The 230,686-nt window shown below is 34.6% G+C and carries 220 protein-coding genes, 2 tRNA genes, 4 pseudogenes and 1 riboswitch (2 of these 227 running past the window's edge); of the genes and pseudogenes, 60 read left to right on the forward strand and 166 right to left on the reverse strand.

Going from position 1 to position 230,686, the window contains the following annotated elements:
* Positions 1–785 carry the 3' portion of an IS30 family transposase gene (locus tag BW731_RS00860; RefSeq protein ID WP_079344899.1) on the forward strand. It extends 175 nt beyond the left edge of the window, so the window shows 785 of its 960 coding nt (coding positions 176–960); its start codon lies beyond the left edge, outside the window; its stop codon occupies positions 783–785.
* Positions 786–873: 88 nt separating this feature from the next.
* Here the strand turns inward: BW731_RS00860 and BW731_RS00865 are convergent, their stop codons facing one another.
* From BW731_RS00865 to BW731_RS00895, 7 genes are all read right to left on the reverse strand, one after another.
* Positions 874–1,167 carry an ArsR/SmtB family transcription factor gene (locus BW731_RS00865; protein ID WP_071457035.1) on the reverse strand — a complete coding sequence of 98 codons (294 nt, stop codon included), beginning with the start codon at positions 1,165–1,167 and terminating at the stop codon, positions 874–876.
* Between the two features lie 15 nt (positions 1,168–1,182).
* Complete coding sequence (locus BW731_RS00870; protein WP_079344901.1) at positions 1,183–2,901, reverse strand: phospho-sugar mutase; 1,719 nt, start codon at positions 2,899–2,901, stop codon at positions 1,183–1,185.
* Positions 2,902–3,047: 146 nt separating this feature from the next.
* Complete coding sequence (locus BW731_RS00875; protein ID WP_079344903.1) at positions 3,048–9,479, reverse strand: Cna B-type domain-containing protein; 6,432 nt, start codon at positions 9,477–9,479, stop codon at positions 3,048–3,050.
* A gap of 170 nt (positions 9,480–9,649) precedes the next feature.
* A complete protein-coding gene (locus BW731_RS00880; RefSeq protein WP_071457037.1) occupies positions 9,650–10,108 on the reverse strand; it encodes a hypothetical protein in 459 nt (152 codons plus the stop codon).
* A gap of 115 nt (positions 10,109–10,223) precedes the next feature.
* Entirely contained in the window at positions 10,224–10,583 is a 360-nt protein-coding gene (locus BW731_RS00885) for a thioesterase family protein (protein ID WP_079344905.1), read from the reverse strand.
* Positions 10,584–10,586: 3 nt separating this feature from the next.
* Positions 10,587–11,789, reverse strand: a complete 1,203-nt coding sequence (locus BW731_RS00890) for a CCA tRNA nucleotidyltransferase (RefSeq protein ID WP_079344907.1) — start codon at positions 11,787–11,789, stop codon at positions 10,587–10,589.
* Between the two features lie 13 nt (positions 11,790–11,802).
* Positions 11,803–12,150, reverse strand: a complete 348-nt coding sequence (locus BW731_RS00895; RefSeq protein ID WP_079344909.1) for a nucleotide pyrophosphohydrolase — start codon at positions 12,148–12,150, stop codon at positions 11,803–11,805.
* A 127-nt stretch (positions 12,151–12,277) separates the two neighbouring features.
* On the opposite strand from BW731_RS00895, the gene BW731_RS00900 reads away from it, so the two are divergent.
* Complete coding sequence (locus BW731_RS00900; protein WP_079344911.1) at positions 12,278–13,165, forward strand: YitT family protein; 888 nt, start codon at positions 12,278–12,280, stop codon at positions 13,163–13,165.
* Between the two features lies 1 nt (position 13,166).
* Here BW731_RS00900 and BW731_RS00905 read toward each other — a convergent pair whose 3' ends face one another.
* The 3 genes from BW731_RS00905 to BW731_RS00915 are packed head-to-tail and all read right to left on the reverse strand — an operon-like array spanning position 13,167 to position 15,235.
* The gene (locus BW731_RS00905) at positions 13,167–13,712 is read right to left on the reverse strand and encodes a YpiB family protein (protein WP_079344913.1); all 546 of its coding nucleotides are present in this window, start codon (positions 13,710–13,712) and stop codon (positions 13,167–13,169) included.
* 7 nt (positions 13,713–13,719) lie between these two features.
* Positions 13,720–14,964, reverse strand: coding sequence for a tetratricopeptide repeat protein (locus BW731_RS00910; protein ID WP_079344915.1), 1,245 nt, complete (start codon positions 14,962–14,964; stop codon positions 13,720–13,722).
* A 28-nt stretch (positions 14,965–14,992) separates the two neighbouring features.
* On the reverse strand, positions 14,993–15,235 hold the full coding sequence (locus BW731_RS00915; protein ID WP_071457043.1) for a GlsB/YeaQ/YmgE family stress response membrane protein: 243 nt from the start codon (positions 15,233–15,235) through the stop codon (positions 14,993–14,995).
* A 221-nt stretch (positions 15,236–15,456) separates the two neighbouring features.
* On the opposite strand from BW731_RS00915, the gene BW731_RS00920 reads away from it, so the two are divergent.
* Positions 15,457–16,734 (forward strand): ISL3 family transposase, encoded by a 1,278-nt coding sequence (locus BW731_RS00920; protein WP_079344917.1) that lies wholly within the window; start codon positions 15,457–15,459, stop codon positions 16,732–16,734.
* 144 nt (positions 16,735–16,878) lie between these two features.
* Here the strand turns inward: BW731_RS00920 and BW731_RS00925 are convergent, their stop codons facing one another.
* The 7 genes from BW731_RS00925 to BW731_RS00955 form a co-directional block, all read right to left on the reverse strand.
* Positions 16,879–17,154, reverse strand: coding sequence for an HU family DNA-binding protein (locus BW731_RS00925; protein ID WP_071457044.1), 276 nt, complete (start codon positions 17,152–17,154; stop codon positions 16,879–16,881).
* Positions 17,155–17,380: 226 nt separating this feature from the next.
* Entirely contained in the window at positions 17,381–18,691 is a 1,311-nt protein-coding gene (gene der / locus BW731_RS00930; RefSeq protein ID WP_079344919.1) for a ribosome biogenesis GTPase Der, read from the reverse strand.
* Between the two features lie 123 nt (positions 18,692–18,814).
* On the reverse strand, positions 18,815–19,984 hold the full coding sequence (gene rpsA, locus BW731_RS00935; RefSeq protein ID WP_079344920.1) for a 30S ribosomal protein S1: 1,170 nt from the start codon (positions 19,982–19,984) through the stop codon (positions 18,815–18,817).
* Between the two features lie 103 nt (positions 19,985–20,087).
* Complete coding sequence (gene cmk / locus BW731_RS00940) at positions 20,088–20,759, reverse strand: (d)CMP kinase (RefSeq protein ID WP_079344921.1); 672 nt, start codon at positions 20,757–20,759, stop codon at positions 20,088–20,090.
* Positions 20,760–20,847: 88 nt separating this feature from the next.
* The gene (locus tag BW731_RS00945) at positions 20,848–21,486 is read right to left on the reverse strand and encodes a LysM peptidoglycan-binding domain-containing protein (protein ID WP_079344923.1); all 639 of its coding nucleotides are present in this window, start codon (positions 21,484–21,486) and stop codon (positions 20,848–20,850) included.
* Positions 21,487–21,534: 48 nt separating this feature from the next.
* Positions 21,535–22,980, reverse strand: coding sequence for a RecQ family ATP-dependent DNA helicase (locus tag BW731_RS00950; protein WP_158080132.1), 1,446 nt, complete (start codon positions 22,978–22,980; stop codon positions 21,535–21,537).
* Between the two features lie 6 nt (positions 22,981–22,986).
* Positions 22,987–23,910 (reverse strand): helix-turn-helix domain-containing protein, encoded by a 924-nt coding sequence (locus tag BW731_RS00955; protein ID WP_158080133.1) that lies wholly within the window; start codon positions 23,908–23,910, stop codon positions 22,987–22,989.
* A gap of 144 nt (positions 23,911–24,054) precedes the next feature.
* On the opposite strand from BW731_RS00955, the gene BW731_RS00960 reads away from it, so the two are divergent.
* Complete coding sequence (locus BW731_RS00960; protein ID WP_071457051.1) at positions 24,055–24,261, forward strand: ferredoxin; 207 nt, start codon at positions 24,055–24,057, stop codon at positions 24,259–24,261.
* Between the two features lie 36 nt (positions 24,262–24,297).
* Here the strand turns inward: BW731_RS00960 and BW731_RS00965 are convergent, their stop codons facing one another.
* The 6 genes from BW731_RS00965 to xerD all read right to left on the reverse strand — a co-directional run bounded on the left by BW731_RS00965 (position 24,298) and on the right by xerD (position 30,181).
* On the reverse strand, positions 24,298–26,166 hold the full coding sequence (locus BW731_RS00965) for an acyltransferase family protein (RefSeq protein ID WP_158080134.1): 1,869 nt from the start codon (positions 26,164–26,166) through the stop codon (positions 24,298–24,300).
* Between the two features lie 147 nt (positions 26,167–26,313).
* Entirely contained in the window at positions 26,314–26,892 is a 579-nt protein-coding gene (locus tag BW731_RS00970) for an ECF transporter S component (protein ID WP_079344931.1), read from the reverse strand.
* A 125-nt stretch (positions 26,893–27,017) separates the two neighbouring features.
* Positions 27,018–27,148, reverse strand: a riboswitch (FMN riboswitch).
* Between the two features lie 55 nt (positions 27,149–27,203).
* Positions 27,204–27,926, reverse strand: coding sequence for a pseudouridine synthase (locus BW731_RS00975; protein WP_079344933.1), 723 nt, complete (start codon positions 27,924–27,926; stop codon positions 27,204–27,206).
* A gap of 5 nt (positions 27,927–27,931) precedes the next feature.
* Positions 27,932–28,522 carry an SMC-Scp complex subunit ScpB gene (gene scpB, locus BW731_RS00980; protein ID WP_079344935.1) on the reverse strand — a complete coding sequence of 197 codons (591 nt, stop codon included), beginning with the start codon at positions 28,520–28,522 and terminating at the stop codon, positions 27,932–27,934.
* Entirely contained in the window at positions 28,523–29,272 is a 750-nt protein-coding gene (locus BW731_RS00985) for a segregation/condensation protein A (RefSeq protein WP_079344937.1), read from the reverse strand.
* Positions 29,273–29,281: 9 nt separating this feature from the next.
* Positions 29,282–30,181 carry a site-specific tyrosine recombinase XerD gene (gene xerD / locus BW731_RS00990; protein WP_079344939.1) on the reverse strand — a complete coding sequence of 300 codons (900 nt, stop codon included), beginning with the start codon at positions 30,179–30,181 and terminating at the stop codon, positions 29,282–29,284.
* Between the two features lie 151 nt (positions 30,182–30,332).
* Here xerD and BW731_RS00995 point away from each other — a divergent pair, with 151 nt between their 5' ends.
* On the forward strand, positions 30,333–31,130 hold the full coding sequence (locus BW731_RS00995; RefSeq protein WP_079344941.1) for a hypothetical protein: 798 nt from the start codon (positions 30,333–30,335) through the stop codon (positions 31,128–31,130).
* A 13-nt stretch (positions 31,131–31,143) separates the two neighbouring features.
* On the opposite strand, the gene fur is transcribed toward BW731_RS00995, so the two are convergent.
* The gene (gene fur, locus BW731_RS01000; RefSeq protein ID WP_269844042.1) at positions 31,144–31,641 is read right to left on the reverse strand and encodes a ferric iron uptake transcriptional regulator; all 498 of its coding nucleotides are present in this window, start codon (positions 31,639–31,641) and stop codon (positions 31,144–31,146) included.
* A 79-nt stretch (positions 31,642–31,720) separates the two neighbouring features.
* Complete coding sequence (locus tag BW731_RS01005; protein ID WP_079344943.1) at positions 31,721–32,581, reverse strand: CvfB family protein; 861 nt, start codon at positions 32,579–32,581, stop codon at positions 31,721–31,723.
* Positions 32,582–32,748: 167 nt separating this feature from the next.
* Here BW731_RS01005 and BW731_RS01010 point away from each other — a divergent pair, with 167 nt between their 5' ends.
* Genes BW731_RS01010 through BW731_RS13025 form a run of 4 tightly spaced genes read left to right on the forward strand, consistent with a single transcriptional unit; the run spans position 32,749 to position 35,342 of the window.
* The gene (locus BW731_RS01010) at positions 32,749–33,615 is read left to right on the forward strand and encodes an ABC transporter ATP-binding protein (RefSeq protein ID WP_079344945.1); all 867 of its coding nucleotides are present in this window, start codon (positions 32,749–32,751) and stop codon (positions 33,613–33,615) included.
* A 2-nt stretch (positions 33,616–33,617) separates the two neighbouring features.
* Positions 33,618–34,484: an ABC transporter permease gene (locus BW731_RS01015; protein ID WP_079344947.1), complete on the forward strand. Its 867-nt coding sequence runs from the start codon at positions 33,618–33,620 to the stop codon at positions 34,482–34,484.
* Between the two features lie 5 nt (positions 34,485–34,489).
* A complete protein-coding gene (locus BW731_RS01020) occupies positions 34,490–34,942 on the forward strand; it encodes a LytR/AlgR family response regulator transcription factor (RefSeq protein ID WP_079344949.1) in 453 nt (150 codons plus the stop codon).
* The gene (locus BW731_RS13025; RefSeq protein WP_079344951.1) at positions 34,935–35,342 is read left to right on the forward strand and encodes a DUF3021 family protein; all 408 of its coding nucleotides are present in this window, start codon (positions 34,935–34,937) and stop codon (positions 35,340–35,342) included. The genes BW731_RS01020 and BW731_RS13025 overlap by 8 nt, the downstream gene beginning before the upstream one ends.
* 19 nt (positions 35,343–35,361) lie before the next feature.
* On the opposite strand, the gene BW731_RS01030 is transcribed toward BW731_RS13025, so the two are convergent.
* From BW731_RS01030 to dnaE, 4 genes are all read right to left on the reverse strand, one after another.
* Positions 35,362–36,522, reverse strand: a complete 1,161-nt coding sequence (locus BW731_RS01030; RefSeq protein WP_079344953.1) for an MFS transporter — start codon at positions 36,520–36,522, stop codon at positions 35,362–35,364.
* 175 nt (positions 36,523–36,697) lie between these two features.
* Positions 36,698–38,452, reverse strand: a complete 1,755-nt coding sequence (gene pyk / locus BW731_RS01035; RefSeq protein WP_079344955.1) for a pyruvate kinase — start codon at positions 38,450–38,452, stop codon at positions 36,698–36,700.
* A 34-nt stretch (positions 38,453–38,486) separates the two neighbouring features.
* The gene (gene pfkA / locus BW731_RS01040; RefSeq protein ID WP_079344957.1) at positions 38,487–39,449 is read right to left on the reverse strand and encodes a 6-phosphofructokinase; all 963 of its coding nucleotides are present in this window, start codon (positions 39,447–39,449) and stop codon (positions 38,487–38,489) included.
* Positions 39,450–39,623: 174 nt separating this feature from the next.
* Entirely contained in the window at positions 39,624–42,944 is a 3,321-nt protein-coding gene (dnaE, locus tag BW731_RS01045) for a DNA polymerase III subunit alpha (protein WP_079344959.1), read from the reverse strand.
* Positions 42,945–43,076: 132 nt separating this feature from the next.
* Between dnaE and BW731_RS01050 the strand changes: the two genes are divergently transcribed.
* Positions 43,077–43,268, forward strand: a complete 192-nt coding sequence (locus tag BW731_RS01050) for a YjzD family protein (RefSeq protein ID WP_079344961.1) — start codon at positions 43,077–43,079, stop codon at positions 43,266–43,268.
* Between the two features lie 39 nt (positions 43,269–43,307).
* Here the strand turns inward: BW731_RS01050 and BW731_RS01055 are convergent, their stop codons facing one another.
* From BW731_RS01055 to BW731_RS01130, 16 genes are all read right to left on the reverse strand, one after another.
* Entirely contained in the window at positions 43,308–44,525 is a 1,218-nt protein-coding gene (locus tag BW731_RS01055; protein WP_079344963.1) for a multidrug efflux MFS transporter, read from the reverse strand.
* A gap of 134 nt (positions 44,526–44,659) precedes the next feature.
* Complete coding sequence (locus BW731_RS01060; RefSeq protein WP_079344965.1) at positions 44,660–44,851, reverse strand: hypothetical protein; 192 nt, start codon at positions 44,849–44,851, stop codon at positions 44,660–44,662.
* Between the two features lie 102 nt (positions 44,852–44,953).
* On the reverse strand, positions 44,954–46,321 hold the full coding sequence (locus BW731_RS01065) for an MFS transporter (protein WP_079344967.1): 1,368 nt from the start codon (positions 46,319–46,321) through the stop codon (positions 44,954–44,956).
* A gap of 164 nt (positions 46,322–46,485) precedes the next feature.
* On the reverse strand, positions 46,486–47,208 hold the full coding sequence (locus BW731_RS01070; RefSeq protein ID WP_079344969.1) for a gamma-glutamyl-gamma-aminobutyrate hydrolase family protein: 723 nt from the start codon (positions 47,206–47,208) through the stop codon (positions 46,486–46,488).
* Between the two features lie 54 nt (positions 47,209–47,262).
* Positions 47,263–47,643: a hypothetical protein gene (locus tag BW731_RS01075; protein WP_079344971.1), complete on the reverse strand. Its 381-nt coding sequence runs from the start codon at positions 47,641–47,643 to the stop codon at positions 47,263–47,265.
* 261 nt (positions 47,644–47,904) lie between these two features.
* A complete protein-coding gene (gene icd, locus BW731_RS01080) occupies positions 47,905–49,176 on the reverse strand; it encodes an NADP-dependent isocitrate dehydrogenase (RefSeq protein ID WP_079344973.1) in 1,272 nt (423 codons plus the stop codon).
* A 3-nt stretch (positions 49,177–49,179) separates the two neighbouring features.
* Complete coding sequence (locus tag BW731_RS01085; protein WP_079344975.1) at positions 49,180–50,322, reverse strand: citrate synthase; 1,143 nt, start codon at positions 50,320–50,322, stop codon at positions 49,180–49,182.
* 15 nt (positions 50,323–50,337) lie between these two features.
* Positions 50,338–53,034, reverse strand: coding sequence for an aconitate hydratase AcnA (gene acnA, locus BW731_RS01090; protein WP_079344977.1), 2,697 nt, complete (start codon positions 53,032–53,034; stop codon positions 50,338–50,340).
* Positions 53,035–53,267: 233 nt separating this feature from the next.
* Entirely contained in the window at positions 53,268–53,417 is a 150-nt protein-coding gene (rpmG, locus tag BW731_RS01095) for a 50S ribosomal protein L33 (RefSeq protein ID WP_071457069.1), read from the reverse strand.
* Positions 53,418–53,559: 142 nt separating this feature from the next.
* A complete protein-coding gene (locus BW731_RS01100; RefSeq protein WP_079344979.1) occupies positions 53,560–55,677 on the reverse strand; it encodes a penicillin-binding transpeptidase domain-containing protein in 2,118 nt (705 codons plus the stop codon).
* A gap of 184 nt (positions 55,678–55,861) precedes the next feature.
* Positions 55,862–56,356 (reverse strand): dihydrofolate reductase, encoded by a 495-nt coding sequence (locus BW731_RS01105; RefSeq protein ID WP_079344981.1) that lies wholly within the window; start codon positions 56,354–56,356, stop codon positions 55,862–55,864.
* A 27-nt stretch (positions 56,357–56,383) separates the two neighbouring features.
* On the reverse strand, positions 56,384–57,331 hold the full coding sequence (locus BW731_RS01110) for a thymidylate synthase (protein ID WP_079344983.1): 948 nt from the start codon (positions 57,329–57,331) through the stop codon (positions 56,384–56,386).
* A 23-nt stretch (positions 57,332–57,354) separates the two neighbouring features.
* A complete protein-coding gene (locus BW731_RS01115) occupies positions 57,355–59,244 on the reverse strand; it encodes an ABC-F family ATP-binding cassette domain-containing protein (RefSeq protein ID WP_079348511.1) in 1,890 nt (629 codons plus the stop codon).
* A gap of 160 nt (positions 59,245–59,404) precedes the next feature.
* Entirely contained in the window at positions 59,405–59,959 is a 555-nt protein-coding gene (gene hpf, locus BW731_RS01120) for a ribosome hibernation-promoting factor, HPF/YfiA family (protein WP_079344985.1), read from the reverse strand.
* Between the two features lie 131 nt (positions 59,960–60,090).
* The gene (locus BW731_RS01125; RefSeq protein ID WP_158080135.1) at positions 60,091–60,711 is read right to left on the reverse strand and encodes a ComF family protein; all 621 of its coding nucleotides are present in this window, start codon (positions 60,709–60,711) and stop codon (positions 60,091–60,093) included.
* A 65-nt stretch (positions 60,712–60,776) separates the two neighbouring features.
* On the reverse strand, positions 60,777–62,081 hold the full coding sequence (locus tag BW731_RS01130) for a DEAD/DEAH box helicase (RefSeq protein WP_079344989.1): 1,305 nt from the start codon (positions 62,079–62,081) through the stop codon (positions 60,777–60,779).
* Positions 62,082–62,178: 97 nt separating this feature from the next.
* Between BW731_RS01130 and BW731_RS01135 the strand changes: the two genes are divergently transcribed.
* Complete coding sequence (locus tag BW731_RS01135; RefSeq protein ID WP_079344991.1) at positions 62,179–63,102, forward strand: alpha/beta fold hydrolase; 924 nt, start codon at positions 62,179–62,181, stop codon at positions 63,100–63,102.
* A 41-nt stretch (positions 63,103–63,143) separates the two neighbouring features.
* Here the strand turns inward: BW731_RS01135 and BW731_RS01140 are convergent, their stop codons facing one another.
* A complete protein-coding gene (locus BW731_RS01140) occupies positions 63,144–63,698 on the reverse strand; it encodes a hypothetical protein (protein ID WP_079344993.1) in 555 nt (184 codons plus the stop codon).
* 49 nt (positions 63,699–63,747) lie between these two features.
* Between BW731_RS01140 and BW731_RS01145 the strand changes: the two genes are divergently transcribed.
* Positions 63,748–64,392 (forward strand): YigZ family protein, encoded by a 645-nt coding sequence (locus BW731_RS01145; RefSeq protein ID WP_079344995.1) that lies wholly within the window; start codon positions 63,748–63,750, stop codon positions 64,390–64,392.
* A gap of 24 nt (positions 64,393–64,416) precedes the next feature.
* Here BW731_RS01145 and BW731_RS01150 read toward each other — a convergent pair whose 3' ends face one another.
* The 29 genes from BW731_RS01150 to BW731_RS01290 all read right to left on the reverse strand — a co-directional run bounded on the left by BW731_RS01150 (position 64,417) and on the right by BW731_RS01290 (position 85,527).
* Positions 64,417–65,124, reverse strand: coding sequence for a GntR family transcriptional regulator (locus BW731_RS01150; RefSeq protein WP_079344997.1), 708 nt, complete (start codon positions 65,122–65,124; stop codon positions 64,417–64,419).
* Between the two features lie 134 nt (positions 65,125–65,258).
* Complete coding sequence (locus tag BW731_RS01155) at positions 65,259–65,450, reverse strand: hypothetical protein (protein WP_079344999.1); 192 nt, start codon at positions 65,448–65,450, stop codon at positions 65,259–65,261.
* 102 nt (positions 65,451–65,552) lie between these two features.
* Positions 65,553–65,624: transfer RNA gene (locus BW731_RS01160), tRNA-Gln, on the reverse strand.
* 5 nt (positions 65,625–65,629) lie between these two features.
* Positions 65,630–65,710 (reverse strand) — tRNA-Tyr (locus BW731_RS01165).
* A 78-nt stretch (positions 65,711–65,788) separates the two neighbouring features.
* Positions 65,789–65,995 carry a DUF2969 family protein gene (locus BW731_RS01170; RefSeq protein ID WP_071457850.1) on the reverse strand — a complete coding sequence of 69 codons (207 nt, stop codon included), beginning with the start codon at positions 65,993–65,995 and terminating at the stop codon, positions 65,789–65,791.
* Between the two features lie 81 nt (positions 65,996–66,076).
* Positions 66,077–66,727 carry a CBS domain-containing protein gene (locus BW731_RS01175; RefSeq protein WP_079345003.1) on the reverse strand — a complete coding sequence of 217 codons (651 nt, stop codon included), beginning with the start codon at positions 66,725–66,727 and terminating at the stop codon, positions 66,077–66,079.
* Positions 66,728–66,731: 4 nt separating this feature from the next.
* Complete coding sequence (locus BW731_RS01180; RefSeq protein ID WP_079345005.1) at positions 66,732–67,436, reverse strand: ABC transporter ATP-binding protein; 705 nt, start codon at positions 67,434–67,436, stop codon at positions 66,732–66,734.
* On the reverse strand, positions 67,436–68,212 hold the full coding sequence (locus BW731_RS01185; protein ID WP_079345007.1) for an ABC transporter ATP-binding protein: 777 nt from the start codon (positions 68,210–68,212) through the stop codon (positions 67,436–67,438). The genes BW731_RS01180 and BW731_RS01185 overlap by 1 nt, the downstream gene beginning before the upstream one ends.
* A complete protein-coding gene (locus BW731_RS01190) occupies positions 68,205–69,158 on the reverse strand; it encodes a branched-chain amino acid ABC transporter permease (protein WP_071457851.1) in 954 nt (317 codons plus the stop codon). The genes BW731_RS01185 and BW731_RS01190 overlap by 8 nt, the downstream gene beginning before the upstream one ends.
* Positions 69,159–69,167: 9 nt before the next feature.
* Positions 69,168–70,043 carry a branched-chain amino acid ABC transporter permease gene (locus tag BW731_RS01195; protein ID WP_079345009.1) on the reverse strand — a complete coding sequence of 292 codons (876 nt, stop codon included), beginning with the start codon at positions 70,041–70,043 and terminating at the stop codon, positions 69,168–69,170.
* Between the two features lie 63 nt (positions 70,044–70,106).
* Positions 70,107–71,279, reverse strand: a complete 1,173-nt coding sequence (locus BW731_RS01200; RefSeq protein ID WP_079345011.1) for an ABC transporter substrate-binding protein — start codon at positions 71,277–71,279, stop codon at positions 70,107–70,109.
* 146 nt (positions 71,280–71,425) lie between these two features.
* Positions 71,426–71,710 (reverse strand): membrane protein insertion efficiency factor YidD, encoded by a 285-nt coding sequence (gene yidD, locus BW731_RS01205; protein WP_079345013.1) that lies wholly within the window; start codon positions 71,708–71,710, stop codon positions 71,426–71,428.
* 60 nt (positions 71,711–71,770) lie between these two features.
* Positions 71,771–71,950: a DNA-directed RNA polymerase subunit beta gene (locus BW731_RS01210; protein ID WP_079345015.1), complete on the reverse strand. Its 180-nt coding sequence runs from the start codon at positions 71,948–71,950 to the stop codon at positions 71,771–71,773.
* A 30-nt stretch (positions 71,951–71,980) separates the two neighbouring features.
* Positions 71,981–73,279 (reverse strand): UDP-N-acetylglucosamine 1-carboxyvinyltransferase, encoded by a 1,299-nt coding sequence (gene murA / locus BW731_RS01215; protein ID WP_079345017.1) that lies wholly within the window; start codon positions 73,277–73,279, stop codon positions 71,981–71,983.
* 102 nt (positions 73,280–73,381) lie between these two features.
* Positions 73,382–73,624 carry a DUF1146 family protein gene (locus tag BW731_RS01220; protein ID WP_079345019.1) on the reverse strand — a complete coding sequence of 81 codons (243 nt, stop codon included), beginning with the start codon at positions 73,622–73,624 and terminating at the stop codon, positions 73,382–73,384.
* Between the two features lie 55 nt (positions 73,625–73,679).
* Positions 73,680–74,099, reverse strand: a complete 420-nt coding sequence (locus tag BW731_RS01225) for a F0F1 ATP synthase subunit epsilon (RefSeq protein ID WP_079345021.1) — start codon at positions 74,097–74,099, stop codon at positions 73,680–73,682.
* Between the two features lie 18 nt (positions 74,100–74,117).
* Positions 74,118–75,521 (reverse strand): F0F1 ATP synthase subunit beta, encoded by a 1,404-nt coding sequence (gene atpD / locus BW731_RS01230; protein WP_071456699.1) that lies wholly within the window; start codon positions 75,519–75,521, stop codon positions 74,118–74,120.
* A 21-nt stretch (positions 75,522–75,542) separates the two neighbouring features.
* Complete coding sequence (locus BW731_RS01235) at positions 75,543–76,457, reverse strand: F0F1 ATP synthase subunit gamma (protein ID WP_071456698.1); 915 nt, start codon at positions 76,455–76,457, stop codon at positions 75,543–75,545.
* Positions 76,458–76,473: 16 nt separating this feature from the next.
* The gene (atpA, locus tag BW731_RS01240) at positions 76,474–78,012 is read right to left on the reverse strand and encodes a F0F1 ATP synthase subunit alpha (protein WP_079345023.1); all 1,539 of its coding nucleotides are present in this window, start codon (positions 78,010–78,012) and stop codon (positions 76,474–76,476) included.
* Between the two features lie 36 nt (positions 78,013–78,048).
* On the reverse strand, positions 78,049–78,588 hold the full coding sequence (gene atpH / locus BW731_RS01245; RefSeq protein ID WP_158080136.1) for an ATP synthase F1 subunit delta: 540 nt from the start codon (positions 78,586–78,588) through the stop codon (positions 78,049–78,051).
* Positions 78,581–79,102: a F0F1 ATP synthase subunit B gene (gene atpF / locus BW731_RS01250; protein ID WP_071456695.1), complete on the reverse strand. Its 522-nt coding sequence runs from the start codon at positions 79,100–79,102 to the stop codon at positions 78,581–78,583. Before atpF ends, atpH begins: the two co-directional genes overlap by 8 nt.
* 59 nt (positions 79,103–79,161) lie before the next feature.
* On the reverse strand, positions 79,162–79,374 hold the full coding sequence (atpE, locus tag BW731_RS01255) for an ATP synthase F0 subunit C (protein WP_071456694.1): 213 nt from the start codon (positions 79,372–79,374) through the stop codon (positions 79,162–79,164).
* Between the two features lie 37 nt (positions 79,375–79,411).
* Complete coding sequence (gene atpB, locus BW731_RS01260) at positions 79,412–80,134, reverse strand: F0F1 ATP synthase subunit A (RefSeq protein WP_079345027.1); 723 nt, start codon at positions 80,132–80,134, stop codon at positions 79,412–79,414.
* A 595-nt stretch (positions 80,135–80,729) separates the two neighbouring features.
* Positions 80,730–81,185 carry an IS200/IS605 family transposase gene (gene tnpA / locus BW731_RS01265; RefSeq protein WP_079345029.1) on the reverse strand — a complete coding sequence of 152 codons (456 nt, stop codon included), beginning with the start codon at positions 81,183–81,185 and terminating at the stop codon, positions 80,730–80,732.
* Positions 81,186–81,363: 178 nt separating this feature from the next.
* Positions 81,364–81,828 (reverse strand): SsrA-binding protein SmpB, encoded by a 465-nt coding sequence (gene smpB / locus BW731_RS01270; protein WP_071456693.1) that lies wholly within the window; start codon positions 81,826–81,828, stop codon positions 81,364–81,366.
* 10 nt (positions 81,829–81,838) lie between these two features.
* Positions 81,839–84,187, reverse strand: a complete 2,349-nt coding sequence (rnr, locus tag BW731_RS01275; RefSeq protein ID WP_079345031.1) for a ribonuclease R — start codon at positions 84,185–84,187, stop codon at positions 81,839–81,841.
* Positions 84,188–84,195: 8 nt separating this feature from the next.
* Positions 84,196–84,939, reverse strand: a complete 744-nt coding sequence (locus tag BW731_RS01280; RefSeq protein ID WP_079345033.1) for an alpha/beta hydrolase — start codon at positions 84,937–84,939, stop codon at positions 84,196–84,198.
* An 81-nt stretch (positions 84,940–85,020) separates the two neighbouring features.
* Entirely contained in the window at positions 85,021–85,257 is a 237-nt protein-coding gene (gene secG, locus BW731_RS01285) for a preprotein translocase subunit SecG (protein ID WP_071456690.1), read from the reverse strand.
* A 93-nt stretch (positions 85,258–85,350) separates the two neighbouring features.
* A complete protein-coding gene (locus tag BW731_RS01290) occupies positions 85,351–85,527 on the reverse strand; it encodes a 2-hydroxymuconate tautomerase (protein WP_079345035.1) in 177 nt (58 codons plus the stop codon).
* A gap of 200 nt (positions 85,528–85,727) precedes the next feature.
* On the opposite strand from BW731_RS01290, the gene BW731_RS01295 reads away from it, so the two are divergent.
* Positions 85,728–86,552 (forward strand): transporter substrate-binding domain-containing protein, encoded by an 825-nt coding sequence (locus BW731_RS01295; protein ID WP_079345037.1) that lies wholly within the window; start codon positions 85,728–85,730, stop codon positions 86,550–86,552.
* 2 nt (positions 86,553–86,554) lie between these two features.
* Positions 86,555–87,202 (forward strand): amino acid ABC transporter permease, encoded by a 648-nt coding sequence (locus BW731_RS01300; protein WP_079345039.1) that lies wholly within the window; start codon positions 86,555–86,557, stop codon positions 87,200–87,202.
* Between the two features lie 258 nt (positions 87,203–87,460).
* On the opposite strand, the gene BW731_RS01305 is transcribed toward BW731_RS01300, so the two are convergent.
* Both BW731_RS01305 and BW731_RS01310 read right to left on the reverse strand, forming a co-directional pair.
* Entirely contained in the window at positions 87,461–89,119 is a 1,659-nt protein-coding gene (locus BW731_RS01305) for a leucine-rich repeat domain-containing protein (RefSeq protein WP_079345041.1), read from the reverse strand.
* A gap of 171 nt (positions 89,120–89,290) precedes the next feature.
* A complete protein-coding gene (locus BW731_RS01310) occupies positions 89,291–91,255 on the reverse strand; it encodes a sucrose-specific PTS transporter subunit IIBC (protein WP_079345043.1) in 1,965 nt (654 codons plus the stop codon).
* A gap of 215 nt (positions 91,256–91,470) precedes the next feature.
* On the opposite strand from BW731_RS01310, the gene BW731_RS01315 reads away from it, so the two are divergent.
* Positions 91,471–92,949, forward strand: coding sequence for a sucrose-6-phosphate hydrolase (locus BW731_RS01315; RefSeq protein WP_079345045.1), 1,479 nt, complete (start codon positions 91,471–91,473; stop codon positions 92,947–92,949).
* A 16-nt stretch (positions 92,950–92,965) separates the two neighbouring features.
* Positions 92,966–93,949 (forward strand): LacI family DNA-binding transcriptional regulator, encoded by a 984-nt coding sequence (locus tag BW731_RS01320; protein ID WP_079345047.1) that lies wholly within the window; start codon positions 92,966–92,968, stop codon positions 93,947–93,949.
* 39 nt (positions 93,950–93,988) lie between these two features.
* Here the strand turns inward: BW731_RS01320 and BW731_RS01325 are convergent, their stop codons facing one another.
* The 4 genes from BW731_RS01325 to BW731_RS01340 all read right to left on the reverse strand — a co-directional run bounded on the left by BW731_RS01325 (position 93,989) and on the right by BW731_RS01340 (position 98,566).
* Entirely contained in the window at positions 93,989–94,699 is a 711-nt protein-coding gene (locus BW731_RS01325; RefSeq protein ID WP_079345049.1) for a LutC/YkgG family protein, read from the reverse strand.
* Positions 94,692–96,164 carry a LutB/LldF family L-lactate oxidation iron-sulfur protein gene (locus tag BW731_RS01330; protein ID WP_079345051.1) on the reverse strand — a complete coding sequence of 491 codons (1,473 nt, stop codon included), beginning with the start codon at positions 96,162–96,164 and terminating at the stop codon, positions 94,692–94,694. The genes BW731_RS01325 and BW731_RS01330 overlap by 8 nt, the downstream gene beginning before the upstream one ends.
* Complete coding sequence (locus BW731_RS01335) at positions 96,164–96,922, reverse strand: (Fe-S)-binding protein (RefSeq protein WP_079345053.1); 759 nt, start codon at positions 96,920–96,922, stop codon at positions 96,164–96,166. Before BW731_RS01335 ends, BW731_RS01330 begins: the two co-directional genes overlap by 1 nt.
* A gap of 111 nt (positions 96,923–97,033) precedes the next feature.
* Complete coding sequence (locus BW731_RS01340; protein WP_079345055.1) at positions 97,034–98,566, reverse strand: L-lactate permease; 1,533 nt, start codon at positions 98,564–98,566, stop codon at positions 97,034–97,036.
* A gap of 348 nt (positions 98,567–98,914) precedes the next feature.
* Here BW731_RS01340 and BW731_RS01345 point away from each other — a divergent pair, with 348 nt between their 5' ends.
* Together BW731_RS01345 and BW731_RS01350 are read left to right on the forward strand one after the other, a co-directional pair.
* Positions 98,915–100,105 carry an iron-containing alcohol dehydrogenase gene (locus BW731_RS01345; RefSeq protein ID WP_079345057.1) on the forward strand — a complete coding sequence of 397 codons (1,191 nt, stop codon included), beginning with the start codon at positions 98,915–98,917 and terminating at the stop codon, positions 100,103–100,105.
* Positions 100,106–100,209: 104 nt separating this feature from the next.
* Complete coding sequence (locus tag BW731_RS01350) at positions 100,210–101,499, forward strand: ISL3 family transposase (RefSeq protein WP_079345058.1); 1,290 nt, start codon at positions 100,210–100,212, stop codon at positions 101,497–101,499.
* A 105-nt stretch (positions 101,500–101,604) separates the two neighbouring features.
* On the opposite strand, the gene BW731_RS01355 is transcribed toward BW731_RS01350, so the two are convergent.
* Positions 101,605–102,330, reverse strand: a complete 726-nt coding sequence (locus BW731_RS01355) for an epoxyqueuosine reductase QueH (protein ID WP_079345060.1) — start codon at positions 102,328–102,330, stop codon at positions 101,605–101,607.
* Positions 102,331–103,101: 771 nt separating this feature from the next.
* On the opposite strand from BW731_RS01355, the gene BW731_RS01360 reads away from it, so the two are divergent.
* Positions 103,102–103,539 carry a hypothetical protein gene (locus BW731_RS01360; RefSeq protein WP_079345062.1) on the forward strand — a complete coding sequence of 146 codons (438 nt, stop codon included), beginning with the start codon at positions 103,102–103,104 and terminating at the stop codon, positions 103,537–103,539.
* Between the two features lie 252 nt (positions 103,540–103,791).
* On the opposite strand, the gene BW731_RS01365 is transcribed toward BW731_RS01360, so the two are convergent.
* The 3 genes from BW731_RS01365 to BW731_RS01375 form a co-directional block, all read right to left on the reverse strand.
* Positions 103,792–104,334, reverse strand: a complete 543-nt coding sequence (locus tag BW731_RS01365) for a hypothetical protein (protein ID WP_079345064.1) — start codon at positions 104,332–104,334, stop codon at positions 103,792–103,794.
* A gap of 273 nt (positions 104,335–104,607) precedes the next feature.
* Positions 104,608–105,132, reverse strand: a complete 525-nt coding sequence (locus BW731_RS01370; RefSeq protein WP_079345066.1) for a GrpB family protein — start codon at positions 105,130–105,132, stop codon at positions 104,608–104,610.
* A 283-nt stretch (positions 105,133–105,415) separates the two neighbouring features.
* Positions 105,416–105,811 carry a GNAT family N-acetyltransferase gene (locus BW731_RS01375; RefSeq protein WP_079345068.1) on the reverse strand — a complete coding sequence of 132 codons (396 nt, stop codon included), beginning with the start codon at positions 105,809–105,811 and terminating at the stop codon, positions 105,416–105,418.
* A gap of 518 nt (positions 105,812–106,329) precedes the next feature.
* On the opposite strand from BW731_RS01375, the gene BW731_RS01380 reads away from it, so the two are divergent.
* The gene (locus BW731_RS01380; protein WP_079345070.1) at positions 106,330–106,761 is read left to right on the forward strand and encodes a LytTR family DNA-binding domain-containing protein; all 432 of its coding nucleotides are present in this window, start codon (positions 106,330–106,332) and stop codon (positions 106,759–106,761) included.
* On the forward strand, positions 106,758–107,207 hold the full coding sequence (locus BW731_RS01385) for a DUF3021 domain-containing protein (protein WP_079345072.1): 450 nt from the start codon (positions 106,758–106,760) through the stop codon (positions 107,205–107,207). Before BW731_RS01380 ends, BW731_RS01385 begins: the two co-directional genes overlap by 4 nt.
* A 59-nt stretch (positions 107,208–107,266) precedes the next feature.
* Here BW731_RS01385 and rbsU read toward each other — a convergent pair whose 3' ends face one another.
* The 4 genes and pseudogenes from rbsU to rbsR all read right to left on the reverse strand — a co-directional run bounded on the left by rbsU (position 107,267) and on the right by rbsR (position 110,572).
* Positions 107,267–108,151 carry a ribose/proton symporter RbsU gene (gene rbsU, locus BW731_RS01390; RefSeq protein ID WP_143592713.1) on the reverse strand — a complete coding sequence of 295 codons (885 nt, stop codon included), beginning with the start codon at positions 108,149–108,151 and terminating at the stop codon, positions 107,267–107,269.
* A 25-nt stretch (positions 108,152–108,176) separates the two neighbouring features.
* Positions 108,177–108,572, reverse strand: a complete 396-nt coding sequence (gene rbsD, locus BW731_RS01395; protein ID WP_079345076.1) for a D-ribose pyranase — start codon at positions 108,570–108,572, stop codon at positions 108,177–108,179.
* Positions 108,572–109,486 (reverse strand): ribokinase, encoded by a 915-nt coding sequence (rbsK, locus tag BW731_RS01400; RefSeq protein WP_079345078.1) that lies wholly within the window; start codon positions 109,484–109,486, stop codon positions 108,572–108,574. Before rbsK ends, rbsD begins: the two co-directional genes overlap by 1 nt.
* A 94-nt stretch (positions 109,487–109,580) precedes the next feature.
* Positions 109,581–110,572: pseudogene (rbsR, locus tag BW731_RS01405) on the reverse strand (ribose utilization transcriptional repressor RbsR).
* A gap of 98 nt (positions 110,573–110,670) precedes the next feature.
* Here rbsR and BW731_RS01410 point away from each other — a divergent pair.
* Entirely contained in the window at positions 110,671–110,874 is a 204-nt protein-coding gene (locus BW731_RS01410) for a hypothetical protein (protein WP_079345080.1), read from the forward strand.
* Positions 110,875–110,937: 63 nt separating this feature from the next.
* Here BW731_RS01410 and BW731_RS01415 read toward each other — a convergent pair whose 3' ends face one another.
* Entirely contained in the window at positions 110,938–111,495 is a 558-nt protein-coding gene (locus tag BW731_RS01415) for a GNAT family N-acetyltransferase (RefSeq protein WP_079345082.1), read from the reverse strand.
* A gap of 90 nt (positions 111,496–111,585) precedes the next feature.
* Between BW731_RS01415 and BW731_RS01420 the strand changes: the two genes are divergently transcribed.
* Positions 111,586–112,467 (forward strand): helix-turn-helix transcriptional regulator, encoded by an 882-nt coding sequence (locus tag BW731_RS01420; RefSeq protein WP_079345084.1) that lies wholly within the window; start codon positions 111,586–111,588, stop codon positions 112,465–112,467.
* Here BW731_RS01420 and BW731_RS01425 read toward each other — a convergent pair.
* The 5 genes from BW731_RS01425 to BW731_RS01445 all read right to left on the reverse strand — a co-directional run bounded on the left by BW731_RS01425 (position 112,464) and on the right by BW731_RS01445 (position 117,710).
* The gene (locus BW731_RS01425; RefSeq protein ID WP_158080137.1) at positions 112,464–113,402 is read right to left on the reverse strand and encodes a DUF4129 domain-containing transglutaminase family protein; all 939 of its coding nucleotides are present in this window, start codon (positions 113,400–113,402) and stop codon (positions 112,464–112,466) included. The genes BW731_RS01420 and BW731_RS01425 overlap by 4 nt on opposite strands.
* A gap of 33 nt (positions 113,403–113,435) precedes the next feature.
* Positions 113,436–114,611 (reverse strand): hypothetical protein, encoded by a 1,176-nt coding sequence (locus tag BW731_RS01430; RefSeq protein WP_079345088.1) that lies wholly within the window; start codon positions 114,609–114,611, stop codon positions 113,436–113,438.
* A complete protein-coding gene (locus tag BW731_RS01435) occupies positions 114,608–115,633 on the reverse strand; it encodes a DUF58 domain-containing protein (protein ID WP_079345090.1) in 1,026 nt (341 codons plus the stop codon). The genes BW731_RS01430 and BW731_RS01435 overlap by 4 nt, the downstream gene beginning before the upstream one ends.
* A 3-nt stretch (positions 115,634–115,636) precedes the next feature.
* Positions 115,637–116,563 (reverse strand): AAA family ATPase, encoded by a 927-nt coding sequence (locus BW731_RS01440; protein ID WP_079345092.1) that lies wholly within the window; start codon positions 116,561–116,563, stop codon positions 115,637–115,639.
* Positions 116,564–116,684: 121 nt separating this feature from the next.
* On the reverse strand, positions 116,685–117,710 hold the full coding sequence (locus tag BW731_RS01445; RefSeq protein WP_079345094.1) for a threonine aldolase family protein: 1,026 nt from the start codon (positions 117,708–117,710) through the stop codon (positions 116,685–116,687).
* Between the two features lie 359 nt (positions 117,711–118,069).
* Between BW731_RS01445 and BW731_RS01450 the strand changes: the two genes are divergently transcribed.
* Positions 118,070–118,642, forward strand: a complete 573-nt coding sequence (locus BW731_RS01450) for a hypothetical protein (protein WP_079345096.1) — start codon at positions 118,070–118,072, stop codon at positions 118,640–118,642.
* 12 nt (positions 118,643–118,654) lie between these two features.
* A complete protein-coding gene (locus BW731_RS01455; RefSeq protein WP_079345098.1) occupies positions 118,655–119,662 on the forward strand; it encodes a helix-turn-helix transcriptional regulator in 1,008 nt (335 codons plus the stop codon).
* 35 nt (positions 119,663–119,697) lie between these two features.
* On the opposite strand, the gene folP is transcribed toward BW731_RS01455, so the two are convergent.
* The 9 genes from folP to BW731_RS01500 all read right to left on the reverse strand — a co-directional run bounded on the left by folP (position 119,698) and on the right by BW731_RS01500 (position 126,226).
* Positions 119,698–120,474 (reverse strand): dihydropteroate synthase, encoded by a 777-nt coding sequence (gene folP / locus BW731_RS01460; protein WP_233120415.1) that lies wholly within the window; start codon positions 120,472–120,474, stop codon positions 119,698–119,700.
* A gap of 1 nt (position 120,475) precedes the next feature.
* A complete protein-coding gene (locus BW731_RS01465; protein ID WP_079345100.1) occupies positions 120,476–121,042 on the reverse strand; it encodes a non-canonical purine NTP pyrophosphatase in 567 nt (188 codons plus the stop codon).
* 2 nt (positions 121,043–121,044) lie between these two features.
* Positions 121,045–121,608, reverse strand: a complete 564-nt coding sequence (gene folE, locus BW731_RS01470) for a GTP cyclohydrolase I FolE (RefSeq protein WP_079348515.1) — start codon at positions 121,606–121,608, stop codon at positions 121,045–121,047.
* A gap of 1 nt (position 121,609) precedes the next feature.
* Positions 121,610–122,098 carry a 2-amino-4-hydroxy-6-hydroxymethyldihydropteridine diphosphokinase gene (folK, locus tag BW731_RS01475; protein ID WP_079345102.1) on the reverse strand — a complete coding sequence of 163 codons (489 nt, stop codon included), beginning with the start codon at positions 122,096–122,098 and terminating at the stop codon, positions 121,610–121,612.
* A gap of 1 nt (position 122,099) precedes the next feature.
* Positions 122,100–122,462 carry a dihydroneopterin aldolase gene (folB, locus tag BW731_RS01480; RefSeq protein WP_079345104.1) on the reverse strand — a complete coding sequence of 121 codons (363 nt, stop codon included), beginning with the start codon at positions 122,460–122,462 and terminating at the stop codon, positions 122,100–122,102.
* A 140-nt stretch (positions 122,463–122,602) separates the two neighbouring features.
* Positions 122,603–123,799, reverse strand: coding sequence for a serine hydrolase (locus BW731_RS01485; RefSeq protein WP_079345106.1), 1,197 nt, complete (start codon positions 123,797–123,799; stop codon positions 122,603–122,605).
* Positions 123,800–123,991: 192 nt separating this feature from the next.
* Entirely contained in the window at positions 123,992–124,252 is a 261-nt protein-coding gene (locus tag BW731_RS01490) for a metal-sensitive transcriptional regulator (RefSeq protein WP_071456657.1), read from the reverse strand.
* A gap of 19 nt (positions 124,253–124,271) precedes the next feature.
* Entirely contained in the window at positions 124,272–125,912 is a 1,641-nt protein-coding gene (locus BW731_RS01495; protein ID WP_079345108.1) for an FAD-dependent oxidoreductase, read from the reverse strand.
* Positions 125,913–125,914: 2 nt separating this feature from the next.
* On the reverse strand, positions 125,915–126,226 hold the full coding sequence (locus BW731_RS01500) for a rhodanese-like domain-containing protein (RefSeq protein WP_079345110.1): 312 nt from the start codon (positions 126,224–126,226) through the stop codon (positions 125,915–125,917).
* Between the two features lie 182 nt (positions 126,227–126,408).
* Between BW731_RS01500 and BW731_RS01505 the strand changes: the two genes are divergently transcribed.
* Complete coding sequence (locus BW731_RS01505; protein ID WP_079345112.1) at positions 126,409–127,224, forward strand: NUDIX domain-containing protein; 816 nt, start codon at positions 126,409–126,411, stop codon at positions 127,222–127,224.
* A 22-nt stretch (positions 127,225–127,246) separates the two neighbouring features.
* Positions 127,247–127,936: an alpha/beta fold hydrolase gene (locus BW731_RS01510; RefSeq protein WP_079345114.1), complete on the forward strand. Its 690-nt coding sequence runs from the start codon at positions 127,247–127,249 to the stop codon at positions 127,934–127,936.
* Between the two features lie 35 nt (positions 127,937–127,971).
* Here the strand turns inward: BW731_RS01510 and BW731_RS01515 are convergent, their stop codons facing one another.
* Genes BW731_RS01515 through ppdK form a run of 3 tightly spaced genes read right to left on the reverse strand, consistent with a single transcriptional unit; the run spans position 127,972 to position 132,071 of the window.
* The gene (locus BW731_RS01515) at positions 127,972–128,802 is read right to left on the reverse strand and encodes a pyruvate, water dikinase regulatory protein (protein WP_079345116.1); all 831 of its coding nucleotides are present in this window, start codon (positions 128,800–128,802) and stop codon (positions 127,972–127,974) included.
* On the reverse strand, positions 128,789–129,421 hold the full coding sequence (locus tag BW731_RS01520) for a helix-turn-helix transcriptional regulator (RefSeq protein WP_079345118.1): 633 nt from the start codon (positions 129,419–129,421) through the stop codon (positions 128,789–128,791). Before BW731_RS01520 ends, BW731_RS01515 begins: the two co-directional genes overlap by 14 nt.
* Positions 129,422–129,434: 13 nt before the next feature.
* Entirely contained in the window at positions 129,435–132,071 is a 2,637-nt protein-coding gene (gene ppdK / locus BW731_RS01525) for a pyruvate, phosphate dikinase (RefSeq protein WP_079345120.1), read from the reverse strand.
* A 175-nt stretch (positions 132,072–132,246) separates the two neighbouring features.
* Here ppdK and BW731_RS01530 point away from each other — a divergent pair, with 175 nt between their 5' ends.
* On the forward strand, positions 132,247–133,104 hold the full coding sequence (locus BW731_RS01530) for a YitT family protein (protein ID WP_233120416.1): 858 nt from the start codon (positions 132,247–132,249) through the stop codon (positions 133,102–133,104).
* A 40-nt stretch (positions 133,105–133,144) separates the two neighbouring features.
* Here BW731_RS01530 and BW731_RS01535 read toward each other — a convergent pair whose 3' ends face one another.
* From BW731_RS01535 to BW731_RS01545, 3 genes are all read right to left on the reverse strand, one after another.
* Positions 133,145–133,393, reverse strand: a complete 249-nt coding sequence (locus BW731_RS01535; RefSeq protein ID WP_071456648.1) for a KH domain-containing protein — start codon at positions 133,391–133,393, stop codon at positions 133,145–133,147.
* A gap of 13 nt (positions 133,394–133,406) precedes the next feature.
* Positions 133,407–133,682 (reverse strand): 30S ribosomal protein S16, encoded by a 276-nt coding sequence (gene rpsP / locus BW731_RS01540; RefSeq protein ID WP_071456647.1) that lies wholly within the window; start codon positions 133,680–133,682, stop codon positions 133,407–133,409.
* A 95-nt stretch (positions 133,683–133,777) separates the two neighbouring features.
* Positions 133,778–134,653, reverse strand: a complete 876-nt coding sequence (locus tag BW731_RS01545) for an ATP-binding cassette domain-containing protein (protein ID WP_079345122.1) — start codon at positions 134,651–134,653, stop codon at positions 133,778–133,780.
* 325 nt (positions 134,654–134,978) lie between these two features.
* Between BW731_RS01545 and BW731_RS01550 the strand changes: the two genes are divergently transcribed.
* From BW731_RS01550 to BW731_RS01620, 14 genes and pseudogenes are all read left to right on the forward strand, one after another.
* Positions 134,979–135,293, forward strand: a complete 315-nt coding sequence (locus BW731_RS01550) for a YdcP family protein (RefSeq protein ID WP_000420682.1) — start codon at positions 134,979–134,981, stop codon at positions 135,291–135,293.
* A 15-nt stretch (positions 135,294–135,308) separates the two neighbouring features.
* A complete protein-coding gene (locus tag BW731_RS01555; RefSeq protein ID WP_000985015.1) occupies positions 135,309–135,695 on the forward strand; it encodes a YdcP family protein in 387 nt (128 codons plus the stop codon).
* A gap of 28 nt (positions 135,696–135,723) precedes the next feature.
* Positions 135,724–137,109, forward strand: a complete 1,386-nt coding sequence (locus BW731_RS01560) for an FtsK/SpoIIIE domain-containing protein (protein WP_079345124.1) — start codon at positions 135,724–135,726, stop codon at positions 137,107–137,109.
* A gap of 177 nt (positions 137,110–137,286) precedes the next feature.
* Positions 137,287–138,492 carry a MobT family relaxase gene (mobT, locus tag BW731_RS01570; protein WP_000398284.1) on the forward strand — a complete coding sequence of 402 codons (1,206 nt, stop codon included), beginning with the start codon at positions 137,287–137,289 and terminating at the stop codon, positions 138,490–138,492.
* A gap of 42 nt (positions 138,493–138,534) precedes the next feature.
* Positions 138,535–138,756, forward strand: coding sequence for a hypothetical protein (locus tag BW731_RS01575; RefSeq protein WP_001009056.1), 222 nt, complete (start codon positions 138,535–138,537; stop codon positions 138,754–138,756).
* 116 nt (positions 138,757–138,872) lie between these two features.
* Positions 138,873–139,370, forward strand: coding sequence for an antirestriction protein ArdA (locus BW731_RS01580; RefSeq protein ID WP_079345126.1), 498 nt, complete (start codon positions 138,873–138,875; stop codon positions 139,368–139,370).
* Positions 139,371–139,458: 88 nt separating this feature from the next.
* Positions 139,459–139,851, forward strand: coding sequence for a conjugal transfer protein (locus BW731_RS01585; protein ID WP_000723888.1), 393 nt, complete (start codon positions 139,459–139,461; stop codon positions 139,849–139,851).
* Positions 139,835–142,282: a conjugal transfer ATPase TcpF gene (tcpF, locus tag BW731_RS01590; protein WP_000331160.1), complete on the forward strand. Its 2,448-nt coding sequence runs from the start codon at positions 139,835–139,837 to the stop codon at positions 142,280–142,282. Before BW731_RS01585 ends, tcpF begins: the two co-directional genes overlap by 17 nt.
* A gap of 2 nt (positions 142,283–142,284) precedes the next feature.
* Positions 142,285–144,462 carry a CD3337/EF1877 family mobilome membrane protein gene (locus BW731_RS01595; protein ID WP_000804748.1) on the forward strand — a complete coding sequence of 726 codons (2,178 nt, stop codon included), beginning with the start codon at positions 142,285–142,287 and terminating at the stop codon, positions 144,460–144,462.
* Positions 144,459–145,460, forward strand: coding sequence for a bifunctional lytic transglycosylase/C40 family peptidase (locus BW731_RS01600; protein WP_000769868.1), 1,002 nt, complete (start codon positions 144,459–144,461; stop codon positions 145,458–145,460). The genes BW731_RS01595 and BW731_RS01600 overlap by 4 nt, the downstream gene beginning before the upstream one ends.
* On the forward strand, positions 145,457–146,389 hold the full coding sequence (locus BW731_RS01605) for a conjugal transfer protein (protein ID WP_001224318.1): 933 nt from the start codon (positions 145,457–145,459) through the stop codon (positions 146,387–146,389). The genes BW731_RS01600 and BW731_RS01605 overlap by 4 nt, the downstream gene beginning before the upstream one ends.
* A 313-nt stretch (positions 146,390–146,702) precedes the next feature.
* Positions 146,703–146,750: pseudogene (locus tag BW731_RS13030) on the forward strand (hypothetical protein); the annotation flags it as partial.
* Between the two features lie 15 nt (positions 146,751–146,765).
* Entirely contained in the window at positions 146,766–148,685 is a 1,920-nt protein-coding gene (tet(M), locus tag BW731_RS01615; RefSeq protein ID WP_000691736.1) for a tetracycline resistance ribosomal protection protein Tet(M), read from the forward strand.
* 100 nt (positions 148,686–148,785) lie between these two features.
* Positions 148,786–148,971 carry a cysteine-rich KTR domain-containing protein gene (locus BW731_RS01620; protein WP_011058338.1) on the forward strand — a complete coding sequence of 62 codons (186 nt, stop codon included), beginning with the start codon at positions 148,786–148,788 and terminating at the stop codon, positions 148,969–148,971.
* 59 nt (positions 148,972–149,030) lie between these two features.
* On the opposite strand, the gene BW731_RS01625 is transcribed toward BW731_RS01620, so the two are convergent.
* Positions 149,031–149,384 carry a helix-turn-helix transcriptional regulator gene (locus tag BW731_RS01625; protein WP_001227347.1) on the reverse strand — a complete coding sequence of 118 codons (354 nt, stop codon included), beginning with the start codon at positions 149,382–149,384 and terminating at the stop codon, positions 149,031–149,033.
* Between the two features lie 504 nt (positions 149,385–149,888).
* On the opposite strand from BW731_RS01625, the gene BW731_RS01630 reads away from it, so the two are divergent.
* The 4 genes from BW731_RS01630 to BW731_RS01650 all read left to right on the forward strand — a co-directional run bounded on the left by BW731_RS01630 (position 149,889) and on the right by BW731_RS01650 (position 152,501).
* The gene (locus BW731_RS01630) at positions 149,889–150,311 is read left to right on the forward strand and encodes a sigma-70 family RNA polymerase sigma factor (RefSeq protein WP_000804885.1); all 423 of its coding nucleotides are present in this window, start codon (positions 149,889–149,891) and stop codon (positions 150,309–150,311) included.
* Positions 150,308–150,538 (forward strand): helix-turn-helix domain-containing protein, encoded by a 231-nt coding sequence (locus BW731_RS01635; protein ID WP_000857133.1) that lies wholly within the window; start codon positions 150,308–150,310, stop codon positions 150,536–150,538. The genes BW731_RS01630 and BW731_RS01635 overlap by 4 nt, the downstream gene beginning before the upstream one ends.
* Before the next feature lie 460 nt (positions 150,539–150,998).
* Positions 150,999–151,202 carry an excisionase gene (locus tag BW731_RS01645; RefSeq protein ID WP_000814511.1) on the forward strand — a complete coding sequence of 68 codons (204 nt, stop codon included), beginning with the start codon at positions 150,999–151,001 and terminating at the stop codon, positions 151,200–151,202.
* 81 nt (positions 151,203–151,283) lie between these two features.
* Positions 151,284–152,501: a tyrosine-type recombinase/integrase gene (locus tag BW731_RS01650; RefSeq protein WP_001291561.1), complete on the forward strand. Its 1,218-nt coding sequence runs from the start codon at positions 151,284–151,286 to the stop codon at positions 152,499–152,501.
* 217 nt (positions 152,502–152,718) lie between these two features.
* Here BW731_RS01650 and BW731_RS01655 read toward each other — a convergent pair whose 3' ends face one another.
* The 8 genes from BW731_RS01655 to liaX all read right to left on the reverse strand — a co-directional run bounded on the left by BW731_RS01655 (position 152,719) and on the right by liaX (position 164,310).
* A complete protein-coding gene (locus tag BW731_RS01655; protein ID WP_079345128.1) occupies positions 152,719–153,894 on the reverse strand; it encodes an ABC-2 transporter permease in 1,176 nt (391 codons plus the stop codon).
* The gene (locus tag BW731_RS01660) at positions 153,887–154,936 is read right to left on the reverse strand and encodes a hypothetical protein (RefSeq protein ID WP_079345130.1); all 1,050 of its coding nucleotides are present in this window, start codon (positions 154,934–154,936) and stop codon (positions 153,887–153,889) included. The genes BW731_RS01655 and BW731_RS01660 overlap by 8 nt, the downstream gene beginning before the upstream one ends.
* Positions 154,937–155,029: 93 nt before the next feature.
* Positions 155,030–155,764 carry a potassium channel family protein gene (locus tag BW731_RS01665; RefSeq protein ID WP_079345132.1) on the reverse strand — a complete coding sequence of 245 codons (735 nt, stop codon included), beginning with the start codon at positions 155,762–155,764 and terminating at the stop codon, positions 155,030–155,032.
* Positions 155,761–157,608: a DUF6020 family protein gene (locus BW731_RS01670; protein ID WP_079345134.1), complete on the reverse strand. Its 1,848-nt coding sequence runs from the start codon at positions 157,606–157,608 to the stop codon at positions 155,761–155,763. The genes BW731_RS01665 and BW731_RS01670 overlap by 4 nt, the downstream gene beginning before the upstream one ends.
* Positions 157,609–157,686: 78 nt before the next feature.
* Positions 157,687–161,946, reverse strand: a complete 4,260-nt coding sequence (locus BW731_RS01675) for a 2-hydroxyacyl-CoA dehydratase (protein ID WP_079345136.1) — start codon at positions 161,944–161,946, stop codon at positions 157,687–157,689.
* A gap of 175 nt (positions 161,947–162,121) precedes the next feature.
* Entirely contained in the window at positions 162,122–162,475 is a 354-nt protein-coding gene (locus BW731_RS01680) for a phage holin family protein (protein WP_079345138.1), read from the reverse strand.
* Positions 162,475–162,792, reverse strand: coding sequence for a PspC domain-containing protein (locus tag BW731_RS01685; RefSeq protein WP_079345140.1), 318 nt, complete (start codon positions 162,790–162,792; stop codon positions 162,475–162,477). The genes BW731_RS01680 and BW731_RS01685 overlap by 1 nt, the downstream gene beginning before the upstream one ends.
* An 18-nt stretch (positions 162,793–162,810) precedes the next feature.
* The gene (gene liaX, locus BW731_RS01690; RefSeq protein ID WP_079345142.1) at positions 162,811–164,310 is read right to left on the reverse strand and encodes a daptomycin-sensing surface protein LiaX; all 1,500 of its coding nucleotides are present in this window, start codon (positions 164,308–164,310) and stop codon (positions 162,811–162,813) included.
* Between the two features lie 281 nt (positions 164,311–164,591).
* Between liaX and BW731_RS12430 the strand changes: the two genes are divergently transcribed.
* Positions 164,592–165,728, forward strand: a complete 1,137-nt coding sequence (locus BW731_RS12430) for an ISL3 family transposase (protein WP_143592715.1) — start codon at positions 164,592–164,594, stop codon at positions 165,726–165,728.
* A 31-nt stretch (positions 165,729–165,759) separates the two neighbouring features.
* Positions 165,760–165,882, forward strand: coding sequence for a transposase (locus tag BW731_RS12960; RefSeq protein WP_269844044.1), 123 nt, complete (start codon positions 165,760–165,762; stop codon positions 165,880–165,882).
* Positions 165,883–165,978: 96 nt separating this feature from the next.
* On the opposite strand, the gene BW731_RS01705 is transcribed toward BW731_RS12960, so the two are convergent.
* From BW731_RS01705 to uvrB, 12 genes are all read right to left on the reverse strand, one after another.
* Positions 165,979–167,088, reverse strand: coding sequence for a M23 family metallopeptidase (locus tag BW731_RS01705; RefSeq protein WP_079345144.1), 1,110 nt, complete (start codon positions 167,086–167,088; stop codon positions 165,979–165,981).
* A 68-nt stretch (positions 167,089–167,156) separates the two neighbouring features.
* A complete protein-coding gene (locus tag BW731_RS12965; RefSeq protein WP_269844045.1) occupies positions 167,157–167,279 on the reverse strand; it encodes a hypothetical protein in 123 nt (40 codons plus the stop codon).
* Positions 167,280–167,448: 169 nt separating this feature from the next.
* Positions 167,449–168,831, reverse strand: coding sequence for an argininosuccinate lyase (gene argH, locus BW731_RS01710; RefSeq protein WP_079345146.1), 1,383 nt, complete (start codon positions 168,829–168,831; stop codon positions 167,449–167,451).
* Between the two features lie 4 nt (positions 168,832–168,835).
* Entirely contained in the window at positions 168,836–170,032 is a 1,197-nt protein-coding gene (locus BW731_RS01715) for an argininosuccinate synthase (RefSeq protein ID WP_079345148.1), read from the reverse strand.
* A 199-nt stretch (positions 170,033–170,231) separates the two neighbouring features.
* Complete coding sequence (gene phoU / locus BW731_RS01720; protein WP_079345150.1) at positions 170,232–170,909, reverse strand: phosphate signaling complex protein PhoU; 678 nt, start codon at positions 170,907–170,909, stop codon at positions 170,232–170,234.
* 36 nt (positions 170,910–170,945) lie between these two features.
* Complete coding sequence (pstB, locus tag BW731_RS01725; protein ID WP_079345152.1) at positions 170,946–171,698, reverse strand: phosphate ABC transporter ATP-binding protein PstB; 753 nt, start codon at positions 171,696–171,698, stop codon at positions 170,946–170,948.
* Between the two features lie 11 nt (positions 171,699–171,709).
* Positions 171,710–172,519, reverse strand: a complete 810-nt coding sequence (pstB, locus tag BW731_RS01730) for a phosphate ABC transporter ATP-binding protein PstB (protein ID WP_071456632.1) — start codon at positions 172,517–172,519, stop codon at positions 171,710–171,712.
* 13 nt (positions 172,520–172,532) lie between these two features.
* Positions 172,533–173,417, reverse strand: a complete 885-nt coding sequence (pstA, locus tag BW731_RS01735; protein WP_071456631.1) for a phosphate ABC transporter permease PstA — start codon at positions 173,415–173,417, stop codon at positions 172,533–172,535.
* Positions 173,417–174,337, reverse strand: a complete 921-nt coding sequence (gene pstC / locus BW731_RS01740; protein WP_079345154.1) for a phosphate ABC transporter permease subunit PstC — start codon at positions 174,335–174,337, stop codon at positions 173,417–173,419. Before pstC ends, pstA begins: the two co-directional genes overlap by 1 nt.
* Positions 174,338–174,366: 29 nt before the next feature.
* Positions 174,367–175,209 carry a phosphate ABC transporter substrate-binding protein PstS family protein gene (locus BW731_RS01745; protein WP_198931952.1) on the reverse strand — a complete coding sequence of 281 codons (843 nt, stop codon included), beginning with the start codon at positions 175,207–175,209 and terminating at the stop codon, positions 174,367–174,369.
* Between the two features lie 244 nt (positions 175,210–175,453).
* Positions 175,454–178,276, reverse strand: a complete 2,823-nt coding sequence (gene uvrA / locus BW731_RS01750) for an excinuclease ABC subunit UvrA (protein WP_079345158.1) — start codon at positions 178,274–178,276, stop codon at positions 175,454–175,456.
* Between the two features lie 12 nt (positions 178,277–178,288).
* Positions 178,289–180,289 (reverse strand): excinuclease ABC subunit UvrB, encoded by a 2,001-nt coding sequence (uvrB, locus tag BW731_RS01755; RefSeq protein WP_079345160.1) that lies wholly within the window; start codon positions 180,287–180,289, stop codon positions 178,289–178,291.
* Between the two features lie 150 nt (positions 180,290–180,439).
* On the opposite strand from uvrB, the gene BW731_RS01760 reads away from it, so the two are divergent.
* Positions 180,440–181,774 (forward strand): C1 family peptidase, encoded by a 1,335-nt coding sequence (locus BW731_RS01760; RefSeq protein ID WP_143592716.1) that lies wholly within the window; start codon positions 180,440–180,442, stop codon positions 181,772–181,774.
* 229 nt (positions 181,775–182,003) lie between these two features.
* Here BW731_RS01760 and BW731_RS01765 read toward each other — a convergent pair whose 3' ends face one another.
* From BW731_RS01765 to BW731_RS01820, 12 genes are all read right to left on the reverse strand, one after another.
* Complete coding sequence (locus tag BW731_RS01765; protein WP_079345164.1) at positions 182,004–182,477, reverse strand: transposase; 474 nt, start codon at positions 182,475–182,477, stop codon at positions 182,004–182,006.
* A gap of 207 nt (positions 182,478–182,684) precedes the next feature.
* Entirely contained in the window at positions 182,685–184,112 is a 1,428-nt protein-coding gene (gndA, locus tag BW731_RS01770; protein WP_079345166.1) for an NADP-dependent phosphogluconate dehydrogenase, read from the reverse strand.
* A gap of 112 nt (positions 184,113–184,224) precedes the next feature.
* Complete coding sequence (locus BW731_RS01775) at positions 184,225–185,121, reverse strand: DMT family transporter (protein WP_079345168.1); 897 nt, start codon at positions 185,119–185,121, stop codon at positions 184,225–184,227.
* A gap of 87 nt (positions 185,122–185,208) precedes the next feature.
* On the reverse strand, positions 185,209–186,141 hold the full coding sequence (locus BW731_RS01780) for a metal ABC transporter substrate-binding protein (protein WP_079345170.1): 933 nt from the start codon (positions 186,139–186,141) through the stop codon (positions 185,209–185,211).
* A gap of 133 nt (positions 186,142–186,274) precedes the next feature.
* A complete protein-coding gene (gene dnaJ, locus BW731_RS01785; RefSeq protein ID WP_079345172.1) occupies positions 186,275–187,438 on the reverse strand; it encodes a molecular chaperone DnaJ in 1,164 nt (387 codons plus the stop codon).
* A 143-nt stretch (positions 187,439–187,581) separates the two neighbouring features.
* Positions 187,582–189,411: a molecular chaperone DnaK gene (gene dnaK / locus BW731_RS01790; RefSeq protein ID WP_079345174.1), complete on the reverse strand. Its 1,830-nt coding sequence runs from the start codon at positions 189,409–189,411 to the stop codon at positions 187,582–187,584.
* Positions 189,412–189,462: 51 nt separating this feature from the next.
* Positions 189,463–190,038: a nucleotide exchange factor GrpE gene (grpE, locus tag BW731_RS01795; RefSeq protein WP_079345176.1), complete on the reverse strand. Its 576-nt coding sequence runs from the start codon at positions 190,036–190,038 to the stop codon at positions 189,463–189,465.
* Between the two features lie 16 nt (positions 190,039–190,054).
* Entirely contained in the window at positions 190,055–191,101 is a 1,047-nt protein-coding gene (gene hrcA, locus BW731_RS01800) for a heat-inducible transcriptional repressor HrcA (RefSeq protein ID WP_079345178.1), read from the reverse strand.
* A 289-nt stretch (positions 191,102–191,390) separates the two neighbouring features.
* Positions 191,391–192,527: a radical SAM family heme chaperone HemW gene (gene hemW, locus BW731_RS01805; RefSeq protein WP_079345180.1), complete on the reverse strand. Its 1,137-nt coding sequence runs from the start codon at positions 192,525–192,527 to the stop codon at positions 191,391–191,393.
* A complete protein-coding gene (gene ribF, locus BW731_RS01810) occupies positions 192,524–193,477 on the reverse strand; it encodes a riboflavin biosynthesis protein RibF (protein WP_079345182.1) in 954 nt (317 codons plus the stop codon). The genes hemW and ribF overlap by 4 nt, the downstream gene beginning before the upstream one ends.
* Positions 193,478–193,491: 14 nt before the next feature.
* Positions 193,492–194,409 carry a tRNA pseudouridine(55) synthase TruB gene (gene truB, locus BW731_RS01815; protein WP_079345184.1) on the reverse strand — a complete coding sequence of 306 codons (918 nt, stop codon included), beginning with the start codon at positions 194,407–194,409 and terminating at the stop codon, positions 193,492–193,494.
* 120 nt (positions 194,410–194,529) lie between these two features.
* The gene (locus BW731_RS01820) at positions 194,530–195,498 is read right to left on the reverse strand and encodes a Gfo/Idh/MocA family protein (RefSeq protein ID WP_079345186.1); all 969 of its coding nucleotides are present in this window, start codon (positions 195,496–195,498) and stop codon (positions 194,530–194,532) included.
* A gap of 202 nt (positions 195,499–195,700) precedes the next feature.
* Here BW731_RS01820 and BW731_RS12800 point away from each other — a divergent pair, with 202 nt between their 5' ends.
* Together BW731_RS12800 and BW731_RS12805 are read left to right on the forward strand one after the other, a co-directional pair.
* The gene (locus tag BW731_RS12800) at positions 195,701–196,336 is read left to right on the forward strand and encodes a helix-turn-helix domain-containing protein (protein ID WP_143592717.1); all 636 of its coding nucleotides are present in this window, start codon (positions 195,701–195,703) and stop codon (positions 196,334–196,336) included.
* Complete coding sequence (locus BW731_RS12805; protein WP_233120520.1) at positions 196,306–196,989, forward strand: ISL3 family transposase; 684 nt, start codon at positions 196,306–196,308, stop codon at positions 196,987–196,989. The genes BW731_RS12800 and BW731_RS12805 overlap by 31 nt, the downstream gene beginning before the upstream one ends.
* A 112-nt stretch (positions 196,990–197,101) precedes the next feature.
* On the opposite strand, the gene rbfA is transcribed toward BW731_RS12805, so the two are convergent.
* The 7 genes and pseudogenes from rbfA to rimP all read right to left on the reverse strand — a co-directional run bounded on the left by rbfA (position 197,102) and on the right by rimP (position 202,131).
* Positions 197,102–197,449, reverse strand: coding sequence for a 30S ribosome-binding factor RbfA (gene rbfA, locus BW731_RS01835; RefSeq protein WP_079345188.1), 348 nt, complete (start codon positions 197,447–197,449; stop codon positions 197,102–197,104).
* Positions 197,450–197,480: 31 nt separating this feature from the next.
* Positions 197,481–199,457 (reverse strand): annotated as a pseudogene (gene infB, locus BW731_RS01840) (translation initiation factor IF-2); the annotation flags it as partial.
* 239 nt (positions 199,458–199,696) lie between these two features.
* Positions 199,697–199,808, reverse strand: a pseudogene (locus tag BW731_RS13035) (translation initiation factor IF-2 N-terminal domain-containing protein); the annotation flags it as partial.
* Positions 199,809–199,820: 12 nt separating this feature from the next.
* Positions 199,821–200,126, reverse strand: coding sequence for a L7Ae/L30e/S12e/Gadd45 family ribosomal protein (locus tag BW731_RS01845; RefSeq protein ID WP_079345192.1), 306 nt, complete (start codon positions 200,124–200,126; stop codon positions 199,821–199,823).
* Positions 200,116–200,415, reverse strand: coding sequence for an RNase P modulator RnpM (rnpM, locus tag BW731_RS01850; protein WP_079345194.1), 300 nt, complete (start codon positions 200,413–200,415; stop codon positions 200,116–200,118). The genes BW731_RS01845 and rnpM overlap by 11 nt, the downstream gene beginning before the upstream one ends.
* A 25-nt stretch (positions 200,416–200,440) precedes the next feature.
* Positions 200,441–201,637 carry a transcription termination factor NusA gene (nusA, locus tag BW731_RS01855; RefSeq protein WP_079345196.1) on the reverse strand — a complete coding sequence of 399 codons (1,197 nt, stop codon included), beginning with the start codon at positions 201,635–201,637 and terminating at the stop codon, positions 200,441–200,443.
* Between the two features lie 20 nt (positions 201,638–201,657).
* On the reverse strand, positions 201,658–202,131 hold the full coding sequence (rimP, locus tag BW731_RS01860; RefSeq protein WP_071456577.1) for a ribosome maturation factor RimP: 474 nt from the start codon (positions 202,129–202,131) through the stop codon (positions 201,658–201,660).
* Between the two features lie 241 nt (positions 202,132–202,372).
* Here rimP and BW731_RS01865 point away from each other — a divergent pair, with 241 nt between their 5' ends.
* Positions 202,373–203,191 (forward strand): metallophosphoesterase, encoded by an 819-nt coding sequence (locus tag BW731_RS01865; protein ID WP_079345198.1) that lies wholly within the window; start codon positions 202,373–202,375, stop codon positions 203,189–203,191.
* Between the two features lie 42 nt (positions 203,192–203,233).
* Here the strand turns inward: BW731_RS01865 and BW731_RS01870 are convergent, their stop codons facing one another.
* The 14 genes from BW731_RS01870 to rpsB form a co-directional block, all read right to left on the reverse strand.
* Positions 203,234–204,214 carry a LacI family DNA-binding transcriptional regulator gene (locus tag BW731_RS01870; RefSeq protein WP_079345200.1) on the reverse strand — a complete coding sequence of 327 codons (981 nt, stop codon included), beginning with the start codon at positions 204,212–204,214 and terminating at the stop codon, positions 203,234–203,236.
* Between the two features lie 21 nt (positions 204,215–204,235).
* Positions 204,236–205,711 carry a UDP-glucose--hexose-1-phosphate uridylyltransferase gene (gene galT / locus BW731_RS01875; RefSeq protein ID WP_079345202.1) on the reverse strand — a complete coding sequence of 492 codons (1,476 nt, stop codon included), beginning with the start codon at positions 205,709–205,711 and terminating at the stop codon, positions 204,236–204,238.
* A 1-nt stretch (position 205,712) separates the two neighbouring features.
* Complete coding sequence (gene galE, locus BW731_RS12445; RefSeq protein WP_143592719.1) at positions 205,713–206,714, reverse strand: UDP-glucose 4-epimerase GalE; 1,002 nt, start codon at positions 206,712–206,714, stop codon at positions 205,713–205,715.
* A gap of 12 nt (positions 206,715–206,726) precedes the next feature.
* A complete protein-coding gene (locus tag BW731_RS12450; protein WP_143592720.1) occupies positions 206,727–207,890 on the reverse strand; it encodes a galactokinase in 1,164 nt (387 codons plus the stop codon).
* Between the two features lie 136 nt (positions 207,891–208,026).
* The gene (gene galE / locus BW731_RS01885; RefSeq protein ID WP_079345204.1) at positions 208,027–209,019 is read right to left on the reverse strand and encodes a UDP-glucose 4-epimerase GalE; all 993 of its coding nucleotides are present in this window, start codon (positions 209,017–209,019) and stop codon (positions 208,027–208,029) included.
* A 21-nt stretch (positions 209,020–209,040) separates the two neighbouring features.
* Positions 209,041–213,372 carry a PolC-type DNA polymerase III gene (locus BW731_RS01890; RefSeq protein WP_079348519.1) on the reverse strand — a complete coding sequence of 1,444 codons (4,332 nt, stop codon included), beginning with the start codon at positions 213,370–213,372 and terminating at the stop codon, positions 209,041–209,043.
* 79 nt (positions 213,373–213,451) lie between these two features.
* Entirely contained in the window at positions 213,452–215,152 is a 1,701-nt protein-coding gene (locus BW731_RS01895; RefSeq protein WP_079345206.1) for a proline--tRNA ligase, read from the reverse strand.
* 28 nt (positions 215,153–215,180) lie between these two features.
* On the reverse strand, positions 215,181–216,461 hold the full coding sequence (gene rseP / locus BW731_RS01900; protein ID WP_079345208.1) for an RIP metalloprotease RseP: 1,281 nt from the start codon (positions 216,459–216,461) through the stop codon (positions 215,181–215,183).
* 37 nt (positions 216,462–216,498) lie between these two features.
* The gene (locus BW731_RS01905; protein WP_079345210.1) at positions 216,499–217,287 is read right to left on the reverse strand and encodes a phosphatidate cytidylyltransferase; all 789 of its coding nucleotides are present in this window, start codon (positions 217,285–217,287) and stop codon (positions 216,499–216,501) included.
* Positions 217,284–218,087, reverse strand: coding sequence for an isoprenyl transferase (locus tag BW731_RS01910; protein WP_079345212.1), 804 nt, complete (start codon positions 218,085–218,087; stop codon positions 217,284–217,286). The genes BW731_RS01905 and BW731_RS01910 overlap by 4 nt, the downstream gene beginning before the upstream one ends.
* A gap of 158 nt (positions 218,088–218,245) precedes the next feature.
* The gene (gene frr / locus BW731_RS01915) at positions 218,246–218,803 is read right to left on the reverse strand and encodes a ribosome recycling factor (protein ID WP_079345214.1); all 558 of its coding nucleotides are present in this window, start codon (positions 218,801–218,803) and stop codon (positions 218,246–218,248) included.
* 3 nt (positions 218,804–218,806) lie between these two features.
* The gene (gene pyrH / locus BW731_RS01920) at positions 218,807–219,529 is read right to left on the reverse strand and encodes a UMP kinase (RefSeq protein WP_071456565.1); all 723 of its coding nucleotides are present in this window, start codon (positions 219,527–219,529) and stop codon (positions 218,807–218,809) included.
* Positions 219,530–219,645: 116 nt separating this feature from the next.
* Entirely contained in the window at positions 219,646–220,527 is an 882-nt protein-coding gene (gene tsf, locus BW731_RS01925; protein ID WP_079345216.1) for a translation elongation factor Ts, read from the reverse strand.
* A 124-nt stretch (positions 220,528–220,651) separates the two neighbouring features.
* Entirely contained in the window at positions 220,652–221,437 is a 786-nt protein-coding gene (rpsB, locus tag BW731_RS01930; protein WP_079345218.1) for a 30S ribosomal protein S2, read from the reverse strand.
* A gap of 269 nt (positions 221,438–221,706) precedes the next feature.
* Here rpsB and BW731_RS01935 point away from each other — a divergent pair, with 269 nt between their 5' ends.
* A complete protein-coding gene (locus BW731_RS01935) occupies positions 221,707–222,327 on the forward strand; it encodes a histidine phosphatase family protein (protein ID WP_079345220.1) in 621 nt (206 codons plus the stop codon).
* A 74-nt stretch (positions 222,328–222,401) separates the two neighbouring features.
* A complete protein-coding gene (locus BW731_RS01940) occupies positions 222,402–222,971 on the forward strand; it encodes a DUF308 domain-containing protein (protein ID WP_079345222.1) in 570 nt (189 codons plus the stop codon).
* 4 nt (positions 222,972–222,975) lie between these two features.
* Here the strand turns inward: BW731_RS01940 and BW731_RS01945 are convergent, their stop codons facing one another.
* Positions 222,976–224,313: a hypothetical protein gene (locus tag BW731_RS01945; protein ID WP_079345224.1), complete on the reverse strand. Its 1,338-nt coding sequence runs from the start codon at positions 224,311–224,313 to the stop codon at positions 222,976–222,978.
* 122 nt (positions 224,314–224,435) lie between these two features.
* On the opposite strand from BW731_RS01945, the gene BW731_RS01950 reads away from it, so the two are divergent.
* The 6 genes from BW731_RS01950 to rpsT all read left to right on the forward strand — a co-directional run bounded on the left by BW731_RS01950 (position 224,436) and on the right by rpsT (position 229,931).
* On the forward strand, positions 224,436–225,065 hold the full coding sequence (locus BW731_RS01950) for an MBL fold metallo-hydrolase (protein ID WP_079345226.1): 630 nt from the start codon (positions 224,436–224,438) through the stop codon (positions 225,063–225,065).
* Between the two features lie 127 nt (positions 225,066–225,192).
* A complete protein-coding gene (locus tag BW731_RS01955) occupies positions 225,193–226,026 on the forward strand; it encodes an undecaprenyl-diphosphate phosphatase (RefSeq protein WP_079345228.1) in 834 nt (277 codons plus the stop codon).
* Positions 226,027–226,170: 144 nt separating this feature from the next.
* Positions 226,171–228,090: a heavy metal translocating P-type ATPase gene (locus BW731_RS01960; protein ID WP_079345230.1), complete on the forward strand. Its 1,920-nt coding sequence runs from the start codon at positions 226,171–226,173 to the stop codon at positions 228,088–228,090.
* 89 nt (positions 228,091–228,179) lie between these two features.
* The gene (locus tag BW731_RS01965; protein ID WP_079345232.1) at positions 228,180–228,722 is read left to right on the forward strand and encodes a DUF1836 domain-containing protein; all 543 of its coding nucleotides are present in this window, start codon (positions 228,180–228,182) and stop codon (positions 228,720–228,722) included.
* Entirely contained in the window at positions 228,715–229,569 is an 855-nt protein-coding gene (locus BW731_RS01970; RefSeq protein WP_079345234.1) for a DegV family protein, read from the forward strand. The genes BW731_RS01965 and BW731_RS01970 overlap by 8 nt, the downstream gene beginning before the upstream one ends.
* Positions 229,570–229,676: 107 nt before the next feature.
* Complete coding sequence (gene rpsT, locus BW731_RS01975; protein WP_071456554.1) at positions 229,677–229,931, forward strand: 30S ribosomal protein S20; 255 nt, start codon at positions 229,677–229,679, stop codon at positions 229,929–229,931.
* Between the two features lie 53 nt (positions 229,932–229,984).
* Here rpsT and holA read toward each other — a convergent pair whose 3' ends face one another.
* Positions 229,985–230,686 carry the 3' portion of a DNA polymerase III subunit delta gene (gene holA, locus BW731_RS01980; protein WP_079345236.1) on the reverse strand. Its footprint extends 318 nt past the window's final position, so 702 of the gene's 1,020 nt are visible here — the last part of the coding sequence; the start codon falls outside the window, past its right edge; its stop codon occupies positions 229,985–229,987.

Here is a 230,686-nt window from a genome sequence, read left to right on the forward strand (position 1 = left end):
AAAATAATAAAAAGAATTGTGGCAGGCGTCCTATTTCTTTATCTGATAATGAAACAGAATACATTCAAAAGAAGGTTGTTCAAGGATGGACTCCAGATGTCATTATTGGTCGTGCTGAGTTTCCTATCTCATGTTCTATCAGTACTCTTTATAGATTATTTAAGCAAGGACTGTTTGATTTGACCGCATTACCTATGAAAGGTAAAAGGAAAGCGAATGGTTATAAAGAAAAAAGAGGTAAACAAGCCTTTAAAAGAACCATCCATCAACGTAATAAGGACTATCAACTCTTTAATAATGAATTTGGTCACCTTGAAGGTGACACAATTGTTGGAAAAGATCATAAAAGTGCTGTTATCACACTCGTTGAAAGACTATCGAAAGTGATTATTACGTTAAAACCAATAGGCAGACGAGCAATAGATATCGAAAATAGTTTAAATAATTGGTTTAAAAAGTTTCCATGCCATCTATTTAAATCAATCACATTCGATTGTGGTAAAGAATTTTCTAATTGGAAATCAATCAGCAATCTAAATGATATTGATATTTATTTTGCCGATCCAGGAACACCATCACAACGTGGCTTAAATGAAAACTCTAATGGGTTATTACGTAAAGATGGATTACCTAAACAAATGGATTTCAACAAAGTTGAGGAATCTTTTATCCAATCTATCGCTTCTAAAAGAAATAATATTCCTAGAAAATCATTAAACTATAAAACACCATTGGAAGTATTTTTGAGTTATGTAGACAATGATATTTTGTCTAGCTTAATTTGACAAATGAAAATTATTAAAAAAAGTTCTCAACTATTAAAATGTTATCTAACAGTTAAGAACCCTTATGAGCAAAATTTTATTCTATGAATTATATATGATTCATATGATCAAATGTTTGGGATAAAATACTTTTAACATGCTTATCGTCTAAACAATAAACAACACTTTTTCCTTCTTTTCGTGATTTGACCAAATGATTATCTCTTAAAAGCTTCAGTTGATGAGATACAGCAGATTGTTCCATTTCTAAAAATTGAGTAATACTACTGACATTCATCTCCTTTTCAGACAAAGCAACGAGTATTTTCAATCGGGTTGGGTCTCCTATCGTTTTAAAAAAACGACTTGTTTGTTCAATCGTTTGAGAACTTAACTCTTTCAACTAGACATCTCCCCTTTACGCACTATATTTAGCTAATTCATTAGTAAATAGTTCTATTTTTTCAGTAACAGCCTCTTGTGTTTGAGCCACTGCTCCGATATAAAACTTAATTTTTGGTTCTGTCCCAGAAGGCCTAATAGCAATCCAACTACCATCTTCTAAAAAGAATTTTAATACATTTGCCTTTGGTAATTCAAGTGTTTGCTCTTGCCCATCAGCAAATAGACGTTTTCCAACTGAATAATCTTCTGTATAGTTCACTTTTATACTACCAAATGATGTTGGTAATTGTTCTCTCACGTGTTGCATGATGGTTGCAATTTCTTTTAACCCTTCCATACCTGATTTGGTTACAGAAATCGTTTTTTCTTCAAAATATCCATATTCTTTGTACAAATCAAGTAAAGCATCATACAATGTTTGCCCTTTTTCCATGTAATAAGTTGCTACTTCAGCTAACATTACCAATGCTTGAATTGCATCTTTATCACGAACAAATGGTTTCACTAAGTAGCCATAACTTTCTTCAAACCCAAATAAAAATTCTGCTGAGTTTTTAGCTTCTGCTTCTTTGATTTGTTCGGCGATAAATTTAAACCCAGTTAACACATTTTTCATTTCAACATCATATGCGTCACAAATTCGTGTTGGCAACTCACTTGATACGATTGATTTTAATACCATACCATTAGATGGTAGCTCCTGTTTTTCTTGCTTTTTACTCAAAATGTAATGCACCATCAAACTGGCTAATTGATTGCCGGTTAACACTCGAAACTCGCCACTTGGTAGTCTTACGGCTGCACCTAAACGATCGGCATCTGGGTCTGTTGCTACTAATAAATCAGCTGATAGCTCCTCACCTAAACGAATCGCGTATTCAAATGCTGATAATTCTTCAGGGTTTGGTGATTTCACTGTAGTAAAATTAGGATCTGCAATCGCTTGTTCCTCAACTAAGGAAACATTGGTAAAGCCAATTTGTGATAAAGCTTTTTCACCAAGCATTTTCCCTGTTCCGTGTAATGGCGTGAAGACCATGTTTAATTTGTCACCGCTTCGTTTGATTAACTCATTATCTATCGTCACGGATAACATCTCTTCTAAATAAATTGCGTCAACTTCTACACCCACGATATTGATAAAATCATCTGACTTGTCATCGGAAATGACTTCAATTACCAATGGATTTTCAACACTTCGCACAAATTCTGTTACTGTGTCAGCGTCTTGTGGTGGCATCTGTGCACCATCTTCACCATACACTTTAAAGCCATTGTAATTAGCTGGATTGTGGCTTGCGGTAATCATAATCCCTGCAATACAATTAAAATGTCGTACAGCAAATGATAATTCAGGCGTTGGACGTAAACTTTCAAATACGTATGACGTAATCCCGTGATTAGCTAGTGTTTTAGCTGATTCCATCGCAAATTCTGGTGATTGATGTCTGGAATCATACGCAATCGCAACCCCTCTTTTTTTTGCATCCTCACCTAATGTTGCGATAAATAAAGCTAAACCATTAGCTGCTTGACGAACAGTATAAATATTCATACGGTTGATTCCCGCACCTAAAATCCCTCTCATACCTGCTGTACCAAACTCTAACGGTGCATAAAAAGCATCTTGTAATTCGGTTTCATTTTGTTCTATTTCAAATAGATTATTCTGTAAACTAGGTTCTAATTCATTAAATTCTTTCCATTTTAGATAAGTGTTTTTCCAACTCATTCTGTCACCCCATATAAATTTGTCTTATTTATTATATCATTACAGCCTCAATTTTACTAAAAAATTATAGGGCAAATTAATCTAAAAAATTATAGGGCAAATTAATCTAAAAAAAACAGATGACTTATGCCATCTGTTTTTTATTGTTATTCGTCAATTGACTTCTTTTTTCTGATATTTAATGTGTAACTAGATACTATAACTAACATCAGTACTCCAATTAAATGGTAATTGCCATTACTCTTTTCACCCGTTTTAGGTAATTGTCCACCATTATTTGATGAACTAGAACCTGGTGTAGATTGACTTCCACCTTTTTCTGGTTGTTTTGGTATGTCGTTTAACGTATTGGTGATCACAATATTACCTAAATTACTATCATCTACTGTTGTTGAGTAGCCTGGGACGTTTGTAATTTCTTCAACTGTGTAAGTAATTTTTTTGCCATGTTGTTTTTCATCAAGATTACTCCAAGTATGTGTCCAGTTATTTTTAGCGTTTAGTTTCACTGGTTTGCCAGATTTTTCGCCATCTGCTAATAACTGCACTTGAATGTCTTTAGCTCTCTTATCATCTTGGTTGTTATCTTCCCAACGTTTTGTCACGGTCACACTTGTTTTACCTGGTGTGTAGTGATTTGTGATATTCGTTCCGTCAATTTTTGTTGAGTAATTTGATACGCTGCCTTCTGTCACAGTATAAATAACTTCTTTACCAGCTTCATATTTAGGTAAGTTAGTAAAGTGATATTCCCAGTTATCTTTTTTTGTTACTTCTTTTGTATCGACTACTTTTCCATCGGCTAATAAATTCACTTTGATTGATGTTGGGCGTTTACCATCTTGATTATTCGCATCATCCCATTTTTTCTCACCAATTACTTCGGTCACTTCTGGTGTATGGGTATTGGTAATAATAATATTTCCTTCATGATTATCTGATACATCTGTTGTATAGTCAGCGACATCACTAACTTCTTTCACACTATAAACAATCGCTTTTCCATTGGCTTTTTCATCTAACTCTTGCCATGTATGACTCCAGTTGTTATCTGCATTAAGTTTTACTACTTGACCTGACTTTTTATCATTCGCGTAAAGTTGAACTTTGATTTCGTCAGGACGTTTGCCATCTTGATTGTTGTTATCTTCCCATCGTTTTGTCACAGTTACACTTGTTTTACCTGGTGTGTAGTGATTGATAATATTAGTTCCGTCAAAACTTATTGAATACTCTGGCACACTGTCTTCAGTGACCGTATAAATAATTTCCTTACCTGCTTCAAACTTAGGCAAGTTGGTAAACTCATACTTCCAATTATCTTTTTCTGTTACTTCTTTTGTATCAACTTCTTTGCCATTCGCTAATAAATTCACTTTGATAGATGTTGGGCGTTTCCCATCTTGATTATTCGCATCATCCCATTTTTTCTCACCAGTTACTTGCGTTAATTCTGGTGTATGGGTATTAGTAATAACGATATTTCCAGGATTGCTATCAAGTATATGAGTGGCATAATCAGGTAATTTAGTCACTTCTTTAACTAAATAAACAATTGATTGTCCATCAGATTTTTCATCTAAATCTTGCCACGTATAGCTCCAGTTATTTGCTTCATTTAATTCAACTGGTTTACCACTTTCTTTTCCATTGGCATAAAGTTGAACCTGAATCATATTTGGACGTAACCCATCTTGATTGTTGTTATCTTCCCAACGTTTTGTCACAGTCACACTTGTTTTACCTGGTGTGTAGTGATTTGTAATACTTGTGCCATTAATAGTTGTTGAATACTCTGACACACTATCTTCTGTCACAGTGTAGATAATTTCTTTACCATCTTTATATTTAGGCAAGTTAGTAAATTCATACTTCCAGTTGTCTTTTTCTGTCACTGTTTTACTATCTACCACTTCACCATTTGCTAATAAATTTACTTTAATTGACGATGGTCGTTTGCCATCTTGGTTATTCGCGTCATCCCATTTTTTCTCACCAGTTACTTGCGTTAATTCTGGTGTATGGGTATTAGTAATGAAGATATTCCCTTGGCTTTCTTCAGCGATTTGAGACGTATATCCCGGAACGTCACTCACTTCTTTTACTGTGTAAACAATTTGTTTTCCGTTTGCTTTTTCATCTAAATCTTGCCATGTATAACTCCAGTTATTTGCCTCTGTTAACTCAACAGGTTCACCACTTTTTTTACTATTTGCGTAAAGTTGAACTTGGATCACATTTGGACGTATTCCATCTTGATTTTGGGCATCTTCCCAACGTTTTACTACGCTCACACTTGTTTTACCTGGTGTGTAGTGATTTGTGATAGTTGTGCCATTTACAGTCTTTGAATAACTTGACACGCTATCTTCTAATACGGTATAAACAATCTCTTTGCCATTTTTAAACTTTGGTAAGTTTGTAAATTCATACTTCCAGTTGTCTTTTTCACTGACTGTTTTGCTGTCTACTACTTCACCATCTGCGAGTAAATTAACCTTAATTGTTGAAGGACGTTTACCATCTTGGTTATTCGCATCATCCCATTTTTTCTCACCAGTTACTTTTGTTAACTCTGGTGTGTGCGTATTAGTGATGATAATATTCCCCTCATTATTATCAGAAATAGTGACACTATAATCAGGGATAGAATAAACTTCTTTTACGGTATAAACAATTGTTTTTCCTTCTGATTTTTCTGCTAATCCTTGCCAAGAGTGACTCCAGTTATTCGCTTCATTTAATTCAACTGGTTTGCCACTTTTTTTGCCATTAGCGTACAATTGAACGTTGATGGCATTTGGGCGTATTCCATCTTGATTATTGTTATCTTCCCAGCGTTTTGTCACAGTTACACTTGTTTTACCTGGTGTATAAGAATTAATAATAGTAGTATCTTTTATTTGAGTTGAATACTCAGGAACACTTTCTTCAGTAACAGTATAGCTAATTAGCTGACCAGCTTCATATTTTGGTAAATTCGTAAATTCATACTTCCAATTATTTTCCGCTGTCACATTGGTTGTATCAATAACTTTACCATTTGCTAATAAATTAACTTTGATTGACGTTGGACGTTTGCCATCTTGGTTATTCGCATCTTGCCATTGCTTCTCACCAGATACATTTGTTGTTTCTGGTTTATGAATATTCGTAATAGTGATATTCCCGTTTTGGCTATCAGATACACTCACATCATACCCAGATGTTGTATCAACTTCTTTTACGGTATAAGTAATTGTTTTCCCATCTTTTTTCTCAGCTAACTCTTGCCACGTATAACTCCAGTTATTCGCTTTATTTAACTCAACTGGTTTACCACTTTCTTTTCCATTGGCATAAAGTTGAACTTTGATTTCGTCAGGACGTATTCCATCTTGATTGTTGTTATCTTCCCAACGTTTTGTCACAGTCACACTTGTTTTACCTGGTGTGTAGTGATTTGTAATACTTGTGCCATTAATAGTTGTTGAATACTCTGACACATTATCTTCTGTCACAGTGTAGATAATTTCTTTACCATCTTTATATTTAGGCAAGTTAGTAAACTCATACTTCCAGTTGTCTTTTTCTGTTACTTCTTTTGTATCAATAATTTTTCCATCAGCTAATAAATTAACTTTGATTGACGCTGGACGCTTACCATCTTGATTATTCGCATCATCCCATTTTTTCTCACCAGTTACTTGCGTTAATTTTGGTGTATACGTATTAGTTATAACAATATTACCAACATTATTTTCAGAAATAGTCGAACCATAATCAGGGATAGAATCAACTTCTTTTACTGTATAAACAATTGTTTTTCCATCTTTTTTCTCAGCTAACTCTTGCCATGTATAACTCCAATTATTCGCTTCATTTAATTCAACCGGTTTACCACTTTCTTTTCCATTGGCATACAGTTGAACGTGGATAGCATTTGGACGTATTCCATCTTGATTGTTATTATCTTCCCAGCGTTTTGTGACTGTCACACTTGTTTTACCTGGTGTGTAAGAATTAATAATTGTTGTATCTTTTATTTGAGTTGAATACTCAGGAACACTGTCTTCGGTTACAGTATAGTTAATTAATTTACCTGCTTCATATTTTGGTAAATTCGTAAATTCATACTTCCAATTATTTTCCGCTGTCACGTTAGTTGTATCAATAACTTTACCATTTGCTAATAAATTTACTTTGATTGATGTTGGACGTTTGCCATCTTGATTGTTCGCATCATCCCATTTTTTCTCACCTGTTATTTGTGTTAACTCTGGTGTGTGCGTATTCGTAATAGTGATGTTTCCTTGACTTGCCTCAGCTACTTGAGTTGTATACCCCGGAACGTCACTCACTTCTTTTACTGTGTAAACAATTTGTTTGCCGTTTGCTTTTTCATCTAAATCTTGCCATGTATGACTCCAGTTATTGGCTTCTGTTAACTCAACAGGGTTGCTACTTTTCTTATCATTTGCGTAAAGTTGAACTTGGATCACATTTGGGCGTATTCCATCTTGATTTTGGGCATCTTCCCAACGTTTTACTACGCTCACACTTGTTTTACCTGGTGTGTAAGAATTAATAATTGTTGTATCTTTTATTTGAGTTGAATACTCAGGAACACTGTCTTCGGTTACAGTATAGTTAATTAATTTACCTGCTTCATATTTTGGTAAATTCGTAAATTCATACTTCCAGTTGTCTTTTGCTGTTACTGTTTTACTATCTACCACTTCACCATTTGCTAATAAATTTACTTTGATTGATGTTGGACGTTTACCATCTTGATTATTCGCGTCATCCCATTTTTTCTCACCAGTCACTTGTGTTAACTCTGGTGTGTGCGTATTAGTGATGATGATGTTTCCTTGACTTGCCTCAGCTACTTGAGTTGTATATCCTGGAACATCACTCACTTCTTTTACTGTATAAACAATTGTTTTTCCTTCTGATTTTTCTGCTAATCCTTGCCAAGAGTGACTCCAGTTATTCGCTTCGTTCAATTCAACTGGTTTGCCACTTTCTTTGCCATCAGCATATAGTTGAACGTTGATAGCATTTGGGCGTAGACCGTCTTGATTGTTGTTGTCTTCCCAGCGTTTTGTCACACTTACATCAATATTTTTTGTTTTGTTGTTTTTAAACTGACCAATGTCTTTTATTTTAATCGTTTGATTATCTTCTGACATATCTTGGCGAGTTAATGTAAATTCTAATTTATCTTTGGACAATTCATACCCTTCAGGTGCTTTAGTTTCAACAAAATAGTAATTTCCTACTGTTAAGTTATCCACTTTGACTTTGCCATTAGCATCTGTTTTAATACCTGATTGAATTTTTTTATCATCTTTCCCACTTACTTTTTGAAATAAATCAAATTCAGCACCAGTTAATGGCTGATTATTATCGGCATCAATCTTCTCAAATGACACGCCTCCAGTTTTTCCTTTGATACTACCTTCTGCAACATTATACATAATAGAATGTGATAACTTCCATGAGTCAGAATCCCCATCATTATATTCTATAGTGATAATAGCATCGTTATCAAACTCAGTATCCTCAACTAAATCGTATAAGGGCTCTGTGTAGTATTCTATTTTATATTGCTTGAAGTCAGCCTTATCACTGCCATCTTTTGGTGAGGCCTTTTCAGTAAAATGCTTAATTCTTGGTAAAATATCCACTTCAAATGACTCATAGTAATTTCCCTGGTTATTTTTTGTCAGATTGACATCCTTCATTGGTAATCCTTCATATTGCCATTCAGCGTTTTTAAAGAAAGCCGCATCAAATGCAAAAGAGTCTTTCCAATAATCGTTTATGTCAGAAAAAGGAATAAGCTTTTGTTCCTTTGGTGTATCTTTTATATAGATATGCTTAATTTCGTCAAACGAATTAGCTTTTCCCAATAATTTATTTTTACCAAGATCAATTTGCCATTTAAAAATAATAGGATGAGCTGCAGTTGTTATATCAGGCTCTTGTCCCATTTTTTTATTAATATTGGTATCACCAGCATCAACGCCATCGCCACCACCTTCAGAAGGATTATCAGACTCTGGGACATGAACAATAATTTCTTGATCAGGTAGCAATATCGTATTATCAGATCCTTGTTTAATATAACGTTCATTTAAAATGTAGTTAAAATTAAACGTACCAGATACTAAAGAATGTGTTTCTACATAATCTGTTGTAAAGGTCATATGTATATAATAGCCATCTGTTTCATTCCCTTCAACGTCTGCTCTAGCTACTTCTTGCGTCCCATCTTTAAGGATAATATTCATTCGATCAACAATTTTAAATTCTTTTGGTATCGTAAAATCGAGTGTGTCTCCTTTCTTAAATGTATTATCAGGTATTTCCCAATCATACTCCAGACTATATTTTTCATTAATGTACATCGTATCGCCATCAACGATTGGCTTTCCATCTCCATGGAATAACTCTATCCTTGTAATGTATTGATCGCCACTTAACGATTTTTTTGTTTTTGCTACAACAAATATACCACCAATTAATAACGCTGAAACAATCGATGTTATCAATAAAAATGGTAATAATCTAACTTTTCGTTTACTATTCACTTTTTTTCTCCTTACATACGTTATTTGAATACATATAACATATTATATAGTTTTTTTGTGTTTTAAAATCACTTTTATGTTACTTTTTTTTGATTTTTTTATGAACTTATACTCAAAAAAAAGAGTTACGCCAAACTAGCATAACTCTTTATACAAATACTATTAAATTTTTATAAAAACTCACTATAAACGTCGTCAACTGATTTGTTTTCATCGATAACAATATACAAACGATTATCTTTTGAAATTTTTGTTGTTTGATAAATGTTATCTAGTCCTTCTTGTCCTGGTGTTTCTTTGTCTTTGTATGGGAAGTAGATTAAATCACTTGTTCCATCATCAAAAACAATATCCATTTTTTCAATATCTTGGTATTTTGTCGCACGTTCAAACATACCTGACTCTAATCCACCTAAGTTAATGTCATCTGTTTGGACATGATCTGCTTCACTTAAAATCTCAATTTTAAACCCTTCACATGGTCTGATTTTTTGGAAGTCACTACCATGAATACGACCATAACTTGTTGATACTTTACTAATCCATAAATCGCCAATACATTCACGGTCTATTGTCCATGTTTCACCATTTCTAAAATAAAATTTAAAACTTGTCATTGTTTTTGCCATAAATGATCTCCTCTTTCCAATTAGAAACTTATCATATTTCTTACACGTTTATTGTAACATGGTCATGAGCAAAAATAAACAACTTTATTAATCTTTTCACAAATTATATCTATTACTATTTAATACGCTCCATAAATGATAAAGAATTAACTATCACACGAGAGTGAGAACCTGTTGCAATCAACTTTTCACCATCAAACGCTTGGTAATCAAACTCAAAAAGTTTTTTCTCGCTTTCTTTAAGTTCTACTTTAATCGTAATCAATGCTCCAAGAGCTGAAGGTTTTAAATGTTTGATATCAATTGCTGATCCAACAGTTGTTTCGTCTTTTTCTAATTTTTGTGCGACTGCATTCATACACACATTCTCAACCATAGCAATTAATCCAGGTGTTCCTAAAACAGCTAATGTGCCAGAACCAAGTTCTTTTGCAGTATATTTTTGTGTGACTTCAAACGTTGTACTAAATGTCATCCTTTATCCCACCATTTCCTTTATTTTTTCTAATAATACTTCTTTATCATTTTTCCATTGACCTTCAACTACGTGTTTTTCAGTTTGTTTTAACACGTCCCCTAACCAAGGGCCTGGCTTTTTATCCATATAAGCTAAAATATCTCGCCCAGATACTTTTAAATCTGCCATTGATTTGATTGGCAGTTGATTATATGCCTTAATTAGCTCGTCTTCGTTGTTCTCTAAGTCGAAAAAGTCTCTTACTTGTTCAACTAAAGAAATCACTTCAATGCCAGCTTGATACATCTCTTTAGCACTCCACTGACTGGTTAATCGCTCGTTATAGCAATCAATTACTTTTTCAACTAAATTAGACAATCGTTTGGATGCTTTCCATTTACCGAGTAACGTCTTGGCATGCTTTTCTTCTATCGCAATTAATAAACAGCTCCAAGCTAATTCTTCAGTCGTCAACAACATCTCAGGATTTTGATTAGCAAATTTAACTAACAAATCCTTTTTATGACTAAACCCTGGGCAACAGGCAAAACAATTTGTTTCAACAAAAGGGATGATGCCTCTTTTTCTTTCTGCTCCCATAAGAAGTTTAACCCATTCGATATAAATCCGTTCAATCGCAATCTTTGTTAACAGTTGATGATTTTTTGAAATAGCTTCTTCCGTTTTTTCTTCTATATCAAAACTCAACTGACTCGCAAAACGCAACGCACGCATCATTCTTAGTGCGTCTTCACTAAAACGCTCATCAGGATTACCGACTGCTTTTATTTCTTTTGCATGAATGGACTCTATACCGTCAAACAAATCAATAATATTCCCTTCACGTGTCATAGCTAATGCATTCATCGTAAAGTCTCGGCGTTTTAAATCCTCTTCAAGTGAACGAACAAATGTGACTTTATCTGGTCGACGATAATCTTGATAAGTTGATTCTGTTCTAAAAGTTGTAATCTCATATTGATCTTCTTCATGCAACACCAATACAGTCCCATGATCAATCCCAACGTCAATCGTACGAGGAAAAATTTCTTTTATCTCTTCTGGAAAAGCACTTGTGGCTATATCAACATCATGAATTGCGTGATTTAAAATCATATCTCTCACACTACCACCTACAAAGTAAGCTTCATAGCCATGCTCATTTATTTTATCTATTACTGGTAACGCTTGTTTAAATTCAATTGGTAAGTCATTTATCTTCATAATTATCTACTTTCTAATTCATACTTTTTTCCTCATCGACTCGTTCAAAGCGATGACTATCTCTAGCATAAAACTTTTTCATGTTATCTTCAAATACTTTTGTCAAATCAATGTCGAGTGAATTTGCCATAATAAGGAGAACAACTAACACATCTCCTAGTTCTTCTTCCACTGTTTTCGGTATTTCATCAGTTTTTTTGGCTTTTTCTCCGTAGTAATGATTAATTTCCCGTGCTAACTCCCCTGTTTCTTCTGTTAACCTTGCTAGTTGTGCAAGTGGTGAAAAATATCCTGCCTTAAACTGCGAGATATAATCATCCACCTCTTGTTGCATATCTGATAAATATTTTGGTTGTGTCATATTTTACTCCTTTAAAAATGTTCTAAAATACATCTAGTTTTTGGTCCCCCTTACCTCTTGTTGACCTGTCGACACAGTGATAAGATAAAGCTGAGTGCAGTAAATCTGGATTTTTTGGGGGCGTATTATGCGTATAAATAAGCAATTTTTCATTAATTGTATCATGATTTTTCTTGGAGCGAGCATTTTTAGTTTTGGTTTGGTAAATTTTAACATGGCAAACAAATTAGCCGAAGGTGGAATGACTGGTATCGCACTGATTATTTATAATTTATTTTCCATCAATCCAGCGTTAACCACGTTAGTGTTAAATGTGCCACTCATCCTAATTGGTCTCAAACTGTTAGGTCTTGAACCGTTAATTTTAACTTTAGTGGGTTCTCTCTCACTTTCTTTAAACTTATGGCTATGGCAAAAAGTGCCACTAGCCATTTCAGTTGATAATGACATTTTAATAGCCGCACTACTCGCAGGTATTTGTGGTGGATTTGGTAGCGGGATTGTGTACAAATACGGTGGAACAACTGGTGGGACAGATATTATCGCCCGAATCATTGAACGCAGATTTGGTATGACAATTGGCCGTTCACTTTTTGCTTTAGACGTCGTTGTCCTTCTTCTTTCTTTGACTTACTTGTCGTTAAAAGAAATGATGTATACGCTAATTACCGTATTTGTTTTTAGTCGTGTCGTTGATTTTGTCCAAGACGCGTCATATGGTGCCAAAGGAGTGTTCATTGTTTCTGATCATGACCGAGAAATTGGTGAGAGAATTATGTCCGAATTAGAACGTGGTGTGACGTATATCAATAGCGAAGGTGGCTTTTCTAAGGAAAGTCGTCAGATGGTCTATTGTGTGGCAAGTATTAGTGAGATGAGCCGTATAAAAGAAATAAGTTACGAAATCGACCCACGAGCTTTTATGACCTTCTTTAATATTAATGAAGTGACAGGTGAAGGTTTTACATATAAAGAGTTACAAGAAATACATGAACAAGCAAAAAAACAAAAGTGAGCTAATCATCACTTTTGTTTTTTTCTTTTTGGTATTCAATTGACCAATAAACAAACTCTTCTTCATTGCCAGAATCAATGGCATGATTTAGCTTATCTAGTATGCAATTTAATTTTTCTTGATATTGTTTTTCTTCAAAATCACGTAATACTTTCTCAAACATCTCGTCAGATATGGTATCAAACGCATTTAAAAATGGGTTTTCTTCCAATACTGACTGATACTGTTGATTAAAATCACGGTCGCTAAATCGAACTTCTAAAAATAATGGTTCTTTGTATTTCATCCTGATGTCATGAAATATTTGTTGTGCGTCACAAAACGGATGATTTTCCTTATACAAAACTAAGCCTGCTTCTGTTTCTGAATTGTCTGAAACAATCAGTCCTCTAGGCGTTTTATCCGCTTTTTCTACTATATGCACTCGGTTTAAAATCGCATCATGATTTAATAAATAATTTAAAATCCAATAAGCCTCTTTCTCTTTTAACGTAATGGTTTCAATCAACCACGCCACAAATGCTTGTTTGTCCTCTAAATTAGCCATAGACTCACTACTCTTCTAACATAGAGACAATCATCAAGTCATCTGGAACCATCGTCAAATAGCTCGTCAATACCTCACGTGACTTATCTAGTTGCCCTTCTTCTCTTAAGAATAATCCATAATCTTTTAAGAAATCTGCGTCGATGTCTAAATATGAAGAGGCTAGTTCATAATATTTTTTCGCATCGGCGTATTCTTCCAATCCATTATAGGCTTGAGCTAAATACCAATAAGCTTCACCTTGATCTAAAATATCTAATGAAGAAACTAAATGAATGGTTTCTTCGAATTCTTCTTCTTTTAATAATAATTCTGCTAGTTTTAATTTTGAAATATCACTATCTAACTCTAAAGAAATGACTTCTTCCAAATACATTTTTGCTTGGTCTTTTTGATTTAATTGATACGACGCTTCTGAGGCTAAATGGTAAACAGACACATCATACGGATTCACATGAATTCCTTTTTCTGCTACTTCAAGTGCTTCGTCATATCGTCCTTCATCAAATAAAATTTGAGAAAGTGGGTAATACACTTGGTTGAATTCTGGATTCATCTCACTTACTTTCGTTAATAACTCAATGCTTCGCTCATTTTCACGAATTTGATAATAACATAAAGCCAACTGAAATAATCGCTCAACTGTTTCTTCTTGTTTAATCGCAGACTCTAAAAACTCAACAGCTTGCTCGTATTCTCCAATTCGTGAGAGAGACACGCCTATACGCTCATCTAAGTCGATTGGCGACTCAAAGGTAGGATACGTTGTTTTAATCTCTTCATACGCTGCAATCGCCTTTGTGTAACTTTCAGTCGCAAAGTATAACTCGCCTAATGCCAAATCAATTAATGGTTCCTGTGGCAAAATTTGTTTGGCTTCTTTTAATTTTTGTTCACTGACTTCTGGTATTTCCATCATCTGATAAATATCAGCTAATGTTAAGAGACTTTGTGCGTATAAATCACTACTTGGTTTAATTTGCTCTAACCACTCAAACGCTTCTTCTAGCTTATCTTCCTCAATCGCAATTTCACCTAATGAAATTTTTAAACTGTCTTCATCAGGATAAAGGGTTAATAAATCTTTAAATAGTGCTGTTGCTTCTTCTAAAAATCCTAATTGATATAAATTATCTGCAAGTTGCAGTTTTTCTTCAGGCAAATCATGTGATAATGCCTCATTAAAATAGACCGTTGCTTGTGCCAAGTCTCCTGAAGACAAGGCTTCTAACATTTGTTTACTGTATGACATAACTTTTTCTCCTTAAACTCTCGTAATCTTATTTTTTCTGAAAAATTGAGACAATGGCTATAATGATGATGGCACCAAGAATAGATGGTACAAGGGCCATACCAGCAAGTTGCCCACCCCAGTCATCACCAAACATCTTTTGTCCAATAGCTGAACCTAGTAAGCCTGCTACCAAATTAAATAAACACCCTTGAGAATCTTTTTTTCCGGTTATCATGGTCGCAACCGCACCAATAATACTTCCAACGATTATGACTGCTATCCAATGCATATTAATCACCCTTATTTTATTATTCTTATCTATTCTAATCCATTTTTATGTTTTTTCCTAGAAATACCTATAACTTTATAAAAAAAAGCGGCTGTACACTAAATCGTGTTGATAGATTAAATTCTATCAATGCGATTTTTTATTTTAGGCATAGAAAAAGGGGCATTCTTATTGGTAAAATTAAGTCGACTATAACTAACATTACAAAGGAGAATACCCCTATGGATAATAATACAAGAAAACTACTCAATTTAACAGATGATTCTCTTATTTTTAATGAGGATTGGTTGTCTCGCGAAGCGAGAAACAACCGCTCAGTTAACATGATTACAGGAAGATTAGTGAATAAAGATAAGCAATGCCAGAAATGTGGATGTTATCAATCCGTTAAAAACGGAACGTATCAAACCATTAGTCAATTGCCTGAAGTTGAACGTCGCCCAACTTATCTAAAACTTCACAGAGAACGTTACCTTTGTAGAAACTGTGGCTCAACTTTCAGTGCTTCTACTTCTCTAGTAGATGACTATTGTCAAATTTCTAAACAGCTTAAATACCAAATTGCCTTTGACTTAAAAGAGAATCAATCACGTAAAAAAATCGCAGAATGCCACAGTGTCTCTGAAAATACTGTTAAACGTGTGTTAGTATCATTTACGAATAATCAGCAACCTAATTTTAACTTCTTGCCCACGGCTCTTTGTGTAGATGAGTTTAGCTCTACTTCTGATTGTCATGCTGGAATGAGCTTTATTTGTGCTGATGCGGCATCTAAAAAAATAATCGATATCTTACCTGATAAAAGATTGCATAAGTTGGTTTCTTACTTTATGAAGTATTCCAGAGAATCACGTCTAAAAGTAAGATTTTTGGTCATGGACATGAATGCAAGTTACGGTCAACTATTAAAAACAGTCTTTCCAAACGCCGAAATCGTTACAGATCGATTTCATATCATTCAACATATTAACCGCTCTTTCAACATCTTAAGAATAAAAGAAATGAATCAGCTAAAACGCCACAATCAAGCGGAAGGAAAGCAGTATCGAAGATTAAAGCGTTATTGGAAACTCCTCTTAAAGGACAGTTCTGAATTAAACTATAAACACTTTTATTATCGTCCTTTATTCAAGAGAAATATGTCATCTACCGAATTGGTAGATGAGTTACTTTCTTATAGTTCTCTATTAAAAAAAGCGTATCATTTTATGCAAGAATTGAAGTATGCTTATAGAACCAACGATTATGTTTTATTTTTAGAGTTATGTTCAAAGATACCTGTTGAATTACCAAAGTATTTTAGAGATAAATTCAAGATATTTGGTAAGTTCTCCCAAGGAGTCATGAATGCCTTTAAATACTCCTATTCAAATGGTTTCTTAGAAGGCATTAATAATAAAATTAAAGTGATTAAACGTGTGGCCTATGGCTATCGAAACTTTCTACTATTCAAACGACGTATCTTTTTGATTCAAAATCAAGTTTTTCAGGTTAAATAAAAAAGCGAGAGAATTTCTTCCCTCACTTCAATTAATTCTATTTCATTTTTGAGACTTTTTCATCAATATTATTGTCCATCAACACGATTTGACATAGAGCCAAAAAAGCAAGCACCGAAAATTCGGTACTTGCTTTAAAATGTTCTATTTAACTGCATCTTTTAATGCTTTACCTGGTTTGAATGCAGGTACTTTACTTGCAGCGATTTGAATTTCTTCACCTGTTTGTGGGTTACGTCCTTTACGGGCAGCTCTTTCACGAACTTCGAAGTTTCCGAATCCGATTAATTGAACTTTTTCACCTTCAGATAAAAATTCTTGGATTGAAGTAAATACAGCGTCTACTGATGCTGTTGCATCTTTTTTAGTTAATCCTGTTGCTTCTGCAACTTTTTCGATTAATTCTGCTTTGTTTGCCATTTCTAATTTCACCTCCTCGAAAAAGATTCGATGTTTACGTGACATCATTTTCTAAATCATCCATTTTGAAAAATCAATATGTATGAGTAGAAATATTCAAATACAATATTTCTTAAACAAAGATACCACAAGAACATTGATTTAGCAAGGTTATTAAATGAAATCCTCAATAATTTAGGCATTTCATCGATTTTTTGCCAAAATAAATAATGTATGTTAAAATTAGCTATTTTCGTCGTCTTGCAATAATGCGAATTGGCGTCCCTTCAAACTCAAATGCACGTCTAATTTGATTTTCTAAGAATCTAGCATAAGAAAAATGCATCATCTCTTCCTCGTTAACAAAGACGACAAATGTTGGTGGTTTGATTGCTACTTGAGTGGCGTAGAAAATCTTCAAACGTTTCCCTTTATCAGTTGGTGTTGGGTTAATTGCCACAGCATCCATAATCACATCATTTAAAATAGATGATGGAATACGCAATGTTTGATTTTGACTCACTGTCTCGATAATTTCAGGTAATTGATGCAAACGTTGTTTTGTCTTCGCTGAAACATACACGATTGGGGCATAATCAAGGTATCTAAATTCAGAGCGAATGTCTTCTTCGAACTCTTTCATTGTATGATTATCTTTATCTAATGTATCCCATTTGTTTACAACAATCACAATACCTTTTCCTGCATCATGAGCAAATCCGGCAATTCGTTTGTCATACTCACGAATCCCTTCTTCAGCATTTAACACAACTAATACCACATCAGAACGATCTATTGCACGCATTGCACGCATCGCACTATATTTTTCTGTGTTCTCGTAGACTTTTCCTTTTTTTCTCATACCAGCTGTATCAATCATAATAAACTCTTGGCCAGTATTTGAAACAAACGATGTATCAATCGCGTCACGAGTAGTTCCAGCGACATTTGATACAATTACTCGGTCTTCACCTAACATGGCATTAATAAGAGAAGATTTTCCAACATTTGGTCGGCCAATTAAACTAAAACGAATGATATCATCATCTTCTTCAGCTTCAACTGGTTTGAAATGTTTGATAGCTTCATCTAACACATCACCCAAACCAATACCATGACTTCCTGATACAGGGATTGGATCACCTAAACCTAGTGAATAAAACTCATAAATATCACTACGCATTTCAGGGTTATCAACTTTATTAACTGCTAAAATGACTGGTTTATCACTTTTATATAAAATTCTCGCCACGTACTCATCAGCATCTGTGACACCTTCACGACCACTTGTCACTAAAACAATCACATCTGCTTCTTCAATAGCTATTTGAGCTTGGTGTTTAATTTGATCCATAAAAGGCTCATCACTCATCTCGATTCCACCAGTATCAATAATGCTAAATTCACGTCCCAACCATTCAGAATGGGCATAAATTCTATCACGTGTGACACCAGGAACATCTTCCACGATAGAAATTCTCTCTCCAGCCATACGATTGAACAGAGTTGATTTTCCAACGTTTGGACGTCCAACAATCGCTAGTGTAGGGATTGACATTGTCATTCCTCCTTTATCCTTTTACTTTTTTTATCCTTATGTAGTTTACCCCGAAGGCTGACTTGGTGCAAGATAAATGTCAAATAATTCATAAAAAAAGTCAGCCGTTAAGCTGACTTTTCATTATTTACCTGTGAAATCTTCACCTAACACATCGCCTAAAGTAAAGCCTGTTGATTCTTCTGGCATAACGTAATCGTCTTCTTCAACGACTACTTCATCTTCTTTTTCTTGTAGAGCTTTAATACTTAAACCGATACGTTTGTTTTCTTCAGATACATCTAACACTTTCACTTGAATCACGTCACCTTCATTTAATTCTTCATGAGGTGTTGCAATGTGTTTGTGTGAAATTTGAGAAATATGTACTAACCCTTCAACTCCAGGTAATACTTCAACAAACGCACCAAAATCTGTTAAGCGTTTCACTGTACCTTCTAAAACAGATCCAACACTTGCTTTTGTTTCGATATCATCCCATGGTCCTGCCAATGTTTCTTTGATTGACAATGATACACGTTCTTTTTCTGGGTCAACGCTTAATACTTTAACTGTTACTTCGTCTCCTGAATTTAAAACATCAGAAGGTTTTGATACGTGAGCATGTGAGATTTCAGAAACGTGAACTAGTCCATCCACACCGCCTAAGTTAACAAAGGCACCAAAATCTGTTAAACGAGCAACTTTACCAGTCACCACGTCACCTGCAACTAATTTACCAAATACTTCTTCTTTAGCTTTTGCTTTTTCAGCTTCTAAAAGGGCACGACGAGATAAAATTAAGCGATTTTCTGATGGTTCGATTTCGATAATTTTAAATGTTAATGTTTGGCCTTTAAACTCAGAGAAGTCTGAGATGAAATGATCGGATACCATTGATGCTGGAACAAATCCACGCACACCAACGTCAACAACTAATCCACCTTTCACGACATCAGTGACAGGTCCTTCAATTAATTCGCCAGCTTTAAATTTATCTTCGATTTCTTGCCATACTTTACGTGCATCTAAGCGACGTTTAGACAATAAATAGCTTCCATTTTCTTTGTCTTTTCCAATTTCTGAAATGACAACTAAATCAATCACATCGCCAATTGATACAACGTCTGTGACATTTTCAACTGGAATAGTTGATAATTCTTTTAAAGGAATCACTCCTTCAACTCCTGCACCGATAATTCCAACAACTGCTTGTTTGTTATCATCGACTGCTAAGATTTCACCTTGAACTAAATCGCCAACCTTTACTTCTTGAACACTTTCGATTGCATCTAACATTGTTTCGTCTGACATAATATCCTTATCCTCCTAAGCAACACTTACTTGATTTTCACTACATACTTATATTCTACCTAAAACAAAAACACTTTACTAGTATTATCTATCCGATTTGAGATTAAATTACTTTTTTTAGTTCATTTTCTATAACATTGACGACTTCTTCGATAGATAGTCCTGTTGTATCAACCTTTATAGCATCACTTGCTTGAACGAGTGGTGACTCTTTTCGATGTGAGTCATAATAGTCCCTATCTTCAATTTCTTTTTGTAACTCATCAAGGCTTGTCATAATGCCTTTTTCGATATTTTCTTTGTATCGTCTTTCTGCACGCTCTTTGACACTTGCAACTAAAAAGATTTTTAAGTCTGCATTAGGCAACACAACTGTGCCAATATCTCGTCCATCCATCACAATATTTTGTGAATTAGAAATCGCTTTTTGACGATTAACTAATTCTTCTCTGATTTCTTTGATTGCCGCAACTTTTGAGACATGATTTGTTACGTCTGGCATACGAATATCATTTGTTACATCAATTCCATTAGCATAAACATGCTGTAATCCATCAACATAGTCAAATGTCATCACTAAATTATCTAATTCTTTAACTAACTCGCTTGGTTGATCTAAACTAAGATTATTTTCTAATGCAAACAGCGTAACGACACGATACATTGCCCCTGTATCGCAATATATATAACCCATTTTTTTTGCCAAAATTTTAGCGACGGTACTTTTTCCAGCAGAAGCCGGACCATCAATTGCCACTTGAACATATTTACTCATCTAATTTATTCCTCTTCCTATCTACATAATCAAAAAGTCGTCCTAAGACGACTTTTTATCATTGCTATTTAACTCAAAGTAATTCGTATTATTGAATTCTAATTGGTTGTCCTGGTTGAACGTTTTCCGGTGTTACTCCTGGGTTTAGTTGGTATAATTGATCTAACGTAATCTTTGCTTCATAAGCAATTTTCCATAGAGAACGCGTGCTGTCTCCTTGACCATATGCTACTGTTGTCCCACCCGGGTTTTGTGTTTGATTTTGCGATTGATCTTGTGCGTTCGTTTGATCACTTTGATTTTGCTCTGTTTCATTTTGAGCAACTTGACCTCTTGTTGATGGGTCATTTTTTGGTACTTCTACATCAGAAAAAGATTCGGAAGTACTTGGCGTCGTTGATGAACTTGATGCCATCGTTGCCGAACTTGACTCTTTCGTTGATGATTCTTCTTTAGTTGAACTACTCGTAATCGTAGTAGTTGAACTTGATGTCGCCACTGTTTTACCAGCGTTTAAATTACCACTCATTTGTGAATAAAGAATTGCACCTGTCGGGATCAATACAATTAAAAATAAGATGACAATGATACTCACAATAAACCATGTTCTTTTTTCTGATTTTGAACGTCGATTGGTTCTTGAGCCATCATCTTCATAGATCTCTTGATCCCAATTTTCATCTAAATTTTCTTTGTTGTCATTATTATTTAAATTATTATCACTCAAAAATAATACCTCCTCAAAATATCTGAAACCATTTTATCATAGTTATCATTATATGTCGCTTGAAATACTTAAAAAAAACATTTTTTCTAATTTATCTTTTACATTTAAAGACGTTTCAACTCTTTTTTGACTAACTTTATCTATATTAATTTCTGGTCTTTCTGTTTGACAAACATGACAGCAGCACGTTAGGTTTCCTGATTTACTTTCACCAAAATAGTGTTGGATTATATCGCGTTTGCACCCACTACTTTGACAGTAATCAACCATTTTATAAATTTTTAACTCTCGTTGCCTTTTTTTTGTCATCAATGTTTGTTTATAATCTTCCCAAGTTGTTTGATTTTCTTCGATTTGTTGCAACCATTTTTTTTGCGTTTTTGTCATTACCTCAGAAAATTTTTGTCTATCCGTTTGCGACTTATTTTCTAAAAAAAGTAAATCTTGTTTTTCTTGATACGTTTGCTCTTGCAAGAAAAAATGTATGTTCTCATCACCTGATTGGTATAGCACAATCGACAAACTTTGTTTTCCATCACGACCTGCTCGACCAGACTCTTGAACAAAATCTTCTAAACTATTTGGTAAGTGGTAATGAATAACAAAGCGAATATTTCCTTTATTAATTCCCATACCAAACGCACTTGTTGCACATAAAATCCGAATGTTATCATGAATAAACTGCTCCTGAATTCTGATTCTATCCTCACTCGACATATCTGAATGATAACTCTGAACAGTATAAGGTAAGCAATTATTCAGATACTGAGAGACGCGATCGGCTTCTTTTTTACTAGAAAAATAAATAATCCCCGGCACTTCTTTTTCCATTAAAAAGTCTTCCAAGTAACTTAATTTATCATCCGTTTCAACAACATCATAATAAATATTTTCACGGTTAACGGATTGAGCAACCTCGACAAATGTTTCTGATTCAAATAACTGTTGTGCGATATCACGTTTTACGTCTTCAGTTGCTGTCGCCGTTAAAGCTAACGTTAAAGGGTTTCCTAATCGTTGCTTAATATCTTTTAAAGCCAGATAACTTGGTCTAAAGTCATGCCCCCACTGAGAAATACAATGTGCTTCATCGACTACAAACAAACTAATCGTTAGCTTTTCAAAATAGTGCAATACCTCTTCTTGACTCAACGCTTCTGGACTAATAAAAATAAACCGATACTGGTTGAGTCGATTTAATACAAATCGGCGCGAACGTTTTTCTAATAGACTATTAATCGCGATAACCGATTTTTCACCATTTCGCCTTAGTAAGGACACTTGATCTTCCATCAATGAGATGAGTGGTGACACAATCACCGTCTGTCCTTTGTTTACATAATAACTAGGAAATTGATAGCACAACGATTTACCTGCACCTGTTGGCAAAATCGATAAAACGGATTTCCCCTCTACAATAGATTGAATTGTTTCTTTTTGACCCTTGCGAAACGTGTCAAATTGAAATTTTTGTTTAAGAAAGGTCTCTAACATCATTTTTCACCTCATATTGTCACGTAAATAAAATTGATAAAATTTAAATTCATAAAATGTTAGTTCAGGAATATCTCGTACAACCACAGAATATTTCCACATTTTATATTCAGGGTATTTTAAGCTATAGTTATTTAATTTTTCTTTCAAAGAGGGGGTTAAATATGTCATTAACTGAGAACTGGGTTGTTTCATATGTATTTCAATAAAATGATCCGTTATCGTACTTGGTTTTAATCGTCTCATATGTGCCACTTCTTCTATGGAATGCCCTTTTTCCAATAAACGTCGAGTTAAATCTACCGTATCCTGTTCTTCTTGCTTTTTTATGTCTTCTATAATAGATAAAAACAAGGGATACTGCTCTGGTTCTTTATATACCAACTCTAAAAACAGGTGTATGGCACTTTTATGATGCAAATAATAATACAACAGACCTTTATCAGATTGCTGTGACAATTGAGAGAATGTATACCCAATCACCCCATCACCTACTAATTGAGCCACTAATATTTCCTGTTCTTCTATTGGTAAATATGAAAGAACAGTTTGCCATTCATTAAAAAAATTATGCACCAAATGTGGTCCATCAACTTGAACCAACCATTGTTTCAGTTGCAATTGATGAACGGGGTTATTATCAATAGGAATATAATCTGAATTACGGTGACTTTTATAACTAATGACTTGAGAGACAAACAATAAACGCAACAAAAAAGCATCATCCATTTTGTCATAATCAAACGACTGAAGTGTCAGCTTAGAAAATTCTAATGTTGTTATTTTTTCTTTACCTTTAGCAGTTAATATGACAAATTTGTCCTCTACTTCTTTTAAGTAATCATTAGAGATCAGCATCAATATATATGCATTATATTGCTCTTTGGTTAATTTTGGAAATAAATTGAAGTAGTCTAATATTCCATGCAACCTCCCATAGCTTAAAACAGATGTTGTTTTCTTACCTTTTAAAAGGTGATATAATGTGGAATGACGCATGACATCACCTGAATGAAAAAAATATAATATCATATCTTCTATGAACAAATACTACCACCTCGAAGGAGTTTTTATATGCTATGTAAAATTATACCAGAAAAATGTATTGCTTGTGGCTTATGCCAAATAAAAGCACCAGAACTATTTGACTATCATGATAATGGTCTAGTTAAATTTAAAGACTCAAATACACTAGAAGAACATTTTTCTGAACCAATTGCTGATACATTACTTGAAGCTTACCAAAAATGCCCTACAAGAGCTATTGAATTAAAAAAATAATCTATAAGCCTTCGTATTGAAAGCTTATAGATTTTTTTATGGTAAAACATTCAGCACCTCATTAGCAACTAACTCACTAAATTTTTCTCCGCCTTCTGGTACTAAATGGATGCCATCTTCGTCAAACCATTCTCTATGGCCATCAGCATAGCTTTTCCAATCTATCAAGTGTGCATTTTTATACTTCTTAGTTGACTTAGCTAATGTATCATTCACCGAAGCTTGCCAAGGTCTATCAACTAAAGTATTAACAAAGAAAACTTGTCTGTCACCAATTGTTTGCATTATGTTATCAATATCACTTTCTTTAAAACTACCATTTGTTCCTAATACAACTAAAACCACATCACCTAGTTGTTTGTCTTTATCCAACTTATCAAATACTTTCTGACTATCGACTAACTGTCTTCCTACTTCAGCATCAATGTGACTGTGTGGAAAATACGTTTGAAGTTCAGGTGCAGCACTTAGTAACACAGAGTCTCCAATCGCTCCAAGAGATACTTTCGCAATTTTCTCTTTTTGACTTGGACTTAAACCACTCGCTTCTTCCTTAGACGATTCAGTCGTACTTGATGTTGTCGTTTCCTGAGTCGTTGAAGACGTTGTTTTTGTCGACCCGCTCGTTTTTTGCACTTCACTGGATGAGCTGGCAAGTTGTTTATTATGTTGCTCTACTGCTTGTTTATTTTTTTCTAATTTTTTTTGTAATGCAACAGCCGAATCCATCTTACCAGACGGAGATACAGCAACCCCATAAATAAATGTCCCCAGGAATAGTAAAAAAATAACTAAAGCTGGAATATTTTTTTGGAAATAAGATTTACCGATTACCCACAGTTCTTTCACATTACCCATGCGTCTAATTTTATTGATTAAACGATAGGTTAATTCTGATAATACGCCGATTATAGTAAGTTGAATGACCCCGTGTAATAAAGCATTTGTTCCATCCCATTTTAATTGGTCTGTATAAACAACCATAACCGGTAATTGCCACAGATAAATCTCATAACTTCTTGAGCCTATCCAACGTATAATTGGGTTAGTCAATGCCCCACTAAATTTTTCTTCTTCTATAATTAAGCCTAACACAACCATTGATATCACACTAAATAAGAACATCCCACCACGATAAACAAAGAAACCACTATCTGAAAATAGGAATAAAGACCCTATTATTAAAACTAATCCTACAATAAACGTTGTTAACTTTTTCCAGAAATCAATTGATTCAATTTGTTCATGGTAAATGCGTAAAATAAACGCAAGAGAAGACCCCATCATCACTGAAAATAAACGAGTATCAGTCCCGTAATAAATTCGGTTAATTGACTCAGGCGTGTAAAATGCCATCATCAATACCGCGGACAAGCCCGTAATAAATAAAATAATCTGATTAATTTTTTTATAATCTTTCAATTTATAAAGTAAGATAGCTAAAATAATCGGCCACACTATATAAAACTGACCTTCAATAGACAACGACCATAAATGGGTAAATGGTGATTCGTTTGAAAAACGATCAAAATAAGAAAAACCATTGGCAATCTGCCACCAATTATTCACATTAAATATGCTGGAAGTTATAATTTCTTTAAAATTTAATAGATATTTTTTTGATATAAATGGAAATATACTCCCTGTAACGATAAATAAAACAAGCAACGAAGGATAAATACGTTTCACTCGCCTAAAGTAAAAGTCCCGTATTTTAATTTTTTGTCTATTTTCCCATTCAAACAGGAGTATGTCTGTCATTAAATAACCCGAGATGACAAAAAATAAAGGCACTCCTAAAAAGCCTCCAGACACCGATTGTGGCATCAAATGGTATAAGATTACCCCGATGACTGCAATTGCCCTTAAGCCATCAATCCCTTTGATATATTTTCTTTTGTGCATGTTCATACTCCTCTATAATAAAACAATATATAACATATATTAAATTAAGTTTACAAATATTTCAAACATATTTGTCTAATTTTTATATTTTCTTATAAACTATTTTGTTGATAACAAAAAAACAACCATAATCTGGTTGTTTTATGTTTAATTGCTCACTTTTTTTGCAATTCTTTTTTCAAGTACTGGAATGACTTTTTTGTAAACGACAAAAAATGCGACTCCAACAGCTATTCCTTTAATTAAATTAAATGGGATAATACCGTATAAAATCATCGTTGCAATTGACATACCAAAATCCATGCCCAATACATTTAAATAAAACGGTGTAATAACAAAGTAATTAGCCACACTCATGAATATAGTCATTAAAACTGTTGCATACATAATACCTTGAATTAAATTTTTGTTTGAATGTTTCTTCTTCATCATGCTATAAATTGGTACTAAATAACAGACTGTTGCTAAAAATCCAGCTCCGTTACCGATTAATGCTCCTAGATTTCCACCACTTGTGATGAAATTTAGCGTCGAACGAATAAATGCTACTAAAATACCACTAACTGGACCATATAAAAATGTTCCAATTAAGATTGGAATATCACTAAAATCCAATTTCAGCCACCCAAATACTGGTAAAATTGGTATCTCAATAAACATTAAAAGATACGCAATCCCCGCTAGTAGTGATAGTGTCACCATTTTTTCTGTCTTACCTGTGTTCATAAGAAAATCCCCCTATTCAGGACCATCCCCGGAAAAGACTTGGATCAAGTACACAAAAAAACTGCTTTCTTGCCGTTTACGCGCGCAAAAAAACAGTGGTTTACTTGATTGTATACTCAAATAAGCCCTATCTTCTTTACTCCAGACTCTAACTGTCGGTATTGGAATTTCACCAAATCGGCTAGTCATCATAGGATAACTAGTTCGTGGACTTTAACCACCGGTCGGGAATTACACCCTGCCCGTGAAGACGACCTTTAATATTTTTATAATTTCATTATACCGTAATTTTTTTATAAAGCAACAAAAACTTACTCTTGGTTAGCTAAAACGTATAATTGACTGACTTCTTTTTTAGTCATTTCTCTGTAGTCACCTGGATTTAAGCCAAATAAATCAAGTGTGGCAACTTTTTCACGCTTTAATTTCATCACTGGTAAATCAACCGCTGCTAACATATTTTTAACTTGGTGATTACGTCCCTCATGGATAATCAATTCCACGACAGAAGTATTTTTTCTAGCATCTGTTGATAAAATTTTAAATCGTGCTGGCGCTGTTTTTCTACCATCAATTCTAATGCCATTACGTAATGGTTTTAATAGTTCTTTTGTCGCAATGCCTTTAACTTTTGCGACATATACTTTATCAATTTCGTGTTTTGGATGAGTTAACAGATTTGCAAATTCACCATCATTGGTCATAATCAATAGTCCTGATGTATCATAGTCTAGTCGACCAACTGGAAAAATACGCTCAGGAACACTATGAAAATAATCTGTTACGACTGGGCGATCTTTATCATCTGATACAGCTGAGATGACATTTTTTGGCTTATAAAACAAATAATACACTGGTTGCTCTTGATAAATCGGCACACCATCTACTTCAACTTTATCTGACTGACTGACTTTTACACCTAATTCTGTTACTTTTTTGCCATTAACCGTCACACGTCCTGCTTGGATTAATTCTTCTGATTTTCTTCTTGAAGCCACACCACAATGTGCCATCACTTTTTGTAATCGTTCCATTTAGTTCACTCTTCTTTCTCTTCGTCAAACTGCTCTTTAAATCGGTCAAAAAACAAATCAGTCGATTCTAAATCATCTTCTAATTCCTCATCTAACTCATGAATATCTGGTAAATCTTCAATACTTTTTAATCCAAAATAATCAAAAAAGTAAGCCGTTGTACCATATAAAATCGCTCGACCTGGTCCGTCAACTCGCCCTTTTTCTTCAATCAATTGCTTATGCACTAGTTTTTGAATCGAACCTGAACTCTGCACCCCTCTTATTTGTTCAATTTCAGATCGAGTGATAGGTTGCTTATAAGCAATAATTGCCAATGTTTCCAGTGCAATTTTCGACAATCTTTGATTAATAGAAGATTGGGCATAATCTTTTAATAAAGGTGCCATCTCTTTTTTAGTGGTCATCATAAAACGATCCCCTGCCTCTAAAATTGTCAACGCACTACTTGGGTTATCTTCATGTGCTTGTTTTAATTCTTCTAATGCTTGATAAATTGTTGCTGTGGGTTCATTCATCAAATGACTCAGCTCATTTAGTCCAATGCCCTCTTCTCCTGATACAAACAGCAACGCTTCAATTTTTTGTCCTAACATCTATTGTCCCTCTTTATTAAAAATCTGGATAGCCATATCCACTGATGACTGTTTCACCACGATGTCTCTACTCTTAATTAATTCTAACATAGCAAGAAATGTCATCACAATCTCTGAGCGTGTATAAACGGTAAATAACTCGTCAAACAACACATAATCTGTTTTAGATAGTGCTCTTACCCGGCTCATCACAAACTCTATCCTATCATCAATGGTGTAATCTTCCATCACAATACTTGTTTCCATGGGTTCCATTTGTTTTGCTCGAGTCATGACATCATGAATCGCTAAATAAAGATCAATCATTGTCACCTCATTGGGTTCAAGTGGTGCACACTCTTTTTCATAATCGGATAAATCAGTGGCTTCTTTGGTAAAATAATCACCACGCTCAGTTTCCATCTCTTTTAAAACCGTTGCGACATACTTAAATTTTTTATAATCTAATAACTGTTGAACCAACACTTCACGTGGATCTAGTACGTCGTATTCACTCTCATCGTCTACTTCAACAACTTCTTGTGGCAATAGCATTTTACTTTTTATCGACATAAGCGTTGCTGCCATCACTAAAAACTCTCCAGCAATCTCTAAATCAAGTGTACGCATTGTGTGTATGTAATTCATGTACTGCTCAGTAATTTCAGCAATCGGGATATCATAGATATCAATCTCAAGTGTTTTGATTAGATGAAGCAATAAATCAAGCGGCCCTTCAAAAATATCTAATTTTACATTTAATTCTTCCATACTTCTACCTCACGCTCTTGGGAAATGTTCTTTGTAGACATCAGCTAGTCGTTGTTTACTGATATGCGTGTATATTTGAGTAGTTGATATATCCGCATGCCCTAATAATTCTTGAACGATGCGCAAATCAGCGCCATTTTCTAGCAAATGTGTCGCAAAGCTATGGCGAAGTGTATGAGGTGTCACATCTTTTTCAATCCCCACTTCTGTCACATAAATTTTTAAATTTTTCCAAATTCCCTGTCTAGAAAATGGTTTACCCTGATAGTTTAAAAATAACACATCGTTTGTCGCATCACTTTTATTTTTTATTGCCAACTCTGGACGTGATTTTTCTAAATATGTGTTAATCCAATCAATCGCTTGATCTCCTAAAGGTACAATTCGTTCCTTATCACCTTTACCTAACGTTTTTAACAACCCAATAGTCAAATGCAAATCACTTAACTTTAAAGTAATTAATTCCGTCACACGAAGTCCTGTGGCATACATCACTTCTAAAATGGCACGATCTCGTATACCTAATACAGTGGTCGTATCAGGGGCTTCAATAATTTTTTCAACTTCTTCAATTGACAACGTTTTGGGTAACGACTGTCTTTTTTTCGGTGTATCAATATATTGCATGGGATCTGTATCAGTATGACGCTCTTGACGTAAAAATTGATGAAATTTGCGCAAGCTCGATACCATACGAATAATCGTAGTAGACGATTTGTTTTCTTCTTTTAAAAAAGTCAAAAAATCCATTATCACAAAACGATCAATCTGACTTAACTCATGAATCCCTCTATTATCTAAATAGGCCAAATATTGATTTAAATCACGTTCATAACTGACAATCGTATTATATGATAACCCTCGTTCAATCTTTAAATAATGCAAATACTCTTCCAAATACGTTCTCATACTATCTCCCCAATCAATAGTAATTATTTTAACAGTTTTTATACGCAAATACTATCTTAAAAATACAGATGAATTTTTATTATTTTACATAGACTTTTTAATCGTTAAATTATACAATAAACATATTGGTCAAAAGGAAGGAGGAACATATGTGTTTCCAAAGAAAGAAACATATAAAAATATCAAACTATTAGACTTTTTAAATATAAATAGTAAACATTATACAGATGAATTTGATGATATATACCATCAAAAAAAGAATTACTTTTATCTGTCGTTAATTTTTTTCATTCCTGTTTCTCTCATCCTGACAATTTTTGTGATGATTAACTTTCCTGTTCCATGGTGGCTATCACCAATAGTTTTCATTTTGTTTTCTATTATTGGTTTTTTCTTCATTTCACTTCCCATGTATCAATCATTCATTAAAGAATGTATAGAAGCAGAAAAATACGTCTGTCAGCGAGTTGACGAGCATTTATCAGAGCTTGCTAAACAAGAGTTTTTTACTAAAGACTCAAAAGTCAAACGATTATTAAACCAAGAATTTGAATTAATCGCCCTAACTAGTGCGACAAGAGAAGACTTAAATGTGATTATGCAAAACAAGTCACTCAGCACAGCTGATTGTCCAATCATGACATTGAATAACCCTCAGTTCAAACAAACAAAACGTATTTTCTTTGAGAAACGACCACTAAATCCAGTTATTTTAGTCAAAATTAATTTGATTAATCGCACCACAAAACGTTTATCTAAACAAATTATCTTACCAATTGAGTTTGAATTGGTTCGAGGACTTGTTAGTGAACAAATTATTTTTCTGGAAAAAGATAACTACATAGTGAACCCATATCTTCATATTGATGCGGATAATTTCAAATTACTTTATGTACCTGAACGCGAGGAATTTTTAAGACGAGAGCATCCGCCTATTGATATCACATAAAAAAACAAGTCATCTACTCAACAGACGACTTGTTTTTTTCTTGACAAGATTGGCAAATACCATGAAAAGTTAGGCGATGATCTGTCACTTTAAAACAAAAATTTGTTTCCACTATTTTCTCAACATCGCCTAATAAATCCTCTTCAATTTCATCAATATTACCACACTCTAAACACAATAAATGATGGTGAAAATGTTTAGCTCCTTCTTTTCTCATATCATATCTTGATAACCCATCATTAAAATTTACTTTATCCAGTACATTTAATTCTGTCAACATTTCAAGCGTACGATAGACAGTCGCTAAGCCAATATCAGGTGTCTTTAATTTTACTAGCATATAGATTTCTTCAGCTGACAAATGATCTTTTTCATTTTCAAGTAGCACTAAAACTGTTGCTTCACGTTGCGGTGTCAATTTATAATTGGCTTCGTGTAACTGATCTTTTATCCTCTGCAATGCTAGTCCTTGCTGTTCCATAGTAGCTTGCACATCCTTTTTTATAATCATTCTTATTATCACTTAAAATAAGTTCATATAAATTATAATTTATCTAATGTACAAAATCAACCTATTCTCAATTAGATGGCTAATCTTTAACCAAATAGGTTTTTCCATCTTTTTGAATCACACGTTTTTCTTTCATTAATGACCCTAAAGCACGTTTAAATTGTCCTTTACTAATCGCGAACGTTTGCTTAATTTCTTCTGGGGTGGATTTATCGCTAAAGGGAATCATTCCATCTTGAGAACGTTCTAAGAAGGTTAAAATCATTTGCGCGTCATCAGAGATTACTTCATAAGCTCTTGGTTTTAATGACATGTTTAACATGCCATCAGGACGAACACCAATCACTCGACCATTTACGATTTCACCTAAACGTGGTTCATCATATCGTTCTGATGGGTGGATAAATGCCACATACTGCTCATCAGTAAACACAAAAGTCCCCACCATTTTTAAGCGGTACACAACGCCTGTGATATTTTTATTCTTCATTGATTCTTCATCTGCTGCTTTTGACATCGCTAAAAACGTCATATCGTCTGCTATATTTGCCCAAAGTCTTGCTTTTTCATCTACTGACAATCGAACTAATAACTTGTCACCTTTTTTCGGCCATAATTGTTTCATCTCTGGTAACTCATCAAGAGAAACTACCACTTCTTTATCTGGTAAACCGATATCAACAAACACCCCTAAATCACGTCTTGAATCAACTACTTCAGCAAAGCCAAATTTATGTTGTTGAATCTCTGGAATGGTTGTTGTAAAAATTCGATCATGCTTTTGATTTTCATAACCAAACCCTTCCACCATATCTCCTATTTTAAAATCGCCTTCGGACTTATTTAAATGAAACGTCACACCATTTTTTTGCACAAAAAATAACTGATCGTTTTCATCAATAATTAATCCGCTCCACACGCTACCTATTAAATCTTTCATGTATTTTGCCCATCCTTTCGTTGTTCTCACATTATATCATAATTTATTCGCCAATTAATTAAAAGTTAATAGCAAACCACTTATCTGATTATTTCGACCTTTTATCTTAAAAACATTTTCTTTTTAGTCTTCCTACTTTATTATACGTTCTAGAGGTGATGATAATTATGAAACTTATTGAAGTATCAAACTTAACAAAAAAATATGGAAATTTTACTGCCCTAGACAACTTATCGATGGATATCTATGCAGGACAACTAACAGCATTTTTAGGAACAAACGGGGCTGGAAAATCTACCACAATCAATTTATTAACAGGTATCCAACAACCAACATCTGGCAAAATCGACTATAATGAATCCTATAGTAAAGACATTGGTATTGTTTTCCAAAACAGTATCTTAGATAATAAACTAACTGTTTGGCAAAACTTAGCCACTAGAGCTTATATGTACAAACACATTACAATCCAAGATCTTGAAAACTTAATGTCTCAAACAGGTGTTAATCAATTTTCTCATAAACGATATGGTGATTTATCAGGTGGTATGAAACGTAAAGTTGATATTACCAGAGCACTAATTAATCACCCTACTTTAATATTTTTAGATGAACCTACTACTGGTCTAGATGCACAATCTAGAATAGAAATATGGCAACTGCTAAAAGAGTTGCAACAAACAAAAAACCTTGCTATTTTTTTGACTACTCACTATTTAGAAGAAGCTGAATATGCAGATAATATTTATATTTTACAAAAAGGACAACTCATTGCACACGGCTCTGCTAATACTTTAAAAAAGACGTATGGAGAACAATTATTATGGGTAGTTCCCTCTACCAACTCTTCTTTTTTAAACACTCTAGAATTTAAAAACTATCAAATAGATAAATATAAAGGTATTGGTATCCCTGTGCAAAATTATGATGAAGCTATCCTATTACTAAATAAATATCACAATCAGATACTTGATTTTTCATTTCAACCCATTACACTCTCAGAAGTGTTCATTCAACTAACGAAAGAGGTATAAATATGAAGGCTATTGCTAAGAGAAGTATTTACTTATACTTAATTAATCCAATTAATATGTTTTTTTCTTTACTGGGATCCCTTATTGTATTTTTCCTTTACTTACTATTCATTAAACAAAATATTGTCTCTCAATTCCAAGATATCACATCTTCGACAGCTTTAATCAATCTGTGGATGCTAGGTGCTTTATTAACAGTGACTTCATTGACCACCTCTTTTTCTGCCATTGGTCAGTTCATTCAAGACAAATCATCTAATAAATTAATTGATTTCACAATGACAGATATTTCGGCTATTAATCTACTAAATGGTTATTTCATTAGTTCATTTATTGTTTCACTCATCATGCAAAGCATTGTGTTCTTATTTGTTATAATATTTTTTCTAATAATTGGCGAACCTTTAAATTTAACTATTAATCAATACTTGTCACTTTTTCCAATCATGTTGATAACATCACTCACTTCGACAAGCTTTAATTTAATGATTTGTGCATTTATCAAAAATGAAGCAACACTAAGAACAATCGCTAGTATCATGGGCGCACTATCAGGTTTTTTGACAGGGGCATATATTCCAATAGGCGCTTTAAGTGATTCAGCTAAAAATATCATTCGTCTCTTTCCCTTATCTTACTCGTCTAGTATGTTCAGATACACTTTGATGAGCCCTTTACTAAACAGTTTACCAAAAAAACAATCACTGTTTCTTGAAAAATTTTTGGGGTTAAATTTTGATTGGAAAGCATCATTAAACTCTATCCAATTAAATATTACTGTACTTTTCTTATTTTCTTTTATCTGCCTTAGTATGATATTCTTAATGCGTAAATACATTTTAACAACTACTCTATCTGAAAGGAATTAACTGTTGTGCATATTTTTTTCAAACAAAATAAACAACTCTCAAAAGAAGATATTAATATTCAAATTGAATCTGCTGAACACTCAGATAGCATCAAACAATTAAAGCATTATATTAGGCAATTCAATCGGCAACAGTTAATCATTTCTTCTGAAGGTCGATACTATACCGTTGATACCAAAAATATTCTCTTTATTGATGTATTAGGTGACTTTTGTACTATACATTTAAATGATCAATCCTTAACTTATCGAAAAAGTCTTTCACAGCTTGAAACAGAATTACCAAAGCATCATTTTCAAAGAATTTCTCGCTATTGTATAATTAATTTAAACTCGATTCACCACATTGACAATAGTTTGTCTGGTAATATGAGTGTTCAACTGATTAATGGCGAGTCATTAACTATTAGTAGAAGGTATTGGAAAAAAGTGAAAGAGAGGTTATTAAACCATGACTAAACAACTAAAAAAACTCATTAATCTAGCGTTTATCGGCGTAGGATTTGGCTCATTTTTTTATTTAATCACCAAGCTTTTTTTAGATAATCCAACTACCATTTCCAGATATGAAGTAATCCATTATTGGATAATGAGCATACTAATCTCATGGTATTCATTGCTTTTTAAAAGCAATAAACTCTCTAATTATTCTCTTTTCCCTCTTCATTTTGTCCTGACATTTATGACTGTTGTGACAACAAATTACTTAACGCTTTCTGTTTATACCATTAAAGAAGTCATTCTTACTTTTATCATTTTTTTCGTCATTTATGTAATTGTTTTTATCACCATATCCATACAAAACAAACAATCAATTCATAGGATCAATCAAATTATAAACAACAAAAGAGATAACTGAGTCACTGCTCAATTATCTCTTATTTTTCTGGTAATTCTTTTTTCCACATTAAAGATAAGAAACTTGTCAAAAGTAACACAATAGCTGACACATAGTATGGGTAGAAATGATTGATATCAAATAACATCCCCGAAGCCATTGGTCCTAAAATATTACCAAAACTGGTAAAAGTTGAGTTTAACCCATTAACCGTTCCTTGTCTGTCTCCTGCGTGTTTGGATAAATACGTTGTAATACCTGGTCGCAATAAGTCAAATGCTAAAAACACCACAAACGTCGACAATACAACGACCCACTTGCTATCTGTAAAGGCAATCACCCCAACAAATATAGCGCTCGCAAAAAACGATACTCGAATTAATCCGACCTCACCAATTCGCTTGATAATCCCATCAAAAAAGACCACCTGACAAATCAAAGCCAACACACCACTTACGGTGATAATTGCCGCAATTTCTGAGGTTGAAAAATTAAAATTAATGGTCGCCATGATACTATAAATTGATTCAAATGATTGCAACCCAAATGACGAAATCAAAATAACGACAAATGGGAATGTAAAGATTGGATCTTTTAAAATATCCATTACAGAGCCTTTCTCTGCAACTTGACCATGAACCAATTGTTTCTCAGGCTCTTTCAGAATGAGCATGGTCATAATGAATCCAACAAACGCTAAAAACGCCGCAGCAAAAAATGGGACCCTCATACCAAAATGGGCTAAAAATCCACCTACTCCTGGTCCAATGATAAACCCACCACTAATGGCAGCAGAAACTAATCCCATGGCTTTTGGTCGTTCATCAAACGTGGTTACATCTGCGACATATGCAGTAACTGATGGCATGATTAACGCAGCTGCAATCCCACCAAGTCCACGAGAGACGTACAACCAACTGACCACTTGACCTAAACCAAAAATCAGTTCTGAAATAGCAAAAATTAACATCCCGATTGCAATGATTAATTTTCGTCCGACTTTATCAGACAAACTACCGGCAATCGGCGACACAATTAATTGCAGCACAGCAAAAACAGAAATCATCAATCCCATAGTAGAGCCTGACAAATGCATGTCTTCTTTTAACATTGGCATAACTGGAATAACTAAACCGGCACCCAAAAACACTAAAAATAAATTAGAAATTGCTAAATACATCATACTTTTTTTATTTACCATTTATTTTATGCTCCTTTCCTATAAGTCTAATCTAAACTATTCTACACTACTCGTCTGAAAAAAAGCCATAGTATTTCAAAATATTTTTTTAACCTGCTTTTTATACACATAAAAAATAAAGGATAGGAGTTTACCACTCCCACCCTTATTTTATTAAAACACTTATTTTGATTAATTAAATAGTTGTTTCGCCTTCGTAGATATATCCTTGACGAGGATCAATTGTTAAAATTGTTCCATTTGAGATAACTGACGTTGCATCTTCAACACCAACAACTACTGGAATGTTTTCAGCAATAGCAACAACTGCTGCATGGCTAGTTAATCCACCATCTTCAACAACGATAGCTGAAGCTTTTGAGATAGCTGGCATGTAATCTTTATCTGTTGTTTTCACAACTAAGATAGCACCATCTTCCATCGCTTTGTTTGCTTCGTCAGCTGAAGAAGCAACGATTGCTTTAGCTGAAACAGCTGTGTCACCAATTCCTTGGCCAGCACATAATTTAGAACCAATTAACTGAATTTTCATTAAGTTAGTTGTACCTTTTTCACCGATTGGCGCTCCAGCAGTAATGATGATTAAATCACCATCTTTAGAGAATCCAGTTTCTTTTGCAATTTTAGTTGCAAGAACAAACATATCATCTGTAGAATCTGGTTTAGATGTTACTGTTGGGAATACACCCCAGTTTAATGCTAAACTTCTTGCTACACGATCTGTAAATGTTGCCGCTACAATGTGAGCTTTTGGACGGTATTTAGAAATCATACGTGCTGTATGTCCTGATTCTGTCGCAGCCACAATTGTTTGGATATCTAAGTTTTTAGCTGTATGTCCAACTGCTTGACCAATTGATTCAGTCATATCAGTTTTTCTATGTAATTTAAGCGCATATGCATCACGATCAGTTAAATCAGCTTCTGTACGAACAGCGATATTTCTCATTGTTTTAACAGCTTCGATTGGGTATTCCCCAGCAGCTGTTTCACCAGATAACATCACTGCGTCAGTTCCATCGTAAATCGCGTTTGCCACGTCACTTGCTTCAGCACGTGTTGGACGAGGATTTTTTTGCATAGAATCTAACATTTGAGTCGCTGTAATAACTGGTTTACCTAATGCATTACATTTTCTAATCATTTCTTTTTGTACAACTGGTACATTTTCAGTTGGAATTTCAACACCCATGTCACCACGAGCAACCATTAAACCACTAGATACTTTTAAGATATCATCTAAGTTATCAATACCTTCTTGGTTTTCAATTTTAGAAATAATTTGAATATGTGTTGCGTTGTTTTGTTCTAAGATTTCAGTGATTTCTAACACGTCACTTGGGCGACGAACAAAACTTGCCGCGATGAAATCAACGTCGTTTTCAATACCAAAACGAATATCAGCTGCATCTTTTTCGGTGATACCAGGTAAGTTAATACTTACATTAGGAACGTTAACGCCTTTTTTGTTTTTCAATACGCCTTCGTTTAATACTTTTGTGACGATTTCTTTATTAACTGAATCGATTTCGATTACTTCTAAGTCAATTAATCCATCATCTAAAAGGATATGGCTTCCTACATGAACATCATCAATTAAACCTGGGTAAGTAATTGAGAATTTTTCTTTTGTTCCTTCTACTTCACTCATTGCAATGCGAACTATATCACCAGTCGTTAATTCAACGATGCCATCTTTCATATTATGCGTACGAATTTCTGGACCTTTTGTATCTAATAAAATTGCAATGGTTTTACCAGTAATTTTTGCCGCTTCACGAATATTTTTAATACGTGCTCCATGTTCTTCAAAATCTCCATGTGAGAAGTTCAAGCGAGCTACGTTCATTCCTGAATTCATTAATTCAACTAATGTGTCTAAAGATTCACTTGCTGGACCGATTGTACAAACAATTTTAGTTTTTTTCATGTAAAAAACGCTCCTTAGTATTTTTTTATTTATATTAAAATGAGATTTGATGATTTAGATCATACAAACTCAAATCTGGCTGATGTTTCTTTTGTTCTAATGTTTCAATGATATCATTTGCCACAACTTCATTGTTTACAGAACCAATACATAATCCACCTTGACCATTTTTTAGTAAGTCAACTGCAAATCCACCGAATTTACTTGCTAAAACACGATCTCGAGCTGATGGTGCTCCACCACGTACAACGTGTCCTAATACGGATACACGGGCATGGAAATCTCCGTACTCTGCTAATTCGTCAGCAAATTTATGACCTGACATCACACCTTCTGCTAAGACGATTAAACAATGTTTTTTACCACGGTCACGGCCTTCACGAATTTTTTGAGCAACTTGCGCCATATCAAAATCATGTTCTGGGATAATAATATCATCTGCTCCACCGGCAACACCTGCCCATAAAGCGATATCTCCAGCATCACGACCCATTACTTCAATAATAAAGGTACGTACGTGAGATGTTGCCGTGTCACGTATTTTATCCATTGCATCTAATACAGTGTTAATAGCTGTATCAAATCCAATTGTGTAATCTGTCATTGGAATATCGTTGTCGATTGTTCCTGGAATACCAACAGCTGGGAATCCACGTTTTGTTAAGGCTAACGCACCATGATAACTACCGTCACCACCGATAACAACTAATCCTTCGATACCGAATTTGTTTAGTTGTTCAATTCCTTTAAGTTGTCCTTCTTCTGTTGCAAACTCTGGGTAACGTGCTGAATACAACACAGTTCCACCACGTTGGATGATATCCCCTACATCTGGAACATCTAACTTACGAATATCACCAGCGACTAAACCAGCAAATCCATAGTTTATACCATAAACTTCCATACCTTCATAAATGGCTTTACGTGTTACCGCACGAATAGCAGCATTCATACCAGGTGCATCTCCACCACTCGTCAAAATAGCAATGCGTTTCATAGTTATAACCACCTTTACTAAGTTGTACTTACTCATGTATTTTTATTATGTAAAAAATACTTAAATCCAAAGACTATTCTACCATTATTTTCTGTAAATGTCTTTGCCTATCTATAAAAATTGAAAAAAAATTGAAAATACATTTTATCTTCTAATGTTTTTTTAAGAATCATTTCACTTGAATATGATCATCCCTTCACCTAATAAAGAACTCACCTTACTGATTAATTCAGGATTATCATTTACCCAATAACGCTTATTTAACAATGTGTTATCATGTTTATGACGAAATACTAAAATAACCGGGCACTCTCCTGGAAATGATAATAACACACTTTGTAAATCCGCTAACAATTGATTCGTGTCATTTTCTTTCGTTATATTTATGAAACATCTTAAAACTTCTTTTACATCTTTCGCTAAACGAACATCATTGGCAATGATTTGTAATTCTTGATTATAACGACTTTTTTCTACTTTTCCTCTAACAACATAAACTTCTTGTTCCCCTAATATAGATTGTACTGCTCGGTATACGGTTGGAAAAAGCGTGACAGACAACTTACCCGTTTGATCTGTTCCTTCAAGAAATGCCATTGATTCCCCTTTTTTCGTGCGAATTTTTTTCACGCTAGATGAATACAACAACACCGTCACTTCTTGATTAGGTATTAGCTGCGATGCTTTAGTAGTAGATAGACTAATGAATTTATTTGCATAAAAATCAACTGGATGAGCAGACACATAAGTCCCTAAGTATTCCACTTCTTGTTCCAATTTTTCTTCAACAGTAAAATCTGTACATGTTTCCTTCTTTAAAGCAAGCATATCTAATAAATCTACACTGCCACCACTATATTCGATATTTTGTATCATAGAATCCAAGTCAATAATCAACTGTTTTCTATTTTGATGCAACCGATCAAACGCACCAATATAAATCAATGGCAAAATATTCGCTTGTTTTAACCATTTGCCACTAATTCGTATCAGGAAATTCTCTAATGACTTAAATGGACCACCTTCTTTTCGAATGGTTAAAAGATGTTGGATAAAATCTTTTCGAATCCCTTTAACCGATGAAAAGCCATAAATAATATTGCCTTTATTAAAAGTAAAACTGTATTCACTTCTATTAATATCTGGTGGAGTAATCGTTAAACCGGCTTCTTTTGCCTCAACCACGTATTCGTTCATTTTTGCTGGATTATTTTTCACTGAATGTAAAATTGCTTGGAAAAAGGCCGTTGGATAATGAACTTTTAAATACGCCATCTGATACGCAATCACTGAATACACGACTGCATGCGAACGGTTAAACCCATAATTAGCAAAACGCTCGATGTAATCATACACTTGCATCGCCACGTCTTTTGTATAGCCTTGTTTTAACGCACCATTGACAAAATGATCACGCTCTGTATCAATCACATCCTTGCTTTTTTTACTAATCGCACGACGTAAAATATCCGCTTCACCTAAACTAAATCCAGCCATTTTAGATGCCACTTGCATAACCTGTTCTTGGTAAACAATAATCCCATAAGTATAATGTAAAATTGATTTTAAACTGTCATGCGGATAAGTAATTGGCTCTTGTCCTTTTTTTCGTCGCACAAACGTGTCAATGTTTTCCATTGGACCCGGTCGATACAACGCATTGACTGATGCGATATCTTCAATGGATGTTGGACCTAATTTCCGCAGAACATTTTTTATTCCTTTTGACTCAAATTGAAACACGCCGACCGTGTTGCCTTGTCTAAATAATTCTAACGTTTTTTCATCATCTAAAGGAATATCGGCTAATGATAAATGATTTCCTGTCTGATATTCGATTGAAGATAGTGCGTTTCCTATGATAGAAAGGTTTCGTAAACCAAGAAAATCCATTTTTAACAAACCAATCTCTTCAACTTCTCCCATCGCAAACTGGGTTAATGGAATACCATTGTTTCCTTCTTGCAGTGGAATGAGATTTGTTAAGTCTTGGTCACTAATCACAACCCCTGCTGCATGCGTTGACACGTGTCTTGGCAATCCTTCAATTCGTTTTGCTGTATCAAAGAGTAACTTATTTTTATAAGAATGACCCACTAATTCACGCAATGTTTTCGATTTATCATACGCCTCACTAAGTGTTATCTTTAAATCTTTTGGAATAGCATTAGCCCAACGATTGGCTTCATTTTGTGATAAACCAAACACGCGACTGACATCTCTGACAGCCATTTTCGCCGCAAGAGTACCAAACGTTGCAATTTGTGCGACTCGGTTTTCACCGTATTTTTTATTAACATATTGTAGTAATTCTTCACGCCTATTATCAGGGATATCCATATCAATATCCGGCATGGTGTACCGTTCTTTATTTAAAAATCGCTCAAAAAGTAACTGATACTCAATTGGGTCAACATCAGTAATTAGCAAGACATATGATACGAGAGATCCCGCTGCAGAACCACGACAAGCGGTCACGATATGATGATCTCTAGCATATTTCATGACGTCCCACACAATGAGAAAATAATCATCGTATCCCATCTCATGAATCACGTCTAACTCCATATCAAGACGTGCTTGATATTCTTCATTTAGTTGTCCTTGCAATCTAAAATCAAGACCAGCTTGGCATAATTGACGCAAATAAGTATATGCTGTTTCCTTTTCTGACACTGGAAAACTTGGTAATAGTTTTTGATGCAATGGAATCTCTAAATCAATCATCTCAATAATTTTTTGACTATTGATTAAACAATCAGACAACCCCTTTTCTTCATAAAGTGTTTTAAAATCAGACAGTTGCGGTAAATAATAATCACCAGATAATTGTTCAAAGTCTACAGGAATCACGTCACCTGTTTCAATGTGCTCTAAGACGCTCACAGAAAAGTCATCACTTGGGTTTAAATATCGGACATCTTGCAGTGGCACAACTGGTAAACTATATTTTTTATAATAATATTGCCAATACTCTAACTCTTCATCTTTAGCCTTTAAAGCATTTATTCCACCATATACATCTGTATTTTTTAAAAGGTCTAACAACTCGATTGTTCGATGCTCCATCTGTTCACTACCAACTGCACGTTGCAACTGATATAACTCACTTGTTTGCCACGGGAAAATAACAATCAAATCACTTAAGTAAGGCTGGATTTCTTCTAAAGAAAACACCTCTTTTCTATCTGTCATCGCTTTTTCCGTCGCGATTTTCATCAAATGATGGTAACCAGAAAGATTTTTAGCTAGTAAAATAAGCTGCGCGTCAATTTGTTCTTTCGTTCTATATGAAAGGGTCATTCCAATCAGTGGTTTAATCCCTTGTTTGATACATTCTTGATAAAATAAAACGACACCATGAAGGGTATCAATATCAGTAATCGCTAAACTTGTGTAGCCACGTTCTTTGGCTTCAAATACAAGATCCTTTATGCGATTGGTACTGGATAATAATGAATATTCTGATCTAACTTGTAACTGTCCCAAATCCATGAAACCCCTCCATTAATCTTCTCTTTTTAGTATACCATAATAAGTCGTACTCTCTTTAGAAACAACACTTTCAATCCTTTACTTTTAAAGCAAAGATTGGTAAACTAATTCTTGAAAAGAGGTGCATTAGACATGGGAAGAATTGTTGTCTTTATTTGGGCAATTTTATTAGGACAAGTGGTTAGTTATATTGGTGGAGCACTTCATGGAGTCACTGATTACAACTTCACTGGAACGGTGATTGTATCTTTAATTGCTTGTGCCATCGTAATGATTATTGCTGAAGTAGCAGCGCCAAGCGACGAAAAAAAATCTAAAAAATAAAAAAACATGTAGGAGATTTTTCTCTTACATGTTTTTTATTTAATGTTTAAATTCTTTAATCAGTTCTTTAATGGATAACTGATTTTTAAAGTTGAAGAAGCTAATGGTAATATTCATCAAAATCAGCAAACTTGTTGCGACAAACACCGCACGATATCCAAATCCATTTGCTACAAGTGAACCGACCATTGGACCTGCTACTTGCCCTAAACTCGTAAACATTTGATTAAAACTAAAAATCCGCCCAACACCATTCATCGGTGTAATTTTACTAATCAGCGTATTAACAGATGGCATTAAGGCCCCTGTTGAAAAACCTAGAAGAAAACGACATATGCCTAACTGAAACGGCGACTGGACCATTGACATTGGTAAAATAAATAAAAATGACATCACCAAACCACCTAATAAAACATAATGACTGCCAATGCGATCCCCTAATTTACCTAAAAAAGGGGCAGAAAAAAACTCAGAGACCCCAGCAACAGACACAATCAACCCACTGACAAACAAAATATTACTTGTTTGACCTCCAAGTTCTCTCACATACAAAGTTAAAATAGGGCTGATACTAGTCATTCCTATTTGGATAATAGCCGTAGTGATAAATAAACCAATTAATACTTTTGGTTGTTTCACACTTTGAAAAACTTCTTTGGTCGATACCAAGTCTTTTCTTTCAACCGGTTCAAAATCTTCATGAATAAAAAAGATAGTAAGCATGGTTGTCACAAATAAAATACTCCCTGTTACTAAGAAAACATTTTTAATACCAACAGTCTCTGCTAACAGTCCACCTAGTGACGGGCCAATTAAACTTCCGGCTACCGCTCCTGTTGCTAGTGTTCCTAAAGCCATTCCATTTTTATCCTTTGGCGCCTGCGAAGCAATCATTGCTGTTGCATTTGGGACATACCCAGATAACAATCCATTACAAAATCTCATAAATAATAACCAAAATACATTTGGAACAAACGCTAATGACCCCATCGTGATTGTCATACCTGCTGCCGCACGAATCATCATTATTTTACGACCTTTTCTATCAGCTAAACTGCCCCATAATGGTGCTACAATAGCTGCAGACAACGCTGTTAAACTAATAGATAATCCCGCATAAAATTCTACTTTACTACTCGGCGCTCCCAATTGTTCGATGTATATTGAGATAAACGGCATCACTAAACTATAACTCGCACCAGTAAAGAAACACCCAATCCAAGCAATATACATATTTCGTTTCCAGTCAACCTTCATCGAAATAATATTCACCCTTTCATTTATGCTTATATATTATACTCCTATTGCATCTAAATGAAAGTAAATGGGACATTTTTTATTAATTTGGTCAAAATAATTTTATATGCCGTTGTATGCTCATCCCAGCATTTCTAGTTTTTAATCTTATCAGATAGAAACATCTCAATTTCGTGAACAGATTTCTTAATATCAACTAGTTCTTCTTTTATTTTTATCATATTATATACTTTAAGCTGCTCTTTATAACTTTCCAAAGCCTCATTTTCTGATTCTTTTAACATATCGTTCATTTTATTTCGCCACTTACTTGTATTCGTCACCATAATGATCACCTCATTACAATCATACGATATTATTTTCTTATGTTCCATACAAACAGCACTTTTTTATATTATATGTACATTTAAAAAAATATTTAGATTTCTCTAAAGATTTTCGTTTTTATTCGATTTAAATGTTTTGATAACAAATAAACTACTCATTAATAATAAAATAAATAAACAGACTAAAGCTACTTTTGACCCAGTACTGGTTCCTTGAACAAAATCATTTTGTCCTGATTGGAAAATTCCCACAACAATTGCGACAAATGACGTTGAAATAGCACCCATAAATTGTTGTAATGTACTAAAAATGGCATTCCCGTCATCTTGTAAATCTTCTTTAATAGAAGATAAGCCAACAGTCATGACATTACTGTAAGACAAGCCCACACCTATCATAAAAGTGACATGAGATAAAATAATCAATGCAATGTTTCCTGTTTGAATCACCATAATTAACATTAACCAACCTAAAATTGCAAATAATATTCCCACACCTATTGGCTTTTTAAATCCTAACTTATCTAATATTTTTCCTGACACTGGTGCAAATAACGCACCGACTAAAGCCCCAGGAAACATCATCATCCCAGCATTAGAAGCTGGAACATTTTGGACGATTTGAATAAAGTTTGGTAAAACAAATGACACACCAAGTAAAAGAATTTGATAAACCAAGAATGACATCAAGTAAATAGTAAAGCGTGCGTTTTTAAAAACAACTAAATTAAGTAATGTTTTTTGTTTATTTGTTTTATAGAATAACCCAGCACTGATTAATCCAATCACTAAAGCTCCCCATCCTAATGGTTGTTCTAAATAGCTAAAGAACATCAATAATCCAGTAAACATCACGGATAAATAAAGAACTGCTTTGATATTAATTGAATCACTAATTGATTTTTCTTCTTCTGGGATAGCATACAATCCAACAAGTGTTGAAACAATCAATACTGGAATCAATAATTTATAAATATATGTCCAGTCTAATGTGGTCGTCAATATACCACCATATGTCGGCCCCATCGCTGGTGCAATCGAGGTTGTAAGATTTCCAATACCAATCATCATCCCACGTTTTTCCATTGGGACTTTTGTTAAAATAATATTAAACATTAAAGGTAAAGCAATACCTGTGGCGATACCTTGTAATACACGACCAACCAGTAACATAATAAACCCACCGGCAAAGGCATCGATAACAACTCCTAATAAAAACAACACATTTGAAACCGCAAACAACTTCCGGCGGCTAACGTTTTTTATTAAGTAAGATGACAGTGGCACAACGATTGAAATCATCAATAGATAAATCGTCGTCACCCATTGCACTTGTGATGTTGAAATACTAAAATCTTCCATTAACGTTGGAAACGTCACGTTCATTGCTGTTTCAATCAACACTCCCGAAAAAGCCATCATACCAGTTGCTAGAACAGCTAGATTAACATGAAATTTCTTTTCTGACATAAAAATTCCCTCCATTTTTCCATAAAAAAAACGAAACTTATCCCTAAAGATAAATTTCGCCTCTCTCTCGACACAAGTCAGACTTGTGTTATCTGTACGATTTATTCCCTTATTAGTTTAAAAAAAAAAAACATCACTTGTCAACCAATAAAAGTAAAATTCACTTAAAAAGAATTCACCACAAAATCAAAGACTTCTTTTTCTTTTTCTAACGTGTCATATGCAAAATCTGGATGCCATTGTACACCTAGTATTTTATGATTATCAGAAGATGATTCGATTGATTCTACTACACCATCTTCACTGACTGCTGTTATTTTCAAATCATTACCAATTTTGTTGATACTTTGAAAATGAAACGAATTAACTGTTGCTTTTGCACCATAAATTGGACGCAATAAACTATCACTTTCCAAAAAAATGTCATGCGTCGCAACCCACCTTTCAATAGGGGCTTGCATATGGCGGATTGGTTCTGGATTGCGTAAACTTAAATCTTGATGAAGTGTTCCACCTAAATAAACATTGACTAATTGCATACCACGACAAACACCAAAAATTGGTTTTTGTTGTTTAATAGCTTCTTTAATCAATGCCATTTCAAAAACATCTCGTTCAAGTAATGACAAATGCTCATTGATTGGTTCTTTTCCTTCAAGGTAAAGTGTTGGTGTCACATTTTGACCACCCGTTAAAATAAGTTTATCAATCAAACTCACGTATTCCCTTACATCCTCTTTTTTACCTAAAGGAATCACAACAGGTACACCCCCCACTTCTTGGACTGCACGAACATAGCCAGCTGGTAAATATGATATCGGCAAATTATGCAACGTCTCTCCTGGATCGATTATTTCATTAGCCGAAATCCCTATCATTTTTTTCATTAAATGCCTCCATTTATATCAATCACGATGCTTTTGGCATGTGCTAAAAAGATATTATTTAAAATTATTCTGTGAGTATATCGGTGTCATATGCTCAAAGTCAAGTCCTCCGATTTTTTCATCCAACTTTGTTACAACTTTTTTCTTTTTGACACTATAATAAAAATACTCTTTGTCATCTTTTTTACTTTCGATGACCCCCACATAACGACCATCAATATTATAAATAGCCAGTGGTAACTCATCTAACGTTTTATTATCCAGTCCGTAATCATTCATTATCTCTTTCTTCTTCTCTTCATCAAAATTATTTATTTTAGACATTAAAGCTGATTTGACTTCCCCGTAAATAGCCTTATCTCCTGTGCCTTTATTAGTACAACCTGCAATCATAATTAAAACAGATAAAATAACAAAAAAATACACTCTTTTCATATTTACCTCCATTAGCGAATTATTTTATTAAATATATCATATTTTTTTATAAATAGAAAATTCTAGACTTTTAGCTTCATTTAAGGTTTATTGACTATTCTATATCATATAATATTTTTCATCATACAAACAATGACAGACGAAAGGAGAAAATAAAATGAATAACTTATTCCTTTTAACTTTATTAAAAATCAAACTATTTTTTTATACTTTACTATAAAAAAAGTGGACTGGATATCTAACCAGTCCATTTTTTTATCCCTAAATCGGCAAATTCTGAATCAACTGATCTGCAAAGCCTGAACAACTTACTTCCGTTGCCCCATCCATCAGACGAGCGAAATCATAAGTCACTGTTTTTTTAGCAATCGTGGTTTCTAATGAACTAGTTATGGCTTTAGATACTTCAGGCCAACCAATATGTTCAAATAATAGGCAACCTGACAAAATCACTGACGACGGATTTACTTTATCAAGATTGGCATATTTAGGTGCTGTACCATGTGTTGCCTCAAAAATAGCATGTCCTGTCACATAGTTAATGTTCGCTCCTGGCGCAATCCCAATTCCACCAACTTGAGCGGCTAACGCATCTGAGATGTAATCACCGTTCAAATTCATTGTTGCCACGACATCAAATTCATCTGGTCTAGTTAATATTTGTTGTAAAAAAATATCGGCAATGCTGTCTTTAATTAATAATTTACCAGCAGCTAAAGCATCTGCTTGTGCTTTATTTGCCTCTTTTTCACCATGACTTTCTTTAATCTTGTCATACTGTTGCCAAGTAAAGACACTATCTCCAAATTCTTTTTCTGCTAAATCATATGCCCAGTTTTTAAAGCCACCTTCTGTGTATTTCATAATATTTCCTTTATGAACTAAGGTGACACTATCTCGTTTTTCTTTTAACGCAAATTCAATGGCACTGCGAATCAGCCTTTGCGTTCCTTCAATTGAGATAGGTTTAATGGCAATAGCACTCGTTTCTGGAAAACGAATTGAAGTCACACCAAAATCTTTTTGAAGAATATCAACAAGTTCTTTCGCTTCTTTTGTGCCTTCTGGAAATTCGATACCAGCATAAATATCTTCCGTATTTTCTCTAAAAATCACCATATCCACTTTTTCAGGATGTTTTACTGGTGAGGGAACCCCTTCAAAATAACGAACTGGTCGCAAACAAACATATAAGTCAAGTTCTTGTCTTAAAGCCACGTTTAGCGAGCGAAATCCTCCACCAATCGGCGTTGTTAATGGTCCTTTTATCGCAATTAAATACTCATCAATGATTTCTAGTGTTTCTTTAGGTAGCCAACTGCCTGTTTGATTAAATGCTTTTTCACCTGCTAGTACTTCTTTCCACTGAATGGCTCTTTTTCCTTGATACACTTTTTTTACTGCTTCATCAAACACACGTTGTGCCGCGCGCCAAATATCAGGACCAGTTCCATCACCTTCAATAAAAGGAATAATTGGTTTATCTGGTGTCATTAAAGTTCCATCTACAATTTTTATTTTTCCATCTGTCATATATTAATTGACCTCCTTATATATCACCTGTCTGTCAGCCATAGGGACGTAAGTCAAACTCGTTGGTCCCATATATTTCGAACGAGGTCGCATTAAATTATTTTCATTCTGTTGCTCAAAAACATGTGCAATCCAACCTGAGACCCGACTCATTGCAAATATCAATGTAAACAAATCACTTTCAATGTCCAATGAATGATAAACTGTCGCCGAATAAAAATCCACATTTGGTATCAAACCTTTTTTCTCTCTAATAAATGCTTCGACTTCAAGAGATAATGTGTACCACTTTTCATCGTCAGTGCCTTTTGTTAATTCATATGCCATCTCTTTCAAATACTTTTGACGAGGGTCTACCGTTTTATAAACTCGATGACCAAATCCCATAATTTTCTCTTTAGAATCCAAGCGTTTTTGAAGATAAGCTTCTGTATCTCCATTTTCAGCAATTCCTTCTAGCATTTCAAATACCCGTTCATTTGCTCCGCCATGTAAAGAGCCTTTTAACGTGCCAATCCCTGTTGTAATACAAGAATACAAATCAGATAATGTTGAAGCACACACTCTTGTGGCGAATGTTGAGGCATTTAACTCATGATCAGCATGTAGGACTAGTCCTTTATTCAATGCTTCGATTTGAACGTCAGTTGGTTCATTTCCTTCTAACATGTAAATAAAATTCCCTGCAAACGACAAATCACTTCTTGGGCTGATTGGGTCTAGTCCTCTTCTAAGTCTAGAAAAAGCGGCAATAATCGTTGGCATTTTACTTTGAATGTTGATGGCTTGCTCATAAGTTGCTTCTGGTGTACTCACTTCTGCTTGGCGGTCAAATACACCTAATAACGAAACCGTGCTTCGTAAGACACTCATTGGGTGTAAATTTTGACGACATTGGATTTTTAATGACGCTTCAATCACATCAGAAATCGCCATATTTTGATTGAGCATTTCCGTAAAGGCCAATAACTCGTCTTCGTTTGGTAAACGTAAGTGCCATAATAAAAAAATCGTCTCTTCAAACGAGGCGTTGTTATCCACTAACTCTTCAATACTATAACCAGCATAAGCTAACTCGTCATCAATGATTGAACTAATCCTCGTCTCACAAGCAAAGGTTCCTCTTAAACCAAATTCAATGGTCATATAACCAACTCCTTTCTAAACACTAGCTGCTAATTTTTTTCGAATCACCATGGGTAAAATCCCTTGGTGTTTGTAATACTCAATATCAGATAGTGCATCAAACCGGACAATCGCTTTAAATCTCGTGATGTTGCCATCTGTATTTTTAGCATCAACCCAAACCTCTTGTCTTAGACCAACGTCATCAGGTAAATCAACCGAAAACTCTTCTTCTCCTGATAAGCCTAAGCTATCTGCGTCTTGTCCAGGTAAAAACTGCAATGGTAAAACTCCCATCATCACTAAATTAGAACGATGAATTCGTTCGTAACTCTTAGCAATGACCACTCGTACACCTAATAATCGAGACCCTTTAGCTGCCCAATCTCGTGATGAGCCCATGCCATAATCGTCACCGGCTAAAATCACTAACCCTGTTTGATCTTTTTGATACTTCATCGCGGCATCATAAATAGATAGAACTTCTCCTGTAGGGAAATACGTTGTCACGCCACCTTCAGTCCCTGGGGCGATTTTGTTTCTAATTCTAATATTGCCAAACGTTCCACGCATCATAACTTCATGATGCCCACGTCTTGAACCAAAAGAATTGAACGTTCTAGGAGTTAAACCATTTTCTTTTAAGTAAAGTCCTGCCGGTGAATGTCGATTAATGGAACCTGCCGGAGAGATATGGTCAGTTGTCACAGAGTCACCAAATTTTCCTAATACTCTTAATTCTGACAAATCACTTAAGGTATCTATTTCGAAAGTCATGCCATCAAAAAATGGTGGATTGGCAATATATGTTGAGCTTTCTTGCCACTCATACACCGAAGAATCATTTGTCGGAATCAAATTCCACTCATCATTTGCATTAAAAACATCTGCATAGTATTCTTTGAATAATTCTGGTGTAACAAAATCTGAAATGTACTGATTAATCTCTTGTTGAGAAGGCCAAATATCTTTTAAATAAACCTCTTCTTGATTTTTTCCAATACCAATCGGTTCAGTTTTTAAATCTTTCGTCACTGTACCTGCTAGTGCATATGCAATAACAAGAGGCGGTGAGGCTAAATAATTAGCTTTTGTTAATGGATGAATACGTCCTTCAAAATTTCTGTTACCACTTAGAACAGATGCAACCAACACATCTTCTTTTTGAATAGCTTCTTCAATTTCAGTTTTTAATGGACCTGAATTTCCAATACATGTGGTACAGCCATACCCAACAACATCAAATCCTAATAATTCTAAATAAGGCATAAGGCCTGCATTTTCTAAGTATCCTGTTACGACTTTTGAACCAGGAGCCAACGACGTTTTAACTGTTGGGCGCACGTTTAATCCTTTTTCAACAGCCTTTTTAGCCAATAATCCTGCCGCTAACATCACGTAGGGATTAGATGTATTTGTGCAACTTGTAATCGCAGCAATCACCACATCACCAGTCTTAATTTCTTCTTGTTTTCCTTCTGCTAAAACTGGACTAACTTTTTTAAACTCTTCTTTATCTAAACCAAAACCTAGATTTCCTTCTGGGGATGTAACAGATTCAATAAAGTTTTGCTTCATTTGAGAGAGAGGAACTAAATCTTGAGGTCGTTTTGGACCAGCCAGATTTGATTCTATTGAAGATAAATCAATTTCAATCACATCAGTGTATTCAACCTGAGTGTCATCTTCAAAAAAGAGATGATTCATTTTTAAATAGTTTTCTGTTAGCTCAATATGTTTTTTATCGCGACCAGTTAATCGCATATAGTTTAATGTTTCATCATCTACTGGGAAAAAACCACATGTTGCGCCATTTTCAGGTGACATGTTCGCAATGGTTGCTCGGTCTGCTAATGTCAGATTTTTAACACCACCGCCGAAGAATTCAACAAATTTTCCAACAACTTGTTTTTCTCTTAGGACTTTTGTCACTTTTAACGCTAAGTCCGTAGCTGTTGCACCTAAATCTAGTTGACCCGTTAACTTGACGCCAATTACTTCTGGCATCGGGAAAAATGATGGTTCACCAAGCATTGAGGCTTCCGCTTCTATCCCACCAACACCCCAACCAAGTACGCCTAACGCATTAACCATTGGCGTGTGTGAGTCTGTTCCAAATACTGTGTCTGGAAATAAATACGTTTTACCTGACACTTTTTTTTGTGAGACCACATCAGCTAAATATTCAATATTCACCTGGTGAACAATACCCGTTGCAGGTGGCACTACTCGGTAATTATCAAATGCTGTTTGAGCCCATTTTAAAAATTCATAACGTTCTTTATTTCGTTCAAATTCAAGTTTTGAGTTAATTGCCAATGCTTGCTCTGAAGCATACGCATCAACCTGAACAGAATGGTCAATGACTAAATCGACTGGCACTTCTGGATTAATCATAGATGGATCACCACCAAGATTAACCACCGCTTCCCTCATCGAAGCTAAATCAACAATAGCTGGAACACCTGTAAAATCTTGTAGAATCACACGGCTTGGTTTAAATGGAATCTCTCCCTTTTGCTTATTTGGTTGCCAATTAGCCAAAGAAATAACATGGTCTTCAGTAATGCCCAAACCATCCACTTGTCTAATTAAAGATTCCAATAAAACTCTGATTGAAAAAGGTGATTTTTTCACATCTTTTTTTAATAATTCACATAATTTACCAATATCATAATAAGAATAAGTCGTATCATTCATTCTTATTTCTTTTTCAATATCGTTAAGAAACATAAGCTAACAACACCTTTCTAAAGAAATAATGATTGAATTATATATCATTTTTTTCTAATTGTAAATTAATTATATTTTAATCAATAAAATGATATAGATAAAAAATAACGAATTGTTTTGAAAAATGACTAAAAAACAAGCCAATTTTATTTATGTTTAACACATACTATTTTAAAGCACAAAAAAAGCTAGAACCCTTACTACACAAGGTTTCTAGCTTATAACAGAAAAAATTATTTTGTTTCACGGTGTAACGTCACTTTACGTTCACGTGGACAATATTTTTTAACTTCTAAACGTTCAGGATTGTTACGTTTGTTTTTGTTTGAAAGATAGTTTCTTTCTTTACATTCTGTACATTCTAAAGTAATATTTACGCGCATTATTTTTCCCTCCGAAATAAATTAAGATATTCAAGTATCACTTGACACTTGAATATCATATCATGTTTTATTTGAAATTTCTAGTCTTTTTCGCAAATTTGTTAAGGACTTCTACTTTACAGATTAGAATACGTTTTTAATTTTATTGTTTATTATACTCTTCGTTATAGGCATTAATAACTTCTTTTAGTATTAACCTATTTGTCGCCATGTCATCATCACTAATTTGAGGAATCATCACGCTAACTGCTACTTTTGGATCATTATATGGGGCATACCCAACAATGGTACTATTAATAACAGAAATTGTTTTATTCGTTTTGGAATCGACTGCAAAAGTTTCAGCTGTACCTGTTTTAGCAGCAATCGGAAGACTAGCACCCTGTAAAACAGTTCCTGTTCCCATTGACCCATTAACTACTTGATACATTCCTTCTTGAATAATCTCAAATTCGTTTTCTTTTCCTTCAATCTTATTCATTACTTTTGGCTCGATCAACTCTTTTTCTTTTCCTAAATCACCATTATCGCCATTGCCATAAATACCTTTCACAACATGTGGCGCGTAACGTGTACCACCATTTGCAATAGTAGACACATATTGAGCTAACTGCATTGGAGTATAGGCTTCATAGTTACCAAAAGATAAATCAAGAGCACTTGCCATAATGCCTGGTAAGAAGTTTCCATTTTTATCTTTGTAATTTGTGTTTAACACACCCACCGATTCTTGTGGAATATCAATACCTGTTTTGGTACCAAGACCGAATTCTTCATATGTTTTACGCAACTTATCAAACACACTAATATCCATTGGTAACGACATTCCTGGTGAGTACTCAACTCCCATCATTCCTAACGCAATCCGCATCATATAAACATTTGAAGACACTTCAAGTGCTTGTTCAGTTGTCAAAGGTATAGAAGAATAGTGATTAAATAGTGATGATTTAGTTGTGCCATCACTAAATACGAGTGGTTCGTCGACCATTGTTTGATTACCTTTTATGATACCATTCTCATATCCTGCCATAACAGTTGCTGCTTTAATTGACGAGCCTGGAACAAACGCTTTATTAATTGTTCCAAGTGAATCATCAATTAATTCCCCTGTATCAGGGTCTTTACTTAATCCGACCATCGACAACACATCGCCATTATTCGGGTCTGTTACCACAACATATACCCCTGGTGAATAAGTTGCTTTCCCTGCTTGCTCCAATGACTCAAACTGACGCTTAGCAATTTCTTCCACTTTTCTTTGAAAATCTAAATTAATCGTTAGCATTAAGTTATCGCCTTTTTCACTTGCCTTAACTTCTGTTTTAGAAACTATTTTTTGATTTTTATCTGTCACGACTTCTGCCTGACCTTTTTTACCTTTTAAAGTATCTTCATAAGATTTTTCTAGGTAACTTAGCCCAACACGATCATTTCGTTGATACCCTTTTTTAAGGTATTCATCAATCTCATCTTCTGGTAATCCTTGTTTTTCTGTTGAAACTGTTCCTAAAATCGAACGAATTTGGTCTTTTTCTGGATAATCTCTTTCCCAATCTGTTCCAGCTGATAATCCTGAAATGGCTGCTGTATTTTCCCCTACCTTAGCAATTTCTTCGGGCGTGACATTATCATTTTTAATGGTCACTGGTTGTAAAGCTGCCGCTGAATTGATTCGTTTAAAAACAGATGCTTCTTTCATTTGCTGTTCATCAAAGTTTATTTCATCATCTTTGACTTTATCCACTGTTTTTGCGTATAAATCACTATTAGATAACTCTTGGCCATTAGAACTTACTTTATCACTAACGGTTAATCGTTTCTGGGCTTTTGCTAGGTTATCTGGATTAGCTAACCAATAATCTTTTTTATCACGCTCAGTTAGTTTATCTGGCTCAATATCAATCAATTTAACGATGTCTTGACTTACTTTTCTAATATCATTTGCGTTCATTCCAGCAGATCGTGTAAAAAGAATTGCCTGTGTTGCTTTATTTCCGACTAAAATATTTCCTTTCGAGTCATAAATATATCCCCTAGGTGCATTCTCTTCTACTATTTTCTTTTGCCCACTTGCGACAATGTTTTTGTATTTTTCTTGATTTTTAATTTGCAAATCAGACAATTTTACTATTAACATTGTAAACAAAACAAACACAATAAAAAACAAAATATCTAGTCGAATTGGAACATGAGATTTTGTTTTCTTTGTTTGTTTATTTTTACTAGATAAAAATTTGCCCTTATTTCTTTGATTCATTCATTAATTCTCCTCATTAATGAAAGTATTAAAATACTCCATTATTGTCTAATCATGTCATAAAGTATCTCATTTGTTAATCTATTTTTCAATAAAAAATAGACGACTTGATATTTTTTTAATATTTACTCAATGATCTAACTAAAAAGACTGTGAACTCATATATTCTACAGTCTTTTTATCATCATTTTTGGTGGCGTTGGTATGTCTCAAAATCATGTGGATATGGATTATCATCGTTAACAGAGCCTTCGCTGGTACTAACAATATTCCACTCTCCCCAATCAATATAAGGAAAATAAGTATCTCCTTCAAATGTCGATTGAATCAACGTACGATATAATACATCAGTGTAAGGCAAGAATGTTTTATAAATCTCACCACCACCAGTGATAAAAGTAATCCCATCAAATTCTTCGGCATATTTCAATACATCATCTACCGAATGCATGACAATCGCACCATTTCCATCATAAGTTTGGTCTGATGTTAACACAATGGTTTGACGATTAGGTAATAGATTTTTACCCATTCCTTCAAACGTTTTACGTCCCATAACGATTGTGTTGTTTTCTGTCATTTGTTTGAAAAATTGTAAGTCATCTGGCAAATACCAGGGTAGTTTGTCATCTTTCCCAATTAATCCATTTTCATCTTGAGCCCATATTGCTGCTATCATATTTCTTTATTTCCTCCCAAATTTCCCCTACACCGCAATGGGTGCCTTTATACTTGGATGTGGCTGATACCCTTCAATCTTGATGTCATCCATGTCAAAATCAAACACTGATTTTTTTTCTTTATTTAACCAAAGTGTTGGTAACTCTCGTTGTTGTCTTGAAAGTTGTTCTGTCATTTGCTCTATATGATTACTGTACAGATGGGCATCCCCTAATGTGTGAACAAACTCTCCCACTTCAAGATTTGTTTCATGTGCAATTAAATGGGTTAATAAAGCATAACTTGCAATATTAAACGGAACACCTAAAAAGACGTCTGCACTACGTTGATACAATTGACAACTTAATTTTCCATCTGCTACATAAAATTGGAATAAAGTATGACAAGGTGGCAAAGCCATTGATGGCACGTCTTCTGGATTCCACGCTGAGACAATCAAACGTCTTGAGTCAGGCGTGGTACGAATCATGTCGATGACATCTCTTAATTGATCAATTGTATCACCTGTTGATGTTTTCCATCGTCGCCATTGAGAGCCATAAATATTTCCCAACTCGCCATATTTTTTGGCAAATTCATCGTCATGTAATATGTTTTCGATAAACAGGGTCATCTCTTTTTGATAAACCTCATTAAACGCGTCATCCACTAAACAACGACGGCCAAAGTCGGTCATATCAGGTCCTTTGTAGTCTTCACTTTTGACATATCTCTCAAAAGCCCATTCATCCCAAATATGATTATTATTTTCTAAAAGGTATTTGATGTTAGTATCACCTTTTAAAAACCATAATAGTTCACTTTTTACTAGTGAGAATGGCACACGTTTTGTTGTGAGTAAGGGAAATCCTTTACTTAAATCAAAACGCATTTGATACCCAAAAAGACTTTTGGTTCCAGTACCAGTTCGATCAGTTTTTTCGTGTCCTCTTGCTAATATATCTCGACCTAATGCTAAATATGATTCTTCCATAATAACCCCTCAAAAATAATCTATTAATCGACAAACTCGCTAAGGTATTCCCAGCGTTCTAATTTTTCTTCTAACGTCTGTTCAGTAGCTGTTAGTGTGGCTTGCAATTCCTGTAATTTTACCGCGTCACTGCTATTGTCTAACATTTGTGTGTTTAACGTTTCAATCGTTTCTTCTAACGTTGCGATGTCTTCTTCAATGGTTTCCCATTCAATTTTTTCTTTATAAGTTAATTTCTTTTTCTCAGAGTCGTCTGCAATGGGTGTGTCAATTTTTTTGTTACGAACTGACTTCACTTTTTCATTGGATGCATTTTGATCAACTCGCTCAACGTAATCACTCATTGACCCAAAAAAGGTCGTCATATTTCCTTGACCATTGAAAATTAATAACTTATCCATCGTTTTATCAAGGAAGTATCTATCATGGCTGACTGCAATGACAGCACCCTGAAAATCGGCTAAGTAATCTTCTAAGATAGTCAACGTCTCGACATCTAAATCATTTGTTGGTTCATCTAATAATAACACATTTGGCTGCTGAATTAAAATACTCAAAAGATACAACCGACGTTTCTCTCCACCAGAAAGTTTACTTATGAGTGTCCCATGCACTTGTCTTGGAAATAGAAATCTCTCAAGCATCTCGGTCACGCTGATGACAGAACCGTCTTGCTGTTTCACTTCCTCAGCAATTTCTTGTAAAAACGAAATAATTCGTTTACTCTCGTCAAGATTGTCGTTTGTTTGAGTATAATAACCAATATTTACAGTTTCACCTAACTCAACTACCCCACTATCAAGTGGAATTCGTCCGGCAATAATGTTTAATAAAGTTGATTTTCCTGAACCATTTGCCCCAGTAATCCCCAGACGTTCATTGGCTTGAACTAATAATTCAAAGTCTTTTAATATAATATTTTGATTGATTGTATAGTTAGCGTGCTCAATTTCAATGACTTTTTTACCAAGTCGTTTTGTTCCAGCTGAAAATTCCAGACTTCCTTTATCACTTGAGCCAATTACTTTATCTTTTAAATCATGGAACCGATTAATTCTAGCTTGTTGTTTGGTTCCACGTGCTTTAACCCCAGCACGCATCCAAGCCAATTCTTGTTTAAATAATTGCTTATTTTTATGCAGACTTTTTTTCTCATTTTCTTCTCGTTCTGCACGTTGTAATAAGTAAGATTGATAATTACCTATGTACTCATATAATTTTCCATCAGATAACTCAAAAATACGATTTGTTACACGATCTAAAAAGTAACGGTCATGCGTAATCACGATAAGCGCGCCTTGATAGTGTGTTAAATAATCCTCTAACCATTGGATTGTTTGATAATCCAAGTGGTTGGTGGGTTCATCTAAAAGAAGTAAATCAGGTGATTGGATTAAGACTTGTGCCAATCCTAAACGTTTTTGTTGCCCACCTGAGAGTTCTGATACTTTTTTATCTAAAAATAAAATGCCTAATTTATTTAAAATAGTTTTTGCACTTGTTTCAGCTAACCACGCATCTTCTTTATTCATGGCTTCTTCTGCTTTTTCGTAAGCTTTTTGCACTGCCGGATTCTCACCATCTTGCGCTAAATCAACCAAGGCTTTTTCGTAAGCATGAATAGCTTTCATCACTGGTGTATCATCTTCAAATACTGCATCTAATACAGAAATATCTTCTGAAAAAACAGTATCTTGTGATAAATAACCAATTTTATAATCATTTGGATAATCAATTGACCCTTTTTCTGAATGATCTTTTCCTGATAATATCTTCATCAATGTCGATTTACCCGTTCCATTGATCCCAATTAACCCAATACGATCTTTTTCTTTAATCAAAAAAGAAACGTCATTCAATAATTGCTTAGTTCCATAATTTTTATCTAAATTATCTGCTCGTAACAGCTTCATTTGATCACCCATCTTCATTTAATCCTAACTAGTTTATCAGATTTATCTTACCTCCACAAGTTGACAACACTTACTCAACTGTTTTATCTACCATAAGTATATAGAAAAAACATCTCATAGAAAGTTTTTTCACTTTCTACGAGATGTTATCTTATATTTTTTAGTTTGTTTCAATTAAGCCATATTTGCCATCTTTACGTTTGTAAACGATGCTTGTTCCATTTGTTTCAGCATCTTCAAAAATAAAGAAGTTGTGACCTAACATGTTCATTTGTAATACAGCTTCTTCGCTATCCATAGGTTTTAATGATAAACGTTTTGTACGAACAATTTCTAAACTTGGTTCGTCCATTTTTTCTGTAGAATCACTCGGAGCAAATACTAATTCTTTTGTTACATCTAAAGCTGTTTCTCTTGATTTACGGTTAATTTTTGTTTTATACTTTCTAATTTGTCGTTCTAATTTATCGACAACTAAATCAATACTTCCATATAAATCTGGAGAGGTTTCTTCAGCTCTTAATACAAGATATGGTAATGGAATCGTTACTTCCACTTTAGCATTTTTATCAGAATAAACTTTTAAATTCACATGTGCTGTTGATTCAGGCACATTTGTAAAATATTTTTCTAATTTGCCAATTTTTTTCTCTACATATTCTCTTATGGCTTGAGTAACTTCAATGTTCTCGCCTCTTACATTGTATCTAAACATAACTATTACCCCTTTCATCTATCACTAAAACTAGAAAAATAAGGTTTTTTAATTCCCTTCATCTTTCTATCTCTATTATATCTAACTTATCATAAAATGACAAATACTTTGATAGAGAACGCTTTATTATATCATCTTGCTAAAGAAAACGTTATGACTTTTTTAGCCTTTTTATCCATAAGATAACGTTTTGCTTGCATCATCGTGTTTCCAGTCGTATACACATCGTCTACCAAAACAATCACTTTTCCATCAACACTATGAGTATCTTTTTTGGATATGTTAAAAGACATACTGGTTTTGAGTCTGTCATGTCGTGATTTAGCTGATTGTTTTTTATGATGTTTTGGTTTTTTTAAGATTAACTGATAGTCAATCTTTGCCTCATCTAGTAACAAAGCCACTTGATTAAATCCTCTGTCCGAATAACGTTTTTTTGATAATGGCATGGGTATTACCACATCATATGATAATTCACTCAATCTGTTTTTGATATCCTCACGAAAGACAGCAGCAAGCGATTGATTGCCTTGAAACTTATATTGCGACATAAAGTCACTCATAGTATCGTCATACTCAAATAAGGCAATATGTGGCTCTAACACCATACCTTGAGCTTGCCAATACTGACAATCTGTACAAACCTTTGTCTTACTCTCACCATAACAGTACTGACATTGTCCACGTTGTCTTGTTTCTATTGGCGTAAACTTATCTTTACATGATTCACAGCAGGCTATAGATGTTGTCATATCTCCAAAAAGTAGTTTCTTTAAACTCATCTGTCTAATTATATCTCGTCCACAAAGTACACACGTCATAATGTTGACCGCCTATTCATCTGCTTGATTTCTTTTATAGCTTGTTTTATCGCAGTCGTTTTTCCTTCGTGTAAGAACAGCACCTCGCCAACTGCTGAGTCCCCACTTCGTCCAACTCGTCCTGCAATTTGAATTAATGTCGCGCGGTTAAACACACGGTGATCCGCACACACTACCATGACAGAAATGCAGTGAAACGTGACACCTCGCTCTAAAATCGTGGTGCTTAGTAGTATATCAAGCTCACCTTGCCTCATTTTTTCGACAGTTTCTTCTCTTGTTTTAGAGGACGCATAGACAACACCCATTTGTTTGTCCGGCCATCTCTTTTTTAACACATTATAACTATCTAACATCAATGAAATATCAGGAAAAAATAAAATCAGTGGATGTGTTTGCTTATCTATTGTTTGTATTAATTTTTTAGGTAGTGTTCCTTTTCTTAACTGAGTTGACAATTTTGGGCAGTAAAACGTATTGGGTACAGGCAAATCTCTACCATGAAATCGTCTTGAAACCACACTTCTAGTCGTATTTTGATAATTTTCTAGATTCTTATTACTCGTTGCAGTCAAAAAAACCATCATTCCCTTTTTGACCAAGGCATTCTTCGTAGCATATTGTAATTCAGCTGAATTGACATAAGGAAATGCATCAGCTTCATCAATCACTAAAATATCAAAATAATGAAAAAATCGCATCAATTGATGTGTGGTACAAATAACAAGTGGCGCACCATCAAATTCCTGTTTAGACTTGCCGTATAACAAATTACTGTTAATTGATGGAAAAGCCGCTTGTAATCGAGGGAATAATTCTAAACACACATCTATCCTTGGCGTTGCGATACCTATTATCTTGCCATCTATTAAAGATTTTTCGATTAAAGGAAACAACATTTCCGTTTTTCCAGCACCTGTTACAGCATGTACAAAATGATTGGTTTGATTGTCGTAAGCTGTTAGTAGGTCATTTGCCACACGTTGTTGTATCTTAGTTAACTCTCCTTTCCATTCACAACAATTCTCTCGTTTCGCTTGTTTTAATTTTCTAGGAATACGGTAAAGAAACGCGTCACTTTTGACTTTTCCCATGTTAATACAATACACACAATAGTATCCCGTACTTGTTTGACACTGTGAGCGATGGTTTTTGTGACCACATCTTTGACAAATAACAAATTGTCCATTAATCGACATCCCCGCTACTTTTTTTATCTGTTTATCATTATCAACCACATGCCTTAATGACTTTGGTATGTCGCTTTTAAGTAGCTGTCTGCCATATAGTGTTTCATCCATCTATCATCCCTCCCACAAATAAAATACGCAATAGACTAGTGACGAACTGCCAAATAGACTATAATGAGAATAAGTTATTTACGGAAAGGATATCATTATGAAGAAAACATTTGTTATTGAATCTTTAGATGGAAACACTGATTTAAATGGGATAGTTTGGCACCCATCAACGAAAAAACCTAAGGCAATTTTGCAAATTGTTCATGGCATGGCTGAGTATATCGAGCGATATGCCCCACTTGCAGAATATTTAGCTTCACATAATATCCTTGTCATTGGTCACGATCACTTAGGTCATGGTGAATCAGTTGATATGGATGATCCTTTACACGGATTTTTCTGTGAAGGCGATAGTGCTTCTATCGTGGTGGAAGATACCTTCCAAATTACTCAATACGCTAAAAGTCGTTACCCTGACACACCTTTATTTATTTTAGGGCACAGCATGGGATCATTTGTAGTGCGAAATTACTTAAAAAAATATTCCCATCTAGTAAAAGGTGCTATCTTAATGGGAACTACAGGCAGACGAAATGATGTTAAAATGGCATTGAAATTAGCTAAAGGATTAAATACCGTCTCTCCTAGAACGAAAAATCCGGCCTTAGATAAATTAATGTTTGGCTCATACAACCAAGCATTTAAACCAGCTCACTCACCTTATAGTTGGTTATCAAAAAATCCGGAAAATGTTGAAAACTACGAAAAAGATGACCGATGTGGCTTTATTTTCACCAATAACGGCTACTACACTCTTTTAAGTTTAGTTCACGGTGCCACAAAAAAACATTGGTACAATACGATTCAACGTGACTTACCTATTTTAATTATAAGCGGAGAAAAAGATCCAGTTGGAAACTATGGTAAAGGACCTAGAAAAGTCGCACTTGAATTAAGTGACAACTATTTTAAAGACGTAACACTTCGTCTATATAATGACTTACGACATGAAATACTGAATGAAAAAGAATCCCTTGATGTCACACTAGACATTTATGATTGGGTTTCTCACAGACTATAGAAAAAAGCATGAAGCGTTTATTACCGCCTCATGCTTTTTTATCATTCTTTTTCCTTAAAGGTTGATAAAATATCATTTAACCCTTGAATAGTTTTTTCTGTTGGGTTTACTTCGCTCGTCCATGCCCCTAAATTAATAAAATAATCTGGCGTTTCAATTAAATAAATACGATACGTCAACACACGGTCTTTTGCGTCTTTCATTTCGACTCCAAGATAATACGTTTCTAAATCATTCAACATTTTTTTCTCAGGCTCTACCACAATATTTGCTTTTGATTCACTTAACTTTTTCAAATAGTCATTTTTATAATCATCTAGTGACTTATCTTTCTTTTCTTCAAATCCTGCAGACATAAATGACTTTGAATCTTTATTTCCTACTAAAAAAGCAATCGACTTATCACTATTTGGAAATTTACGCCAGCCATCAAGCATGTTAAACTGATACTGATGGTGATCATATTCTAGTGTGTAAACAAGTTTATCATCCTTTATATCCGTTGATTCGCTTGTCGAACTACTATTAGTGGCTGTACAGGCACTTAAGACGAAAGTTAAAACCAATATAAGTAACCCTATTCGTTTTTTTTGCATAACCATTCTCCTTTTTAACACATATTACTAATAAATTTGGGGGTTAAAGATGCTATCAAATTACTATACCATAAAACAAGACGGCGATTATGAAATCGTCATAAAAAAATCATCCTTTATTTGTCATTTAAGACGCATTAACAATGAAGATGAGGCAAAAGAATACATACAACAAATAAAAAAAGAGCATTGGAAAGCCAATCACAATTGCGTGGCTTATGTTTTAGGCGACAATCAGGAAATTCAACGTTCAAGTGACGATGGTGAGCCAAGTGGTACAGCTGGTGTCCCAATGCTTGAAGTCCTTAAGGTTAAAGAGCTACGTAACGTGTTAGCCGTTGTAACACGTTACTTTGGTGGAACAAAACTTGGTGCTGGTGGCTTAATTCGTGCGTATAGTTCTTCTGTTTCCGAAGCCATTGAACACGTAGGTCTTGTAGAAGGCAAACTTCAACAAGAAATGATTGTTACGGTGGACTATTCCTCTCACGGAAAATTAGAACACTTTTTAAGTAATCACCCTGAGTACACTCTATGTAACACGCAATTTAGCGATACTGTGACTCTATACATTATGGTTGATGAAAAAAATGTGCAACTGTTTGAAGAAAAACTAACTAATTTGCTTAATGCTCAATACTCATCCCAAAAAGGGACACTTGATTATTTTGAGATGCCAATAAATAAATCCTAGAGTCTATTACTCCAGGATTTATTTTTATTTTTCTAAGTAAAATTCAAATCGTTCACCTGCATACTGACTTCGTACGTATTCAAACGGTGTCCCATTGTCAAAGTAAGACACTTGGCGTAAACGCAATACCGCATCGCCTTTTTTAAGCTCTAAGTAATGCGCAATTTTTTCTGATGCATTAAGTGCCGATATTGTTTGAGACGATTTACCAATCACACGATGCCCTTGACTAGCCAGTACGTTATAAAGTGAGCGTGTTATCTCTTCTTTACTAAAATCCTCAATCAAATGATGGGGAATACTGGCTACTTCAAAACAAATCGGAATATCATCTGAATAGCGAATTCGCTCCATCTTCAATATTTTTTGATCTTTTGTTAAACCTAATTTTTCCATCTCGCTAGAACTAGGTGCAGTGACAAAATAAGATAATGTTTGGCTTGATGGTTTGCTTCCTTGCGAGCGTACGATATCTGAAAAGCTTGTTGTTCCAATCATCGTCTCTTGAACTTTTTGTCTAGCTATATAAGTTCCTGAGCCAATTTTTCGCTCTAATATTCCCTCATCTGCTAACGTTTGGATAGCTTGTCGAAGTGTCATGCGACTGACACCAAATACTTCAGATAATTCCCTCTCAGAAGGTAATCTGTCCCCAATCTTCCAGATACCATCTTCAATTTCTTGTTTAATTTTATCATGTATCTGAATATAAACAGGTAACTTTGGAGTCATTCATTCACGTCCTTTTAATTTCATTATCTTTATTATAGCGATTTTTATAATTATTGACAACACCATTAGATAACAACTCTTATAAACAAAAAAGGCATAGATTTCTCTACACCTTTGTATCACTTGTAATTATCTTAATAACGATTTTTTGCACGCCATTTACGATGACTTTGTTTCAACTTATCAGATTTACTATGCTCAACAAATTCCTTTGTTGGAAATACCATTTGAGCTTTGTCTTTAATATTTTCTACTACTTCATTGCTTGTTAAAATATCACGATACTCTAAAATTTGAGATACTAATTTTTCAGATAATTCGCTCATGTGATTAAATCTCCTTTATAATTAAGTTTCTATCATATATATGTATCATACCACAAAAGAAAATAAAAAAAAATCTAACACCGACATCAGCGTTAGATAATACTGGGCTAGCTGGATTCGAACCAACGAGTGACGGAGTCAAAGTCCGTTGCCTTACCGCTTGGCTATAGCCCAATAAATGGAGGGGGGCAGATTCGAACTGCCGAACCCGAAGGAGCGGATTTACAGTCCGCCGCGTTTAGCCACTTCGCTACCCCTCCGTGTCAATCAAGGTTAATTACCCGACTTCCATATAATAACGAATTTCAAAAAAAAAATCAAGTACTTTTTTAAATTTTTTAATTATTTAAATTCCAATGTTTCAAAACTTCTTCATACGCATCATCTTGTGACTTAAATACTCCAAGGATGCCATCTGTTGTTTCTACTTGAAATTTTTCATCAGCAGTTTTAGCTACTTTACCAATCACTTTTTTACCAATTAATAACTCATCGTGACCGTTTACTTCTTTAATTTCAACTTCAACAGGTTTATTTTTTTTCATATCCATCCCGTCCCTTCACACATCGAACTTATATAGAATAACATATTATTTTCAGTTTGTTAAGAGAAAAAGAGAAGCTTTTTAGCTTCTCTTTGTTTCTAAACACATTAAACAATCGTAATCGTTTGATTCTAACGTGTTTTTAAGTTTTTCTGCATCTTTTTCAACAATTTGTATCACAATAATCACGTCACTTTGTTGTCTGTAAACCACAATTTGTACGATATTAAACTGATTTTCCGCTAATACTTTAGTTAAATCAGCCAACACACCTGGATGATCGTCTTTAATCGAAATAGCCACCCGTGTGCCATCTTCTCCGTATCCTGTAATCGCTAGGAAAGCATCAAACGCGTCGGTACTTGTGATAATCCCTTTAATAATATTTTTATCATCAATGACTGGTAATACACCGATATTGTGCTCACGCATAATTTTAATGGCTTCTTCAATAAACTCATCGGCCTTGATAGTGTGAACGTCTTTGATCATCACATCAGCCACTGTCATTTTATTTAATAAATAATTGACTTCATACACGCTTAAGCTGGTTGCTTTTGACGGCATCGCTTCTTGAATTGTTCCTTCAGTGACCAATCCAATTAATTGATTATCTTTTACAACTGGCAAACGGTGAATATTTTTTTGTTTCATTAAGTCCATTGCTTGAAAAACAGGTGTTTCAGGGGAAATCGTAATCACTTCTGTTGACATATAGTCTTTTACTAACATAACTCTATCCTCCTAAATAAGCTTTCTGTACTTCTTCACTCTCTAATAACTCTTTACCGCTTCCTTTAAGCACAACTTGACCTGTTTCTAATACATACCCTCTATCAGAAAGTTTCAACGCCATATTGGCATTTTGTTCGATTAAAAGAATAGTTGTTCCTTGTTTATTGATGCGCTCGATAATATTAAAAATCTCACGGATAAAAATTGGCGCAAGTCCCATTGATGGTTCATCCAGTAATAATAAATCCGGTTTGGTCATCAACGCACGTCCCATGGCAAGCATTTGTTGCTCCCCTCCAGAAAGCGTTGCGGCATCTTGTTTTAATCTTTCTTTCAAGACAGGGAATGTTTCAAAAATATAATCTAAAATTTCTTTTTTCTCATCATGGTTATTATGAATAAAACCACCGAGCTCTAAATTTTCCATAACCGTCATCCCCGCAAAAATATGACGACCTTCTGGCACTTGAACTAAACCACTTTTTACAATAGCCGGAGCTGATTTTTTCGTTAGGTCTTCATTATTAAATGTCATCGAACCACCTGAAGGCTTAACTAAGCCTGATAAACTTTTTAAAATAGTCGTTTTACCAGCTCCGTTAGCACCAATTAAACTGACGATTTCACCCTTATTTACTTCAAAAGACACATCTTTTACTGCCTGAATCATACCATAATGCACAGATAAATTTTCAACTTTTAACATTACTCTTCACCACCTAAATACGCCTGAATAACGCGTTTGTCTTGCTTAATTTCTTCCGGTGTTCCTGAGGCAATCAATGCCCCATACTCTAATACATATAGTCTCTCACAGACTTCCATGACTAGTGACATATCATGTTCAATTAAGACAATGGTCAACCCAAATTCCTTTTGAATTCGTTTGATTAATTGGGTTAATTCTTCTGTTTCCTGTGGGTTCATCCCAGCAGCTGGTTCATCTAAAAATAAAATACTCGGTTTTGTTGCTAAAGCTCGGACAATTTCTAAACGGCGTTGTTCCCCGTAAGGCAAGTTTTTCGCCAAATTATCTTTCTTGTCCTCTAATTCAAATAGACCTAATAGTTTCGTTGCTTCTTCTCTCATTTTGTCTTCTTTTTTATAAAACGAAGGCAAACGTAACATGCCAGATAACACACTTTCTTTAGCATTTGCGGTCATTGCAATCAAGACATTATCCAAAACACTCAAATCTTTAAACAAGCGAATATTCTGAAATGTTCGACTGATACCTAGTTGAGCAATTTTGAAAGGAGCAACGCCATTTAATTTAGTTGTTTTGCCATCATGAGTTAATTCAATCGTCCCTGAACTTGGTTCATAAACACCTGTAATCAGGTTAAAAAGTGTTGTTTTCCCCGCTCCATTGGGCCCGATTAATCCGATTAGCTCATTGTCTCCAAAATGCAAATTTAAGTCTTGAATGGCAGCTAGCCCACCGAAATTTTTTGTTAAATGACTAATGTTCAACTCAGACATGTTGTTTTCCTCCTTTGCTTAAAAGTTTTTTCACTGAAAACTCTTTTGTTCCTAATAAGCCAGAAGGTTTGAAAATCATGATGATAACTAGAGCAAACGCATAAATTATCATACGAATTGCGCCAAAATCTTGTAGATACATATTCAATACACCAAGTAAAACGGCCGCTACAACAGTCCCTGTCATACTTCCAACACCACCAAATACTACGATGATTAGAATATCAATTGATTTCATAAAATCAAAGTTCCCTGGCACAATCGTTTGAACATAACTTGAATACATACCACCAGCAACAGCTGCAGTCATCGCACCAATCACGAAAGCGACAACTTTATATTTTGTCACATTCACACCCATTGATTCCGCTGCGATTAAATTCTCACGAACAGATAATGTCGCGCGTCCTGCTGCACTATGAATATAATTTGTCACTAAAATCAGCGTAATACACACAAATAAGTAAACCATTGACCACGTGACAAATGGAGGAATACCAAATAATCCAGCTGGACCATTTGTAATGTGATCCATGTTCATAATTAACGAGCGGATAATCTCAGAAACTCCAAGTGTTGCAATCGCTAAATAATCACCTGACAAACGCAGTGTTGGGATACCAACTAAAAGCGCCACAATTCCAGATAGAATACAGCCAAGAGCTAATCCGGATAGAAAGCCAACAATAGTTGGAATTTTTAATGTCATAATCGCCGTTGTGTAAGCACCAATTGCCATAAACCCAGCATGACCTAAAGAAAACTGACCAGAAATACCAATAACTAAGTTTAGTCCAACAGCTAATATGATATTAATGCCTATCATAACGAGTGTTGTTTCGATAACAGGTGACATCAATCCAGTTGAGTAAGTTGTCGCCAGAATGGCAAAAACAACGACCATTATTGCTAACCAAATACCATTTATTTTCAATCGTTCTTTCATTGTTATCACCTACACTTTTTCCTTAATATTTTTACCTAATAATCCGGATGGTTTAACGAGTAACACAATAATTAAAATCAAGTAAACGACTGCATCACGATACGCTGTAAAGCCTAAAGCACTCACGACCGTTTCGATGATACCAATCGCAAACCCACCAAGTGCGGCACCTGGAATAATTCCAATCCCACCAAATACGGCAGCGATAAACGCTTTAAGACCAGGCGCAACTCCCATCATTGGATCAATACTATTATAGTAAAGGCCAATTAACACACCACCTGCAGCAGCTAATGACGAGCCAAGAGCAAATGTAAATGAAATAGTATAGTTAACATTTATCCCCATTAATTGAGCTGCTTCAGGATCAACACTTGCAGCACGCATCGCACGTCCCATTTTTGTTTGTTGCACGATAAATTGTAATAATAGCATTAAGAAAATTGACGTTGCAATAATCACGATTTGAATTTTACTAATCTGGAAAATCCCTAAATCATAAGTTGTATTTTTCATCAGCTGTGGATATGGACGAGTGTCTGCTCCCACGAAATAAATCATTAATGATTGCAGTAAGAATGATACCCCAATCGCTGTAATAAGTGCGGCAATACGTGTCGAGTTTCTAAGCGGACGATAAGCTAAAAATTCAATTAACATCCCTAAAATCGCACAAATAATCATAGATGTTAAAAGTGTTAAAACTAAGCCAAAACCAAAGTTATTGGCCACATAGTACCCAATAAAGGCACCAAGCATATATATTTCACCATGAGCAAAATTGATTAACTTTATAATGCCATACACCATTGTATACCCTAGAGCTAATAGTGCGTAAATACTTCCTAATGAGAGTCCATTGACTAATTGTTGAAGGACATTCATTGTTTCCCCTCCTTTTGAAAAACCAAGGAACCTTTAATCAAGTCCCTTGGTTTTCATGATTTCTTACGGATTTACAACTTCTGCTGTGTTTTCTTCGCCTTTTTCAAGTCCGATTACAACAGCTGGTTTTTTCGGATTATGATCTTCATCCATTGTCATTGTTCCAGTAACACCATCAAAATCTTTCAATGTAGCAAGACCTTTTGTTAAAGCTTCACTTGTGTTTTCTTTTTCAGCTTCTAGAGCTGCTTTAATCATATAAACTGAATCATAAGATAAAGCGTTGAATGAACTTGGTGCTTTGCCATATTCTTCTTTAAAGGCATCAATAAATGTTTTTACTTTATCAGAAGCAGGTGCTTTTTCAGAGAAATGTGCTGTGTAATAAATATTACTCATATTGTCAGCACCAGCAATATCAATTAATTTAGAATCTGAGAATCCATCAGCTCCAATAATAGGTTGTTCAATTCCCATTTCACGAGCTTGTTTGATAATTAAACCAGCTTCTTCGTAATAGCCTGGTAAGTAAATGAAATCAAAATCTTTGTCTTTAATTTTTGTTAAAATTGCTTTGAAATCTTTGTCTTTGGCATTGAATTTTTCATCTGCTACAATGTCACCTTTAAATGTTTCTTTAAATGCTTTTGTTAATCCTTTAGCGTAATCACTTGATACATCTCCAATGATCACTGCTTTTTTCGCTTTCAAGTTATCAGTCGCATAGTTAGCTAAGATAACCCCTTGGAACGAATCTTGGAAACATGTTCTAAAAATATATTCTTGCACTTTATCATTTGCTACAGTGATTGAATCATCTGTTGCTGATGGTGTGATAATTGGCACTTGAGCTTTTGTTGCGTTTGGACTAGCTGCTTTTGTCGCACCTGATGTTGCAGGGCCTATCATTCCAATGACATTGTCGCTTGTTGTTAAACTTGTTGCGATTGTTGCTGCTTCAGCAGTATCACTTTTATTATCTTTGACAACTAAATCAATTTTTTTACCGTTAATTCCACCGGCATCATTGATTTCTTTCACTGCAAGTTCTGCACCTTCTTTTTCTTGGTTACCATACCCAGCAGCTGCGCCTGATAATTCCATGTTTAAACCAATTTTAACTGTATCTGCATCTTTGTCTGCTTTGTTATTATTTTGTGCTGCTCCCCCACCAGGTGTTCCACAAGCTGATAACAACAATGTTGCACCCATAAGCATTCCCATAATTTTTTTCATTTTATATTCCCCACTTCTATATTAGATTTAAATAAGATATTTATTAATATAAATTAATATTGGTTATAAGTCAACAGAATTTTCAGACAATTCTAAAATAAAAAAATAGACCGTTAAATTTAAACAGTCTAATCAACAATTTGTTATTACTTGTTCTTTTTATTCTTTCTGTTATACGGTCCTCTATATGTCTCATCAGGATTTTTTCTGACACTAAATTTTTGTGGAACATAGTCAATACCACCCTTCACAAATGGATGGCATCTCAAAATTCGTCCAGTCCCCATAATAAACCCTTTAACTACTCCATGGTAATTTACCGCATCAATCATATATTGTGAGCAAGTTGGATGGTATCGACAACTTTTAGGAAACAAAGGCGAAATAAACTTTTGATAAAAGCGTACTGGTAATATAATTATTTTTTTCATTGACTCTTCCTACCAATTTAAAAAATAACCACCAACACAATCGTTGATGGTCATTAGTTATTATTTTACAAAATCTAAAATATGTTGCCATGTCGCTGGATTAAAGGCATCACTTGATTGCCCTTTTCCAACATAAACATAGCCGATAAAAATCCCTAGGAAAAATAATCCGATTAATACAACAATCAGTAAAATGACCAATAATACCTGAATTAATACTCTTTTGGTAATTGAATTCAATTAAGTTTCCTCCTTAACAACGGGATAACATTAGCTAACTACTTCAACTGATGATTCTTTGACACTATCTTCATCAATTCTTTCAATTGTGGCACCAAGTTTAGCTAATTTTTCATGGAATTTGTAGTACCCACGATCTAAATGTTCTAATCGCATCACACGAGTTTCATCACTTGCAACAAGTCCAGCAATAATTAATGCTGCAGCTGCACGTAAATCTGTCGCACTCACTTGAGCTCCTTGAAGTGTTGGCACGCCACTAATGTAAGCCACACTATTAGATGTACGATATTGAGCACCCATGCGTTGTAATTCATCTAAATGTTGGAAACGATTTTCAAAGACTGTTTCAGTTAATACACTGTCTCCTGAAGCTAATACCATCAACACACTCATTTGAGCTTGCATGTCTGTTGGAAAACCTGGATGAGGCAATGTTTTAATATCAGTTGGTTTCAAGTACTCAGGTCCAATCACACGAATACCGTTTTGTTCATTGATAATATCAACACCCATTTCAACTAATTTTGAAATTAGTGGACTATTATGTTCTGCAACTGCATCTTCAATAAAGATATTTCCTTGTGTTGCAGCAGCGGCTACCATAAATGTTCCAGCTTCAATACGATCTTGAACTACGCTATGTTTAGTCCCATATAAATCTGTCACACCTTCGATACGAATCGTTTCAGTTCCCGCTCCGACGATTTTAGCACCCATCTTATTTAAATAGATGGCTAAATCGACAATTTCAGGTTCTCTTGCAACATTTTCAATAATCGTTGTACCTTTTGCTTTTACAGCTGCCATCATAATATTTTGAGTGGCACCCACACTTGGGAAATCTAAATAAATTCTTGCTCCGACAAGTTCATCAGCAACAGCTTCAATGTAACCATTTTGTTGCGTAATTTTTGCTCCTAAAGCTTGGAATCCTTTTAAATGCAAATCAATTGGTCTTGTTCCAATAGCACATCCACCAGGCATTGCGACTTTCGCACGACCTGTACGAGCTAATAATGGTCCCATAACAACGATTGACGCTCTCATTTGACTCACGTACTCAAAAGGTGCTTCCGTTTCTAATTCTTTTGTCGCATCAATTTTGATTGTATTTTCTTCTTCAATAAATTCGATATCTGTATTTAAATATTTAATCACGTTATTCATTGTAAAAACGTCTGAAAGAATTGGTGCATTGGTAATTGTTGTTTGGCCTTTATTAGCTAGTAATGCTCCGGCTAATATTGGCAATACAGCATTTTTAGCTCCTTCAATTTTAACGTTTCCTTCTAAGCGATTTCCACCGCGTACTGCAATATATTCCATTAATTTCCCCTCCATAAATATAAGGAACTTAGTACAAATCTTAGTAATTATATCACGATTTTATGGAAAAAGAAATTACTTCATACGTTCTTAATTATTTTCTTAGACAATCATTCCCTCAAAGAAGTTTCTCACTAAGAAAATAACTTCTAAAAAGAAATTACTAACTTGAAAACCTATCGCAACTGATAAGAATACATAAGCTAGTCTGATTTGTCTATCGTATTGTATTCCTTTTTTAAATAATATATCTAGACGTAGCGAATTAATAGCCCAAAACGTTAAATAGATAAAAATAAAATGACTCATAATTCGAACTAACGCATCCACACCAAATACTGACATTGTTTCACCCCCTTATTTTTATAAAAGAGAAGAAGGTAAAGAAACAATCGTTTCCTTACCTTCTTTTATTCGCCACATTAAGCCGATTTAACGCTCGATAAAGCGCGACTTCAGCTCTAGCCATATCAATTGATTGATTTTGCTCATTTTTTGCAGCTTCAATTTTTTGTTCTGCACGTTTCTTAGCTTGTTCAGCACGTGAAATATCGATATTTTCTTCTGTTTCAGCACTGTTGGCAATAATTGATACCACGTTATCACGTACTTCAATAACACCACCATTAACAGCAATCCAGTCGTTAATATCTCCTTCTCTATCAATACGCACAGCATCAATTTTTAAAGGGGCAATCAAAGGGCAGTGCTTAGGTAAAATCCCAAGCGAACCTGCCTCAGTGTTAGCCACTAAAAAGTTAGCTTCATGCTCATAAATCAATCCATCTGGCGTTACAATGTTAACCATAAAGGTACTCATAATCACTTTCCCTCCTTGTTAGTAGCCCATTTTTTCTGCTTTTTCGATAGCTTCTTCAATGCGGCCTACACTTCTGAACGCTTCTTCAGGTAAGTGATCATATTCACCATCTAAGATTGCTCTAAATCCTTTAATTGTTTCGTTTAATGGAACATAACTACCTGGTTGACCAGTAAACTGTTCAGCTACGTGGAAGTTTTGTGATAAGAAGAATTGGACACGTCTAGCACGGCCTACAATCACTTTTTCTTCATCACTTAACTCATCCATACCAAGAATTGCAATAATATCTTGTAATTCTTTGTAGCGTTGTAATAAACGTTGAACTTCAGTAGCTACTTTATAGTGCTCTTCTCCAACAATATCAGGTTCTAAGGCACTTGATGATGAAGCTAATGGATCTACCGCTGGATAAATCCCTTGTTCAGTCAAACGACGTTCCAAGTTAGTTGTTGCATCCAAATGCGCAAAGGCTGTTGCTGGAGCCGGGTCAGTATAGTCATCGGCAGGAACGTAAATCGCTTGAATTGATGTTATTGAACCATCTTTTGTCGAAGTGATACGTTCTTGTAATTGTCCCATTTCAGTTGCTAATGTTGGTTGGTAACCAACGGCTGAAGGCATACGTCCTAAAAGGGCTGATACTTCAGAACCCGCTTGAGTAAAACGGAAAATGTTATCAATAAAGAGTAACACATCTTGTTTTTCTTCATCACGGAAATATTCTGCCATAGTAAGTCCTGTTAAGGCTACACGCATTCTGGCACCAGGTGGTTCGTTCATTTGCCCGAACACCATGGCTGTTTTCTTGATAACGCCAGATTCCTTCATTTCAAAGTAAAGGTCATTCCCCTCACGAGTACGTTCACCGACACCGGCAAACACTGATAACCCACCTAATTCTTGAGCGATGTTGTTGATCAACTCTTGAATTAACACTGTTTTACCTACTCCGGCACCACCGAATAATCCGATTTTACCACCTTTTAAGTATGGAGCAAGTAAATCAATTACTTTGATACCTGTTTCTAAAATTTCAGAGTTAGTGCTTAATTCATCAAAAGAAGGTGCTTTTGCATGAATGCTATCTCTTTCTACTTCTTCACCAATTGGTTCACCTAAGTCAATGGTTTCACCAAGTACGTTAAAGACTCTACCTAATGTTTCAGGACCAACTGGAACACTGATAGGACCTCCTGTATGAAGAACTTCCATTCCTCTTTGTAGTCCGTCTGTAGATTCCATTGCAATTGTTCGAACGATTCCATCGCCAATTTCAAGAGTTGTTTCTAACACAACTTTTTCTTTACTTCCCGCTTTATAAACGATTAATGCATCATTTATATCAGGTAATGCTTGGTCTAATGGAAAAGCCACGTCAACAACGGGACCAATGACTTGGGCTATTTTTCCTACTTTCATCTCAACAATTCCTCCCCGTCATTATTCTAAAGCAGCTGCTCCACCAACAATTTCTGTGATTTCTTCTGTAATGGCCGCTTGACGTGCTCTATTATAAGAAATGGTCAAATCATCAATAATGTTTGTCGCATTTTCTGTGGCACTCTTCATGGCAGTCATACGTGCAGCATGCTCAGCAGTTTTAGAGTCTAAAACTGCTCCATATATTAAACTTTCAGCGTAAAGGGGCAGTAACGTATTTAAAATAGCGTCTGCTGAAGGCTCAAGAGTATACTCTTGTTCGTACGTTTCAGCTTCTTTAGCATCTAAGTCAACGATTGGTAAGATTTTTTCAGCTCTAAATGATGATGATAGTGTGTTGACATGATGGTTATAACATACATATAACTCATCAAACATTTCACTATTATACATTTGTAAAGCAGAGTTTACGATACGTCTTACTTCACTATAACTTGGGTAGTCACTTAATCCTCTTAATTCATAAGCAACTGGAAAATCACGATGCTTGAAGAAATCTGAACCAGTTCCTCCAATAGCCATTAACACCACATTCATGCCATCTTCTTCGTCTTTTTTGATGATTTCTAACATGTTTTTTAAAATCGAACTGTTATAACCACCCGCTAGACCTTTGTCAGACGTCACAACGATATACCCGATTGTTTTAACTGGTCTTGCAATAAGCATTTGTTGATACATTTCCATATCTTGCTCAAAACCAGAAAAATCAGAGTTATCAATTGCAGCTAACTGTGTCGATGCCAAATGAGTTGTCATACTTCTTACTTTAGAAGCATACTCTTGAAAGCGTCTTGATGATTGTTCAGATTTCGTCAATTTAGAAGCAGCTACCATTTGCATAGCGCTAGTAATTTGACTGGTCTTTTTTGTTGAAGCTATTCTCTTCTTAATATCAATAAGTGAGCCGCCCATGTTCAATCACCACTTTCTAAGATTGTTTTACTTCATCTGCAACAGAGAATTCACTTGAACTGAAAATCCCTTTAAATTCATCGATTGCTTTATCCATATCTTCAGGATTTGGTAATCCTTTTGTATTACGGATTGTATCAAAGATTGCTGGATAGTTATTATCCACGTATTCAAATAATTCGCGTTCAAAGCGTAAAATATCTACTACTGGAATAGTATCTAGGAATCCATGAGTTAATGCATAAAGAATTAAGACTTGTTTTTCAACCGCTAATGGTTCATGCACATTTTGTTTTAAAACTTCTACAGTTCGTTTACCACGGTTTAATTTAGATTGAGTTGCCTCATCTAAGTCAGAACCAAATTGGGTAAATGCTTCTAATTCACGGTAACTTGCTAAATCTAGACGAAGTGTACCTGCAACTTTTTTCATTGCTTTGATTTGAGCAGATCCCCCAACACGTGATACTGATAACCCAGCATCAATCGCAGGACGAACACCTGAGTAAAACAAATCACTTTCTAAGAAGATTTGTCCATCAGTAATAGAGATAACGTTTGTTGGAATATAAGCAGAGATATCTCCGGCTTGTGTTTCAACAAATGGTAAGGCAGTCATCGATCCGCCACCTAATTCATCACTCAATTTCGCTGCTCTTTCAAGTAAACGAGAATGTAAGTAGAATACATCCCCAGGGAACGCTTCACGACCTGGTGGACGACGTAATAGTAATGAGATTTCACGATAAGCTGCTGCTTGTTTTGATAAATCATCATATACGACTAATACGTGTTTTCCATTATACATAAATTCTTCACCCATACTTGCTCCAGCATAAGGTGCTAAGTAAAGTAATGGGGCTGGTTGTGATGCACTGGCAGACACAACAATTGTGTAGTCCATTGCACCATATTTTTTCAAGATTTCAACTTGGTTACGTACAGTTGATTCTTTTTGACCAATTGCAACGTAAATACAAATCATGTCTTGATCTTTTTGATTTAAAATTGTGTCAATCGCAATTGTTGTTTTACCAGTTTTACGGTCACCGATGATTAACTCACGTTGTCCACGTCCAATTGGTACTAATGCATCAATTGCTTTCCATCCTGTTTGTAGTGGTTCTGATACTGATTTACGAGCCATAACACCAGGGGCTGCTGCTTCAATTGGTCGTGTTTTGGTTGTAGCGATTTCGCCCATACCATCAATAGGTTGTCCTAAAGGGTTAACCACGCGTCCAATTAATGCTTCACCAACAGGTACTTCCATAATACGTCGTGTACGTTTTACTTTGTCGCCTTCACGTATTTGTTCAAAATCCCCTAAAATGATAATACCGACACTATCATTTTCTAAGTTTTGAGCCATACCATAAACACCATTATCAAACTCTAATAACTCTCCCGACATGGCATTTTCTAATCCGTAAGCACGAGCAATACCGTCACCAACATAGGAAACTGTTCCAACTTCATCTACTGTTAACGATTCTTCGTATTTAGCAAGTTGTTGTTTAATATGCGAACTAATTTCTTCCGCTTTTATACTCATGTATCTCACCTCTCACCTTGTCGTTAAACATAAACATCAAGCCAATAATTTAGCATGAATATTATTTAATTCTGTTCTCACACTTTGATCTATGATTCGATGTTCAGATTCGACAATCATTCCACCCATTATGCTTGGGTCTAATTTTGGTCTTAAAACAACTTTATTTGCATGAAATTGTTTTGCCAAGCGTTTTTCTAAATCATGTCTTTGTTCTAGTGATAGTGCAACGGCTGTTGTCACTGTCACGACAATAATACCAAATTGATCATAATATAGATGCTCGTATTCATCAATGATATCAAGCATTTCATTCATACGACCATAGTCATAAACAGTATGGATGAATTTTGCCATCGTATCACTAAAACTATTTTCCAAGTCTTTTACGATGTTTACTTTTTCAAAAATTGATAAACGATCATCTGATAAAATATCACCTAAATCCGGCACTTCATGGTAAACTTCTCTAAGTTGTAACAACTCTTGATAAATTTCGTTAACCATGTTTAATTGTGTTGCTTCAGTAAATAGAGCCTTACCGTAAGTTTTTGCGACACTAAATTTCTTATTCATTGTCATCAACTCCTAGCTTATCAATACTTGATTGAACCAACTCTTGATGAGCACTAGCCGACAATTCCTTTTTAAGTATTTTAGAGGCAATTTCCACAGATAAGTCTGCCACTTCTTTTTTAGCATCTGCCAATAAGCGTTCTCTTTCAAGACGCAAATCTTCTTGAGCTTGCTTTTTCATTCTTGTTGCATGTTCTTGAGCTTCTACGATAATTGCATGAGCATTATTTTCAGCAACATCTTTTGCTTGAGCAATAATACTTTGAGCTTCAGTACGAGCTTCTTTTAATTCCACTTCTCTTTGTTTGGCTAAATTAGCAGCGTCTATTTTTGATTGTTCTGCACTATCAATATCGCCAGCTATTTTGTTTTCTCGTTCGTCTAACATAGTCGTTAGAGGTCCCCAGGCAAATTTCTTTAACGCTAATAACAATACAAGAAATGAAACAGAGACAAATAAAATGGTACTAAACGTAGTTTGTCCAGAACTTGCAATCACTAATTGATTCATCATGTGATTACGACACATCCTTCCCTGAATTTCATCTAATTAACTTTTGAATCTTGTATATGTTATTTGAATAATAATAATAAGGCAATTACGACACCGATGATAGGAATCGCTTCGATTAAGGCAACCCCGATAAACATTGTACTTCTTAATTGACCTGATAATTCTGGTTGACGTGCCATTGATTCTAATGTTTTAGAGATAACTTTACCATTACCATAACCTGCTCCGATAGAAGCTCCTAAAACTGCGATAGCTGCTGCAATATATTGCATAACAATTCTCCTCCTAAAAATGTTTTTATACGTTTACTTATACTTCTTCAATTTCTACTTTATGTGAGATATAGACCATCAATAAAGTAGCAAAAATAAATGCTTGGATTCCACCAATGAAAAGCGAAAAGGCTTGCCATATCACTTCAAGTGGCAGAGCCAAAATGAATTTCGTTGGACTACTTGCTCCTAATCCGGCAATTAACGATAGTAATACCTCACCTGCAAAAATATTACCATAAAGACGTAAACCAAGTGTTAATACATTGGTAAATTCCTCAATTAACTTAATTGGTAATAAAAAGCCCACTGGTTTCATATAACTGTTAACAAAATAACTTTTAACACCCTGCTTTTTAATTCCATAATAGTTAGCTAAAATAATGGCTATAAATGCCAATGTTAGTGTCACTGTTGGATCTGCAGTCGGGCTCTTCCACAAGGATACATCACTTGGGAATAAAGTTACTTTTGTAATGAGTCCTAAAGTGTTAGATACTAGTACGAACATGAAAAAAGTAAATGCCAATAAATGATATTGTTTGATTTCGTTTTTTTCAACGTTATCACCTACGATACCGCGAACAAAATCAACAAGAGCTTCCATGACATTTTGTTTACCAGTAGGTTTAAGCTTTAAATTTCGTGTACAATAATACACTAATCCAAAGACAACCAAACAAGTCAATATCGTCATTGTTACGACCGTTCCATCAAATGTTAAACCTCCAATGGTAAACAACCAGGATTTTTCTTCCACCACATTTCACCCCTTTTCTTCTCAATATTAAAACAAATTCAGAAGTTTTCTAGCTTCTGTAACAGTGTATGAAAAAATGTTTGTAGATACATTCATTTTTCCACATAATGGTGCATTGATAGACTGTCACTATCGAGACTATAATACCACCAAATGATAAATAACACAAAGTAATTCGGTATAATTCTCACAAGTTTCATACAAAAAAAAAGACAAATGAAAACTCGGTTAAAACATACTCAGAATAATAAAAGTTATTGCATTTTTTTACCTAGCTATTTTAAAAACTTTGATTTTTGTCTCCTTATTAGTCATCTCCATAAAAAGCATAATAACACTTACCAAAAAGATTACCTTTACACACAGAATTAGTCTTTGATTGTTTGATAATTCACTATAGTAAGTGCCACCTACTAAGAGACTCCGAGAATTTATAAGAAAAGACATCCCTATCTCAAGATTTATGCTAACATGACTAGTAAATATCCACCCGTGAAAACGGGTGGCTTTTTAATAGCCCTAGAAGGGCTCATTACCTACATACTCTCTAAAGAGAGCCTTTTAAAAGACCGCCAACCGCAATTCGAGAAACTTTCTATTTTTTAAATGGATCCATGTATTCACGTTTACTTATACTATCTCTTACTCTATCATCAGACTCTTGTTCTCGAATATATTTTTGGATTGTCTTCTGATTCAATCCCACAGTACTCACATAATATCCTTTAGACCAAAAACTTTTATTTCCATATTTATATTTCAAATTTCCGTGTTGCTCATGAATTAAGACAGCACTTCTTCCTTTAAGAAATCCCATAAAACCTGACACCGATTGTTTTGGAGGTATTTTTACTAGCATATGAATATGATCTGGCATTGCGTGTGCCTCTATTATTTCTACATCTTTCATCTCGCATAACTTTCTCAATATTTTTCCTATATCTTTCCTTAACTCCCCATAAATTACTTTCCTTCTATATTTGGGGGTAAATACTAAATGATACTTACAATTCCACCTTGTGTGTGCTAAACTTTTATCGTCATTAGACATAAAGAAACTCCTTTCGATACTCTTATTGCGGTTGATAGCCACTTTTTAGTATATCGAAAGGAGTTTCTTAACGCTAAAGCTATTTCTTCCACGCGCAATACGCGTGGTTTTTCTGTTTCGCACGATTTCGTGCTCAACTGACTAAAGTCATTAACAAAAAAGACAAACAACTGATAAACTATCGTTGTTTGTCTCTAAGCGCCCGATTAATCTCTCGGTTCATGTCTTTTCGTTTTAAGTCTTCACGTTTATCATATTGCTTTTTCCCTTTAGCTAAACCTAAAAGTACTTTTGCAAACCCATCTTTGATGTAAATCTTCAATGGAATCAGCGTTACACCAGGATTTTTCATCTCTGTGCCGATTTTAATGATCTGCTTTTTGTGTAGTAATAGTTTTCTTGTTCTAAGCGGGTCGTGGTTAAAAATGTTCCCTTGATCATACGGGCTGATGTGGACATTCATTAGGTATGCTTCCCCATCACGCACACGTGCAAACCCATCTTTCAAATTAACACGACGTTGTCTAATTGATTTAATCTCTGTTCCTTTTAACACGATACCTGCTTCAAATGTTTCAAAGACCGAATAGTCATGACGAGCTTTACGATTTTGAGCAATTAAATTTCCTTCACCTTTAGGCATGGTTAACCCCTCACTTTTTCTTTTTCTTCGGTTTTTTCTTCACTGATTTATAGAAAGGTTTCTTCCCTTTCTTGCCCTTTTGACCTTTTTTACCAAAGTCAGGCTTGTCTGACCCTTTTTTTCTACTGTCATTACGGCGACTGTTTTGTTTGTTCTTTTTATTATGCTTTGGTATATCGATTGTTTCAGTTAGAGGCTCAGCTGATAATAATTCAAAATCAATCTCTCTTGTGTCAACATCTGCTTTAGTTAATTTGATATGGACTTTTTGACCGATTTTATAAACCTTACCAGTTCTTTCTCCCACTAAAGCCATGTGACTTTCAATAAAGTGATAGTAATCATCTTTAAGTTGATTAACGTGAACCAAACCTTCAATCGTATTTGGCAACTCGATAAACAGACCAAATTTAGTGATTGAAGTAATAATACCATCAAACTCTTCATCTACCTTGTCTTGCATAAACTCAGTTTTCTTCAGTTTATCTGTTTCACGTTCAGCCTCAACTGCACGTCTCTCCATTTTAGAACTATGGTCTGCAATATCAGGAATGGCTTCTTCCCATTTTTGTTTGACTTTATCTGTAATTTTACCTTTTTCATACTCTTTAATCAATCGGTGAACCAGTAAATCAGGATATCGTCTGATTGGCGACGTAAAATGAGTGTAATCATCTGCAGCTAATCCATAATGTCCGACTGGATCTTCAGCATACTTCGCTTGTTGCATACTACGAAGTAACATCATACTCACAACCGGTTCTTCTGGTCGGCCACTAACTTGATCTAATACTCGTTGTAACTCTTTTGGTGACACAGCATCTTTTTTCCCTTTAACCATAATACCAAAGTTTGTCATAAACTCTAAAAAGCGTTGCACTTTCTCTTCTTTTGGATGCTCATGGATTCGGTAAATAAATGGTAGCTGTCTGTCTGTATAAGTTTTTGCCACAGTTTCATTCGCAGCTAGCATAAATGACTCGATTAAACGCTCGGCAGCTTTTCGCTTACGAAGTTTAATATCAATTGGGTGTCCTTCATTATCCACCACAATATATGCTTCTCTGTCTTCAAAAGAAATTGCACCACGATTAGCACGCTTGCTCTCAAGAATCTCGTGTAACTCATTCATCAGATGAAACATCGGAACAAGTTCACTGTATTGTTTGATTGTCTCATCGTTTGTTCCTTCAATGATATCATTGACTTCATCATACGTCATACGTGCATTCGAATGAATAACCGTTTCAAAAATATCATGTGATACCACATCTCCATCTGGTGTGATTTCCATCTCGCAAGCCATTGCCAAGCGGTCTACATCAGGATTCAACGAACAAATACCATTTGATAATTTTCTTGGTAACATTGGAATCACGCGGTCCGTTAAATACACACTCGTTGCTCGGTCACTTGCTTCTGCATCAAGTGGACTATTTTCTGTCACATAGTGAGACACATCAGCAATGTAAACACCCAAAAAGAAATTGCCATTATCTAATTTTTCCACTCGAACGGCATCATCTAAATCTTTTGCCTCTGCCCCATCAATCGTCACAACGACTTCATCTCTTAAATCAACTCGATGAAGTAAGTCACTTTCAAGAACCTCATCAGGTAATTCTTCTGCTTGTTTTAACGTTGCTTCATCAAACTCTGTAGGGATACCTAATTGCAATACAATCGATAAAATATCCATCCCCGGATCATTTTTATGTCCAATGACTTGTTTAACTAATCCTTCAAAACTATTTGTATAACCAGCTTCTGGATAATGCGTCACCTCAACAGCCACAACACTTCCATCTTCAGGTTTAATACCTTCTGCCGCAACAAAGACTTTATAGCGACTTAATTTCTTATTTTTTGGCGTTACGACACCATACAGGCCAGTTTCTTGTTGCTCACTTTCCTTAAATAACGTAAAAATACCGACAATTTGGCTCATACCTCGCTCGATAATTTTAACTACTTTTCCTTCTGGCGCTTGGTCTTCCAATGGATTTCCTACTTTTAATATCTCGATTTCAACTTTATCTCCTTCAAGAGCATAACCAGTCTCATCTCGACTAATAAAGACATCTGAATCCTCGCCCTCAACCGTCACAAAGCCAAATCCTCGTTCATTTGAACGAAACACGCCTTCAAGAACCGTTTCTTTTGTGACTAATTTTATTTTTCCTTTTTGATTAAAGGTAACAAGTTGTTCTCTTTCCATTTGTGCAATAGCTTGAACTAACTCTTTAAAGTCATTACTTTTTTGTAACCCTAGCATCTCTGCTAATTGTTCAACTGAAAATGACTTTTTTTTACTAGATGTCATCGCATCTATAATGGTTTCTTTTAATGTTTTTCTCATACTTCCTCCTATCCCCACGATAATTTATGGATAAACTGCACCACATCTTTTTCAAACTGAATTTTATCATGGCTCACTGTGATGACATGTGTACTGTTTGGGTACCAATGAACATCGACAAATGCTTTCTCCATAATTACTGCAGCATCATAAACACCTTTTGCTCTGACCATCTCATCTTTAGCCGATTGAGCAAGAAAAATGTTTTTCTCTATTCTAGGTAATCCCTCATATACTGATTGTACGGTTAGACTGATATCTTTAAGTTGGATATCAAGTGGTTCTTTTATACTATCCATTTTTTGTGTTTTTTCTTCTAAAGAAAGATTTAATTTATCATAACGATACTCACAATACTTTAAAAAATTCGGGTAAATATTTGTTGCATCACTAGGATCTAAAGGGGAAGAAAATACCCCTCCCCCGACAAACGTGTCAGGATAGGTCTCGATTAATTTCATCGCAAACAAACCTCCCATAGACAGACCAAAAACGGCAATTTTTTCATGACCCTCTTCTTTTAAAAACTCAATAGCTCGTTTAGCATCTTCCCACCACACATCTGCAGTTTGATCTAATATATCCATCGGCTCCATTGTGCCATGCCCTGTAAACATGGGACAATATACTGAAAAGCCTTCTCTCTCAACTCTTCTAGCTAATGCTCTCACGTCATTTGAACTTCCTGTATAAGCATGAAATAACAACACAGCCTTATGACTTACCTTTGAATAAAATGGTTCTACTTTCATTGTTTAACTCCTCCCAAACACATCTACCAAATCATTATAACAATAAAAAAATCTCCTGTCATAACAGGAGATAAACTGACATTATTTTGATGACAAATACGCAAGTGCAATAGCCACTGCCACCCATGCAAATCCTAATACTGTTGTCGCACGTTTCATAAACGCTTCGAACCCACGTGCTTTTGTTTTTCCAAATAATTCACTGGCACCACCTGAAAACGCACTAGCAGCACTATTTTGCTTACTTGGTTGCATCATCACAGCGATAATAATTAAAATGGATAACACTAACATTAGGGTTAATAAGAATTGATACATATTAACTCTCCTTCTCTTGAACTATAATCATCTGTTCAATTTTATCATACCTTTTTCAATATTACTAGTCTGAATAAAGTACATTGTCTAGTGTTATTTCATTTTACCGCCGACTGCATAATCACCTTTTTTCATATCAGAAATCACGATATGAACGTTTTCTGTCTTCGCTCCTGTGTTTTTCACAATTGCCTCAGTCACGTCTTTTACTAACGCTTCTTTTTGTTCTGCTGTTCTACCTTCAAGTAATTCAATATGAACTAATGGCATATCTCAACACTCCTTGCTTTTTCTTTTATTATACCAAAGATCATGTTACACATCTAAAATTTCATAAAAAACAATATTGTTTTAAAAAACCTTAATAAAGGTAGTATTCTCTGAACAAACTCACTAAACAGGTCAATCTAATAGATTTTCACCAGTCATCTGTTTATACTCAATCTGATTAATTTTGAAGGAGAGACAAAATGAAAAAAACGTTATTATATTTATCAGTAGCATGTTTAGTTATATTAGGTGGGTGTAAAAATGACACAAAAGAAAATCCAATTAAAAAAGCCGCATCAGATGAGTTAGTTGTTGCGACATCAGGCACACTATTTCCAAGTTCATACTACAATGACAAAAACGAGTTAACCGGTTATGACGTGGAAGTTACAAAAGAAATCGGTAAAAGACTAAATAAAAAAGTGACGTTTAAAGAGTTTAACGTCGATGGCATGTTATCGGCTGTTCAAACACATAAAGCAGACGTCGCCGCAAATGACTTTTCAATCAATAAAAAACGTGAAGAGAAATTTAGTTTATCTGAACCAATCAAATATTCATTTGGCAGTATGGTTGTTAGAAAAGAAGATAATTCAGGCATTTCCTCTTTAGACGATGTAAAAGGTAAAAAAGCAGCAGGTGAAGCCTCTACTACGTACATGAAAGTAGCTGAGTCATTAGGTGCCACCCTAGTAAATTATGACAATGCAACAAACGATCAATACATGACTGACTTAGTCAAAGGACGCACAGATGTTATTTTAAATGATTATTACTTACAAAAAATGGCCGTTGCTGCCCTGCCTGATATGCCTGTTAAAATATTAGAAGATGTGTATTTCAACCCATCATCTTCAGGTCTTGTCATTAATAAAGACAACCCAGAACTAAAAAAAGAAATTGATTCAGCTATCACTGATATGAAAAAAGATGGCACACTAACAAAAATTGCCACTTCTTTTTATGGAGAAGATATCTCTAAGAAACCAACTGTCAAGATATCAAAAACAATTGAGGTTGAGTAAACATGATAATTGATACAACGTTAATGATTGAGTCAATTCCTTTTGTATTAAAAGGATTGCCCTATACTTTGTTGATCAGTATCGCATCATTTTTACTAGGTTCTGTTTTAGCCAGTATGATTTACCTGTTAAGACTATTAAACAATAAGATCATCAATGCTATTTTAATCGTCTACTCTTCATTTTTTAGAGGAATTCCGGCGATTGTATTGCTCTTTGCTCTTTATTTTGGTTTACCTATGCAAATTAATCCCGTCCTAGCGAGTATTCTCTGTTTTGGACTAACAAGTAGTGCCTTTTTATCTGAAATATTTAAAAGTGCGATGCATAGCGTGAATCATGGGCAATGGGAAGCCTCACGAGCACTTGGTATGAAAAAAACGTTAATCGTCAAAGACATCATCATGCCACAAGCTATTCGAATTGCCATTGCTCCTATGAGTAATGTTGCCATAGATTTAGTTAAAGGCTCATCTCTTGCAGCCATGATTACCGTGACAGATATTTTCCAACAAGCTAAAATTATTGGTGGGAGAGAATTTAACTTCTTATCCATGTACTTTTTAGTTGCTTGTATCTACTGGATTTTATGTATTTTGATTGAAAAAATCCAATACAGTCTAGAAAAAAGATTTCCAATATTGTCATAGAAACAAAGTATGTGCACAAAACAAAGCACCCGAAATAACAAGGTAAATAAAAAATTACTCTCTATTGAATTTACGAATTAGTAGAGAGTTTTTTTATAGGAATATAGAGAACAAAACCTTTCATTTCACTCTATAGACCGACTTGTTCTACTCTTATGAACTAAAAAATGGTCAATATTGTTGCGAAACCTGAAATCAAAAATTAGGCTATAAACACCCGATAACATATCAGAAATTTATAACCTAAAAATACTGTTTTTATTTTAGCTTCACCTTGATTCCTACCCCTAACATTGACATCAATAATCCTAAACTAATCATCAATCCATTCGATTTGTTATCAGATGTTTTCGGCAAACTTTTTTGCGTTCCGATACTTGTCTCTATTTGCTTTTGCCCATAAGTAGTATTATTTACCGGTGTTTTAATCTGATTATCAATGACAACATCCTGTTTCATCAATTCATTTTTAATTGGTAAGTTAATCCCTGTTAGTATTTCTACTTCACTTGGTTCCTCTACTTCACTTGGTTCCTCTACTTCACTTGGTTCCTCTACTTCACTTGGTTCCTCTACTTCACTTGGTGATGACACTAAAACATTATTCTGATTAAGTTTCAAAGAATCCACCAATTTCGCTTTATCATTATCTGTTCTTACCACAAATTGGATATTATTAATATCTGTATAAGACGAGAAATTTAATGCTTCTTCAGAAATCGATAAATCTGATGCAAAAAAACTAACCGATGTTAAACTAGAAAGATCTCCACCCATAAACCCATTAAAAATATCCTTTGTTCCATTGCCAAATTTTATATAATTTAAACCACTTAATTCATAAAAAGGATTTTTACCATATGATACAACAGAATCCGGTATTGTTAAGCTTTTCAAATTAGGAATACTATAAAATGCTAAACGGCCAATGTGCTCAATTTTATTTCCCAGTGATACTTCTTCTAATTTCAACATATTTTTGAAAGCTAAATTATCAATTTTTTGTACATTGTTATTTAAACTAATCTTTTTTAAACCAGTATTATATTCAAATGCATTTTCACTAATTAAAGTCACAGTATCTGGAACAACGTATTCCCTTGCATATTTATCAGCAGGATACGTGATTAATTCTGTTTGATTTTTATTAAATAATACGCCTTCATTTGATGAATACACTTGATTCTCATCATCAACTGAAATATCTTCTAGCGCAATTGCACCTGAAAAAGGAAATGCACCAATAGTGGTCACATTTTTCGGCAAATAGAATGAACGTAATTTTTTATTTGTTCTAAAAGCTCCCTCACCAATAGATTCCAATTTAGACGCTTTCGAAATATCAAAGGAAGATAAACTGTGATTAAATGTAAAAGCATTCTTTCCAATAGTTGTTACTGAGTCTGGTAAAGAAAATTGAGTTAACCCTGAAAAAGCAAACGCATTATCGCCGATTAATGTTAATTGGCTTTCTTTTGGAAACGAAACGGACATTAAATTAATAGCACTATAAAATGCTTTGTCTTCTATTTTCCTAATACTACTTGGCAATGAAAGAGTTTCAACATTGGAACCTGCTTCAGCAATTTGACCCGCCTCATCCTCATACGTTGTAAAAGCAAAACTCCCTATGCTAGTAACTGCATACTCCTTTCCATTAAATTCAACATATGGAGGGATGATAATATTAGTCGATAAATTCGGAATAGGCTGTTCACCGTCTCCCACCTGAACTTCTAATTCTTCATGTTGATCACTAATAACTTTATAAACAACACCTTGATGATCTTTAAATAAGGTGGGCTTTTCCTGTTCAAATAAAGCAATTTCATCTATATTGTCATGTGCCTCTACCAAATAACTATCCATGTGGCATCCAACTAAAATCAACGTGCTAAATAATAAAACTTTTTTCATTTCTTCTCCTTTTTAGGTATACCTAATTTTTTATTTTTGTTAAGCTAAATTATAACTGTTTAAAAAATCAAGTCAAGTATTTAAAAATGAATATTTTAAAAAAACTTCGTATATAATAAAAAACTCTTGTTACCAATGGCATTGAGATACCATCTAACAAGAGTTTTAATATTATTCTGTTGGTTGAGTCACTACTAAAATATCTTCTTTAGCAGACACTTCTTTTTTATCTAAAGCTTCAACACTACTAAAGGCATTTGTGTTTGTCACAATCATCATGACTGTTGAATCATAACCTTTTTCTTTCAATACTTCTAAATCAACCGTTCCTAGTAAATCACCTTTTTTGACGATGTCACCAGTTGTTTTTTCAGTCGTAAATCCTTCACCATTTAGTTGAACCGTATCAATCCCAATGTGGATTAGAACTTCTGCGTGTTTGTCCGACATAATACCATAAGCATGTTTAGAGTCGTACACAACAGTTAGTTCACCATCAACAGGCGAGTACACTTTACCATCTGTTGGTAAAATCGCAATTCCTTTACCCATCAATTCTTGTGAAAATACTGGATCGTTCACATCTTTCAATTGAACCACTTCACCAGTGATAGGTGCTTCTATTACATCATCTTGTACTGATTCAACTACTTCTTCAGGGTCTTCGTTGATTTCAACTGCTACATTATCAGATGTTTGTGTCGGTGTTGCTTCTGCAAGTAAATGACTATTTTTCTTACCATATAGATAAGTCGTGATAAATGCTACTACAACACTGATGACAATTCCAATCAAGTAATAAGGAATTGATTTTGGTGCGATCGAGATAAACCCAATCACACTAGCTGGCCCCATAGCCACTGCTAATACATGGAAGAAACCAATAAAAGTTGTTGCCACACCTGAAGCAATCATCGCACAGATAAATGGGAATTTAAGTTTTAAGTTAACCCCAAAAATAGCTGGCTCTGTGATACCTAATAGAGCTGAAATACTTGCTGATGTTGCTAAACTTTTTTGTTTTTCATTTTTTGTTAAGAACATAATCGCTAATGCTGCCCCACCTTGAGCAACGTTTGCCATAGAAGCAACTGGGAAAATAAAAGATCCGCCCGTTTTCGCTACATCGGCTAACAGAGTTGTCTCGATAGCTGGGAAACTTTGATGCAAGCCAGTGATAACAATTGGAGAGTAGAATAGTCCGAAAATACCTAATCCAATAGCACCAGTTGTGTCATACAACCAAACTAAAGAATCTGTTAACCCATCAGAAAATCCTCTCATAACAGGTCCAACAAAAGTAAATGTCAAAAATCCTGTGATAATCAATGCTAACATCGGTGTAAATGTAAAATCAAAGGCATTTGAGATATGTTTATGGAAGAACTTCTCTAATGTCGCTAAAATCCATGAAACTGCTAAAACTGGTAATACAGAACCTTGATATCCGGCTTGAGCCACATCCATACCAAAAATATGCCAATAGTTCATCGTACCATCTGCAATCGCATTTGCCACACCATAACCATTTACCAAGTCTGGCATAACCATCGCCATACCCATCGCTGCCCCTAGATAAGGGTTACCACCAAATCGTTTTGTGGCAGAAAAACCAACAAGGATTGGCAAGAATGCAAATGGTGCTGATGCTAATAAATTAATAATTCCGGCATAATCTTCTAAAACAGGATACATTTGGACAACTGATTGTGCACCAAATAAGTTTTCAGCTGTTAAGACATTGTTTAATGCCATTAACAAACCACCCGCAACTAACGCAGGAACGATTGGCACAAAAATGTCAGATAAAACTTTGATAAACGTCATAACAGGATTTTGTTTTTTATCTGATACAGCTTCTTCCTTCACATCAGACGTTGACACTTCTTTCACATTTGTGATTGCAACAAGTTCTTTGTAAACCTTGTCCACATCTCCTGCCCCAATAATAATTTGAAACTGACCATTAACCTCAAATGTTCCCTTGACTGCGTCGATATTATCAAGAGCCACCTGATTAACTTTTCCAGAATCTTTTAATACTAACCTCAAACGTGTAGCACAATGAGCTGCAGCTTGTAAATTACCTTTTCCTAAGGCATCACTAATCTCTTGTGCGACTTTTTTGTAATCCATCGTTTCTCCTCCTACAAAAATGTTTATGATTGAAATCGCTTTTCTTGATAAAATTATGTCATCTTTCTTTCTAAATGTCAAACGTTTATCAAAATATTTTTATTATTATTTTATAACATTTATATAATAACGTTTATGTAATTGTTATACGTTTGACAATTTATAACAAATACCTTACTATTTATGTATCGAACACGCTTACTGGGAGGATAATTATGGCATTAAAAAGAGAATGGACAACACCTGAAAGATATCGTCATTACAATGATTGGGAGACAGAATACATTGATGAACTAGTTGATACAGTCACAAACTCTCCCTGGAGATTAGGGTTTCATGTACAACCAAAAACCGGACTATTAAATGATCCAAACGGCTTTTCTTATTTCAATGGAAAATGGCAACTATTTTATCAAGCTTACCCCATTGGCCCTGTTCACGGGGTAAAATCTTGGGCTCATTTAACATCAACAAACTTACTTGATTGGGAATATCAAGGGTTAGCCTTACAACCTGATATGGCTTTTGATAGTCATGGTGTCTACTCAGGCTCAGCTTTTCCTGTTGACGACAAACTATTACTTGCGTATACGGGAAATGTTAGAGATGAAGATTGGGGCCGTCATTCTTATCAATTAGGTGCCTATCTTTCAAAAGATAATTCTATCGAAAAATTTGATAAACCTTTAATTTCTGAACCACCAAAAGGCTACACTCACGAGTTTAGAGACCCACAAATCATTCCGTTTCATGATGAATACTTATTAGTTATTGGTGGTCAAACAAAAGAAAAAGAAGGAAAAGCTCTGACATATTCAAGTCATGATTTAAAACACTGGACACTAAATGGTGAGTTACACTTTACTGAGGAACCAATGGGATTCATGGTCGAATGCCCAAATCTTGTTTTTTCTAATGACAAAGCGCTCTTCATTTTTTGTCCGCAAGGGTTAGATAAATCAGTTTGTCATTATGACAATATCTACCCGAATATGTATGTCATTGGTGATGAGTACAATCTTGAGAATAATGCCATCACAAACCCTTCTGCTTTAAAAAATCTAGATGAAGGATTTGATGTGTATGCCACACAAGCATTCAACGCACCAGATGGACGTGCTTTAGCTATTAGTTGGGTTGGCTTACCTGAAATCGAGTATCCAACTGATGATTTTGGTTGGGCTCATTGTCTCAGTTTAGTCAAAGAATTAACGATAAGAGAAAATGTTCTTTATCAACAACCTGCACAAGAATACAAAGAACTGAGAACCACTCAAACTGACTTTACAGAAGTCAACACAATTAATTACGAGGCAAAATCAGCTCGTTACGAATTAGTGATTGATTTTAACGACTCAACGAAAGGGTTAATCACACTAATGTCTGATAAAGATGGCACAACTGGATTGACTATTTCCTTTGATACAACTTGTGGTAAAATGATTATCGACCGAAGTAACGTAGGGGAATCATTTGCAAGTGAATATGGCTTTAAAAGAGAGTTTTCGATTAGTAAAAAACCGCTAACATTACAAGTTTATGTAGATGAATCTCTTGTCGAAGTCTTTGTAAATGATGGCGAACAGGTAGCCACAGCTCGTGTGTTTCCTAAAGTAGACAACACCTATATTCATGTGGACTCTGATAGCCAAATTGACGCTACTTGCTATAACCTACGTCAAACAAATCAATAAAGGAAGATAACATGACATGGCAATCAAATTAACTGATGTGGCAGAAAAAGCTGGTGTTTCACCAACCACTGTATCACGTGTAATCAATAATTATGGTTCACTGAGCCAAAAAACAATTGATAAAGTCAATCAAGCGATGAAAGAGTTAAACTATCAACCAAACAGTTTAGCTAGATCACTCCAAGGAAAAAGCACTCAACTAATCGGGTTAATTTTTCCAACGGTATCCAATCCGTTTTACGGTGAATTGATTGATAAAGTCGAGTCAAAATTATTTGAACGAGGATATAAATGCATCATTTGTGATAGTGCCAACAATAAAGAAAAAGAACGAAACTATATTAATATGTTATCGGCAAATAAAGTAGACGGTATTATTGCCGGAGCACATAATTTAGGAATTGCTGAATATGAAAATATCGAGTTACCTATCGTGTCTTTTGACCGACATTTGGCTGATGGGATTCCAATTGTTGGGAGTGATAATTTTCAAGGTGGCTATCTTGCAACAGAGACTCTATTTCTAAAAGGGGCAAGAAATATTGCTATTTTAACTGGCTCTCAACGCTCAAACTCACCAACTAATAGACGACTGAATGGGTACCTTTCGTTCATGGAAGAACATCAATTAACGCCTAAAGTATTTAAGTTTGACCAAAGCTATCAATCAGCCGCCTTAAAAAACATCGAAATCAAACGAATTTTAGAAAACGAAGACATTGATGGGTTGTTTTGCACGGATGATTTAACAGCTATCTTAGTTTACAACCAGTGTCAACAACTAGGTATTTCGATTCCTGAAGATATGAAATTGATTGGCTACGATGGAACAAAGTTTGTCAGAACTTACTTCCCTCAACTAACCACTCTCGCGCAACCAATGACTGATTATGCCGATATCTTAATTGACTTGTTAATGCAACGAATTGATGACGTGGAGAAAAAATTAGAAGACCATTATTTTTTACCAGTTACTTTTGTACAAGGACAAACAGTTTAAAAAAGCATGTAGAACAATCTCTACATGCTTTTTGCTTGTTTATAAATCATTTAGTACAACATAATACATTTTTAATGGGCCATGAAGTCCGACAACTAATTGCATTTCAATGTCACCAGAGTTTGAAGGACCTGAAATAAAATGAATGGCAGAACCAACTGATTCACCTTTTTCAATTTTTTCAGCAAAATAATTAGCTGCTTGTGTCGAGCGAGCCACAATACTGCTCTTTTTAATCAACGAGATATAATGTGTTGGTAAAAAGTGTAGTGAACGCCCTTGACCAGGTGCTGTTTCCACTACGATTGAACCAGATTCTGCTAACATAAAATCAGCATTAGCAATCACAACATTGGCTTCTTCTGCTTTTTTTATGTTACTATCACGAAACTCTTCTCCCTCATCCCAATAAGAAATAGCAGAACTATATTCTGTTTCAAGAAAATCTAATAATTCTTTAGAAAAGCGATCATCTCTCGGTAACAAAATATTGCCATTTCCTGATTGTTCAATCAATTTTTTCAATGTACTATGTAAATCATTTGATGGAATATCTAACAACTCGGTATGAATATCTTTGACTTTTTCTTTACAAATGCCAAGCAGTTCATCTACATCTTTATCTGCTAGATGCGTTTGAGGCAAATCATTCACGGGAATATAAGGATGTTCTGCAACATTTAAAGGCGTTGTCCCTAGTTTTTCATGTAAGTTAGCTAAAAATTTATCACGGTTATGAATATTAGTCATTGTCTGCACCTGCCTTATGATCTTTAAACCATTTTCTAAAGCTATCTTTGTATTTTGGTGGTCTTGGTAAATCTCTGACATCTGTCCAACCTTTTACAAGTCCAGGCCCTTTATTAATAAAGCCTCCAAACTGGTACATATTTGTAACAGAAGTTGGCGATTTTTTACTTAATACACCCATTCCACCATGTGCCATATGAATCGCTGAATTAAATAAAAATGGTGAGGCAGTTCCACTACCAATGACTTTCATTTGGAAATCTTCAAATCCGTGTTTCATTTTCAAATCATCTGTCATCACTTTACGATGCTCGATTAATAATTCATGTAGTGGAATCTTAACAGGACATGTTTCTGTACAAGCACCACACAAACTTGATGCGTAAGGCAACTCTCCAAACTGTTTGTATCCACCCAACACTGGAGATAAGACAGCACCAATTGGACCTGGATAAATAGACCCATAACCATGTCCACCAATATGACGATAAACAGGACACACATTCAAACATGAACCACAACGAATGCATTGTAGGACTGGTTGGAAAGCTGTTCCTAACGCATTTGAACGACCATTATCCACGATAATCACGTGGAAGTCTTCTGGTCCATCTGATTCATCTGCTCGTTTTTGTCCAGCAAACGTCACATAAGTGGTTAAACTTTGACCAACCGCACTTCTAGCCAGTAAGTTATCCAACACTTCTGCTTCTTTCATCGTTGGGACAATTCGTTCCATTCCCATTAAGACAATTTGCGTTTTCGGAATACTAATCGTCAAATCAGCATTTCCTTCATTTGTATCCAAATTAATCATACCACTATCAGCAATCGCAAAGTTACAACCCGTAATCCCCACTTCTGCTTCAAGGAAAAATTTTCTCATGACTTCACGAGCACATCTAGCTAAATTTACTGGATCATTATCCCCTTTGTAGCCAAGTTTTTTCTCAAAAACTGCACGAATTTGTTCTCTATTTTTATGAATACTTGGAAACACAATATGTGATGGTTCATCCCAATCATCCATTTGCAAAATAAATTCTGCTAAGTCAGTTTCCATCACACTTACACCATCAAGTGTTAGCAGCATAGGATCGACATCTACTTCTGTTGTGACCATTGATTTTGATTTAACAATTTTTTTTGCTTTTTTCTCTATGACGATTTGTTTGACATACTCATTAGCTTCTTCTGCTGTTTGAGCAAAATAAACATGTCCACCTTGTTTGGCGACATTGTCACTAAATTGTTCTAGGTAATCGGGTAAGTAGGCAATGGTATGTTGTCTGATACTCTCACCTAACTCACGCCACTCTTGCCAATTACCTAACTTATCACGAGCACCTTCACGTTTTACCCATTGAGCATCCTGAGCTTTAGCCACAGCTTGTTGCATAAATACATCTTTTTTACTATCTTCTAATCGCTCTTTAAATGGTTTTGTACTTGTTGTTAATCCCATTAGTTTGCCACCTCGCTAGATAATTGAATTCGACTAGTATCGACATTTGAATTTAATATTTCTGCGATGTGCATGATTTTAATCGGATTACCATCTCGGTTAAACTTACCACCGATATTCATTAAGCAACCCATATCGGCACTGATTAAAGTATCTGCTCCCGTATTAATAACGTCATTCATTTTTTCTGTGACCATCTGCTCAGAAATCTCTGGCATTTTCACTGAGAATGTTCCACCAAAACCACAACAATTTTCAATATGACCTAATGGAATCATTTCTAAGCCTTCAACATTATCCAATAATACAAATGGTGCTTCTCTTTCTCCTAACAGACGTGTCATGTGACAAGAACGATGATAGGTTGCTTTTCCTTCATAACACGCACCTACATCTGTTAGTCCTAATACTCGGTAAATAAATTGACTAAATTCGTATGTTTTCTCTGCTAGTTCAACTGCTTTAGGATAATACACATCATCATCCTTCAACAAATCAGGATATTCACGTAACATACCCACGCAAGACCCTGCTCCACCTACTACGTAATCTGAGTTTTCAAATGCTTCTAATTGATTGATTAGTGTTGCTTTGCTCTTCTTTTCATAACCACTGTTAAACGTTGGTTGCCCACAACAAATTTGTTTTTCGGGAAAATCAACCTGGCAACCCAATCGTTCTAGTACTTCGACCATTGCAATGCCCACATTTGGAAACATCAAGTCGACAACACAACTAGTAAATATGCTTACTCTCATTTTTACTCCTCCAAGCAACAATTTGTTTATTTACATCACATGTCTATTTTACCACTAGAAAAAAGATTGAAACACTTTCACAAGTCGTTTTTTATGGTTTTTATACATATTTTATAAACAATTCATTAATTTACCTACTCCAACTATAACTAAACATAGAATTATAGTATAAAGTAAACAATAAAACATCGCTTTTTTAAGGATAATCCCTTCTTCACCATCTAAGCCGGTAGCTCCTGTTGCAATGGCAATGCTCTGCGGTGATATCATTTTACCAGCCGTTGCACCTGCCATATTTGCCGCTGCTAACCAATAAGGATTGATTTTCAATGTATTAGCTGCTTGCACTTGTAAATCACCAAACAAGACATTTGATGACGTATCACTTCCTGTAATAAACGTTCCTAACACCCCAATAATTGGTGAAATAACTGGATAAAAAGGTCCTGTAATTCCGACTAACGTTACAGCTATCGTATCTATCATTCCGCTATATCCCATCACTTTTGATAAACCGACAATAGAACATACTGTAATAATTGTTTTCCCTAACTGTTTGATTGTATCCAAAAGAATACCAAACATCCGACCAAACGATAATCCTTGTATTGCCCCACCTAAAAAACTAGATAAAAAAATCAATGTTCCTGGTGAAGATAACCAATCAATATCAATTGGTTTGGCATTTGGACCATTGTAAATGTGAAAACTTGTTTTTACGCTTGCCAATGTATGATTGATTGAAGGGAATAACGATGAGCTAAAAATAATCAGAAAGAACACAAAAATAAACGGTAACCATGCTTTGATTTTTGTACTAGTCGAAATAGCGCCTATTTCTGTTTTTTCTACATTATTTTTTTGTATCTTAGTCATAATAACTAGTGACAATAAACATACCAGTGACCCAACAATAGAAGGCAACTCAGGTCCCATAGATTTGGTAATAAAAAGTTGAGGTACAGCAAACGTTAACCCCGCCAATAAAGTCGCTAATAATACGCCATCACCTTTAAAAGCCTTCATGCCACGGCCATCCGTAATATAAACTAAAACAAACGGAATCAGCATAATCAAAACAAATAATTGAATAGAAACAAAATAAGATAATTGCATCACATCAAGTCCAGTTACTTTAGCTAAAGTCGTTACGGGTAATCCAACTGCACCAAAAGCAGTTGGGGCTGTGTTAGCAATTAAACACACTATTGCTGCTTTAATTGGTTCCATTCCAAGCATTACTAAAATACTTGCAGGAATAGCTACCGCTGTACCAAAACCAGCCACGGCCTCTAAAAAACCTCCAAGCCCCCATGCTAATAGCAGTACTAAAACTCTCATATCTTTTGTCAAAGAGGTTAACATAGACATGATTGTGTCCATTCCCCCTGACTCTTTACTAATATTATAAATAAATACTGCAGAAACGATAACATAAATAATTGGCCAAAACGCCATCATAATTCCATCTAAACCAGCTGTCATACTGTGAACGAAAGAAAAATCAAATCCTATCATACTCAAAATAATTGTTCCGACAAATCCTATCATACATGCTATATCTCCTCTAATGTGAAAAACACCTAAAGATAAAATAAGCCAAATAATCGGAACAATTGCAACAAATGTTTTAAATAAATCCATGTCATACCCTCCATATTATGTTTAATAAACAAAAAGACGAATTAAGCTACACCTCCTCATCATAAGAAACTATAAAGAATCACATATACCTATCTAAACAAATTAACAAATACAAGATATGATTATATATACTTTAACACATATATAAGTAAAATAAATATGAAATTTTCTTTTTTATACATAAAAAAACCAAATAATAAAAATTAAATAACATATTTCATATAATATAGAACACTAATCACAAATCACGAAACCATGCATTTAACCAAAACATAACCAATAAAGTTATATTATTGACAAAATAAATAAAACATAAGACAATAACTTAATAGAAATGGGGAATAGATGATGAAAAACTTTGATTTTCATGCACCAACAAACACATTATTTGGAAAAGATCAAATTCAGCAGTTACCAAAAGTATTAAACCAATATGGAAAAACTGTTTTACTAGCTTACGGTGGTGGAAGTATCAAACGTAGTGGGTTATACGATAAAATTTACGAATTAATCGGAGCAGACACAACAATAGTCGAACTTAGCGGTATTGAGCCAAATCCAAGACTAGACACTGTTATAAAAGGAGTTAAACTATGTAAAGAGCATCAAGTTGATGTAATTTTAGCAGTTGGTGGTGGGTCAACTATCGATTGTTCTAAAGCTATTGCAGCGGGCGTCTTTCATGAAGGAAACCCTTGGGAATTTGTCACAGACGACGGTGTTACCATTGAAAAAACTTTGCCTATCGTGACGATTTTAACTATTGCAGCAACAGGTTCAGAAATGAACTGGGGATCAGTGATTACAAACGAAGAGACCAAAGAAAAGTTGAGTTTCCATAGTCGTTTAGTGATTCCAAAGGTGTCTATTTTAGATCCAACTTATACATTCTCAGTACCTACTTATCAAACAATGGCTGGCTCAGCAGATATTTTTTCTCATTTAATTGAAAATTATTTTAATCAAACACCAGATACAATGGTTCAAGACGGAATTGCAGAAGGATTGATGAGAACTGTATTACACTACACGCCTACTGCTCTTAAAGAACCAACAAATTATGAAGCTCGTGCTAACTTAATGTGGGCAAGCTCTCTTGCTCTTAATGGTTTGACAGGAAACGGAAAATTCGGAGTATGGTCATGTCACCCAATGGAACATGAGTTAAGTGCTTACTATGACATCACTCATGGTATTGGATTAGCTATCTTAACACCAAGATGGATGGAACATGTCCTAAATGATGATACTGTTGAACGATTTGCTTTATATGGGCATCGTGTCTTTGATTTAGAGGTAAATGATGACTTGTACATCACAGCTAAAGAAGCTATTAAACTCACTTATGACACTTTTGTTGATTGGGGTGTGCCAATGACATTGCCAGAAGTGGGGATTGATGAGTCTCTCTTAAAAGAAATGGCTGAACAAGCAGTCCATCACTCTAATATTAGCACGAAAGCATACGTTCCTTTGAGTGTAGAAGATGTCCTAAAAATATATACAAACTCACTTGTGCCAATGATTTTGGCTCTATAATTTCTACTGTTGGTAACGAAAGTTACTAGCAGTTTTTAGTACACAAAAACATGTGTTATCCGTTAGAATGAAATTGCGAAACAACAATCTAAGGAGGATACCACATGTCATACTCACAGACTATCAAAGATATCTTAAATATACTAGACCTAAATATTATTTTTAATGAAAATTGTTTGTCTACTAGGAAAATAAAGGGAGTTTTCTCTAGAGTATTTGAAGGTTTTTTAGATGAAACACCAGAATGTTGTCTTCATTGCGAAGAAAAGGATACACACATTATTAAGTGGGGATATACTACTAGTTTAATTAAAGTTCCTGCTATTTCTGAATACGTTACATATGTTCAATTAAAGAAACGTCGTTTCTTGTGCAAAGATTGTAAATCGACATTTGTTTTAGATACGCCTTTTGTTTCTAGAAACAATTCTATTTCTAACAATTTAAAACGTCTTGTTGCTAAAAAACTAACTTCTAAACAATCTATGAGTGACATTTCAAAACAAGCAAACGTTTCTACTTCAACTGTTTATCGGGTACTTAAAGAATGGTATCACCCCATTCAGAAATATAGTTATTCCTTACCAGCTGTCCTTTGTTTTGATGAGTTTAAATCTGTAAAAAAAGTAGCTGGATCTATGAGTTTTATTATGATAGATGGTGACACTAAGGAGTTAATTGATATTTTACCTGATCGAAGATTACCTAAGATCGAGAAATACTTTAACGGATTCTCTTTATCTAACAGAGAACAAGTGAAGTATGTTGTTTCTGATATTTATCAACCCTACATCATCTTAACTAAGAGACTTTTTCCTAACGCTAAAGTCGTTTTAGATAAATTTCATCTAGTTCAACACATTGGTAGAGCTTTTCAAAAAATACGAATTAGAATAATGAATCAATTAAAGCATAAAGATAATGGAATTATTTATAGACGAATAAAAAAATATTGGAAATTACTTCAAAAAAGTTATGGCAAACTAGACTTTATTCAACAACAATGGCACTCTTCATTTAAAACGTATCTTTCTGAAAAAGAATTACTTGAACGCCTACTTACTTACAATGCTGAACTTACAGATGCTTATAATATTTACCAACAGATTTTAAGATCTTTTCAAACAAAAGATTATTCTTTATTTGTAGATTTAATCAATCAAAAAACTCTTTTTCAAGAGTATATACCTGTTTTTAAAACATTTAGAAAGTATCAAGAAGAAATAAAAAATACTTTTGAAACATCGTATTCAAACGGTCCTTTAGAATGTATGAACAATCATATTAAAGTCATTAAGCGTAATGCCTATGGCATGAGAAGTTTTTATAATTTCAAATTACGAATAGCAATTTGTTTAAAAAAATCTGTATTCAAGACACCAAAAAAGATCTAGAAAACATGTTGTTTTCTAGATCCTAAATTCTAACGTTTTAACTCTTACCAACAGTAGTTGACAAAGAGCCATGATTTTTTAAACAATAAAACGCCATTCTCACTATTATGAGAGTGGCGTTTTGTCATTAATATAGTCTTTTGCTTCTTTATTAATTGCTTTTAAATCAATACCTTGTTTCGTCGCGGCAAACACACAGCCACAATAGCATTGACGATAAATGTCGTAATCTTTACACATGGATATTGAACGTTGGTACCCACCTCTTTTTTTGAAGTCACTTGGTAAATAAGCCACATCATATAGTTTCTGAATATCAAGTCCAATTGTATTAATCAATTGAGCATCTTTTTTAGGTGAAATAGTTAGTGCACTCCCAAAGTAATCAAACCCTCTTTTTTGTGCTTCTTCAGCCACTAAGTCTAATCTCATTTGAAAACAACTTTCACAACGTGCGCCACCTTCAGGCTCATTCGCCAATCCTTTTTTAGTCATCGTCTGAATAAAAACATTTGGCTCATACTCGGCTTCTATAAACTCGACATGCTTATCATTCTTTTTATTGAATTGCTCAACAAATTCTTTTTGAACGATGGCTCGTCTCTCATACTCACTTTTAGGATATATATTTGAATTAGCAAAATAAATCGTGACATCGGCATAATTTGTTAAAAATTCTAATGTATAAGTGCTACAAGGTGCACAACAACTATGAAGTAAAATCTTCGGGCGAAACGATTCCTCTTCCCATTTTTTTATTAATTGAAGCAACACACTGTCATAATTAATCGTTTGATTTTTTAAACTGTTGATAATCTCCAATGAGTCCATTGTTAATACTCCTTTATTGCATCTGTTTATTTTATTATAACAAAATGATATGTGCTGTTGCTAGATTAGTGATATTTTTAAAGTCATATCAATGCTTTTTACAAGAAAGAACTCATTATCAGATATTTGGTAACTAACTCTCCATTATTCTTCATAAATAAGAATGATTTACCCAAGACCTCTTATACACGAGTTGATTAAATAACTAATAAAAAAGGTAACAGGAAAAATCTCTTTAAACCTTTATATATTAGGGATGCTCACTTTTATTAACAATATGTAAGCCAATGATTACTTATAATACTAGGGGGATTTTGAGACAATTAAAACAGAAAAAATAAAAAAGTAATGGGGTTTTTAATTTTCATTGGGGTAGGTCTATCAATAAACATACTATCAACGCAGGCAAATTCTATTGATAATATTTAAGTATTAAAGCAGAAAAACAAATGCTATTGTATTGAGGTTATGCTAATACAGTTAGACATATATGTGATGGAGTAGTAATATGATAGTAAGCAATATTCGGTTTAACTTGCTTTAAAAAATACTAGCGCTATAAATTCAAAAACATATAAAACTTTTGATAAACAAACTAAAGCAGATACATCCAACTAAGTTGGGTTTGTCCTCATAGGTACAGTAAGCATTCTTAAAAAATGTTAATCAAGTAAAAGTAACAGACTAAAAACTACAAATTTATAGTGTTGATCATGGCAGTTGGATTTTTAGAGTTTCTGGAGGAACAGTAGATATTAATTAAGGAGAAATATGAATAATTACTATAACAACTCATTAAATTACCTAAAAAAAAATTTTACAATACAAAATTTTCCATTAGATTTATTTCCTGATTTTCATGTAGAACATTTACAAAATAAAGTAATAAATAATCCTTTAAATCAAATTTATAATCTCAAGAAGGAGGATATACAATTAGAGTGTTTTTCTATTACTAATTTAACTACTGAGAATATTTATATAAACCCTAAAAAATCAAATTATTTTGAGCTTTTTTTAAATGATGATGCAGAAAATATTATCTTATATGTTATTTTAGAAAAAACAATAGGATGTATCGAAAGTAATAGTGATAGACTCTTTTGTAAATTGCTCATGGCTATGAAACCTAATGAAAAAGATTTAAATAACGAGCATGTTTTTACTATGTTCCAAAATATTGAACGTACAATAAAGGATATATATTAAGTTATGTGACGATTTATTAAGTCAGAGTAACTTGTAATAACGTTTAAATAAACCATGTATTTATTTATCGAAAAATAGATTGAAGAGGCTGACCCAAAAGTCTTTAAAATAGAAAAATCCCATGAAATCAGTTTGTTAAAACACTGAGTTCGTGGGGTTTCTGTTTTGTTAGTTTAGTGATTTTCATTTAAAAAGTTACTTTTGGGTTAGCCTCTTATTATTCGTATAAGATTGATTATTGTAAGCAATTAGTTAATTAACTTCGTAAAATATAGTTTTATATTTTTTTATATAAGTATCGGGTATAAATTTATTTAATACTAATACTATATTTCGTTCCTCATTAAAATATAGTATTGGATAGATTTCATTTGTATTGACTCCTAAACTATCTATAAGGAGCAACTCTGAAGTCTCATCTTTAAATTTAGTCATATCTGAGTGATTATCGAACATGATAATCTTCCCTGTTCTCATTTCATTAGGAGGAAAATATATTCCTTCTTCTTCATTACCTGTTTCAGGTTGAATATCAAACTCTATTATCTTTTTTGCTTTCTCATAATGTTCTTGATTTAACATATCTTCAGTAGCTACAAAATTCTCATTATAATTAATTAATAGTTTTTCATCTTCAAAGAGTGTTAGCAGTTTCTCAATATATTCATCGTCTGTTAATTTTACTTCTAATTTGGTACCTGCATCTTCTGAGACTTCTTTTTCTGATTTTGAATTACATGCTGTCAACACTATAAAAAGGCTTAACAAGGGGATGAGCATTAATCTTATTTTCATTTTAAGCTCCTTAATTTTTACATAAATATACCATAATAAAATTAACTTGGCATAATGCTACATTATGTAAATTCTTATTCTTTATTTCCAAAACAAAAATATTGATGATAGTATATCTAAGATAATATCTAAAATGTTTGATCCTAACCCTTGTACTTTTTTCTTTTCTTTTTTCCTTCGACTTCTCATATTCTTTAAATTCCTTTTAAAAAAATACCATATATTATCTGACTAGGTTTAACATTAGATTATGTCTACCTAACCGTTAAATAACTATTCTCTATAATTTTTCAGTGTGTCTTTTACAAAATTTTCTTTATAATCTGTATATGCTGTTATCTCATTAAGATTATTTTCTAAAACAGTTTGTTTTATATTTTCATATTGCTTTTTTATATTGTCATGAGTTCTAAGAATATCACGAAATAGAATTAAATCATTCCATTTTTTTTGATTAAAATTTACTAAATGAATAATATGAGTTTTAATTTCAAATGTGTTATCTATGAATTTAGCACACACGATTTCGTCATGTTTTTGTACCCTTAACCTATAAAAACCCAATTTTTTTAATTGATTAAAAAAAGAATCATCTAATTTGGAAATATCGTCCACTCCTATTAAAATATCTATAATCGGTTTGGCCTTAATTCCTTTTATTGCAGTACTTCCTACGTGTTCTATACAATTACAATTTAAATTTTTTAATATTTCTTGTCTAACTCTGTTAAACTCTATTTCCCACTCTTGATTATAAGAAACAATGACTACTTCATTATTTTTCAAACCTAATTCCATATTTATCACTCCTTTTTTAAAAAATACCATATATTATCTGACTTGTTATAACGTGATTTATGTTAACTTATCTGTTAAATTATTAAATTTTAAACTTCTTTCAAAGAATCAGAAAATACTTTCCACTCTTCCTTAACTTCTACAGGCAGATTGTTATATTCTCTTAGATTTATTGCTCCATGTAAATAATACAAATGGACTAATCATACATTAGGTTATTGTTATTTTAGTTTTAAATAAGCTGAGTTACTACCTTCTTGTTTTAATTGTTCTACAATTGTACTTAACTACATAGTGACTCATTTATTACCAAATGAGTAATAGGATATGCCTTGCCAAAACCATCTAGTTCGTCTTCTGATTCAATTTTAAAGCCATGATTAAGATAAAACATTTTTGCACACTCATTTTGAGTATTTACGTCCACTCTTTTTATACTTTCTGTTTCAATTAATTCGGATAGTATTCTACTGCCGTATCGTTGACCGATAAAATCTGGATCAAGAAAAAGCATAACTAATTCATCTTGACTAGTCCCACTAAAGCCAATGATTTGATAACCATCTCTCCATAAATATAAATTAACGTGATTTAAATATTCTGGAATAATCTCCTTATAAAAGATAAAGTCTTCTTCAGACAAAAAATGATGTGTTTTCTTTACTGACTTTTCCCAAATCTGTCATACTAATCCATAATCCTTTATATCTGCTTTTATTTTAGTTAACAAAGTATTCTCCCCTATTAGCTTAATATTATATGTTTGTCTTCTTAAAATGACAAAATTAATTAAAAAAAATTCTTAAATCCTTTGATAGATTCATAAAAGAAATCAATAAAATTAAATACATTGGCAATAAGTATTGTAGTTAACGATAATAAGCACAATCATTTAACTGTTTTAGGTGTATGAGAGTTCTTCTGAGAGTTAATGAATAAAATAAAACTTAAAACTACTGAAAATACTTCACTCAAATTATTTTCATTATATCACGTTTAAATTAAGTAGATATGGTAATTTCAATGTCCTAGTTTTTCCGATGACGAAATGAAATTATCTAGTAATAAACTTTAACTCTTTTGTGGATTAAATCCTAGACAACCATACATCTTTAATTTTATACCATGTATCGCAATGTTATATGAAAGGTGAGTATTTTATTCTATAATCAACATTGTAGAAGAAAGGAGGTTTTTATGAGAGTCAAATTTGAAAAACAAAAGCATTTAGAAGAGAACTTAATTATAATCCAAGCAAAAGAAAAAAATAGGGAGATTGATTCAATAATAAGAGGAATAGAGAACCACAAAACCGTTTTAAGCTGTTCTCATAACGAAAAAAATATACTTGTTCCTTGCAAATCATTCATAAGATTTTATTCATATGATAAAAAAATAAATGGTTCTACACCTGATCAGGAGTATCTGGTTAAGTATCGGCTATACGAATTAGAAAATATTTTAGATAAAAATTTTTTGAGAATTTCTAACAATGAAATTATTAACATTAATTATATTTCTAAATTAGAATTAACAAATGCAGGAATTATTATTATTTATTTCAAAAATGGGGAACAAACAAGTTCTTCAAGAAGATATTTAAAAAAAATAAAGGAGTATTTATTATGAACAAACATATTGTTTTCCAAATATTTAGTGGCTTTAAAACAGGGGTTTTTATAGGGCTAATGTTTTCAATCTTTTTCTCATTTATATATTCAGGTGATTTATTTTATCCGATGCCTCCAGCCTTCATTGATAAATTTTCTTCCGAATTAATAGCCTTTATTGTTTCAGTATTTTTATGGGGAGTTATTGGTATCATATTTACATTGACAAATTTTATCTTTACGAGTACTGATTGGAGTATTACTAGAATGACTGTTAGTCATGCGGTTATCTCGTATTGCTTGTTTTTACCTATAGCAATATTTTTAGACTGGATAAATTTTTCAGTAACGAATATAGTTACCTTTACAATGATTTACCTATTCATATACGCCATACTTTGGGTTATTTCTATAATTAGAGTAAAAAAAGAAATCAACAGTATTAATAAACATATCAAAGAGTAAAATAATTATCCCAGAGTAATTAATTAAAAAGACCTCCAAATTGAAGGTCTTTCTCTTATTTAGACTATAACTGTTAATGTTGCTGCTAATAATATCAACACTAAACCAATAATCGTAATTTTCATCTCTTTTGATGTTTTCTTTTGGCCTAAGACCCAAATACCTGTCAATGTTGCAAGTACAACTGATGTTTGAGATAAAATAAACCCTGTTGCTAATCCATTCATATTAGGTTGAGCTGAAATTAAATAAGTTAGTGCTGCAAAGGCAAAGAAAAATCCTGAAATAATTTGTTTGTATGATACCATTTGAGTCAACGCATTTTCTTTTTCTTTCACAGCGATAACCAAACTATAAACAACCGCCACAATCACCATTCCAATTGCTTGTGGTAGGAAAGCGTTCATTCCTGTAATGCTTGTTTCTTGCGGTGCTGCTGAATACAACCAATACCCTATTTCACCAATCGCTAAAATGATGACAGCTTTTTTGATGTTACTTGCATCTGCACTATCTTTTTTCTCAGACCAAACTGTCATTCTTGCACCAAGTATAATCAATACAAGTGCTAGAGCACCAATTAATTTGTCTGTCATAGTTGGCCAATTTCCAAGATGTACTACACCCCATAATGACGCAACAATTAATTGAAATGCTGTCGTAATTGGCATAGCTCTTGAAGAACCTACTAATTCAAATGATTTAAACGTCAAAATCTGAGCACTCGCCCAACCAATTCCTGATAAAATACTTAACGTTAAATCCATCCCACTTGGAAACGTTAATCCATTAGCAAAAAATAAAATAATCGCAAAAATCAATGTTCCAATTGTTGATCCAACGATTTGGTTAACTGGTTTGCCACCAATTTTTGATGCGATTGTTGGGTATAATCCCCAACCTAGTAATGGTCCTAACCCTATTAATAAAGCTGTCATTTTTATAAAATCCCCCTGGTAAATTTTCTAACTAAAACGTTACGCCACTTTCCAATAAAATATTCGCATACGGTGTCATTTCACCTGTACGGATAAATGCATGCGTGTCATTCAATTTTTGTTTCATGTCACTATGTGGAATAAACTCTATTGGCGTGTTAGTAAAACGTTCTTCAATACTCGCCAAAATAGTAGGATTCGCTTCTTTTATTTCTTCAGCTAAATAAATCTTTTGTACTTCTAATTCTTCCAAGACGTTATCTAACACATCTAAAAAACTTGGCACGCCATTTGTCACAGCTAAATCAATTTTTTCTGTGTCAAACGGAACTGGCATCCCCGCGTCCCCAATACTTAATAAATCAAAATGACCCATTTTTGAGATAACTCTTGAGATATCGCTGTTTATAACGGCTGATTTTTTCATTAATATGTCTCCTTTATTTCATGTTCAAACGGAATACTTGGTTGAGCACCGTATCGTTGAACTGTTAGTGATGATGCTTTATTACCATAATCAATTGCTTCTTCAATATTAGAGAAATCTTGTTTTAGTTTACTTGCCAATGCCCCAATAAATGTATCCCCTGCGGCAGTTGTGTCGACCGCTTTCACTTTATAAGCTGAAACAAAACCTGATTGTTCTTTGTAGTCATAATAAGCACCACGACTACCAAGTGTGATAATCACCATCTCGATACCTAAATCATGTAGGGCCTCTGCTGCTTTTTTTATCGACTCATCATCAGTCAACTCAATGCCTGTAATTAATTCTGTTTCTGTTTCATTTGGAATAATAACATCTGTTAAAGCTAGTAGCTCACTCGAAATATTTTTCACAGCTGGTGCTGGATTTAAAATTGTTTTAACGTTTGAATTTTTAGCCAGTTTAAATGCTTCTATTGTTCCTGTGATAGCACTTTCAAACTGTGCAATTAAAAAATCACTTGATTCAATCACAGATTGACAACTGCTTGCTAATTCATTTGTAACGTGATTATTAGCTCCAGCATAAATCATAATGCTATTTTCACCAGACTCATCAACCGTAATAAAGGCTTGCCCTGTTGACTCATTGTCAATCGTTTTGACATGTGTCACATCAATTTCTTCTCCTTCTAATAACTCTAACATTACGTTTCCAGCTGCGTCATTTCCTATTGCTCCAATGAATGACGTTTTTGCTCCAGATCGTTTGCTTGCTACACCTTGATTTGCACCTTTACCACCACCTGCAGTAAAATGTTCTATTGCATGAATCGTTTCTCCCGGTTTAGCCATTTCTTTAACTCGTAATGTCGTATCTAGATTAATACTTCCAATAATCGTTACATGATTCATCACACGTTCCTCCAATTCATTTTTAATTAAAACGTTTTAGTAAAACGTTTTAATTTACCTTTCGAAAAAAATATAGCACACTTTGAAATAGTTTTCAAGGGCGTGCTACAGATAATCGTTCAATTAATGTGACTGGTAAAATTAATTCTGTTTCGTCTTTATCCGGATGGTTGATACGATCAATTAATAAATCGGCTGTTTTTTGTCCTAATTCAAAAATTGGCTGTGATACGGTTGTAAGCGGTGGATACACATACTCGCTCATCTCTATATTATCGTATCCTACTACACTGTAATCATCTGGAACTTTTTTCCAACTTCACTGAGACCAGCATACACGCCAAACGCTATTTCATCATTTGCTGCAAAAATAGCCGTCGCGTTTGTATTTAAAATAGTTTTAACCATCTCTTTCCCACTTTGTTTTGATAATTCAGTCGGAAATACTTCAACTTGACCATTAAAATTTTCCGTAAAACCAATCAATCGTTTTAATATATTAGGACTCATATCTTTAGGAAATAATGCGACAGCTTGTTTATGTTTTGTATCATTCAATAAAGTTGCAACAAGTTCGCCGCCGCGATAATCATCTGTTCTAACAGAATCAAATGTCTGAGTTGTAACTTGTTGATCTAGTTCTATGATAGGAATTTTTTGCAACAGCTCTCGATTGAGTACTTCTGTAATTGAAATACCTGAACTAGCCAAAATCACCCCATCAACCCCTCGGTGGTTAAGTGCTTCAATTGCTTTTTTTCCTTTAGTAAGATTCATGTCAACATTACACAGAATTGTCATAAATCCAGAACTAAAAAGCACGTCTTCAATCCCTTTAACAAGGGTCGCAAAAAAAGGATTAGTAATATCTGGAACGATAATCCCTATCGTCAAACTTTTTTTCATGACCATTCGGCGAGCAAAATAATCAGGTGCATAACCTAATTCTTCTTGTGCTTGCAATACTTTTTTTACCGTATCTGGATGAAATTGATGTTTTTTACCATTTAAAATCTGGGAAACAGTGGTGATAGATACCCCCGATTGTTTTGCAACATCTTTAATCGTTACTTTTTTATTTGCCATATCGTTCTTCCTTCGTTCTTCATAGTAAAACAATTCTATTGCCTTTATAACCTCTTACATGATACCCTATATAGTATTAAGACTTAAGGAGACTATTTATGGGATGCCAATGTAAAAAGAGTTTACCATCTAAAATTCTTATTGGCCTGTCTTTAATCATCATGACACTTTTTAACGATACATCATATAGCTCGGTTGCGTTTAAAATCGGTGGTGCTATACAAGTTGTTGGTATCGTTTGGTTTCTTACTATTTATTTTTTTAATAGACAAAAAAGCTGTCAAATCAAGGACAAGTCATAAGCGTTTATCAAACATGTGATAACGCTTTTTTATTTTACATATCTCATAATAGCATAAGTGACACTATCTTTTAAAATAATCTTCAAATGTAATGGCATACTTCATTGTTTCAACAAGTGGCTTGTTTTTAAAATTGATATAATAATCTGTGCCTATTTTCTTCATCCCAATTTTTTGCATCACTTTACCTGAATTGAGATTATCTTTATGATGGGTCGCATAAACTACTTTTAAATCGAGTTTTTCAAAAGATAGTTGAAGTAATCTCTCCGCTACTTCTGGCACAATACCTTGACCCCAGTATTTCTTAGACAGTGCATATCCAATCGTAGCACAGTCTTTATCAATGGACATAAAATCAATCGTCCCGATTAGTTTGTTTGTCTCTTTTAATTCAATACCCCACTTGGTAAGTTGTTTTGGGATAAAAATTTGCTCAATGACAGTGTATGTTTCTTCTTTTGACTGATGTGCGCTGAATTTTGTATAATGACTTACTTCTTTCATCGAACAATAATCATACATATCATCAACATCATCTAACGTAATCTTTCGTAATAAGCAACGTGGTGTTTCCATCACACTATGTTCTTTTAATACCATCTCTTGTGATATTTCCATTTGTATCACCTCATTTATTTTTTAGCAATATAAGTCAAAAAAATTAGTTTCGCCTATGATACACTTTATGTGTCAAAGGAGGTCTGTTAAATGAATTATTCTAACTATGTTTCTAAAGCAATTACTTCTATACAACAACATATTGACGAAGAAATAAGTCTAGATAAAATATCAGATTACATTGGTTATTCAAATTATCATTTTCATAGATTATTTAAGAAAGAAACTGGCTATTCACTTTACGACTATATTAAACAACAAAGATTAGTAAAAGCCTCTCTTCTCTTAAAGCACTCTGAACTAAGCATATTAGATATTTCTATTCTTTCCTTTTTTAACTCTCAAGAAGCTTTCACTCGAGCATTTAAAAATAAATTTCAAATTCCACCGAAAAAGTTCCGAATGTTACATAAAAATATCATGAATAAAGGAGACTACCTAATGACTAATCAAAAATCTACTATTCCCGGATGGTTTAAATCAGGATTGGCAAGTAATAAATACGATATGGCTATTGATACTAATATTACACATATATCTAACCAATCAGCAAAACTATTTTCCATTTGTGATGACTTTAATGACGAAGAATTTGGGACAATCATGCAACAATTCAAAGCGGAAAAGTTTAAAGGAAAACGTGTGAAATTCTCAGCTTTTTTAAAAACTGAATTATCCAATGGGTCCAGTGGTTTATGGGTTCGGATTGATTCAAAATATTATGACATGCTTGCATTTGATAATATGAAAGATAGATTAATTACGGAAAGTACAGATTGGAACTTTTATTCATGTGTTTTAGACGTTCCATTACAAGCAGATGTGATCAACATCGGTATTCTATTACTTGGGCAAGGAACCGTATGGATCAATTCATGTCAATTTCAAGAAGTACCTAATACAGAAAAAGTGACAGAGATTTCTCCTAGTCACTTTGTTCCAGATTCACCAGAACACTTAGATTTTTCCTAAGTGTTCTTCTTTGTTTTTATCAGATATTTTGATAAATCGAGTATGTTATTTTTTTGATTTTCTGATACTGTCACATCTTTTCTAACACCGTAAGTTACTGCTTCATACTCACGAGTTAACTCACTAAATGTCACACTAATTTCAGGCATCTCTCCAGAAACTTTCTCAGCATAAGAATTCAGGGTTTCACTATTTTCACGTGGTAATTTTCCTTCTATCTGTTTTAGTAGCAAACGATAAATACGTGTAAATGATCGTTTTAATATCCCTATACTAATCAGTAGTCCCATAAAATAGCGATACTTAAATACTATAAGCAGAATGAGCATGACTAATACTAAACAAGCTATTTGACTGACAAATGTTACAACTTTCTTATTATCATCGAAAAATAATTTAATTTTATCTATAATGCTTTCTCGATTTTCTTGTTGATTTCTGGTAACACTTTTTGCTGACTGAGTAGAACTTGGTTGTGTATTATTTTCTTTTTTATCACTTGAAGATGGTGTCGTTTTTTCTTCTTTTTTCTGTTCTTGGACTTGTTGTGTTCCAGTAAAACTTGGGGTTGGCTCAAATGGAACCCAGTCACTTCCTTCAAAATAGACTTCAACCCATGAATGGGCATCAGAGTTTCGAATATTATAAACACTATAATCATCTTGTGTTTCTCGGACTTGCCCCTGACTAAATCCCTTCACCCATCGCGTTGGAATCCCAATGCTTCGTAACATGACACTCATGGCACTTGAAAAATTGTCACAGTAACCGACTTTGGATTCAAACAAGAAAAATTCAACGTAATCACTATTTTTAGGAACATGTCGAGTACCTGATTTTGAATAGCGATATTGAGAAGATATTTTCAAATAAGACTCAACCGCTTTAACTTTATCATAGAGGGTCTCTTTACCAGCTGTTATTTCACGTGTCAATTCCTCAATACTTTTTGGTATGTTTTCAGGCAATTAGGTGTATTGTTCATCTGGTACAACTAGTTTAGCCTGTTGTAGTGTTTCTTCTTCGTAATCTGGAGATTCGATAGACATAATGATGTCTTGAGAACCTGGATTTTGGTTCATATTTACTCGGTCAGTTGTTTCATTGTACTTATATAGAATTCTACCTTGATTTCCAGGTAAAGAAACCTTGCCGTAAGATATCGGTAAATACGTATTATCATAATAGAAATGCAACATTAAATCTTCAGGTTCCTTATAGCTATTTGTATACCCTTCTGGATTAATTAATAATGATGGGGTTGGTTCTCTTGTTTCTGAAATACTACTATCCTTATTAACCCACCCTTTACCTGTGTATTCCATTTTACTCTCGACTCGCCAATATCTTGGCGTTTTTTGTTTGACATCAAACACTAATGTATCATCATCTTTAACTGGCCCACCTAATTGACTATCATCTTCACCAAACCCAGTTCGTGCCATAAAACGAAACTTATGTTCATTGATAAATTCGTAGACACCTCGTTTATCTAGCTCTTGACGCAATGGAGCACTAGCTGTGATTAAAGCACTTTTTACCGGCATATATTGCACATAAATACTGGCTATTGCAATGAAAAGAGCCAGACAAATACTTAAGAGCATCATTGAATTGATTTTAACTTCACTATGCACTACCACTCGCTCAATTAAATAAATACTGACAATCATCACAATAGGAACGGTTACTGACAAATCATTAAATTCATTTAGCAATAATAAATACCCAACAAAAAATAACATTTGTGGTGTGATAGTAGTTGTTGTAACTTGCCATTCAAGCAGTAGGATAATCACAAATAGTATAATTGACATAATAGTTAAGTTATAATGATCCGAGCTACCTTCAAAAATAAAAGCAAATAAACTACGAAACCAATCAGTGAAAAAATAAGAAAATGAGTACAAATAGCCAGAAAATGACAAACTATACAATGTCATAACATAAAGCGGGATATATAACATTAACCTGAGTAAAAAATAGGGTAATAAGCTAACAGCAAGAGATATCCCACCAACAAATAACCAAATGATTGTCAGATTTTCAACATCAAATACTAGAGCAATTTCAGTTAATGCCACTGAATACATAAAAAAAGATAGTATACCTAATGCCCAATTTTCTTTAAAATATTTTATCATGCTATATCCCCACCTTCTTTTATATCTTGGTAGGTGATAGTTTGAATCGTTAGTGACGAATCACAATCACTAATTTCTTGTTTGATTCTCTCGGTTAGTTCTGGTACAAATACAATGGCACTTTTATTTTTCTCTCTTAAAAATCGGGCTAATTCGATGGTTTCTTTTTTTCGAATAGTAGCAAATGACATCACATCATCTATTTTCTCTTCATCAACCCCTTCACCTAATAAATAAAAAGAGGTTGGTGAGTGCTCAAATTGATTGTAGACATTATAAAACACGTCTAACATGGCCTCAAAATAAAAACTCGTTTGCCCATAGAAAACAAAAATTGGCAGTTCTTCTTTTTCATAAGAAAACTCTTTAACCATGATTTCTTGCTGTTTACTAGATACTTTCCAATCAACTTGTTTCATCGAGTCTCCATGAGTGTATGTTCTGTAACCTTTTATGTCATAAGAAGCCTCACCTAACGCTTGCTTTCTAAAAACAAATTGAAACAGCCTCATTAATCCCTGTGTGTTGGTAAATGTTTGAGGTAAAATATTCCAATCAACCGTGACATTTTGTTTATAATCCTTTAAAAACAAATAAAATAAGTCTCTAGACACTAACTCAACCTGTATTTCTTCATAATGCCCTCTTTGATTGGCTTGCCATTCGATTTGGATGGTCTCTCTTTTGCCAGTATACCCATAAATATATTTTGTAAACCCTAGCTCACTAATCGATATCTTTAATACAGGAAAAAAAACAACACCTGACATATTTTTTTGAATCGTCACCTCTGTTGTAATAGTTTCCTTCTTGCTCGTTAACAAATAATTATCAAGCTTAACACTGATTTTTTCAACGTCAGCTAACTTTATTCCTATAAAAGAAACGATTAAAGTCATCGACATAAAGACAATAAGAATCCATCCTATTGTCGTTAGAAACGTCAAAGTATAAAACAATACAACTAAAAATAATACAGTATAACTAATGAAATGAAGTCGATTTTTTACTTTGTATGACATAACTCACCTCTTAACTGGTATATCAATCTTCTCCAATATTTCTTGCAAGATATTCTCTTGTTTCTTAGTTCCTAAGTGTTTAAATTTTAGCCTGTGTGATGCAATATATGGAAAGAGATACTGCAAATCATCTGGTAATACAAAATCTCGTCCATTAATTAAGGCGAAAGCTTTCGCACTTTTGATAAAATCTTCACTCCCTCTAGGACTAATACCTAATTCTATAGCAGGATGTTTTCTCGTTGCTGTGACTAGTTCCAATGCATATGATGCAATGGATTCAGTAATGACAACATTAGAAGCCATTTCTTTTAAAATGGCAATATCCTCCAAGTTAATCACAGGTTGCACATTAATTAACGACCTATCTGACCCCATAATAAGTGATAGTTCATCATTAAAACTTGGATAACCTATCTGTAATTTCATCATAAATCGGTCTAACTGAGCTTCTGGTAAATGATACGTCCCTTCGTAGTCAATAGGATTTTGAGTCGCTAACACAAAAAAACTATCCGGTAATTGATAGGTATCATTATCTATTGTCACCCGTTTTTCAGCCATCGCTTCTAGCAAAGCTGCTTGTGTTTTAGGCGTGGTCCGATTAATTTCATCGACTAAACAAATGGTTGTAAAGATTGGTCCAGGATGAAACACAAATCGCTGCTCTGTAACATCAAAAATCGACACCCCTAAAATATCGCTTGGCAATAAATCTGGCGTCGCTTGAATTCTAGAAAAGTCTGTTTGAATTGTTTTAGCAAGTGTTTTTACTAACATTGTTTTACCGGTACCTGGTACATCTTCAAATAAGGCATGACCACCTGATAATAAACAAGTTAACGTTAGTTTAACAACATCATCTTTCCCTAAAACAACCTTTTTAACTTCATTTATAATTAAATTTATTTTTTCGACAGATTCTTGCATCAGATTTTCTCCTTTTGATTCGTTGTTATCAATATAGCATATTTTATATACAAATAGGTCATTTTATAAAGAATGATACTGAAATCAAAAAGAGGTGCTACATACTCACCTCTTGAAGTCTTTAAATATATGAAATTAATTTTTCAACATTTTCTTCTGACGTCCCCCAACTTGTAACAAATCTTATAACCATATGGAGGTCATCATATTTTTCCCATGTTGCAAACGACATATGCTCGTTTAACTCTTTAACTTGTTCGTTTGTCATAATGACAAATTGTTGATTTGTTGGTGAATCAAAGTATAACTCATAGCCTTTATCTAAGAAAGCTCGTTTAATTTTTTGTGACATGTCGACTGCATGCTTACTAATGTCAAAATAAAGGTTATCTGTAAATAACGTTAAAAACTGAACCCCTAGTAACCTTCCTTTAGCGAGTAAAGCGCCATGTTGTTTGACGATTGAAACAAATTGTTTAGGCTCATTGTTTTTAGTAAAAACAACTGCTTCTCCACATAAAGCACCTATTTTAGTTCCACCAATATAAAACACATCAGAAAAACGTGCAATATCTTTCATTGTCACATCTGCCTCATCACTAACCAATCCATAGCCAAGTCTAGCACCATCAATAAATAAAGGCAGATTATTCTCATGACAAACTCTCGACAATTCTTCAAGCTCATCATATGAATAAAGTGTCCCGTACTCAGTAGGAAATGAAATATAAACCATACCTGGCGTCACCATGTGTTCTTTGGTTTCATCTTGGTTAAATAAATCCAAATAGTCATTAACTGATTGAGCTGAAATTTTTCCTTTTTCAGATGGTAAGGTTAATACCTTATGGCCACTATACTCGATGGCTCCAGCCTCACGAACATTGATATGCCCAGTTTCTGGTGCTAGTACTCCTTCAAACTTATCTAAAACAGAATCAATCACAACTTGATTTGTTTGAGTTCCACCAACTAAAAAACGAATGGAAGCATTAGGACACTCTATTAATTCTTTTATTTTTTCGATTGCTTCTTCTGAATAGGAATCAGATCCGTAACCAAATTCCTGTTCCATATTTGTTTCGATAAGCCGATTTAAAACTTTTTCATGAGCACCTTCAAGGTAGTCATTTGCAAATGATATCATCCACATACCTCCATTTCTTATTTTTCAAACGATCAAATTAGATTATCCCTTGATTATACATTTATATTTTGTTTAAAAAGGATATATTTATAAAAAATACTCATTAAATATTAATTGTATCTTAATTTATTCGTTTTATTAAGTCAAATAATTTTCATAATTATTTCTGAAAAATATGAACCAATTCTGAGGAAATGATATAAAATATCTATCATTTATATAAAATATGGATATTAAAAGAATGTTCAAGAATTTTTATAGTTTACTTAATTAAAAATATATGATAAATAAATATTAGTTCATTATATGTTTATTATAATGTTATATAATAAAGTGATATTTTTAAAGGAGATACACGCATGATCAATTCAAGAAAATCTTCAAAGAAAATGGCCTACCTTGCGACAGCCATTGCAACAAATACATTACTAGGTTCTATTATCACGTTCTCTGGTGTACCCTTTTTATTTTTAGATTCAATTGGTACGATTTTTATTTCATCACATTTTAAATTAAAATATGGTTTACTGACAGCTATTGGAACACACTTTTTACTATCTGTCATTCATGGCCCACTTGCACTTCCCTTTATGCTAGTCAGTCTTTCAATTGCCGTTGTCTCCCATTTTTTTAAATCATTTATGCATTCATACAAAAAAGCCATTTTGGCAGGTATCATCATTGCCCTGATTGGCGCATTTTTTAGTACACCAGTTCGAATTGTGCTTTATGGTGGATTCAAAGGAATTCAAAAATCGGCAAGTGACTTAGTTTTTATTTTATTAAATCACTCTGGCTATACTTATATGGCTTCAGTTTATTTCAGTACATTTGTTGATATGGTTGGTGATAAAATCATTTCTTGTCTTCTTATTGCTTATTTAACCAATCTAGCTCCTTTTAAAAAATATCTGAGAAAATTAAAATGGTGAGGAAGTATAATTATGTCTAGTCAAGAAAGAATACTCACGATTTTTATTCGACTGCTTCAAGGGGATACTCTATCTAAAGTAGACTTGATGAAAGAATTTCAAAAAAACGGTAGCACTATCCAACGAGATATAGCCATTATCGATGAGTTACTTCATAAATTAAATTCAAAACTCCCAATTTCAAAATTTTCACCCTTTAAAGAATTAGGAGAAATTAATCGCAGTAAAAGAGGCTACTATCAACTAACTGAATTTAAAGAACGGTCTTACATGGATGATTATGAGTTGTTTATGATTTTCAAAGTATTATTTGCTAGTAGAGGGTTCCACAAGCATGACTTAGAAAAAATTTATCATAAATTATTTACAAGTGTGGATGACAAATCCATTATGGATAAATTACTGGCTAATGAGCGTTTCTATTACGATGGTGTACCGGAAACAGATATCTATCCTTCTTTAAAACTATTAGTTCAAGCCATGCTAAATCAACAAATGGTCGAATTCACCTATACAAAAAATGGTGAAACAAAAGTGTTTAAACGGCAACCTATTGATATTTATTTCTCTGATTTATACTTTTTTATGATTTCAGCAAAGCATACTGCCAAAGATGACACAGATTTTAATGAATTAAATAAGTTTCGTATTAACAATATGAAAAAAATTAAAGTATTAAATGAACGGCAATCACTTGATTATACAAATCGTTTTCAAGGTGGTATTTTGAGAAATCAAACGGCTTTACCTTTTTTTGGCGAGCCGATTACATTGATTATTGATTTTTATTATGACCCTGTTTATGTACTAGACCGCTTTCCAAATTCTGTTATAAAACAGGTTAATAAAGATGGCAGTCACCGTATAGAAATCCCAGCTAACAATGGTTATGGCGTGAAAATGTGGTTGCTTGAGCAAGGATCTCATGTAAAAGTCATCTCACCAAAGTACATGCAACAATACCTTGTAGATAACATGAAAAAGACACTATCATACTATGATATTAATCTAAATGAATAAAGACGAACCTACTTTATCAATAGATTCGTCTTTTTTTATCGGCTTAATTTATTCCACACAGTTAGCGTGTCTTTCATTCCTTTTACGTTGTGAACTCTTACTATCTCCACTCCTTTTTCCAATGAGAAAAGAGAAGCTGCTACTGTTCCGAAATCTCGTTCTTTTGGTTTATCTTCATTAATTAAGTGGGCGATTGTCCGTTTTCTAGATACCCCGTAAAGTAATGGATAATCCTCATAACGACATTTTTCTGGATAAGATAAAATGAGTTCATTATCTTCCATTGATTTATGAAATCCAATCCCTGGATCAAAACAAATGTTTTCTTTTGGAATATTATACGATTGGCATTGTTCAATTTTTTCTTGATAAAACTGAGCTAAGTCATCAAAAATGGATACCTCTTCTTGGCGCGAGCGTGAATGCATGATAATGACTGGCACATTATAAGATGCCACTACTTCTGCCATACCATCCATATCCATTCCTTTAATATCATTGACAATATTTGCTCCAGCTTCGATTGCTGCTTTTGCCACTTCAGGAAAATAAGTGTCTATTGAAATAGGAATATCACTAAAATCTCGTATCGCTTCAATGACTGGTATAACTCGCATCATCTCTTGATTTGTAGCAATTTCGACATATCCTGGTCTTGTTGATTGACCCCCGATATCAATAATATCCACGCCATCAGCAATCATCTCTTTAGCATGAGTAATGGCTAAATTGACATCACTAAAATCACCACCATCTGAAAAAGAATCTGGTGTCACATTTAATATGCCCATAATTGGTTTATCTTTAAACATGTTAACGCCTCCGTATTAATTCATTAAACGCCTGATTTCTTGGACTAAGTTCATCACGTTGCTCCATACTAAGTAACGAAAGAGTCTGAGTGTATCCGGTTGGAATTAAAATCGAATCAAACCCATACCCGCCACCTTCACAAATGGTCTTTGATACCCGTCCTGTTAATACTTTTTCGACAATGACTGGTTTATCTTCAAGGTTATATAAAACTAAACTAGCATGCAATTTAAATCGTCTGTCACTCTCGTGTTCTAATAAATTCAATAATTGCTCGTTCATTTGCCTGTCTGTTAATCCCTTTTCAAAAAAACGTGATGTCTGAATCCCCAACTTATCAGGAAAAGCACACAATTCTAATCCCCCATCATCTCCTATGACAGGTTTTTGAATGATTCTCGCAATCTCCTTAGCCTTAATCAACGCATTTTCTACATAGGTTTTACCATTTTCCACGACATCAATTGGTTCACTATATGTCGTATAAGATTCTATCGTTTCACTTGGAAATGCCAGTTGTAATTCGCGTATTTTATTTTTATTATTACTAGCTAAAATTAACTGCATGACTAGTCTAACGCTCGTAAAAAGTCGTTTTTAACATCTTTATCTTCTTTAAACACACCTTGATAATGGAATGTTTTCGTCACACTACCGCGAGCTTTTACACCACGCATTGCCATACACATATGCTCTGCTTCAATCGATACGGCAACGCCTTTTGTTTTAACTTTTTCATTGATTAAGTTGGCAATTTGAATCGTTAAATCTTCTTGAACATTTGGTCGTTTCGCACAAAATTCAACCATTCGAGCCACTTTACTTAGACCCAATACTTTATTATCACTTGGAATATAGGCAACGTGTGCTTTTCCAAAGAATGGCAATAAGTGATGCTCACACATTGAATAAAACTCAATATCTTTAACCAAGACCATGTCATCTTCATTTAAACTTGGAAAGACTTTGTAGTTTGTAAATTCTTTTTCTTGAACTGAAGAAAAGACTTCGGCATACATTTTCGCAACACGTTTTGGTGTTTCTTTTAATCCATCGCGATCAACATCTTCTCCAATCGCTGTCAAAATCGTCTTCACTGCTTCTTCAATCTGCATTTGCTTTTCTAATTCCATCCTAATCCCAACTTTCATTTGTCTGTCTGACCTCATCAGCATTTCCTGATAACTCAATCCATTCATCAAGTGATTTTCCTTTAATTATTTCTTTAGTGTAGACATCTTTTAAAGGAATCAACACAAAAGAGCGTTTCGTGATTTCTTTATGTGGAATGATTAAATCAGGTGTTTCAATTTCTAAATCGCCCATTAACACAATGTCAATATCTATCGTCCTTGGTCCCCATCTCACCAATCGTTCTCTATCTAAATTCGCTTCGACGTCATTCACCGTTTTTAATAACTCATGCGGAGACAATGTTGTTTCAATTTTTATGACAGTATTTAAATAATCATCCTGTGGTACATCACCATATGGATCTGTTTCATAGATGTCTGACTTACTTAAAACACTAATCTCACTATGTTGATTCAACTGTTCCACTGCTTGTTTTAGATAATGAAGTGAATCCCCCATATTACTTCCAAGTGCCAAATAGGTTTCCATATTAATAATCTCTTTCCATTTCTATTTCGACATTATCAAAAAAACCGGCAATTGGGACATGATATTTTCTCGTTCTAACTAGAGCATGCTCAAGCATATCACCATATTTTTCACCTAATATATCTAGCACATGGTAAGTAACAGCTTCTATCAAATCAAATGATTTAGATTCCAACGCTGTTTTGACATCTGTATACACATCAGCATAGCTAATAGTTTGATGTAAATCATCTGTTTTACCTGCTTTTTCTAGCGGTAACGTCAACTCTATATCTAATTCTAGTTTTTGTCCTAGTACTTTTTCTTCTCCCATTACACCGTTATACGTATAAACTAGCATGTTATTAATTCTAACTTTTCCCATAATGATCTCCTTACAAATATAGTATTGGCAATCCTTAGTGCTATTATACATAAAACTGTCAAAAAAGAGTCATTTTTGGTATAAAACCAGAAAAAAAACCTTATCTAAAAGAATCATTCCTTCTAGATAAGGTAAAACGATTAGTTCGATAAATCTAATTGCAACATGTAATCATCAATTATCGCAGACAAATCAGAGATAGACTGCTCACTGTATGAACTGTCATATCCGCTTGTCATGATGGTGATAAAGTACGGTTGTTTTTTATCTTTCACTAAGGCAATGTCATTACTGACTGTATACATTGGCATCCAACCTGTTTTATGTGCCACATCAACTCCAGGTAAACCAACATCCACACCATCATCAAATGTGCTATTTTGTATCCACTCATAAAGTAGCTTCATATTTTTATTAGAATCTTTTTCTTCGTATACATATTCCATGGCTTTAGTTAAAATTCGTGGCGTTGAAAACACACGGTTATTTGGTGATTGAGGATCTAGTTCTGCTAAAAATTGAACAAAATTTGGTTCCCCTATGTCATTCAACAGCATTAAATAAGCCACGTTATCACTGTATCTGATAACTAATTCAGCCAACTGCTTAATCGTATACTGTGTGCCGATTGGTTCAAATTGAATAATCCCAGTGCCATCAATTTTAAAATTCGCTGTATAAGTTAACTTTGTGTCTAAATCTATTTTTCCTTCATCAGCTAACGTCATCAAGTAGGCAATAAATGGTAACTTAATACTACTAGCTGTTCGTCTCACTTTATCCCCATCATAACTATAAGAATAATCATGATTGACAGTTTCAAGATACACGCTAACATCGCCACCATTTTGAGCTAAAAAATTGTCGATGGCTTGGTCAAGCTGTTTGGTTAAAGCTTTTGGTTTTAACTTTTTGACTCTTTTCTTTTCTCGCTTGTCAATATACTCACTACGATGCGATAAATATTTTGCTTCAATAAAACCTTTAGGAGGGTCACTTACTATTTCGACCCAATCAGTGTCACCTTTAACTGGTTTGACATTTACGACTGTCCCTTTTGGCAATTTATCTTCACTAACTTGTTGTGTTGCTAAATCTGTCAAAGGATAAATATGGTCTGATACAACCTGTTCTTCATCAAATATGCTTTTCTTTTCTTTGTTACTTGCCTCTTTTTCTCCGTTTGTTTTAATTGAAATTGTCTTTTCAGTACTTGATTTGCTTACTGCTACTGTTTTTTTAGATGCATTGACACCTTTCACTAACTTTACTGAAAACCCTGTAACGATCCCTAACACGACTAACATCCCCACTAAAATAACAATCCTTTTTTTCAATCAATACTCTCCCAACTATTTATATAATAATATCCACTCAATCATGATAGCACATTCATTTTCTATTTATCTACTTTCTATTAAAAATAAATCATCTATTTATAAAGATAACGCGTTCAGATGTTTTTTCTTTCAATTTTTTAGGATAAAAAAAACCAACTATCCATCAATACAAATAGCTGGTTCAATCTTTTATTTTTTAATGACTAAATCAATTGCTTCTTTGATTTTTTCATCACGGTCTTCTTGAGTGATTGATTCTTCTTCGATACAATCAATCAAATTTTCAGCCACAACGACACCAATTGCTCTATCAATGCTTGAGCGGATAGCAGATAGTTGCACCACAATATCACGACAACTTTTGTCCTCATCTAACATTTTAAGAACTCCCCTAATTTGTCCCTCCGAACGCTTCAAACGATTACTAACTTTTCTTTTTGTGTCTTCCATTGTGTCCACTCCTTATTTTTTATGAAATTCCGTTAATTGCCTTATATAGTAGGTATGATCCATCCAAGTTTTTCACGTCATAACCCATTTGTGCAAGCATACGTTGCGCAATATAACTTCTTTGCCCACTTTGACAGCTTAAAATGATTTCTTTGTCTTTTGGTAATTCATTTGCACGTTGACGAATTTCATTCAGTGGTAGATTAACAAACCCTTCAATCGTTCCTTGTTCAAACTCTTCAGGTGTTCGTACATCAACTAATACTGCTCCATTTTCTTTGGCCTGTTCTAATTCAGATAATTGGATATTTTCGGCTAATCCTTCGATAATGTTTAACGCAGCATAACCAACCATATTCACAATATCTTTTGCTGATCCAAATGGTGGGGCGTAAGTTAATTCTAATTCTGGTAAATCTTCAACAGTCAATCCGCCTTTTATCGCAGTAGCTAACACATCAATACGTTTATCAGCACCCTCTTTACCTACAGCCTGTGCACCATAGATTTTACCTGTTGTTGGGTTAAATATCAACTTTAAGAAAATCATGCTAGCACCAGGATAGTACCCTGCATGGTTTTTTCCGTCAACATGAACGACATGATACTTATAGCCTAAATCTTTGACTTGTTTTTCTGTTAAACCTGTTGAAGCAATCGTTTGTTCAAACACTCGAACTATCGCTGTTCCGATACTTCCTTTATTTTTACGTGGCATACCAGCAATCACATCAGCTACCTGACGACCTTGACGATTGGCTGGAGAAGCAAGTGCAATCATCGCATCTTCATTGTTAATTTGATTTTTTACAATAATTGCGTCACCTACTGCATAGATATCTTTAACACTTGTTTCATAAGAATCATCAACTAAGATACCCCCACGCATACCTAACTCAATACCAGCAGATTCAGCTAGTCCATTTTCAGGTCGCACCCCAACAGACATTAAAACTAAATCAGTCCCTATTTTTTCACCAGTGTTCAATACAAGTGTTTGACCGTTATTTTCCATTGCCACAACACCTTGACTAGTCAATACGTTCACACCTTTAGCACGTAACTCGTTTGTGATAAAAGATGCCATTTCAGCATCAACTGTTGGTAAAACATGTGGTGCCATCTCGATAATCGTTACTTCTAACCCACGATGAACTAAATTTTCTGCCATCTCTAATCCAATAAATCCTGCCCCAATAACCACAGCCTTTTTAGGTTTGTGATGGTCTAAATAGGTCATCACGTTGTCAACATCAGGCACATTTCTTAATGTGAATAAGTTTGTTGCGTCATTAATGCCATCTAAAGGCGGAATAAATGGTTTTGCTCCTGGTGATAGAACTAATTTATTATAGCTCATTACTTCTGTTTGACCGTTATGTGATAATGTCACTTCTTTTTTATCTGCATCAACAGAAATCACTTCTGTTTCAACTTTTACATCCAAATTAAATCTAGCTTTTAATTTTTCAGGCGTTTGAACCAATAAGTCATCACGATTGCTGATTTCACCTGATACATAATAAGGTAAACCACAGTTCGCAAATGATACATATGGTCCTTTTTCAATAATCACAATGTCCATCTCTTCATCTAAACGTCTTAATCTTGTTGCCGCAGACATCTCACCTGCAACGCCGCCTACGATAATTGTTCTCATAATTATTTATACCCCACTTTCAATGTTCCATTCCACATCATCATGCCACCTTCAATGTTATAAGCATCAACATTTTGACTAACTAAATACTGTGTTGCACGTTTACTTCTTGGTCCTGAAGCACAAACCACATAAACTGTTTTTCCTTTTGGTTTATAGGATTGTATTTTATCTAGAGGAACATTTTTTGCTTTTGGTATATGACCTTGCGCAAATTCTTCCGGACTTCTCACATCTATTAACTCGATCGGTTTTTTCAACTTTTCTTGTAATTCTTGTGCTGTAATACTTGGTACTTTTTTAAATAAAAACATATATGCCTCCTAGAGTTTTGTGTCTTACAAACTCAATATACCCCCTACCCTATAAAAAAGAAAGTATTTTGCTCATTTTTTTAATGTATTTTTTACCTATTTCGACTCTTAATGGGTTTAAAAATCACTTTTATCTGATAAAATAGAGAAAGATTAGTAAGTTTGAAAAGAGAGGTAGTTATATATGTCGTCTTTCGACAAAAAAAACAACAGAACAACACTACTACGAAACGCAAGTTAGTGAAGAAGAATATTTAAATTGGTACAAAAAACAACATTTCCCTACACAAGATATGCCATCTGTTACCGTGGACAATGTTTTATTTTGTTATAACAAAGAACAAGATGCACTAAAAGTATTGCTAATAAAACGTAATACACACCCTTTTAAAGACTCATGGGCTTTGCCTGGTGGATTTGTTACACCAGGAGAAGCAACTGCTGATAGTTGCATTAGAGAAACAAAAGAAGAAACAAACGTTGAAATAACTCGGGAACATGTAGAACAACTCCATACATTTAGCACACCTGGACGTGACCCTCGTGGTTGGGTTATTACAGTCAGTTACTTAGCGTTTATTGGAGAGGAACCGTTAGATGCAGGAGATGAAGCCGCACAAGCATCATGGTTTGATTTAACACGTGAAGGCGAGTTGCTACAACTAACTAATCATTCAGATGCGACGATTTGTTTAAATCTTACAACTGGTGAGTCAATTGGCGAAGACTCTCTAGCCTTTGACCACGCGAAGATTATTATTAAAGCCTTTAACCGTGTATGCAATAAAATGTATCACGAGCCACAAGTCTTGCGTGTTTTAGGAAATGATTTTACAATAAGTGAAGCAAGAAAAGTTTATGCCAAATTTTTAGGTGTAAATTTTAAAGATATCGATCATTCGAACTACAAAAAAGCCATGCTTCCTTATTTTAATGAAATCGGTGAACGTGCAACCGGTGTTGGCCGACCATCAAAAATATATGAACTAAAATCTTAAGTCATTACTGGGGGAAAATCTTATGGAAAAAATCGTCTCATCAACTGATGGAAGCCATATTTTTTACAAAGTGTTAGGCCAAGGGACACCCATGTTCTTCATTCATGGAAATAGTGGCTCACATCAAGCTTTTCAAAAACAAATCGACGTCTTTAAAAAAAACCATCTACTTATTTTGATGGATACAAGAGATCATGGCCGCTCAACAAATCAAAGTGAACAACTTGATTTTCAAGCCATTTTTGATGATGTACTAGCCATCTTGGAAAATGAGCAAATTGAACAAACCATTATGGTAGGATTTAGCGATGGTGCAAATATTGCCCTATCATTTGCCAATTATTACCCAGAACGTGTGTCAAAAATGGTATTAATTTCCCCTAATATTCGTTTTGACCAACTAAAAAAAAGCAAGCAACTGCTCTATAAATCACTGCGTGTCGTTAGTGAACAGTTACTAAGATTAAAAAAAGGGTCTAGGGTATTACGCCTAGCCATGAAAAACCTACCTCTCACCTCAAATTATCGTGAGAAGTTAAAAATGCCGATTTTATTTATTTTTGGGGATCGAGACATCATTGACCTAAAAAAAGTCACCCCTTTTATTGATTCCTTAAAACAAGCGAAGTTAATCGTATTAAATAAAACCGGCCACTCGATTTTAAGAACTCGTCCCCTAATAGTTAACAAAGAAATTGAATCTTTTATATAGAAAAAGCGATACGCATTGACACGTATCGCTTCTTTTTATTGATTTTTATATGCTTCTTCAATTAGTTGAGCTGATTCTTCAATTGAACGATTTTCTACATTGATAACAATCGCACCCAATGATTCGTACAATTCGTGTGCAAAATTTAACTCTTCTTTGATTCTATCAAGTGCCACATAAGATGAGCTACCGTTTAGTCCAAGAGAATCTAAACGTGATTGTCTCACACGCATGATATACTCCGGGCTAGCAGTTAAGCCAATCACTGGCACATTGTTCAATTGGAATAATTCTTTGGGAATTGGTACTTCTGGTATCAATGGTAAGTTTGAGACTTTGACCGAACGATTGGCTAAATACATGCTCAGTGGTGTTTTTGATGTACGTGAAATACCCAAAATCACTAAGTCTGCCTTTCTAAACCCTTTTGGATCTTTTCCATCATCATATCTCACAGCAAATTCAATGGCTTCAATTCGTTTGAAATACTCCTGATCCATTAAATAAAGTGAGCCACTCTCATGAGTTGGTTCCATATGTGTTCTGTGTGACACTTTTGTCATTAATTCTGTCATATAATCAACATATTCAAGTCCTGTACTTTTAGCAAAATCGGCACAGACTTTATTTAATTCACTATCAACTAGTGTTGTCACCACAATCGCTTTTTCGTTTAAAGCATCAGCTAATATTTGCATTAACACTTCTTTCGAATCCACAAAGGGAAACTTTTTAATGTCATAGTTTTCAAGTTTGGGGAACTGTGCTAATACGGCATTTATAATGCGTTGGGCTGTTTCTCCAATTGAATCTGATATAACAAATAGTTGTAGTTGTTTAAATTTACTCTCTCTAAAGTTGTTCATGTTTTAGTTCTCTCCCTAACTTAATAAAGTGCTGCACCACTTTGGTTTTTGATAATTTACCAACGACTTGATTGGTTTCTCGACTTAATACGGGTAGTGAATCAATTTCATGGGCGCTCAATAAACTACCTGCCTCTAAAATAGTCATATCTGGGTAAGTAACCACGAGATTAGGCATACGAGTCATAATAATCGCAATCGCTAAATCTAAATCTTGATTATTTAACAAGCTTCGTAATAAATCTTTTCGTGACACTAAACCGATTAAGTCCTTTGATTCTTCATCAATGACATAAAGTGACCCACAATCATACATAAATAGGGATGTGGTAGCATCTTTAATTGTTGTATGAGGATAGATAATGACAGGATTTGACATAACCTCATCCACTTGAACATCAAATAAATGTTCCTGTAATAATGGATCAAATGGTAATCCTGAATAGATATAGCCTACTTTTGGTCTGGCATCAAGAATACCAGTCATCGTTAAAACAGCTAAATCACTTCTTAATGTTGGTTTAGTTAATCCTAATTGTTCTGCGATTTTATCTCCACTAATCGGCTCATTCGTTTTGACAATCTCGATTATCTTTTTTTGTCGCTCGCTTAGTTCCACAAAGACACCTCTTTTATTCGTTATTAGACGCACGACGGATGGTACTTTGAGCTGCTGCAATATAAGCAATCGGAATTCTGTATGGTGAACATGACACATAATCTAAGTTAATGTCATCAAAAAATTCGATTGACGTTGGGTCACCACCTAATTCCCCACAAACACCAATTTTTATATTTGGTGTTGTTGAACGACCCTTTTCAACGGCTGTCTTAATTAATTCTCCCACACCATCTTTATCAATTGTTTGGAATGGATCAACTGGTAACACGCCTTTTGAAACGTATTCATTAATATATTTTGCTGCATCATCTCTTGAAAATCCAAACGTCATTTGCGTTAAGTCATTTGTTCCAAAACTAAAGAAATCCGCAGTTTTTGCAAGTTGATCGGCAATTAAACAGGCTCTAGGAAGTTCAATCATTGTCCCAATGCGGTAAAAGACATTAATATCTTCTTCTTCCATCAAGGCATCTAGATACAATTCAATTTTTTCTTTTAGTTCACTTAACTCTTTTGTTGTTCCTACTAATGGTATCATAATTTCAGGTGTTACGTCTAAACCAGTTTCACGTTTCATCGCAATGGCACTTCGAATAATCGCTTCACTTTGCATAATATAAAGTTCGGGATACGTCATACCTAAACGACACCCACGATGTCCAAGCATTGGGTTCACTTCATGTAATTCTTTCAAACGACGTTCAATTTCATTTTTGCTAACATTCATCTCTTGAGCTAAAAGCACAATATCTTCTTCTTTTGTTGGCATGAATTCATGCAATGGTGGGTCTAGTAAACGAATCACACCTGGCAACTCATTTAACGTTGAAAAGATTTCTTTAAAATCTTCCATTTGATAATCTAAAATAACTTTTAATGCTTTTTCGCGTTCAATATAGCTATTTGATAAAATGAAACGTCTCATTTGAATCAAACGTTCTGCACCGAAAAACATATGCTCTGTACGAATCAGTCCGATACCATCTGCACCAAAGTACAGTCCTGTTTTGATATCACTAACTGTTTCAGCATTCATTCTTATATCAAGACGAGCATGCTTTTTCGCCCAAGCCATAATCGTATCAAAATAATGAGAGGTTCCTGTTACTTCAACTTCTAATTCATCTAGGTAAATAACACCATTAGATCCATCAACTGAAATCACGTCACCTTCATTTAATTGACCACCTGGATACACCACTCGTTTTAAAAATTCATCAATTTCTAACTCACTACATCCAGCGACACAACATGTTCCCATACCACGAGCGACAACTGCTGCGTGAGATGTCATACCGCCACGACTTGTTACAATCGCCTCACTCGCTATCATTCCCTCGATATCCTCAGGAGACGTTTCTTGTCGCATTAGAATAACTTTTTCACCTTGTGCTGCCCATTCTTTAGCTGTTGCTGCATCAAAACAAACTTTCCCAACAGCCGAGCCAGGACTAGCTGGTAACCCAACATCAGATACCTTTACTGCTTCTTCTAAGGCTACTTTTGAAAACTCTGGATGAAGTAAATGACTAATCATATCAGGATTTAATGTCAGTAAAGCATCTTCTTCTTGAATTAATCCTTCTTCGACCAAATCAACGGCAATTTTCACACTTGCTTGAGCTGTTCGTTTTCCATTTCGTGTTTGTAAAATATAAAGTTTTCCTTTTTCTACAGTAAACTCGATATCTTGCATATCACGATAATGTTGCTCTAACAAATGAGCTAGACGAGCGAATTCCTCATAAACTTCAGGCAAATCATTTTTTAATTTTTCGATTGGTTCAGGTGTACGAATTCCCGCTACAACATCTTCACCTTGTGCATTGATTAAGTACTCACCAAATAATTTATTTTCACCAGTTGCTGGATTTCTAGTAAAGGCAACTCCTGTTCCACTTGTATTTCCACTATTTCCAAAGACCATCATTTGAATATTAACAGCTGTTCCAATATCATCTGGAATGTGGTTTAACTCACGATAGATATGTGCTCGCTCATTATTCCAAGAATGAAACACTGCTTCAATCGCTAAATATAGTTGTTCTTTCGCAGACTGTGGGAACGGTTTCTTTTTTATTTCCAAAATAATACGTTTGAATTCGATTACAATGTTCTTTAAATCGTTACCTGTCAACTCACTATCTAGTTTAACGCCATGTTTTTGTTTGTAGAATGTTAAATAATTTTCGAAATACTGCATATCAATCCCGAAGACAACGTTTCCAAACATTTGTAACAAACGTCGATAACAATCATAGGCAAATGCTTCGTCCTCTGTTAATGATGCAAGTTGTTCAACGGTTTCATCATTTAACCCCAAGTTTAAAATCGTATCCATCATACCCGGCATTGAGAATTTTGCTCCACTACGAACAGAAACAAGCAATAAATCGTTATCACCTTCAAATGATTTATTGGTTTTCTTTTCTAATAAACTCAACTGTTCATCTATTTCTTTTTTTAATTCATCTGATAATTCTTTTGTTGTATTTAAAAACGACATACATGCTTCAGTCGTAATAGTAAACCCTGGTGGCACTGGCAAGCCTAAGCGTGTCATCTCAGCCAAGTTTGCTCCCTTACCACCTAATAGGTTTTTCATATCTGCATTACCTTCATCAAATTGATATACTTGTTTTAACACACTAATTCCTCCAATTAACTTTAATTAGTACCTGTTAATGATTATATAGTACGTCATATATAAAATCAATAGGCAATTAATAGGTTTTATTAGAATGTTCATTCACAAATTAATGCAAAACTACTTTAAAAAATTTCTGAAATAAGTTACGATATATTTTCAAGGAGGAGTCAATATGGTACAAACTTTACAAAAAAAGATGGGGACACGCTTTAGTGATACCTTATTTATTGTCATTGGAACACTTTTTGTCGCATTTGGTTTCAATGCTTTTTTATTGCCCAATCGAATCGTGTCTGGAGGAATCAATGGATTAACCATTATTTTATACGAGACACTTCATTTAACACCCAGTATTGTGTTATTTTCAGTTAACTTTGTGTTGCTGACACTTTCTTTCTTTTTATTAGGGAAAGAAGTTTTTTTCAAAAGTATTTTAGGGAGTTTTCTTGTGCCATTATTTGTGTCATTACTACATGGTGTGGCTCTAAATCATATTGAGCCTATTTTAGCCGCTATTTTTGGTGGGATTACGGTTGGTCTTGGTGTTGGTTTGGTCTTTTTAGGAAAAGGTTCAACTGGAGGAACTGCCTTAATTGCATTGATTGTCCAAAAATATATTCCAATTAAATTAGGAATTATTTTAGGAATTTGTGATGGGTTAGTTATTTTAAGTGCCCTTTTTGTGTTTGATGTGCAGACTGTTTTATTTGCTCTTATTGCATTGTATTTAACTAGTCGTATGGTTGACACCGTTCAAGTTGGTCCTGAATCATCTAAAAATGTCATGATTATTTCTAATGACTATAAAAAAATTCGAGAACAGATTATTTCTGATTTAGACTTAGGGGCTACTCTTATTCCTATTGAAGGTGGCTTAAATCTTGAAGAGAAGAAAATGATTATGGTCGTTATTCAGGAAGATCAATTTATCGCACTAAAACAAGCAATACTAGATATCGACGAAGAAGCATTTGTCGTGGTTACAAGTGCTCATGAGGTTGTTGGTAAAGGATTTACTGCTTATAGATAACAAAAAAAGCAAGCGTTAGATTGACTCTAACACTTGCTTTTTAATTGTTGTCATCTAGAATGTTTAAACGAATTCTCTTAGAATGATCCGTACGAACACTGTAAACAATTGTACGAATTGCTTTCGCCACACGACCTTGTTTTCCAATGATACGACCGATATCTTCTGAAGCTACTTTTAAATTGTACTCCATAAATTCTTCAGATTCTTCTACATCTAGGCGAACTAAATCGGGTTGACTAACTAACGGACGGACAATGGTTAATACCAAATCTTTTACATCAGTCATTCATAAGCCCACCTTATTTTTTAGTATATTTAGCTTCGTGATGTTTTTTCATGATTCCTTCACGAGATAAAATGTTACGTACTGTATCAGAAGGTTGAGCTCCTTTTGATAACCAGTCTAAGATTAAGTCTTCTTCAACTTTTACTTGAGCTGGCTCTGTTAATGGGTTGTAAGTTCCCACTACTTCGATGTAACGTCCATCACGAGGTGAACGAGAATCTGCTACTACCATACGATAAAAAGGTTTCTTTTTAGAACCCATACGTTTTAAACGAATTTTAACTGCCATTATTAAGGCACCTCCAAAAATTTTTGATTTGTTTTAATCACAAAGATTAGTTTATCAGTTTTAAATGGTCTTGTAAAGTGTTTTTTCTTTACAGGTTAATCTTTTTTATTTAACCCAAATTTTATGTCGTACGCTTCTTTTAAAGAGAGCCTTGAAACCGTCACACTACTCATTTCTTCTAAAGGTAGATTAAGGAATAATTCTTTCTCATCACTATTATCTAATGGTAGTAAAAATAATCCTTCCGCTAATAATTGACCTCTTTCTATGATGTCTTCTGATAAAAAACGACAATCGGCTTCATTTATTTTTAGATACCTTGTTAGGTCTTTGGTTCCAGTTTTCCGGTCGAAAAATAATTCTAATTGACCATTTGATAGAAAGAAAATACGATCTGCATACTGTTCCAAGTTATCCAACAGATGAGACGCTATAATGATTAATTTTCCTTCATCTCTTTTTTTCGCCATAATGGTTGAAATAAGTGTCACGTTTGTTGGATCTAGCCCATTCATTACTTCATCCATTAGCATAATTTTCGTATCAGCTGCTATTTGCATAGCAAAACATAATCGTTGTCTCATACCTAATGAATAGTTACCGACTAAATCATTAATATAATGTGCCATGTCTAGCTCGTTAATTAACTCTTTTACCGGTATTTTAGACTTCCAAATCTTTTTATACATCGTTAAATGCTCTAAACCAGTTTTATGATTATACAAATCTTGCTGGTCTGGCATCATACTTATTTTTTTATAAAGTTTAATTTGCTTTCTAGCTGATTTGTAAGTTCCTTTTTTATCAATGATCAGTTGACCTTTTTGTGGTGTTTCATAATTCATTAACACATTTAACAAGGTACTTTTCCCTGTTCCATTGGGTGCTACTAATCCCACAATTTCGCCCGCATGAAAGTCTTCAGTAATATCTTTTAAAATTGGTTTATTTTTGTGTAAAAAAAATAGCATAAAAATCTAGTTATCCGCATAAAAACTGGACTTATCACACTTTATCAAGGTCAAAACCACTCAATTTACTACTAATTTACTACTTATGAATGAGCTTTGATACGACGATTTATCCTTGAAAAGTGAAGATATAAAGATACTTCCAATAAAATTTGAATATTTAATAGGTAGACACTTCAAAAAATGAGGTGTCTATTTTTTTACCCGATTTTGAAAGGAAGTGAACTTATGAAAACAAAAAATCAAGAATCAAAAGGTCGTTCCCCACTCTTTAAGACCATCAAACATTCATTCAGCCAATAAAAAAGAAAGGATAGGTAAAAATATGGAACTTAAATTTGTGATTCCCAACATGGAAAAAACATTCGGCAATTTAGAATTTGCTGGCGAGGATAAAGTCGTTCAGCGAAGAATCAACGGACGGCTAACTGTCTTATCAAGAAGCTATAATCTCTATTCTGATGTTCAAAGAGCAGATGATATTGTGGTGGTGCTTCCTGCTGAAGCTGGCGAAAAACATTTCGGCTTTGAGGAACGTGTGAAGTTAGTCAATCCACGTATTACCGCAGAGGGCTACAAAATCGGCACTCGTGGTTTTACAAATTACCTTTTACATGCTGACGACATGATAAAAGAATAAAGAAAGAGAGGAAAAATGATGAGATTAGCAAATGGCATTGTATTAGATAAAGACACGACTTTTGGAGAATTGAAATTCTCTGCTCTACGTCGTGAAGTGAGAATCCAAAATGAAGACGGGTCGGTTTCAGATGAAATCAAGGAACGTACCTATGACTTAAAATCCAAAGGACAAGGACGCATGATTCAAGTAAGTATTCCTGCCAGCGTGCCTTTGAAAGAGTTTGATTATAACGCACGGGTGGAACTTATCAATCCCATTGCGGACACCGTTGCTACTGCCACCTATCAAGGAGCAGATGTTGACTGGTATATCAAGGCAGACGATATTGTGCTGACAAAGGATTCTAGTTCATTCAAAGCTCAACCACAAGCAAAGAAAGAACCGACACAAGACAAATAGTCGCTAGGTAGAAAGGAGACTTTTTCGCATGAAACAGCGTGGTAAAAGGATTCGCCCATCTGGTAAAGATTTAGTCTTTCATTTTACGATAGCGTCACTCCTGCCTGTTTTCCTGCTGGTTGTCGGACTGTTTCATGTGAAGACAATCCAGCAGATCAACTGGCAGGATTTTAACCTATCACAAGCAGATAAGATTGACATTCCCTATTTAATTATCAGTTTCAGTGTCGCAATTCTTATCTGCTTGCTGGTAGCGTTTGTATTCAAACGGGTTCGCTATGATACGGTTAAACAACTTTACCACCGTCAAAAACTGGCAAAGATGATACTTGAAAACAAGTGGTATGAATCTGAACAGGTCAAAACAGAGGGTTTCTTTAAAGATAGTGCTGGTCGTACAAAGGAAAAGATAACCTACTTCCCTAAAATGTATTATCGACTTAAAAATGGCTTGATACAGATACGGGTGGAAATCACGCTGGGAAAATATCAAGACCAACTCTTACACTTGGAAAAGAAATTAGAGAGTGGCTTGTACTGTGAGCTGACGGATAAAGAGTTAAAGGATTCCTATGTGGAATATACTTTGCTCTATGACACCATAGCCAGTCGTATTTCTATTGATGAAGTAGAAGCTAAAGATGGTAAACTTCGCTTAATGAAAAACGTATGGTGGGAATATGATAAGCTCCCTCATATGTTGATTGCTGGTGGTACAGGTGGCGGTAAAACTTACTTTATACTGACACTGATTGAAGCCTTGCTTCATACAGATTCAAAACTGTATATTCTTGACCCGAAAAATGCTGATCTTGCGGACTTAGGTTCTGTGATGGCAAATGTCTACTATAGAAAAGAAGACTTGCTTTCTTGCATTGAAACATTCTATGAAGAAATGATGAAACGTAGTGAGGAAATGAAGCAGATGAAGAACTATAAGACTGGCAAAAATTATGCTTACTTAGGTCTCCCGGCACACTTCTTAATCTTTGATGAATACGTCGCTTTCATGGAAATGCTGGGAACAAAAGAAAACACCGCAGTTATGAATAAGCTGAAACAGATTGTCATGTTAGGTCGTCAAGCTGGCTTCTTTCTAATACTGGCTTGTCAACGTCCAGACGCAAAATATTTAGGCGACGGAATCCGTGATCAGTTTAATTTCAGAGTGGCTTTAGGTCGTATGTCTGAAATGGGCTATGGCATGATGTTTGGCAGTGACGTACAAAAGGATTTATTCTTAAAGCGAATCAAAGGTCGTGGCTATGTTGATGTAGGAACAAGTGTCATATCAGAGTTTTATACTCCCCTTGTACCAAAAGGATATGATTTCTTGGAGGAAATTAAAAAGTTATCCAACAGCAGACAGTCCACGCAGGCGACGTGCGAAGCGGAAGTCGCAGGTGTGGACTGATCTTGCTGGCTGGTGTGGCAATAGCCACGCCAGCACTTAACCCCCCGTATCTAACAGGGGGGTACAAATCGACAGGAAACAGTCAAAAAAACATTAGAAAATCCTTTGGTTACAAGGGATTTACAAAATTTCAGCGTATGTCAAATGGGCTTTAAAAGTTGACATACGCCTTTTTGATTGGAGGGATTTTTACTGAATGAACAAACTTGGTTACAGCATTTAAAAGAAAAACGCTTGGCTTATGGACTATCTCAAAACCGTTTAGCTGTTGCGACTGGTATTACAAGGCAGTATCTAAGCGATATTGAAACAGGAAAAGTCAAGCCATCAGAGGATTTACAGCAGTCCCTTTGGGAAGCTCTGGAACGCTTCAATCCCGACGCTCCCCTTGAAATGCTGTTTGATTATGTAAGAATTCGCTTTCCGACAACAGACGTACAGCAGGTGGTCGAAAACATCTTACAACTGAAACTGTCCTATTTTCTTCATGAGGACTATGGTTTCTATTCTTATTCAGAGCATTATGCTTTAGGCGACATATTCGTCCTTTGCTCCCATGAACTGGACAAAGGAGTTCTGGTGGAATTGAAAGGTCGTGGGTGCAGACAATTTGAAAGCTATCTTCTGGCACAACAAAGAAGCTGGTATGAGTTCTTTATGGACGTTTTGGTGGCTGGCGGTGTGATGAAACGCCTTGACCTTGCCATTAACGATAAGACAGGGATTTTAAATATCCCTGTACTCACTGAAAAGTGCCAACAGGAAGAATGTATCTCCGTCTTCCGCAGTTTTAAAAGCTATCGCAGTGGCGAACTGGTACGCAAAGAGGAAAAGGAATGTATGGGAAACACCCTCTATATCGGTTCATTACAAAGTGAAGTTTATTTCTGTATCTATGAAAAGGACTACGAGCAGTACAAGAAAAATGATATTCCCATTGAAGACGCAGAAGTAAAAAACCGTTTTGAGATTCGATTGAAAAATGAGCGTGCCTATTATGCAGTCCGTGATTTACTCGTCTATGACAATCCAGAGCATACCGCCTTTAAAATTATCAATCGGTATATCCGTTTTGTAGATAAAGACGATTCCAAACCTCGTTCTGATTGGAAACTGAATGAAGAATGGGCTTGGTTTATTGGGAACAATCGTGAACGATTAAAACTAACCACAAAACCAGAGCCTTACTCCTTCCAAAGGACGCTGAACTGGCTATCTCATCAAGTTGCCCCGACCTTAAAGGTTGCGATTAAACTTGATGAAATCAACCAGACGCAGGTTGTAAAAGACATTCTCGACCATGCGAAACTGACAGACCGACACAAGCAGATTTTGAAGCAACAGTCAGTAAAAGAACAGGACGTGATAACAACAAAAAAATAACTCAAATACAAATTCATTGAATATAGAGAGGAGAACATTTTTATGAATTTTGGACAAAACCTTTATAACTGGTTTCTATCAAACGCTCAATCACTGGTGCTTTTAGCAATCGTTGTGATTGGCTTGTATCTTGGCTTCAAGCGTGAGTTTAGCAAACTGATTGGCTTTTTAATTATTGCGATTATTGCGGTTGGCTTAGTCTTCAACGCTGCTGGAGTAAAAGACATTTTACTAGAGCTATTCAATCGCATTATTGGTGCTTAAATAAAACCGTTCTTTTGTGGAATATAAGTGGTTTTCTTATGTTCCGCAAAGGAATGGTACACCAAACGAAGTGCGGTAGGGATTTTTGAATCTCTACAAAGAAAGGACGTGAATATATGGACGATATGCAAGTCTATATTGCGAATTTAGGCAAATACAATGAGGGCGAATTGGTCGGTGCGTGGTTTACCTTTCCCATTGACTTTGAGGAAGTCAAAGAGAAAATCGGCTTGAATGATGAATATGAGGAATACGCCATTCATGACTACGAGTTACCCTTTACGGTTGACGAATACACTTCCATTGGCGAACTCAATCGACTATGGGAAATGGTATCGGAATTACCCGAAGAATTACAATCGGATCTATCTGCTCTGCTCACTCATTTTTCAAGCATTGAAGAACTAAGCGAACATCAAGAGGATATTATCATTCATTCCGATTGTGATGATATGTATGACGTGGCACGCTACTACATTGAAGAAACGGGTGCTTTAGGCGAAGTACCAGCTAGTCTTCAAAACTATATTGATTATCAAGCCTATGGTCGGGATTTAGACCTTTCAGGAACGTTTATCTCAACCAATCATGGGATTTTTGAAATCGTCTATTAAATCTGTCGGTACATTACTACTGGCAGATTTTCTATTTTACGGGGTGGCTCAATCAGCTACCCCTATTTTTTATGAAAGGATTGATTACATGAAGAAAATACGAAGCTATACCAGTATCTGGTCTGTGGAAAAGGTACTGTATTCTATCAATGATTTTAGACTTCCGTTTCCCATAACCTTTACGCAAATGACATGGTTTGTCGTGTCACTCTTTGCAGTGATGATACTTGGCAACTTGCCCCCTCTTTCCATGATAGAGGGAGCATTTCTCAAATACTTTGGGATTCCTGTGGCTTTCACATGGTTTATGTCTACAAAAACTTTTGATGGTAAAAAGCCTTATGGATTTTTGAAGTCTGTCATTGCTTATGCACTGCGACCAAAGCTGACCTATGCAGGAAAAAAAGTAACGCTTGGCAGAAACCAGCCACAAGAAGCCATTACAGCAGTTAGGAGTGAATTTTATGGCATATCCAATTAAATACATTGAAAACAATCTCGTCTGGAATAAAGACGGGGAATGTTATGCTTACTATGAGCTTGTTCCTTACAATTACTCATTTCTAAGTCCAGAACAGAAAATACAAGTGCATGATTCTTTCAGACAGCTTATCGCACAAAATCGTGATGGCAAAATTCATGCTTTACAAATCAGTACAGAATCCAGCATACGTTCTGCACAAGAGCGTTCCAAAAATGAAGTCACTGGCAAGCTCAAAGCGGTTGCCTATGACAAAATCGACCAACAGACAGACGCTTTAATATCCATGATTGGCGAAAATCAAGTGAACTACCGTTTCTTTATCGGCTTTAAGTTGCTTCTCAACGATCAGGAGTTTTCTATGAAAAGTCTTACCGTTGAAGCAAAAAATGCTTTGTCTGATTTTGTCTATGATGTGAACCATAAGCTGATGGGCGATTTTGTTAGTATGAGTAATGATGAAATCCTGCGTTTTCAGAAGATGGAAAAGCTCTTAGAAAATAAAATCTCTCGTCGTTTCAAAATCCGCAGGTTAGATAAGGACGACTTCGGCTATCTGATTGAACACCTTTACGGACAGACAGGCACTGCCTATGAAGAGTATGAGTACCATCTATCAAAGAAAAAGCTGGATAATGAAACGCTGATTAAATACTATGACTTGATTAAGCCTACTCGCTGTTTGGTGGAAGAAAAACAGCGATATTTGAAAATCCAGCAGGAAGATGAAACCGTCTATGTAGCTTACTTTACCATTAACAGCATTGTCGGAGAACTGGACTTCCCGTCCTCTGAAATCTTCTACTACCAGCAACAGCAATTTACATTCCCGATTGATACGTCAATGAATGTGGAAATTGTAGCGAATCGTAAAGCCCTATCTACTGTCCGCAATAAAAAGAAAGAACTGAAAGACTTGGATAACCACGCTTGGCAAAGTGATAATGAAACCAGCTCCAATGTGGCGGAAGCTCTGGAAAGTGTGAATGAGCTGGAAACCAATTTAGACCAAAGCAAGGAATCTATGTACAAGCTGTCTTATGTGGTAAGGGTATCAGCAAATGATCTTGACGAACTCAAACGTCGTTGTAATGAAGTGAAAGATTTTTATGACGATTTAAGCGTAAAACTGGTACGACCATTTGGGGATATGCTCGGCTTACATGAAGAATTTTTACCTGCCAGCAAGCGTTATATGAATGATTATATTCAATACGTGACCTCTGATTTCCTCGCTGGTTTAGGTTTTGGTGCTACTCAAATGCTGGGGGAAAATGAGGGGATTTATGTTGGCTACAGCTTAGATACTGGACGCAATGTCTATCTGAAACCTGCTCTTGCCAGTCAAGGGGTTAAGGGTTCAGTAACCAATGCGTTAGCGTCGGCTTTTGTTGGTTCGCTGGGTGGTGGTAAATCCTTTGCGAATAACCTTATCGTCTATTATGCGGTGCTTTATGGGGCACAAGCAGTGATTGTAGACCCAAAAGCAGAACGTGGCAGATGGAAAGAAACCTTGCCAGAGATTTCCCATGAAATCAATATCGTCACTCTGACTTCTGATGAGAAAAACAAAGGCTTACTTGACCCTTATGTGATTATGAAAAATCCCAAAGATTCTGAATCACTGGCTATTGATATTCTGACATTCCTTACGGGGATTTCCTCTCGTGATGGGGAACGCTTCCCAATCCTTAGAAAAGCCATTCGTGCAGTAACCAATAGTGAAGTACGAGGGTTGATGAAAGTGATTGAGGAATTACGGGTTGAGAATACGCCACTAAGTACCAGTATAGCCGACCATATCGAAAGTTTTACAGACTATGACTTTGCACATTTATTATTCAGTAATGGTTATGTGGAGCAGTCTATCAGCTTAGAAAAACAACTGAACATTATACAGGTTGCGGACTTGGTACTTCCCGACAAGGAAACTTCCTTTGAGGAATATACCACTATGGAGCTTTTATCCGTTGCTATGCTGATTGTCATTAGTACCTTTGCTTTAGACTTTATCCATACAGACCGAAGCATTTTCAAGATTGTAGATTTAGACGAAGCATGGAGCTTTTTACAGGTAGCACAAGGAAAAACACTATCTATGAAGCTGGTTCGGGCTGGTCGTGCTATGAACGCTGGGGTATATTTCGTGACCCAAAATACAGACGACCTCTTAGATGAAAAACTGAAAAATAACCTCGGCTTAAAATTTGCATTTCGTTCCACTGACCTTAACGAGATTAAAAAGACCTTAGCCTTTTTTGGTGTAGACCCAGAGGACGAAAACAATCAGAAGCGATTGCGTGATTTGGAAAACGGGCAATGCCTTATCAGTGATTTATATGGTCGTGTCGGTGTGATACAGTTCCACCCTGTATTTGAAGAACTGCTCCATGCCTTTGATACCAGACCACCTGTGCGAAAAGAGGTGTAAATGTGAAACCATCAATAGTAAACAGAATAAAATCAAACTGGACGCTGAAACGTCTAGGTAAAGTGGCAATGACAGTGGCTTTCACACTTGTGATTGCCATTTTTCTTTTAGCCATGCTGGGAACGGTGGTTCAAGCTGCGGGCTTGGTAGATGATACGGTCAATGTGGCAAATGAATACAGCCGATACCCACTTGAAAACTATCAACTGGATTTTTATGTGGATAATAGCTGGGGCTGGCTTCCGTGGAACTGGTCGGACGGGATTGGAAAACAGGTCATGTATGGACTATATGCCATTACCAATTTTATTTGGACAATCAGTTTGTATGTTTCCAATGCGACAGGTTACTTAGTACAGGAAGCCTATTCCTTAGACTTCATTTCCGCTACAGCAGATTCCATTGGTAAGAATATGCAGACCTTAGCTGGTGTGAGTGCAAACGGATTTTCAACAGAGGGTTTCTATGTTGGATTCCTCTTACTCTTGATTTTGGTTCTTGGGGTTTATGTTGCCTATACGGGACTGATAAAGAGAGAAACCACAAAGGCAATTCATGCCATTATGAATTTTGTGCTGGTGTTTATCCTATCGGCTTCCTTTATTGCCTACGCTCCCGACTACATTAAAAAAATCAATGACTTTTCATCAGACATCAGTAATGCCAGTTTATCACTTGGCACGAAGATTGTCATGCCCCATTCCGATAGTCAAGGCAAGGACAGCGTGGACTTAATCAGAGATAGCCTGTTTTCCATACAGGTTCAGCAACCGTGGCTACTGCTTCAATACAACAGTTCAGACATTGAAAGTATCGGTATTGACCGTGTGGAAAGCCTGCTCTCCACCAGCCCAGATTCCAACAATGGCGAAGACAGAGAAAAAATTGTTGCGGAAGAAATTGAAGACAGAAGCAATACCAATCTAACCATTACAAAGACCATTAACCGTTTAGGTACAGTCTTCTTCCTATTTGTCTTCAATATTGGGATTTCCATATTTGTATTCCTATTAACAGGAATCATGATTTTCTCGCAGGTACTTTTTATCATCTATGCTATGTTTCTGCCTGTGAGCTTTATTTTAAGCATGATTCCATCATTTGATGGTATGTCAAAACGAGCCATAACAAAGCTCTTTAATACCATTTTGACACGAGCTGGAATCACATTGATTATTACGACAGCATTTAGTATTTCAACCATGCTCTATACCTTATCGGCTGGTTATCCGTTCTTTTTGATTGCTTTTCTACAGATTGTGACCTTTGCAGGAATCTACTTCAAGCTGGGCGATTTAATGAGTATGTTTTCTCTACAGAGTAACGATTCTCAAAGTGTGGGAAGTCGTGTGATGAGAAAACCTCGTATGCTTATGCACGCTCACATGCACCGTCTACAGCGGAAACTTGGACGTTCCATGACTACTCTAGGGGCTGGGTCTGCCATTGTTACAGGTAAAAAAGGACAGTCGGGTTCGGGGAGTTCTGCAAGGACACAAGCAGATCACTCCCGACCAGACGGAAAGGAAAAATCAACACTTGGAAAACGTATCGGTCAAACCATCGGTACAGTAGCTGATACCAAAGACAGAATGGTAGACACTGCTAGTGGTTTGAAAGAACAGGTTAAAGATTTGCCGACCAATGCAAGATATGCAGTATATCAAGGAAAATCCAAAGTAAAAGAGAATGTCCGTGATTTAACCAGTAGTATTTCTCAAACCAAAGCGGACAGAGCCAGTGGACGCAAGGAACAGCAGGAACAAAGGCGAAAAACCATTGCGAAGCGTCGCTCTGAAATGGAACAGGTCAAACAGAAAAAACAGCCTGCTTCTTCTGTTCATGAAAGACCGACTACAAGACAAGAACAATATCATGATGAACAGACCTCAAAACAGTCTAATATTCAGACTTCATATAAGGAATCTCAACAAGCCAAACAAGAGCGTCCAGCAGTTAAGTCCGATTTTTCAAGTCCAAAAGTGGAACGCCAAGGCAATACCGTTCAAGAAAAAACCGTTCAAAAGCCAGCAACTTCAACCACTACAGCAGATAGAACTTCACAACGTCCAATCACAAAAGAACGTCCGTCTACTGTTCAAAGAGTACCACTACAAAATACAAGAAGTAGACCACCAATCAAAACCGCCACCATTAAGAAAGTCGGTAAGAAACCATGAAGTTGAAAACTTTAGTGATTGGTGGTTCTGGATTATTCTTGATGGTCTTCTCACTGCTTCTGTTTGTTGCCATTTTATTTTCAGATGAACAGGACAGCGGAATTTCCAATATTCATTATGGAGGTGTGAATGTTTCCGCAGAAGTGCTGGCTCATAAGCCTATGGTAGAAAAATATGCCAAAGAATATGGCGTTGAAGAATATGTCAACATACTTCTTGCGATTATACAGGTGGAATCGGGCGGTACTGCGGAAGATGTTATGCAGTCCTCGGAATCCCTCGGTCTTCCACCTAATTCATTGAGTACAGAAGAATCCATTAAGCAAGGTGTGAAGTATTTCAGTGAATTATTAGCCAGTAGCGAAAGGCTCAGTGTAGATTTAGAATCGGTTATCCAGTCCTACAATTATGGTGGTGGTTTCTTAGGGTATGTGGCTAATCGTGGAAATAAATATACCTTTGAACTGGCTCAAAGTTTCTCAAAAGAGTATTCAGGTGGCGAAAAAGTGTCTTACCCCAATCCCATAGCCATACCTATCAATGGGGGCTGGCGATACAACTATGGCAATATGTTTTATGTGCAACTGGTAACGCAGTATCTTGTCACAACAGAGTTTGATGATGATACGGTACAAGCCATCATGGACGAAGCACTGAAATATGAGGGCTGGCGATACGTTTACGGTGGAGCTTCCCCGACTACTTCTTTTGATTGTAGCGGACTGACACAATGGACGTATGGAAAAGCTGGAATTAACTTACCACGAACCGCACAACAGCAATATGATGTGACCCAGCATATCCCACTATCGGAAGCACAAGCTGGCGATTTGGTTTTCTTTCATTCTACCTATAACGCTGGCTCTTATATTACTCATGTTGGGATATACCTTGGCAATAACCGTATGTTTCATGCAGGCGACCCAATCGGTTATGCCGACTTAACAAGCCCCTACTGGCAACAGCATTTAGTGGGAGCAGGACGAATCAAACAATGAGAAAGGAAGATTTAATGATGAAATTTAGAAAAAATCAGAATAAAGAAAAACAGATACCAAAGGAAAAGAAACCTCGTGTCTATAAGGTCAATCCTCATAAAAAGGTTGTGATTGCCTTGTGGGTACTTTTAGGGCTTAGTTTCAGCTTTGCGATATTCAAGCACTTTACAGCTATAGATACTCATACTATTCACGAAACAACTATCATAGAAAAGGAATACGTTGATACTCATCATGTAGAAAATTTTGTAGAGAACTTTGCGAAAGTCTACTATTCATGGGAGCAATCCGATAAGTCCATTGATAATCGAATGGAAAGTCTAAAAGGCTATCTGACAGATGAACTTCAAGCTCTCAATGTTGATACAGTACGCAAAGATATTCCTGTATCGTCTTCTGTAAGAGGATTTCAGATATGGACGGTAGAGCCAACTGGCGACAATGAGTTTAATGTAACCTACAGTGTAGACCAGCTCATTACAGAGGGAGAAAATACAAAGACCGTCCACTCTGCTTATATAGTGAGTGTCTATGTAGATGGTTCTGGAAATATGGTACTGGTTAAGAATCCGACCATTACCAACATACCTAAGAAATCAAGTTATAAACCAAAAGCCATTGAAAGTGAGGGGACGGTTGATTCCATTACAACCAATGAAATCAATGAGTTTTTAACGACGTTCTTCAAGCTCTATCCTACAGCGACAGCCAGTGAACTTTCCTACTATGTGAATGACGGGATATTAAAACCAATCGGAAAAGAGTACATCTTTCAAGAACTGGTAAATCCTATTCACAATCGTAAGGATAATCAAGTCACGGTATCGCTGACAGTGGAGTATATCGACCAGCAGACCAAAGCAACGCAGGTATCTCAATTTGATTTGGTACTTGAAAAGAACGGGAGTAATTGGAAGATTATAGAATAACAAATATTGGTACATTATTACAGCTATTTTGTAATCACGTACTCTCTTTGATAAAAAATTGGAGATTCCTTTACAAATATGCTCTTACGTGCTATTATTTAAGTATCTATTTAAAAGGAGTTAATAAATATGCGGCAAGGTATTCTTAAATAAACTGTCAATTTGATAGTGGGAACAAATAATTGGATGTCCTTTTTTAGGAGGGCTTAGTTTTTTGTACCCAGTTTAAGAATACCTTTATCATGTGATTCTAAAGTATCCGGAGAATATCTGTATGCTTTGTATGCCTATGGTTATGCATAAAAATCCCAGTGATAAAAGTATTTATCACTGGGATTTTTATGCCCTTTTGGGTTTTTGAATGGAGGAAAATCACATGAAAATTATTAATATTGGAGTTTTAGCTCATGTTGATGCAGGAAAAACTACCTTAACAGAAAGCTTATTATATAACAGTGGAGCGATTACAGAATTAGGAAGCGTGGACAAAGGTACAACGAGGACGGATAATACGCTTTTAGAACGTCAGAGAGGAATTACAATTCAGACAGGAATAACCTCTTTTCAGTGGGAAAATACGAAGGTGAACATCATAGACACGCCAGGACATATGGATTTCTTAGCAGAAGTATATCGTTCATTATCAGTTTTAGATGGGGCAATTCTACTGATTTCTGCAAAAGATGGCGTACAAGCACAAACTCGTATATTATTTCATGCACTTAGGAAAATGGGGATTCCCACAATCTTTTTTATCAATAAGATTGACCAAAATGGAATTGATTTATCAACGGTTTATCAGGATATTAAAGAGAAACTTTCTGCCGAAATTGTAATCAAACAGAAGGTAGAACTGTATCCTAATATGTGTGTGACGAACTTTACCGAATCTGAACAATGGGATACGGTAATAGAGGGAAACGATGACCTTTTAGAGAAATATATGTCCGGTAAATCATTAGAAGCATTGGAACTCGAACAAGAGGAAAGCATAAGATTTCAGAATTGTTCTCTGTTCCCTCTTTATCATGGAAGTGCAAAAAGTAATATAGGGATTGATAACCTTATAGAAGTTATTACTAATAAATTTTATTCATCAACACATCGAGGTCCGTCTGAACTTTGCGGAAATGTTTTCAAAATTGAATATACAAAAAAAAGACAACGTCTTGCATATATACGCCTTTATAGTGGAGTACTACATTTACGAGATTCGGTTAGAGTATCAGAAAAAGAAAAAATAAAAGTTACAGAAATGTATACTTCAATAAATGGTGAATTATGTAAGATTGATAGAGCTTATTCTGGAGAAATTGTTATTTTGCAAAATGAGTTTTTGAAGTTAAATAGTGTTCTTGGAGATACAAAACTATTGCCACAGAGAAAAAAGATTGAAAATCCGCACCCTCTACTACAAACAACTGTTGAACCGAGTAAACCTGAACAGAGAGAAATGTTGCTTGATGCCCTTTTGGAAATCTCAGATAGTGATCCGCTTCTACGATATTACGTGGATTCTACGACACATGAAATTATACTTTCTTTCTTAGGGAAAGTACAAATGGAAGTGATTAGTGCACTGTTGCAAGAAAAGTATCATGTGGAGATAGAACTAAAAGAGCCTACAGTCATTTATATGGAGAGACCGTTAAAAAATGCAGAATATACCATTCACATCGAAGTGCCGCCAAATCCTTTCTGGGCTTCCATTGGTTTATCTGTATCACCGCTTCCGTTGGGAAGTGGAATGCAGTATGAGAGCTCGGTTTCTCTTGGATACTTAAATCAATCGTTTCAAAATGCAGTTATGGAGGGGATACGCTATGGCTGTGAACAAGGATTGTATGGTTGGAATGTGACGGACTGTAAAATCTGTTTTAAGTATGGCTTATACTATAGCCCTGTTAGTACCCCAGCAGATTTTCGGATGCTTGCTCCTATTGTATTGGAACAAGTCTTAAAAAAAGCTGGAACAGAATTGTTAGAGCCATATCTTAGTTTTAAAATTTATGCGCCACAGGAATATCTTTCACGAGCATACAACGATGCTCCTAAATATTGTGCGAACATCGTAGACACTCAATTGAAAAATAATGAGGTCATTCTTAGTGGAGAAATCCCTGCTCGGTGTATTCAAGAATATCGTAGTGATTTAACTTTCTTTACAAATGGACGTAGTGTTTGTTTAACAGAGTTAAAAGGGTACCATGTTACTACCGGTGAACCTGTTTGCCAGCCCCGTCGTCCAAATAGTCGGATAGATAAAGTACGATATATGTTCAATAAAATAACTTAGTGTATTTTATGTTGTTATATAAATATGGTTTCTTGTTAAATAAGATGAAATATTTTTTAATAAAGATTTGAATTAAAGTGTAAAGGAGGAGATAGTTATTATAAACTACAAGTGGATATTGTGTCCTGTATGTGGAAATAAAACACGATTAAAGATAAGGGAAGATACTGAATTAAAAAAATTCCCCCTCTATTGTCCGAAATGCAGACAAGAAAATTTAATTGAAATAAAGCAGTTCAAAGTAACTGTGATTACAGAGCCAGACGCAAAGACGCAGAGCCGATAAAATGAGATTAATACAATCTCATTTTATCGGCTCTTTCCGTTATGTATGGATTCTTTTAATTAGTCTTCGATGTTTCTTGCTTCGTTGATACCGCTGGCTAAAGATTCCATTAAGGATAGTTCTTTGTCTGTAAAGCTATCCATGTATTTCTCTATCTGTAATCGTCGGGTGCTTTTTACCAAGTTATTAGCAGGTAAGAAAAATTCATCAACGGAAACATGAAGTAACGATACAAGGTCATAAAGAACTTGTATGCTGGGGTGTTGCCCTTTATTTTCAATATTAGTTAAGTACCGTGGGTCAATTTCAATCAATGCTCCCACTTGTTCACGAGTTAAACCTCGTTTCAATCGAGCTTCTTTAATGGCTAAACCAAAGGCTCTAAAATCATATTTATCTTCTTTTTTACGCATAGTAGACCACCTCTATACATTTTATTGTTCCTACTGAATTAAAAACAGGTATAGAAAAACGTGTTATATGGTTTATAGGTTTATATTTAATAAAAAGCACTACTAAACGCCAATAAAAAAAACCGTTATATGGTAGTGCTATTTACGCTGTTAAAATATTGTATATTACTTCCAAATGGCGGTTTGTTGGAGGTCAACGTCGCCATGAAGTACATCATATACAATAAATTTCCTTACATTGGGTTCTTGTCAAAAAAAGTCGTCTATCTGCAATAGATAAGTACGTCCACCAATGTGGTTTTATAAATCATATAGATAGAATAACAGAAGCATGTAAACAGAGAAATAAATCTGTTTATATGCTTTTTTGGCTATTCAGAACTTTTTTACAAAGTTTATTTATCAGTAATGCAACAAATCCCCCTTTCACATTGGGACTAAGAGTGAAAGGAGATAAACGAGCAAGGCTCACTTCCTTTCCTAGACAGAAAGGGGGTGAGAAACATGAAACCATCTTCTTTTCAGACCACAATAGAAAATCAGTTTGACTATATCTGTAAACGTGCTATGGAAGACGAGCGAAAGAATTATATGCTTTATCTTTCAAGGATTGCAAAGCGTGAGGTGTCCTTTTCGGATGTTGGCGATTATCTTGTTAGCCAGTTTGCGACAACAGATAACTATTCAACTGACTTTCAGATTTTTACACTCAATGGGTTATCAGTAGGCGTTGAAAATGATTTGTTGAGTGAAGCATTACGTGAGTTGCCAGACAAGAAACGTGAAATTCTACTGCTGTTTTACTTTATGGACATGAGCGATTCAGAAATTGCAGACCTGTTGAAATTGAACCGTTCTACTGTCTATCGGCATAGAACCAGTGGACTAGCCTTAATTAAAAAGTTTATGGAGGAATTTGAAGAATGAAAACACAATATCCTATGATTCCCTTTCCTCTCATTGTAAAGGCAACAGATGGCGATACCGAAGCGATTAACCAGATTCTACATCATTACAGAGGGTACATAACGAAGCGTTCCCTACGACTTATGAAAGATGAATATGGCAATCAAAGTATGGTCGTTGATGAAGTCTTACGTGGAAGAATGGAAACCAGACTGATTACAAAGATTTTGTCATTTGAAATTAAGTAATATCCTCTCTCCTTTCGTGGAAGCGTGCTAAACCATTCCACGCTTCCCGAACAGGGAGGTTTGTTATTCCACCAAAGCATATTGAGCTTTCAATGTGTTTTGATAGGCTAACGAGCCATTGTTCTTTGAAAACTGAATAAAAGTAATCGAATACGTTTCGATAAGAAAAGAGCCAACGGAACTAACCGCCATGACCTATCTTATAAAGATAGCGAGCGATTCATGTTAGTGATCCGAGAAGCAATCTTTAGCAGGATTGCCTGCAACGACATTCTTATCGTGATAATGATACTCCCATACAGTCAATAGTCCGAGCGTGATAAAACCGTCGCAGGCAATGAGTATGGCTACATGAGAACCATGCAGGGGTGGAACTCCCGTGAGCTTTGCTAAAGCTGTTCGATTGCTGGTAAAACAACTTTTATGAAATCCAAATAAGTGATTTGGAAAGGAGGATTTTATGAAGCAGACTGACATTCCTATTTGGGAACGTTATACCCTAACCATTGAAGAAGCGTCAAAATATTTTCGTATTGGCGAAAACAAGCTACGACGCTTGGCAGAGGAAAATAAAAATGCAAATTGGCTGATTATGAATGGCAATCGTATTCAGATTAAACGAAAACAATTTGAAAAAATTATAGATACATTGGACGCAATCTAGCGTCGCCAAAGGGTCTTGTATATGATAAAATAGTATTAAGTCGTATCAAGGCTCTTTCCATAAAGGAAAGGAGCAAATGCCATGTCAGAAAAAAGACGTGACAATAAAGGTCGAATCTTAAAGACTGGAGAGAGCCAACGAAAAGACGGAAGATACTTATACAAATATATAGATTCATTTGGAGAACCGCAATTTGTTTACTCGTGGAAACTTGTGGCTACAGACCGAGTACCAGCAGGAAAGCGTGATTGTATCTCACTTAGAGAGAAAATCGCAGAGTTACAGAAAGACATTCATGATGGTATTGATGTTGTAGGAAAGAAAATGACACTCTGCCAGCTTTACGCAAAACAGAACGCTCAAAGACCAAAGGTTAGAAAAAACACTGAAACTGGACGCAAATATCTTATGGATATTTTGAAGAAAGACAAGTTAGGTGTAAGAAGTATTGACAGTATTAAGCCATCAGACGCTAAAGAATGGGCTATTAGAATGAGTGAAAATGGTTATGCTTATCAAACCATCAATAACTACAAACGTTCTTTAAAGGCTTCATTCTATATTGCTATACAAGATGATTGTGTTCGGAAGAATCCATTTGACTTTCAACTGAAAGCAGTTCTTGATGATGATACTGTCCCTAAGACCGTACTAACAGAAGAACAGGAAGAAAAACTGTTAGCCTTTGCAAAAGCTGATAAAACCTACAGCAAAAATTATGATGAAATTCTGATACTCTTAAAAACAGGTCTTCGTATTTCAGAGTTTGGTGGTTTGACACTTCCAGATTTAGATTTTGAGAATCGTCTTGTCAATATAGACCATCAGCTATTGAGAGATACTGAAATTGGGTACTACATTGAAACACCAAAGACCAAAAGTGGCGAACGTCAAGTTCCTATGGTTGAAGAAGCCTATCAAGCATTTAAGCGAGTGTTAGCGAATCGAAAGAATGATAAGCGTGTTGAGATTGATGGATATAGTGATTTCCTCTTTCTTAATAGAAAGAACTATCCAAAAGTGGCAAGTGATTACAACGGCATGATGAAAGGTCTTGTTAAGAAATACAATAAGTATAACGAGGATAAATTGCCACACATCACTCCACATAGTTTGCGACATACATTCTGTACCAACTATGCAAATGCAGGAATGAATCCAAAGGCATTACAGTACATTATGGGACATGCTAATATAGCCATGACGCTGAACTATTACGCACATGCAACATTCGATTCTGCAATGGCAGAAATGAAACGCTTGAATAAAGAGAAGCAACAGGAGCGTCTTGTTGCTTAGTAGTACAAATGAATTTACTACTTATTTACCACTTCTGACAGCTAAGACATGAGGAAATATGCAAAGAAACGTGAAGTATCTTCCTACAGTAAAAATACTCGAAAGCACATAGAATAAGGCTTTACGAGCATTTAAGAAAATATAAAAAGATAATTAGAAATTTATACTTTGTTTATACGAAAAACTAATATTCTCTAATTTAATCATAGACTTCTCCTTATAGTTGACGTTTTTTTACGGTACTTAATTTAAGTAATAGAATCAACAACAACACTGTCACTCCAACGACAAGGTATCCTTGATTTGTCGTAAGGTACGGGGTGGACCAAAAAAAACCTTGATAGCCTGATACTATATCACCACTATATAAGTAACTTGTTGGTGAATAGTAAAGTGCGTATATGTCTCCTAATCCATGTCGTTGATAAAATAGACTGGAAAATGTTATTAACACCATCACGACAAGATTGATAAAATCTTGTTTTAGCCAAAAAGAAACTAAAAACGTGAACAATACAATGGCTAAACAACTTAATCCCATCAAACCGAAACTCTTCACTAAAAACAAACCAATTGTCTCGCTAGAAAAAGTTGAATTCAAATTAGACACCGCATCAATTGGAAAGACACTGTAACTTGATGGTAAACTTAACGAACCAAATCCTCGGCGTAATCCTATCCAAATAAACCCGATACTAAGAGGGATTATCATTAAAAAGAGTCCGATAAACGTTATGATCAATTTAGCGATTAGCCGTTTAAATACACTCAAAGGGTAGCCATTTACTAAACTCTTATGCTGACGATCTTTACTAATCATATCTACCGAAAACAATATAGCCAACAAACAAAAAAGGACTGGTAAAACTCGGTGCATTAGACGAGAAACTACTTGCCAAGCTGTCTCTTCATTTAACTGATTTAACGATAACTTACTCGTTTGTTTAGCATACTGTGCCATTTTTGGGCCCATACTTCTATTACCATAAAAATTTTCAAACTCCGCGAAATCATTACCATATGTGTAATACAATGGGTTTAGAATCCTACCACCTTCATACCATTCAGCAGTTACTTTCGCATATGTTTTGAAGTCTTGCTTTTTTAGAGCCTCATATCTTTTTTCTTCAATTGGCAATACCATACGAAATGATTCAACAGCACTTAAAGTGTCTGGGTGAGTCTCTCCTTCAAGATTCACTGTTTCTAAAAAATGCTTTTTATCTAGGTAGTTTGCTTCTATTTTTTTTAAATTCGTTGTTTCATAAATATTAAAGTTGGGTTCAACTTTTATCACAAAAAATAAGGAAAGAAACCCTACAACCAAGTATAAGACGATATTTTTTTTATTATGAAAAAAATCTTGCCCTTCTTGTTTCAAATAATTAATCATAGTGCCTTCCTCCCCTACTTAATTTTAGTTGGACAAAAAAGATAACGATTAACACCACAATACTACCAAGTAAATACATTACTCCTTGATTAATTGAAACGTATGAAGTGCCTTCTATAATTAAAGATGGAGAAAGAACTGTTGCTGCTTTAAGTTGGGTTGGAAATAACCAAATAAAGGCATAGGTCATACACTCAATAATCACCGTGACATAACTATTTTTGGTGATATTATTTAAAACTGAACTGATTAAAAATGATAGCATAAACACTAAATAGCCAAATAAAATATAATAGAAAATCTTCTTAACCACTGTTGTGATAACAAACTGATTTTGGTAAACGACTTCAATCAAGCTTAAATCACCAAATCCATTTCCAGTAATACTTTGTAAAATAGCTAAATAACCAATAGTTAAAACGAGCAATCCGCCTAGTATCAAACTCTTTTTAATAAAATTACGTACCAATCGTTGGGTTAAACTTCGAGGTTGTCCTTTCAACAGGCTCTCATGTTCTTTTTCATCTACGATTAATCTTGCATTGACTACAGACATCAACGGAAACCATGCTACACCTAGTATTGTTAATAAAGAGATAATTAACCGACCAAACGTTAATGACTCCAACGGTAAGGTCTCGCCTGATTGTCTTAACGCCTTGTAATACGTTTCATCTCTTTGTACCTGATCTTTTGATAACTGAAGGGAGGTAATATCGGAAAAACCATCCAACTGCCCAGCTTGTTTACGAATATCGGTCAATTCAATGGTTGTGTCGATGTAATTTTGTTCATCTTCAAATAATAATGCATTAGACTGTCTTGCTAACGCTGATGTTTGTTGTAATAAATTTTGATACAGCGTTCCCCCTTCATCACTTGGCACATTTCGATAATCTAAAAGGGCAACCGTGATTTGAAGTGTTTCAGCTTGATTTAATTCTTTCAGACGATAACTATTTTTCTGCTGAGAAATCATAAAGATTCCTGTCATCACTATAAAAAACAGTATCGCATACACAACCCGTTGTTTTTTACTCATTTTACACCTCAACTTCCTCATAATTCTGTCATTTTAATTTAATTATATCACAATACCAAACAAAAAAAGCCTCGCATAAAACGAGACTTCTTATCATTTTATTGTGTTACTAAATTTTTGTTGTTTCTTTTTTTCTAATTCTAGCCAAGCTTCAATCACTTCTAAATCTTCTTGGCTAAACGATTTTTCCTGCAATAATTCTTCTATGATATCATCTGTTTTTTGATAAGGTGATTTTTTTGAATGGCTGATAGATCGTGTCAAACTACTTGTAAAAGCAGAAATAATGCCGACACCAAGAACCATCAAAATCCCACCAATCAATCGCCCTAAACCTGTTTGAATGACAATATCACCGTATCCGACTGTTGTAACAGTCTGCATTTCCCACCAAATCAAATCTTCATAATTATTTATATTAGGCTCCATCCATAATAAAGGAAGGGGTAAAAAGATAAAAATAATTAAAAAGATATTAAACAGTTTTCCTGTCCCAGTTTCTCTTAACTTGAAAAAAACTGGGAGGAAATATCGTTGACCTAAAGACGTAATCTGGATACTTTGCATAATGATTGGAAAAAACTTAACCAAACGAAATCCATGATGAAACGGAATAATCGCAATAAAATCCAAAAAGTGATGTCTCAAATAATCTTTTCTATTTTCTGTTTTCCATAGACTATAAAAACTATCTAGCGCAAATATCGCTAAAATAACCATATTAACCATCTCTTTGTGTGGCATATTAATCACATTCACAACCAATGAGATGATAATTAAAATAAACATAGTAAACAAATAAACTTTTTTTATTCGCTGTTGTGTCATCTTCTTCTCCGTGTACGAGTTGTCTCCTCTTGTGATTCCACTTCTTTATCTTTAGTACTTAAACAAAAAACTAATAAAAATGGTGATACTAAAATAATTGGTAAAATATATCGAATATAACCTAGCGTGATTGGACCGGCTATTAAAGTACCAATAAAAGCCCCCATTGGAATGACCATTCCAGCTAGGTAATATTTTTTATCTCTAATCCACATCACAAAGACTGATAGCATGATTAAAATATAAAAAGCATAATTATCTAATTGCGATAACACTGGTAATCTATCAAATATTCTATATAGTTTAACACGAATACTGTTAAGTTTTAGCGCTAGCTCATTGTCCTTTATACCAATTTTTCTTGTATTTAATATTTCATTCTCATCACCAGACATTAATACACCGTTATAGTAATATCCATTTAATGATTGATTCACATTAAATAAATTAGAATGACTTGCCATAACAGATTCAATCGCTAATAAAGGATGGGTTACTATCTGTTTTTGTACAACAGAAAAATAATCACTCATTTCTTTACTTGTGGCATCCTCATTATGGGTTGCCTTAACGACATCTGATCTATATGGATCATAATTCATTTTTATTGAATCATAATCTAGTACTTTATTGATTACATCCTTATCGTGTTTAGTAACTTCCTTATCATGATATTTAGCATATCTGGCTGTATGTTGGAAAGGTAAAGAAAGCATTTCACGACGATTTGGAGTTGGTTGTTCTTCAACATAGACAGCTGTCAATAGTTTATTTCCCATAGTTCCAACAATTAAGCCTAAAATCATCATAGATGTAATTGAGGTAACTTTATAGAATTTCTTTTTCATAACCAAACCACCAATAATATACACAACTAAAGTTAATCCAACAAAATGTAAAGTGTTATATCTAAATAACATCATAAATGTCACACTAATAGCCATTAAAAGAAATAATCTATGCTTTATATAATAATCATGATTAACAAAATACGTAATTAAACTCATCATAAATAAAATAAAAAAGCCTGAAAACATAATATCTTTCGTTGCTAAAATAATGGTTCCATTTACCATTGGAATAATGGCTAGTACAATAGTTATTCCAAAAAGTAAAGTCGATTTTTTAGTTAGTTTATAAGACAAGTTAATAGAATAGGCTAAACAACCTGCAACAAATAAAATTTGAGTCATGGTGTACAAAAATAATCCAAAGTTAGGATATCCTATAAAGCGACCAATTTTAACAAAATTCCCAATAAAGAGAGTGGATAATACAGGATGCCCTGCTTTTCGTGGACTAATAGCAAAATATTGTTTTAACTGGCTTAAAGAATCTCCCATAAAACTACTTGGATATGCACTTAAAGCGATTAAAAGCCATATGACACTTAATATAACAAAAGCTAATAAGAAAGGTGATTTTTCAAATAAACAGATGATGGGCTTTTTAGCATCATTTTCCTTTGTTTTATTCTGATAATAATATGTCAATACTGTTTGTCCTAATTCAATGATCATAAAAAATGACAATATGAAAAAAATTGAATAAACCGTCCCTACAGTTTTATTAATCACTTCATTTATCGTATCAATACCGCTTGCATAAACGGTCATAAACCATGTACAGATTGCAAAAAACAGTGATACGATTTTTTGAAGTATACTAGTTTTTGAATTTAATCTATCCACATAAGTAAATAATATATAAACTCCTACAAACGCCAATAATGCTAGCATTGGGCTATTTATTAGACTATTTAATGCTCTATCTTTTTGTATAGCCTTATTAAAAATAACCATCTGTCCCAAAATAACTATACTTGACTTAAATATATTCTTCATGAAGTCCTCTCTTTTCTTATTTAATAATCAATCCCTTAAAATTATAAATAAGAAAATCACATTTGTCGATTAAAATTATTAATTGATTATGTGAACTTGAACTTCTACACTCGTCTGCATATTTTTCTTAGCGGTTGCTAGCATCAAACGAATACGATTTAATTGATTGACTACTGATACCCCAGGATCGTAATCAATCGCTGCGATATTAGCTCCAGGATATTGATGGCGTAATTCTTTGATTACACCTTTACCAACCACATGATTTGGTAAACAGCCGAATGGTTGCATGCACACAATATTATTGACACCTGTTTTAAGTAGATCAATCATCTCGCCCGTCAAGAACCAACCTTCTCCTGTATGATTTCCAATTGATAAGACTTTACTAGCGTCTTCTGCTAACTGTTTAATAGAATGAATGCCTGTAAAACGTTGTGAATTATTTAATGCTTTAGACATTGGTTTCTCTATTTTTTCAATCAATTTTATAGCAAATTCGGCATATGTTTTATTTTTCTTCGGCATACCAAGGTTTTCATATTTCCATATTTGATTGTACAAGGAATAATTCATAAACCCAATTAAATCTGGGACAACAACTTCTGCCCCTTCTTCTTCAAGTAAGCGCACAATATCGTTATTTGCTGTTGGAGAGTATTTAACAAAAATTTCTCCAACTATGCCTACTTTAGGTTTGTTCGTTTCATGTAGTGGTATCGTATCGAAATCTGTGATAATTTGTTTCATGTTTTTATTAAACAATGTCAAAGAACCATTTCGAACATTTTTTTCTACTTTTTTAAGCCATGATTGATGTAGGACATCTATTTCACCTTTATTCATTTCATATGGACGTGTGCGATAAACCAGTCGCTCAAACAAGTCACCATATAAAACAGCCACTGCAATACGTTTTAGCATAGGTAACGTAAACTTAAATCCTGGGTTGGACTCTACCCCTTTATTGCCAAGTGACATTGAAACAACAGGGACTTGGCCAAATCCAGCTTCTTTTAAGGCTTTTCTTAAAAGCGGAATATAGTTTGTTGCACGACACCCACCACCTGTTTGAGTCATCATAACACTGACATTATCTAAATCATACTCACCACTTTGCAAGGCCTCAACAAGTTGCCCAATAGAGATAATCGCTGGGTAACATGCATCATTATTGACAAATTTCAATCCCACGTTAACTGCTTCTTTATCCATCATTGGTAAGCAGACAACATTGTATCCTGATGATTCGAGTGCAATATCAAACAATCCACTTTGATGAATTGGACTTAACATGGGTAATAACAGCGTATGTTTTTTACGCATTTCTTTAGTAAAGACGATTTTTTCTGGCTCTTCAAATTGAATGTTTGGTTGATAATTATTTTTCTCACGCTCTTTCATTGCTGCTTTCAGTGAACGAATACGGATACGAATCGCACCTAAATTTAATCCCTCATCAATCTTCAAAACAGTAAATATCTTGCCATACTTCTCTAGAATTTCTTCCACTTGATCTGTTGTCACGGCATCAATGCCACAACCAAATGAATTTAATTGTACCATTTCTAAATGTTTATTCTTTCCAACTACTTTAGCTGCTGCATACAAACGAGAATGATACACCCACTGGTTCACCACGCGTAAATTATCCATCTCTTCCAAATGAGAAATACTGTCTTCTGTTAAGACGTGGAACCCTTCTTGAGTAATAATTTGTGAGATACCGTGATTGATTTCTGGATCAATATGATAGGGTCTTCCAGCTAACACAATCCCTTTTTCACCTTTTAATGTCAACATACGTAATGTTTCTTCACCTTTAGCTCGGATATCTTCTTTGAACTTCTCTAATTCATCATAACCGTGCATTAAAGCTTGTTTAACTTCTTCAGGTGTGACGTCAAAGTCTTTAAAACATTCATAGAGCACAATAGCCACAGAATCAGGATCCGCTAAGTTTAGAAATGGGTTACGATAATCAACTTTCCCATCTCTTATGTCATCCATATTATTTCGTAAAACATCTGGATAGCTCTGTACAATTGGACAATTAAAATGATTATCCGCTGATTTTTCCTCTTGTCTTTCGAAAATGACACCAGGATAGAAGATTAATGGTACACCATCATCAATTAATGACTGAACATGACCATGTGAAATTTTAGCAGGATAACAGACAGTATCACTAGGAATCGTTTCAATTCCTTTTTCATACACCTCTTTGTTTGAACGCGGTGACAATCTCACCCTGAATCCTAATTCAGTGAAAAAGGTATGCCACAATGGGTAATTTTCATACATATTTAAAACACGAGGTAACCCTACTTCACCACGAGTGACTTCTTTTTTACGTAATGGTTTGTATTTAAACAAACGTTTGTATTTATAATCAACTAAATTTTCTTTTTTATCTTCTTTTTTGACTTTAATTCTGGCACCACGTTCACAACGATTTCCCGTAATAAATTGACGGCCATCTGAAAATAAGGTCACAGTTAACATACAATGGTTTTCACATAAACCACAATCTAGACGATCTTTTTTGACAGATAAGTCATCCAATTCTTCAAGTGATAAAATAGTTGATTCATCGCCTAATTCATAATCTTCTAAAGCAATCAAAGATGCACCAAACGCACCCATAAGACCAGCAATAGATGGTCTCACAACGTCTCGTCCAACGAGTTGTTCAAACGCTCGTAGTACAGATTCATTGTAGAAAGTCCCGCCTTGGCAAACGATTTTTTCACCTAATTCTTCTGGTCTTCGTACTTTGATTACTTTGTATAATGCATTTTTCACGACCGAATAAGATAATCCTGCAGAGATTTCCCCTACAGAAGCTCCTTCTTTTTGAACTTGTTTCACTTTTGAATTCATAAAAACAGTACATTTTGAACCTAAGTCAACTGGGTGGATTGCTTTTAGTGCCATGTCTGCAAAATCTTCAACACCATAGTTAAGCGATTTTGCAAATGATTCAATAAAAGAGCCACAGCCTGAAGAACAAGCTTCATTTAGTTGGATAGATGATAATACACCGTCTTTTATTGTCATAGCCTTCATATCTTGTCCACCAATATCTAAAATAAAATCCACACCAGGATTAAAATAGTTAGCAGACTTATAGTGAGCCACTGTTTCGACCTCACCAATATCAATTTTTAAAGCATGTTGAATTAATTTTTCACCATAACCAGTTATCGCAGATTTAGCAATAAAGGCTTTTTCTGGCAATTGTTTATATACGTCTTTAATAATCCGAATGGTTGTTTCTAAAGGCTCTCCTTCATTATTGCCATAATAGGAATAAAGTAGGTTTCCCTCATCATCAATCAATGTTAATTTTGTTGTAGTCGAACCTGCATCAATTCCTAAAAAGACTGCTCCTTCATATGTGGTTAAATCTTTTTTCCGAACTGATGCTTTATTATGTCGTTCTCTAAAGTCGTTTAATTCTTCAGGTGTTTGAAATAATGGCTCTAAACGATCAGACGTCGATAATTCTGACATGTCCTCTATTTCCAACAAGTGAATTAAATCACTTAATACATTAGCCTTAGACCCTTCAGAATCAAGTGCTGCTCCCATTGCCACAAATAATTGTGGATTGTCTGGGAAAATAACATCTTCATCTTTAATAGCTAATGTTTCGATAAATCGTTGACGTAATTCTGACATAAAGTATAAAGGACCACCTAAAAAGGCAATTTTTCCTTTAATTTTTCGTCCAGAAGCTAACCCTGCGATTGTTTGATTAACAACAGCTTGAAAAATACTTGCTGCAATATCTTCTTTAGCTACCCCTTCATTAATCAATGGTTGCACATCTGTTTTGGCAAATACCCCACATCTTGAAGCAATCGGATAGATGGTATGATAGTTTTTTGCCAGCTCATTGACACCATTAGCATCAGTTTTTAAAAGAGTAGCCATCTGATCGATAAATGCCCCAGTACCCCCAGCACAACTTCCGTTCATTCGCTGTTCCATCGCACCATCAAAAAAGGTGATTTTAGCATCTTCTCCACCTAATTCAATCGCCACATCAGTTTCTGGAATCACTTCCTCTACTGTTTTGGTACAAGCAATTACTTCTTGAATGAAATCAATTTTTAATAAATCAGCAAGCCCAATTCCTCCTGAACCTGTAATATTCATTGTGAGTTCTTGGTCGCCGATAACATCTTTTGCTTCTTTTAGTATTTTAATTGCTGCAGTTTTTACATCGGAATAGTGACGCTCATACTTGGAAAATAAAACGTCATTCTCTTCATTTATCACGACTAATTTTACAGTGGTTGATCCCACATCAATTCCTGAACGTAATGTCATCCATTTTCCCTACTTTCTTTATCTGTTCGCTATAGCCATTTTCAAACCATTTTCATAAATACCAGTTTAAATCAAAAGTCGTAAAAAATCTAGCAAAGACTAGGTAATTATTAGACAATTTTTCACAAAGAAAAAGCATACAGTGACTTAACACTATATGCTTTGTTTTCTTATATTAATATCGTTCCGTATGTTTATTGATAACAATCGAGTTTATCAGCGATAAGAGTAACGATATAAAGACCGCTGCTCCTAAACTCGAGAAAGCAAAATTTTGTTCACCGACTATGACTGAGGTAAATTTTAACATTATTCCATTAATCACGAAACTAAACAAGCCAAACGTGATTAAAGTAATTGGTAATGACAGAATATGAAGAATTGGCTTAACTAAAAAGTTCAATGCCGATAACACAATACTTGCCACAATCGCTACTATAAAACTATTCACGTAAAACATTGATGGAAATAACACTGATAATGAGATAAACGCCAATGTATTAATAATCAGACGTTGAAAATATGTCACTAAAAGTCACTCCAGTCGTCGTCCTCTACTTTTTGTGCTTCTTTACGAGGACGTTTTGCTCTTCCTTTTTTTGTTGATTCTGCATAAGGATGACCGTATCCTTCGTATGGTGAGCGTGTTTGACGCGGTTTATTCGATGCTGGAACGATTAAAGCTAAAATAATATACAACACGATTGGAGAACCAAATGTAAACATGGATAAAATCACATAGATGATTCTCACTAATGTTGGATCGATGTTGAAATATTCTGCAATTCCAGCCAAAGTTCCGGTTAATACTATATTATTATTTGATTTAGTCAATTTTCTATTCATTCTTAATCACTCCATCTATTAGTCATTATCTTTTAAGTAAATACTTCCTGTTGTTGTATTTAAAGATAATTGGATCATTTCTTCTTCTTCACGAACAAATTCAACCATTTGATTCATTCGTTCTTTTTTCTCTTTCAATATCTCAATATCTTCTAAACGATTTTTAATTGAGCCAAAGTTCGTTTGACAATTTGCTTGGATACCTGCTTGTTTAGCAAGGGACACTTTAATATCACCATTTACCACAGTTGCTTTGATTTTTTTAGGTTTTAAATCAGTTGATGTCACTTTAATTGTACCATTAATTAGTGACACACTTGTGTGCTCAATGGATGATTTACTCACCACTTCACCATTAACTGTTTGCCCAATAAAATCAACAATTTCACTATTTTCTACTTTAATGTCACCATTTACACCTTCAACTTCTAACATAGTTGCTTTAATGTCAGAAGCTTTAATTTTACCATTAGTTGATTTTAAGAACACATCACCTAATAACATACCTTCTATTTTAATATCACCATTTAACATTTTTACTGATACATGGTCAAATAGGTGTTTTGGTAAATAAAATTCTAATTCACAATTTAATCGTTTGTTTGGAATTTGGAATGAAATATTCTCTTCATCTACTACGATTTCACTACGTTCGATAAATGCTTCAAATGGCGTGTTATTATTTAATTTACCATAGAACTTAACATTCGCAATAACTTTTACATCTGGTTGGTCCCATGTTTTAAATTTAACTTTACCATTTGCTACTTTTACATCAATTAAGGTTGCCGTGCTATTTGGATATAAAAACTCATGTGTGAATGAATGTGAGCTAACTCCTGGTACTTTAATATTCACATCTTTCCATTCAACATTATCTGACACGGTTGAACTAACAGCATCCACTGTTTTTTTCAAGAATTCACCAAAGTATTTTCCTGCTTCTTCTACTTTGCCTGTTGCTTGATTTATTTTTTCGTTTGTTTGTTCTTTCCACTCTTTTGGAATATCAAAACCTAAAATAGATTCTGTTTCTTGTGTATCACGTCGTTCTTTTTTTATAGATTTTAATTCTTCATTTAACTCAGCTTTTTCAGCAGTTAACTGAACGTCAGTTTCTGTTAAATAGGCTAAATCTTTTTTTAGTTGTTCACGTTCTGCTTCTTTTTCAGGTGTTAATGTTTCCAAATCTTCCATTGTATCAAACACCATTAATTGTTCTTCGATTTCTCGAATGTCTTGTCTTAATCCTTGAATTTCAACAGTTAACTCATCATATTCAACTGATTTTCTATTTTCTTCTTCTGCCAATCTCTCTAATATTTTTTCTAATGCTTCACTGTCGTTATATGTCGTTTCTTTTTTCGCATCAACTGTTGTGTGTTTCACTTGTTTGGCTTCATCATCAATTAATTTTTCATCTTTTTCAGTCGCAATGTTTTCTAATAAAACAAGTGCCTCTTCTGTTGTTAAAATACCTTTTTTAACTAAGTCTAATATTCTTTCACGTTCGTTCATCGTATATCCTCCTCTTAACATCTTTATCTATACATTTCTAACCTACACTCATATTATGTCTCATTTTTATATAAATGTCATAGGACTTGAGATTGATTTATGACTGTATATGAAGACTTATTCCTTTATCATCCTAAAAAAATAAAAACCTTAAAATCAACTTTAAGGACTCTATAATTTCTACTGTTGGTAACACAAGTTACCGACAGTTTTTTGTACACAAAAACATGTGATATCCGTTAGAATGAAATTGCGAAAAAACAAACTAAGGAGGATACCACATGTCATATTCACAGACTATCAAAGATATCTTAAATATACTAGACCTAAATATTATTTTTAATGAAAATTGTTTATCTACTGAAAAAATAAAAGGCGTTTTCTCTCGGATATTCCATGGTTTTTTAGAAGAATCTCCTACATGCTGTCCGCATTGTCAAAGTAATCACTCTAATATTATTAAATGGGGATATACAACTAGCCTAATTAAAATGCCTAGTGTTTCTGAATATGTCACTTATATTAGATTAAAGAAACGTCGTTTCTTTTGTAAAAAATGTGATACGACTTTTGTTTTAGATACCCCTTTTGTTTCTAGAAACAACTCTATTTCTAATAATTTAAAACGTCTCATTGCGAAACAGTTAACCTCTAAACACGCCATGAGTGATATCGCAAAACAAACGAGCGTTTCAACTTCAACTGTCTCTCGCGTATTAAAAGAGTGGTATGAACCGATTAAGAAGTATAGTTATGAACTTCCGTCTGTACTATGTTTTGATGAATTTAAATCTGTTAAAAAAGTAGCTGGTTCAATGAGTTTTATTATGATGAACGGTGAAACAAATGAATTAATTGATATTCTACCTGATCGAAGATTACCAAAAATTGAGAATTATTTTAATGGATTCTCTCTAGCTAATAGAAAACAAGTAAAATATGTCGTTTCAGATATCTATCAACCTTACATTACTTTAACTAAACGAGTGTTCCCTAACGCTAAAGTCGTTTTAGATAAATTTCATCTCGTTCAACATCTCGGCAGGGCATTTCAAAAGATACGGATTAAAAGAATGACTCAATTAAAATGTAAAGATAACGGGGTTATCTATAGACGAATTAAAAAGTATTGGAAATTACTTCAAAAAAGTTATGACAAATTAGATTATATCCAACAGCATTGGCGTCCATCCTTTAAAGCGTATCTTTCTGAAAAAGAATTACTTGAACGCTTACTTACCTATGATTCTAAATTGACAGAGGCTTACAACACCTATCAACAAATTTTAAGAGCGATTCAAACAAAGGATTATTCTTTATTTTTGGAATTAATTAATCAACAAACAGGATTTAAAGAGTTTATTCCTGTTTTCAAAACATTAAAAAAATATCGAGAAGAAATAAAAAAACACCTTTGAAACATCTTATTCAAACGGTCCATTAGAATGTATGAATAACCACATTAAAGTCGTTAAGCGTAATGCCTATGGCATGAGAAGTTTTTATAATTTTAAGCTACGACTATCAATTTGTTTAAAAGAATCTGCCTTTACATCACCAAAAAAGATCTAGAAAACTAAATGCTTTCTAGATCTTAAATTCTAACGTATTAATCCTTACCAACAGTAGTTGACAAAGAGCCACTTTAAGGTTTTTATCTAATAATCATTAAAATGAAAGGATTGAAGAAGGATCGATAAATCCACTCCATAACCCTGAACTAATACCAAAATGCAAGTGGGCACCAGTAGAATTACCAGTTGAACCAACTGTTCCAATTGTTTCACCAGCTTGAACCACTGATCCAACGCTTGTTCCAATACTAGTCATATGCATGTAGTAAGTATATAACCCATTATCATGTAAAATTATTACGTGGTTACCAGCACTTGGATGATAGCTTGCTTCAACAACTTCACCTGCTCTAGATGCTAAAATAGGTGTTCCAGCACCAATTGCTAAATCAATTCCATCATGGTGACTACCTGAATAACCAGTCGGATCAGGTCTTGATCCAAACCCACTAGTAACAGTGTATCCCCCAGCTAACGGTAAAGAAAAACCACCCTGACTTGGTAGAGACACCACTTCATTTGGTTTCTCATCTGACTGATTATTATTACTTTGTCCAATAGCACTAGATGGTTTTGATGGTGAAATGCTATCTTGTGCTTCTAACTGTTTTTCTTCAGCTTCTTTTTGTTCTTTTTTACGTTGCTCTTCTAGCTCTTTCTTAGCCGCTTCTTTTTTTTCAGAAAGTTCTTTTAAGCGTTTTTTATTCTCTTCAGCAATACGTTCTGCTTCTGCTTTTTGTGATTGTAATGCAGATTTATTACCAGATTCTTTTGATAATTCTTTCAGAATCGTTTCTGCTAGAGCAACCTGTGTTGCTTTATTTTGTTCTAATGTTTCTTGTTTTGTTTTTAATTCTTCAGCTGTTTTGTTAACTTCATCAACCTTTTTACTCAAAGTTGCCTTTTTCTTATCAAGAGCTGCTTGATCCTTTTTTTGTGCTTCCATTACATCTTTATTAGCAGAAACTAACTTAGTATAAGCAACTGTACGACTCAACGCATCTGATATTGATTCAGAATCTAACACAATATTCATTAAATCCTGGTCTTCCTGATTTATTTGTGCTGATCTTGCTTGATTTTCAATTTGTTTGTTACGTTTTTCGATGATTACTTTTAATTCATCAATTTCTTTTGTTAATTCATTAATCTCTTTTTCTAATGACGCTTTTTCCGCTAAAACCTTATCTATATCTGCATCCATTTTACTAATTGTAGCATTCAGTTCTTCTAACGATTTATCTGATTCATTTTTCTTTGATGTTAAGTCATCTATTTTTTTTGCGTATTTTCTATTTTTTTATCAACAGTCTCAGCTGTAATAACTGCTGGGCAGACAAATCCAGATAGTGTTGTGGTTAATAAGGTTACGGCAATGGCTTTTTTTAATCTCATCTATCATTTAACTCCAATTCTATCTTTATTTATACTATAAACTATAACATAGTTTATTCATACTTTTGTTACAAAAAAATTACATTTTTTAAGTGACTGTCATTTTCTTGAGATTTACTGTCACATAATAAAATAGCATAAAAAAACCGTTATAAAATAACGATTTTTTTTATGCTGTTAATTGTGTTTTTGCTTGGTCAATTTGTTGTAAAACTTGCATAAATCCTGTCCCACCATAACTATTGCGTCTTTCAACTGCCGTTTTAGATTGTAATACGTCATAAATATCGTCTTCTATCAAGTCAGATAATTCTTTATAACGGGACAATGGAACGTCTTGTAAAAAGTTTCCTACTCGCGTACATTCTAAGACAAGAGAGCCTACAATTTCGTGTGCTTTTCTAAAAGGAATCCCTTTAGTTGCTAGATAATCAGCTAGTTCAGTCGCATTTGAAAAATCTTTTTCTGTCGAATGCAACATTCTTTCTTCATTGACTGTCATACTTTCTAACATGCCTGCCAATATATCAATTGATACCGAAATTGTCTCCACTGTATCAAACATACCTTCTTTATCTTCTTGCAAATCTTTATTATATGCTAAAGGAAGTGACTTCATCACTGTTAAAAGTGAAAACAGATTACCATAAACTCTACCTGTTTTACCACGGATTAACTCTGCCATATCAGGATTTTTTTTCTGCGGCATAATAGAAGAGCCTGTAGAAAAGGTATCTGATAACGTAATATATTGAAATTCATTCGAACACCATGATACAAGTTCTTCACAAATTCGAGACATGTGCATCATTAGTAAACTCGCATTCGATAAAAACTCTACAATAAAATCACGATCAGATACAGCGTCTAACGAATTGGCATAAATTGCTTCAAACCCCATTAACTCCGCAGTCAATTCTCTATCAATCGGAAAGGTTGTTCCTGCTAGAGCTGCAGCACCTAATGGCGAAATATCAGTATGCGAAATATTAAATTCAAAACGCTCACTGTCACGAGTAAACATACTATAATATGCCATAAAGTAGTGACCTAAAGAAATCGGTTGAGCGTGTTGCAGATGAGTATACCCTGGCATGATCGTTTCAATATGTTTCTCGGCAAGAGTCACTAATACGTGGCGCAAATGACTTAGTTTTTCAATGATATCACCTAAATGATATTTTAGGTAAAGATGCATGTCAGTTGCAACTTGATCATTTCGTGAACGAGCAGTGTGCAACTTTCCTGCAACTGCTCCTACTTTTTGAGTTAACAATACTTCGATATTCATATGAATGTCTTCATTCGTCACATCAAACACAAGTTTTCCTTCATGGTACTCTGCTAATAACTCTTCTAAACCTTTAACTAATGTTTCAGCTTCTACTAAATCAATGATGCCAGTTTGCCCAAGCATTTTTGCATGTGCAATTGACCCTTTAATATCGAACTCTGCCATTTTTTGGTCAAACGTGATAGATGCACCAAACTCTTCAACCCAACTCTCTAAACTTTGTTCAAATCTACCGCCCCATAGTTTTTCATTTTTCATTGAATTACTCCTTTGGGTCATTGACTTCTGCATTAACTTTTGTTGGTAAGCCCCATAATTTGATAAAACCAATGGCAGCATCTTGATCAAATGTATCTGCACTTGTATAAGTTGCTAAGTTTTCATCATATAATGAGTTTGGTGATTTTCTTGCGACAACTGTGGCATTGCCTTTGTATAATTTCACTTTAGCTGTTCCATTCACCACTTTTTGCGTTTCTTTAATATACGCCAAAATTGCTTGAGTGGCTGGATTAAACCATAAAGCATTATAAATTAAGTTTGATAATTCATTTTCTAAGATTGGTTTAAAGTGAGATACTTCGCGAACCAATGTTAAATCTTCAATCTCTTTGTGAGTAGTTAATAATGTAATAGCTCCTGGGCACTCATATATTTCACGAGATTTAATACCAACTAAACGATTTTCTACGTGGTCAATTCGTCCAACACCATGTTTACCTGCCAATACATTTAATTCTTGAATTAACTCTGCTAAGCTATATTTTTTCCCATTGATACTTACTGGTACACCTTGTTCGAACGTAATGTCCACATACTCAGGTGTGACTGGTGCATTCTCTGGAGAAACAGTTAAAGCATATGCTTCTTCTGGTGCTTCATTCCAAGGATTTTCTAATACACCACATTCATTCGCACGTCCCCATAAGTTTTGGTCAACAGAATACGGATTGTCTAAATCAGCTGGAACTGGTACACCATTTTCTTTTGCATAATTAATTTCTTCTTCACGAGACCATTTCCATTCACGAACTGGAGCAATCACTTTAAGTTTGGGATCCAGTGAAGCAATTGCGACTTCAAAACGAACTTGGTCGTTCCCTTTTCCTGTACAACCATGAGCAATCACTGTTGCATCAACTTGATGAGCTAATTCAACTAATTTTTTTGAAATTAACGGACGACTTAAGGCTGAAACTAATGGGTATTTTTGTTCGTAGTAAGCATGTGCTTGTAAAGCTGGTAAAACAAACCCCGTCGCAAACTCTTCACGAACATCAATCACATATGATTCAATAGCACCAACTGTCAACGCTTTTTCTTTAATAAAATCTAAATCTTTCCCTTCACCTACATCTAAACACACTGCAACTACATCATAATCTTTTTTTAACCAACTAATTGCAACAGATGTATCTAATCCACCAGAATAGGCTAAAACTACTTTTTCTTTTGTCATATTATTTTCCTCCATTTACACTCTTTAAATTATGTTCAATATTATCCGTTTTAAAACGTAAAGTCACCATATTTATTCATAAATGAATGTAAAAATTAATATTTACCCATTTAAAGCCTATTTTGATGGATATTACTTTGATTTAAATGCATAAAAAAATCCATTAAGATAGTTATTAGATATCTTAATGGATTTTTTATTATTCATCTTCGTGCATCGTTGCAGCTAATTCGGAAATTTTTCCAGTTCGTAAGTAGATGATCCACTCACAAATATTACATACATAGTCACCAATTCTCTCTAAATAACCAGCAACTTGTAAATAATCAGCACCAACAATAACCGTTTCAGTGTCTTGTTCCATTGCTTTAATTGAATGACGATAAATTGACTTGAAGTAATCATTCGTCACACGATCACTTTGTGCTATGGTAATAGCTTTATCACTGTCAGTATGAATATATGCATCTAAAACTGAGCTCACCATCCCCATAACGTGTGTCGCCATGTCAGAAATCTCATCTTCGATAGACAGAACACGTTTTGTTCCTTTTAGACGAATCGTTGCCTTAGCAATCGATACAGCATGGTCTCCCATTCTTTCTAGGTCAGAACTTGCTTTCATAATAGTCACAATTCGTCTTAAGTCCGTCGTAACAGGTTGTTGCAGAGCAATCATCTCAAAACTTTTCTTTTCTAATCCTAATTCTTGTGCATTAATCTCACCATCTGCTGTAATCACTTCTTTAGCTAATGATTTATCATGATCGATAAATGCACGAACAGAATTACTAATGGCTAAATTAACATCATTTCCCATTTTTTCAAATTTATCATGTAAATTCTGTAAGTCTTCTTCAAACTGGCTTCTAAGCATCTTTTCATCCCCTTTATTATCTATTTATCTGATCGATTATCCAAATTTACCCGTAATATAATCTTCCGTTTCTTTTTCACCTGGATTTAAAAATATTTTCTTTGTCTTATCATACTCAATTAAATCACCGTTTAAAAAGAAAGCTGTTTTATCAGAAATACGTGATGCTTGCTGCATGTTATGTGTCACCATAATCATTGTATAATCATTCTTTAATTCTAACAACATATTTTCTATTTTACCACTAGAAACCGGATCAAGAGCACTAGTTGGCTCATCCAGTAAAATCACTTCAGGCTGAACAGCTAGTACACGTGCAATACACACTCGTTGTTGCTGTCCTCCTGATAAAGAAAGAGCACTCTTATTTAATTTATCCTTTACATCGTCCCATACAGCTGCAGCTTTTAAACTTTCTTCAACTATTCGATCTAATTCTTCTTTTGTATGTTTTCCTTCTAAACGTAATCCGTAAATAACATTTTCATAAATACTAAAAGGAAATGGATTAGGTTGTTGGAATACCATTCCTATTTGTTTTCTCAAAGTGACAATATCCGTTTTAGGACTATAAATATCATTATTTTTATAAGTTACTTTCCCTGTAATTGTAACAGACGGGATTAAGTCGTTCATACGATTCAACGTTCTTAAAAATGTAGATTTTCCACAACCAGATGGGCCAATTAATGCAGTAATTCCACCTTGATCAAAGTCCATTGTAATTCCCTTTAATGCCTCATTTTTCCCATAATATAAATGCAAATCGTTTGATTCTATTATTGACATAACGTTCCTCCTTAACCAAAGTGACCTGAAACATAATCTTCAGTGGCTTGTATTTTTGGTCGCGTAAAGATTTTTTTCGTTTGATCATATTCTAATACTTTTCCCATATAAAAGAACGCAGTATAGTCACTAATACGAGATGCTTGTTGCATATTATGCGTAACAATGACAATCGTATAGTCTTCTTTTAAGTTAATCAATGTCTCTTCTACTTTACTAGTAGAAATAGGATCTAGTGCACTAGCAGGCTCATCTAATAGCAAAATATCTGGTTTCATGGCAATCGCACGTGCAATACACAATCTCTGCTGTTGTCCTCCTGATAAAGCTAACGCACTTTTATGCAGATTATCTTTTACTTGATCCCATAATGCTGCCTGTTTCAAACTTGTCTCTACGACTTCATCCAATATTTTTTTATCTTTTTGTCCGTGACGTTTTAAAGCAAAGGTAATATTTTCATAAATGGACTTACTGAAAGGATTAGGTCTTTGAAAAACCATCCCGATATGTTTTCTCATCTCATAAACATCTACTCTCGATGAATTGATATCGGTATTTTTATAAATAATATCACCTGTTACTTTCGTGCCATCAATTTGATCATTCATACGATTTAAAGAACGCAAATATGTTGATTTACCACAACCTGAAGGACCAATAAGTGAGGTGATTTTATTTTTTTCGAATTGTAATGATACTCCTTTTATAGCTTCATTTGTACCATACCAAACATGTATATCTTTTGTTTCTAATGCAATATCTTGCTCATTCTCATTCAGTTTTATAATATGCGTATCATCAGTGTTATAAGTTTTCATCTAAATCCCCAATCTAAGCTGATGTAATTTTTTTGTGCAATTTTTTACCTAAGAAGCGTGCTAGAAAGTTAAATAATAAAACAGCGATAATTAAAACAGCTGAAGCCCCTGCTGATACTTGAGGCCCATCTGGCATATTTCCCTCACTATTAATCTTCCAAATATGGACCGCTAATGTTTCTGCTTGTCTAAAGATATTTAATGGACTAGAAATACTTAATGGATTCCAATTTGTAAAGTCTAATGCCGGAGCACTTTGTCCAGCTGTGTAAATTAATGCAGCGGCTTCACCAAAGATACGACCTGCTCCTAAAATAACGCCTGTTAAAATACCTGGTAGTGCTTCAGGAATCACGACACGTGTCACAGTTTCCCATCTTGATAAACCAAGAGCTAATCCAGCTTCTCGTTGTGTATAGTGAACAGCTTTTAAAGATTCTTCTACGTTTCTTGTTAAAAGTGGTAAATTGAAAAATGTTAATGCTAACGCTCCTGAAATAATTGAAAAACCTAAGCCAGCTTGAATAACAAAAATCAAGAAACCAAACAAACCAACAACAACTGAAGGAAGCGAACTTAGTACCTCAATGGCTGTACGGATGGCGTTGGTAAAAAAGTTTTTCTTGGCATACTCTGATAAATAAATACCAGCTCCTAATGAGATAGGAATACTAATTAACATTGTAATGATTAATAAATAGAACGAGTTAAACAACTGAATACCTATTCCACCACCTGCTTGAAAGCTTTTAGAAGGTGTTGTTAAAAAACTCCAGCTGATATGGGGTAAACCACGACCTAAAATATACAAAATTAAGCTAGCTAAGATTAATGTAATAACACCGGCAATAGCGTATAACACACCTGTTGCGATTTTATCTGCTTTTTTAGCATTCATTATTTCATTTCTCCTTTTTTACCAATTAGTCGCGTTACAATATTAAAAAATAGAGACATTAATAACAATAGTAAAGCTAATGACCAAAGTGCATTATTTTCCAGTGTTCCCATAACAGTATTACCAATTCCCATAGTTAATACACTTGTAAGAGTTGATGCTGGTGTGATTAAATTATGTGGCATAAGTGACGCATTACCAATAACCATTTGAATCGCTAATGCTTCACCAAATGCTCGTGCCATACCAAATACAACTGCTGTTAAAATCCCCGGTACCGCTGCTCTTAATACAACTTTATAAATTGTTTGCCAACGCGTTGCTCCTAAGGCTAATGACGCTTCTCGATAATGTCGAGGGACTGCTCTTAGGGCATCTACTGTCATAGAGGTTACAGTTGGTAAAATCATAACAAATAAAACAAACGTACCAGCTAAAATACCAAAACCAGATCCACCAAACACACTACGAACAGCTGGTACTACAACTGATAAGCCGATAAAGCCATAAACAACTGATGGAATACCAACTAATAACTCAATAACTGGTTGCAATACTTTTGTTCCAAGTTTAGGCGATATCTCCGTCATAAAAACTGCTGCTCCTATGGCAAAAGGCGTTGCGATAATCGCTGATAAAAGAGTGACGATAAACGATCCTGCAATCATTGGTAATGCTCCTACCAATGGCTTACCAGATTCACTCACTGATCCTGGATTCCATTCCTTTCCAAAAAGGAAATCAAAGACATTTACTTTGTCTTTAAAGAACGTTGCCAATCCCTTACTTGCGACAAAATAAAATATTGCGACAACAACAACAACAATAAATAAAATGGCGATAAAACTAATCGTCTTACCAAATTGTTCCAACTTTGCTTTTTTCGATTTTTTTAGCAACTTGCTTTGAATATCTTCCAAAAATTTATCCTCCTATGAAACAACAATTTTTATTTGGAAATTTTTTGAATATTACCTTCAACATCGCGTTCCACTTGCATCTGTGAAACGGGTATATAACCTAGTTGAGGGACAATATCCTCTTGTACTTCATCTGACAACATATACTCTAGAAAATCTTTTGTTAAGCCTTCAGGTTTTCCTTTTGTATACATATGTTCATAAGACCAGATAGTCCATTTATTGTCTTTAACATTGTCTTCAGTTGGTTTAACCCCATCAATATTTAATGTCGCAACATCTTTTGTTACATAAGAAAACGCAACATAACTAATTGCACCTGGTGTTGTGCTGACGATTTGACGAACCATTCCAGTTGAATCTTGTTCTTGAGATCCTTTTGGCTGTTTTCCGTCTAATACCCATTGTTCAAATGTGTGACGACTACCACTTCCTGCAGCACGATTAATCAAAACGACATCTTGATCTTTTCCGCCAACTTCCCTCCAATTTGTAATTTCACCTGTAAATATTTTTCTTAAATTTTCCATTGTAATGTCTGAAACGCCAACTTCTTTATTGACAATTGGTGTCAAGCCAACAATAGCAACTTTATGGTCAACTAATAGTTTACTGTCAATACCTTCTTTTTCTTCTGCAAATAAATCTGAATCACCTATTTGTACGGCTCCGGCTTGAACTTGACTTAGTACAGTTCCACTACCACCACCTTGTACATTAATAAATTTACCTAAATGATTACTACTATATTGTTCACCAGCAGCCTCAACAAGTGGTTGCATGGCAGACGATCCAACAGCATTTATCGATTCTCCATTATCAACTGCTCCACATCCAGTAACAGTCAGTATGAATCCAACTGATGCGATCATTTTTAACACTCTTTTCACGAATGTCCCCCCTAAATTTTTACAAAAAATTTACATATTGAAATAGTTCCTGACTTATCTCATGATAAACATATAATTTAGTAACATAAATTGCAAGTCTTTTTACATTTAATTTACAATGTAAACGCTTTACAAAAATTATATTAAAAACAAACAAAAAACTCTCATAAAATAACAAAAAACGATAGAAAATATTCTACCGTTTTCAATATACTTCTCTAAAACATTAACGTTCCATCACTTCTTTTAAATAATACCCTGTGTAACTTTCTTCTACTTTAATGATTTCCTCAGGTGTTCCAGTAGCTACGATTGTTCCACCACCATCTCCGCCTTCTGGACCTAAATCAATGACGTAGTCTGCTGTTTTTATGACGTCTAGATTATGTTCAATAACTAGGACAGTATTTCCACTATCTACCAAACGATTTAGCACTTCAAGTAAGCGACTGATATCTTCAGTGTGAAGTCCTGTTGTTGGTTCATCTAAAATATAGAAATTTTTACCTGACGAGCGTTTATGTAACTCACTTGCTAGTTTCATACGTTGCGCTTCTCCACCAGATAGGGTAGTTGCTGATTGACCTAGTTTGACATAACCAAGTCCGACATCAACAATCGTTTGAAGTTTTCGATGAATTTTAGGAATTGCTTGGAAAAATTCCACGGCATCTTCCACTGTCATTTCTAAAATCTCAGCAATGTTTTTTCCTTTATATCGAACTTCTAACGTTTCAGAATTATAGCGTTGTCCATGACACACTTCACATGGTACATAAACATCTGGTAAGAAATGCATTTCGATTTTGATGATTCCATCACCTCGACATGCTTCACATCTTCCGCCTTTCACATTAAAACTGAAGCGACCCTTTTTATAACCACGTGTTTTAGCTTCATTTGTTTTAGCAAATAAATCACGTATGTCATCAAACACACTCGTATAAGTTGCTGGATTACTTCGTGGTGTTCGTCCAATCGGGCTTTGGTCAATATCAATGATTTTTTCAATCGATTCATAGCCTGTAATCTTATCAAACTTACCAGGTTTAGCCGAATTATGATTAATTTTTTGAGCCAGAGCTTTCTTTAAAATTGTGTTAACTAGTGTACTCTTACCAGAACCAGACACACCAGTAACTGCGACAAATTTACCCATTGGAAACTCAACAGATAGATTTTTCAAGTTGTTTTCTTTTGCACCAGTGATTTTCACACTTTCTCCATTACCTTTACGTCGTTCTTTCGGCACGTTAATTTTTCTCTTACCGGATAAATATTGACCTGTCAGTGAGTTTTTATCTTTTTCAACTTCTTCAGGCGTACCTGCTGAAATAATTTGTCCACCCTGTTCTCCTGCTCCAGGTCCGATGTCAATTAAATAATCAGCTGCCCTCATTGTATCTTCATCATGTTCTACCACAACTAATGTATTACCTAAATCACGCATCTTTTTCAATGAATCAATCAAACGATTATTGTCTCGTTGATGCAACCCAATAGATGGCTCATCTAAAATGTATAAAACCCCTGAAAGATTTGAACCAATTTGGGTTGCTAAACGAATACGTTGTGCTTCTCCACCAGACAGTGTTCCGGCTGAACGGCTAAGAGTCAAATAGCCTAATCCAACGTTTTCTAAGAAACTCAATCTATCTCTAATTTCCTTTAAAATTGGTTGTGAAATCATGGTATCTTGTTCGCCAAAATTTAGCTCAGACATATAGTTTAACGAATGATTCACCGATAATTCACTAATTTCTCCAATATGTTTTCCATCTATTTTCACTGATAAAGCTTCTTTATTTAAACGATAGCCCTGACACGTTTCACATGTTAATTCCGTCATGTATAGCTTCATTTGTTCTCTCGTGTAATCACTATTTGTTTCGTGATAACGGCGATTTATATTAGTCAAAATCCCTTCAAATGGAATATCAACATCACGCACGCCACCAAATTCGTTTTTATAATGAAAATGGAAAGTCTTTTCTCCTGATCCTCTAAATAATAATTCCTTTTGCTCTTTAGTTAGATCTTTAAATGGTGTATCAAAATCAATGCCAAATTGCTCGCAAGCTTGCTCTAACATATTGGGGTAATAATTTGAGCTGATTGGATTCCACGGTGTAATTGCCCCTTCACGTAATGTTTTAGTATCATCAGGCACAACTAAATCAGCATCAACCTCTAATTTAACACTCAATCCATCACACTCTGGACACGCTCCAAACGGTGTGTTAAACGAGAACAATCGAGGCTCAATATCTCCAACTGTAAAGCCACAATAAGGACAAGCATAATGTTCGCTAAATAGCATCTCTTCTTGATCCATGACATCAACCAATACATAACCGTCTGCTAATCGTAAGGCAAGTTCAAGTGAGTCAAATAGTCTTGAGCGAACCCCATCTTTTATCACAATACGGTCAACAATGATTTCGACATCATGCTTTTTATTTTTTTCTAACTCTGGTACTTCAGAAATGTCAAAGGTTTCCCCATCAACTCTCACTCGGACAAACCCATCTTTTTTGATTTTTTCAAATACTTTTTTGTGTTGTCCTTTTTTTCCACGAATGAGTGGTGCTAGAATTTGAATTCTCGTTCTTTCTTCTAACTCTAACAACTTATCTGTCATTTGTTCCGGAGATTGACTACTAATTTTCGTGCCATCATTTGGACAAATAGGCTCACCTACTCGAGCAAATAATAGTCTTAAATAATCATTTATCTCTGTGACGGTCCCAACCGTTGAACGTGGATTTTTACTCGTTGTTTTTTGGTCGATTGAAATGGCTGGGCTCAACCCATCAATACTATCAACATCTGGCTTGTCCATTTGCCCTAAAAATTGTCGTGCGTATGACGACAAACTTTCGACATAACGACGCTGACCTTCAGCGTATAACGTGTCAAATGCTAAGGAACTTTTTCCTGATCCAGAAAGTCCAGTAATCACGACTAGTTTATCTCTTGGAATTGTTACATCTATATTTTTTAAATTATGTGCTCTTGCACCATGTATCACTATTTTGTCATTTGCCATCTGATTTATCTCCTATTTACCTGCTTTTAATTCGAGTAATGTGTCTCTAAGTGTTGCCGCTTTTTCAAAGTCTAACGCTTTAGCCGCATCCTTCATTTGTAGTTCGATATCTAATAAAACAGCTTCTTTACCTTCTCTATCCATTGCATTATATTGATCTTTGATAGATACTGTTTCGACTGACTCATCTTCACTCTCTTTTGTAATGCGAATCAAATCACGAATATCTTTCTTAATCGTTTTTGGTACAATACCATGTTCGGCATTATATTCTTCCTGAATGGTACGACGACGACTTGTTTCAGACATCGCTCGCTCCATTGAGTCTGTAATCTTGTCTGCATACATAATAACTTTACCATCGGCGTTTCTTGCCGCACGTCCAATCGTTTGAATAAGTGAGCGTTCACTACGTAGGAACCCTTCTTTATCAGCATCAAGTATCGCAACAAGTGAGACTTCTGGGACGTCTAATCCTTCACGCAATAAGTTAATCCCAATTAAAACGTCAAATTCACCTAATCTTAAATCACGAATAATTTCTGTTCTTTCTAGTGTTTTTATGTCACTATGTAAATATTTTACTTTAATTCCTAATTCTTTAAAGTAATCCGTTAAGTCCTCTGACATTTTTTTAGTCAATGTTGTAATAAACACGCGTTCATTTCTTTCTACACGTTCATATATTTCACCGACTAAATCATCAATTTGCCCCATGATTGGCCTTACTTCAATCACTGGATCAAGTAATCCAGTTGGCCTAATAATTTGTTCTACAATATCATCTGTTTGTTCCATTTCATATGGCCCAGGAGTAGCAGACACATACATAATTTGGTCCACTTTTTCTTCAAATTCTTCTAATCTAAGTGGTCGGTTATCCAACGCACTAGGTAATCTAAACCCATAGTCCACTAACATTTGTTTTCTCGCTCTATCCCCGTTATACATGCCCCTAATTTGTGGCATCGTCACGTGGGATTCATCAACCATAATCAAAAAATCATCAGGAAAGAAGTCAATCAATGTAAATGGTGCTTCTCCTTCGCTTCGACCATCCATATGTCGTGAATAGTTTTCAATACCAGAACAATAGCCCATCTCACGCATCATTTCGATATCATAGTTCGTCCTTTGTTCTAATCGTTGAGCTTCTAATAATTTTTCTTCACTTCTTAATTCTTTAAGTCTGTCATCTAATTCTTTTTGGATTTTAGCGATGGCTTCTTCTAAATGCTCTTCGTTTGTCACAAAGTGTGTCGCAGGGAAAATTGCTATGTGCTCTCTATCACCAATAATTTCACCTGTTAAGGCATTAAACTCTCTAATGCGGTCAATTTCATCACCAAAAAATTCAATTCTTAAAGCAAAGTCATCTTTTGACGCTAAAAATATCTCAACCACATCACCACGTACACGGAAACGCCCACGCTGAAAATCTATGTCATTGCGCTCAAATTGAATATCAACTAAATTTCTAAGTAGTTGATCGCGTTCCATTTCCATTCCTTCACGTAAAGAAAGAACCTGATTTTGATACTCTCTAGGATCTCCCAATCCATAAATACAAGACACAGATGCCACGACAATCACATCATTTCTCTCTAATAGGGAACTGGTCGCTGAATGGCGTAATTTATCAATCTCATCATTGACACTCGAGTCTTTTTCAATATACGTATCACTTGAAGGAACATAGGCTTCCGGTTGGTAGTAATCATAATAGCTCACGAAATACTCTACTGCGTTATTTGGAAAAAATTCTTTAAACTCACTATATAGTTGTCCGGCAAGTGTTTTGTTATGCGCAATAATCAGAGTTGGTTTGTTAACTTCTTTAATTACATTAGACATGGTAAATGTTTTGCCAGAACCTGTTACTCCCATTAATATTTGGGATTTTTCATTATCTTCTATATTCTTTACTAATTGCTTAATCGCTTCCGGCTGATCCCCAGCTGGTTCGTATCTTGACACTAAATCAAAGGTATGGTTTGTTTGTCTATCAATCATGCTGAAACTCCTTTAGATTTACTTATTTTCTCAATTTTATCATACCGAACATACTTTCGCAAAACAGTTCGCATTGGAAAAATATAATCGATTTAGTGTTATTTTGAAGAATGTTGGAGTAGAATGGAAACAAAAGAAAGGTGTGGTTACATGGTTAAATCTATTTCAAATGAACAAGTCAAACATATGGAGCAAAAATATCTTGCTAATCGTGAGCATTTATTAAGCCAACGTGCAGTGATGAAAAATGGTATTTTAGCCTCATCAGAAAATCAAAAAGCAGTTATTGAAAACAATCCCGTTTTCTCTATCGACTTAGATACAGGAAACGTGACAAATCAAAAACAAAGTGGTCGTTGTTGGATGTTTGCAGCCCTTAATACATTCAGACATGATGTCTTAAACAATCATCACATCAAAGACTTCGAATTATCTCAAAACTATACGTTTTTCTGGGATAAATTTGAAAAAGCAAATTATTTCTATGAAAATATTATCAAAACAAGCAACCAAGAATTAACAAGTCGTGAAGTGGCATTTTTACTAGCAACACCTCAACAAGATGGTGGCCAATGGGATATGTTAGTAGCGATTATCCAAAAATATGGGATTGTGCCAAAAACAATCATGCCTGAAACAAAAAGTAGTTCAAGCAGCCGTGAGTTAAATACTTACTTAAATAAAAAATTAAGAAAAGATGCCTTAACATTAAGAACATTAATTGCTAATGGCGCCTCTGAATCAGAGATTGAAACTCGTAAAGTTGAATTGCTACAAGAAATCTATAACTTATTAAGTACCTCTCTAGGTACACCACCAACAGAATTTGATTATTCATATTATGATACAGATGGAAATTATCATTTAGAACAAGGGCTAACTCCTACTTCTTTCTATGATAAATACATCGGCACTGACTTAAATGATTACGTCAGCATCATCAATGCCCCAACAAAAGACAAACCTTACAATCAAGTCTATACAGTTGATATGTTAGGAAACGTCGTTGGCGGAAAAGAAGTTCGTCACTTGAATGTTGATATTGAAACATTCAAAAACTTAGCTATCGCGCAATTAAAAGATGGTGAAAGTGTTTGGTTTGGGTGTGATGTTGGCCAATCTTCTACAAGAGACACTGGTATCATGGCAACAGATATATATAGCGTGCAAGATACATTAGATATTAATTATGATATGAGTAAAGCAGAACGTTTAGATTATGGTGAAAGTTTAATGACTCACGCAATGGTCTTAACAGGTGTGAATTTAATCAATGACAAACCAACTAAATGGAAAGTTGAAAACAGTTGGGGAGATAAAGTTGGAACAAAAGGATATTTTGTTATGAGTGATGATTGGATGAGTGAATATACTTATCAAGTCGTTGTGAATAAAAAATATCTTTCAGATGACTTAAAAAAAGTACTTAAAAAAGATGATGTGACAGTTTTAGCCCCATGGGATCCAATGGGTGCTTTAGCATAAAATAAAACATACTAAGATTAGAAGGTGCTGACCCAAAAGGCTTATAACAAAAATTAAGGCTCTACGTCAAATGATGTGGATGAATAAAATTAAGTGTACTTAAGCAACGAAAGTCGATTGGCTTTTGTTGCTTATTTGTTTGATTCTCCTATTTTTAATGGCTCTTTGTCAACTACTGTTGGTAAGGATTAATACGTTAGAATTTAAGGTCTAGAAAGCATTTAGTTTTCTAGATCTTTTTTGGTGATGTAAAGGCAGATTCTTTTAAACAAATTGATAGTCGTAGCTTAAAATTATAAAAACTTCTCATGCCATAGGCATTACGCTTAATGACTTTAATGTGGTTATTCATACATTCTAACGGACCGTTTGAATAAGATGTTTCAAAGGTGTTTTTTATTTCTTCTCGATATTTTTTAAATGTTTTGAAAACAGAAATAAACTCTTTAAATCCTGTTGGTTGATTAATTAATTCCAAAAATAAAGAATAATCTTTTGTTTGAATCGCTCTTAAAATTTGTTGATAGGTGCTGTAAGCCTCTGTCAATTTAGAATCATAGGTAAGTAAGCGTTCAAGTAATTCTTTTTCAGAAAGATACGCTTTAAAGGATGGACGCCAATGCTGTTGGATATAATCTAATTTGTCATAGCTTTTTTGAAGTAATTTCCAATACTTTTTAATTCGTCTATGAGGCTGACCCATTAGTCTTTAAAATAGAAAAATCCCATGAAATCAGTTTGTTAAAACACTGACTTCGTAGGATTTCTGTTTTGTTAGTTTAGTGATTTTCATTTAAAAAGTTACTTTTGGGTCAGCTTCTTCAATTAATTCTATTTTATTTTTGAGACTTTTTCATCAATATTATTGTCCATCAACACGATTTGACATAGAGCCGGATTTTTAAGTTGCTTATTTGTTTTCTTCACCATACCAATTATAATGGAACACGCCATCACGATCTTTACGTTCGTATGTATGAGCACCAAAGTAATCTCTTTGTGCTTGAATGATGTTAGCGGGTAAATCTTTTGTACGGTAAGAATCGTAGTAAGAAATAGCTGATGAAAATGTTGGGACAGGCACACCTGTTTCAACAGCCAAGGCAACAACATCACGAACTGATTGTTGGTATTTTGTTGTGATATCTAAGAAATAATCATCTAAAATAAGATTTTTAATTTCTGGATTTCGTTCATACGCATCCGTAATTTTTTGTAAGAATTGGGCACGGATAATGCATCCTGCTCTAAAGATTTTCGCAATATTACCATAGTTTAAATCCCAGCCATATTCTTCACTAGCCATACGCATTTGAGCAAATCCTTGTGCGTAACTCATGATTTTACTAAAGTATAATGCTTGACGAATTTTTTCTACAAATTCTTTTTTATCTCCAGTAAATTCTTTTACTGGTGGTGCCGGAATAATTTCACTTGCAGCGACACGTTCAGTTTTTAATGCTGAGATGTAACGAGCAAAAACAGATTCTGTAATAAGTGGTAGAGGAGTTCCTAAATCAAGTGCATTTTGACTTGTCCATTTACCAGTTCCTTTGTTACCAGCAGCATCTAAGATAACATCAACAATTGGTTTACCAGTTCCTAAATCATCTTTACGTGTTAAAATATCTGACGTGATTTCGATTAAGTAGCTATCTAACTCACCTGTATTCCATTCTTTAAAAATATCAGCAACTTCTTCAACTGATAAGCCTAAAACGCGAGTTAAGATGTCATATGATTCAGCAATTAATTGCATGTCTCCATACTCGATTCCATTATGTACCATCTTCACATAATGACCAGCTCCATTTGGTCCAATGTAAGTCACGCATGGATCTCCATCTTCAGCTTTTGCCGCAATTTGTTCAAAAATTGGTGCCACTAATTCATAGGCTTCTTTTTGTCCACCTGGCATCATAGAAGGCCCTTTTAACGCTCCCTCTTCTCCACCAGATACACCAGTACCGATAAAGTTAATACCAGAAGTTGCTAATGCTTCATTACGGCGGATAGTATCTTTGAAGTAAGTATTCCCACCATCGATTAACACATCACCCTCATCTAAAAATGGTAGTAAACTTTCGATTGTTAAATCAGTGGCTTTACCTGCTTTTACCATTAATAAAATTCGTCTTGGTGTTTCAAGAGAATTAACAAACTCCTCAATAGAATAAGTTGCAACTAAATGTTTATCAGGATGTTCTTTGATAACTTCCTCTGTTTTTGATGATGTTCGGTTAAAAATAGAAACAGTGTATCCTCTACTTTCTATATTTAACGCTAAGTTTTTCCCCATGACTGCCATACCGACAACACCAATTTGTTGTTTAGACATACATCTTCCTCCAATTCTTTTTTCAAAAAATGATACTTTTTTCTCTATATTATATCTTGCTAATAATTATAGCTTATTTTACCTAAAATATAAATAGACACGACCTTTCAAATTAAACATCACACCTAGACAATAGAAATACAGCAAAAATAATCAACAACATACTAATTATCTCGATTGGTTTTAAAACCAATCCTAAAAATAAAACTGAAAATAAAGCTGAACTTAGTGGTTCAAATGATGTTAATAAACTCGAAAATTGTGGTGGTATATATTCTGTACTTTTAAGTAAACAGATATATGAAAAAACGGTACCAATAATCACTATGACTAAAATTCCTAGTAACACACCAGGGGTAAAAGTAGGTACATCTTGCCAAATCGGTTGATAGACCTGAAAAGATACCCCACCTATTAACATACCCCAGCCTATAATAAGTGTTGTTCCATATTTTGCCATAAGTTTTCTTGGTTGAATAATATAAAAAGCACCTAAAAATGCTGATAATAATCCCCAAAACAACCCATTCGGTGAAATAGCTAATTCATTTAGGTTTCCCTTAGTCACTAATAAAAACGTTCCTAATAGAGATAACACAATACTGACAATACTTAATTTATTTGGTAATTCTTTTTTTTCGATAATAAAATAAATGACTAATAATATTGGTGATAGATATTGTAATATCGTTGCAGTCGCTGCATTACTCACTTGAATAGCCTTGAAAAAAGAATACTGCAACCCAAGTACCCCCAATACACTAAAAATAATTAATTGAATTAATTCAGTTTTATTTTTTAGAGGAGATAAGCTATCTTTATTCCCTTTTCCCATTTGATACATTAAAATTAAAAAACCCGCCACAATCATTTTAACAGCTACAAGCCAACTAGCTGATATGTGTTTTGTTGTCATCAAATATTCAGCCACTACCCCAGATGCACCCCAAAAAACTCCACCTAAAATAGCTAAAATCATACCCTTTAATTTACTACTTCCTTTTTCCATTTTTTTACCTCCCCTTATCGCTTTATTCTACAGCTTTAAGGCCCATAAAAACAATAAAAACCTAGAAATATTCTAGGTTTCCATCGTTTATTTTATGGTTAATTTTAAGTGTTCTAAATTCGTATACATAACAGACAGGTAATCTTCTCCTCCATCCATCTCTTTTTTAGTTAAACTCTCTAATGGATTAAGTTCTGAAAGTGTCGCTCCAGTTGCACTCGTAATAGTTTCGGCTACTTTTGATGACGCACTACTTTCTGTATAAATTACTTTAATATTATCTTTTTTAACTAGGTCTTCAATATTTTTTAGCTCTTTAGGTGTAGGTTCTTGATCTGGAGAAATACCTGAAATTGCCACTTGTTTTAATCCATATTGTTTAGCTAAATATGAAAAGGCTGTGTGTTGTGTGACAAATGTTTTTTGAATGGCATCTTTTGTCGCATCCACGTAAGCTTGATTTAATTTATCTAATTCCTGTGTAAAGTCAGTTGAATTCTTTTCATAGGTATCTTTGTTTGGTGTATCGACTTCAACTAAGCCTTTTGTAATCGTCTCTACTTCTTTTTTAGCCAAAACAGGATCTAACCACACATGCGGATCCAATTCATGATCATGTGAGTCTTCTCCTTCATGCTCATGTTCTTCAGTCGCTTCCATCAAGTCAATACCTTGACTTGCTTCAATCACTTTCACTTTTTTCGTATCAATAGATGCAAGGACATCTCTTACCCATGTTTCCATCTCATTTGAATTATAAATAAATACATCAGCATTTTGAATTTTGGCTAAATCTTTTGCACTTGGTTCATAATCATGTGGCTCAACACCAGCTTCTGTTAATACCGTCACCTCTGCTTTATCTCCTGTTACTTTTTTCGCAAAATCATACATTGGATAAAAAGACGTAACAACATGTAATTTATCGTCATCTTTTTTCTGTTGTGTGGTTTGTTTACCACAAGCAACAAGTAAACTAGTCAAAGCGACACCTAAAATAATTTTGGTTAATCGTTTCATTAACTCATTCCCTACTTTCTTTTAAACCGTAAACATTACTATCTAAAAATATATCATAAACGTTTTAGTAATTTATTTCAAGTAAAAACAAAAAAAGTAAAACAACTGAACGGTTTTACTTTTTTTATTCACTTTATTTTTTCTTTTTCTTATGATTTTGAGAAAAAGCATCTTTGACTTTATCAAAAAAACCTTCTTCTTGCTCCACTGCTGCTTTTTCACCATTTAGTTCAGCAAATTGACGCAATAATTTCTTTTGATCTTCGTTTAATTTTGTCGGTGTATCAACCGTAACAGTAACTTGTTGATCGCCGTTACCATTTCCACGAAGTTTAGGTGCACCTTTACCTTTTAATCTAAATGTTGTCCCTGTTTGAGTGCCAGCTGGAATTTTTAATTTGACACGTCCATGAACAGTAGGAACTTCAATCTCATCACCCAATGTTGCTTGAACAAAGGTGATGTGATGATCATAGTAAATTTCAGAACCATCTCTTTCAAATATAGGGCTATCTTCCACGCTGAAGACAACATATAAATCACCATAAGGGCCGCCATTGTATCCTGCTTCACCTTGACCAGATAGACGCATTTGTTGTCCATCTTCAACACCAGCAGGAACTGTAACCTTAACAGAATGCGATTTAATCATGCGGCCTGCACCATGACATGTTTCACATTTTTCTTTGATGATTTTTCCTGTTCCTTGACACTCATCACATGGTTGTTGACTCATCATACGACCAAGTGGCGTTTGTCTTTCAACATTGATGACACCAGAGCCATGACATTTAGGACAGTTCTCAGGATGTGTTCCTGGTTTTGCTCCAGTCCCATGACATGTTGCACACTCATCTTCACGGTTGTAACGAATACTTTTTTCTAATCCGAAAATCGCTTCATTGAACGTTAAATCTAATGTGTACTGTAAATCAGAACCCTGTCTTGGCGCATTAGGATTACTAGAACGTCCTCCACCGCCAAAAAATGATTCAAAGATATCTTCAAACCCTCCGAAACTACCACCAAAATCTTGGAAACCACCACCACCAAAACCACCAGCACCAAAGTTTGGATCAGTACTTGCATGGCCATATTGGTCATAAGCCGCACGTTTTTGTGCATCACTTAATACTTCAAATGCTTCAGATACTTCTTTAAATTTCTCTTCCGCATCGGCTTCTTTATTTATGTCAGGATGATATTTTTTGGATAGTTTTCGATAGGCTTTTTTAATCTCATCATCTGTTGCTGTTTTAGATACTCCTAAAACCTCATAATAATCTCTTTTGGCCATATATAACTAACCCTCCATTTTTTCTAAAACCTCTAAATTCGTTTAAATCATACCACAATTTAGTCAATTTTAGAATGTTTTATCATAATAATCAAGAGAAAAAGCCAAAAGCACAACGCTTTGGCTTTTTTCTTGGCTCATTATTATTTTTCGTCGTCGTTGATTTCTTCAAAGTCCGCATCAACAACATCATCCGCGCCACTTTGTGCTGCTTCTGGATTTTCTTGTGCTTGTTGTGCTGCTGCTTGTTCATATAATTTAACAGTTAAAGCTTGTACGATTTCATTTAATGCATCGCGTTTCGCTTTCATGTCTTCAATGTTATTAGCTTCTACAGCTGCTTTTAATTCATCACGAGCATCTTCTGCTTTTTTCACTTCGTCCGCATCAACTTTACCTTCTAATTCACCTAAAGTTTTGTCAACTGAGAATAATAATGCATCGATGTCGTTACGTAAATCAACTTCTTCTTTACGTTCTTTATCTGCTTCAGCATTTGCTTCAGCATCTTTCACCATACGTTCAATTTCTTCATCTGTTAAACCTGAAGATGATTTGATTGTAATAGTTTGTTCTTTTTGAGTACCTAAATCTTTCGCACTTACATTAACAATACCGTTTTTATCGATATCAAATGATACTTCGATTTGTGGCACACCACGTGGAGCTGCTGGAATATCTGTTAATTGGAATCTTCCTAATGTTTTATTATCAGCTGCCATTGGACGTTCACCTTGTAATACATGGATATCAACGGCTGGTTGGTTGTCTGCTGCTGTAGAGAAGACTTGAGATTTACTTGTTGGGATTGTTGTGTTACGGTCGATTAATTTAGTGAACACGCCACCCATTGTTTCAATACCTAATGATAATGGTGTTACGTCTAATAATACAACGTCTTTCACATCACCTGTAATTACCCCACCTTGGATAGCAGCACCCATTGCCACTACTTCATCAGGGTTAACAGATTTGTTAGGTTCTTTTTGAGTTTCTTTTCTTACAGCTTCAACTACTGCAGGAATACGAGTAGATCCACCAACTAAGATAACTTCATCAATTTCTGAAGTTGAAATGCCAGCATCCTTAATCGCTTGACGTACTGGAATTTTAGTTCTTTCTACTAAATCAGATGTTAATTCATCAAATTTCGCACGAGTTAAGTTTAACTCTAAGTGAAGAGGTCCAGCTTCTCCAGCAGTAATAAATGGTAAGCTGATTTGAGTGCTTGTTACACCTGATAAATCTTTTTTCGCTTTTTCAGCAGCGTCTTTCAAACGTTGAACTGCCATTTTATCTTTAGATAAATCAATACCATTTTCTTTTTTGAATTCTTCTACTAAGTAGTCGATGATTTTTTCGTCAAAGTCATCCCCACCTAAGTTGTTGTCACCTGCAGTTGATAATACATCAAATACGCCATCACCTAGTTCAAGGATAGATACGTCAAATGTACCACCACCTAAGTCAAACACTAACACTTTTTCATCACGGTCAGTTTTATCCAAACCATAAGCTAAAGCAGCTGCAGTTGGTTCGTTAACAATACGTTCAACTTCTAAACCAGCGATTTTACCAGCGTCTTTTGTTGCTTGACGTTGAGCATCGTTGAAGTAAGCTGGAACAGTAATAACTGCTTTATCAACTTTTTCTCCTAAATAATCTTCAGCAAATCCTTTGATGTATTGTAAAATCATCGCTGAAACTTCTTGTGGAGTGTAAGTTTTTCCTTCAACTTCTACTTTATATCCAGGTTCACCCATATGACGTTTAATAGAAGAAATTGTATTTGGGTTTGTTACTGCTTGACGTTTAGCAACTTCACCTACTTGGATTTCTCCATTTTTAAATGATACAACAGATGGTGTTGTACGGTTACCTTCTGGGTTAGTAATAATTTTTGCTTCTCCGCCTTCTAATACAGCTACTGCAGAGTTAGTTGTTCCTAAGTCAATACCGATTATTTTACTCATATTAAAAATCTCCTTTGTCTAATTGATTTATTTTTAAATGTTAAATTTATATTATTGTGTCACAATAACCATTGAAGGTCTTAAGATACGGTCATGTAAGATGTATCCTTTTTGTAACACTTGAACAATCACATCTGAATCTTGTCCATCTTCAGCTGGGACTGTTTGAACAGCTTGATGTAAGTTAGGATCAAATGCTTCACCTTGGGCTTTGATTTCCTCAATACCTGATTCCTTGAAGGCATGTAACATGCTTTCACGAACCATCTCAATTCCTTTTTTCATTGCCTCACCGTGCTCATCACTTACTTCAATCGCTAAGGCACGATCCAAGTTATCTAAAGCTGGCAACAATTCTTTTGCTAATTCCTGTGCGCGATATCTAGATGCTTCTTCACGCTCTTTTTTATGACGATTACGCATATTAGCAATTTCTGCTTGCGCTCTTAAGAATTGATCTTCCATTTTGTCCAACTCTTCTTGAAGTTTTTCTTCTAAGTTTTCTTCTGTCTCGACGTTTTCTTCTGTTTCGACCACTTCTTCTACAGTTTCATTCGTTTCTACTGTCGATTCGTCTTTTTTTTCTTCTTCCTCATTAACTTTATCAACTGATTTATCTTTCTTCACTTATGTCAGTCTCCTTTCACTCTCCACTATTTTCCAAATGTCGATAATATGTTTCTAGATGCCTAGAAAGCTCATCTGTTAAAACATTCATTACTCCTAACAGTTTCGAATAGGACATGTTAGCAGGTCCTAAAACCGCGACTAAACCTTTACCTCGTTGAAAAACATCGTATGATCCTGTCACTAAACTCATGTTTTGCAACAATTCGTTGTTTAGCTCCTCTCCAATCTTGATATCAATCTTTTCATCTGTGTCTAGGATAAGTAATTCTGTTAACTTATCTGTATCACTAATTAATGAATAAACCGATTGAAATTCGTTTGGATTAGTGATGGCTTCTGAACTTAATAAATTCATCCCACCACCAACATAGATTTGCTCATCAAATGCTTGATTGAACACATCCTCAAACAAGTACAAGATGTTACTAGAATTACTAAAGTAACGTTGGAGTACTAAAGGAATCTCTGTTCGAAGTTTGTGGTAAACTGTCAAAAGTGTTTCTCCCAACAATCGATCATTGATTATTCGAATCATTTTTTCGATATCTTCAGTTGACACTGAATGTGGAATTGAAAACACTTGACTCTCAACATATCCTTGATCAATCACAATAATCGCCATTAATTGACGAGCATTCAATGGAACAATTTGAAAACCTGTAAGCCGTCTTTCTTTTACTTCTGGCCCTAACGAGAAAGCTGTGTAACTCGTCAACTCAGATAAAATATTCGCCGACCATTCAATAATTTCATTTGTCGCATTAAATTTGCGATTAAATAATCGTTTGATGTGTTGAACATCGGTAGAACTGATCTTACTAGGATCCATTAAATGATCCACATAATAACGATACCCTTGCATTGAAGGAATTCTACCAGAAGACGTGTGCATTTTTTGAATAAGACCAAAATCTTCCAATTTAGATAACTCATTTCGAATGGTTGCTGAACTGACAGTAATGCCATTATTCATCAACGTCTTCGAGCCAACAGGTTGCCCTGTCTCAGTATAGAGCTGAACTAATAGTTGTAAGATGTGTTCTTGTCTACTACTCAACATGCGAATCACCTTCCTTATTAGCACTCTTTCTTATTAAGTGCTAACTACATTATCAAATATATCAAGGATTAATTTTTTTGTCAACTAAAAACACCTCTTTTTTAGCACTCTTTTGTCAAGAGTGCTAAAACTAAATATACTGAATTTAAAAACATTGATATATCAAGGATTTGATTCTATTATGCCATACTATTTTTTTAGCAATCACAAAAATTTGTCTGTTTATTTTGCCAAAAAAACGAGAATAACAAAAAAACAGCCTAAATTCTTCGCTTTAGACTGTTTTTTCTTATTTTTCTAATAAAAACTTCTCAAAAACATCATTTCCTAAAATCAATCCTTTATCAGTTAAAGAAATATATGAGTTTTTAATTTGTAACATATCTTCATCTATAAGTTGTTGTACTATCTCACCATAGACTGAATCAAACTTTTGTCCAAACTTTTCTTCAAAGTTAGTTAATGATACACCTTGTTTTTTTCGAAGACCTAAAAACATTTCTTCTTCCATTTGATGTTTGATAGTTAAATTTTCAGTTGTGATAGTTGGTAACTTATCTTGTCGCAATGGTTCCAAGTAATGTTGAATTGGCCCGTGATTTTTATATCGTATATTACCTAAGTAACCACTTGCCCCTGCGCCTAAACCATAATAGTGATCATTATTCCAATAAACCAAATTGTGCTGACTTTCTTTACCCGGCTCACAAAAATTACTCACTTCATATTGATGTTTTCCAGCTAAAATCATACGCTCAATCGCTCGTTCAAACATATCTCCTTCAACATCAATTCCTGGAAGATGTAACCTTCCTTGTCTTGCCCAATTATAAAACATCGTCTTATTTTCTAAAATAAGTGAATACATTGAATAATGTGGTAAATCAAGTCCGATTGCTTTATCTAATGTATCTTCAAAACTTTCCATTGTTTGATTTGGTAAGGCATATATTAAATCTATACTGACATTTGAAAAGGCCGCTTTTTCTAAAAGAGTCATAGTATCAAATACATCTTGAGCAGTGTGTTTACGTCCGATTTTCTTTAATAACCTGTCATCAAACGTTTGAACTCCCATAGACAAGCGGTTCACACCATGAGTTTGCATGACTTTTATTTTATCAAGTGTTAAATCACCAGGGTTTGCCTCCACTGTAAATTCATCAGTTGGATTAAAAGGTAATAACTCCTTTACCCCACCAAGTAAACGATCTAGCTGTTTAGCCGATAAAGAAGTTGGCGTCCCTCCACCGATATAAATCGTTTCTGTTGTATCAGATGGATATAATTCTTTTGTTAATTTTATTTCTTTTAGTAGCGCTTCGATGTATTCATCGACAGGTTGTCCTTCAATAAATACTTTATTAAAATCACAATAAAAACAAATGTGCTCGCAAAAAGGAATATGAATGTAAGCCGACGTCATACGAGTCCTCCTAAGTTATCAAAATATTCCCTTGTATCTTGTTCATCTTGTTTTAGTTGCGCGATTAATCCATCAACATTATCAAATTTTTTCTCGCCACGTAAAAAGTGTAACCATTCCACACTGACTTGCTCTCCATAAATGTCATCAGAAAAATCTAAAATATTTACTTCAATCGTCATCGGGCGATTAGTTTCAAATGTAATATTGTATCCTATTTGCGCCATACCCATATACCATTTGTTTGCTACTTTTATCTTCACAACATATACCCCACCAGTAGGTAATAATGAAAATGTTGGCACCTTAATATTAGCAGTTGGATACCCTAATAATCGACCGCGTTTATCTCCGTGTACGACAATTCCCGTTGTTTCGTAAGCATAGCCTAATAATTGATTGGCCGCTCGCATGTCTCCGATTTTCATGCATTCACGTATTGCTGTCGAACTAACTTTTTCTTCTCTATCACTCAACTTTTGTACTTCGACTATTTCAAATCTATCTTTAGCATACGTAGGTAAACTGCTCATATTGGCAACATCTTTCTTTCCATAGGTATAATCAAATCCTGCTACGACAACTTTAGCATGTAGGCCTACCATGTATTCATCGACGAAATCTTGCGGTGATAATCCTGCAAAAGATGAGGTGAATTCAATGATATATAAATAATCGACACCTAAACGCGTCATGCGCTCTTCTTTTTGTTCAATGGTTGTGATGTATTTCATTTTTTTATGATCAATTTTTTGAAACACAACTGCTGGATGATGATTAAAGGTCATAACTGCTAATTTTAATCCTTTTTCATCTGCAATTTTTTTTGCTGTATTGATAACTTCTTGATGTCCTCTGTGAACACCATCAAAAAAACCTAATGCCAATACGACATCATCTTGTGGTAATTTTTCTGGGTCATATGGATGATGAATGTTAATAATTTGCATAACAAAATACTCCTTTAATCATTTCGTATTACTTTGATTGGTTTGAACATCCCTGGTTTACTTGGATGTTTACCATATAAGCTAACTAATTGCTCATTAAAGAATAAAGCAATTAGTTGTGATGGGTCATATCCGTCAAAAAACGACTCTGGCATGACCAAACCATTTTTAATTAATTGATAATCCTTTGAACTTAATGTTTTTTTTTGAAAAGATTCAACTGCTCGCTCAAGAGGATAGAAAATATCGTCTGTTAGTCCTTCTTCAACTTTTGAACGAATGTCTTCTAAAGTTATCGCTTCTTTTGCGGTAAAACCGCCACTAGAAAGTCGTGTTAAATCTGACATGTGAGCGGCATAGCCAAGTTTTTCTCCTGTATCGACTGCTAGAGTTCTCACATACGTTCCTTTAGCACAATCTACTTCAAACTTCCATGACTGTGTTTGAGCTTCTTCATTATACTCGGGTGTCGTAAGTCTTTTATAATGATGAATTGTCGTCTGTCTTACTGGACGTTCTACTGTTTCACCTTTTCTAGCATAATCATATAACCTTCTACCATTCACTTTTACAGCCGAATACATAGGAGGAATTTGTTGAATATTCCCCGTCAATAGTGACATGGCATCATCTATTTCTTTTTCTGTCAGCGGATTGGTAATTGGTGTGTTTTCAACAATCTCACCACTTGCATCTTCTGTTTCTGTCGAAAAGCCAAGTGTCACTTCACCAATGTATACTTTATTTGATTCTTGTAAGTATTCCACAACTTTTGTGGCTTTACCGACACAAATAGGCAACACTCCATCAACATCCGGATCAAGTGTGCCACTATGACCTACTTTTTTTGTTTTTAAAATTTTTCGTAATTGGAAGACACAATCATGACTTGTCATGCCTCGTGGTTTCCATAGAGGGATAATTCCTTCCATCAATCTTCTCCTACTCTTTTCGTCATTTCCTCAATATTATAGCATACTTACATACCTAATTAAGACAAAAGGCTTTCATAAACAACAAAAAAAGGAGGAAAATCCCCTCCTTTTTATTGCTTATGAAAGTTCCCATCCCCAAGCTTGTCTCATGGCATCCATTAACTCAACAACTCGTTGGCTGACTTCACGACAATCTGGTACATGATTTAACCCTTTTTCACTTGCTAAGTGGTTTAACATATCTAATTCATAAGTAAAGACATCGCGGTCATTTCCATCTTCAATGATTTGTGTTGTCCCATTATTATAGAAAATTTCTGCTGTTGTCGCTCTTGGGAAGTCATCAATTTTTAAGAATCCTTCATCACCTGTAATCAAAATTTGTTTTGGTAGTTTCCCTCTAAAGGATAGCATGACACTTGCTAATTCATTGTTTTTAGTTTTTAACACTGTAACAGATTTTTCATCTACTCCAGTGGGTGCCATCACAACTTCTGATGAAACAAATTCGATGTCTGTTCCAAGTAAATAAACAGCTGCTGAAAGAGCATAAGGACCAATATCAAATAAGGCTCCACCACCTTTTTCAAGTGAGAAGAAACGATTATTCTCATCGTATTCTTTACAACTTCCGAATGTGATGTTAGCTGTACTTATTTTTCCTAAAACATTTTCTTTTAATAAACGACTTACTTCGTGATACATCGGCATATAAAATAACGTTACTGCCTCTAAAATCACGACATGATGTTTTTTAGCTAACTCAAATAGCTCTTTGGCTTCTTCAGCTTTTAAAACCATGACTTTTTCACACAAGACATGTTTTCCTTTTTCAATGGCTTTTTTGGCAAATTCATAATGTGTTTGGTTAGGCGTAGCGATATACACACATTCTAACTCATCGTCATTAAGAAACTCATTGTAGTCAGTATAACCATTATGAAGGTTATGTGTTTCTCTAAACGTACGCAAAGAGCGTTCATTACGATTATAAACTGAGTGAATCGTGTACTTAGAAGTATCCACCTGTGTGACAAATTCTGTTGCAATCACACCTGTTCCAACTATTCCGATATTTTTTATCAATTAAATCGCCTCCTAATTAATCTTCTTTTAGTTTATCACAATTATCTTTTTAGCGTTAATGATACACAAGATCATGTTATAAAATAAAGGCTCTATAATTTCTACTGTTGGTAACACAAGTTACCGATAGTTTTTTGTACACAAAAACATGTGATATCCGTTAGAATGAAATTGCGAAAAAACAAACTAAGGAGGATACCACATGTCATATTCACAGACTATCAAAGATATCTTAAATATACTAGACCTAAATATTATTTTTAATGAAAATTGTTTATCTACTGAAAAAATAAAAGGCGTTTTCTCTCGGATATTCCATGGTTTTTTAGAAGAATCTCCTACATGCTGTCCGCATTGTCAAAGTAATCACTCTAATATTATTAAATGGGGATATACAACTAGCCTAATTAAAATGCCTAGTGTTTCTGAATATGTCACTTATATTAGATTAAAGAAACGTCGTTTCTTTTGTAAAAAATGTGATACGACTTTTGTTTTAGATACCCCTTTTGTTTCTAGAAACAACTCTATTTCTAATAATTTAAAACGTCTCATTGCGAAACAGTTAACCTCTAAACACGCCATGAGTGATATCGCAAAACAAACGAGCGTTTCAACTTCAACTGTCTCTCGCGTATTAAAAGAGTGGTATGAACCGATTAAGAAGTATAGTTATGAACTTCCGTCTGTACTATGTTTTGATGAATTTAAATCTGTTAAAAAAGTAGCTGGTTCAATGAGTTTTATTATGATGAACGGTGAAACAAATGAATTAATTGATATTCTACCTGATCGAAGATTACCAAAATTGAGAATTATTTTAATGGCTTCTCTCTAGCTAATAGAAAACAAGTAAAATATGTCGTTTCAGATATCTATCAACCTTACATTACTTTAACTAAACGAGTGTTCCCTAACGCTAAAGTCGTTTTAGATAAATTTCATCTCGTTCAACATCTCGGTAGGGCATTTCAAAAGATACGGATTAAAATAATGACTCAATTAAAATGTAAAGATAACGGGGTTATCTATAGACGAATTAAAAAGTATTGGAAATTACTTCAAAAAAGCTATGACAAATTAGATTATATCCAACAGCATTGGCGTCCATCCTTTAAAGCGTATCTTTCTGAAAAAGAATTACTTGAACGCTTACTTACCTATGATTCTAAATTGACAGAGGCTTACAACACCTATCAACAAATTTTAAGAGCGATTCAAACAAAGGATTATTCTTTATTTTTGGAATTAATTAATCAACCAACAGGATTTAAAGAGTTTATTCCTGTTTTCAAAACATTTAAAAAATATCGAGAAGAAATAAAAAACACCTTTGAAACATCTTATTCAAACGGTCCATTAGAATGTATGAATAACCACATTAAAGTCATTAAGCGTAATGCCTATGGCATGAGGAGTTTTTATAATTTTAAGCTACGACTATCAATTTGTTTAAAAGAATCTGCCTTTACATCACAAAAAAAGATCTAGAAAACTAAATGCTTTCTAGATCTTAAATTCTAACGTATTAATCCTTACCAACAGTAGTTGACAAAGAGCCAAAATAAAAAAGCTAGAGAAAAATATTCTCTAGCTAAATGACTTAGTCTTTATTTAATCCTCTTAATAATTCATCAATATGATTTCCATATTCTACTGACTCATCTCTAACAAATGCTATTTCTGGTGTCTTGTAGATACTTAATCTATGACCTAACTCACGTCGAACTAAACCTGTTACTTTGTCTAATCCTTCTTGAGCTTTTTGTTTATCTGAGGCTTTATCACTTAATAAACTATAATAAATTGTTGCTTCTTGTAAATCACCTGTTACTTTTACGTCAGTGATGCTTACATCTTGTACTCGTGGATCACGTACTTTTTTATGTAAAATATCATTCACTTCTTTTAATATTTCTTGAGCGACACGACGATCTCGGTAATTTGCCATATGCTTATCCTCCTCATATAAATGAGCTGAATTATTTTTTAACTTCTTCCATGATATATCCTTCGATTACATCATCAACTTTTACGTCGTTGTAATTTTCTAAGGTTACACCACACTCAAATCCCATTTTAACTTCTTTAGCATCGTCTTTAAAACGTTTCAAGCTTGCTAAGTTTCCTTCATGAATTACAATGCCATCACGAATTAAACGAATACCACAGTCACGACGAATGAATCCTTCCGTTACGTAACATCCTGCAATCGTACCTACTTTAGATACATTGTAAGTTTCACGAACTTGCATTTGTCCTGTAATTTTCTCAACAAATTCAGGATCAAGCATTCCTTTCATCGCTGTTTCGATTTCTTCGATAACTTTATAGATGATTCTGTGTAAACGAATATCTACTTGCTCTTGTTCTGCTTGTGTACGAGCTTGTGCTGTTGGTCGAACGTTGAATCCGACGATAATCGCATTACTTGCAGAAGCTAATGTGATATCACTTTCGTTAATCGCCCCAACTGCTGAATGGACGATTTTAACACGTACGCCTTCAACATCAATTTTAGTTAAACTAGCTGCTAATGCTTCAGCTGAACCTTGAACGTCCGCTTTGATAATAACATTAACTTCTTTCATTTCTCCGTCTTTAAGACTTTCGAATAAGTTATCTAGTGTCACACGTTGGCTGACTTGTCGTTGTTCTAACAACGCGCGTTTCGCTCTTTCTTCACCGGCTGCACGAGCTGTTTTTTCATCTTCAAAGGTTACAAATCTATCACCAGCTTGTGGTACATCATTTAATCCTGTAATTTCAACTGGTGTTGCAGGTCCAGCTGCTTTATCACGGCGACCAATATCATTTGTCATTACACGCACACGTCCATGAGTGTTACCAACAACGATTGGGTCTTGTACATGTAGTGTTCCTTGTTGTACTAATAATGTTACAACAGGTCCCTTACTTTTATCTAAACGTGCTTCAATAACTGTACCGATTGCACGTTGTGTTGGGTCAGCTTTTAAGTCTTCCACTTCAGAAACTAGAAGAACCATTTCTAACAATTCATCAATGTTATCACCAAATTTGGCTGAAATTGGAACGAAGATAGTGTCACCACCCCATGATTCAGGTATCAAACCATATTCGCTTAATTCCTGCATTACACGATCTGGGTTAGCTGTTGGTTTATCAATTTTATTAACAGCTACGATAATTGGTACTTCAGCTGCTTTAGCATGGTTAATGGCTTCAACAGTTTGAGGCATCACACCATCATCAGCTGCGACAACTAAAATCGTAATATCGGTGATACTTGCTCCACGCGCACGCATGCTTGTAAACGCCGCATGTCCTGGTGTATCCAAGAATGTAATTGGTTTGCCATCAATATCAATTTGGTAAGCACCAATATGTTGTGTAATACCTCCAGCTTCACCTGAAGTGACTTTAGCATTTCTTAATGTATCTAACAGTGTTGTTTTACCGTGGTCAACGTGACCCATAACAGTAACAACTGGCGGACGACTAACTAATTTGTCCGGATCAACGACATCAGATTCAAAGAATTTATCAATATCTGCTACGTCTTCTTGAACTTTTTCTTCTGCTTCAATACCATAATCCGTCGCTAATAATTCAATTGTATCTTTATCTAACGCTTGGTTTTGGTTAACCATCACACCTAATAGGAATAATTTTTTAATAATTTCTGCTGGTTCACGGTAAATTTTCTTAGCAATATCTGCTACGTTCATCCCTTCAGTGTAAACTAACACTTCTGGTAATTCTTTAAATTTACGTGGTGGTACAGCTGGTTTATTAGATGTTTGATGTTTCCCTTTTTTATTGTTGCGTCGTTTGTTATTTTTGTTATAATGATTGTTTTGGTTACCTTGATAAGGACGATTACCATTGTTATTGCGGTTTCCACCTTTATTTTGGTTGTTATTATTGTTTCCAGTCGAATTATTATTTCTGTTTGGTTGACTATTAGTATTTCCAGCCGATTTTTTAGTTACATTAGCTGATGCATTTTGATTATTGTTTGATTTATTCGTTGGTTGTTGTTTGTTTTGGTTCTGATTATTCACTCGATTACCCTTACTGTTATCATTATTTTCTGATTTTTTATCAGAATGATTATTTTTTTTAGCTGGTGCTTGACCAGTTTTTTTATTATCTTGTCCCTTAGCTTTTGAAGGTGCTAATAGGTGTTTGACTTTACTGATGTCTGAGTCAGTTAATGTACTCATATGATTTTTCACATCAACACCTGCGGACTGAGCTTTTTCTACGATATCTTTACTAGGAACATTTAGTTCTTTTGCTAATTCATATACGCGTTTTTTACTCATTCTCTCACCGTCCTATTCTGTCATTAGTTCACACATCTTTCGAGAAAATCCGGTGTCACATACCCCGACAATCATACGATTTTTGCCAATTGCAGCGCTAAGTTCGGCTGAGGTGCATGGTGAAATCAATTTTGTATGATAACTATGACACTTGTCTCTCATTTTTTTTTCGGTATTTTCACTTGCATCACTTGCTAAAATTACCAAATTTACAGTATTTTTTCTGACTGACTGTAAAGTTGTTTCTTCGCCGGTAACAAGTTTACCAGCTTTCATTGCTAAACCTAAGAGATTAAGAAATCGTTGTTTATTTTCCATTTCCGAATAGTTCTCTCCTTGCCTTTTGGTGTGACACATAGTCTAGCAACTCTTGATAGAAGTCATCTGTCAACGTATCGTTTAGCACTCTGTCTAGAATCTTTTGATCCCAACTTTTTTGGACAACTTCTGGTTCCATAGATAGATATGCCCCTCTACCAGGCATTTTTCCAGTTGGATCAATCGAAATTTCACCCTCTTTAGAACGAACGATACGAATCATGTCTTTTTTGGGCTTCATTTCATTCGATACAACGCATTTACGCATGGGAATTTTTCTTTGTTTCATCTATTTCGCCTCCCAAAAAGTGGTTTTATTCTTCATCTTCTTCTACTATGATACTCTCTTCTTCAACCTCTTCTGTTACTTCCTCAGAGATTTCGTCAATAGCATCTTCTAGAATTTCTTCCACAACTAATTCTTCGTTTGCTTCAATAACTTCTTCTATTAATTCTTCTTCGTTTTCAGCTGAAATTTTTTCCCATTCAGACTCAGGTTTGATGTCAATCTTATAACCTGTTAATTTTGCTGCTAGTCTAGCATTTTGTCCACGTTTACCAATTGCTAATGATAATTGGAAATCTGGCACAACAACTGTACAAGCACGTTGATTTGGTTCAAAGATAACGTCTATTACTTGTGCTGGATTTAGTGCATTTGAGATAAAGACAGCAGGGTCTTCATTCCACTCAACAATATCCATGTTTTCGCCTTTTAATTCATTAACAATCGCTTGAACACGTTGCCCTTTAGGTCCAACACACGTTCCAACTGGGTCGATGTCTTTATTATCCGCTGTTACAGCAACTTTTGCTCTGTCTCCTGCTTCTCTTGCAATGCTAACAATCTCTACTTCACCATCATACACTTCTGGAATCTCTTGTTCAAACAAACGTTTTAAAAGATCCGGATGGCTACGGCTCACATATACTTGTGGCCCTTTTGATGTGTTTTCTACTTTTGAAATATAAACTTTGATGCGATCGTGTGGTTGATAAATTTCATTTGGGATTTGATCTTGTTTTGATAATACCGCTTCGATTTTACCTAAATTGACATAAATGTAACGACTGTCTTGACGTTCCACAATTCCTTGCATAATTTCATTTTCATAAGCACTAAACTCATTGTAGATGATTGAACGTTCAGCTTCACGCACACGTTGCAAAATAACTTGTTTTGCTGTTTGTGCTGCTATACGACCAAAATCTTTTGGTGTCACTTCAAAGCGAATCATATCACCAATTTCGTATGCACCATTAATTTTCAATGCTTCTTTTAAGCTCACTTCAAGTTGAGAATCCATTACTTCTTCTGTTACTTCTTTAACAGAAAAAATATGAACATCTCCTTTTTTCTCGTCAAACTCCACCTCTACGTTTTGCGCTTGTCCATAATGACGCTTGTAAGCTGATACCATTGCTGCTTCTAGTGCTTCAATGACAATGCTTTTTGAAATACCTTTTTCGCGTTCAAGAGCGTCTAATGCTCCTAACATTTCCTTGTTCATGTATTTCCTTAACCTCCATTTTAAAATTGAATAGCCAATCTCGCTTTGGCAATATTTTTTCTATCAAATGTCATTTCTTTTTCTTGCGTTTTTATTTTTACTAATAGGGTTAGCGTCTCAGGGGTAACTTCTTTTAAGAAACCTTGATACTGCTTTTCTCCTTCAACAGCTTGATAAAAAGAGATATTTATATAATCATCAATTGCATTTACATAATCTTCTTCTTTTTTCAAAGGTCGCTCAGCCCCAGGTGAAGACACCTCTAAAAAATAGGCTTGTGGAATTGGGTCTGGCTCGATTGTGTCAAGTTTTTCGCCTAATGCTTCACTGACTAGTGCACATTCATTGATATCAATGCCACCATCTTTATCAATAAATACTCTTAGAAACCAATTTTTCCCTTCTTTAACATACTCAATATCTACTAAGTCAAATTGATAGTCTTCCAAGATTGGAGTAACTAAGTCAGTGACTATTTCGACTACATTTGCCAATATTTTCGCCTCCCTATACATTTTCGAGAAATTCATCAAAAAGAGTGAGCGTCAACACGCTCACTCTTTCCACTCATATCACACATTGTTATATTAGCATATTTTTCATAACTATTCAATGTTACTAGCTTTTTTTTGAAAATATGGTTAAGATTTTTCTAAGATTTTTATTTTTAATTCTTTATTATAAAATTTTTGTTAATTTAACTAAAGATATTGATTCTTTAAAAGGAGTATTAACATGACTAGAACTAAAAAAATTATTACTGGATTACTAATTGGACTACCTCTCCTTATCGTTGCAGAAGGCATTCGTGAAAATAGACAACTTGATGTTGAATCAATTGTCCTCACCAGTAATAAAACTAAAGATAAACAAATCAAAATAGCCCATATTTCTGACCTACAGTTTCCTAGACTTAGAGTTAATAAACAACAACTACTTGATGAATTGGAAAAGGAAAATCCAGACGTTATCTTTTTAACTGGGGATACAATAGACCGAACAGAAGATGTTAGCCAGACTGATTTTTTTAACTTTTTGGCAAAACTAACTGCATCTTATCCTACTTACGTGATTAACGGAAACCACGAAGAAACGAATTCAAACTATGATTTATGGCTTAAAAAAATAAACCAGAGCGATGCTATCTACTTAGAAAATGACGTAACCAACTTAACAATCAAACAAACATCATTTAATCTAGTCGGTTTAAGTAACCGTCAAACAGCCTTACCTATAAATCAGATGCATTCAATCGATCCAACCATTGATACGCTCATACTTGCACATCATCCTGAGTTATTTGATCATTATATTGTATCTTTCAATCAGCCACTTGCTATTTTTAGTGGGCATGCTCACGGTGGTCAGTGGAGGCTACCTGGAACAGATGGCATTCTTGCTCCAAACCAAGGTTTCTTACCTAAACTAACAAGTGGGCTTTATGTTAAAAATAATTCTCACTTAATCGTTAGTCGTGGACTTGCTAATAGCACATTCCCTCTACGACTCAACAATTATCCTCACTTGATTTTTACGACTATTAAGCACGCATAATAAAAAACAGACGCTTTTATCGAGCGCCTGTTTTTTCGTTTTTTAATGTGTTTGTCGTTTCATGAGTAATGTCGCTACCTCGACTTTTATAGGCGTCGGAATATCAACATCTAATAACATCAACAATTGATTAACTGCTATACTTCCCATAGATTCTGTTGGAACATGTATTGTCGTTAAACTTGGTGTTACATATTTAGCGACACTAATATCATTAAATGATACTAAGGCAATATCTTTTGGGATCTTTATTCCTTTTTCATTCAATGCTCTCAGTGCCCCGACAGCTATGGCATCACTTTCCGCAAAAAAGATATCGACAAATTTTTCAGGAGAAATCCCATCTAGGTAATCTTTCATTATTTTATAGCCAGATTCCACACTAAATGCTGTTTGTAACATTGTATCAATCGTGGCGTTTTGCGGTAATTGGTGCGTTAGTTTATTAAGACGATAATCCTCTATAGGCTCACGCAATGTTTTAGTGTATTCCAATCCTTGTAGTACACCAACAGATTGATATCCTTTTTCTTCTATCAATCCAGCTACTAGAGACATGGCTTGATTCATATCAACTATAACAGATGAAAAACCATAGTGAGATGCATCAAAGTCGATAAAGACAATTGTCTCAACGACATCTGACATTTTTTTGATTTCTACTTCATCAAATTTACCTAGAGCTAGTAACCCATCTATCTCTTCTTTTTCCAAACAATCCATCTCACATTTTACCAATTCAACAGAAAGTTCCTCAGCTCTTTTTTCAATCCCTAAACGAATAGCCAAATAATAGATATCTTCCAACTCTTCTTCAGGTTGATACCATTGAATAAGACCAATTCTTTTGGTTTGTTTTGGTTTCTTTTTATGATGTTTTGTATAATTTAACGCTTCTGCAACTTCAAAAATACGACGTTTGGTCTCTTCATTTATAGACAACGTTGCATCATGATTTAATACACGAGAGACGGCAGCTGGCGACACCCCTGCTTTGTTTGCAATATCCTTTATTGTGGCCACCTGTGTTATCCCCCTTTCATTTTATAACGTTGACATAAATCGCTTAAAGCCATCTTGACCTTCTTGCGTTCGTTTATATACCCCAGCATCTTCTAACACATGTAAGAAAACTTCGCCGATAGCTTCTTCTATTTTTTCATCAACATTTTTTTCGGTAATGTCTTGTGTTGATTTTATTTTTTCAGCCCATTCTTTATGGTAATCTATCATATTATGTTCCTGGTTTAATAAAAACTTTTTCACATCTTCCATCTCTTCTTTTAAACGTGGTGGTAAAATAGCTAAGCCCATCACTTCGATTAAACCTACATTTTCTTTTTTTATATGATGGTATTCTGGATGAGGATGGAATATGCCATCAGGGTATTTATCTGAAACATTATTATCTCGCAACACTAAGTCCATTTCGTAGTTTCCATTTTTTCTTCTTGCGATGGGTGTAATGGTATGATGTGGTGTCCCATCATCACTAAATGCCTTTATTTCTAATGACAGGTCTGAATAGTTTCGCCATTTTTTTAATATATAATCTGCTGCATCAATAATATCCTCTTTACTCTCACTAGTTAAACGGATAACAGACATTGGCCATTTAACCGTACTGACTGATACATTGGGAAAACTTAGTATATCATAACTTGTGTCAATTGGTGAACTTTCGATTGGAAAATGAAAACGTCCCCCTTGATAATGATCATGAGATAAAATAGAGCCACCAACAATTGGTAAATCAGCATTTGATCCAACAAAATAATGTGGAAAGAAATCCAATACATGAACTAATCTTGTAAAGGTTTCTTTATTAATAGACATTGGTCTATGAACAGCTGAAAAAAAGATACTATGTTCATTGTAATAAGCATAAGGCGAATACTGAAATGCCCATGGCTCATCACATAAATTAAATCGAATCACTCGATGATTAAATCGATTTGGGTAACCAATCCGTCCTGAGAATCCTTCATTTTCAATACACAGCATGCACTTTGGATAATTAGCTGTCTTCATAGCAGCTGCTTTTTTTATGTCTTCAGGATCTTTTTCCGGTTTTGATAAATTAATTGTGATATTTAATGTGCCGTACTCACTTTCATAGGGAAACTCAATATTTTTTGCAATTGCTTGCGTCTTAATGTAATCATTATCTTTACAGAGTTGGTATAAGTAATCTGTTGCTTTTTCAGGTGATGTTTCATAGTTTTTATTGAACTGTTGATTCACTTCTTTTGGACTTGGTGTCACAATATCCATCAGCTGACCAATTAGCACATCTTTTTCATGAGCAGTTGATTTAATTTTCCCTGAATTAATAGCTATCTCTACCAGTTTTTCGACAATCTCTATGGGGAGTGTTCCTTCAATTTCTGATTCATCTTCATAATCATCTAATCCAATGAGATATAGTACTTTGTTAGTTAAATACACTCTATCTAGTTCGTTCCAAAGACCTGTTGATATGGCATATGAAACAAATGTTTTAATCAATTGATTTGTCATATTATCTGACCTCTTTTTCATAACCATTTGGATGAGTACTATGCCACTTCCATGCAGTTGAGATAATCGTTTCAATATCAGTGTGAACTGGATTCCATCCTAGCACTTTTTTGGCCTTGTCGTTTGACGCAACTAATATAGCTGGGTCGCCAGCTCGTCTTGGCGATACATCATATTTTATGTCTTGTCCGGTCACTCGAATCGCTTCATCTAATAACTCTTTCACCGAAAATCCATGACTACTTCCTAAATTGATAATTTGACTTTCTTCATTTTTTTCCAAATAATCAAGTGCTAAAATATGTGCATCAACTAAATCCAATACGTGTACATAATCTCTGATACAAGTGCCATCTGGTGTTGGGTAATCATCTCCAAAAATATGTAATTTATCACGTTGGTGAAGTACTACTTGTAAAATAATAGGTAATAAATGTGTTTCAGGTTGATGTGCTTCTCCGATTGTCGCATCAGGCATTGCGCCAGCCACATTAAAATATCTCAGTGACACATATTTCATGTCATAAGCATTGTCACACCACTTCATCATTTTTTCCATCATTAACTTACTTTCACCATACGGATTTTTAGGATTTGTTGGTGCTGTTTCACTAATTGGTGTTTCTTCAGGCTCACCATAAGTTGCGGCAGTTGAGGAGAAGACAATCTCTTTCACATCAAACTCATGCATCACTTCAAGTAAAGTTAGCATGCCATACACGTTATTATTAAAATATTTCAATGGGTTTTCTACTGACTCTCCCACCAAAGAACTTGCCGCAAAATGAACGACTTGCTCTATCTTTTCTTGTTCAAAAACATGAGATAAAAACTCTTTATCTCGAATATCCCCTTCGTAAAAAGTAGCATCTGAATGTACGGCTTCAATATGTCCCGTCAATAAATTATCTACCACTACAACATCACGACCGCTCTCAATTAGATGTGCAACGGCATGAGAGCCAATATATCCTGCTCCTCCTAAAACGAGTACTTTTTTCATACTAACTCTCCTCTACGATAATTTTCTTGTTCCATCTCCAATAGATGCTTCATAAAAATCAGCGGCATAACCGATTTTTTCTTTATAGCCATTTCCAACAACTTCTTTAAAAGAATCAACATTGTTCTTGTTGACTAAAGCAATCGCAAAGCCACCAAAACCAGCGCCCGTCATTCTTGCACCAAGCACACCTGGTTGTTTTTGAGCATAATCCACTAATGTATCTAGTTCAATACCTGTCACATCATAATCATTTTTTAGTGATTCATGTGATGCATTAAGTAATTTACCAAATGTTTCTAAATCACCATCTGTTAGAGCTTTTTTCGCTTCAAGTGTGCGTTCATTTTCAGTGATAGCATGTTTAGCACGTTTTCTGACAGTCTCATTATCTAGGTATTGGCTATTTTCGTTAAACTCCGCCACACTTAAATCACATAATGTTTTTACATCAACATGTTTTTGTAATTGTTTTAGCGCGTCTTCACATTCACTGCGTCGTTCATTGTATTTTGAATCTGCTAACTCACGACGTTTATTCGTATTCATAATCATAATGACATACTCACCAAATACGGCTGGGACTAACTCATAGTCTAGTGTATTAGTATTTAATAAAATTGCGTGGTTTTCTTCCCCCATACCAATTGCAAATTGATCCATGATACCAGAATTTACCCCGATATAATGATTTTCAACTTTTTGGCCCAGTTTTACTAGATCAACTCTTGGAATATTTAACCCACACTCATCAGAAATGATCAATCCTGTTAATAATTCAATCGAAGCTGATGATGATAAACCTGCCCCGTTTGGAATTGTTCCATAAAATAAAATATCAAATCCATGACGAATATCATAACCAGATTGTTTTAGTAAATAAATAACTCCCTTAGGATAATTTGTCCAGGCATCCTCTTCTTTATATTCAAGTTCTGAAAGTTTGATATCTTTCACGCCAACATCCGGAAAATTCATCGAATAAAAACGAATTAACTCATCATCACGTCTTCTAACTAATCCATAAGTTCCAATCGTAATTGCTGCCGGAAATACATTTCCACCATTATAATCTGTGTGTTCACCTATTAAATTAATTCTTCCTGGAGAAAAATATTCTGAATCATTTTTTTCTTTGAATACGTCTAAAAAAGCTTGTCTTAATGTCGTTAACATCGTTTTTGCCTCCTAGTAAATATTTACTAAATTAATTATAACATTTACTGAATACGGTTGCAATAGAAAACAGAAAAAGATGATAACTTTAAGTTTTCACCTAAAATTATCATCTCTAATATTATTGATTTAAATTTTACTCTCCATAACCATGTGGATGGGTTTGATGCCACTGCCATGCACTGGATATGATGGTTTCCACATCAGTGTATTGAGGATTCCACCCTAAAATAGTTTTCGCTTTTTCGTTTGAAGCAACTAACATTGACGGATCACCCGCACGTCTTGGTGCAACTTCAGCAGGTATATCTTTTCCAGTTACTTTGATGGCTTCAGTCAGCAATTCTTTTACTGAAAAACCATTGCTGCTACCAAGATTAATAATTTGGCTTTCATCATGTGTTGATAAATAGTTTAAGGCCAAGATATGAGCATCAACTAAGTCAACAACATGTACATAATCACGAATGCATGTGCCATCTGGCGTTGGATAATCATCACCAAAAATCATTAATTTTTCCCGTTGATTTAATGCAACTTGTAAAATGATTGGGAGTAAATGAGTTTCTGGTGTATGGTCTTCACCAATTGACGCATCAAGCATCGCACCTGCCACATTGAAATAACGCAATGATACATATTTAATCCCATATGCATTATCACACCATTTCATCATTTTTTCCATCATGAGTTTACCTTCACCATATGGATTCGTTGGATTGGTTGGTGTCTCTTCAGTAATTGGTGTCACATCTGGTTCACCATAAGTCGCAGCGGTTGAAGAAAAAACAATTTCTTTTACGCCAAACTCGTTCATCACTTCAAGCAATGTTTGCATGCCATACACATTATTATTAAAGTACTTTAGTGGATTTTCAACTGATTCTCCAACAAGTGAACTGGCTGCAAAATGAACCACTTGCGAAATGTCTTCTTTCTTAAAGACTTCTGTTAAAAAGTCTTTATCACGAATATCTCCTTCATAAAATGTGGCGCATTCATCCACTGCTTCTTTATGTCCAGTCAATAAATTATCAACCACAACCACTTCTTTGCCACTATCCAATAATCGTTTCACTGCATGAGAGCCGATGTACCCTGCTCCACCTAGTACTAACACTTTTGCCATTTTCATCCTCCTGCTATTTTTTTATAACATATCAAACAATGATAATTGATTTTCATCTGGTAAGTCTTTTAACACACCATTGTCTGTCATATATTCAATCAATGTTTTAGATACTTTTCCTCGATTAGACAAATCTTCTTTAGATAAAAAGTCTTGTTCTTCACGAGCTGCCACAATTTGTTTTGCCACGTTTAATCCTAAACTTGGAACAGAACGAAATGGCGCAATCAATGTGTCACCATCAATTACAAAGTTTTCTGCATCTGATTTATACAAGTCAATCATTTGGAATTTAAAGCCACGCTCTAACATTTCGTTAGCAATCTCCAACACTGTTAATAAATTTTTCTCTTTTGTTGAAGCATCCATTCCCTTATCAGTGATTTCTTTCATACGTGCTTTGACCGCGTCTTTCCCTTGTGACATTGCCACAATATCAAAGTCATTAGCACGAACTGAGAAATACGCTGCATAATAAAAAATGGGATGATGCACTTTAAAATAGGCCACACGTAGTGCCATCAACACGTATGCTGCGGCATGGGCTTTAGGGAACATATACTTGATTTTCAAGCAAGATTCAATGTACCACTCTGGCACATTGTTTGCACGCATTTCTGCTTGCCATTCATCTGGTATCCCTTTTCCTTTACGGACGCTTTCCATAATCTTAAACGCTAAGCCATCTTCTAAACCAGCATGCATCAAGTACACCATGATATCATCACGACACCCAATCACATCAGCCAGTGTGGTGGTTCCTTGACGAATTAATTCTTCCGCATTACCTAACCAAACGTCTGTACCATGTGACAGTCCAGATATTTGTAGTAACTCGGCAAAAGTGGTTGGCTTTGTTTGTTCTAACATACCACGAACAAATTTCGTCCCAAACTCAGGAATACCTAGTGTGCCCGTTTTAGAATAAATTTGATCAGGCTCTACACCTAAAACTTGTGGTCCAGAGAAAATCTTCATGACTTCTGGATCATCAGCTGGGATGGTTTTGGGATCAATCCCTGATAAATCCTGTAACATACGAATCACAGTCGGATCATCGTGTCCCAGTATATCAAGTTTCAACACGTTATCATGAATCGAATGGAAATCAAAGTGAGTCGTACGCCATTCAGAATCTTGGTCATCAGCTGGGTATTGGATTGGGGTAAAGTCATACACATCCATATAATCAGGAATAACAATAATTCCTCCCGGATGCTGTCCAGTCGTACGTTTCACACCTGTTGACCCTTTTGCTAGGCGGTCAATCTCTGCACCACGGAAACTCAAATCATTGTCTCGCTCGTATCCTTTAACAAATCCATATGCCGTTTTATCAGCTACCGTACCGATTGTTCCGGCACGGAAAACATAATCTTCCCCAAATAACACTTTCGTATAATTATGTGCTTCTGGTTGGTATGTCCCTGAGAAGTTCAAATCAATATCGGGTACTTTATCACCGTGGAATCCTAAGAAAGTCTCAAACGGAATATCATGTCCGTCTTTTGACAGTTTAGCCCCACATTTAGGACAGTCTTTTTCTGGCAAGTCAAAGCCTGAACCGTAACTTCCATCTTCAAAAAACTCTGAATACTGACATTCAGGACACAGATAATGTGGTGGAAGTGGATTTACTTCTGTAATACCTGTCATGGTTGCGACAAAACTTGACCCAACTGATCCACGAGACCCAACTAAGTAGCCATCTTCTAAACTCTTATGAACCAGTTTTTGAGAGATTAAGTAAATAACGGAGAAACCATTCCCATTAATACTTTTTAGCTCTTTTTCAATTCGTTTCTCAACGATTTCTGGCAACTCCTCACCGTAAAGTCGATGTGCTTCATCATAACTTAATTTGGTAATCTCATCTTCTGATCCTTCAATTTTTGGTGTATATAAATCTTGTTTGACAGGCACAACATCTTCACACATATCCATAATTTTTCGTGTGTTGTCTACCACAATTTCTTTGGCTTTTTCTTCACCAAGAAAACTAAAGGCATCCAACATTTCATTCGTTGTTAAAAAGTGTACGTCCGGTAATTCATAGCGATTTAGAGGATTCGCTCCTCCCATAGAATTTATTAAAATTTTACGGTAGATTGCATCTTCTTTATTTAAGTAATGGACATTTCCTGTTGCCACCACTATCTTACCTAAATCGTCTCCAATCGAAACCAGGTTAGTCATGATGTCTTCTAAATCTTCATCATTTTTAACGAGTTCTGCTTCAATCAATGGTGCGTAAACTTGTTTTGGCATGACTTCGATATAGTCATAAAACTTGGCCCGTTTTTTTGCTTCTTCGACACCTTTTTGCATCATCGCTTCAAAAATTTCACCATTACTACATGCTGAACCCACTAACAATCCTTCACGAAATTCAGATAACTTCGAGCGTGGAATACGTGGTACACGGTAAAAATAATTGACATTTGACATAGAGATTAATTTAAATAAATTTTTCAACCCTGCCTGTGTTTGGGCAAGAATCGTCGCATGGAATGGACGTGCTCGCTTATACGCGTCTCCCTCACCAATATGTTGATTAAACTCATCATGATAATGCACGCCAAATTCTTCTTGTGCTTTTTTGACAAATATCCAACACAAATGACCTGTTGCTTCCGAGTCATAAATCGCACGGTGATGTTGTTCTAAATTGATATTGTACTTTTTAGATAAACGATTCAACCGATGTGATTTCAATTCAGGATGTAATAATCTCGATAATTCTAATGTATCAATGACCGGATTAGGAGCTTCTGGCATATCATATTTTTCATAACTAGTATTCAAAAATCCCATATCAAAACTAGCATTATGTGCCACTAAAATACTACCGCGACAAAATTCTTCAAAAAGCGTTAAGACTTCTTTTTCAGATTTTGACCCCTTTACCATATCATCTGTAATTCCCGTCAGATGAATTGTTGTTTGAGATAATGGATGACCAGGATCAATAAACTGCTCAAACGTATCAATAATATTCCCTTTATGCATTTTTACAGCAGCTAACTCGATAATCGTGTCATAAACTGCTGATAGTCCCGTTGTTTCCACGTCAAATACGACATATGTCGCATCTGTTAAACTTATGTGTTCTGGATTATATGCAATCGGCACACCATCATCCACGATGTTTGCCTCCACACCAAATAACACTTTTACTCCATGTTTTTGTCCAGCAAAATAAGCATCTGGGTAAGCTTGCGCACCACTATGGTCGGTAATTGCAATTCCTGGCATGCCCCATTTTCCTGCTTGAGCTACAATATCTGTCGCACTATTTGTCGCATCCATCGTACTCATATTCGTATGGACATGCAGCTCCACCCGTTTTTCATCTTCTGGTGCTGTATCTTTTCGTAACTCTTTTTTGACCTCTACTAAATCTTGGCAGTTCATTACTAAGTCACGCATAAACGTGTCTTCTTGAATACTTCCTCGCGCTTTTAACCAACCACCTGGCTTAATCGCTTCAAACACTGCGACATCTTTTTCGTTATTCGAAAATTTCTTTACAGCAAACGATGAAGAATAGTCTGTCATTTTTACAATTAATAGTTTTCGTCCAGAACGTAACTCACGAATTTCTTTATCAAACACATACCCTTCAATGGTGACACGTCTTTCTTCTTCAATGATGTCTTCCATTCGTGTAATCATTTCATCACTTGGTATTGTTCTTCCAAGTTGAATTGGACCATCAAGCTCCATTGTTTCTTGTTTTTTCTTTTGTTGCTGATTTTTTTCTATTGCTGCAGCCGTTTGTTTTTGTAACTCTTCTGCTTGCTCTTGTTGTCGTTGCTCAAACGCTTTTTGAATATCTGACTCTTTGGTGTCATCAATTCGCACCACAAATTTAAAATCAGGAAATCCGAAACGTCTATATAATTCACTCAAATAACCTAAATGTTTTTGACTTAAATACTTTTCTACACCTTCATTTTCAACCAACAAAATAATTTGTTGGTCTTCAATAAATGGTGGTGTCTGTAATAATGAATTTTTTACAACATTGGTCATCTCTTCGTTGTCTTTTAAAACTTGATACCAATAATCAGCTAATAAATCATCATTTATCTCTTTATCTTGGCTCGTTACGATTAAAGATGTATTAGCAATGTCTTTAAATGCCGTTTCTAAGTGCGTCGATAAAAGCTGATAATGTGACATTGGTAAAACATGATGAAACCCTAAATTAAACTCCCATAGTCGACTTTTTTTATGTACAGTGACTTTTTTCACTTCACCTGTTTCTAAAAGAGGATAGTTGGATAATTGGTCATCTAATGCTATTTGTTTTACTAATTGAGCATACAATTCTACTGGTGAAAGGCTCATATTCATCCCCACTTTCCTTTTTACATTATACATTAAAAAGGTTCTTAGTAAAAATAGACTAAGAACCTTAAAGGTATTGTTACTTATTCAAAATATTTAATGTTGCGTATAATTCATCACGACGAATTTCTAATTCATCTTGTGTTTTCTTAATTTTCACTTCAACAATCTCTTCTTCTGCTTTTTTGCCAACAGTGATTCTAAATGGGGCACCTACTAAGTCGGCATCTTTAAATTTCACTCCTGGACGTTCTTTACGATCATCTAATAATACATCTAAACCATAATTTTCAAGTTCTTTTTCGATATCTAATGCAAGATTCCATTGATGCTCATCTTTTGGATTGATTGGAATGATATGAACGTCAAATGGTGCAATTTCTGCTGGCCAGTTGATACCATCTTCATCAGATAGTTGTTCTGTAATAGCTGAAAGTAAACGACTCACACCAATACCATAAGAACCCATTTGAACTGGAATTGCTTTTCCATTTTCATCTAATACTTCGGCTTTCATTTTTTCTGAATAGAACGTACCTAGTTTAAAGATATGGCCTAACTCAATACCTCGCGTGAATTGTAATTTTCCACGTCCATCAGGAGAAATTTCGCCTTCTTTTACTAAACGTAAATCCACGTATTCTTTTGGTTCAAAGTCACGTCCTGGATTTACATTTGTAATATGATAGCCTGTTTCATTTGCCCCTACAGCTGTGTTAGACAAATCTTCAACATAAAGGTCAGCAAGTAACTCAACTGTCTCTGGTAAGCCTACAGGTCCCAACGAACCAAATTCTGCACCTAAAATTTCTCTAACATCATCATCTGTAGCAGGTGCTAAGTTAATCGCATTTAAATAATTTTTTAATTTCACTTCATTTAATTCATGATCACCACGTAATAAAATCATAACAGGTTTATCATCTGCCATATAAAGCAATGATTTAATGGTTTTTTCTTCTGGTATTGATAAAAATTCTGATAACTCAGCAATTGTTCCAATGCCTGGTGTTTCAATTTTTTTCATTTCAAGTGGTGTTTCATGTGATTTTTTAGAAGCATAGAAGCTTGTTGCCATTTCTAAGTTGGCTGCATAATCACTTTCGTTAGAGTACACAATCGTGTCTTCTCCAATTTCAGCAATCGCCATAAATTCCTTAGAATCATTGCTTCCCATTGCACCACCATCACCAATGATGACACGGTAGTTTAAACCACAACGATCAAATATTTTCTTATAAGCTTCTTCGAAATCTTTAAATCCTTCATCCAAACTTTCAACTGAAGAGTGGAAAGAGTACGCATCTTTCATGATAAATTCACGACCGCGTAATAATCCGAAACGAGGTCGTTTTTCTCCACGATATTTTGATTGAATTTGGTACAAGTAAAGTGGTAATTTTTTATAAGAATTAACATCTTTACTAATTAAATCAGTAAATGTTTCCTCATGAGTTGGTCCAAGAAGATATTCTTTGTCGCCATCTGCTGTGAATGTCATTAAAGAATCACCATATGTTTCATAACGACCACTCTCACGCCATAAGTCAGCTGGGATAACAGCTGGCAATAACATTTCATTTGCATCAATTTTTGCAAATTCTTCACGCATAATTTTTTCGATTTTTTGAATCACTTTATAAGCTAGTGGTAAATAAATATAATACCCACTTGATACCTGTCTGATATAACCACCACGAAGCAAAATTTTATGACTCATTGCTTCTGCTTCACTTGGCACTTCACGCAAGGTTGGCATAAAAAATTTCGATTGTTTCATAACTAATAAACTCCCCTAAATAAATGTATTATTGAATAAAGAAACGTTGAATATCATTCCACGTTACAGCGACCATCAACACAACTAATATAACAACCCCAGCCATTGTGATCATTACTTCTTTTTCTTGACTTAATGGTTTTCCACGCACCCCTTCAAACAGGTTTAACATTAACTTACCACCATCAAGACCTGGTAAAGGAATCAAATTCATAATACCTAAGTTGACTGATAGCATTGCTGTAAATGATAAAATAGCAATGATTCCATTTTTGGAAACTGATTCAGATAATTTAAAAATCATCACTGGACCACCTAGTTTATTAATACTAAACCCAGTAATCAAATCGCCTAAAGCTTTAAAAATAGTTAATGAGTTAGCAGCCATCTGTGTTATTCCATATTTGATTTTACCAAAGAAAGATAACGGCGTAAACTTATTACTCATTTGAATCCCAATCATTCCAACTTTTGGATTTTGTTCATTCTTTTCTGGTACGACGTCAATTGTTGATTTTTCACCAGATTCTTTTTCGACCACTAAAGATACAGTCTTATTCAGGTTAGATGAAATTTCCTTCTGAATATCTGTAAAGTCAGGTGTTTCTTTACTATTAACTTTAATTATTCTATCACCTGGTTTAATACCCGCTTTATCAGCTACACTATTTTGCATCACACCACCAATAGTATTAGAAGGATCTTGTGTGTATTTTCCACCTTGCATAAAAGCTACTAGTATAAACAACACTGCAGCTAAAATAAAGTTGTTTAATGGACCGGCAAAATTGGTCATAATGCGACGACCTAATGATGCTGATTGGAACTGAACATCACGTGGTGCAATTTGTGTCTCTATTCCATCTTCTTCAATAATGATAGCATCATGAGAGACTGGAAACACTTTTTCCTCAGATTCGTCTCCATTCTCATATCCTTTAATAAATAATTCATCCTCTAAATCAAAAGCAATTAATTCAACTGGAATACTATTTGGTAATTGAATTTTTTTTGTGGGATTAATCTTTGTTACAACACCATTTTCATCCACTACAAGTGATAAGTGCATCCCTGGAGATAATTCTCCTTCGTCTTCTCCCTCACCTGCCATACGTACATAGCCACCAATTGGTAACAAACGAATAGTATATGTCGTGCCATTATGACGATGATAAAACAGTTTAGGTCCCATACCAATGGAAAATTCACGTACTAATATGCCGCCACGTTTTGCGAAGATAAAATGACCGAACTCATGAACTAACACGATTAAACCAAATACAAAAATAAATGTTAAAAATGTTTTCATCAGAACATCCTTTCTACTATAATCAATTTTCTATATTTTAAAATAATCCTACTAAATGCATAAATGGAAAAACAAATAATAAACTATCAAATCTATCTAAAATGCCACCATGTCCTGGTAAAATATTACCTGAATCTTTTACACCGTAGTATCGTTTATATGATGACTCGACTAAGTCACCAAGTTGCCCTACTATTGAAAACAAAATCGTTAGTAATAACATCGCAAATATATTATAAGTCATCGGCCAAATCATAGTATAAACTAATGACACCACCATTGCAGATGCGATACCACCAAGAGAACCTTCAATTGTTTTATTCGGCGAAATATCTGGTGCAAGTTTTCTTTGACCATATTTTCTACCAACCATGTAAGCCCCAATATCAGTTGACCAAACAATAAACAACGCATACATTAACACATGTAATCCTGTTTCTCTTGCAGAGATAAAGTTTTGGAAACCTGTTCCGATGTATAAACTAACTAATACAGGAAAACCAACATTATCAAAAGTAAATTCGTTTTTTGAAAAAACTGGTAATACTAATAATGCCATCACGATTAAATAAAATAATGTATTTCCAGTTACTGTACGTGGTAAAAACTCATACCAAGTCGAACGAGGTAAAATAAGTAGTACCGTCCCAACAATTGCTAGTATCCCTTCAGGTGTCTTTATTTCAAGACCTTTCATTCTAAACAACTCATAAACCGCAATTCCACCTAACATGGCCATCACGATTTGTAGCGGCATTTGTCCAATAACAATTAATGGAATAAATAAAATTAATGCAACAACTGCAGTAATCACTCTTTGTCTCATTTACTTGCATCTCCTTTTGTTTTCAATCCTCCAAAACGGCGTTGACGCTTTTGAAAGGATCCTATTGCCTCTTCTAGATTCGCCAAACCAAAATCAGGCCAATAACTATCAGTAAAGAATAGTTCACTATAAGCAATTTGCCAAAGTAAAAAATTACTGATTCTCTCTTCCCCACTTGTTCGAATTAACAAATCCGGGTCTTGCATATTTTTTGGTAAACTAGCTGTCATTAAGTGATTAGAAAACATTTCCTCATCGACTTCTTCAATAGCTTTTCCTTGTTTCACTTCTTCTAACAACTCATTTACAGCAGTTAGTATCTCAGCTCGACTACCATAGTTTAACGCGAAATTAAGGACCATTCCAGTGTTATCTTTTGTCTGCTCAATTGCATTTTCGACTGCTTTTTGAGTGTGTTTTGGTAAATATTCTTTGTATCCCATAACCGTTACCTTAACATTTTCTTTAACTAGTTCAGGTACAAACACATCAAAAAAATCAACTGGTAACTTCATTAAAAAATCTACTTCACTGGACGGTCGTTTCCAGTTTTCTGTTGAAAAAGCATATAATGTTAATACTTTTACACCCAACTTACTAGCATAAGTTGTTATTTTTTTGACAGTATTCATGCCTTCTTTGTGACCAGCAATTCGCGGTAAGTGTCTAGACTGTGCCCAACGACCATTACCGTCCATAATAATCGCTATATGCTTGGGAATGTCTCCATCCTTAGAAAAAGATATAGTATTTTCTTCTTCTATTTTTTCCTTCGTTTGCTTTGTAAATAAATTAAACATAAAAAAGCCCCCTCTAAAGACTTGAGCATAAACATGCACTCATCTTATTGTAGCAAATGGGACTAGAAAAACCTATAAAAAAAAGGATAATCCTACTTTTTTTAAAAGAATTTATAAAAAAACAAGGTGTGAATTTATTCGCACCTTGTTTTTACGGGTTATACGTCTAAAATTTCTTTTTCTTTATCACTAACAATTGCTTCGATGTTTTTAGCACTAGCATCTGTTAATGATTGAACGTCTTTTTCTAATCCACGTAACTCATCTTCTGAAATTTCTTTATTTTTCTCTAATTTTTTCAATTCATCAATTGCATCACGACGAATATTACGAATAGCAATTTTAGCATTCTCGCCTTGTTTATTTACTTCTTTTGCAATTTCTTTACGACGTTCCTCTGTTAATTGAGGAATCACTAAACGAATCACTGTTCCATCATTTGTTGGTGAGATACCAATATCACTTGCTAAAAGTGCTTTTTCAATGTTTTCCATAGCAGATTTATCAAATGGTGTAATCATTAATACACGTGCTTCTGGGATAGTAATAGATGATAATTGGTTTAATGGTGTTGGTGCACCATAATAATCTACTGTAATACGGTCTAAAAGACTTGCATTTGCACGTCCTGCTCTGATTTGACCTAGCTCACGTTGCAAGCTTTCCTCAGATTTTTTCATTTTTTCTTTTGCATCATTTAAAATCACTTGACTCATAATTTATTTCCCCCTTACAGTTGTTCCGATTTGTTCACCTAAACAAACTCGTTTGATATTTCCTGGTTCATTCATATTAAAGACAACTAATGGTATATCATTATCCATACTTAAACTACTTGCAGTCGAATCCATTACTGATAAGCCTTTTGATATAACCTCCATATGAGTTAATTCTTCAAATTTTGTAGCATTCATATCTAGTTTAGGATCCGCAGAATACACACCGTCTACATTATTTTTAGCCATTAAAATAACATCTGCACCTATTTCTACTGCTCTAAGCGCTGCTGTAGTATCTGTTGTGAAATAAGGGTTACCCGTTCCACCGGCAAAAATAACTACACGACGTTTTTCTAAATGACGAATTGCACGACGTCTGATGTAAGGTTCTGCAATTTGTCTCATTTCGATAGATGTTTGAACACGAGTTGGTACACCTAAATTTTCTAGCGTGTCTTGAAGCGCTAAACCGTTCATCACAGTTGCAAGCATTCCCATATAATCTGCTTGAGAACGTTCCATTCCCATCTCAGCACCAATATTACCGCGCCAAATGTTTCCGCCACCAACAACTATTGCCACTTCTACTCCTAAGGCGTGAATTTCTTTGATTTCCTTAACCAAACCATTTACAACAGATGGGTTAATTCCAAATCCTTTTTCTCCGGCCAATGCCTCACCACTGACTTTTAGCAATACTCTGCGATATTTAGGTTCTACCATTTTTATGCCTCCGATTTTATACTTATGTTTTACTGAAAATAATTATTTACAGTAAATTTTTCAAAAAAAAGGAGCGCATATATTATACTACAATAAATGCGTTCCCCGATGATTAACTATTTACCCATTTGACTTGCAACTTCATCAGCAAAGTTTTCTTCACGTTTTTCCATACCTTCTCCAACTTCAAAACGCACGAATTCTTTCACTGTTCCACCTTTAGATGCAACAAATTTTTCAACAGTCATATCTGGATCTTTAACAAATGGTTGGTCCACTAAACAAATTTCAGCTAAGAATTTATTCATACGACCGATAACCATTTTTTCAACGATATTTTCTGGTTTACCTTCATTTAAAGCTTGCTCAGTTAATACTTTTTTCTCGTGATCTAATTCTTCTTGAGATACTTGATCTTTAGATACATAGCGAGGGTTAATTGCAGCAACATGCATAGCAACATCTTTTGCTACAACTTCATCAGTTGTTCCATCAATAACTGTTAATACAGCAATACGTCCACCCATGTGTAAGTATCCACCAAATGCAGCGTTATCGTCTTTTTCTAAGATTTCAAAACGACGGAAACTAATTTTTTCTCCAATAACTTGAGTTGCTTCAATCACGTCAGAATCAATTGTTCCTGTTTCTGTTTTGATTTTCAAAGCCTCTTCCATATCAGCTGGTTTGTTTTCAGCTACCAATTTAGCAATATTTTTAACTAAATCTTGGAATTTTTCATTTTTAGCAACGAAATCTGTTTCAGAGTTTACTTCAACAATAGCAGCTGTGTTTCCATTAACGTATACATTTGCTAAACCTTCAGCAGCAATACGGTCATTTTTCTTACCAGCTTTTGCCATTCCTTTTTCTCTTAATAAGTCGATAGCTTCTTCCATTTTTCCTTCAACTTCAACTAACGCACGTTTAGCATCCATCATACCGACACCTGTACGTTCACGTAATTCTTTTACCATAGAAGCACTAATTTTACTCATTTATTGTTTCCTCCCAAGTGTTTAATCTTTTATTCTAATGAAAAAGCTATCTAAGACAAATGACAAAACCATTGGCTACTTTGTTCACCTTTGCCAGCAGCCCTAGACAGCTTCAATTTATTTATTATTCAGCGTTACTTCCTTCAACAACTTCAACGATTTCTTCAATTGAAGGAGCTTCTTCAGACACAACTTCTTCTGTAAATACTTCTTCTACGATTTCATCTTCGCCTTGACGACCTTCGATGAATGCATCAGCCATTTTTCCAGAAATTAATTTAACTGCACGAATTGCGTCATCGTTAGATGGGATAACAACATCAATCTCATCTGGATCACAGTTAGTATCAACCATAGCTACGATTGGAATGTTTAATTTATGAGCTTCTTGAACCGCAATACGCTCTTTACGTGGGTCAACAATAAACATAACATCAGGAATTCTTGGCATATCAGCGATACCGCCTAAGAATTTTTCTAATCTTTCACGTTCTTTCATTAAACCAGCAACTTCTTTTTTAGGTAAGACTTCAAATACACCGTCTTCTTCCATAGTTGTGATTTGTTTCAAACGAGCGATACGTTTTTGGATTGTATCCCAGTTAGTTAATGTTCCACCTAACCAACGATGGTTAACATAGTATTGACCTGAACGAATAGCTTCGTCTTTGATTGCTTCTTGAGCTTGTTTTTTAGTTCCTACAAATAAAGCAATTCCGCCTTCTTCAGCGATGTTTCTCATGTAGTTATAAGCGTCATCTACTAAGCGAACTGTTTTTTGTAAGTCAATGATATAAATACCATTTCTTTCTGTGAAGATATATTTCTTCATTTTTGGGTTCCAGCGACGAGTTTGGTGACCAAAGTGTACACCAGCTTCTAGTAACTGTTTCATACTGATTACTGCCATTTTGTGTTTCCTCCAATGTGGTTTTTATTTTCCCTCTTAACAGCCTCACTTTCTTTGTGGACTTAAAGTAATTAAGCACCTCACAAAAAATCAGCTGAAAATGTGGATTTGATACTACTTTTACTGTAGCACCTTTGTCAGTATATAACAGCTAAATCAGAAAATCAAACTTTTTCCACTAATTTCCATCCTCTTTTTTCTTTTTTACTATATCCTACTTTTCTTGTATACTTAAATTACTATTTACATATGGGGAGGAAATTTATTACATGACAACTTTTTACTGTATGAGACATGGAAAAACAGAATTTAATCAAGCAGGTATCTTTCAAGGAGGCCTTGTTGACTCACCTTTACTAGATGAGGGAATTGAAACCGCTAAAAAAGCGGGTGAATATTTGAAAGATATTTCGTTTGATCGCGTGATTATTTCACCGCAAAAAAGAGCACAAGATACTGCTGAAGCATTTCTTTCAGTTCACCCTTCAACCCCTGAGAAAATCACAGAACCTAATATTCGTGAGATGGAGTTTGGTTCATGGGATGGCACACTTGAAAAAAATTATGATGGACAAACTCAATTTGAGCATCTAAAACATCGTCCTCATTTATATGACCCAAGTGAATTTGGTGGAGAAGATTTTAATACTTTATTAACTCGAACAAAAAATGTATTTAAAGACTATGCACAAAAATATCCAAATGATACTATCCTAGTTGTTTCTCATGGTTTAACACTACAAACTCTATTGAAACATCTTCAAGGAGTAGATTTAAGCCAAATTAGAGAAGGTGAATTATTAGGTAACACTAGCATCTCTATTATTGAAACTAACAATGTTGAAGATTTTTCTGTCACACGATACAATGATTTAACTCACGTTCTTTAATCTTTTTTATCTACTCAGCCACATCATTTCGTGGTAGAATAGAAAAGTTCGATTAGATTAAAGGAGAGTCAAAAATGAGTCAGCTTAGCAACACAATTGTACGATATGCAAAGAAAATAGAATGGCATTCATTTTTAATGGGTGGTTTGATGGTTATCTTTGGTTTTATTATGATCTTCCATCTAGACTCGCAAATCAAACAATATAGTATTATTATTGGTCTTATTGCCATTTTGAAAGGTTTTTTAAACTTCAATTACTACTCGACAAATACGCGATTAGAACCAAAAGAAACATGGCACATTCTTTACCTTTTTTCTGGGATAGTGAGTGTCATCATTGGATTGTTTATCATCTTTAACTTTTCAGCTACTAATAATGTACTATGTATTATCTGTGGGTTTTGGTTCATTTGGGATTATATTCCTCAAATTATTTTAACAGAATTACAATTTATCAATCACAGACAACTGCTTATCACCTTTAGAATAATTCAAGGAATCGCTATTTTATGTGGGATTATACTAATATTCCAATCATTTATTCCATTTATTAATCCCTTGATGTTTGCTATTTGTTATTATCTTCTCTCAGGAGGCGTTCTTCTTTGGGAAAATTATCAAGTCTTTAAAAAAAGAAGCTAATCTTTTACTTAGAAAAGATTGCTTCTTTTTTTTGTCCCCTATATAAGAAAACGAGTATCACGATAAATATCATTAAGATACTGTACTTACTTACATCTAGCACCTCTATTGCTTTAGTATCTATTTCTTTAAAACTATAGCTATGTAAAATATTATCCAATGATACCTTGTGTGACGTATTAGTCACTATAAGTAACACAGCCATCATAACTAATTGATGAACGATACTTCCGATATTTCCTAATCGGTACTTGGCAATCAATCTAAAATCACGAGGCAATACAGGATACTGATAAACAGCTTGATTTAATTGTTGATTATAAATTGAGGTAGTGATACTTAGTGTTAATACCCCGATATAAAATAATTGATGCGTTGACAGTAGTAAAAAACTAATAACTAAACCATAAACAATAACGTGTTGCTTGTTTTTAATTTTTTTGCCAATCATTGGAGAGATAATAATAGATGTTAAGTATAGACTATACACAATCATTAACGATGATTTACCATGGTTAATCATTTGATACAACGTGCAAAATACTAAAATAAAATTCGTTAGCATCCCCTTATATATCATTAAAGCACTCTCTAATGGCTTGAACTGACGTTGCCTTGTTATTTTCTTGTAGTAAACAAAGTAAATAACCAATAACACAAGCATAATAAGCATTAAGCTGATTAAAAAATTCGTCACACCTAGTTTCTTATCTCCTTTAATAATGAAGACCGTGAAGAATCCAACAAAAAACAATACAAGTGTTTCAATAGTTGAATAATTTGGGTATGGAATAGTCTCATCAATTGTATAATCAGGATAAGTTGATATCACACTATAAAGCAGAATTAAATTTAATCCTAAAAATAAAAACGTTTCCACCATTGAGACATCAATTAGTTTAAATAAAGCGGCTGAAAAAACTAGTGCATATCCGAGAGAATATAACTGACTACTCCCTTTAAACTCATTTAAACTACGCTCATGAAACATCACGGTGGTATAGCTTGGAAACATCAAACCTGAACACATTCCTAACAGACTTCCTGCTATCCAACCAAATATAATTGACTGATTGATAAATAAGCCAAATACACAACCGATAATCCCTATGACAATTGAAACAGGTAATAATTTCTTCATTGGGAGTGTTTTTAACCTAATTAGAAAAAGAATGGTTGTCTTAAAACAATAAAAAAATAATAATGGCAACAAATAACTAAACTCTCTATTATGTTGCAAAAACACGTGCACTAAAATAAAAATTGGAAATAAATTCATCCCATTAACTAATACAAATGGAATAAATTGTAATGATTCAAACCGTTTTTTTATATTTTCCATTACATCACCTCTTCTATCCACACTTAGTTTACAATATTTTTCTTTGTATCACAAAATTCTTTATATTTTGGAAATCAATCTTTTTTCGTTATAATACATTTAAACTCAAAGGAGGAATGAATGTGTTAACTATTAAACAAATTCCAACAGGTACCATTCAAGAAAATTGCTACTTAATTTATAATGATAAATCGTTACTGGTAGTTGATCCAGGTGACGAAGCTAAAACAATAGAAGCTGAAATTGATGCTTTAGATGTTAAACCAGAAGCGATTTTAATCACTCATGCTCACTATGATCATATTGGAGCAGTTGACGAAATCAGAGATAGATATAGTATCCCTGTTTACATCAGTCCTATCGAGCAATCATGGTTGACTGATCCACAACTAAACTTATCTGGTTTAAGTCGTCATGACGATATGGCTGATGTAACTGCCAGAGAAGCTGAATTTGAATTTAAAAACTATGACAGCTATACAATTGGGGATATAACCTTTAAAGTTGTTCCGACTCCTGGACACTCACCTGGTAGTGTTAGCTTTATTTTTGATCATTTTGTTGTTTGCGGTGATGCTTTATTTAGAGGCAGTGTTGGACGAACTGACTTACCCTTTGGCGATTCTCAAACTCTTTTATCAGGAATTAAAAAAGAACTATTTACCTTACCTGATGACACAAAAGCTTATCCAGGACATGGCCCTGTTACAAGCATTGGGCGAGAAAAACGAGAAAATCCATTCTTTAACTAGATGTATATTAGTACCTATAGATACCTTACCTATCTTAGGTACTTTTTTAATGTTCAAAAAAAGATTTGGTTTTAAAAAAAGATAATGTATACTTAATTGTGATAAAAAGGAAAAAGGGGAATTAATAATGGATTTTTATAACATATTAAAAGTAATCTTTTTAGGGATTGTCGAAGGGATTACAGAATGGCTGCCTATTAGTAGTACAGGTCACCTTATTCTAGTGGATCAATTTATTAAGCTAGATGCTTCAAGTGATTTTAAAGAAATGTTTAATGTTGTCATTCAATTAGGTGCCATCCTAGCTGTTGTGGTTTTATATTTTAATAAATTAAACCCTTTTGCTAGAAATAAATCAGGTATTGAGAAAAAAGATACTTGGTCTTTATGGTTTAAAGTAGTCGTTGCGTGTATTCCAGCAGTTATTTTTGGGTTTTTATTTGATGATTTTTTAGAAGAACATTTTCATAAATTCGTTCCTGTGGCAATGATGTTAATTCTTTACGGTGTTTTGTTCATCATTGTCGAGAATCGTAACAAAACGATGAAACCAACTACAACAACTCTGAACCAACTAAGCTATAAAATAGCCTTTATTATCGGATTATTTCAAGTATTAGCACTCATTCCTGGTACATCACGTTCGGGAGCAACAATTATCGGAGCAATGATTATTGGCTGTTCACGTTATGTAGCAGCTGAATTCACTTTCTTTTTAGGTATTCCAGTTATGTTTGGTGCTAGTGGACTTAAAATGATCAAATTTATTGCAAAAGGTAATTCGTTTGGCTCAACAGAAATTATGTTATTAGCAATTGGTTCACTAGTTGCCTTTGTTGTCTCAATTTTAGCTATTAAATTCTTAATGGGTTATATCAAAAAACATGATTTCAAAGTATTTGGTTGGTACAGAATTATTCTTGGTACCATCATTCTCATTTACTGGTTGACAACATTATAATAAATAAAACCATTGAAGAAGCGATTTGTCGCTTCTTTTTTTATAATCATTCTCATTGATAACGACTATCAATCCCATCTAGATTATAACTATTCTAATCTAGATATTTTTGTGTTACACTTGATTCATAAGGAGGTAATACAAATGAGTTATCTTAAAGAAAACAAACAAATGCTTGCAACAATCGTCTGTGGCGTCCTTATGTTACTAGGTTTTATTGTAGACAAAAATAACATGAGTGTCGCTCCCATCATCTATATCATTGGTATGATTATTGGTGGATTTTCACAGACAAAAGAAGGTATTGAAGACACAATTGAGAATAAACACTTAAGTGTCGATTTATTAATGGCACTAGCAGCTATCGGTGCGTGTACGATCCAATTTTATTTTGAAGGTATTATGTTAACATTTATTTTTTCATTAAGTGGATCATTAGAAGAGTACACAACAAGTAAAAGTAAAAAAGAAATTGAAAATTTAATGGCAATCCAACCAGAAAACGCCTTTTTATTATTGGCAGATAATACAACAAAAGAAGTGCCTGTGGCTGAACTAAAAATTGGTGATAAACTTCTTGTTCCTAAAGGGGCTAGTGTCCCAATAGATGGCGAACTACTTAGTGAGTACTCATCAATTGATGAAGCTGCCATTACTGGAGAATCTATTCCTGTTGAAAAAATGTATCATGACTCACTTTTTGCCGGAACAATAAACGTTGGTAATGCTATTTCAATGATTGTAACAAAAGAAGCAAAAGATACTCTATTTAGTAAAATTATTCAATTAGTTGACGAAGCTCAAAATACACCATCTAAAACAGCGAGCTTTTTAGATCGATTTGAAAATGTTTATGTTAAAGCCATTTTAGTTATTGTGCCCTTGATGATTTTTCTTCCCTACTTCTTTTTAGGTTGGAATTGGAGTGAAAGTTTTTATCGCGGAATGGTACTACTTGTTGTTGCCTCACCTTGTGCTTTGGTTGCATCAGCAACACCAGCAACACTTGCTGCGATTTCTAACGGAGCAAAAAATGGGGTTCTTTTTAAAGGTGGCGTCTTTTTAGAATCACTCTCAGATTTAAAAGCTATTACGTTTGATAAAACTGGTACTTTGACTAAAGGGATTCCCGTTGTCACGGATGAATTTTTTATAGACTCACAATGTGACCATGCTATCTCTACTTTAGTTACAATTGAAAAAAATTCAACTCATCCTCTAGCAAATGCGATTGTCCGTTTTTATCAAGATTCATTTGTTACAATTAATGACGCTTTAGTTGTCGAAGAAATTGCGGGATCAGGTATGCAAGCAACAGAACAAGATACATTATGGAAAGTTGGAAATAGTGATTTTGTCACTGATTCTGAATTAGATGACGATACAATGGAACAAACTTTACAGCTGCAAAAAGAAGGAAAGACTGTTATTTATCTGTCAAAAAATAATCAAGTCGTTGCGTTCTTTGGTTTATTAGACGTTCCAAAACCTGAGGCAATTGACTGTGTTCGTTACTTTAATGAAGCAGGTATCACAACAACTATGTTAACAGGCGATCATCATCAAACAGCTAATGCCGTAGCAAAAATTGTTGGTGTCGATCATGTCATTGCAGATTGTTTACCAGAAGATAAAACAATCTTTATTAAAGAGCAAAAAGAAAAAGTTGGAACAAATGCTATGATTGGTGATGGTATTAACGATGCACCTGCCCTTGCTAATGCAACAATTGGTGTTGCAATGGGACAAGGAACAGACATTGCAATTGACGTTGCTGATATTGTCTTGATGCAAAATGACTTGAATAAATTGGCAATGAGCCACCAATTATCTTTAAAACTCAAAAAGATTGTCACAGAAAATATTATTTTCTCTATTTCTGTTATTGTCTTACTTATTATCTCAAATTTTTTACAAGTGATTAATTTACCTTTAGGTGTAATTGGACATGAAGGAAGTACCATTTTAGTTATATTAAATGGATTACGAATGCTTAAACCTATAACACCAAAAGAGCTCCATTCACATTCTCACACTCATACTAAAACAAAAACAGCTCACTAGAGTTTGGACAAATTGTCCAAACTTTTTTTATTGTCATTTCATAAACTTTATGATATAGTTTTAGAAACTAGATAAAGGAGTTTTTAATATTGATTGCGTCTAATGAACTAAATTTAACAGACTTTTCTCTACCTTTATGGCATGAGTTACCTGACATTGATGTTTACATGGATCAACTAGTTACGATTGTTGAGAAATATTTGCATCCTTTATCAGTAAATGGGATTCCATTTAAACCACTTACACCTTCAATGGTAAATAATTATGTTAAATTAAAATTAATTCCAAAACCAATAAAAAAAAAATATAGTAGAAAGCACATTGCAAGAATTATTGTGATCACGATTTTAAAACAAGTCTTTGATATTCCATCGATTCAAAGAAGTATTGACTTACAAATAGAAAATACAAATTCAGAAGATGCCTATAATCTTTTTTGTAAGTACCTACATGAATCATTGCATGCTTTTTCAACTCAGGGACAAACAATTGTCTTCAACAACCCTAAAACAGATATTGCCCCTATACGTTGGGCTTGTATCACCATTGTTAGTAAACTTTTTACTGAAAGTGCTCTAACTGCAACTTTAAAACAGATAAATGACAAGGAGATTAACACACAACATGACTGAAAAAATTGCATTATTAGTAGATTCCGGTATGGATACACCAACAGAAATTACTCAACTAGATGGTGTTTTTGTTGTTCCTCTAAGTGTAAATTACTCAAATGGTAGCTTTCTTGATAACATTGACATTACGGCAGACGAAATCTATGCTCGACTAGATGAAGAGATTCCCTCTACCTCTCTTCCCTCACTTGAAATCATTGAAGAGACTATTAATCAAATAAAAAAAGAAGGTTATACTCATATCTTAACAGTCACCATTTCAAGTGGATTAAGTGGGACTCACAACGCATTAAGATTACTATTAGATGATCACAATGATATTCGTACGCATATTATTGATACTAAAAGTATTGGAATTGGCGGAGGAATTCAAGCAGCTTATCTAAAAGAACTGATTGATAAGCAATACAGTTTCGATTCTCTTGTTGAAATTGGTGAACTTTTGCCTAAAAAGGGGCGTGTTTATTTTAGTATTCCAACCTTGGAATATCTAAAAAAAGGAGGAAGAATTGGATTAGTGACGTCGATTATTGGAACTGCTTTGAATTTAAACCCGGTTATTTCATGTAATAATGAAGGGATTTATTATACAGTCACTAAAGCACGTGGCAGGAAAAAAAGCTTGCAAAAAATGATTGATCAACTAGTCGAATTTGCTGGTGAAAGCAAAGACTATCGTATTGGTATTGCTTATGGAACGTGTATTGAAGAAGCTGAAACAGTCAAAAAAAACATTTTAGAGAAATTACCTTTTGCTAGCAACGTTTACTTTGATGATGTGAGCCCTGTCTTAGGCGTTCATACTGGACCAGACGTGATTGGGGTAACTATTTTAGATTTAAATTAGGAAACATTGTAATTAATTTATTGCAAACTGATTATGGTTTCTGTATAATGAGAATGTTGATTACATATGATTTATCAATGTAAACTCTATGTCGGAGGTGAAAACAAATGCCAAATATTGAATCTGCTATCAAACGTGCTCGCACTAGTCAAATTGCAAACGAGTCTAACTCTGCAAAATTAAGCAAAATGCGTACTGCTATGAAAAAATTTGAAAAAGCTGTAGAAGAAAATGCTGATAATCAACAAGAATTATTAGTTGCTGCTACACGCGAAATTGATATGGTTAGTGCAAAAGGATTAATCCATCAAAATAAAGCAAACCGTGAAAAGTCACGTTTAGCTAAAAAAATCGCTAAATAAAAAAACTTGATTGACTGAATCTTTTGATTTCCAGTCATCAAGTTTTTTATTTTTTATTTAAATTCTTTCATCAAAAATAATTCAAACAATAAATTAGCATCCATGTATCCGGACTTCATCTTATAATCATTCTCCACTAGATAATCGAAAATTGCTCCCAGTGTCTTCAACTCAAATCGTTTTGCTTCCTGTAATGATAACTTAATACGATACGGATGAATCTTTAAGACATCAATCATATTACTTTGTTGATAATGTCTATCAGCCATAATTTTCACTTGAACTAACAATCGAAATTGGCTAATTAAAATGGCATTAATTTTAATAGGCTCTTCACCTTGAAGGAGCAACTCTTTATACAATGTCAATGCGTTATCTTTTTGACCAGATAAAACGTATTTCAATAAATCAAAAATACTATGCTCTAGCGTTCTTGGTATCAACTGATGTACCATCTCTTTTGAAATCTTTTTAGAATCAGTTGCTGCTAAAAATAGTTTATCTAATTCATTCATCATCCGACTTAGATTAGCATTAGTTAAATAAATAAACTCTTCAAATGCTTCCTTACTAATCTCATAACCTTCTACTTTAATCGTATCCGCAACATATTGTTGGGCCAAACGATTATCCATGTCTGAAACATCAATCATTATCGCTTCTTTTTTTAATTTTTTCACGATTTTTTTGCGCTCATCTAATTTATCATATGGTGCTAGGAATACTAAAATTGTCGATGGTGATGGTTCATCTAG

Source organism: Vagococcus martis (assembly GCF_002026305.1).
Taxonomy (GTDB): domain Bacteria; phylum Bacillota; class Bacilli; order Lactobacillales; family Vagococcaceae; genus Vagococcus; species Vagococcus martis.

Bases quoted from the DNA above. Each gene is read 5' to 3' on its own strand.
- BW731_RS00870 (WP_079344901.1), bottom strand. From the start codon at position 2,901: ATGAGTTGGAAAAACACTTATCTAAAATGGAAAGAATTTAATGAATTA.
- BW731_RS00880 (WP_071457037.1), bottom strand. From the start codon at position 10,108: ATGGCAAAAACAATGACAAGTTTTAAATTTTATTTTAGAAATGGTGAA.
- BW731_RS00885 (WP_079344905.1), bottom strand. From the start codon at position 10,583: ATGACATTTAGTACAACGTTTGAAGTCACACAAAAATATACTGCAAAA.
- BW731_RS00890 (WP_079344907.1), bottom strand. From the start codon at position 11,789: ATGAAGATAAATGACTTACCAATTGAATTTAAACAAGCGTTACCAGTA.
- BW731_RS00895 (WP_079344909.1), bottom strand. From the start codon at position 12,150: ATGACACAACCAAAATATTTATCAGATATGCAACAAGAGGTGGATGAT.
- BW731_RS00900 (WP_079344911.1), top strand. From the start codon at position 12,278: ATGCGTATAAATAAGCAATTTTTCATTAATTGTATCATGATTTTTCTT.
- BW731_RS00905 (WP_079344913.1), bottom strand. From the start codon at position 13,712: ATGGCTAATTTAGAGGACAAACAAGCATTTGTGGCGTGGTTGATTGAA.
- BW731_RS00910 (WP_079344915.1), bottom strand. From the start codon at position 14,964: ATGTCATACAGTAAACAAATGTTAGAAGCCTTGTCTTCAGGAGACTTG.
- BW731_RS00915 (WP_071457043.1), bottom strand. From the start codon at position 15,235: ATGCATTGGATAGCAGTCATAATCGTTGGAAGTATTATTGGTGCGGTT.
- BW731_RS00920 (WP_079344917.1), top strand. From the start codon at position 15,457: ATGGATAATAATACAAGAAAACTACTCAATTTAACAGATGATTCTCTT.
- BW731_RS00925 (WP_071457044.1), bottom strand. From the start codon at position 17,154: ATGGCAAACAAAGCAGAATTAATCGAAAAAGTTGCAGAAGCAACAGGA.
- der (WP_079344919.1), bottom strand. From the start codon at position 18,691: ATGTCAATCCCTACACTAGCGATTGTTGGACGTCCAAACGTTGGAAAA.
- rpsA (WP_079344920.1), bottom strand. From the start codon at position 19,984: ATGTCAGACGAAACAATGTTAGATGCAATCGAAAGTGTTCAAGAAGTA.
- cmk (WP_079344921.1), bottom strand. From the start codon at position 20,759: ATGAGTAAATATGTTCAAGTGGCAATTGATGGTCCGGCTTCTGCTGGA.
- BW731_RS00950 (WP_158080132.1), bottom strand. From the start codon at position 22,980: ATGTTAGAGACCTTTCTTAAACAAAAATTTCAATTTGACACGTTTCGC.
- BW731_RS00960 (WP_071457051.1), top strand. From the start codon at position 24,055: ATGCTATGTAAAATTATACCAGAAAAATGTATTGCTTGTGGCTTATGC.
- BW731_RS00965 (WP_158080134.1), bottom strand. From the start codon at position 26,166: ATGCACAAAAGAAAATATATCAAAGGGATTGATGGCTTAAGGGCAATT.
- BW731_RS00970 (WP_079344931.1), bottom strand. From the start codon at position 26,892: ATGAACACAGGTAAGACAGAAAAAATGGTGACACTATCACTACTAGCG.
- BW731_RS00975 (WP_079344933.1), bottom strand. From the start codon at position 27,926: ATGGAACGATTACAAAAAGTGATGGCACATTGTGGTGTGGCTTCAAGA.
- scpB (WP_079344935.1), bottom strand. From the start codon at position 28,522: ATGTTAGGACAAAAAATTGAAGCGTTGCTGTTTGTATCAGGAGAAGAG.
- BW731_RS00985 (WP_079344937.1), bottom strand. From the start codon at position 29,272: ATGGAAGAATTAAATGTAAAATTAGATATTTTTGAAGGGCCGCTTGAT.
- xerD (WP_079344939.1), bottom strand. From the start codon at position 30,181: ATGAGAACGTATTTGGAAGAGTATTTGCATTATTTAAAGATTGAACGA.
- fur (WP_269844042.1), bottom strand. From the start codon at position 31,641: ATGATTATAAAAAAGGATGTGCAAGCTACTATGGAACAGCAAGGACTA.
- BW731_RS01005 (WP_079344943.1), bottom strand. From the start codon at position 32,581: ATGAAAGATTTAATAGGTAGCGTGTGGAGCGGATTAATTATTGATGAA.
- BW731_RS01010 (WP_079344945.1), top strand. From the start codon at position 32,749: ATGAAACTTATTGAAGTATCAAACTTAACAAAAAAATATGGAAATTTT.
- BW731_RS01015 (WP_079344947.1), top strand. From the start codon at position 33,618: ATGAAGGCTATTGCTAAGAGAAGTATTTACTTATACTTAATTAATCCA.
- BW731_RS13025 (WP_079344951.1), top strand. From the start codon at position 34,935: ATGACTAAACAACTAAAAAAACTCATTAATCTAGCGTTTATCGGCGTA.
- BW731_RS01030 (WP_079344953.1), bottom strand. From the start codon at position 36,522: ATGGTAAATAAAAAAAGTATGATGTATTTAGCAATTTCTAATTTATTT.
- pyk (WP_079344955.1), bottom strand. From the start codon at position 38,452: ATGAAAAAAACTAAAATTGTTTGTACAATCGGTCCAGCAAGTGAATCT.
- pfkA (WP_079344957.1), bottom strand. From the start codon at position 39,449: ATGAAACGCATTGCTATTTTGACGAGTGGTGGAGATGCACCTGGTATG.
- dnaE (WP_079344959.1), bottom strand. From the start codon at position 42,944: ATGGATTTGGGACAGTTACAAGTTAGATCAGAATATTCATTATTATCC.
- BW731_RS01050 (WP_079344961.1), top strand. From the start codon at position 43,077: ATGGGAAGAATTGTTGTCTTTATTTGGGCAATTTTATTAGGACAAGTG.
- BW731_RS01055 (WP_079344963.1), bottom strand. From the start codon at position 44,525: ATGAAGGTTGACTGGAAACGAAATATGTATATTGCTTGGATTGGGTGT.
- BW731_RS01060 (WP_079344965.1), bottom strand. From the start codon at position 44,851: ATGGTGACGAATACAAGTAAGTGGCGAAATAAAATGAACGATATGTTA.
- BW731_RS01065 (WP_079344967.1), bottom strand. From the start codon at position 46,321: ATGTCAGAAAAGAAATTTCATGTTAATCTAGCTGTTCTAGCAACTGGT.
- BW731_RS01070 (WP_079344969.1), bottom strand. From the start codon at position 47,208: ATGAAAAAAATGATAGGGATTTCGGCTAATGAAATAATCGATCCAGGA.
- BW731_RS01075 (WP_079344971.1), bottom strand. From the start codon at position 47,643: ATGAAAAGAGTGTATTTTTTTGTTATTTTATCTGTTTTAATTATGATT.
- icd (WP_079344973.1), bottom strand. From the start codon at position 49,176: ATGACAGATGGAAAAATAAAAATTGTAGATGGAACTTTAATGACACCA.
- BW731_RS01085 (WP_079344975.1), bottom strand. From the start codon at position 50,322: ATGACCATTGAATTTGGTTTAAGAGGAACCTTTGCTTGTGAGACGAGG.
- acnA (WP_079344977.1), bottom strand. From the start codon at position 53,034: ATGTTTCTTAACGATATTGAAAAAGAAATAAGAATGAATGATACGACT.
- rpmG (WP_071457069.1), bottom strand. From the start codon at position 53,417: ATGCGCGTAAATATTACTTTAGAATGTACAGAATGTAAAGAAAGAAAC.
- BW731_RS01100 (WP_079344979.1), bottom strand. From the start codon at position 55,677: ATGAATCAAAGAAATAAGGGCAAATTTTTATCTAGTAAAAATAAACAA.
- BW731_RS01105 (WP_079344981.1), bottom strand. From the start codon at position 56,356: ATGATAGCAGCAATATGGGCTCAAGATGAAAATGGATTAATTGGGAAA.
- BW731_RS01110 (WP_079344983.1), bottom strand. From the start codon at position 57,331: ATGGAAGAATCATATTTAGCATTAGGTCGAGATATATTAGCAAGAGGA.
- BW731_RS01115 (WP_079348511.1), bottom strand. From the start codon at position 59,244: ATGAAGCTGTTACGAGCAGATAATTTAGATAAAAATTATGGAACTAAG.
- hpf (WP_079344985.1), bottom strand. From the start codon at position 59,959: ATGTTTAGATACAATGTAAGAGGCGAGAACATTGAAGTTACTCAAGCC.
- BW731_RS01125 (WP_158080135.1), bottom strand. From the start codon at position 60,711: ATGACAACATCTATAGCCTGCTGTGAATCATGTAAAGATAAGTTTACG.
- BW731_RS01130 (WP_079344989.1), bottom strand. From the start codon at position 62,081: ATGGATGAAACACTATATGGCAGACAGCTACTTAAAAGCGACATACCA.
- BW731_RS01135 (WP_079344991.1), top strand. From the start codon at position 62,179: ATGAAGAAAACATTTGTTATTGAATCTTTAGATGGAAACACTGATTTA.
- BW731_RS01140 (WP_079344993.1), bottom strand. From the start codon at position 63,698: ATGCAAAAAAAACGAATAGGGTTACTTATATTGGTTTTAACTTTCGTC.
- BW731_RS01145 (WP_079344995.1), top strand. From the start codon at position 63,748: ATGCTATCAAATTACTATACCATAAAACAAGACGGCGATTATGAAATC.
- BW731_RS01150 (WP_079344997.1), bottom strand. From the start codon at position 65,124: ATGACTCCAAAGTTACCTGTTTATATTCAGATACATGATAAAATTAAA.
- BW731_RS01155 (WP_079344999.1), bottom strand. From the start codon at position 65,450: ATGAGCGAATTATCTGAAAAATTAGTATCTCAAATTTTAGAGTATCGT.
- BW731_RS01170 (WP_071457850.1), bottom strand. From the start codon at position 65,995: ATGAAAAAAAATAAACCTGTTGAAGTTGAAATTAAAGAAGTAAACGGT.
- BW731_RS01175 (WP_079345003.1), bottom strand. From the start codon at position 66,727: ATGTTAGTAAAAGACTATATGTCAACAGAAGTGATTACGATTTCCCCT.
- BW731_RS01180 (WP_079345005.1), bottom strand. From the start codon at position 67,436: ATGTTAAAAGTTGAAAATTTATCTGTGCATTATGGTATGATTCAGGCA.
- BW731_RS01185 (WP_079345007.1), bottom strand. From the start codon at position 68,212: ATGTCTGAGTTGAACATTAGTCATTTAACAAAAAATTTCGGTGGGCTA.
- BW731_RS01190 (WP_071457851.1), bottom strand. From the start codon at position 69,158: ATGAAAGAACGATTGAAAATAAATGGTATTTGGTTAGCAATAATGGTC.
- BW731_RS01195 (WP_079345009.1), bottom strand. From the start codon at position 70,043: ATGAATGTCCTTCAACAATTAGTCAATGGACTCTCATTAGGAAGTATT.
- BW731_RS01200 (WP_079345011.1), bottom strand. From the start codon at position 71,279: ATGAAAAAAATTATGGGAATGCTTATGGGTGCAACATTGTTGTTATCA.
- yidD (WP_079345013.1), bottom strand. From the start codon at position 71,710: ATGAAAAAAATAATTATATTACCAGTACGCTTTTATCAAAAGTTTATT.
- murA (WP_079345017.1), bottom strand. From the start codon at position 73,279: ATGGAATATATTGCAGTACGCGGTGGAAATCGCTTAGAAGGAAACGTT.
- BW731_RS01220 (WP_079345019.1), bottom strand. From the start codon at position 73,624: ATGTCAGTATTTGGTGTGGATGCGTTAGTTCGAATTATGAGTCATTTT.
- BW731_RS01225 (WP_079345021.1), bottom strand. From the start codon at position 74,099: ATGAGTACCTTTATGGTTAACATTGTAACGCCAGATGGATTGATTTAT.
- atpD (WP_071456699.1), bottom strand. From the start codon at position 75,521: ATGAAAGTAGGAAAAATAGCCCAAGTCATTGGTCCCGTTGTTGACGTG.
- BW731_RS01235 (WP_071456698.1), bottom strand. From the start codon at position 76,457: ATGGGCGGCTCACTTATTGATATTAAGAAGAGAATAGCTTCAACAAAA.
- atpA (WP_079345023.1), bottom strand. From the start codon at position 78,012: ATGAGTATAAAAGCGGAAGAAATTAGTTCGCATATTAAACAACAACTT.
- atpH (WP_158080136.1), bottom strand. From the start codon at position 78,588: ATGAATAAGAAATTTAGTGTCGCAAAAACTTACGGTAAGGCTCTATTT.
- atpF (WP_071456695.1), bottom strand. From the start codon at position 79,102: ATGATGAATCAATTAGTGATTGCAAGTTCTGGACAAACTACGTTTAGT.
- atpE (WP_071456694.1), bottom strand. From the start codon at position 79,374: ATGCAATATATTGCAGCAGCTATCGCAGTTTTAGGAGCTTCTATCGGA.
- tnpA (WP_079345029.1), bottom strand. From the start codon at position 81,185: ATGTCTAATGACGATAAAAGTTTAGCACACACAAGGTGGAATTGTAAG.
- smpB (WP_071456693.1), bottom strand. From the start codon at position 81,828: ATGCCTAAAGGTGAAGGAAATTTAATTGCTCAAAATCGTAAAGCTCGT.
- rnr (WP_079345031.1), bottom strand. From the start codon at position 84,187: ATGAGAAAAACATTAAAAGAAACCATTATAGATGCGATGACATCTAGT.
- BW731_RS01280 (WP_079345033.1), bottom strand. From the start codon at position 84,939: ATGAAAGTAGAACCATTTTATTCAAAGGTAAGTCATAAGGCTGTGTTG.
- secG (WP_071456690.1), bottom strand. From the start codon at position 85,257: ATGTATCAATTCTTATTAACCCTAATGTTAGTGTTATCCATTTTAATT.
- BW731_RS01290 (WP_079345035.1), bottom strand. From the start codon at position 85,527: ATGCCATTAGTTCATATTGAATTACTTGAAGGTAGAACAGCAGAACAA.
- BW731_RS01295 (WP_079345037.1), top strand. From the start codon at position 85,728: ATGAAAAAAACGTTATTATATTTATCAGTAGCATGTTTAGTTATATTA.
- BW731_RS01300 (WP_079345039.1), top strand. From the start codon at position 86,555: ATGATAATTGATACAACGTTAATGATTGAGTCAATTCCTTTTGTATTA.
- BW731_RS01305 (WP_079345041.1), bottom strand. From the start codon at position 89,119: ATGAAAAAAGTTTTATTATTTAGCACGTTGATTTTAGTTGGATGCCAC.
- BW731_RS01310 (WP_079345043.1), bottom strand. From the start codon at position 91,255: ATGGATTACAAAAAAGTCGCACAAGAGATTAGTGATGCCTTAGGAAAA.
- BW731_RS01315 (WP_079345045.1), top strand. From the start codon at position 91,471: ATGGCATTAAAAAGAGAATGGACAACACCTGAAAGATATCGTCATTAC.
- BW731_RS01320 (WP_079345047.1), top strand. From the start codon at position 92,966: ATGGCAATCAAATTAACTGATGTGGCAGAAAAAGCTGGTGTTTCACCA.
- BW731_RS01325 (WP_079345049.1), bottom strand. From the start codon at position 94,699: ATGACTAATATTCATAACCGTGATAAATTTTTAGCTAACTTACATGAA.
- BW731_RS01330 (WP_079345051.1), bottom strand. From the start codon at position 96,164: ATGGGATTAACAACAAGTACAAAACCATTTAAAGAGCGATTAGAAGAT.
- BW731_RS01335 (WP_079345053.1), bottom strand. From the start codon at position 96,922: ATGAGAGTAAGCATATTTACTAGTTGTGTTGTCGACTTGATGTTTCCA.
- BW731_RS01340 (WP_079345055.1), bottom strand. From the start codon at position 98,566: ATGGATTTATTTAAAACATTTGTTGCAATTGTTCCGATTATTTGGCTT.
- BW731_RS01345 (WP_079345057.1), top strand. From the start codon at position 98,915: ATGAAAAACTTTGATTTTCATGCACCAACAAACACATTATTTGGAAAA.
- BW731_RS01350 (WP_079345058.1), top strand. From the start codon at position 100,210: ATGTCATACTCACAGACTATCAAAGATATCTTAAATATACTAGACCTA.
- BW731_RS01355 (WP_079345060.1), bottom strand. From the start codon at position 102,330: ATGGACTCATTGGAGATTATCAACAGTTTAAAAAATCAAACGATTAAT.
- BW731_RS01360 (WP_079345062.1), top strand. From the start codon at position 103,102: ATGAATAATTACTATAACAACTCATTAAATTACCTAAAAAAAAATTTT.
- BW731_RS01365 (WP_079345064.1), bottom strand. From the start codon at position 104,334: ATGAAAATAAGATTAATGCTCATCCCCTTGTTAAGCCTTTTTATAGTG.
- BW731_RS01370 (WP_079345066.1), bottom strand. From the start codon at position 105,132: ATGGAATTAGGTTTGAAAAATAATGAAGTAGTCATTGTTTCTTATAAT.
- BW731_RS01380 (WP_079345070.1), top strand. From the start codon at position 106,330: ATGAGAGTCAAATTTGAAAAACAAAAGCATTTAGAAGAGAACTTAATT.
- BW731_RS01385 (WP_079345072.1), top strand. From the start codon at position 106,758: ATGAACAAACATATTGTTTTCCAAATATTTAGTGGCTTTAAAACAGGG.
- rbsD (WP_079345076.1), bottom strand. From the start codon at position 108,572: ATGAAAAAATCAGCCGTTATAAACAGCGATATCTCAAGAGTTATCTCA.
- rbsK (WP_079345078.1), bottom strand. From the start codon at position 109,486: ATGAATCATGTAACGATTATTGGAAGTATTAATCTAGATACGACATTA.
- BW731_RS01410 (WP_079345080.1), top strand. From the start codon at position 110,671: ATGGGATGCCAATGTAAAAAGAGTTTACCATCTAAAATTCTTATTGGC.
- BW731_RS01415 (WP_079345082.1), bottom strand. From the start codon at position 111,495: ATGGAAATATCACAAGAGATGGTATTAAAAGAACATAGTGTGATGGAA.
- BW731_RS01420 (WP_079345084.1), top strand. From the start codon at position 111,586: ATGAATTATTCTAACTATGTTTCTAAAGCAATTACTTCTATACAACAA.
- BW731_RS01430 (WP_079345088.1), bottom strand. From the start codon at position 114,611: ATGATAAAATATTTTAAAGAAAATTGGGCATTAGGTATACTATCTTTT.
- BW731_RS01435 (WP_079345090.1), bottom strand. From the start codon at position 115,633: ATGTCATACAAAGTAAAAAATCGACTTCATTTCATTAGTTATACTGTA.
- BW731_RS01440 (WP_079345092.1), bottom strand. From the start codon at position 116,563: ATGCAAGAATCTGTCGAAAAAATAAATTTAATTATAAATGAAGTTAAA.
- BW731_RS01445 (WP_079345094.1), bottom strand. From the start codon at position 117,710: ATGATATCATTTGCAAATGACTACCTTGAAGGTGCTCATGAAAAAGTT.
- BW731_RS01450 (WP_079345096.1), top strand. From the start codon at position 118,070: ATGATCAATTCAAGAAAATCTTCAAAGAAAATGGCCTACCTTGCGACA.
- BW731_RS01455 (WP_079345098.1), top strand. From the start codon at position 118,655: ATGTCTAGTCAAGAAAGAATACTCACGATTTTTATTCGACTGCTTCAA.
- folP (WP_233120415.1), bottom strand. From the start codon at position 120,474: ATGTTTAAAGATAAACCAATTATGGGCATATTAAATGTGACACCAGAT.
- BW731_RS01465 (WP_079345100.1), bottom strand. From the start codon at position 121,042: ATGCAGTTAATTTTAGCTAGTAATAATAAAAATAAAATACGCGAATTA.
- folE (WP_079348515.1), bottom strand. From the start codon at position 121,608: ATGGAATTAGAAAAGCAAATGCAGATTGAAGAAGCAGTGAAGACGATT.
- folK (WP_079345102.1), bottom strand. From the start codon at position 122,098: ATGGAAACCTATTTGGCACTTGGAAGTAATATGGGGGATTCACTTCAT.
- folB (WP_079345104.1), bottom strand. From the start codon at position 122,462: ATGGGAAAAGTTAGAATTAATAACATGCTAGTTTATACGTATAACGGT.
- BW731_RS01490 (WP_071456657.1), bottom strand. From the start codon at position 124,252: ATGGAAGACACAAAAAGAAAAGTTAGTAATCGTTTGAAGCGTTCGGAG.
- BW731_RS01495 (WP_079345108.1), bottom strand. From the start codon at position 125,912: ATGAGAACAATTATCGTAGGCGGCGTTGCAGGTGAGATGTCTGCGGCA.
- BW731_RS01500 (WP_079345110.1), bottom strand. From the start codon at position 126,226: ATGTTTTTATTTAAAAAAGTACCAAGTATTACAGCACAAGAATTACAA.
- BW731_RS01510 (WP_079345114.1), top strand. From the start codon at position 127,247: ATGGAAAAAATCGTCTCATCAACTGATGGAAGCCATATTTTTTACAAA.
- BW731_RS01515 (WP_079345116.1), bottom strand. From the start codon at position 128,802: ATGAACAACTTTAGAGAGAGTAAATTTAAACAACTACAACTATTTGTT.
- BW731_RS01530 (WP_233120416.1), top strand. From the start codon at position 132,247: ATGGTACAAACTTTACAAAAAAAGATGGGGACACGCTTTAGTGATACC.
- BW731_RS01535 (WP_071456648.1), bottom strand. From the start codon at position 133,393: ATGACTGATGTAAAAGATTTGGTATTAACCATTGTCCGTCCGTTAGTT.
- rpsP (WP_071456647.1), bottom strand. From the start codon at position 133,682: ATGGCAGTTAAAATTCGTTTAAAACGTATGGGTTCTAAAAAGAAACCT.
- BW731_RS01545 (WP_079345122.1), bottom strand. From the start codon at position 134,653: ATGCTATTTTTTTTACACAAAAATAAACCAATTTTAAAAGATATTACT.
- BW731_RS01550 (WP_000420682.1), top strand. From the start codon at position 134,979: ATGGAACTTAAATTTGTGATTCCCAACATGGAAAAAACATTCGGCAAT.
- BW731_RS01555 (WP_000985015.1), top strand. From the start codon at position 135,309: ATGATGAGATTAGCAAATGGCATTGTATTAGATAAAGACACGACTTTT.
- BW731_RS01560 (WP_079345124.1), top strand. From the start codon at position 135,724: ATGAAACAGCGTGGTAAAAGGATTCGCCCATCTGGTAAAGATTTAGTC.
- BW731_RS01575 (WP_001009056.1), top strand. From the start codon at position 138,535: ATGAATTTTGGACAAAACCTTTATAACTGGTTTCTATCAAACGCTCAA.
- BW731_RS01580 (WP_079345126.1), top strand. From the start codon at position 138,873: ATGGACGATATGCAAGTCTATATTGCGAATTTAGGCAAATACAATGAG.
- BW731_RS01585 (WP_000723888.1), top strand. From the start codon at position 139,459: ATGAAGAAAATACGAAGCTATACCAGTATCTGGTCTGTGGAAAAGGTA.
- tcpF (WP_000331160.1), top strand. From the start codon at position 139,835: ATGGCATATCCAATTAAATACATTGAAAACAATCTCGTCTGGAATAAA.
- BW731_RS01600 (WP_000769868.1), top strand. From the start codon at position 144,459: ATGAAGTTGAAAACTTTAGTGATTGGTGGTTCTGGATTATTCTTGATG.
- BW731_RS01605 (WP_001224318.1), top strand. From the start codon at position 145,457: ATGAGAAAGGAAGATTTAATGATGAAATTTAGAAAAAATCAGAATAAA.
- BW731_RS01625 (WP_001227347.1), bottom strand. From the start codon at position 149,384: ATGCGTAAAAAAGAAGATAAATATGATTTTAGAGCCTTTGGTTTAGCC.
- BW731_RS01630 (WP_000804885.1), top strand. From the start codon at position 149,889: ATGAAACCATCTTCTTTTCAGACCACAATAGAAAATCAGTTTGACTAT.
- BW731_RS01635 (WP_000857133.1), top strand. From the start codon at position 150,308: ATGAAAACACAATATCCTATGATTCCCTTTCCTCTCATTGTAAAGGCA.
- BW731_RS01645 (WP_000814511.1), top strand. From the start codon at position 150,999: ATGAAGCAGACTGACATTCCTATTTGGGAACGTTATACCCTAACCATT.
- BW731_RS01650 (WP_001291561.1), top strand. From the start codon at position 151,284: ATGTCAGAAAAAAGACGTGACAATAAAGGTCGAATCTTAAAGACTGGA.
- BW731_RS01655 (WP_079345128.1), bottom strand. From the start codon at position 153,894: ATGATTAATTATTTGAAACAAGAAGGGCAAGATTTTTTTCATAATAAA.
- BW731_RS01660 (WP_079345130.1), bottom strand. From the start codon at position 154,936: ATGAGTAAAAAACAACGGGTTGTGTATGCGATACTGTTTTTTATAGTG.
- BW731_RS01665 (WP_079345132.1), bottom strand. From the start codon at position 155,764: ATGACACAACAGCGAATAAAAAAAGTTTATTTGTTTACTATGTTTATT.
- BW731_RS01670 (WP_079345134.1), bottom strand. From the start codon at position 157,608: ATGAAGAATATATTTAAGTCAAGTATAGTTATTTTGGGACAGATGGTT.
- BW731_RS01675 (WP_079345136.1), bottom strand. From the start codon at position 161,946: ATGACATTACGTTCAGGAATTGATGTGGGATCAACCACTGTAAAATTA.
- BW731_RS01685 (WP_079345140.1), bottom strand. From the start codon at position 162,792: ATGAATAGAAAATTGACTAAATCAAATAATAATATAGTATTAACCGGA.
- liaX (WP_079345142.1), bottom strand. From the start codon at position 164,310: ATGAACGAACGTGAAAGAATATTAGACTTAGTTAAAAAAGGTATTTTA.
- BW731_RS12430 (WP_143592715.1), top strand. From the start codon at position 164,592: ATGTCATATTCACAGACTATCAAAGATATCTTAAATATACTAGACCTA.
- BW731_RS12960 (WP_269844044.1), top strand. From the start codon at position 165,760: ATGAATAACCACATTAAAGTCGTTAAGCGTAATGCCTATGGCATGAGA.
- BW731_RS01705 (WP_079345144.1), bottom strand. From the start codon at position 167,088: ATGGATGCAGATATAGATAAGGTTTTAGCGGAAAAAGCGTCATTAGAA.
- BW731_RS12965 (WP_269844045.1), bottom strand. From the start codon at position 167,279: ATGAGATTAAAAAAAGCCATTGCCGTAACCTTATTAACCACAACACTA.
- argH (WP_079345146.1), bottom strand. From the start codon at position 168,831: ATGAAAAATGAAAAACTATGGGGCGGTAGATTTGAACAAAGTTTAGAG.
- BW731_RS01715 (WP_079345148.1), bottom strand. From the start codon at position 170,032: ATGACAAAAGAAAAAGTAGTTTTAGCCTATTCTGGTGGATTAGATACA.
- phoU (WP_079345150.1), bottom strand. From the start codon at position 170,909: ATGCTTAGAAGCCAGTTTGAAGAAGACTTACAGAATTTACATGATAAA.
- pstB (WP_079345152.1), bottom strand. From the start codon at position 171,698: ATGTCAATAATAGAATCAAACGATTTGCATTTATATTATGGGAAAAAT.
- pstB (WP_071456632.1), bottom strand. From the start codon at position 172,519: ATGAAAACTTATAACACTGATGATACGCATATTATAAAACTGAATGAG.
- pstA (WP_071456631.1), bottom strand. From the start codon at position 173,417: ATGAATGCTAAAAAAGCAGATAAAATCGCAACAGGTGTGTTATACGCT.
- BW731_RS01745 (WP_198931952.1), bottom strand. From the start codon at position 175,209: ATGATCGCATCAGTTGGATTCATACTGACTGTTACTGGATGTGGAGCA.
- uvrA (WP_079345158.1), bottom strand. From the start codon at position 178,276: ATGGCAAATGACAAAATAGTGATACATGGTGCAAGAGCACATAATTTA.
- uvrB (WP_079345160.1), bottom strand. From the start codon at position 180,289: ATGATTGATAGACAAACAAACCATACCTTTGATTTAGTGTCAAGATAC.
- BW731_RS01760 (WP_143592716.1), top strand. From the start codon at position 180,440: ATGGTTAAATCTATTTCAAATGAACAAGTCAAACATATGGAGCAAAAA.
- BW731_RS01765 (WP_079345164.1), bottom strand. From the start codon at position 182,477: ATGGGTCAGCCTCATAGACGAATTAAAAAGTATTGGAAATTACTTCAA.
- gndA (WP_079345166.1), bottom strand. From the start codon at position 184,112: ATGTCTAAACAACAAATTGGTGTTGTCGGTATGGCAGTCATGGGGAAA.
- BW731_RS01775 (WP_079345168.1), bottom strand. From the start codon at position 185,121: ATGGAAAAAGGAAGTAGTAAATTAAAGGGTATGATTTTAGCTATTTTA.
- BW731_RS01780 (WP_079345170.1), bottom strand. From the start codon at position 186,141: ATGAAACGATTAACCAAAATTATTTTAGGTGTCGCTTTGACTAGTTTA.
- dnaJ (WP_079345172.1), bottom strand. From the start codon at position 187,438: ATGGCCAAAAGAGATTATTATGAGGTTTTAGGAGTATCTAAAACAGCA.
- dnaK (WP_079345174.1), bottom strand. From the start codon at position 189,411: ATGAGTAAAATAATCGGTATTGACTTAGGAACAACTAACTCTGCAGTA.
- hrcA (WP_079345178.1), bottom strand. From the start codon at position 191,101: ATGTTGAGTAGTAGACAAGAACACATCTTACAACTATTAGTTCAGCTC.
- hemW (WP_079345180.1), bottom strand. From the start codon at position 192,527: ATGACGTCGGCTTACATTCATATTCCTTTTTGCGAGCACATTTGTTTT.
- ribF (WP_079345182.1), bottom strand. From the start codon at position 193,477: ATGCAAATTATTAACATTCATCATCCATATGACCCAGAAAAATTACCA.
- truB (WP_079345184.1), bottom strand. From the start codon at position 194,409: ATGGAAGGAATTATCCCTCTATGGAAACCACGAGGCATGACAAGTCAT.
- BW731_RS12800 (WP_143592717.1), top strand. From the start codon at position 195,701: ATGTCATATTCACAGACTATCAAAGATATCTTAAATATACTAGACCTA.
- rbfA (WP_079345188.1), bottom strand. From the start codon at position 197,449: ATGGCAAATTACCGAGATCGTCGTGTCGCTCAAGAAATATTAAAAGAA.
- BW731_RS01845 (WP_079345192.1), bottom strand. From the start codon at position 200,126: ATGGAAAATAAACAACGATTTCTTAATCTCTTAGGTTTAGCAATGAAA.
- rnpM (WP_079345194.1), bottom strand. From the start codon at position 200,415: ATGAAACAAAGAAAAATTCCCATGCGTAAATGCGTTGTATCGAATGAA.
- nusA (WP_079345196.1), bottom strand. From the start codon at position 201,637: ATGAACAAGGAAATGTTAGGAGCATTAGACGCTCTTGAACGCGAAAAA.
- BW731_RS01865 (WP_079345198.1), top strand. From the start codon at position 202,373: ATGACTAGAACTAAAAAAATTATTACTGGATTACTAATTGGACTACCT.
- galT (WP_079345202.1), bottom strand. From the start codon at position 205,711: ATGACAAATCAATTGATTAAAACATTTGTTTCATATGCCATATCAACA.
- galE (WP_143592719.1), bottom strand. From the start codon at position 206,714: ATGAAAAAAGTACTCGTTTTAGGAGGAGCAGGATATATTGGCTCTCAT.
- BW731_RS12450 (WP_143592720.1), bottom strand. From the start codon at position 207,890: ATGTTAACGACATTAAGACAAGCTTTTTTAGACGTATTCAAAGAAAAA.
- galE (WP_079345204.1), bottom strand. From the start codon at position 209,019: ATGGCAAAAGTGTTAGTACTAGGTGGAGCAGGGTACATCGGCTCTCAT.
- BW731_RS01890 (WP_079348519.1), bottom strand. From the start codon at position 213,372: ATGAGCCTTTCACCAGTAGAATTGTATGCTCAATTAGTAAAACAAATA.
- BW731_RS01895 (WP_079345206.1), bottom strand. From the start codon at position 215,152: ATGAAACAATCGAAATTTTTTATGCCAACCTTGCGTGAAGTGCCAAGT.
- rseP (WP_079345208.1), bottom strand. From the start codon at position 216,461: ATGAAAACATTTTTAACATTTATTTTTGTATTTGGTTTAATCGTGTTA.
- BW731_RS01905 (WP_079345210.1), bottom strand. From the start codon at position 217,287: ATGAGACAAAGAGTGATTACTGCAGTTGTTGCATTAATTTTATTTATT.
- BW731_RS01910 (WP_079345212.1), bottom strand. From the start codon at position 218,087: ATGTTTAATTTATTTACAAAGCAAACGAAGGAAAAAATAGAAGAAGAA.
- frr (WP_079345214.1), bottom strand. From the start codon at position 218,803: ATGAGTCAAGTGATTTTAAATGATGCAAAAGAAAAAATGAAAAAATCT.
- pyrH (WP_071456565.1), bottom strand. From the start codon at position 219,529: ATGGTAGAACCTAAATATCGCAGAGTATTGCTAAAAGTCAGTGGTGAG.
- tsf (WP_079345216.1), bottom strand. From the start codon at position 220,527: ATGAGTAAAATTAGTGCTTCTATGGTAAAAGAATTACGTGAACGTACA.
- rpsB (WP_079345218.1), bottom strand. From the start codon at position 221,437: ATGGCAGTAATCAGTATGAAACAGTTACTAGAAGCTGGTGTACACTTT.
- BW731_RS01935 (WP_079345220.1), top strand. From the start codon at position 221,707: ATGACAACTTTTTACTGTATGAGACATGGAAAAACAGAATTTAATCAA.
- BW731_RS01940 (WP_079345222.1), top strand. From the start codon at position 222,402: ATGAGTCAGCTTAGCAACACAATTGTACGATATGCAAAGAAAATAGAA.
- BW731_RS01945 (WP_079345224.1), bottom strand. From the start codon at position 224,313: ATGGAAAATATAAAAAAACGGTTTGAATCATTACAATTTATTCCATTT.
- BW731_RS01955 (WP_079345228.1), top strand. From the start codon at position 225,193: ATGGATTTTTATAACATATTAAAAGTAATCTTTTTAGGGATTGTCGAA.
- BW731_RS01960 (WP_079345230.1), top strand. From the start codon at position 226,171: ATGAGTTATCTTAAAGAAAACAAACAAATGCTTGCAACAATCGTCTGT.
- BW731_RS01970 (WP_079345234.1), top strand. From the start codon at position 228,715: ATGACTGAAAAAATTGCATTATTAGTAGATTCCGGTATGGATACACCA.
- rpsT (WP_071456554.1), top strand. From the start codon at position 229,677: ATGCCAAATATTGAATCTGCTATCAAACGTGCTCGCACTAGTCAAATT.